At 47.4% G+C, this 230686-nt stretch carries 200 protein-coding genes, 4 tRNA genes, 1 CRISPR repeat array and 1 riboswitch (1 of these 206 running past the window's edge); of the genes, 141 read left to right on the forward strand and 63 right to left on the reverse strand.

The window, feature by feature from the left end; genetic code table 11:
- Nucleotides 1-222 precede the first annotated feature (222 nt).
- Nucleotides 223-642, reverse strand: a complete 420-nt coding sequence (locus ACN083_RS06365; protein WP_419101998.1) for a hypothetical protein — start codon at nucleotides 640-642, stop codon at nucleotides 223-225.
- Nucleotides 643-772: 130 nt separating this feature from the next.
- Between ACN083_RS06365 and purN the strand changes: the two genes are divergently transcribed.
- On the forward strand, nucleotides 773-1396 hold the full coding sequence (purN, locus tag ACN083_RS06370) for a phosphoribosylglycinamide formyltransferase (protein ID WP_419101999.1): 624 nt from the start codon (nucleotides 773-775) through the stop codon (nucleotides 1394-1396).
- 111 nt (nucleotides 1397-1507) lie between these two features.
- A complete protein-coding gene (gene purH / locus ACN083_RS06375; RefSeq protein WP_419102000.1) occupies nucleotides 1508-3115 on the forward strand; it encodes a bifunctional phosphoribosylaminoimidazolecarboxamide formyltransferase/IMP cyclohydrolase in 1608 nt (535 codons plus the stop codon).
- Nucleotides 3116-3231: 116 nt separating this feature from the next.
- On the opposite strand, the gene ACN083_RS06380 is transcribed toward purH, so the two are convergent.
- Nucleotides 3232-4989, reverse strand: coding sequence for a VWA domain-containing protein (locus ACN083_RS06380; RefSeq protein WP_419102001.1), 1758 nt, complete (start codon nucleotides 4987-4989; stop codon nucleotides 3232-3234).
- 654 nt (nucleotides 4990-5643) lie between these two features.
- On the opposite strand from ACN083_RS06380, the gene glyA reads away from it, so the two are divergent.
- Entirely contained in the window at nucleotides 5644-6927 is a 1284-nt protein-coding gene (gene glyA / locus ACN083_RS06385) for a serine hydroxymethyltransferase (protein ID WP_419102002.1), read from the forward strand.
- Nucleotides 6927-7823: a bifunctional methylenetetrahydrofolate dehydrogenase/methenyltetrahydrofolate cyclohydrolase gene (locus ACN083_RS06390; RefSeq protein ID WP_419102003.1), complete on the forward strand. Its 897-nt coding sequence runs from the start codon at nucleotides 6927-6929 to the stop codon at nucleotides 7821-7823. The genes glyA and ACN083_RS06390 overlap by 1 nt, the downstream gene beginning before the upstream one ends.
- A 128-nt stretch (nucleotides 7824-7951) precedes the next feature.
- On the opposite strand, the gene ACN083_RS06395 is transcribed toward ACN083_RS06390, so the two are convergent.
- Nucleotides 7952-8728: a GntR family transcriptional regulator gene (locus tag ACN083_RS06395; protein WP_419102004.1), complete on the reverse strand. Its 777-nt coding sequence runs from the start codon at nucleotides 8726-8728 to the stop codon at nucleotides 7952-7954.
- 192 nt (nucleotides 8729-8920) lie between these two features.
- Here ACN083_RS06395 and ACN083_RS06400 point away from each other — a divergent pair, with 192 nt between their 5' ends.
- The 4 genes from ACN083_RS06400 (at nucleotide 8921) to ACN083_RS06415 (ending at nucleotide 11990) form a co-directional block, all read left to right on the forward strand.
- Nucleotides 8921-9397 (forward strand): hypothetical protein, encoded by a 477-nt coding sequence (locus tag ACN083_RS06400; protein WP_419102005.1) that lies wholly within the window; start codon nucleotides 8921-8923, stop codon nucleotides 9395-9397.
- Nucleotides 9398-9404: 7 nt separating this feature from the next.
- Nucleotides 9405-10256, forward strand: a complete 852-nt coding sequence (locus tag ACN083_RS06405; RefSeq protein ID WP_419102006.1) for an exodeoxyribonuclease III — start codon at nucleotides 9405-9407, stop codon at nucleotides 10254-10256.
- Nucleotides 10257-10349: 93 nt separating this feature from the next.
- Nucleotides 10350-11414, forward strand: coding sequence for a tryptophan--tRNA ligase (gene trpS, locus ACN083_RS06410; RefSeq protein WP_419102007.1), 1065 nt, complete (start codon nucleotides 10350-10352; stop codon nucleotides 11412-11414).
- Nucleotides 11415-11429: 15 nt separating this feature from the next.
- A complete protein-coding gene (locus ACN083_RS06415; RefSeq protein ID WP_419102008.1) occupies nucleotides 11430-11990 on the forward strand; it encodes a 2'-5' RNA ligase family protein in 561 nt (186 codons plus the stop codon).
- Nucleotides 11991-12077: 87 nt separating this feature from the next.
- Here ACN083_RS06415 and ACN083_RS06420 read toward each other — a convergent pair whose 3' ends face one another.
- Nucleotides 12078-13187, reverse strand: a complete 1110-nt coding sequence (locus tag ACN083_RS06420; protein ID WP_419102009.1) for a mannose-1-phosphate guanylyltransferase — start codon at nucleotides 13185-13187, stop codon at nucleotides 12078-12080.
- A 273-nt stretch (nucleotides 13188-13460) separates the two neighbouring features.
- On the opposite strand from ACN083_RS06420, the gene sdhC reads away from it, so the two are divergent.
- The 4 genes from sdhC to ACN083_RS06440 are packed head-to-tail and all read left to right on the forward strand — an operon-like array spanning nucleotide 13461 to nucleotide 16975.
- Nucleotides 13461-13886 carry a succinate dehydrogenase, cytochrome b556 subunit gene (sdhC, locus tag ACN083_RS06425; RefSeq protein WP_419102010.1) on the forward strand — a complete coding sequence of 142 codons (426 nt, stop codon included), beginning with the start codon at nucleotides 13461-13463 and terminating at the stop codon, nucleotides 13884-13886.
- A gap of 6 nt (nucleotides 13887-13892) precedes the next feature.
- Nucleotides 13893-14381, forward strand: a complete 489-nt coding sequence (locus ACN083_RS06430) for a succinate dehydrogenase hydrophobic membrane anchor subunit (protein WP_419102011.1) — start codon at nucleotides 13893-13895, stop codon at nucleotides 14379-14381.
- A 43-nt stretch (nucleotides 14382-14424) separates the two neighbouring features.
- Nucleotides 14425-16188 carry a succinate dehydrogenase flavoprotein subunit gene (gene sdhA, locus ACN083_RS06435; RefSeq protein ID WP_419102012.1) on the forward strand — a complete coding sequence of 588 codons (1764 nt, stop codon included), beginning with the start codon at nucleotides 14425-14427 and terminating at the stop codon, nucleotides 16186-16188.
- Between the two features lies 1 nt (nucleotide 16189).
- On the forward strand, nucleotides 16190-16975 hold the full coding sequence (locus tag ACN083_RS06440; protein WP_419102013.1) for a succinate dehydrogenase iron-sulfur subunit: 786 nt from the start codon (nucleotides 16190-16192) through the stop codon (nucleotides 16973-16975).
- A gap of 221 nt (nucleotides 16976-17196) precedes the next feature.
- Here ACN083_RS06440 and ACN083_RS06445 read toward each other — a convergent pair whose 3' ends face one another.
- Nucleotides 17197-17964, reverse strand: a complete 768-nt coding sequence (locus tag ACN083_RS06445; RefSeq protein ID WP_419102014.1) for a hypothetical protein — start codon at nucleotides 17962-17964, stop codon at nucleotides 17197-17199.
- 534 nt (nucleotides 17965-18498) lie between these two features.
- Nucleotides 18499-19200, reverse strand: coding sequence for a hypothetical protein (locus tag ACN083_RS06450; RefSeq protein WP_419102015.1), 702 nt, complete (start codon nucleotides 19198-19200; stop codon nucleotides 18499-18501).
- Between the two features lie 549 nt (nucleotides 19201-19749).
- Between ACN083_RS06450 and ACN083_RS06455 the strand changes: the two genes are divergently transcribed.
- The 20 genes from ACN083_RS06455 (at nucleotide 19750) to ilvA (ending at nucleotide 43831) form a co-directional block, all read left to right on the forward strand.
- Nucleotides 19750-21003, forward strand: a complete 1254-nt coding sequence (locus ACN083_RS06455; protein ID WP_419102016.1) for an amidohydrolase — start codon at nucleotides 19750-19752, stop codon at nucleotides 21001-21003.
- Between the two features lie 259 nt (nucleotides 21004-21262).
- Entirely contained in the window at nucleotides 21263-22360 is a 1098-nt protein-coding gene (locus ACN083_RS06460; protein WP_419102017.1) for a BMP family lipoprotein, read from the forward strand.
- 171 nt (nucleotides 22361-22531) lie between these two features.
- Nucleotides 22532-24136, forward strand: coding sequence for an ABC transporter ATP-binding protein (locus ACN083_RS06465; protein ID WP_419102018.1), 1605 nt, complete (start codon nucleotides 22532-22534; stop codon nucleotides 24134-24136).
- Nucleotides 24133-25422, forward strand: coding sequence for an ABC transporter permease (locus ACN083_RS06470; protein ID WP_419102019.1), 1290 nt, complete (start codon nucleotides 24133-24135; stop codon nucleotides 25420-25422). Before ACN083_RS06465 ends, ACN083_RS06470 begins: the two co-directional genes overlap by 4 nt.
- Complete coding sequence (locus ACN083_RS06475; protein ID WP_419102020.1) at nucleotides 25422-26708, forward strand: ABC transporter permease; 1287 nt, start codon at nucleotides 25422-25424, stop codon at nucleotides 26706-26708. The genes ACN083_RS06470 and ACN083_RS06475 overlap by 1 nt, the downstream gene beginning before the upstream one ends.
- A gap of 91 nt (nucleotides 26709-26799) precedes the next feature.
- Nucleotides 26800-27234, forward strand: coding sequence for a cytidine deaminase (locus ACN083_RS06480; protein WP_419102222.1), 435 nt, complete (start codon nucleotides 26800-26802; stop codon nucleotides 27232-27234).
- A gap of 48 nt (nucleotides 27235-27282) precedes the next feature.
- The gene (locus tag ACN083_RS06485) at nucleotides 27283-28590 is read left to right on the forward strand and encodes a thymidine phosphorylase (RefSeq protein ID WP_419102021.1); all 1308 of its coding nucleotides are present in this window, start codon (nucleotides 27283-27285) and stop codon (nucleotides 28588-28590) included.
- A 47-nt stretch (nucleotides 28591-28637) separates the two neighbouring features.
- Nucleotides 28638-30596, forward strand: a complete 1959-nt coding sequence (locus ACN083_RS06490) for a hypothetical protein (RefSeq protein WP_419102022.1) — start codon at nucleotides 28638-28640, stop codon at nucleotides 30594-30596.
- Nucleotides 30597-30699: 103 nt separating this feature from the next.
- Nucleotides 30700-31902 (forward strand): adenosine deaminase, encoded by a 1203-nt coding sequence (locus ACN083_RS06495; protein ID WP_419102023.1) that lies wholly within the window; start codon nucleotides 30700-30702, stop codon nucleotides 31900-31902.
- Nucleotides 31903-31904: 2 nt separating this feature from the next.
- Nucleotides 31905-32585, forward strand: a complete 681-nt coding sequence (locus ACN083_RS06500) for a MazG family protein (protein WP_419102024.1) — start codon at nucleotides 31905-31907, stop codon at nucleotides 32583-32585.
- A 241-nt stretch (nucleotides 32586-32826) separates the two neighbouring features.
- Complete coding sequence (gene eno, locus ACN083_RS06505; RefSeq protein WP_419102025.1) at nucleotides 32827-34107, forward strand: phosphopyruvate hydratase; 1281 nt, start codon at nucleotides 32827-32829, stop codon at nucleotides 34105-34107.
- Nucleotides 34108-34405: 298 nt separating this feature from the next.
- Nucleotides 34406-35047 carry an FtsB family cell division protein gene (locus ACN083_RS06510; RefSeq protein ID WP_419102026.1) on the forward strand — a complete coding sequence of 214 codons (642 nt, stop codon included), beginning with the start codon at nucleotides 34406-34408 and terminating at the stop codon, nucleotides 35045-35047.
- 50 nt (nucleotides 35048-35097) lie between these two features.
- The gene (locus ACN083_RS06515; protein WP_419102027.1) at nucleotides 35098-35700 is read left to right on the forward strand and encodes a DUF501 domain-containing protein; all 603 of its coding nucleotides are present in this window, start codon (nucleotides 35098-35100) and stop codon (nucleotides 35698-35700) included.
- An 18-nt stretch (nucleotides 35701-35718) separates the two neighbouring features.
- Nucleotides 35719-36660, forward strand: coding sequence for an exopolyphosphatase (locus ACN083_RS06520; protein WP_419102028.1), 942 nt, complete (start codon nucleotides 35719-35721; stop codon nucleotides 36658-36660).
- 236 nt (nucleotides 36661-36896) lie between these two features.
- Nucleotides 36897-38207 (forward strand): S8 family serine peptidase, encoded by a 1311-nt coding sequence (locus ACN083_RS06525; protein WP_419102029.1) that lies wholly within the window; start codon nucleotides 36897-36899, stop codon nucleotides 38205-38207.
- 229 nt (nucleotides 38208-38436) lie between these two features.
- Nucleotides 38437-39822, forward strand: a complete 1386-nt coding sequence (locus ACN083_RS06530) for an NAD(P)/FAD-dependent oxidoreductase (protein ID WP_419102030.1) — start codon at nucleotides 38437-38439, stop codon at nucleotides 39820-39822.
- Between the two features lie 137 nt (nucleotides 39823-39959).
- Nucleotides 39960-40033, forward strand: a tRNA-Leu gene (locus tag ACN083_RS06535).
- A gap of 215 nt (nucleotides 40034-40248) precedes the next feature.
- A complete protein-coding gene (locus ACN083_RS06540; RefSeq protein ID WP_419102031.1) occupies nucleotides 40249-41118 on the forward strand; it encodes a Bax inhibitor-1/YccA family membrane protein in 870 nt (289 codons plus the stop codon).
- Between the two features lie 136 nt (nucleotides 41119-41254).
- Nucleotides 41255-42502 (forward strand): AI-2E family transporter, encoded by a 1248-nt coding sequence (locus tag ACN083_RS06545; protein WP_419102032.1) that lies wholly within the window; start codon nucleotides 41255-41257, stop codon nucleotides 42500-42502.
- A gap of 75 nt (nucleotides 42503-42577) precedes the next feature.
- A complete protein-coding gene (ilvA, locus tag ACN083_RS06550) occupies nucleotides 42578-43831 on the forward strand; it encodes a threonine ammonia-lyase (RefSeq protein ID WP_419102033.1) in 1254 nt (417 codons plus the stop codon).
- A 117-nt stretch (nucleotides 43832-43948) separates the two neighbouring features.
- On the opposite strand, the gene greA is transcribed toward ilvA, so the two are convergent.
- Entirely contained in the window at nucleotides 43949-44443 is a 495-nt protein-coding gene (gene greA, locus ACN083_RS06555; protein ID WP_419102034.1) for a transcription elongation factor GreA, read from the reverse strand.
- A gap of 135 nt (nucleotides 44444-44578) precedes the next feature.
- On the reverse strand, nucleotides 44579-45001 hold the full coding sequence (locus ACN083_RS06560) for a DUF4307 domain-containing protein (protein ID WP_419102035.1): 423 nt from the start codon (nucleotides 44999-45001) through the stop codon (nucleotides 44579-44581).
- A gap of 188 nt (nucleotides 45002-45189) precedes the next feature.
- Between ACN083_RS06560 and mca the strand changes: the two genes are divergently transcribed.
- Complete coding sequence (mca, locus tag ACN083_RS06565) at nucleotides 45190-46131, forward strand: mycothiol conjugate amidase Mca (protein WP_419102223.1); 942 nt, start codon at nucleotides 45190-45192, stop codon at nucleotides 46129-46131.
- 72 nt (nucleotides 46132-46203) lie between these two features.
- Nucleotides 46204-46488, forward strand: a complete 285-nt coding sequence (locus ACN083_RS06570; protein ID WP_419102036.1) for a hypothetical protein — start codon at nucleotides 46204-46206, stop codon at nucleotides 46486-46488.
- 32 nt (nucleotides 46489-46520) lie between these two features.
- On the opposite strand, the gene trhA is transcribed toward ACN083_RS06570, so the two are convergent.
- The gene (trhA, locus tag ACN083_RS06575) at nucleotides 46521-47207 is read right to left on the reverse strand and encodes a PAQR family membrane homeostasis protein TrhA (protein ID WP_419102037.1); all 687 of its coding nucleotides are present in this window, start codon (nucleotides 47205-47207) and stop codon (nucleotides 46521-46523) included.
- Nucleotides 47208-47367: 160 nt separating this feature from the next.
- On the opposite strand from trhA, the gene uppS reads away from it, so the two are divergent.
- The 3 genes from uppS to ACN083_RS06590 are packed head-to-tail and all read left to right on the forward strand — an operon-like array spanning nucleotide 47368 to nucleotide 49189.
- Nucleotides 47368-48129: a polyprenyl diphosphate synthase gene (gene uppS / locus ACN083_RS06580; RefSeq protein ID WP_419102038.1), complete on the forward strand. Its 762-nt coding sequence runs from the start codon at nucleotides 47368-47370 to the stop codon at nucleotides 48127-48129.
- Nucleotides 48130-48148: 19 nt separating this feature from the next.
- Nucleotides 48149-48679: a prepilin peptidase gene (locus ACN083_RS06585; protein ID WP_419102039.1), complete on the forward strand. Its 531-nt coding sequence runs from the start codon at nucleotides 48149-48151 to the stop codon at nucleotides 48677-48679.
- A gap of 24 nt (nucleotides 48680-48703) precedes the next feature.
- On the forward strand, nucleotides 48704-49189 hold the full coding sequence (locus ACN083_RS06590; protein ID WP_419102040.1) for an NUDIX hydrolase: 486 nt from the start codon (nucleotides 48704-48706) through the stop codon (nucleotides 49187-49189).
- A gap of 23 nt (nucleotides 49190-49212) precedes the next feature.
- Here the strand turns inward: ACN083_RS06590 and ACN083_RS06595 are convergent, their stop codons facing one another.
- The 4 genes from ACN083_RS06595 to ACN083_RS06610 all read right to left on the reverse strand — a co-directional run bounded on the left by ACN083_RS06595 (nucleotide 49213) and on the right by ACN083_RS06610 (nucleotide 54033).
- Entirely contained in the window at nucleotides 49213-50967 is a 1755-nt protein-coding gene (locus tag ACN083_RS06595; RefSeq protein ID WP_419102041.1) for a pyruvate dehydrogenase, read from the reverse strand.
- A 202-nt stretch (nucleotides 50968-51169) separates the two neighbouring features.
- On the reverse strand, nucleotides 51170-52579 hold the full coding sequence (locus ACN083_RS06600; RefSeq protein WP_419102042.1) for a class II fumarate hydratase: 1410 nt from the start codon (nucleotides 52577-52579) through the stop codon (nucleotides 51170-51172).
- 90 nt (nucleotides 52580-52669) lie between these two features.
- On the reverse strand, nucleotides 52670-53326 hold the full coding sequence (locus tag ACN083_RS06605; protein WP_419102043.1) for a carbonic anhydrase: 657 nt from the start codon (nucleotides 53324-53326) through the stop codon (nucleotides 52670-52672).
- 32 nt (nucleotides 53327-53358) lie between these two features.
- Complete coding sequence (locus ACN083_RS06610; RefSeq protein ID WP_419102044.1) at nucleotides 53359-54033, reverse strand: DUF4245 domain-containing protein; 675 nt, start codon at nucleotides 54031-54033, stop codon at nucleotides 53359-53361.
- A gap of 231 nt (nucleotides 54034-54264) precedes the next feature.
- Here ACN083_RS06610 and glpX point away from each other — a divergent pair, with 231 nt between their 5' ends.
- A complete protein-coding gene (glpX, locus tag ACN083_RS06615) occupies nucleotides 54265-55284 on the forward strand; it encodes a class II fructose-bisphosphatase (protein ID WP_419102045.1) in 1020 nt (339 codons plus the stop codon).
- Between the two features lie 113 nt (nucleotides 55285-55397).
- Here glpX and ACN083_RS06620 read toward each other — a convergent pair whose 3' ends face one another.
- The 4 genes from ACN083_RS06620 to ACN083_RS06635 form a co-directional block, all read right to left on the reverse strand.
- Nucleotides 55398-56387 carry a lipid II:glycine glycyltransferase FemX gene (locus ACN083_RS06620; RefSeq protein ID WP_419102046.1) on the reverse strand — a complete coding sequence of 330 codons (990 nt, stop codon included), beginning with the start codon at nucleotides 56385-56387 and terminating at the stop codon, nucleotides 55398-55400.
- A 122-nt stretch (nucleotides 56388-56509) separates the two neighbouring features.
- A complete protein-coding gene (gene purE / locus ACN083_RS06625) occupies nucleotides 56510-57118 on the reverse strand; it encodes a 5-(carboxyamino)imidazole ribonucleotide mutase (protein WP_419102047.1) in 609 nt (202 codons plus the stop codon).
- 4 nt (nucleotides 57119-57122) lie between these two features.
- Nucleotides 57123-58328, reverse strand: a complete 1206-nt coding sequence (locus ACN083_RS06630) for a 5-(carboxyamino)imidazole ribonucleotide synthase (RefSeq protein ID WP_419102048.1) — start codon at nucleotides 58326-58328, stop codon at nucleotides 57123-57125.
- A gap of 69 nt (nucleotides 58329-58397) precedes the next feature.
- Entirely contained in the window at nucleotides 58398-59141 is a 744-nt protein-coding gene (locus tag ACN083_RS06635; protein ID WP_419102049.1) for a TIGR03089 family protein, read from the reverse strand.
- A 359-nt stretch (nucleotides 59142-59500) separates the two neighbouring features.
- Between ACN083_RS06635 and ACN083_RS06640 the strand changes: the two genes are divergently transcribed.
- From ACN083_RS06640 to ACN083_RS06685, 10 genes are all read left to right on the forward strand, one after another.
- Nucleotides 59501-59968, forward strand: coding sequence for a WhiB family transcriptional regulator (locus ACN083_RS06640; RefSeq protein ID WP_419102050.1), 468 nt, complete (start codon nucleotides 59501-59503; stop codon nucleotides 59966-59968).
- Between the two features lie 20 nt (nucleotides 59969-59988).
- Nucleotides 59989-60258, forward strand: a complete 270-nt coding sequence (locus tag ACN083_RS06645) for a DUF3499 family protein (RefSeq protein ID WP_419102224.1) — start codon at nucleotides 59989-59991, stop codon at nucleotides 60256-60258.
- A gap of 237 nt (nucleotides 60259-60495) precedes the next feature.
- On the forward strand, nucleotides 60496-61743 hold the full coding sequence (locus ACN083_RS06650) for an Ig-like domain-containing protein (protein WP_419102051.1): 1248 nt from the start codon (nucleotides 60496-60498) through the stop codon (nucleotides 61741-61743).
- Nucleotides 61744-61863: 120 nt separating this feature from the next.
- The gene (locus ACN083_RS06655) at nucleotides 61864-62994 is read left to right on the forward strand and encodes a TIGR01906 family membrane protein (protein WP_419102052.1); all 1131 of its coding nucleotides are present in this window, start codon (nucleotides 61864-61866) and stop codon (nucleotides 62992-62994) included.
- 36 nt (nucleotides 62995-63030) lie between these two features.
- Nucleotides 63031-64632: a dolichyl-phosphate-mannose--protein mannosyltransferase gene (locus tag ACN083_RS06660; RefSeq protein WP_419102053.1), complete on the forward strand. Its 1602-nt coding sequence runs from the start codon at nucleotides 63031-63033 to the stop codon at nucleotides 64630-64632.
- A 43-nt stretch (nucleotides 64633-64675) separates the two neighbouring features.
- Nucleotides 64676-65563, forward strand: a complete 888-nt coding sequence (gene rsmI, locus ACN083_RS06665; protein ID WP_419102054.1) for a 16S rRNA (cytidine(1402)-2'-O)-methyltransferase — start codon at nucleotides 64676-64678, stop codon at nucleotides 65561-65563.
- Nucleotides 65564-65602: 39 nt separating this feature from the next.
- A complete protein-coding gene (locus ACN083_RS06670; RefSeq protein WP_419102055.1) occupies nucleotides 65603-66694 on the forward strand; it encodes a TatD family hydrolase in 1092 nt (363 codons plus the stop codon).
- Nucleotides 66695-66766: 72 nt separating this feature from the next.
- The gene (gene rsmA / locus ACN083_RS06675; RefSeq protein WP_419102056.1) at nucleotides 66767-67657 is read left to right on the forward strand and encodes a 16S rRNA (adenine(1518)-N(6)/adenine(1519)-N(6))-dimethyltransferase RsmA; all 891 of its coding nucleotides are present in this window, start codon (nucleotides 66767-66769) and stop codon (nucleotides 67655-67657) included.
- A 21-nt stretch (nucleotides 67658-67678) separates the two neighbouring features.
- The gene (locus ACN083_RS06680; RefSeq protein WP_419102057.1) at nucleotides 67679-68668 is read left to right on the forward strand and encodes a 4-(cytidine 5'-diphospho)-2-C-methyl-D-erythritol kinase; all 990 of its coding nucleotides are present in this window, start codon (nucleotides 67679-67681) and stop codon (nucleotides 68666-68668) included.
- Between the two features lie 35 nt (nucleotides 68669-68703).
- A complete protein-coding gene (locus ACN083_RS06685; protein ID WP_419102058.1) occupies nucleotides 68704-69672 on the forward strand; it encodes an acyltransferase family protein in 969 nt (322 codons plus the stop codon).
- Nucleotides 69673-70249: 577 nt separating this feature from the next.
- Here ACN083_RS06685 and ACN083_RS06690 read toward each other — a convergent pair.
- Both ACN083_RS06690 and ACN083_RS06695 read right to left on the reverse strand, forming a co-directional pair.
- Nucleotides 70250-71221 (reverse strand): glycosyltransferase family 2 protein, encoded by a 972-nt coding sequence (locus ACN083_RS06690; RefSeq protein WP_419102059.1) that lies wholly within the window; start codon nucleotides 71219-71221, stop codon nucleotides 70250-70252.
- Between the two features lie 62 nt (nucleotides 71222-71283).
- On the reverse strand, nucleotides 71284-73113 hold the full coding sequence (locus ACN083_RS06695) for an ABC-F family ATP-binding cassette domain-containing protein (RefSeq protein WP_419102060.1): 1830 nt from the start codon (nucleotides 73111-73113) through the stop codon (nucleotides 71284-71286).
- A gap of 215 nt (nucleotides 73114-73328) precedes the next feature.
- On the opposite strand from ACN083_RS06695, the gene ACN083_RS06700 reads away from it, so the two are divergent.
- The 6 genes from ACN083_RS06700 (at nucleotide 73329) to ACN083_RS06725 (ending at nucleotide 79957) form a co-directional block, all read left to right on the forward strand.
- Nucleotides 73329-74033: a hypothetical protein gene (locus ACN083_RS06700; protein WP_419102061.1), complete on the forward strand. Its 705-nt coding sequence runs from the start codon at nucleotides 73329-73331 to the stop codon at nucleotides 74031-74033.
- A gap of 115 nt (nucleotides 74034-74148) precedes the next feature.
- A tRNA-Gln gene (locus ACN083_RS06705) sits at nucleotides 74149-74220 on the forward strand.
- Nucleotides 74221-74297: 77 nt separating this feature from the next.
- Nucleotides 74298-75767, forward strand: coding sequence for a bifunctional UDP-N-acetylglucosamine diphosphorylase/glucosamine-1-phosphate N-acetyltransferase GlmU (gene glmU, locus ACN083_RS06710; RefSeq protein WP_419102225.1), 1470 nt, complete (start codon nucleotides 74298-74300; stop codon nucleotides 75765-75767).
- A gap of 1 nt (nucleotide 75768) precedes the next feature.
- A complete protein-coding gene (locus tag ACN083_RS06715; RefSeq protein ID WP_419102062.1) occupies nucleotides 75769-76755 on the forward strand; it encodes a ribose-phosphate diphosphokinase in 987 nt (328 codons plus the stop codon).
- Nucleotides 76756-77033: 278 nt separating this feature from the next.
- Nucleotides 77034-78149 carry an acyltransferase family protein gene (locus ACN083_RS06720; RefSeq protein ID WP_419102063.1) on the forward strand — a complete coding sequence of 372 codons (1116 nt, stop codon included), beginning with the start codon at nucleotides 77034-77036 and terminating at the stop codon, nucleotides 78147-78149.
- On the forward strand, nucleotides 78146-79957 hold the full coding sequence (locus tag ACN083_RS06725; RefSeq protein WP_419102064.1) for an ABC transporter ATP-binding protein: 1812 nt from the start codon (nucleotides 78146-78148) through the stop codon (nucleotides 79955-79957). Before ACN083_RS06720 ends, ACN083_RS06725 begins: the two co-directional genes overlap by 4 nt.
- Before the next feature lie 78 nt (nucleotides 79958-80035).
- On the opposite strand, the gene ACN083_RS06730 is transcribed toward ACN083_RS06725, so the two are convergent.
- On the reverse strand, nucleotides 80036-80995 hold the full coding sequence (locus ACN083_RS06730) for a glycosyltransferase family 2 protein (RefSeq protein ID WP_419102065.1): 960 nt from the start codon (nucleotides 80993-80995) through the stop codon (nucleotides 80036-80038).
- A gap of 4 nt (nucleotides 80996-80999) precedes the next feature.
- Nucleotides 81000-81947, reverse strand: coding sequence for an alpha-1,2-fucosyltransferase (locus ACN083_RS06735; RefSeq protein WP_419102066.1), 948 nt, complete (start codon nucleotides 81945-81947; stop codon nucleotides 81000-81002).
- Nucleotides 81948-82208: 261 nt separating this feature from the next.
- Here ACN083_RS06735 and ACN083_RS06740 point away from each other — a divergent pair, with 261 nt between their 5' ends.
- From ACN083_RS06740 to ACN083_RS06800, 13 genes are all read left to right on the forward strand, one after another.
- Nucleotides 82209-83105 (forward strand): glycosyltransferase family 2 protein, encoded by an 897-nt coding sequence (locus tag ACN083_RS06740; protein ID WP_419102067.1) that lies wholly within the window; start codon nucleotides 82209-82211, stop codon nucleotides 83103-83105.
- A 3-nt stretch (nucleotides 83106-83108) separates the two neighbouring features.
- Nucleotides 83109-83645, forward strand: a complete 537-nt coding sequence (locus ACN083_RS06745; protein WP_419102068.1) for an acyltransferase — start codon at nucleotides 83109-83111, stop codon at nucleotides 83643-83645.
- A 42-nt stretch (nucleotides 83646-83687) separates the two neighbouring features.
- Nucleotides 83688-84710 (forward strand): NAD-dependent epimerase/dehydratase family protein, encoded by a 1023-nt coding sequence (locus tag ACN083_RS06750; protein WP_419102069.1) that lies wholly within the window; start codon nucleotides 83688-83690, stop codon nucleotides 84708-84710.
- Nucleotides 84703-85701, forward strand: a complete 999-nt coding sequence (locus ACN083_RS06755; RefSeq protein ID WP_419102070.1) for a CgeB family protein — start codon at nucleotides 84703-84705, stop codon at nucleotides 85699-85701. The genes ACN083_RS06750 and ACN083_RS06755 overlap by 8 nt, the downstream gene beginning before the upstream one ends.
- Entirely contained in the window at nucleotides 85692-86750 is a 1059-nt protein-coding gene (locus ACN083_RS06760; protein WP_419102071.1) for an RNA-binding protein, read from the forward strand. Before ACN083_RS06755 ends, ACN083_RS06760 begins: the two co-directional genes overlap by 10 nt.
- A complete protein-coding gene (locus ACN083_RS06765) occupies nucleotides 86750-87475 on the forward strand; it encodes a cytidylyltransferase domain-containing protein (protein ID WP_419102072.1) in 726 nt (241 codons plus the stop codon). Before ACN083_RS06760 ends, ACN083_RS06765 begins: the two co-directional genes overlap by 1 nt.
- Nucleotides 87472-89715, forward strand: coding sequence for an N-acetylneuraminate synthase family protein (locus ACN083_RS06770; protein WP_419102073.1), 2244 nt, complete (start codon nucleotides 87472-87474; stop codon nucleotides 89713-89715). Before ACN083_RS06765 ends, ACN083_RS06770 begins: the two co-directional genes overlap by 4 nt.
- Nucleotides 89706-90848 (forward strand): glycosyltransferase, encoded by a 1143-nt coding sequence (locus ACN083_RS06775; RefSeq protein WP_419102074.1) that lies wholly within the window; start codon nucleotides 89706-89708, stop codon nucleotides 90846-90848. The genes ACN083_RS06770 and ACN083_RS06775 overlap by 10 nt, the downstream gene beginning before the upstream one ends.
- Entirely contained in the window at nucleotides 90845-92053 is a 1209-nt protein-coding gene (locus ACN083_RS06780; protein WP_419102075.1) for a zinc ABC transporter permease, read from the forward strand. The genes ACN083_RS06775 and ACN083_RS06780 overlap by 4 nt, the downstream gene beginning before the upstream one ends.
- A 131-nt stretch (nucleotides 92054-92184) precedes the next feature.
- Nucleotides 92185-93261: an acyltransferase family protein gene (locus ACN083_RS06785; RefSeq protein WP_419102076.1), complete on the forward strand. Its 1077-nt coding sequence runs from the start codon at nucleotides 92185-92187 to the stop codon at nucleotides 93259-93261.
- Complete coding sequence (locus ACN083_RS06790) at nucleotides 93258-94301, forward strand: glycosyltransferase family 4 protein (RefSeq protein ID WP_419102077.1); 1044 nt, start codon at nucleotides 93258-93260, stop codon at nucleotides 94299-94301. Before ACN083_RS06785 ends, ACN083_RS06790 begins: the two co-directional genes overlap by 4 nt.
- Before the next feature lie 61 nt (nucleotides 94302-94362).
- Nucleotides 94363-95301, forward strand: coding sequence for a glycosyltransferase family 2 protein (locus tag ACN083_RS06795; protein WP_419102078.1), 939 nt, complete (start codon nucleotides 94363-94365; stop codon nucleotides 95299-95301).
- A 5-nt stretch (nucleotides 95302-95306) separates the two neighbouring features.
- Entirely contained in the window at nucleotides 95307-96461 is a 1155-nt protein-coding gene (locus ACN083_RS06800; RefSeq protein WP_419102079.1) for a glycosyltransferase, read from the forward strand.
- 79 nt (nucleotides 96462-96540) lie between these two features.
- On the opposite strand, the gene ACN083_RS06805 is transcribed toward ACN083_RS06800, so the two are convergent.
- The 4 genes from ACN083_RS06805 to rfbA all read right to left on the reverse strand — a co-directional run bounded on the left by ACN083_RS06805 (nucleotide 96541) and on the right by rfbA (nucleotide 100274).
- Nucleotides 96541-96837, reverse strand: a complete 297-nt coding sequence (locus tag ACN083_RS06805) for a PqqD family protein (protein ID WP_419102080.1) — start codon at nucleotides 96835-96837, stop codon at nucleotides 96541-96543.
- Nucleotides 96834-97697, reverse strand: coding sequence for a nucleotidyltransferase family protein (locus tag ACN083_RS06810; protein ID WP_419102081.1), 864 nt, complete (start codon nucleotides 97695-97697; stop codon nucleotides 96834-96836). Before ACN083_RS06810 ends, ACN083_RS06805 begins: the two co-directional genes overlap by 4 nt.
- 140 nt (nucleotides 97698-97837) lie before the next feature.
- Nucleotides 97838-99247 carry a polysaccharide biosynthesis tyrosine autokinase gene (locus ACN083_RS06815; RefSeq protein WP_419102082.1) on the reverse strand — a complete coding sequence of 470 codons (1410 nt, stop codon included), beginning with the start codon at nucleotides 99245-99247 and terminating at the stop codon, nucleotides 97838-97840.
- Between the two features lie 166 nt (nucleotides 99248-99413).
- Nucleotides 99414-100274: a glucose-1-phosphate thymidylyltransferase RfbA gene (gene rfbA, locus ACN083_RS06820; protein WP_419102083.1), complete on the reverse strand. Its 861-nt coding sequence runs from the start codon at nucleotides 100272-100274 to the stop codon at nucleotides 99414-99416.
- An 83-nt stretch (nucleotides 100275-100357) separates the two neighbouring features.
- On the opposite strand from rfbA, the gene rfbB reads away from it, so the two are divergent.
- From rfbB to ACN083_RS06855, 7 genes are all read left to right on the forward strand, one after another.
- Nucleotides 100358-101356 (forward strand): dTDP-glucose 4,6-dehydratase, encoded by a 999-nt coding sequence (gene rfbB / locus ACN083_RS06825; RefSeq protein WP_419102084.1) that lies wholly within the window; start codon nucleotides 100358-100360, stop codon nucleotides 101354-101356.
- Between the two features lie 3 nt (nucleotides 101357-101359).
- The gene (gene rfbD / locus ACN083_RS06830) at nucleotides 101360-102784 is read left to right on the forward strand and encodes a dTDP-4-dehydrorhamnose reductase (RefSeq protein ID WP_419102085.1); all 1425 of its coding nucleotides are present in this window, start codon (nucleotides 101360-101362) and stop codon (nucleotides 102782-102784) included.
- A gap of 250 nt (nucleotides 102785-103034) precedes the next feature.
- Complete coding sequence (locus tag ACN083_RS06835; protein ID WP_419102086.1) at nucleotides 103035-103643, forward strand: 50S ribosomal protein L25/general stress protein Ctc; 609 nt, start codon at nucleotides 103035-103037, stop codon at nucleotides 103641-103643.
- 125 nt (nucleotides 103644-103768) lie between these two features.
- Nucleotides 103769-104362, forward strand: a complete 594-nt coding sequence (gene pth, locus ACN083_RS06840) for an aminoacyl-tRNA hydrolase (RefSeq protein ID WP_419102087.1) — start codon at nucleotides 103769-103771, stop codon at nucleotides 104360-104362.
- A gap of 172 nt (nucleotides 104363-104534) precedes the next feature.
- The gene (locus ACN083_RS06845; protein WP_419102088.1) at nucleotides 104535-105836 is read left to right on the forward strand and encodes a cysteine desulfurase; all 1302 of its coding nucleotides are present in this window, start codon (nucleotides 104535-104537) and stop codon (nucleotides 105834-105836) included.
- A gap of 25 nt (nucleotides 105837-105861) precedes the next feature.
- Complete coding sequence (sufU, locus tag ACN083_RS06850; RefSeq protein WP_419102089.1) at nucleotides 105862-106314, forward strand: Fe-S cluster assembly sulfur transfer protein SufU; 453 nt, start codon at nucleotides 105862-105864, stop codon at nucleotides 106312-106314.
- 197 nt (nucleotides 106315-106511) lie between these two features.
- On the forward strand, nucleotides 106512-106943 hold the full coding sequence (locus ACN083_RS06855; RefSeq protein ID WP_419102090.1) for an adenylyltransferase/cytidyltransferase family protein: 432 nt from the start codon (nucleotides 106512-106514) through the stop codon (nucleotides 106941-106943).
- Between the two features lie 105 nt (nucleotides 106944-107048).
- Here ACN083_RS06855 and ACN083_RS06860 read toward each other — a convergent pair whose 3' ends face one another.
- The 10 genes from ACN083_RS06860 to ACN083_RS06905 all read right to left on the reverse strand — a co-directional run bounded on the left by ACN083_RS06860 (nucleotide 107049) and on the right by ACN083_RS06905 (nucleotide 118778).
- Entirely contained in the window at nucleotides 107049-107546 is a 498-nt protein-coding gene (locus tag ACN083_RS06860) for a DUF2505 domain-containing protein (protein ID WP_419102091.1), read from the reverse strand.
- A gap of 157 nt (nucleotides 107547-107703) precedes the next feature.
- Nucleotides 107704-108366, reverse strand: coding sequence for a glycosyltransferase (locus ACN083_RS06865; RefSeq protein ID WP_419102092.1), 663 nt, complete (start codon nucleotides 108364-108366; stop codon nucleotides 107704-107706).
- A 66-nt stretch (nucleotides 108367-108432) separates the two neighbouring features.
- The gene (pssD, locus tag ACN083_RS06870; protein ID WP_419102093.1) at nucleotides 108433-108882 is read right to left on the reverse strand and encodes a PssD/Cps14F family polysaccharide biosynthesis glycosyltransferase; all 450 of its coding nucleotides are present in this window, start codon (nucleotides 108880-108882) and stop codon (nucleotides 108433-108435) included.
- 28 nt (nucleotides 108883-108910) lie between these two features.
- On the reverse strand, nucleotides 108911-110140 hold the full coding sequence (locus ACN083_RS06875) for a Wzz/FepE/Etk N-terminal domain-containing protein (protein WP_419102094.1): 1230 nt from the start codon (nucleotides 110138-110140) through the stop codon (nucleotides 108911-108913).
- A gap of 6 nt (nucleotides 110141-110146) precedes the next feature.
- Nucleotides 110147-111655 (reverse strand): lipopolysaccharide biosynthesis protein, encoded by a 1509-nt coding sequence (locus tag ACN083_RS06880; RefSeq protein ID WP_419102095.1) that lies wholly within the window; start codon nucleotides 111653-111655, stop codon nucleotides 110147-110149.
- A gap of 2 nt (nucleotides 111656-111657) precedes the next feature.
- A complete protein-coding gene (locus ACN083_RS06885; RefSeq protein WP_419102096.1) occupies nucleotides 111658-112956 on the reverse strand; it encodes an O-antigen ligase family protein in 1299 nt (432 codons plus the stop codon).
- 3 nt (nucleotides 112957-112959) lie between these two features.
- On the reverse strand, nucleotides 112960-113880 hold the full coding sequence (locus ACN083_RS06890) for a glycosyltransferase family 2 protein (RefSeq protein ID WP_419102097.1): 921 nt from the start codon (nucleotides 113878-113880) through the stop codon (nucleotides 112960-112962).
- Nucleotides 113881-113893: 13 nt separating this feature from the next.
- The gene (locus tag ACN083_RS06895) at nucleotides 113894-114643 is read right to left on the reverse strand and encodes a CDP-alcohol phosphatidyltransferase family protein (protein WP_419102098.1); all 750 of its coding nucleotides are present in this window, start codon (nucleotides 114641-114643) and stop codon (nucleotides 113894-113896) included.
- Between the two features lie 335 nt (nucleotides 114644-114978).
- Nucleotides 114979-117996: a fibrinogen-like YCDxxxxGGGW domain-containing protein gene (locus tag ACN083_RS06900; protein WP_419102099.1), complete on the reverse strand. Its 3018-nt coding sequence runs from the start codon at nucleotides 117994-117996 to the stop codon at nucleotides 114979-114981.
- 5 nt (nucleotides 117997-118001) lie between these two features.
- On the reverse strand, nucleotides 118002-118778 hold the full coding sequence (locus tag ACN083_RS06905; RefSeq protein ID WP_419102100.1) for a hypothetical protein: 777 nt from the start codon (nucleotides 118776-118778) through the stop codon (nucleotides 118002-118004).
- Between the two features lie 983 nt (nucleotides 118779-119761).
- On the opposite strand from ACN083_RS06905, the gene mfd reads away from it, so the two are divergent.
- Nucleotides 119762-123388: a transcription-repair coupling factor gene (mfd, locus tag ACN083_RS06910; RefSeq protein ID WP_419102101.1), complete on the forward strand. Its 3627-nt coding sequence runs from the start codon at nucleotides 119762-119764 to the stop codon at nucleotides 123386-123388.
- Nucleotides 123389-123499: 111 nt separating this feature from the next.
- On the opposite strand, the gene ACN083_RS06915 is transcribed toward mfd, so the two are convergent.
- The 4 genes from ACN083_RS06915 to ACN083_RS06930 all read right to left on the reverse strand — a co-directional run bounded on the left by ACN083_RS06915 (nucleotide 123500) and on the right by ACN083_RS06930 (nucleotide 127278).
- A complete protein-coding gene (locus ACN083_RS06915) occupies nucleotides 123500-123784 on the reverse strand; it encodes a hypothetical protein (protein WP_419102102.1) in 285 nt (94 codons plus the stop codon).
- A gap of 119 nt (nucleotides 123785-123903) precedes the next feature.
- On the reverse strand, nucleotides 123904-124620 hold the full coding sequence (deoC, locus tag ACN083_RS06920) for a deoxyribose-phosphate aldolase (protein WP_419102103.1): 717 nt from the start codon (nucleotides 124618-124620) through the stop codon (nucleotides 123904-123906).
- Nucleotides 124621-124697: 77 nt separating this feature from the next.
- Nucleotides 124698-126416 (reverse strand): phospho-sugar mutase, encoded by a 1719-nt coding sequence (locus ACN083_RS06925; protein ID WP_419102104.1) that lies wholly within the window; start codon nucleotides 126414-126416, stop codon nucleotides 124698-124700.
- 46 nt (nucleotides 126417-126462) lie between these two features.
- Nucleotides 126463-127278 carry a purine-nucleoside phosphorylase gene (locus ACN083_RS06930; protein WP_419102226.1) on the reverse strand — a complete coding sequence of 272 codons (816 nt, stop codon included), beginning with the start codon at nucleotides 127276-127278 and terminating at the stop codon, nucleotides 126463-126465.
- A 130-nt stretch (nucleotides 127279-127408) separates the two neighbouring features.
- Between ACN083_RS06930 and ACN083_RS06935 the strand changes: the two genes are divergently transcribed.
- Nucleotides 127409-128827 carry an NAD(P)H-quinone dehydrogenase gene (locus tag ACN083_RS06935; protein WP_419102105.1) on the forward strand — a complete coding sequence of 473 codons (1419 nt, stop codon included), beginning with the start codon at nucleotides 127409-127411 and terminating at the stop codon, nucleotides 128825-128827.
- An 88-nt stretch (nucleotides 128828-128915) separates the two neighbouring features.
- On the opposite strand, the gene ACN083_RS06940 is transcribed toward ACN083_RS06935, so the two are convergent.
- From ACN083_RS06940 to ACN083_RS06975, 8 genes are all read right to left on the reverse strand, one after another.
- Nucleotides 128916-130313 (reverse strand): MFS transporter, encoded by a 1398-nt coding sequence (locus tag ACN083_RS06940; protein WP_419102106.1) that lies wholly within the window; start codon nucleotides 130311-130313, stop codon nucleotides 128916-128918.
- Between the two features lie 137 nt (nucleotides 130314-130450).
- Entirely contained in the window at nucleotides 130451-132232 is a 1782-nt protein-coding gene (locus ACN083_RS06945; RefSeq protein WP_419102227.1) for an acetyl/propionyl/methylcrotonyl-CoA carboxylase subunit alpha, read from the reverse strand.
- Between the two features lie 191 nt (nucleotides 132233-132423).
- Nucleotides 132424-133101 (reverse strand): Maf family protein, encoded by a 678-nt coding sequence (locus ACN083_RS06950; RefSeq protein WP_419102107.1) that lies wholly within the window; start codon nucleotides 133099-133101, stop codon nucleotides 132424-132426.
- A gap of 140 nt (nucleotides 133102-133241) precedes the next feature.
- A complete protein-coding gene (locus tag ACN083_RS06955; protein ID WP_419102108.1) occupies nucleotides 133242-134948 on the reverse strand; it encodes a DUF885 domain-containing protein in 1707 nt (568 codons plus the stop codon).
- Nucleotides 134949-135043: 95 nt separating this feature from the next.
- Nucleotides 135044-135337, reverse strand: coding sequence for an acyl-CoA carboxylase subunit epsilon (locus tag ACN083_RS06960; protein WP_419102109.1), 294 nt, complete (start codon nucleotides 135335-135337; stop codon nucleotides 135044-135046).
- A 53-nt stretch (nucleotides 135338-135390) separates the two neighbouring features.
- Nucleotides 135391-137004 carry an acyl-CoA carboxylase subunit beta gene (locus ACN083_RS06965; RefSeq protein WP_419102110.1) on the reverse strand — a complete coding sequence of 538 codons (1614 nt, stop codon included), beginning with the start codon at nucleotides 137002-137004 and terminating at the stop codon, nucleotides 135391-135393.
- Nucleotides 137005-137196: 192 nt separating this feature from the next.
- The gene (locus tag ACN083_RS06970; protein WP_419102111.1) at nucleotides 137197-137481 is read right to left on the reverse strand and encodes a YciI family protein; all 285 of its coding nucleotides are present in this window, start codon (nucleotides 137479-137481) and stop codon (nucleotides 137197-137199) included.
- The gene (locus ACN083_RS06975) at nucleotides 137478-137642 is read right to left on the reverse strand and encodes a hypothetical protein (RefSeq protein WP_419102112.1); all 165 of its coding nucleotides are present in this window, start codon (nucleotides 137640-137642) and stop codon (nucleotides 137478-137480) included. The genes ACN083_RS06970 and ACN083_RS06975 overlap by 4 nt, the downstream gene beginning before the upstream one ends.
- Nucleotides 137643-137880: 238 nt before the next feature.
- On the opposite strand from ACN083_RS06975, the gene ACN083_RS06980 reads away from it, so the two are divergent.
- The 11 genes from ACN083_RS06980 (at nucleotide 137881) to gatB (ending at nucleotide 148930) form a co-directional block, all read left to right on the forward strand.
- The gene (locus ACN083_RS06980) at nucleotides 137881-138819 is read left to right on the forward strand and encodes a biotin--[acetyl-CoA-carboxylase] ligase (protein ID WP_419102113.1); all 939 of its coding nucleotides are present in this window, start codon (nucleotides 137881-137883) and stop codon (nucleotides 138817-138819) included.
- Between the two features lie 100 nt (nucleotides 138820-138919).
- Nucleotides 138920-139381, forward strand: coding sequence for a PH domain-containing protein (locus ACN083_RS06985; protein WP_419102114.1), 462 nt, complete (start codon nucleotides 138920-138922; stop codon nucleotides 139379-139381).
- A gap of 124 nt (nucleotides 139382-139505) precedes the next feature.
- A complete protein-coding gene (locus ACN083_RS06990) occupies nucleotides 139506-140630 on the forward strand; it encodes an adenylate/guanylate cyclase domain-containing protein (RefSeq protein WP_419102115.1) in 1125 nt (374 codons plus the stop codon).
- The gene (locus ACN083_RS06995; protein WP_419102116.1) at nucleotides 140627-141691 is read left to right on the forward strand and encodes a PP2C family protein-serine/threonine phosphatase; all 1065 of its coding nucleotides are present in this window, start codon (nucleotides 140627-140629) and stop codon (nucleotides 141689-141691) included. Before ACN083_RS06990 ends, ACN083_RS06995 begins: the two co-directional genes overlap by 4 nt.
- Before the next feature lie 80 nt (nucleotides 141692-141771).
- Nucleotides 141772-141894 (forward strand): hypothetical protein, encoded by a 123-nt coding sequence (locus ACN083_RS07000; RefSeq protein ID WP_419102117.1) that lies wholly within the window; start codon nucleotides 141772-141774, stop codon nucleotides 141892-141894.
- Complete coding sequence (gene ligA, locus ACN083_RS07005; RefSeq protein ID WP_419102118.1) at nucleotides 141875-144049, forward strand: NAD-dependent DNA ligase LigA; 2175 nt, start codon at nucleotides 141875-141877, stop codon at nucleotides 144047-144049. The genes ACN083_RS07000 and ligA overlap by 20 nt, the downstream gene beginning before the upstream one ends.
- Nucleotides 144050-144331: 282 nt before the next feature.
- A complete protein-coding gene (locus ACN083_RS07010) occupies nucleotides 144332-144502 on the forward strand; it encodes a hypothetical protein (protein ID WP_419102119.1) in 171 nt (56 codons plus the stop codon).
- Between the two features lie 61 nt (nucleotides 144503-144563).
- Nucleotides 144564-145334 (forward strand): transglycosylase family protein, encoded by a 771-nt coding sequence (locus ACN083_RS07015; protein WP_419102120.1) that lies wholly within the window; start codon nucleotides 144564-144566, stop codon nucleotides 145332-145334.
- Nucleotides 145335-145529: 195 nt separating this feature from the next.
- Nucleotides 145530-145826, forward strand: a complete 297-nt coding sequence (gene gatC / locus ACN083_RS07020; RefSeq protein WP_419102121.1) for an Asp-tRNA(Asn)/Glu-tRNA(Gln) amidotransferase subunit GatC — start codon at nucleotides 145530-145532, stop codon at nucleotides 145824-145826.
- Nucleotides 145827-145835: 9 nt separating this feature from the next.
- A complete protein-coding gene (gene gatA / locus ACN083_RS07025; protein WP_419102122.1) occupies nucleotides 145836-147425 on the forward strand; it encodes an Asp-tRNA(Asn)/Glu-tRNA(Gln) amidotransferase subunit GatA in 1590 nt (529 codons plus the stop codon).
- The gene (gene gatB / locus ACN083_RS07030; protein WP_419102123.1) at nucleotides 147425-148930 is read left to right on the forward strand and encodes an Asp-tRNA(Asn)/Glu-tRNA(Gln) amidotransferase subunit GatB; all 1506 of its coding nucleotides are present in this window, start codon (nucleotides 147425-147427) and stop codon (nucleotides 148928-148930) included. The genes gatA and gatB overlap by 1 nt, the downstream gene beginning before the upstream one ends.
- A 92-nt stretch (nucleotides 148931-149022) precedes the next feature.
- Here gatB and ACN083_RS07035 read toward each other — a convergent pair whose 3' ends face one another.
- A complete protein-coding gene (locus ACN083_RS07035) occupies nucleotides 149023-151182 on the reverse strand; it encodes a S9 family peptidase (protein ID WP_419102124.1) in 2160 nt (719 codons plus the stop codon).
- Nucleotides 151183-151350: 168 nt separating this feature from the next.
- A riboswitch (SAM riboswitch) is annotated at nucleotides 151351-151470 on the forward strand.
- A gap of 116 nt (nucleotides 151471-151586) precedes the next feature.
- Between ACN083_RS07035 and metX the strand changes: the two genes are divergently transcribed.
- Nucleotides 151587-152681, forward strand: a complete 1095-nt coding sequence (gene metX, locus ACN083_RS07040) for a homoserine O-acetyltransferase MetX (RefSeq protein WP_419102125.1) — start codon at nucleotides 151587-151589, stop codon at nucleotides 152679-152681.
- Between the two features lie 60 nt (nucleotides 152682-152741).
- On the opposite strand, the gene cas2e is transcribed toward metX, so the two are convergent.
- The 4 genes from cas2e to cas6e are packed head-to-tail and all read right to left on the reverse strand — an operon-like array spanning nucleotide 152742 to nucleotide 157364.
- On the reverse strand, nucleotides 152742-153053 hold the full coding sequence (cas2e, locus tag ACN083_RS07045) for a type I-E CRISPR-associated endoribonuclease Cas2e (RefSeq protein WP_419102126.1): 312 nt from the start codon (nucleotides 153051-153053) through the stop codon (nucleotides 152742-152744).
- Nucleotides 153053-153994 carry a type I-E CRISPR-associated endonuclease Cas1e gene (gene cas1e / locus ACN083_RS07050; protein ID WP_419102127.1) on the reverse strand — a complete coding sequence of 314 codons (942 nt, stop codon included), beginning with the start codon at nucleotides 153992-153994 and terminating at the stop codon, nucleotides 153053-153055. Before cas1e ends, cas2e begins: the two co-directional genes overlap by 1 nt.
- Before the next feature lie 12 nt (nucleotides 153995-154006).
- Nucleotides 154007-156703: a CRISPR-associated helicase Cas3' gene (gene cas3 / locus ACN083_RS07055; protein WP_419102128.1), complete on the reverse strand. Its 2697-nt coding sequence runs from the start codon at nucleotides 156701-156703 to the stop codon at nucleotides 154007-154009.
- A gap of 16 nt (nucleotides 156704-156719) precedes the next feature.
- A complete protein-coding gene (cas6e, locus tag ACN083_RS07060; RefSeq protein WP_419102129.1) occupies nucleotides 156720-157364 on the reverse strand; it encodes a type I-E CRISPR-associated protein Cas6/Cse3/CasE in 645 nt (214 codons plus the stop codon).
- A gap of 196 nt (nucleotides 157365-157560) precedes the next feature.
- Between cas6e and ACN083_RS07065 the strand changes: the two genes are divergently transcribed.
- The 5 genes from ACN083_RS07065 to ACN083_RS07085 all read left to right on the forward strand — a co-directional run bounded on the left by ACN083_RS07065 (nucleotide 157561) and on the right by ACN083_RS07085 (nucleotide 162423).
- On the forward strand, nucleotides 157561-159150 hold the full coding sequence (locus ACN083_RS07065) for a type I-E CRISPR-associated protein Cse1/CasA (RefSeq protein WP_419102130.1): 1590 nt from the start codon (nucleotides 157561-157563) through the stop codon (nucleotides 159148-159150).
- 24 nt (nucleotides 159151-159174) lie between these two features.
- Nucleotides 159175-159795 (forward strand): type I-E CRISPR-associated protein Cse2/CasB, encoded by a 621-nt coding sequence (locus tag ACN083_RS07070; protein WP_419102131.1) that lies wholly within the window; start codon nucleotides 159175-159177, stop codon nucleotides 159793-159795.
- A 55-nt stretch (nucleotides 159796-159850) separates the two neighbouring features.
- Complete coding sequence (locus ACN083_RS07075; RefSeq protein WP_419102132.1) at nucleotides 159851-160909, forward strand: type I-E CRISPR-associated protein Cas7/Cse4/CasC; 1059 nt, start codon at nucleotides 159851-159853, stop codon at nucleotides 160907-160909.
- Nucleotides 160906-161658, forward strand: a complete 753-nt coding sequence (gene cas5e, locus ACN083_RS07080; protein WP_419102133.1) for a type I-E CRISPR-associated protein Cas5/CasD — start codon at nucleotides 160906-160908, stop codon at nucleotides 161656-161658. The genes ACN083_RS07075 and cas5e overlap by 4 nt, the downstream gene beginning before the upstream one ends.
- Nucleotides 161659-161739: 81 nt before the next feature.
- Nucleotides 161740-162423, forward strand: coding sequence for an alpha/beta hydrolase (locus ACN083_RS07085; RefSeq protein ID WP_419102134.1), 684 nt, complete (start codon nucleotides 161740-161742; stop codon nucleotides 162421-162423).
- Nucleotides 162424-162491: 68 nt separating this feature from the next.
- On the opposite strand, the gene ACN083_RS07090 is transcribed toward ACN083_RS07085, so the two are convergent.
- Nucleotides 162492-162722: an RNA-binding S4 domain-containing protein gene (locus ACN083_RS07090; protein WP_419102135.1), complete on the reverse strand. Its 231-nt coding sequence runs from the start codon at nucleotides 162720-162722 to the stop codon at nucleotides 162492-162494.
- Nucleotides 162723-162909: 187 nt separating this feature from the next.
- Between ACN083_RS07090 and ACN083_RS07095 the strand changes: the two genes are divergently transcribed.
- Nucleotides 162910-164292, forward strand: coding sequence for a glycine--tRNA ligase (locus ACN083_RS07095; RefSeq protein WP_419102136.1), 1383 nt, complete (start codon nucleotides 162910-162912; stop codon nucleotides 164290-164292).
- A gap of 773 nt (nucleotides 164293-165065) precedes the next feature.
- Nucleotides 165066-166559: direct repeats of the CRISPR family, unit length 29 nt; unit sequence GGAATTACCCCCACTGGCGTGGGGAAGAG.
- A gap of 131 nt (nucleotides 166560-166690) precedes the next feature.
- On the opposite strand, the gene ACN083_RS07100 is transcribed toward ACN083_RS07095, so the two are convergent.
- Complete coding sequence (locus tag ACN083_RS07100; RefSeq protein WP_419102137.1) at nucleotides 166691-167338, reverse strand: GNAT family N-acetyltransferase; 648 nt, start codon at nucleotides 167336-167338, stop codon at nucleotides 166691-166693.
- A 171-nt stretch (nucleotides 167339-167509) separates the two neighbouring features.
- Here ACN083_RS07100 and ACN083_RS07105 point away from each other — a divergent pair, with 171 nt between their 5' ends.
- The 9 genes from ACN083_RS07105 (at nucleotide 167510) to ACN083_RS07145 (ending at nucleotide 177008) form a co-directional block, all read left to right on the forward strand.
- Nucleotides 167510-168469, forward strand: a complete 960-nt coding sequence (locus ACN083_RS07105) for a GNAT family N-acetyltransferase (RefSeq protein WP_419102138.1) — start codon at nucleotides 167510-167512, stop codon at nucleotides 168467-168469.
- 87 nt (nucleotides 168470-168556) lie between these two features.
- Nucleotides 168557-169732 (forward strand): tRNA dihydrouridine synthase DusB, encoded by a 1176-nt coding sequence (gene dusB, locus ACN083_RS07110; RefSeq protein WP_419102228.1) that lies wholly within the window; start codon nucleotides 168557-168559, stop codon nucleotides 169730-169732.
- A gap of 27 nt (nucleotides 169733-169759) precedes the next feature.
- The gene (locus ACN083_RS07115) at nucleotides 169760-171112 is read left to right on the forward strand and encodes a deoxyguanosinetriphosphate triphosphohydrolase (RefSeq protein WP_419102139.1); all 1353 of its coding nucleotides are present in this window, start codon (nucleotides 169760-169762) and stop codon (nucleotides 171110-171112) included.
- Between the two features lie 71 nt (nucleotides 171113-171183).
- Nucleotides 171184-173094, forward strand: coding sequence for a DNA primase (gene dnaG / locus ACN083_RS07120; RefSeq protein ID WP_419102140.1), 1911 nt, complete (start codon nucleotides 171184-171186; stop codon nucleotides 173092-173094).
- A 91-nt stretch (nucleotides 173095-173185) separates the two neighbouring features.
- Nucleotides 173186-173258: transfer RNA gene (locus ACN083_RS07125), tRNA-Asn, on the forward strand.
- 264 nt (nucleotides 173259-173522) lie between these two features.
- Nucleotides 173523-174419 carry a phage holin family protein gene (locus ACN083_RS07130; protein WP_419102141.1) on the forward strand — a complete coding sequence of 299 codons (897 nt, stop codon included), beginning with the start codon at nucleotides 173523-173525 and terminating at the stop codon, nucleotides 174417-174419.
- 236 nt (nucleotides 174420-174655) lie between these two features.
- Nucleotides 174656-175864: a glycosyltransferase gene (locus ACN083_RS07135; protein ID WP_419102142.1), complete on the forward strand. Its 1209-nt coding sequence runs from the start codon at nucleotides 174656-174658 to the stop codon at nucleotides 175862-175864.
- Between the two features lie 71 nt (nucleotides 175865-175935).
- A tRNA-Ile gene (locus tag ACN083_RS07140) sits at nucleotides 175936-176009 on the forward strand.
- A 444-nt stretch (nucleotides 176010-176453) separates the two neighbouring features.
- Entirely contained in the window at nucleotides 176454-177008 is a 555-nt protein-coding gene (locus tag ACN083_RS07145) for a hypothetical protein (RefSeq protein ID WP_419102143.1), read from the forward strand.
- 1125 nt (nucleotides 177009-178133) lie between these two features.
- On the opposite strand, the gene ACN083_RS07150 is transcribed toward ACN083_RS07145, so the two are convergent.
- Entirely contained in the window at nucleotides 178134-180317 is a 2184-nt protein-coding gene (locus ACN083_RS07150) for a S8 family serine peptidase (protein ID WP_419102144.1), read from the reverse strand.
- Nucleotides 180318-180613: 296 nt separating this feature from the next.
- Nucleotides 180614-181189, reverse strand: coding sequence for a M23 family metallopeptidase (locus tag ACN083_RS07155; protein ID WP_419102145.1), 576 nt, complete (start codon nucleotides 181187-181189; stop codon nucleotides 180614-180616).
- A gap of 696 nt (nucleotides 181190-181885) precedes the next feature.
- Here ACN083_RS07155 and rpsB point away from each other — a divergent pair.
- From rpsB to dxr, 8 genes are all read left to right on the forward strand, one after another.
- A complete protein-coding gene (rpsB, locus tag ACN083_RS07160) occupies nucleotides 181886-182695 on the forward strand; it encodes a 30S ribosomal protein S2 (protein ID WP_419102146.1) in 810 nt (269 codons plus the stop codon).
- Nucleotides 182696-182821: 126 nt separating this feature from the next.
- Nucleotides 182822-183652: a translation elongation factor Ts gene (tsf, locus tag ACN083_RS07165; protein ID WP_419102147.1), complete on the forward strand. Its 831-nt coding sequence runs from the start codon at nucleotides 182822-182824 to the stop codon at nucleotides 183650-183652.
- 164 nt (nucleotides 183653-183816) lie between these two features.
- A complete protein-coding gene (pyrH, locus tag ACN083_RS07170) occupies nucleotides 183817-184560 on the forward strand; it encodes a UMP kinase (protein ID WP_419102148.1) in 744 nt (247 codons plus the stop codon).
- A 225-nt stretch (nucleotides 184561-184785) separates the two neighbouring features.
- On the forward strand, nucleotides 184786-185343 hold the full coding sequence (frr, locus tag ACN083_RS07175; protein ID WP_419102149.1) for a ribosome recycling factor: 558 nt from the start codon (nucleotides 184786-184788) through the stop codon (nucleotides 185341-185343).
- 5 nt (nucleotides 185344-185348) lie between these two features.
- Nucleotides 185349-186197 (forward strand): phosphatidate cytidylyltransferase, encoded by an 849-nt coding sequence (locus tag ACN083_RS07180; protein ID WP_419102150.1) that lies wholly within the window; start codon nucleotides 185349-185351, stop codon nucleotides 186195-186197.
- 56 nt (nucleotides 186198-186253) lie between these two features.
- Nucleotides 186254-186841 (forward strand): cell division protein DivIVA, encoded by a 588-nt coding sequence (locus ACN083_RS07185; RefSeq protein ID WP_419102151.1) that lies wholly within the window; start codon nucleotides 186254-186256, stop codon nucleotides 186839-186841.
- A gap of 151 nt (nucleotides 186842-186992) precedes the next feature.
- Nucleotides 186993-187253 carry a GlsB/YeaQ/YmgE family stress response membrane protein gene (locus ACN083_RS07190; RefSeq protein ID WP_419102152.1) on the forward strand — a complete coding sequence of 87 codons (261 nt, stop codon included), beginning with the start codon at nucleotides 186993-186995 and terminating at the stop codon, nucleotides 187251-187253.
- A gap of 136 nt (nucleotides 187254-187389) precedes the next feature.
- A complete protein-coding gene (dxr, locus tag ACN083_RS07195; protein WP_419102153.1) occupies nucleotides 187390-188715 on the forward strand; it encodes a 1-deoxy-D-xylulose-5-phosphate reductoisomerase in 1326 nt (441 codons plus the stop codon).
- Nucleotides 188716-188834: 119 nt separating this feature from the next.
- On the opposite strand, the gene pflA is transcribed toward dxr, so the two are convergent.
- From pflA to pflB, 3 genes are all read right to left on the reverse strand, one after another.
- Nucleotides 188835-189710, reverse strand: coding sequence for a pyruvate formate-lyase-activating protein (gene pflA / locus ACN083_RS07200; RefSeq protein WP_419102154.1), 876 nt, complete (start codon nucleotides 189708-189710; stop codon nucleotides 188835-188837).
- 17 nt (nucleotides 189711-189727) lie between these two features.
- Nucleotides 189728-189982, reverse strand: a complete 255-nt coding sequence (grcA2, locus tag ACN083_RS07205) for an autonomous glycyl radical cofactor GrcA2 (protein WP_419102155.1) — start codon at nucleotides 189980-189982, stop codon at nucleotides 189728-189730.
- Nucleotides 189983-190085: 103 nt separating this feature from the next.
- Nucleotides 190086-192194 carry a formate C-acetyltransferase gene (pflB, locus tag ACN083_RS07210; RefSeq protein ID WP_419102156.1) on the reverse strand — a complete coding sequence of 703 codons (2109 nt, stop codon included), beginning with the start codon at nucleotides 192192-192194 and terminating at the stop codon, nucleotides 190086-190088.
- Between the two features lie 560 nt (nucleotides 192195-192754).
- On the opposite strand from pflB, the gene ACN083_RS07215 reads away from it, so the two are divergent.
- The 5 genes from ACN083_RS07215 (at nucleotide 192755) to ACN083_RS07235 (ending at nucleotide 198710) form a co-directional block, all read left to right on the forward strand.
- Complete coding sequence (locus tag ACN083_RS07215) at nucleotides 192755-194086, forward strand: M50 family metallopeptidase (protein ID WP_419102157.1); 1332 nt, start codon at nucleotides 192755-192757, stop codon at nucleotides 194084-194086.
- Between the two features lie 49 nt (nucleotides 194087-194135).
- A complete protein-coding gene (locus tag ACN083_RS07220) occupies nucleotides 194136-194327 on the forward strand; it encodes a hypothetical protein (RefSeq protein WP_419102158.1) in 192 nt (63 codons plus the stop codon).
- Nucleotides 194309-195478 (forward strand): flavodoxin-dependent (E)-4-hydroxy-3-methylbut-2-enyl-diphosphate synthase, encoded by a 1170-nt coding sequence (ispG, locus tag ACN083_RS07225; protein ID WP_419102159.1) that lies wholly within the window; start codon nucleotides 194309-194311, stop codon nucleotides 195476-195478. Before ACN083_RS07220 ends, ispG begins: the two co-directional genes overlap by 19 nt.
- A 77-nt stretch (nucleotides 195479-195555) precedes the next feature.
- The gene (locus tag ACN083_RS07230) at nucleotides 195556-196740 is read left to right on the forward strand and encodes a GNAT family N-acetyltransferase (protein ID WP_419102160.1); all 1185 of its coding nucleotides are present in this window, start codon (nucleotides 195556-195558) and stop codon (nucleotides 196738-196740) included.
- Between the two features lie 155 nt (nucleotides 196741-196895).
- A complete protein-coding gene (locus ACN083_RS07235) occupies nucleotides 196896-198710 on the forward strand; it encodes a proline--tRNA ligase (RefSeq protein ID WP_419102161.1) in 1815 nt (604 codons plus the stop codon).
- A 97-nt stretch (nucleotides 198711-198807) separates the two neighbouring features.
- Here the strand turns inward: ACN083_RS07235 and ACN083_RS07240 are convergent, their stop codons facing one another.
- Entirely contained in the window at nucleotides 198808-199659 is an 852-nt protein-coding gene (locus ACN083_RS07240) for a hypothetical protein (RefSeq protein ID WP_419102162.1), read from the reverse strand.
- A gap of 182 nt (nucleotides 199660-199841) precedes the next feature.
- On the opposite strand from ACN083_RS07240, the gene rimP reads away from it, so the two are divergent.
- The 9 genes from rimP to ACN083_RS07285 all read left to right on the forward strand — a co-directional run bounded on the left by rimP (nucleotide 199842) and on the right by ACN083_RS07285 (nucleotide 208864).
- Entirely contained in the window at nucleotides 199842-200432 is a 591-nt protein-coding gene (rimP, locus tag ACN083_RS07245) for a ribosome maturation factor RimP (RefSeq protein WP_419102163.1), read from the forward strand.
- 138 nt (nucleotides 200433-200570) lie between these two features.
- Entirely contained in the window at nucleotides 200571-201566 is a 996-nt protein-coding gene (gene nusA, locus ACN083_RS07250; protein WP_419102164.1) for a transcription termination factor NusA, read from the forward strand.
- 173 nt (nucleotides 201567-201739) lie between these two features.
- A complete protein-coding gene (locus ACN083_RS07255) occupies nucleotides 201740-202045 on the forward strand; it encodes a YlxR family protein (protein WP_419102165.1) in 306 nt (101 codons plus the stop codon).
- A 199-nt stretch (nucleotides 202046-202244) separates the two neighbouring features.
- Nucleotides 202245-205163 carry a translation initiation factor IF-2 gene (infB, locus tag ACN083_RS07260; protein ID WP_419102166.1) on the forward strand — a complete coding sequence of 973 codons (2919 nt, stop codon included), beginning with the start codon at nucleotides 202245-202247 and terminating at the stop codon, nucleotides 205161-205163.
- A 188-nt stretch (nucleotides 205164-205351) separates the two neighbouring features.
- Nucleotides 205352-205795 carry a 30S ribosome-binding factor RbfA gene (gene rbfA / locus ACN083_RS07265; RefSeq protein WP_419102167.1) on the forward strand — a complete coding sequence of 148 codons (444 nt, stop codon included), beginning with the start codon at nucleotides 205352-205354 and terminating at the stop codon, nucleotides 205793-205795.
- Between the two features lie 3 nt (nucleotides 205796-205798).
- The gene (truB, locus tag ACN083_RS07270; protein WP_419102168.1) at nucleotides 205799-206875 is read left to right on the forward strand and encodes a tRNA pseudouridine(55) synthase TruB; all 1077 of its coding nucleotides are present in this window, start codon (nucleotides 205799-205801) and stop codon (nucleotides 206873-206875) included.
- The gene (locus ACN083_RS07275) at nucleotides 206872-207246 is read left to right on the forward strand and encodes a hypothetical protein (RefSeq protein WP_419102169.1); all 375 of its coding nucleotides are present in this window, start codon (nucleotides 206872-206874) and stop codon (nucleotides 207244-207246) included. Before truB ends, ACN083_RS07275 begins: the two co-directional genes overlap by 4 nt.
- Before the next feature lie 109 nt (nucleotides 207247-207355).
- Entirely contained in the window at nucleotides 207356-207766 is a 411-nt protein-coding gene (locus ACN083_RS07280; RefSeq protein ID WP_419102170.1) for a hypothetical protein, read from the forward strand.
- 129 nt (nucleotides 207767-207895) lie between these two features.
- Complete coding sequence (locus ACN083_RS07285) at nucleotides 207896-208864, forward strand: bifunctional riboflavin kinase/FAD synthetase (protein ID WP_419102171.1); 969 nt, start codon at nucleotides 207896-207898, stop codon at nucleotides 208862-208864.
- A 76-nt stretch (nucleotides 208865-208940) separates the two neighbouring features.
- On the opposite strand, the gene ACN083_RS07290 is transcribed toward ACN083_RS07285, so the two are convergent.
- Nucleotides 208941-209768: an aldo/keto reductase gene (locus tag ACN083_RS07290; protein ID WP_419102172.1), complete on the reverse strand. Its 828-nt coding sequence runs from the start codon at nucleotides 209766-209768 to the stop codon at nucleotides 208941-208943.
- A gap of 19 nt (nucleotides 209769-209787) precedes the next feature.
- A complete protein-coding gene (locus ACN083_RS07295; protein WP_419102173.1) occupies nucleotides 209788-210537 on the reverse strand; it encodes a 5'-methylthioadenosine/adenosylhomocysteine nucleosidase in 750 nt (249 codons plus the stop codon).
- A 215-nt stretch (nucleotides 210538-210752) separates the two neighbouring features.
- Here ACN083_RS07295 and ACN083_RS07300 point away from each other — a divergent pair, with 215 nt between their 5' ends.
- From ACN083_RS07300 to ACN083_RS07320, 5 genes are all read left to right on the forward strand, one after another.
- Nucleotides 210753-211055: a hypothetical protein gene (locus ACN083_RS07300; RefSeq protein WP_419102174.1), complete on the forward strand. Its 303-nt coding sequence runs from the start codon at nucleotides 210753-210755 to the stop codon at nucleotides 211053-211055.
- A 149-nt stretch (nucleotides 211056-211204) separates the two neighbouring features.
- Nucleotides 211205-212572 (forward strand): amino acid permease, encoded by a 1368-nt coding sequence (locus tag ACN083_RS07305; RefSeq protein ID WP_419102175.1) that lies wholly within the window; start codon nucleotides 211205-211207, stop codon nucleotides 212570-212572.
- Between the two features lie 185 nt (nucleotides 212573-212757).
- Entirely contained in the window at nucleotides 212758-213027 is a 270-nt protein-coding gene (rpsO, locus tag ACN083_RS07310; RefSeq protein ID WP_419102176.1) for a 30S ribosomal protein S15, read from the forward strand.
- A gap of 284 nt (nucleotides 213028-213311) precedes the next feature.
- The gene (locus ACN083_RS07315; protein ID WP_419102177.1) at nucleotides 213312-215555 is read left to right on the forward strand and encodes a polyribonucleotide nucleotidyltransferase; all 2244 of its coding nucleotides are present in this window, start codon (nucleotides 213312-213314) and stop codon (nucleotides 215553-215555) included.
- Nucleotides 215556-215759: 204 nt separating this feature from the next.
- The gene (locus tag ACN083_RS07320; protein WP_419102178.1) at nucleotides 215760-217091 is read left to right on the forward strand and encodes a M16 family metallopeptidase; all 1332 of its coding nucleotides are present in this window, start codon (nucleotides 215760-215762) and stop codon (nucleotides 217089-217091) included.
- A 42-nt stretch (nucleotides 217092-217133) separates the two neighbouring features.
- On the opposite strand, the gene ACN083_RS07325 is transcribed toward ACN083_RS07320, so the two are convergent.
- The gene (locus ACN083_RS07325; RefSeq protein ID WP_419102179.1) at nucleotides 217134-219131 is read right to left on the reverse strand and encodes an acyltransferase family protein; all 1998 of its coding nucleotides are present in this window, start codon (nucleotides 219129-219131) and stop codon (nucleotides 217134-217136) included.
- Between the two features lie 182 nt (nucleotides 219132-219313).
- Here ACN083_RS07325 and dapB point away from each other — a divergent pair, with 182 nt between their 5' ends.
- The 11 genes from dapB to ACN083_RS07380 all read left to right on the forward strand — a co-directional run.
- Entirely contained in the window at nucleotides 219314-220069 is a 756-nt protein-coding gene (gene dapB, locus ACN083_RS07330; protein WP_419102180.1) for a 4-hydroxy-tetrahydrodipicolinate reductase, read from the forward strand.
- Between the two features lie 5 nt (nucleotides 220070-220074).
- Nucleotides 220075-220671 carry a hypothetical protein gene (locus ACN083_RS07335; RefSeq protein ID WP_419102181.1) on the forward strand — a complete coding sequence of 199 codons (597 nt, stop codon included), beginning with the start codon at nucleotides 220075-220077 and terminating at the stop codon, nucleotides 220669-220671.
- Nucleotides 220672-220738: 67 nt separating this feature from the next.
- Nucleotides 220739-221674 (forward strand): 4-hydroxy-tetrahydrodipicolinate synthase, encoded by a 936-nt coding sequence (dapA, locus tag ACN083_RS07340; protein WP_419102182.1) that lies wholly within the window; start codon nucleotides 220739-220741, stop codon nucleotides 221672-221674.
- Nucleotides 221675-221754: 80 nt separating this feature from the next.
- Nucleotides 221755-223476: a ribonuclease J gene (locus ACN083_RS07345; protein WP_419102183.1), complete on the forward strand. Its 1722-nt coding sequence runs from the start codon at nucleotides 221755-221757 to the stop codon at nucleotides 223474-223476.
- Nucleotides 223477-223586: 110 nt separating this feature from the next.
- Nucleotides 223587-226709, forward strand: a complete 3123-nt coding sequence (locus ACN083_RS07350; protein ID WP_419102184.1) for a DNA translocase FtsK 4TM domain-containing protein — start codon at nucleotides 223587-223589, stop codon at nucleotides 226707-226709.
- A 29-nt stretch (nucleotides 226710-226738) separates the two neighbouring features.
- A complete protein-coding gene (gene pgsA, locus ACN083_RS07355; protein WP_419102185.1) occupies nucleotides 226739-227335 on the forward strand; it encodes a CDP-diacylglycerol--glycerol-3-phosphate 3-phosphatidyltransferase in 597 nt (198 codons plus the stop codon).
- Nucleotides 227335-227808: a CinA family protein gene (locus tag ACN083_RS07360; protein WP_419102186.1), complete on the forward strand. Its 474-nt coding sequence runs from the start codon at nucleotides 227335-227337 to the stop codon at nucleotides 227806-227808. Before pgsA ends, ACN083_RS07360 begins: the two co-directional genes overlap by 1 nt.
- A 243-nt stretch (nucleotides 227809-228051) precedes the next feature.
- Nucleotides 228052-228495 carry a helix-turn-helix domain-containing protein gene (locus ACN083_RS07365; RefSeq protein ID WP_419102187.1) on the forward strand — a complete coding sequence of 148 codons (444 nt, stop codon included), beginning with the start codon at nucleotides 228052-228054 and terminating at the stop codon, nucleotides 228493-228495.
- A gap of 75 nt (nucleotides 228496-228570) precedes the next feature.
- Nucleotides 228571-228795: a DUF3046 domain-containing protein gene (locus ACN083_RS07370; protein ID WP_419102188.1), complete on the forward strand. Its 225-nt coding sequence runs from the start codon at nucleotides 228571-228573 to the stop codon at nucleotides 228793-228795.
- Nucleotides 228796-228996: 201 nt separating this feature from the next.
- A complete protein-coding gene (recA, locus tag ACN083_RS07375) occupies nucleotides 228997-230100 on the forward strand; it encodes a recombinase RecA (RefSeq protein ID WP_419102189.1) in 1104 nt (367 codons plus the stop codon).
- A 114-nt stretch (nucleotides 230101-230214) separates the two neighbouring features.
- Nucleotides 230215-230686 carry the 5' portion of a regulatory protein RecX gene (locus tag ACN083_RS07380; RefSeq protein WP_419102190.1) on the forward strand. 212 nt of this gene lie beyond the right edge of the window, so 472 of the gene's 684 nt are visible here — the first part of the coding sequence; it begins with the start codon at nucleotides 230215-230217; its stop codon lies beyond the right edge, outside the window.

The raw sequence follows: 230686 nt of genomic DNA on the forward strand, positions 1-230686 counted from the left end.
CTTTTGGCGTTCTGAGGGTGTGACAAAACCTCACTTAAATAATTGAGCTTATGGGATGTATCTAGAGCATCATCAAATGTGCTTGAAGACAATACCTTGAGGTTTTATCTTGAAGTTTATTGTGGGGGTTGTTTGTCCCAGTCTAATCGCTCTACAACCACCACCATGAGTACTGTTACCAGTACCCCTATGACTCCCGGTACGACTGCCCCTATCGGGTCGTTATTTGAGTAAGGACCCTAAAAGATTATCTTCTAAATCAGCTTTACACTGCTCCTGCCGGACAATAGTCAGAGCATGACGGGTACAATCTGCAAACTGGTTTGTTTGGTCCATAAAAATTATTTGTATTGCGGTGCTAAACATGAGTACTAGCGCAATCACCATAAAGAATGTGAACGTCACATACATGCCTGAGGACGCACGTGCCCGAGCAATATACGTCATGCCCCAAACAGCGCTGATAATCATCCCTAACTGAAAGGACAATGCTGCAATAAGCCACCACCCGCTATACGCGGAGAACACAAACCCTAAAAGGCCGAAAGCAACGCTCAAACGATGACAGACATCAAGACGTTGCTTTGCGTCTTGAACCATGGGGGAGGACTCATTCTCAGGAAGCATAGGCTGTACAGACATACTCTCTAGGATACCTGCTCTGAGAGATTTGAGGGATTCCTCGCACCTGCTCTCTCCTGTGCAAAATACTTTAAGTCATATAAATAATTGAACTATTAGCTTCGCCACAAGGTGGGGTACACTGTGAATCATGCGTATTGTGGTGATGGTCTCTGGGTCAGGGACAAACTTACAGTCCATCATAGATGCTGTTTCGGCAGGCACCCTCACGGTGGATATTCTTGCTGTCGGTGCAGATAAACCGTGCCGTGGTATCGCACGAGCCCAAGAGAACGGTATTGAAACGTTCCTGTGCGAACCACATCATTATTCTTCTCGCGAGCAATGGAACCGCGCCCTTGAAGAACACCTCACCCGATATAACCCTGATCGTATCGTCTTCGCTGGCTTCATGCGCATCGTGGACAAACAACTTGTTGAACGATTCGCCGGACGTATCATCAATACCCACCCTGCTCTCTTACCCTCTTTCCCCGGAGCACACGGGGTACGCGACGCCCTCGCCTATGGGGTTAAAGTCACTGGAATGACGGTTCATTTAGTTGATGCAGGGGTGGATACCGGAACTATCCTTGCTCAAGCTCCTGTCCTTGTGGAAGATACAGACACCGAAGAAACCCTTCACGAACGTATCAAAGTCAAAGAGCGGGAGTTACTTGTGAACACTCTTGAACAGATAAGCCACACTCTACGTTCTTCGCAGAATGCCACGGAGAAAACCACTCCTGAAGAACATACACCACCGCTTTTATAAGCGCCGGTGCCACAGATGTAGATACCTCATCACTGGTATCTAGCCCGTGGGCCGGGGCTGAAAACGGCTCAAAAAATAACACCTTTTACCCAGACAAAAATTGGAGTATTTGTGAGCCTTACTCAGCTAGATCGTGTCCCCATCAAACGTGCGCTCATCTCTGTCTACGACAAAACTGGATTAGAAGACCTTGCACGCGGACTACACCAAGCCGGTGTATCACTCATTTCAACAGGTTCTACCGCAGCGACGATTGCTTCTGCAGGCGTACCAGTAACAGAAGTATCTGATATCACCGAGTTTCCCGAATGTCTTGAAGGTCGCGTCAAAACTCTTCACCCGAGGATTCACGCAGGTATTCTAGCTGACCGTCGGAAAGAACAACACCGACAAACTCTAGAAGACCTAAGCATCGAACCTTTTGATGTTGTTATCGTTAACCTTTACCCTTTTGCGCAAACTGTTGCTTCTGGTGCTGACCACGATGCTATTATCGAAAAAATCGATATTGGTGGTCCTTCCATGGTGCGTGCAGCCGCAAAAAACCATCATTCAGTAGCTGTTGTCGTCGACCCCCAACGCTATGATGACGTCATTAACGCAGCACAAAACGGTGGATTTACTTTAGCTGAACGTCGCCGTCTTGCCTCAGCTGCTTTTGCACATACCGCCACTTACGATACCGCTGTAGCAACATGGACAGCCGCCCAGCTAGAAGGATCTGAGAACGCCCAATACTGGCCACCTTTTGCGGGACTATCCTTTGAACGTTCAGAATCTTTACGCTATGGAGAGAACCCTCACCAGCAAGGAGCTCTTTACATAGACTCCGCTAGCGCACCCGGCATTGCTCAAGCTGAACAACTCGGCGGTAAAGCAATGAGCTATAACAACTACGTTGATGCTGACGCCGCTCTACGCACCGCCTATGATTTCGATGAACCCGCAGTAGCTATTATTAAGCACAATAATCCTTGTGGCGTGGCAATTGCACCACCACAAGCTGAAGACCCTATTGCACAAGCTCATATGAATGCTCACGCCTGTGACCCACTGTCTGCCTACGGTGGTGTTATCGCAGCAAACCGCGAAGTAACCGCACAGATGGCGCAGAACATCAAAAACATTTTTACCGAAGTAATTGTTGCACCGTCTTATAGTGCAGATGCTCTAGAGATTTTACGGTCTAAGAAGAACCTACGTATTCTCGAACTGCCTCAGAACTACACGCGAAGCACCATCGAATACCGTCAAATTTCTGGTGGCGCATTATTCCAAGATGCAGACCAGCTACAAGCTGAGGGTGATGCGCCTACCGCGTGGACTCTCGTTGCCGGTCAACCTGCCGATGAACAAACCCTCAAAGATTTGAGCTTTGCTTGGCGTGCCCTACGTTCTGCAAAATCAAATGCTATCCTTCTAGCTGATCAAGGTGCTGCTGTCGGTATTGGCATGGGGCAGGTAAACCGTGTAGATTCTTGTAAACTTTCGGTTGAACGCGCTAACACTCTTGCCGATAATGCTGAACGCGCTCGCGGTTCAGTTGCTGCCTCTGACGCCTTTTTCCCCTTCGCTGATGGGCTACAGGTACTCATCGATGCTGGTGTTCGTGCGGTTGTTCAGCCTGGTGGCTCTATTCGTGATGAAGAAGTCATTGCTGCCGCTGAATCTGCTGGTGTGACAATGTACTTTACTGGAAGCCGTCATTTCTTCCATTAAGAAGAATAGTTTCAGAGAATCTGTTCTCTGACAGGGGAGAGATGCTAAGAGGGGTGTGGTTCAGAAAATATTTTCTGAACCACACCCCTCTTAGCTGAGTTTGGAAAACCTAGTTTTTACTGGTTTTCGGTTGCTGTCTCTTGGTGGTGTGCTTGCGCTTCTTCGGCTCCAGCCTGTGCTAGTGCCTGTTTCTCTTGGCTAGAGAAGGAGAAAGCTTCTGCAAAGATCCGTTGGATGTCTTCTGCAGAGTTTGCAGGGAATGCCTGCCCACCGGTTTGAGACGCAATTTCTTGAAGTGCTTGCATATCTGCGTCAGGTGAAATACCGATAAGGATGATATAGACCGGAGCTTCTGGATCTTGTTGAGACTGGATGGTCTTAATAAGATCTTCGGTACTGATGGAATTATCATCGTGGTTTTCACCGTCAGTCATAACGATGACGGTATTTGCTGCGCCTGCCTTGTATTCTTTTTTGACATTTTGGAATGCCGCAAGAATAGTGTCGTTGAGTCCAGTGTAGTTATCTGGAATAGGTTTGAGGGAAGAACCAGCTTCAAGGAGGATGTTACGCTGTGAGCGCCCATCGACTTCATCGCTCATATGGCGAATAGGTGCAAGACTCTTATAATCAACGGTTTTTCCGCTGTCATCCTTGCTCATATTGCTAGAGAAACTCCACAATCCCATAGAATCTCGTGCGGGGAAGAGTTTATATCCGGCAAGGATGGAATTGACGGCAATATCCATACGGGTTTGGTCGGTACCATCAATTTTGTAACCCATGGAGCCTGAGACGTCTACCGCAACGAGGGCGTTCAATGGTGCCGCTTGAAGGGAATAGGTAGACCACGCTTCTGCTACAACGTCTGGGTTTGCACCGGTAAGGTTGGTGAACTTTCCGATGGAATCTTTTTCGAGCGGATCACCTTGTGCGTTGCGTAGACCTGCTTCTGCGAGAGCCTTTTTGCCGTCTTCAGAGGAGATGAACTTGGTGATTTTATCAGCTGCTTGTGAAACGGTTTTATTGGTTTCTGTTCCACTAGATGCCGGCTGGTAGAGCGGGTAATCTAATTCGCCACTGCCGGTAGCCGGAACATACGCGGTAAGTTTGGAATCGGAGTGTTCGTTGAGGTATGAGGCATAGTCGTTTTCTCCAACGATAGCCGAACGGTAGGTGTCATTTACTACACCTGAGAGGAGCTCTTGAGCGTTTTCTGCGGCTGTTTCAACTCCGATAGTTTGCGCTCGTGAACCGAGGTTGTTTGCTAGCGCTTGTTTGCTTGCTTTGCCGTTGGCGGTTTCTTCGGTAGCGTTGACGATGGACATGAATGAGCTAGGTTCTACGCTAGGGTCTCCCATGTGTACTGCGGTTACATCGCTGAGAGCTTCGTTCCATGATGGGTATTTGTCTGAAGACTTGGTGACAATGACGCTAGGCGTTTTTGCGAGGGATTCGGCTTTAGTCACTAGCTCGGTTTTTCCTGCGAGGGCAAGCTGAGCTTGTGTCGATGATGCAGGCAACCAGAGGTTTGGTGCAGACTTTCCTGCAATAATTTGGCTTGCAACGTCAGCAACGGAGGTGTCGTGGCTAACGGCCAAGACGATGCAGTCTTCTGGATTGACTGGGATTTTGTGGAGTACCTGCGCCATATCTGGTGTGGTTTCAACGGTGACGCGTTGAGTGGTTGCGCAGGAGGTAGGTACGGATTGTGCGTTAACTACTTTGTCTTCTGTGTTGTTACCTTTGAGGTAGTATGCGAGCATTCCACCGCTTAGTAGGATGGCTGTTGCGCCTCCGACTGCGGCCCATTTGCGCATGTTTTTTCTGCGTTGTGCTTCTCGCGCTTCGCGTCGAGATTGAGCGTTCCCCATTTGTACCCTTCCGCCCTGTCTCCGTAGGTGAGTTTATTTACTGGTGTGAAGATGCGTGAGCGCATAAATAAAGTATGTATCCTTACAAGCCTAATACTTTAGCATATAAAATGCGTTTAGTTTTTATACTATGAAATTGTTTAAAAATGGACATAAGTAGTGCAATTTTTGATATAATTATTTCTTGTTTAAATATCTTTTTGTGAATAAAAGTTTTTGTAGAAACTAATCGTGTTCTAGTGACTAGGCGAAACAATGTCGTCAGGTGGGTTTTGCTAAAATTAAAAGGTTCAAATGCCTATCTTTTGGCATGTAGCAACTTCTTACATTGTGGACAACGTTCGGGGGTGAGTTAAAAAAGAAAAACTCAAAACTTGAGTGATTATTAAAATAAACTTGGTAAAACTACAGAAACTGTCGAAAAATATACGCACCAGTTACGGTGAAGACACCTCAAAGTTCAAGCTGAGCGACTACCTGCTGTGACAGAAATATCAAAAATATTACGATACGCAAAAATTTAGCTGAAGTAACACATGTACGTAGTGCGGGTAACACTAATACACTAGATGAGTAGTCAACATTCACTCAGGGCAACCGCCCTTGAAAAGCTACCTCCGCCCCTGTACTGAGCTTGCCTCTTGGAAGGAACGCATGATGTCTCACACCGAACAGGTCACCAACCTCCCATTATCTCAAGTAGACCCAGAAGTTGCCGAAGCTATCACCCAAGAACAGCTACGCCAACAAAACACCCTAGAAATGATCGCTTCAGAGAACTTCGCCCCACGCGCAGTCCTCGAAGCTCAAGGCTCCGTACTGACCAACAAATACGCTGAAGGATACCCATCTCGCCGATACTACGGCGGCTGCGAATATGTTGACATCGTCGAAACCCTTGCTATCGAACGAGCCAAAAAACTCTTTGGGGCAGAACACGCCAACGTCCAACCTCATGCCGGCGCTCAAGCAAACAATGCCGTGATGCACGCACTACTCAACCCCGGCGACAAAATCATGGGACTCTCCCTCGCACACGGAGGACACCTCACCCATGGAATGAAACTCAACGTTTCCGGAAAACTCTACGACGTCGTCGCCTACGGTGTCGACGAAGAAACCGGACGCGTAGACATGGGGCAAGTACGTGAACTAGCCCACGCCGAAAAACCGCAAGTTATTATCGCCGGATGGTCCGCATACACTCGTCACCTAGACTTCGCCACCTTCCGAGAAATTGCTGATGAAGTAGGAGCATACCTCTGGGTTGATATGGCGCACTTTGCTGGTCTCGTCGCTGCAGGGGTACACCCCAACCCTGTACCCTACGCACATGTCGTCTCCTCAACCGTTCACAAAACCATTGGTGGACCTCGCTCCGGATTCATCCTCTGCACCGAAGAACTCAAGAAAAAAATTGATTCTGCAGTATTCCCCGGGCAACAAGGCGGACCTCTCATGCACGTCATCGCCGCCAAAGCAACAGCCTTCAAAATTGCTGCAAGCGAAGAATTCAAAGACCGCCAAGAGCGCACACTCGCCGGTGCCAAAATCCTCGCTGAACGCCTAAGCCAACCCGACATGGCAGAAGCCGGAATTCACCTCATTTCCGGAGGAACAGACGTTCATCTTGTCCTCGTCAGCCTCGTCAACGCAGAACTTAACGGCAAAGAAGCAGAAGACCTCCTCCATACCGTAGGAATCACCGTCAACCGTAACGCCGTACCCAACGACCCCCGCCCGCCCATGGTCACATCAGGGCTACGCATCGGCACACCAGCCCTCGCAACCCGCGGATTCGATGAAGAAGCCTTCGTCGAAGTATCCGACATCATCGCTGAAACCCTCAAACCAGGTGCAAATATTAAAGCCCTGCAACAACGAGTAACAGCACTATGCGAAAAATTCCCCCTCTACGACGGTATTCAGGAGTGGTAATGACACAAATACTTGACGGAAAAGCAACCGCACAAGCCATCAAAAAAGAACTAGCACAGCGAGTAGAAGCCCTCAAAAAACAAGGCATAACCCCCGGGCTAGGAACCGTTCTTGTCGGGGACGACCCCGCATCTCACTCCTACGTCGGAGGTAAACATAAAGACTGCCAAGAAGTTGGCATTGCCTCCTTACGGCGTGACCTCCCGGCTGAAACTACTCAAGAAGAACTAGAAGCTGTTCTAGAGGAGCTCAATAACAACCCAGAATGTACTGGATACATCGTTCAGCTACCTCTGCCTGAGCACTTAGACACCAATCGTATCCTCGAAAAAATTTCCCCCGAAAAAGATGCCGACGGGTTGCACCCCACGAACCTCGGAAAACTCGTCCTCAACGTCAACGAACCCCTTAACTCCCCGCTGCCATGCACTCCACACGGCATCGTCGAGTTAGGTCGCCGTCACGGTATCGAATGGGCTGGTAAACACGTTGTCGTACTTGGTAGAGGTATTACTGTTGGCCGACCATTAGGCCTTTTACTGACTCGCCGTGAAATTAACGCCACCGTAACTCTCGTCCATACTGGAACACAAAACCTCGATGAAATCCTCCATAGCGCAGATATTATCATTGCTGCTGTTGGAGTCTCTCACATCATCAAAGAACATCAGGTGCGCCCCGGCGCCGTAGTCTTTGACGTAGGAGTTTCCCGCATCTTCGACGAAGACACCGAAAAATACCGTCTCAGCGGAGATGTCAGCCCAGAAGCCGGAGCTAAAGCAGGTTGGGTCTCTCCTAACCCCGGTGGTGTTGGCCCCATGACCCGAGCCATGCTACTTGTAAATGTTGTAGATACTGCAGAAAGAATGGCGTCACAACTCTCAACAGATCTATAACAAGTTCATACAAAATCAAAGATGGCGGTTTTTATGTTCTAGATATTCAACAGAACATAAAAACCGCCATAAACATTAAAACTATTTACACTAAAATAGTTCAAAGCTAAATAGCTTAAAGTGGTTAGCTACCTACCAGTACGCGAAAGCCTAAACTCATAGTCATACCTATCAGCACGATATAAACACACGGTACTTTCTACCGCAATACCGCGATCAGTATAACCAATCTTCTCCACCCTCAACGCCGCAGAACCAGATGGAACGTCAAGCGCTTGAGCTTCCTCTCCCGTCACAAGCGTGGCACTGACACGGTGCGTGGCCTTCTCAATCCGATAACCACTACGCGTAAGCTGTTCGTCCAAAGAACCATGAGTCTCCGGCTCTACATGAGAAAAAACCTCCTGAAGAAAATGAGCTTTTTCATAGCACATCGGTTCAGTATCAGCCCGACGAATCTTCACAATCTCAATCACCCTTGTTCCTACCGGAATCTCAAGATTCTTTGCTGTCTGAGCATCCGCCCCCATCGGGTGACACCTCAACGTCGAGGTATCAGGCTTCTGCCCACGAACATCCATATCTTCGGTATACGAAATCAGCCGTGGTTCCTTCGCATGCAAATAGCGGTCTGCAACATACGTACCAGAACCCTGAACGTTATATACCAAGCCTCGACGTTGCAACGTTGCAATAGCACGCCGAACCGTATCACGACTAATATTAAAACGCTCCTGAAGTTCTCTCTCTGTCGGCAAAAGAGTATGGGGTGCACCCTGATCAATATATGTTGTACACAAATAATGCGCTAAACGAAGATATTTTGGCGAATTGCTCGAAGGCAACTCGAAAGATGCAGAAGTCTGTGCTGTCGCGTCCATCGTCATTGAATCTTCGCTAGTCATAGCTTCATACTATCTGCTTAAAGTACAATTCTTGAGTTTTTTCGCCCCTGACGATGCAATAACTCAAAACACGATACGGCATATACTACAAGTCTTCATCTCACAGAATTTTCACCACCGGTTAAAACTATGAGGAAAGCCAAGCTCCCCACTATCGTGCTTGGACCTTCAAGCACTGGCATAATGATAAGTATGCAATCTTCCGGTTCAGACACAACAGCACGTACCCAAACACTCTCAAAAGCTCTCATCGGGGCAAGCCTTGGGGGAGGTATCCTCCTCGTCCTCTGCATTCTCGCCATCTACCAAGCCTCGCACGAAGAATCTGTGCTCGGATGGATTGTCGCAGGTATCCTGCTGGCATGGCTAGGGGTTGCCGGATACCTCGCCATCATCGTGACACAACAAGCCCGCACCACCCAAAAAAATCAAGAACTCTTCCTCCAAGCACGTCGAGCAGAAGAAGACGCCATGCTCGACGACAAATTATCTCACAGCTTCCAAATCGTTCTCGTACAATCAAAAGTCATCGCAGAACACCTCCACTCAGATGCACAAGATGCACCTGCCATGATTGAACGAGCACTAGACACCATCAATACCACAGCCTCCAACGGCATGAGCATGATTAAAGAAGCTCAAGGGCAGAACAACGCAGAAAGAGACTAACCACCCCATGACAAGAACACTTAAAACCCTACGTATTGCCAGCGTCAACGTGAACGGCATCCGCGCCGCATACCGTAAAGACATGGAAAGCTGGCTCAACGAACGAGACATCGACATCCTCTGCCTACAAGAAGTACGCGCACCCGACAAAATCGTACGAGAACTACTCAACGAAGAAAACTGGCATATCCTCCACTCAGAAGCTGTCGACAAAGGACGTGCCGGAGTCCTCATCGCGACAACACGGATCCCACACAAGAACTCCATCCTTCCCGCTACAGAACCGACCAACACCCGATCACATATCGGCGAAGAATACTTTGAACACTCTGGACGATGGGTTGAAGCAGACTACATTCTTCCCAACGGAGAACAACTCACCGTTGTCTCCGCCTACGTACACTCCGGAGAAGTAGACACCCCCAAACAAGACGACAAATACCGTTTCCTCGAACGAATGCTCGTCCGCCTTCCCGAACTCGCTCAACACAGCGAAAACGTTGTCGTTGTGGGAGACCTCAACGTCTGCCACACAGAACGAGACCTCAAAAACTGGAAAGCAAACCAAAAACGAGCAGGATTCCTCCCCGAAGAACGTGCCTACTTCGACAAGTTCTTTGGACAAAGCGGATACGTCGATGTTGCACGTTCGCTTGCTGGAGACGTCGACGGCCCATACACCTGGTGGTCCTACCGTGGACAAGCTTTTGACAACAACGCAGGATGGCGTATCGACTACCAGATGGCAACACCCGCCATGGCACAACGCGCCATCAGCTCAGTTGTTGACCGTGCCGCATCCTACGACCAGCGTTTTAGCGACCACGCACCTCTTGTCGTCGACTACCAATTCGCGTAGCACACGAGTCAAAAATCTTAACACCTTCGAGGACTTTGATACCCTCATGGTCAAGACCCCGTCACAACACGCCAACCCATTGAAGGACACACCGTGGCAGAAGAAACCACCAACACCATAGACCGCGCACTTATCCCCAACGCGTCCAAAGGAAAACCCCGCGCTTTCTCCGGCGCCCAACCATCATCCGACTCCTTACACCTAGGAAACTACCTCGGCGCAGTAGAAAACTGGGTGCAGATGCAAGAAGACAATGAATGTCTCTTCTTCATCCCCGACATGCACGCTATCACCGTACGTCAAGACCCAAACGTTCTTCGTGAACGTACCCGAACCATTGCCGCACAATATATTGCTGCCGGAATTGACCCACAAAAAACACCTCTTTTCGTGCAATCTCACGTACCTGAACATGCACAACTCGCATGGGTACTCAACTGCATTACCGGCTACGGTGAAGCCGCCCGCATGACCCAATTCAAAGACAAATCCAGCAAACAAGGCTCCGAGAACACCACCGTCGGACTCTTCACCTACCCCATGCTCATGGCAGCAGATATTTTGCTATACCAAGCAGACCGTGTCCCAGTAGGCGAAGACCAACGTCAGCACCTAGAACTTACCCGCACTATCGCACAACGCTTTAACTCTCGCTTTGGCACCACCTTTCTCCTGCCAGAACCGCTAGAGTTCCGCGAAAGCGCAAAAATCTATGACCTACAAGATCCCACCTCCAAGATGAGCAAATCTGCCCAAAACGATAAAGGCATTATCTGGTTGCTCGACGACCCCAAGAAAACCGCCAAAAAAATTAAGTCTGCGGTAACTGACGACGGATCAACCATCGCCTTCGACCGAACCGACAAACCGGGCGTATCAAACCTCCTTGCCATCTATTCAGCAATCACCGGACGCCCTATCGAAAACATCGTCGAAGAATACGACGGCAAAATGTACGGGCACCTCAAAGTCGACCTCGCTGAAATTCTCGTACAAACCCTAGCGCCTATCCGTGAACGTTCTCTGGAACTGCTTGACGACCCAGCCGAACTCGATAAACTCTTGGCGGTTGGTGCGCAACGCGCTCGCGAAATTGCGTCTGTGACGTTGCAGAATGTCTACGAGCGTGTGGGCTTCATAGGTGCGACGACGCTTTAGCTGAAGAGCCCTTTGATGTCTTTATCGTCTTCTGCTGTGCGAGCTTTAGAGCTTGACCGGCATTTGAGCGTTATTGCGCCGGTACAAGGCGAGTTATCTCGTCTTGTCCGGTGCTGGCAGGGTGCTCATGGTGTGGCTGAATCTGTGCAGACGAGTCATCTAACAATTTTTTTATATGAGCCTACTCCTTCGACGAAAGATATGGTGCTCTCATCCTTGGTGAAGGCCCTATATGGGCAATACTCTTTTAGCGTGTCTATGGGGGCTATTGAGAGCTTCATGCCGTTATCTGAGGTGAGTTATCTGCCCGTGCTAGAGGGCGCGGCAGACTTGATGGCTTTACGTCAGCGGTGCATTGATGCGGTAGGGGAGTCTAGCTCTCCTTTTACCTACGTTCCGCATCTGAGCGTATCGAATCGTTTGGGGCAGAGAGCTCTAATGGATTCTTTGCAATATTTTGCGTCGTTACCTTCTGCCGCTGAACGTTTTGTCGTAGATCATCTTCAAATCTGTGAGCATGTTCAAGGGACTTGGCGTTGTCTTAGGACGATTCCGCTAGGTACGAGTCATGATTAGGTTCTAGCTGGTAGGTCTGGCGGATACAGTAAAGCCTGTCTTATCGTTGTTGCGATAAGACAGGCTTTACTCTGTTGAGTTTCTTTTTTAGAGGAGCTCGTTGAGGTTGAGCTCCTTAATGTCTGCAACAGTGTTTTTCACTGCTTGAGCTTTATCTCGTGTAGTAATGAGCAAGGCATCGGGAGTGTCAACCACTACGAGGTTTTCAATACCGATAACAGCAATTTTGCGTTCTGCATGGGTGACAATAAGCCCTGAAGAATCTTGGTTGAGGACATTGCTCTTTTCGCCTAATACGGTGAGCTTTTCACCTGTTTTCTCTTGGTTCAGGCGGGTGACTGCGTCGAAGTCTCCTACGTCGTCCCACGTAAAGGAGCCTGGCACCATGGCGACATCTCCTGCGACTGCTGCTGGTTCTGCAACAGCGTAGTCGATGGCCGTTTTGGGGAGAGTATCCCATAGTTTTTGAAGAGTTTGGTGCTGTTGTGGGGTGTCCCAATCTTCTGCGATGGCGTTAATTCCGGCGTATAGTTCTGGTTCGTTTTCTTTGAGGTGTTTGAGCATCAGTTCTGCTGGTGCTACAAACATTCCTGCATTCCAGGTGTATTCTCCGGAGTTCACATAGTCTGCCGCTGTTGCTGCGTCAGGTTTTTCGACAAACGACTCTACGGCTAGAGCTGAGGGGGCATTGTCGATACCGAGCGAAGACTTTGCTTTGATGTATCCAAAAGCTGTGGATGGTTCGGTAGGGGTGATACCGATGGTCACGATTTTTCCGGTAGCTGCAGTTTCTACCGCTTCTTTGACTACTTTTTGGAATTCCTCAACCGGTGTGATGACGTGGTCAGCAGCGAAAGAGCCAATAATAGCTTCTCGATCTCTTTTGTAGAGGATAGCGCAAGCTAATCCGATAGCTGCTGCCGAGTCTTTGGGGGAGGGCTCAAGGACGAAGTCGGTGTCGTTGAGTTCACGAACTTGTTCGCGTACTGCTTGAGCGTGCGATTCTCCGGTTACAATCATCACTGAGCTTTGGGTGAGTCCGCTGAGCCTGTCGTAGGTTTGGCGTAGTAGTGAAGATCCGTTACCGGTAAGGTCTAGTAAAAACTTAGGTGCGTGTGCCCGCGATAATGGCCATAGGCGGGACCCTACCCCACCGGCCGGAATGAGCGGGTAAAACTTATCTAATGGTGTTCTCATCACCTCTAAGAATAGCGAATTTTTACGTCATAATTCTGAAAATTTTTTGAGATGTCTAACTATTGCTGGTCACTTTTTACGTCCAATGTGATGAGGATTTCCCTTGTTCTCGCGGAAAAGTTGAATATCGGCATAAAAATTTGTGCTAATTACGCTAAAATAAGCCGGTTTTTTATCAACTAACTGTCAATAAAACCGTAAGTGAACTGGTACTGTGTGTGACTAGATGAACACACATTAATTAGCTATTCGACGGCAGACATCGCTTGTTTGATGAGCCAAAACAGGGTCAGCCACGAACAGCTTGCAGGAGGTTATTCAGTGCCGAATAATTCACGAGGAACCTTGTACCGCGGCCGTGAAGGCATGTGGTCTTGGGTAGCTCACCGCATCACCGGTATCGCTATTTTCTTTTTTCTTCTTATCCACGTCTTAGATACCGCTCTTATTCGAGTTTCCCCCGAAGCCTATAACTCCGTGATGGAGCTTTATAAAAATCCCATCATGGGGCTAAGCGAAGCAGGACTTGTGGGAGCTATCGTATACCACGCCTTTAACGGTATTCGCATTATCCTGATTGACTTTTGGAAAGATGGCGCAAAAAACCATAAAAAAATGCTTTGGGGAGTCCTCCTTCTCTGGGCCGTTGTTATGGTTCCTTTCCTCATCCGCCACATGATTAACACTTTCGGAGGCTAACGCATCATGGCTGTTTCACCACAGAAAATCAAAATTTCTGCTCCGAGAAGCAAAGACAACACCGTTAACGGAGTCAAATACAACCGCTCTAGCTCAAAACGCAATAACTTCGAAATGTTCGCATGGCTTTTCATGCGCATCTCAGGTGTTATTCTCGTTGTCCTTATCTTTGGACACCTCTTCGTCAACCTCATGATGGGTGAAGGCGTTCACCGTATTGACTTTGGTTTTGTTGGCGGTAAATTAGCTCAACCTTTCTGGCAGGTCTGGGATTTACTACTGTTATGGCTTGCAATGTTGCACGGCATGAACGGTATTAGAACCATCATCATGGACTACGCAGAAAAAGACAGCACCCGCCTGACCCTAAAACTAGCGTTGTTCTGTTCTGGCGCTTTTGTTCTTCTGATTGGAACTCTCGTAATCTTCACGTTTGACCCATGCCCAACTGGTGCGGCACCAGAACTATTACCTTCTTTCTGTACCGCCCCATAAATAGCTGAACCTACTACTAGATTTTAGAAAAGAGCATTTTCACATGCAGGTACATAAGTACGATGTCGTTATTATCGGTGCTGGTGGAGCTGGCATGCGTGCCGCCATTGAAGCCGGCACTCGCGCTCGAACCGCCGTTTTGACCAAATTGTACCCAACCCGTTCCCATACAGGAGCCGCTCAAGGTGGCATGTGCGCGGCCCTCGCCAACGTCGAAGAAGACAACTGGGAATGGCACACCTTTGACACCATCAAAGGTGGCGACTACCTCGTCGATCAAGACGCCGCCGAAGTCATGGCTAAAGAAGCAATTGACGCTGTTCTTGATCTAGAGAAAATGGGTTTGCCCTTCAACCGTACCCCCGCTGGACGCATTGACCAACGTCGTTTCGGCGGACACACTCGCGACCATGGTAAAGCACCTGTACGTCGTGCATGCTACGCTGCAGACCGTACCGGACACATGATTCTTCAAACGCTCTACCAGAACTGTGTAAAGCATAATGTGGAGTTCTATAACGAATACTACGTTCTCGACCTCATCATGGTTGAAGACGAGAACGGACAGCGTCGCCCCGCCGGAGTAGTCAGCTACGACCTTGCTTCTGGTGATGTGCACGTATTCCAAGCAAAATCCATTATCTTTGCCTCTGGCGGTTGTGGAAAAATCTTTAAAACTACGTCTAACGCACATACCCTCACCGGTGACGGTATGGCGATTGCTCTACGTAACGGTATTCCGCTAGAAGATATGGAGTTTGTGCAGTTCCACCCAACGGGTCTTGCCGGTCTAGGCATTCTCGTATCGGAAGCTGCTCGCGGTGAGGGCGGTATTCTACGTAACTCTGACGGTGAGCGTTTCATGGAACGTTATGCTCCCACCATTAAAGACCTTGCTCCACGTGATATTGTGGCGCGTTCTATGGCAAACGAAGTGCGTGAAGGTCGCGGTTGTGGACCGAACAAGGATTATGTTCTTCTGGACTTGACCCACCTCGAACCAGCCCACATTGATGCGAAACTTCCTGACATCACGGAGTTCGCTCGCACCTATCTAGGTGTTGAACCGTACACCGAACCTGTTCCGGTGTTCCCTACCGCACACTATGCAATGGGTGGTATTCCCACCAACATCGAAACAGAAGTGTTTGCAGATTCGGAGAACACTATCCCCGGTCTTTACGCCGCTGGCGAGGTTGCGTGCGTATCTGTGCATGGTTCTAACCGTTTGGGCACGAACTCTCTGCTTGATATTAACGTTTTTGGTAAGCGTGCTGGTATTAAAGCGGCAGAGTACGCTGCTTCTGCAGAGTTCTTACCTATCCCTGAGGACGCCGCAAACCGCACTTTAGAGCTTTTGACGTCTCTACGCGATGGCAACGGTACCGAAAAAGTTGGTGTTATCCGTAAAGAACTGCAAGATGTGATGGACGCCGATATGCAGGTGTTCCGCACGGCCGATACGATTCGTAATGCTCTTTCAAAGATTGCAGAGTTAGAAGAACGTTATCAGCGTATTTCTATTCAAGATAAAGGTAAGCGCTTCAACCTTGATTTGTTGGAGGCCGTCGAGCTGGGCTTCTTACTTGAGCTCGCTAAGGTGATGTCTGTTGCTGCTTTCCATCGTCAAGAGTCTCGTGGCGGTCACTTCCGTGAAGATTATCCGGATCGTGATGACGTGAACTTTATGAAACATTCGATGGTATATCGAGACGAAAACTCAGAGTTTGAGGGTATTAGCGGTCTTCGTTTTGGTACGAAGCCTGTTGTCTTTACCCGTTATGAGCCGAAGGAACGTAAGTACTAAAATGTCTGATTTTGAAGCACGTGAACCAGAATCTAAGGTTGCTATCGCCTCGGAGCAAGGTGGCTCCCAAGGTATTAAAACCTATGATGTGACGGTTAGAATTCGTCGTTATAACCCTGAAGTTTCGGATCAAGCGCATTGGGACGAATTCAAGGTGACGATGTACGGTACCGATAGGGTGCTTGATATCTTGCACAAGATTAAGTGGGAGATTGATGGTTCGTTATCGTTCCGCCGTTCATGCGCTCACGGTATTTGTGGTTCTGATGCTATGCGTATTAATGGTAGAAATCGTTTGGCGTGTAAAACCTTGCTGAAGGATTTAGATATTTCTCAGCCGATTACGATTGAGGCCATTAAAGGTTTACCTTGTGAAAAGGACCTTATCGTAGACATGGAACCGTTCTTCCAGTCGTATCGTGAGATTATGCCATTCTTGATGAATGAGGGGCATGAGCCAGAGCGTGAACGCTATCAGTCTGTTGAAGATCGTGAACGTTTTGACGACACAACAAAGTGCATTTTGTGTGCAGCGTGTACGACGTCCTGCCCTGTGTTTTGGACGGATGGCCAGTACTTTGGCCCGTCGGCTATTGTGAATGCTCACCGTTTTATTTTTGATTCTCGTGATGATGCTGGTGATATGCGTCTTGAGATTCTCAACGATAAAGAAGGCGTGTGGCGTTGTCGTACGACGTTTAACTGTACTGATGCGTGTCCTCGCGGTATTCAGATTACGAAGGCTATTGCCGAGGTGAAGCAGGCTATTCTAGCTCGTTCGCTTTAGAACAGACGTAGCTTACGTACCTATATCGGGGGGGTACTCTTTCCCTTCTATGATGTGGTGCCAGTTTCTATAGAAACTGGCACCACATTTTTATACTCGCTGTGATGGGGGGGGACTTGTCCTTGCGACAGCACAAAGCCCCTTGACGTATGAATCCATACGCCAAGGGGCTTTGCTTTGCCTTTAGTTTTCTTCTATGTGAAGAGAACTTTTAGGAAGCTTTAGCCGCCGGTAGAGATGTCACCGGAACGAGGAGTCCCTGTGAACCCTTCAGAACCTTCACAAGTGCCACGAAGAACTGGCTGGTTATTACCGTCGTCGCTATTAGGTTGTAGGGTCTTACCGTTGAAGATAACTTCAGTGTCATAACCTCTTCTGGTTGCATTACCAGTGTAGGAGAACTTAACGGTTGGGTAGCAATTACCATCGATGATGACGGGCTTATACTTGCTGTTGTTAACTTTTCCATCACGGAGAGGAATGGTAACGCCGACGTTGTAGGTATCAATTCCGTTGGAGGAAACAACACCAATATGGCTACCTGGGTCAATGTTAGATGAGTTTGAGGAAGAACCGTTATCCCAAAGGAGCTTTGCGACACAGTTAACTTCGCTAGTAGATATATCGGTGTTTGCGGTAAGAGTAACAGTGAACTTACCATCAGCAGTGCGTGAACGCTCTGGAGGAGTTACGGATAGCGACCAACGACCGCTCTTAGAGTAGTTAAGACCGGGAACACGTGCGCTTTCTGCGTCGAATACCCAGCTAACGCTCTCGCCTTTTTTCATTTCACCGCTTGGGGTGATAACAGAGAGGCCAATAGTGGTTCGCTGTGCGTTAACGTTACCGGTACCAAAGAAAAGATCACAGATACCACCGTAAGGTTTATCTGTAGAAGATGCGTATGCAGGAACAACAGCAGAAGCAGCTACAACAGGAGCTGCCCATGCTGCACCCTTAGCCAGGGTACGGCGTGAAATTTGAGTCATAAGTATATTTCCTTCTCAAAAAGATGCTAAGTGAAGATAATCGGGATACGTCACCAGCTACGCCCCACTACCTAGAGAATACGAATGCACTAAGGTGCATACTCTTCGAGATCTGCATCGGGCAGAGTGTCCATGCTCTATTTAGGGGACAGAACTAGTTTCCCGTTAATAGTATCAGCGAATCCTTAGAAATAAAGTGGGATTCTGTGGAATTCTCATCCTAGGAGGGGAACAAAGCGAGTTTTGAGAAGGTTGGCGTTCTCATAAAGACCCACATCAAAAAAATCAGAAGAGTGGATTTTTAAGAGATGTTTCAGTTTTTGTTCTGCATATGAGCATGTCAAGATGCAGAAAAATTAATATTTAATAATGAATAATAATTGTGCTTGCGGAATCTCTGCCTCCTGTGTTGGTTTAGAACCATAGGCGACGTGCTACTTTGTGATTTTAATATCTTTTTGTGGTGCGGGCTTACGGAAGGGTGTTTCTTCTGTAAGCCCGCACAGCTTCTCGAGCGAGTGAGCTGTGATGGCTTTAGACTCGACCGTCCTGATTTGGATCCCAGCCAGAAGCGCCTCGGCGCTTATCGGGGGAAGCCCTATCGATGGTGTCGTAGTCAACGACAAGGTTGCCGTCTTGATAACCGCGAATACGAACTCGGTCGGCGCGAAGATCATTGGGGAAGAAACCTTTGGCTCCAGTGAATACTTTGAAGCCAACGCTAATCGTGCCCTTTTTAGCACTGTGCTTATCAGCAAACTCAGGGGTGGTAAAAGTAATCTTTTCAACACCCGTGCTTGGGTCGTACTGAACATCGGAGACGTTGGTTCGAGGGAAATCTGTAGGTATAGCTGATCCACCGTCGTCTGAGGCTAAGTCCTCAATTTTAAGATCACGCTTATCCTTGATGATCTTTCCTTTGTCATTCTCCACGGGAATAATTTCGACTACCCAGTTCATCTCTGGGATTGTTGAGCGTACAGGGAGGAGGAAGTGGAAATTGCCTTGACGTAAAAATGAATGTGAACCTACGCCGCGCTGGTCGATGTAGAACGGGCCACAAGAGCCATCAAGTTGGCATAACGTCAAAATGTTCGAACTTGCTGCGTATTCTGGTACGCCGGTGGAGCTACGCACGCTAGGTGCTGCCCATGCTGGTGCACTGGAAGCTATAGCAAGAGGGGTGGCTATCGCTGCCCCTTTTGCAAGTGTGCGCCGTGAGATGTTTTGAGTCATTGGGTGTATTCCTTATGGTGCTTCAATGATTAGGTACGGAAAGATAAAAAGTATGCAGTTGTTTTGTTAATCACTGTCGCTACATCTGAGCTGTTGCTAGCTTGAATAACTAGTTTGCACACTGTCCCTTAACTGAGTGCCCTATATTGGTGGACAGCGATAACAATCTCAAGGTTAGTTAGAGAACGCTGAATTTTCAGTATTTTTCCTCTTATTAAGTACAGGTTGGGTAATTTTTTAATAAAAACCTATCCCTTTTTTAGGGGACAACGTTTCAAGTTTGAGCTTACTGTTTCAAAAGTGATGTTACATCTCCTTGGAAAACCTTAGTGTGAGTAGTGAAAAATCTTTTAATGTGCTTGTAACATGCTGAGTATTTATATTTTTTTATCAAAAAATATATAAAAAATAGATTAAAAATGTTTCTCTAATCACATATTGAATAGATTGATTTTGGCAACTCCTATTGTTAATTGAAAATTATCTCTTGGGAACAAAGAATCTGAGAAAAATGTTTGAGAGGCGCCTAAAGCGCGATACATTAGAAAAATGGCACAGAAACCCGCATTGGCACTTCTTGACGAAGAAGGTGCTGTTATTGGCGCTCGTATTGAGCATCTCGTTGGCGAATTGCAAGAATTCCGTAAAATTGTCCACAAAAACCCAGAACTCTCCTTTAAAGAACACCACACCACAGAACGAATCATCACCCGATTACAAGCCGCCGGCATGAGCCCCCAGCGCTACAAAAACACCGGATGCTACGTAGACATTGGAGAAGGTGCCATCGCCGCCGCGCTACGGGCAGATATTGACGCCCTACCCATCAACGAATACACCGGCTTAGACTACAGCTCCACCCGCCCCGGCATCATGCACGCCTGCGGTCACGACATTCACCAAACCGTCATGCTCGGAGTCGCACTAACACTCTGGGAAATACATCAACAAAGCCCGCTCTCTCGGACTATTCGCATCATCTTCCAACCAGCTGAAGAACAACTCCCCGGCGGAGCCGTAGAAGTTATCGCTCAAAACGCTTTAGAAGGAGTCCCACGCGCCTTCGCTTTACACTGCGAACCAAAAGTGGATGTCGGAAAAATCGGAACCCGAATCGGCCCCATCACTTCAGCCTCAGATACCATCAAAATACGACTCACGGGACGCGGTGGACACACCTCACGCCCACACCTCACAGAAGATCTCATCTACGCGATGAACCAAATCGCTATCAACGTCCCAGCAGTTCTCTCGCGACGAATCGATGTGCGCTCAGGTGTACTCCTCGCATGGGGGCAAATTCAAGCAGGTGTTGCACCCAACGCCATCCCCTCTGAAGGCTACCTTGCAGGAACGATGCGTTGCCTCGATGCCCAAGCATGGTACCAAGCCGGAGAAATCCTCGATGAGGTCGTCGAACAAGTTGCAGCACCCTACGGCGTCACCGTCGAACTAGAACATATCAAGGGAGTGCCACCAGTTGTAAACACCGAAGACGAAACAACCATGGTCGAAAACGCGGCACGAGCAGAACTTGGCGAAGACTCCGTCGTTCTCGTCGAACAATCTATGGGCGGAGAAGACTTCGCATGGATGCTTCAAGAAGTTCCCGGAACCATGATACGACTAGGAACAAGAACCCCCGGCGGTATCACCTATGACCTTCATCGAGGAGACTACAACCCCGACGAAAGAGCTATCGGGTACGGGGTACAGGTTATGGCATCTACTGCACTACGAGCCGTACGCTGGGAAATCGCAAAACGTTCTGCCGAACAATTCCGAACGAGCAACACCTACTAAATAACCACAGAAAATAAGTGTTACAGGAAGAAAAAATTGAACCAGAAAAGAGATAGTGGCTAGGCTAAACCTTGAACACCCACCAACGCGGACAGATGACAGTGCCCCGCCCCACGGAGTGTGATACGACATAACCACGTGTGAGCCATTACTATATAACGTATATACCGCACTCTCATCCTCAACAGAGCTAGGACGGCAGAACCTTTCTGGCACACCATGAGTGCACCCCCACTCAACACATCATGAAGGGACGACGATGACCAATCGTAAACGTTTTGCAGCAACAGGTTCAGTCTTGGGCATCTCAGCTATGCTTCTTGCAAGCTGTGGCGCAGCACCCGAAGCATCCTCCGGCGACTCACAAGCTAAAGACTCCAACTTCAAAGGTTGCATCGTCTCTGACTCCGGCGGATTCGAAGATAAATCCTTCAACGAAAACTCCTACGCTGGACTCAAAGCAGCAGAAAAAGACTACGGCATCCAAACTGCGCAAGCAGAATCAAACTCCGATTCTGAGTTCGGACCTAACCTCACCAACATGGTCCAAGCAGGTTGCAATATCATCGTCACCGTTGGATTCTCACTAGCAGACGCAACCAAAGAATACGCAGAACAGAACCCCGATATCGACTTCACCATCGTCGACTACGGCGACATTGACGTCAAAAACGTTCGCCCCATTGTTTACGACACAGCACAAGCTGCATTCCAAGCAGGTTACCTTGCTGCAGCTCAAAGCAAGACCGGCAAAGTCGCAACTTACGGCGGTCTAGAAATCCCCACCGTGACCATCTTCATGGACGGCTTCGCTCAGGGTGTCAAGTACTACAACGAACAGAAAAACGCTAACGTTCAGGTTCTCGGCTGGGACCATGATGCGAAAAGCGGAACCTTCACCGGAGACTTTACCGACCAGACCAAAGGTAAAACCAACACCCAGAACTTCCTCGACCAAGGTGCAGACATCATCCTTCCTGTCGCAGGACCTGTAGGTGCCGGTACTCTTGACGCGGTCACCGAATACAACTCAAGCCACCAAGATGCACCCGCATCCGTAATCTGGGTAGACTCCGACGGCTACGAGACCAACCCGAACTACCAGGCCATCATCCTCACCTCCATCCAGAAGAAGATGAAAGAAGCTGTAGAATCCACCATTCACGACAGCCTCGAAGGCAAGTTCACCTCCGAAAAGTACGTTGGAACCCTCGAAAATGATGGTGTTGGACTCGCTCCATTCCATGACTTCGAATCCAAAGTCTCTGACGAAACCAAGTCTGAACTTGGCACCATCAAAGACAAAATCATTTCTGGTGAAATCACTGTCAACACCGACGGTACACCACAGAAATAAAACCTTATAAGGCTCAGTGGCTGGCACTAAGAGGGCAACCTTCTCGTGCCAGCCGCTCAGCACTTAAAACTCCACCACATATTCACACGGATAACCCCCGCTCATACGCTTAAGAGAACTACCCCACATCCCTCAACAGCAGAGTCTGAGCAATGACAAGAAAGCGCATCGATGAAACTCGAACTGCGAAAAGTCACAAAAAAATTTGGTGATTTTACCGCAAATGACAGCATTGATTTAGTCGTAGAACCAGGTACCGTTCACTGCCTCCTCGGCGAAAACGGTGCCGGAAAATCGACACTCATGAACGTCATCTACGGACTCTACGAACCTACTGACGGGCAAATCCTCATCGACGACAAGCCAGTCGAATTTTCTGGGCCCTCAGACGCCATGGCTGCTGGCATTGGCATGGTACACCAACACTTTATGCTTGTACCCGTCTTCACCGTTGCCGAAAATATTGCGCTCGGATCAGAAGAAACGCGCGGAACCATCCTCAACCTTGAAGCAACCCGCACCAAAATCCGTGAAATCTCTCAACGCTATGGGTTCGACGTAGACCCAGACGCCGTCGTTGAAGACCTCCCCGTAGGTGTACAACAGCGCGTAGAAATCATTAAAGCTCTCGTACGAGACGCCGAAATTCTCATTCTTGACGAACCCACTGCAGTGCTCACACCAGCAGAAACTGACCAGCTGCTAGGCATCATGGATCAGCTACGCAAAGACGGAAAATCACTGCTATTTATCTCCCACAAGCTACGAGAAGTACGTGAAGTATCAGACCATATCACCGTGATTCGGCGAGGAAAAGTCGTTGGAACAGCTGACCCCAGCGCAACCACCGACGAACTGGCATCACTTATGGTCGGAAAAGCCGTCAAACTTGTCGTCGAGAAAGACGCCCCACAACTAACTGACGCAAACTTCATCGTTGAAGACCTCAACCTCATCTCTGAACAAGGCGTGCCACTTCTCAAAAACGTCAGCTTTAACGTTCGCGGAGGCGAAATCCTCGCCATCGCCGGTGTGCAAGGAAACGGGCAGACTGAACTCGCTGAAACTATCATCGGGCTACACCCTAAAGCACACGGTTCGATGAAACTAGGAGAGACCGAACTCCTCGGAAAAAACACTCGACAAGTACTCGACGCCGGTGTCGGATTCGTCCCAGAAGACCGCAACGTCGACGGACTAGTAGGTTCCTTCTCTATCGCAGAAAACCTCATCCTAGATCTTTATAACCGCAAAGAATTCTCACAATACGGCACACTGCGTAATAGCGAAATCGCTCATAATGCAGAAAGAGCCATTAAAGAATTCGATATCCGAGTCGGTTCACAATACGATGCAGCCTCAACGCTCTCTGGCGGTAACCAACAAAAAATCGTCGTTGCACGAGAACTCACACGAGATCTCAAACTCTTTGTCGCATCACAGCCAACTCGCGGTGTAGACGTTGGCTCCATCGAATTTATTCATCAAAGAATCGTTGAAGAACGAGACAAAGGCGTACCCGTCATCATTATCTCTACAGAATTGGACGAAGTGCACGCCTTAGCAGACCGTATTGCTGTCTTCTTCCACGGAGAACTCATGGGCATCGCACCACCGGAAACGCCACGTAACGTCTTGGGTATGATGATGGCTGGAACCCCCTACGAAGAAGCCCTCAAAGCATCGGGGGAAAGCTCCACAACAGATATCAATACCCCCCAACATCAAACCCCCGAAACAGAACATATCCCCTGGGCAGAAGGAGACCAAGCATGAGCGCCGAAGGAAAATCCACCGTCGCAGAAGCCACCGATACCGTGCTCACTGCTTCCGAAACTGTACCGCCGGCACACACACAACCCTCTGAAAAAGAAAAACTTCCTGTACTGACTCGTATACTATCCGGCTCCGTCAGCTTGTCCTTTTTCGCACTACTTGCTGCACTCATCGTCGGCGGTATTCTTATCGCGGTCACTGACCCTGCAACGCAAAAAGCGTCACGCTACTTCTTCGCCCGACCGCTAGATACACTTAGCGCCGGCTGGGATGCAGCGACCAACGCTTACCTCGCACTATTTAGAGGCGCTATTTTCAACTATGAAGCGAGCACCTTCACTAAAGCGATATATCCGCTGACTGAAACTCTCACGGTAGCAACACCCCTTATTTTTGCTGGTCTTGCCGTAGCTATCGCATTCCGTACCGGACTCTTTAACATCGGCGCACAAGGACAAATCATCCTTGGCGCAATCGTTGCCAGCTACGTTGCCATCAACTGGCACCTACCCAGCTACTTACTACTACCTTTTATCGTTCTTGGCGGTATTCTCGGCGGTAGCCTCTGGGGTGGTTTAGTCGGATTACTCAAAGCAAAGACTGGTGCGCATGAAGTCATTCTTTCTATCATGCTCAACTACATTGCTGCGAACCTACTTCTTTTCCTCCTCAAAACACCACTATGGCAACGCGAAGGAAGCTCAAACCCCATTTCACCTGTACTAGCAGATGAAGCAATCTTCCCCAGAATCTTTGGACAAAGCTTCCGTCTTCACGCAGGATTCATTCTCGCCTTACTAGCAGTATTTTTTGTTTCGTGGCTTATCAACCGTTCAACTATCGGATTCAAACTTCGAGCAGTAGGGGCAAACCCTCATGCTGCAAAAACTGCGGGCGTATCTGTTGCTAATGGATACATTATTGTGATGGCTATTGCTGGTGCGCTAGCAGGTCTTGCCGGTGTCGCCCAAGTTTCAGGAACCGAAAAAGTCCTGAGTACAGGTATCGCTTCCTCCTATGGTTTTGACGCTATTACTGTGGCGCTTCTTGGCCGAGCAACACCTGTCGGCACTCTTCTCGCTGCTCTTCTCTATGGGGCACTTCGAGCAGGCGGTGTCACCATGCAGGTCAGCACCGGAACGTCTGTAGACCTTGTCGACGTGGTTCAGGCACTTATCGTGCTCTTCATTGCTGCACCACCACTGGTACGAGCCATTTTTAGGCTTCCAGACCCCGACAAGCCCAAAAAGAAGAAAAAAACTACTCAGTCCGCGGAGGCAAAATAATGAGCACGACAGCTGTTATCGACACCGCAACGCCACAAGATACCGTGCTCGTGCGTCACTGGAAAAACACGTGGATTTTCGGCACACTAAGCGTCATCTCGCTACTAGTCCTTGCCTTGAACGCTCCTGCCTCGCGCGTGGTACTTGGCCTGTCCACCAAAGATGATGTCATTCAACTTCCAGCGCTGAACCTCTCAACGCCAACAACGGGTTGGGCTGTTACCGCCGTCCTCATTGCCGTCACCTTATGGTGTGCTAAGCTCACGTTCTCCGGTAAGAAAACACCGCTATACCTCTCAGCTATTTTCTGGTTCTCTTTTATCTTTGGCGTGCTCATCTGGGCTATCGGCTCTGCACGTATGACCGAAATATCGTTGATTACCATCCTTACCGGTGCTGTTGCTCTTTCAGTCCCCATGATTTTTGGTTCGATGGGCGGACTCCTTTGCGAACGCTCTGGAATCATCAACATTGCGATTGAAGGTCAACTTCTTTTCGGTGCATTCTCTGCCGTACTTGTTGGTTCTATGACAGGAAACCCTTGGCTTGGGCTAATCGCGGCAATGATTGGTGGCATGCTGGTATCTTTCCTACTAGCAACCTTCTCCATTAAATATCTTGTTGATCAGACCATCGTTGGTGTTGTGGTGAACGTCCTCGTCTCAGGACTTACCGGATTCCTTTATTCTCGTGTACTCCAACAAGATGCGGCACACCTCAACTCTGCTCCTCGTTTACCTAGCTTTGAAATTCCGGTTCTTTCACAAATCCCTGTGATTGGTCCAGTACTATTCAACCAGTCCGTTATCGTTTACCTGATGTACATTGTGGTTGGTACGATTTGGTTCTCTCTGAACAAAACACGTTGGGGGCTTCGCACCCGCGCGGTTGGCGAACATCCCCAAGCCGCAGATACCCTTGGCGTCAACGTGAACCGTCTACGCTTTAGCAATGTCATGATTGCTGGCGCTGTTGCTGGTATGGGTGGAGCTTTCTTCACTCTTGTTGCGGTGAGCTCCTTCAACGCTGATATGACGGCAGGGCAAGGCTACATTGCGTTGGCTGCACTAATTTTTGGTCGGTGGAAACCACTTGGTGCGTTGAGCGCCTCACTTCTTTTTGGTTTCTCGTTGCAGATGCAGTTCATCCTTTCTGGACTTGGAACGGATATTCCTACTGAACTATTGGCTATGCTCCCTTACGTCGTAACGATTCTTGCAGTGGCCGGTTTGGTCGGTCGTTCGCGTGGACCTGCAGCAGCCGGTAAAGCGTACACCAAGGGATAAATCACTCCCTGTACCACGAGAAAACACCGATGATGAGGTTTCGATAGTGCACACTGTCGGAACCTCATCGTGCCCTCGGGCGCAATACACAATACGTTTACACCCCAAGGATTCCTGCATGAGCCATCGTGAAACTTTAGAACACCGCATTAACTGGGAAAAACTCACAGAACATGCCACCTGCGCGATGAAAAAATCCTATTCACCCTATTCACAATATGCAGTAGGGGCAGCGGCTCTTACCGACGACGGCAGAATCATTACTGGCTGTAACGTCGAAAATGCGTCTTTTGGGCTTACCTTATGTGCTGAATGTTCCCTCATCTCAGAGCTTTTTAGAACAGGCGGAGGGAAAATCCTTGCCTTTACGTGTGTGGATAAAAATGGTGAAGCACTCATGCCTTGTGGACGGTGCAGACAACTACTCTACGAACACAGCACTAAAGATATGCTCATCAAAACAGTGAGCGGAATACTTTCTATCGAACAGATGCTTCCCGACGCTTTTGGGCCTGAACGGCTCTGAAAACATTCATACTAGACTTAACCGACACCTTTGACGGAGGAAAAACACATGTCGTACGAACCATTCGACGCGGTAGATGTTATTCGCGCTAAACGAGATCGCGAAGAACTTACTAAAGAACACATTGACTGGGTGATTGACGCTTACACTCGTGGAGTTGTCGCTGACGAACAAATGAGTGCACTTGCCATGGCAATTTTTCTGAACGGAATGAGTGCTACTGAAATTCAGCAGTGGACTCAAGCCATGATTAACTCGGGTGAACGACTAGACTTTTCTTCCATCGTTGGTGCTGGAAAGAAAATTGCAACCAGCGACAAACATTCTACCGGCGGTGTGGGAGATAAAATTACGTTGCCACTAGCACCATTGGTAGCAGTCTACAACGTTGCGGTTCCTCAACTATCTGGTCGCGGACTAGGCCATACCGGTGGAACACTCGATAAATTAGAATCCATCCCTGGTTGGCAAGCATATTTGAGTAATGAACGAACTCTCGAAATACTCTCGGACGTAGGCGCTGTTATTTGTGCCGCCGGAACTGGTCTCGCACCTGCAGATAAGAAGCTATACGCGCTACGTGATGTCACTTCCACTGTAGAGGCTATACCACTTATCGCAAGTTCCATCATGTCTAAAAAAATTGCTGAAGGAACAGATTCTCTGGTGCTTGATGTAAAAGTTGGTTCTGGTGCTTTTATGAAAGATGTTGACTATGCACAAGAACTAGCACGTACCATGGTGCGTTTAGGAACAGATGCCGGTGTTAAAACGACAGCATTGCTGACGAACATGGACACCCCGTTAGGGCTGACCGTTGGTAACGCGTGCGAAGTGGAAGAGTCTGTAGAAGTACTTGCTGGTGGTGGCCCATCTGATGTTGTTGAACTGACGGTGGCGCTTGCACGCGAAATGCTCCGTTCCTGTGGCATTGATGAGGACCCCGCTGAAGCTCTCGCTGATGGTCGTGCTATGGATAAATGGCGAGCAATGATTAGCGCCCAAGGTGGAGATCCCGATGCCGCGTTACCTCAAGCACGTGAAACTCACACTGTTTACGCAACAGAAACTGGTGTGCTTACCCGTCTTGACGCTTTGGGAGTAGGGGTTGCTTCTTGGCGTTTGGGTGCTGGACGAGCTCGTAAAGAAGACCAAGTGCAAGCTGGTGCTGGAATCCGTCTACACGCTAAGCCAGGAGACACCATACGCGCTGGTGACCGACTCATGACACTAATGACCGACACTCCCGAACGCTTTGAACGAGCGTTAGAATCCTTAGAAGATGCTTATACTATCGGCAAAGAATATGAGCCTCAGCCGCTGATTCTAGGTAAAGTGAGTACTGAACAGCAGTAAACTACTCGTAAGAACACTCACCGTTCGCACCGAAGAAAGAGAACATCATGGGACTTTTTAGCCGTCGTAAAGACAAGAAAGCTGTTGAATCGGCAGTAACAGCACAACCGGCAGCACAGCCTGTTGAACAGCCTGTAGAACCAAAGACCCCTGTACAGGAACAGACACCAAAACCTTCCGTAGAAGAAAGTGCCTCCACTTTCTCTGCCTTTCAAGAGCTCAACGAACAGAGTGCTTTGCATTCTCTAATTCGTATGATGCGCTCTAAAGGTGAAGGCCAACTCACCCTCGACCTGAAGCAAGAGGGCAACGACATGCTGTTGACCTTTGAAGAAAATGGCAAAAAAATTGAAGAAACCATTGTTGTTCCAGGAAACTCTTGGTTTGAAAACGTTGCGGCGCTCTACACCGAAGAAGAGGAAGGCTCACGCGGGGCATGGACTCGTGCGCTGATTATTCTGCTGGGAACAAACGCTCAGGTTTCTTACCTCAACTCAAAGAATGAGACCTCTTGTAACCTGCATTATCGAGTAGAGGAAACGGCGGACGAACCAGAAGAGAAAACGTCTGCTACAGAAGCTACAGAAGTAGCTGGAGCAGAAACACTGCCTGAAAATCAGCAGAATAATATCGCTGATGATTCTCCTATCGCTCGTGTTGCAGAACGTTTTGAATCCGCATTTCCTGCAGACAAAACATCGAACGCAAATATTGCTGAAGCAGACGACTCTGCTGAAGAGAATACTTTTGCACCAGTAATAGCGGATGCTCACTCACGTTCTGAGGAATCATCACCTGCTGGTGAAACTCTCAACGCTGAAAGCTCAACAGCTGAGGAAACTACAAGGGTCGATACTACGGCGGCGCAAACAGAAGCTGTTCAAAGCGGCACGAGCAATAGTGTCGAAGAAGCTGAAGAAACTTCTGAAACAGCCACTGCAGAAGTCACCGCAGGAACTGAAACTACAGCAGAAGCCACCACAGAAACTGAAACTACAGCAGAAGCCACCACAGAAACTGAAACTACAGCAGAAAGTGGCGAACATGCTCCTCAGAACCTCGACGATAACACCTCGTCATCAGCACAGGACTCAAACACCGAAAAAGCGGAATCAGAAACAGACCGTTCTGAACCTCATGCACGTCTTGCTGTTGCTCGCCCCTCAACCGTAGCAACCGCTGAAACAACAACAGATACCAGCGCAGAACTCGCTGAAGAATCTTCACACGAGGCCGAAACTTCTTACACCAATACCGAAAACAGCGAGAACACCCACGCGAACATCGCTGACGAGTCAGACACAACTACTCATAATACCGATGCAGACACCTTCACCTCTGCACACGATATTTCACTGGTAACCGCGTCACTACCAGAACACGTTGACGACGAATGGGAAGAAGACACCGACACCCTCGTTGCTACACCAGCTACCAACGTCCGTGGAACAGACCTACCCGAAGACGCACATGGTGTAGACGTAGCACCCTCCTACAACACCCCCGTAGAAGAAGTGCAACCTCCTTCTACAACCGAATTAGCAGAAGGAAACCTCGTCCTTACCGAGGCTCAGGTCGTCGCCCGACTACTCAAAGCACAAGAACAACTTTTCGGAGAAAACGGTACCGCCCGAGACGTCTCCACCGTGCTGATACGTGTTCGTGCCCTTGGCTCCTACTACGATGCGTTAACACACGTCCGCCGTAACGGTTTCTGGGATCAACAACGAACCTTCGACCTCATCCCCGAAGACGTCCTCGCCATCTTGCAGCTCAAAGCAGATTCTTATAAAGAAGGCGCAGGCTCACCACTGGCGATGAGCCTACGCTTCACACCTGGAATCCCGCCAGTAGCATCCTTTAGCTACAACGATGAAGGGGCTTTCGCCAAATACCAAGACACCCTACCGGCACAGCAATACGTTGAAGAGCTCAGACTCTTCCCACGTACCGGAGCAAACATCCCTGAACACATGAACAGGGCGCTTGCTTCATGGACGCTCTAAAACTTTAGGGCGTAAGACGCTGTCGAGGAACTTCACTATTGGAGCTACTCGGCAGCGTTTTCGTATCAACTTCAAACACTATATTGATCAAGGAACACCGAACATGACCCAACTTGACGAACAATGGATACAAAAATTACCCAAAATTTGTTTACACGATCACCTTGATGGTGGATTGCAACCACAAACGATGATTGATATCGCACAAGAAATTGGGCATGAACTACCCAGCACAGAACGTGAAAAACTTCAAGAATGGTTCTTTGAAGCAGCAAATTCTGGTTCTCTTGAACGATACCTTGAAACGTTTACGCACACTTTAGCCCTCATGCAACGAGCAGAAGATTTGCGACGTATCGCTCAAGAACACGTACTCGCGTGCGCGGCGGACGGCGTCATTTATGCAGAGGTTCGATGGGCACCAGAACAACATCAACGTGCAGGACTTAGCCTCGATGAGGCAATCCGAGCTGTAGCAACAGGGCTTAACGACGGTATGGAGATGGTAGCTCAAACTGGTGGAAGAGTTCTTGTCAATCAGATACTGTGTGCGATGAGAGACCACAACAATTCACGACAGATAGCAGAACTCGCTGTTAAATACCGTTCATGGGGCGTGGTCGGTTTTGATCTTGCCGGAGCAGAAGAAAATCACCCTGTAGAACAACATCGTGAAGCTTTAGAGTATTTAGCAGAGAACTTTATGCCAGTCACTATTCATGCCGGTGAAGCTGAAGGGCTACACTCGATTCGCTCCGCATTATTAGTCGGGCGAGCGCTACGTATCGGGCACGGCGTACGTATTACTGAAGACTTTTCATATACGACAGCTGGAGAGCTCGACCCTGACGGGAAAATAATGCCCCAAACCCCTAAAGACCAGAAGATTCTTCAGCTTGGTGCGCTCGCTAGCTGGGTTAAAGATCGTCGTATTACTTTAGAGATTTGTCCGTGTTCGAATATTCAAACGGGCGCTGCTTATGCTGTTGAACATGGTGTTGTGGATTGTTCTCGTGTCGCTAAGAGTCTTGCAGAGCATCCCGTTAACGCTTTGCGTGAGGCTGGTTTTGCCGTGACAATTAGTCCTGATAATCGTTTGATGAGTGGTAGTAGTGTGACTGCTGAATTCGTGCATTTAGCGAAGAATTTTGGTTATCAGGTGCAAGATTTCTTTGAACTAACAACTAATGCTATTGAAGGTGCTTTTATTTCGATGGAGGAGAAACAGCATCTGATGCGTGCTGTTCAGGGTGCGTATATGAGTGTTTTTGAACAACAGAATAGTGTGGAAGAGGAAGAGAACTAATCATGGCAGAGCAGCGTATTGTTCCTCAGGGTGCGTCGGAGGCCTTTGAACGGTCGATTGAGCTAATGGATGTTTTGCGTTCTGAGGGTGGTTGTCCTTGGGATGGGAAGCAGACTCATCATTCGTTGGTTCGGTATTTGGTCGAAGAATCGTATGAGGTAATTGAAGCTATTGAGGCTCAAGAGCAGGTAAATTATGAGCTTCTCAAAGAAGAACTCGGCGATGTTCTTTTACAAGTCCTTTTTCATGCTCGTATTGCTGGTGAGCGCGGTGTTGAAGAAGGTGGTTTTAGTATTGCTGATGTTGTTGAGGGGCTGAACCAGAAACTTGAGCGTCGGCATCCTCATGTTTTTGGTGATTCTTCTGTTCGTTCTTTGAATGATAAAGAGGTGACTGCTCAGTGGGAGGAGTTGAAGAAGCAGGAGAAACCGGAGCGTTTATTTGTTTTTGATGGTATTCCTCCTCATCTTCCGGCGTTGGCTTTAGCGGATAAGGTTATTGCGAAGGCTGATAAGGGGCAGGTGTCACTTGATGTGGCTGGTGTTGTTGCTCCTGATGATGAGCATGCAGCGTTTGCGGTGGAGTTGTTCGAGATGGTTCAGCGTGCTCGTGCTCAAGGGGTTGATGCTGAGGGTGCGTTACGTCGTTTAATGTATGCGGTGATTCACTCCTCTGGGAAGTAATGTGTTGTGCTGTGTTATCTGCCGTTGATGTTGTTATTCGTGGGAATATCTTTGGGTGGATAGGGGAGTGGCGTAGGAAAATATCTCAAATATATTGGTGGGAATTATTGAAAGCCTGTGTGCTTATGTGGGTTTCTTTGGTAAAATCGTAGCTGAACGTACGCTCACGTAAGTGTGCACTAGTGAAAACTTGCCTGAGCTTACTCCTAGCCAACCAATCTACGCTTCAAGGAGCATATTCATGGCTTTAATTACAGCAGTTCACGCACGTCAGATTCTCGATTCTCGTGGCAACCCTACCGTTGAGGTGGAGGTTCTCCTCGAAGATGGCGCATTCGGTCGCGCAGCAGTTCCCTCCGGTGCTTCTACCGGTGAATGGGAAGCCGTAGAACGTCGTGACGAAGACAAGTCCGTTTACCTTGGCAAGTCTGTTCTTGGTGCTGTCGGTGCAGTCATCGACGAAATTGCCGAAGAAATCATCGGCATCGACGCAACTGACCAGCGCGCACTTGACGCTGCAATGATTAAGCTTGACGGCACAAAGAACAAAGGTAAGCTCGGCGCAAACGCTATTCTTGGTGTATCTTTGGCTGCTGCGAAGGCTGCTGCAGAATCTGCAGACCTTCCACTGTTCAAGTACCTCGGCGGACCTAACGCACACGTTCTTCCTGTGCCGATGATGAACATCCTCAACGGTGGCTCTCACGCAGACTCCAACGTTGATATTCAGGAGTTCATGATTGCTCCTATCGGTTTCGACACCTACTCTGCAGCATTGCAAGCAGGCGTTGAGGTTTACCACGCACTGAAGTCTGTTCTCAAAGACCGCGGTCTTGCCACTGGCTTGGGTGACGAAGGCGGATTCGCTCCTAACCTAGAGTCGAACGCTGCTGCTCTTGACCTCATCATCGAAGCAATCGAAAAAGCTGGCTACAAGCCTGGTGAAGAAATTGCTTTGGCGCTAGACGTTGCTTCCTCTGAGTTCTACAACGACGGCGCATACGATTTCGAGGGTCAGAAGAAGACCGCTGCAGAAATGTCCGCATACTATGCAGACCTCGTCGCTAAGTACCCACTCGTATCCATTGAGGATCCTCTCGATGAAAACGACTGGGAAGGCTACAAGAACCTTACCCAAGAAATCGGTGACAAGGTACAGATTGTTGGTGACGACCTCTTCGTGACTAACCCAGAGCGTCTTGCACAGGGTATCGAATCTGGTGCAGCAAATGCGCTGTTGGTGAAGGTTAACCAGATTGGTTCTTTGACCGAAACTCTTGATGCTATGGAAATGGCGCAGCGTCACGAATACCGTTGCATGGTTTCTCACCGTTCCGGTGAAACCGAAGACGTCACCATCGCAGACCTAGCGGTTGCAACTAACGCTGGACAGATTAAGACTGGTGCTCCTGCACGTTCTGAGCGCGTTGCAAAGTACAACCAGCTTCTACGTATTGAAGAAGAGCTTGGCGAAGCAGCTGTTTACGCTGGCGCATCTTCATTCCCACGTTTCAAGGCATAGAGTTTTCGCTCCGATAGAGAGCTAAACATTTCTTGATCCTATCTCCACCAAGAGAGTCTCTGATATGGAGCTTTCTTGGTGGAGATACGTTCTTTTAAAGAATGTTTTTATGCGATACGTCTTTAAAGTAGCTGAGAAAAAACAAGGAAAAGAAGAATCCCTCGTGTGGGGATTGGAAAGCTAGAAGTGATTTAGTTTTTTGGTGGGTAGAATAGCTAATGCAAGGTACCTACCCTCTGGATAGCTGAGGGATATGAAGAACGCTATCGAGTGAGTGAAAAACGTAGTCAGGGGTAAAATGTCACAAGAAAATAAGCCACGTCGTCGCTCATGGGCAAACTTTTTTGGCACAGAAAAATATCAAAACTATCAGGATGTTAACGCCAGAGAAGATTCTGACGCTCCTGTTGCTGCGCATGCTTTTTCTGGCAGATTGGTTGCGCCTCTCATTATTTTTGCTGTTATCCTCATCTCTTCGTATGCGCCAGTATCAACATATATCCGCCAACAGTCAGAAATTCACCAAGTCGAATCCCATATTGATGCCTTGCAACAAAACCATGACAGTCTGCAAACTCAACTGAGCTGGTGGCAAGATGAAAACTACGTCAAACAGCAAGCAAAGAGCCGTCTATACTATATGGCTGAGGGTGAAACACCGTATCTTGTGGTAGGAGTAGACCCCTCCTCTCATCGTGCAGATGACACCTCAGCAGCAGCACAAAGCGCACCTAAAGAATCTTGGACAAAAGGTTTGTGGAGCTCTTTTGAACAATCAGCTTTTGCGCAAGATCCAACTCACCAAAAACCAGCGAACAACACCTCTGAACCGGCGCATATAACATCTGCCGAAGAAATAGCGCCGGCTGATCCATCTCGCCCCGTTATAGACCCAACTGCCCCCACCACTGCACCAGCTAGCTCCGCTCCAGCACCATAAAATAACAGACTGATTGACTGACTAAAACTAGTATCACAAGGAACTTCATCATGACTAACACTACTAACCCGCAAGGTTTCGGCGTGAGCGCAGAAACCCTAGAACCTACCGAACTCGATCTTCACGTACTTTCTGAACAATTGGGTCGAAAAGTGCGTGACGTTGCAGAAATCCCTGCTCGCTGTCGCTGCGGAAACCCTCTCGTTGCGGCAACTGCACCACGACTATCAAACGGTTCGCCCTTCCCCACGGTCTTCTACCTAGCACACCCTGCGATTACTGCAGCTGCTAGTCGTCTAGAAGCTGAGGGAAAAATGTACGAGATGACAGATCGTCTTGCTGAAGACACCGAATTAGCTCAGCAATATCAGCAAGCACACGAAAACTATCTTCGTGAACGTGAACGTATCCGTATCAAGACCAACACCGAAGAAGTTCCTGAAATTGACGGTATCTCTGCCGGCGGTATGCCAGTACGCGTTAAGTGTCTTCACGCGGTACTTGGACACACCCTCTCTGTCGGACGCGGAATTAACCCTATGGGGGATGAGACGCTCGAACTGATTGCACCTTGGTGGACTCCCGAACAATGCGCGTGTGACCCACAATGGCGCCATAGCTTTGTCTCAACCGACCAAGAAACCGCTCAATAAGAGAAAGAAGACTTCGACGTGCGTATCGGTGCTATTGATTGCGGAACGAACTCCCTACGACTCCTCATTGCAGACGTTGAGACACAGAACGGTGTGAGCACCCTTCACGATATCGTACGTCTTATGCGAATTGTACGCCTTGGAGAAGGCGTTGACGCTACGGGCAAGTTTTCAGAAGAAGCCCTCGAAAGAACTTTTAAAGTTGCCCGCGAGTACGCACAAATTATCTCTGAGCACGGTGTTCAGTCTCTTCGTTTTGGGGCGACAAGCGCCACAAGAGACGCCACGAACAAAGATATTTTTATTCAAGGAATACAAGACATTTTAGGGGTCACACCAGAAGTCATCACTGGCGAGGAAGAAGCAGAGCTATCTTTCTATGGGGCGCTTTCTTCTCTTGGAACGAGCGAAGGAAAAACACTTGTTATCGATTTAGGCGGCGGATCTACAGAATTCGTTTTAGGGGATAGCCATTCACTGATTGCTGCGCGTTCAGTGAATATTGGCTGTGTACGTCTTACTGAACGGCATCAGGTGACGGCCCCGATGAGTGCAGAACAAAGACAACGGATTATTGCTGACGTCGATGAAGCTCTCGAAGAAGTTCTTAACTACGTTCAATTATCTCAAGCGCAACGAGTGGTTGGGGTTGCTGGTACCGTTACCACTATTGTTGCAGAACATTACGGGCTTGAAAGCTATGATCCTCAGAGAATCAATGGCGCACAGCTTAACGTTCAAGAGATTGAACAGGCTTGTTATCGTTTGGCTCAAATGACTGCTCAAGAACGTGCTGAACGCGGGTTTATGCACCCCGGCCGTGTAGATGTCATTGGTACTGGTGCTGTTATTTGGGCACATATTATTCGACGTTTAGAACAGCTCACAGATGGAGCTGTATATAGCGCTACCGCTAGTGAACACGATATTCTTGATGGGTTGGTACTCTCGCAACGATAATGCGTTCGGGTATTCAACAGCGTTTTATCATGATGTTTGTTGTCTTTTCTTGAGATAACATTCTTTGAGGAGAGCCTATGCCTAAGCACATAATGTCTACATCTTGCTCTTCTGTGCCTGCATCTTCTCGACGAATGAAAAGATACGCTTGTTTTGTGGCGACCTTATCTTTGAGCGTTCTAACCGTTTCTGTGTCGCTAGCCCAGCCTGTGGCCGCCCCTACACCTACCCCAAAGGTGTCTGTTTCACCTGCGCCACAACCACCAACTGCACCATCACAGCAACCGGGTGTTCTTCCCTCTATCCCGACCATTGACGTACCTGAAGGAGATGCGGTTCGCGCCCGAGAATACTGGCTTAAAGATTATGGTTTCAGCTCCGTCTGGAAAGAAGCTACTGGGCGTGGGGTCACTGTCGCGGTGATTGACACCGGCGTAGACCAAAGCCACCAAGACCTGAAAAACAATGTTCTACCTGGGACGGACGTTTCGGGTGTTGGCTCTGCTCGAGGCTGGAAAGGTCTCGGCGTTGAACCTGAACACGGAACAATGGTCGCTTCGTTAATTGCAGGGCACGGGCACCGCGACCCAAAGACGCCAACCTTCTCCGGCGTCGGTGGTGCACGTCCAGCTGGCATGATAGGGGTTGCTCCAGAAGCTAAGATTCTTCCGATTTCTTTAGAGATTGGTGGTATCTCTGAGGGTGCAAAAAATATTGATGAGCAGCTTCCTGAAGCGGTCCGGTACGCGGTAGACCACGGTGCTGATATCATCAATCTTTCTGTTGGCTCAGATAGCACAAACTGGCCAGAACAATGGGATAGTGCCTTCGCCTATGCCGAAGAAAAAGGCGTCATTATTGTAGCTTCTGCCGGTAACCGAGGCTCTGGAATTACTCAAGTTGGTGCCCCTGCAACGATGCCGGGGGTGCTAACTGTTGGGGGAGTGAACCAGAATAAGCAAGATTCTTGGTCTTCATCCTCTCAAGGTATTTCGATTGCTGTTGCTGCACCCAGCGAAAATCTTATGGGCGCGACCCCCGATAATAAATATGCGGTGTGGTCAGGCACCTCTGGGGCAGCACCTATTGTCTCGGGTTTGGCAGCTCTCATTAAAGAAAAGTATCCGAACTTTACTGCTGCTCAGGTTATTCAGCGTATTATTTCTTCGGCTGATGATGCTGGAGAAAACGGACGAGATGCATTGTACGGGTACGGGATTATTAACCCCGCAAAAGCCTTGAATCCTAAAACTTCTGATGAAGCTGAAGAGAACCCGTTGGGGTCGATGCGTCAGTGGATACAGGTTCATCGTAAGAATGAGAGCCAACCGACTCCTCGTTCGAGTGTTCCAACACATCACGCTGATGAGCATATTCCGGTGGCTTCGCCGCCAACTCCTCGCCGTCCAGCTGAAGATTCTGGCATCTTACCTTTTATTGTGGTGGGTGGATTTTTTCTGTGGACGTTTATCATCACAAGATACTCCATTCGCTCGCTAACTCAGCTAGTCAGAACACAGAAAAAGAGGCGTAGGCCACAAGGGTAGCCGAAATAAGAATCAAGAAAAGCTAAATCCTTGAAGAAAAAAATGCCCTGTAGAGTAGGAAAAGTTCGGCTTAAGTGGCAAGATAGCATATTGAGCAATTGTCCTCCCACCGCGCTGTTTTGCGCTCTAAAGGATGTTGTACTTTTAACAGTTAAACATGCGGTGCAGATACAGGTACGAGTGCATAGACAGCTCTCATATCTCAACCTAAGGAAGTAGCAAAATAAATATGGCATTCACCAAACTAGCTCAGGATCGTCCTCGAGTTCTCATTGTCGGCGGTGGCTACGTAGGATTCACCGTCGCCCAGAAAATTCAGAAGACCATTAAAGAAACTGGCGGTATCGTTACCGTTGTAGACCCTAACCCCTATATGACATACCAGCCCTTCTTGCCAGAAGTTGCTGCAGGTTCTATGGAAGGTCGCAACGCTACCGTTCCTCTACGTCAGCACCTCAAGAACTGCGAAGTTGTTGGTGGTCGAGTCACCGCAATTAACCATGCAACTCGCACCGCAACTATTGAACCTATCGACGTAGGAGAGCCTTTTGAGGTTACTTACGACGAAATCGTCATTGGTGCAGGTGCAGTAACCCGCGCATTCCCCATTCCGGGGCTTGCCGAAATTGCTATCGGCATGAAAACCGTAGAAGAAGCAGTATCTGTTCGCAACTGGGTGCTTGAACGCATCGAAGTTGCTTCTATGCTTGATGATGCAGATGAACGCCGTCGCGCCCTCACCTTCGTTATTGTTGGTGGCGGTTTCGCTGGTGTCGAGACAATCTCCGAACTTGAAGATATGGCTCGTGTCGCCGTAGAACGCAACGGTCGCCTTCGCGTATCTGACCTTCGTTTTGTTCTCGTTGAAGCTGCACCCCGTATCATGCCTGAGGTCCCTGCAGAGCGCGCTGAAAAGGTCGTTGAAGAGCTTCGCGGCCGCGGTATTGAGGTTCTACTCAATACTTCTTTGGCAGATGCTACCGACGGTCATCTTGCGTTGATTAACATGGGAGACAAGTCTCCTGCTGGTGAGCTTGACACCGATACTCTTATCTGGACTGCTGGTGTTGCAGCATCCCCCATGCTCAAGAACACTGACCTTCCTCTGGACGAGCGGGGTCGTGTGCGTGTCGGCGCAGACCTACGAGTTACCGGTGATGACGGTGTCATCGAGGGTGCTTGGGCAGCTGGCGATAACGCTGCTGTTCCTGACCTTTCTGGTGGCGGAGTTGGCGGCTTCTGCGTACCTAACGCACAGCACGCTTCCCGTCAGGCTGTTAAGCTTGCACAGAACCTATTGGCTTCTCGTCGTGGTGAAGCACTCACCGACTACTACCATGAGACCATCGGTGTTGTTGCTGGACTCGGCTTGTGGAAGGGCGTCGCGAACTTCAAGGGTAAGACCATCGGAGGACCTATTGCATGGTTGATGCACCGCGGATACCACGGCATGGCTATCCCCACCGCTGAGCGTACTGTACGTGTTATGAGCATTTGGGCGTTGAACCAAATCTTCGGCCGTGACACCTCTTCTATCCGCCATCAGCGTTCTCCACGTCGCGCATTCCAAAGCGCAACCGGAACTGCTCCTGAAAAGAGCAAGGCACGCCTGTAATAAAAAGTGCGTTCAACGCAATTTTATGGCTATAATAATGTCCTGTACCTAGAGTTATCTATGTACAGGACAACACTATTCGTTCTATACGGTATAGTGGTAAGGCAGTTGTTTTCTAAAATCTAGCTGCCGATATTGCTCCTATAGCCCAATTGGCAGAGGCAGAGGACTTAAAATCCTTGTGTTCTGGGTTCGAGTCCCAGTAGGAGCACATACGAGAATGTGGTCTCATCAGTGAATACTGATGAGACCACATTTGTTTATACGGTAGAAGTACCGTGAGTATTGTCGCCACGATACTTAATATTTCTGAAACTGTTAGAACCCTAGGAAATACTGTGCTTTTCACCAAAAGTCCCCACGAATATCACGGTTCTCCGATAGTCTGGTAGAGACAGAATTATAGAACTAAAGGAGATTGTTCTCGTGGCAGGCAACCCCCTCATCAATTCCATGCTAGATTCTCAAAAGAAGGATTCTCGCTTTGGACAATTCGGCGCTGGTGGCGCATACTCCAACGGTCAGAGCTCTTCCGCACCGTACGGATATACACCTACCTCACCTCGTGAGGAGACTCCTACCGCCGCTGACCTCAACGCAATGTATCAGTCCCCCAGTGCAACAAGCGCTCAAACGGGGCAGATGAGCATGAACGACGTCATCGTCAAAGTTGCTATCAACTTTGTCATCCTACTGGTTGGCGCAGCCGCATCGGTGATGTTCCCCATACTCGTTGTAGCTGGTTTAGTCGGTTCTATTGTTCTGGGACTTGTTAACGGTTTCAAAAAAGAAGTTTCTCCCGTACTTGTGATGGCATACGCCCTAGCACAGGGTATGCTCCTTGGTGGTTTCTCTGCCATGGCAGAAACACGCTACCCGGGTATCGTTGGGCAGGCTGTTCTTGCAACCTTCATCGTCTTTGGTACAGTTCTGGTTCTTTTCCGTAACGGTAAATTGCGTGAATCACCTAAGATGACGAAATTCTTCACCATCGCAGCTATCTCATATGCAATTTTCTGTCTCGTCAACCTTGGCATGACCCTCTTCGGCGGAACAAACGTTCGCAGCATTGAAGTCATGGGTATTCCTCTCGGCCTCATTATTGGGCTCTTTGCTGTTGCTCTTTGCGTGTACTCCCTCATTCTTGACTTCACCCACGTCAGCGAAGCTGTACGATACGGTGCACCAGAACGTGAATCATGGCGTATGGCATTCGCCCTAACCTCATCTCTGGTATGGCTCTACATCGAGATTCTCCGTATCCTCATGTACGTTCGTGAAATGATGGAACGCTAAAAATCACATCCTAACCACGAAAATTTAGGGCGCACGAGAGATCTCGTGTGCCCTGAACGTTTATATGCAACCTTTTCTTACGTTTATTTCTCCCCGAAAATAACGACTTGTCTAAAGATGTGGAAGAATAGTACGCATGAGCGAAACTACCCCCTCACCAGCACCGAAAAATCATATTGAACAAAGTTCTTGGTACCACGGCGATGAACGATACATTCCATTTGCCCTACGCACTGCTGCCGCTTGGTCGTGGAGACTTCTCATAGTTCTCTTCGCATTAGCTTGCCTCCATTGGGTTGCCGCAAAAATTAGTATCATCATTGTTTCTATCGCGGTAGCGGTACTTCTTGCTGCGCTCATCTCACCAGCGGTATTTTTCCTGCGCAAATACGGTCTTAGACGAGGATACGCAACAGCCATTGTTGAGCTCGGGTTCATCGCGGTTGTTGTTGGACTGCTCACCCTCGTCGGGCAACAAATTACCTCTGGATTCTCCTCCCTATCAGACGAAATTGTGCAGGGGTACCATACCGTTCTAGGGATGATTGACCAATCTCCTCTTACCCTAGACCTTAAAGAAATAGACTCACATTTTTCGGAGTTTACACAATTCATCAAAAATAACTCTGGCTCCATCCTCTCGGGTGTTGCTTCCCTCGGCTCTACCGCAGCAGATATCGGGACTGGCACAGCCCTTGTTCTCTTCACCCTGATTTTCTTCCTCCTTGAAGGCGAAAGAATCTGGATCTTCTTGGTAGGGCTTTTCCCTGTAACCGCACGTGAAGCAGTTAACGGTGCCGGACGTCGTGGCTGGCGTTCTCTCGTAAGCTACGTTCACGTTCAAGTTTTTGTTGCCTTCGTGGACGCTCTTGGTATCGGTTTAGCAGCGTTCTTCCTCGGAGTCCCGCTAGCTATTCCGCTGGGTGTACTCGTATTTTTAGGCTCTTTTATTCCCATCGTTGGAGCTCTCGTAACTGGCGCAATTGCGGTGCTTCTGGCGCTTGTTGCTAATGGTTGGTTTAACGCTTTAATCATGTTGCTGATGGTTCTGCTCGTACAACAGATTGAATCACATATTCTTCAACCCCTAGTTATGGGTAAAGCCGTCTCCTTACATCCTCTCGCCGTCATTTTTGCGGTAGCTAGCGGAACTATCCTTTATGGGCCACTTGGTGCGTTGTTCTCTGTGCCTGTTCTTGCCGTGATGAACACCATCGTGCGTTATCTGGCCCGACGTGAGTGGGAAAAAGACCCAGAAATTCGTACTAAAGAGTTTCTCTACGAACATGAAATTGCTCGTAAAAAACGTAAAGCTGTGGCTGATAAAGTCAAAGAACGTCTTGAACGGCTTAAAGAACACGAACAAGAAGAATCAACACTATAACTGCACTACTCTTGAGATAGTTTTTGTTTCTTAAACTATTCTTCGGATATTCTCTAACGCATAAAGGAAACACCTGTGTCCACTGTTTCAACACAATTACCTGTTCAATATGCAGATATTGAACAAGCCGCTCATCTTCTCAAGCCGGTCATTGAACGCACACCGGTGGACCACTCCTTAGCACTATCAGAAATGATTGGCTCAGAAGTTTACTTTAAATGTGAGAACCTACAACGTTCTGGATCTTTTAAAGTACGCGGAGCATACGTCCGTATGGCAAAACTTACTGAGGACGAAAAATCGCGTGGAGTAGTCGCCGCCTCAGCAGGTAATCACGCACAAGGTGTCGCTTTAGCCGCTCAACAACTAGGCATCAAAGCACGCATCTACATGCCTTTAGGTGCAGCACTTCCGAAAGTTGCTGCAACTAAAAGTCGTGGGGCACAGGTTATCTTGCACGGCGCAACCGTTGACGACGCCCTAGCAGAAGCAAAACGTTATGCCGAAGAAACTGGCGCCGTTTTTGTTCACCCCTTCGATAACCCTGATATTATCGCAGGCCAAGGAACTATCGGTATTGAAATCCTAGAACAAGTACCTGATGTTGAAACTATCATCGTTGGTGTTGGCGGGGGAGGGTTACTGGCTGGTTTATCTGTTGCCGTTCGAGAACTTGAACAGAAGACGGGCCGAAAGATTCGCATTATTGGTGTTCAAGCAGAACATGCTGCAGCGTACCCGCTCTCTTTAGCTGCTGACGCTCTGGTCCCTTTGAAAAAAGTCTCTACAATCGCTGACGGCATCGCTGTCGGTAGACCTGGGCAAATGCCTTTCTCCATTATTAAAGAACTGGTTGATGACGTACATACCGTCTCTGAAGATGATATTGCTAGAGCATTAATCTTTTTGATGGAGCGCAACAAGTTGGTGGTAGAGCCGGCAGGGTCTGTTCCTGTTGCTGCTTTGATGGATGGAAAACTTCTCCAACAATACGGAAACCTTGGGACAACAGTATGTTTGCTCTCTGGTGGAAATATTGACCCAATGCTGATGCTCAAAGTGATTCAGCGCGGTCTTTCGGCTGCTGGACGGTATCTAACCATCAAAATGATGTTGAACGACCGTCCCGGCGAGCTAACAACTATCTCATCCATCATTTCTTCTTTGGACGCGAACGTGACGGGTGTGGACCACACCCGTGTCGGCGGTGCACTTTCTATGGGAGATGTTTCTATCACTATTGATATGGAAACTAAAGGGAATGAACATATTCAGCAGGTACTTGATGGGCTAACAGAAGCTGGTTATAAGCCGATTGTTGTGTACTAAATATCATCGGTGGTAATGCTTTGAATATCAGTGATGCCATCGCATCTCACCCGTTATCGGGAGAGATGCGATGGCATCACGTTTTCTGAGCCTATGAGAATGACAAAGAGTCTTCTATCATTCAAAAGGAACGACAGAGATAATCTTGACGTCAATCGTCTTACCGGTTGGGGCAACATACGACGTTTCATCACCGGCACGGCAACCCAAAATAGCAGAACCCATGGGGGAGCTTTCAGAGAAGACCTGAAGACCAGAATCACCGACCAAAGAATCTGCAACTTCGCGTGATCCAAGAAGGAATTTGAAAGGTCGGCCGGCAAGCTCTGCTTCAACGACCATTCCGGAATCAACGACCCCGTCATTGTGCGGTGCTTCGCCAATTTGAGCGTTCTCTAGCAACTGAGTTAACTGAGCAATACGTGCTTCATTTTTGCCTTGCTCTTCACGTGCAGCATGGTATCCGCCGTTTTCTTTGAGGTCTCCCTCATCGCGAGCTGCCGAAATACGTTCAATAATTTCTTGACGGTACGGGCCAGAGATATGTTCTAACTCTTTTTTAAGGCGGTCATATGCCTCTTGAGTTAGCCAAGCACCTTCATGAGCGCTCATGTACTTTCCTTTCATAAAACTTTTGAGGTTAAGGATTCACCAAACGGTTATCCTGACACTCAAAATTAGAGTAGTTGTAGCGAACTTTACCCGTTCTAACATACAAGTGCTAGTTTGTGGTGTGAATTCTAAACCTTATGACGAGGTTCGCATACTCCAACAGGTATCAACGGTCGCGGTGACAGCGGGGGAGAGAACCCGTATTTTAACAGTTTGAACATGCACTCGAGACGAGCTCTCACCGGCGGTATCTGCCGGAATAATGACCTCTTTCCAGCCGACTGGGGCACGTGAAGAATTCAACGCTTTAATCGCACAGACAGCTTCTACGTGAGGGTCTTTGAGCACCTCAAAAGTCAGAGATACTTCATCGGCGCTTGTGAGCTGATGTGAAAGATCACGAGCCTGAGGAGACGTCGCTGAAGAATCACTTTGTACCCACCACCCAAAAAGCATTGAGATGACGGTAACACAACCAGCTAAAAGAACCCATACCCACGTTGGTATGCTCCTTTGAGTAGGTTTTCTGCCGTAGCGTGAATCTAAGCTAGTTGTCACGACATCCTTCGTTCATATTCGTTAACCTAGATTGGGTTATCGCCACCAGATATTCGCTAAAATAGAGTGTCTTCTTCAGACCGCATCATCTGCTGACGTTCTAGATGTACTATTTTAGCTACTCTAACGAAAAAATATTGGAGTTCTTCGTGACCGACTCAAAACACTCTCACAGCATCCTCAAAGATATGGTGCCTTCACCCTTAGCAGAGAACTATGCAGGACTACGTATTCTAGCGGTACACGCACACCCCGATGACGAATCTTCTAAAGGCTCTGCAACAATGGCAGCATACGTGCATCGTGGGGCACGAGTTATGGTAGCAACGATGACAGGCGGAGAACGCGGCGATATTCTCAACGAACAGGTGAATGAAAACCCTAAAGCCCACCGAGACCTCCCCGGTGTCCGACGTGAAGAAATGGCAGAAGCTGCCAACATTATTGGTATTGAGCATCGTTGGATAGGGTTTGTGGATTCTGGACTACCTGAAGGCGACCCACTACCAGAACTTCCTTGGGGCTCTTTTGCAACACTGCCTCTAGAACAAGCAGCTGCACCGTTAATCCAACTCGTTAGAGAATACCGTCCACATATTATTCTGAGCTACGACGAACGAGGCGGATACCCTCACCCCGACCACATTATGACCCACCGAGTCGCAATGGAAGCTTACGAAAAATCCGGTGACGAAAAAGCATACCCACAATTAGGGAAACCATGGCAAGTTCAAAAAATATACTATGACCGTGCTTTCAACCCAGAACGTATTAGAACCTTCCACCGATACCTCACTAGCACCAAAGGTGAAAGTCCTTTCACCCAGTGGGTGGCTCGTCTTGATGAGAGAGAAGAAGACGAAAAACGTCATCCTTCGCCGTACCCCTCCCACCACACAACGACACGTATCTCGTGTTGGGAGTTTTTTGAAACCCACGACCGTGCACTTCTTGCGCACCGCTCACAGGTTCGCCCAACCGACGCATTCTTCGCGCTCACACCTGAACAGCAAAAAGAAATCTGGCCTTGGGAAGAATACGTATTAGCAAAAAGCAGAGTCCACTCAGAACTACCAGAATGGTGCTTTGCAGAAGGAATCGACTATAAGAGTTCCGAACCTAACGCGTAGAATAAGAGACAGCTCTTCTACTGACAAGACTATCCTTAGAACAACAACGACCAAGAAAAACTGGTGTAACGCATGACGTATCTTTTTGCTGTTGTGGAGACAGCCCAACTTCTGGCAAACTCAACCACACAATATAATCAGGACGGCTCACCAACGGGTTCTCCAGGGTTCCTTGGATTTGTTGCAACTTTTACCGTAGGTGTTTTCATCATCTTGTTGATGTTGGATTTTACGCGCCGTGTACGTCGTATGAGGTACCGTAACCAATACGCTATGGAACAAGAAGCACAACAACGTCAGCAATCCCAGACGGGCGATAACGATACTTCGTCTAAGTCCTCATCAACAGAAAAATAAATAAAGTGCGCGCTGTCTTCGCCAGAATATTCTTATGCGTAGATGGAGAACACCACTGCGATATAGTGCAGAATAAAACCGATAACCGTGCACACATGGAATAACTCATGAAACCCAAAAATATGGGGAGCAAGATGAGGTCTTTTCGTCCCGTAAAAAACGGCGCCAAGAATATAGAAAGCGCCACCAGCTGCGATAAGAATCGTTGCAATGACAGAAACCTTCCAAAAATCTTGAAGGTAAAACACTGCCATAAGACCCATCACCACATAAATAGGGGTATAAAGCCAGCGTGGAGCGTACGTCCATAACACCCTAAAAAGAACCACACCCAAGGCACAGCCCCAAATACTCCATAAAAGAATCTGACGCTTTGGGCCGTTAAGGAGCGTAAACGCAAACGGGGTATATGTTCCGGCAATAACCAGCGCAATGTTAGCGTGGTCAAGACGCTTGAGAAGAAGACGCACCCGATCTTCCCAATATCCTCGGTGGTACATTCCAGAAACACCGAAAAGTATGACACCCGTCAACGAGAAAATAGCGCATGCAACTGCTAAAACACCACCGCCAGAGAGCACCACAAGAACAATCCCCGCAATAAAAACAATGGGAGAAAAACCGGCATGTATCCAGCCACGCAGAAGAGGTTTCTTCTCAAAAGGACGATGAGAAGTAGCTGACGATAAAGAAGTTGAAGAAGATGAACGGTGTGTCACTGGTGAACGCCAATCCTAAAAATGTGGTTTCCTCCATTATCTCTGCGATACTCATTAAGGACAAGAGGCAATAAACATTGTGGAACGACTTCAGCACGGTACGATGAAAGAAGACGTTGTTTGCTCAAACCAGAAGAAAATATGACATAAGGAGCTATAGGTGGAAGATTCCTCATCAACTCAAAGCCTTGAACAGCTTCAGATGTTTCAGAACATTCCGCCCCAGAAACTTCCACAACACGTGGGTGTCCTTGTCGACGGCAACAGAAGATGGGCCGCGCAGCAAGGCAAAAACACCAAATACGGGCATCAACGTGGAGCTCAACGCATTATCGAATTCCTCCAATGGTGCCAAGAACTCAACGTCCCCATGGTCACCCTCTACATGCTCTCCACTGAAAACCTCAAACGAAAACCAGAAGAACTACAAGACCTCCTCGACGTTATCGAAAACCTCCTTGAAGAGCTCACCCACAAACACCTTGCAAAAATACATGCAGTAGGCAGACTTCACGCCTTACCAAAAACTCTGACACAGAGCATCAACAAAGCAACAGAAGCAACTCAAGACATCAACACACTACAAGTCAACATTGCCGTTGGATACGGTGGAAGACAAGAAATCGTCGATGCCGTCAAAGAACTTCTACAACAAGCACAGCAGAGAGGAACCTCTCTCGAAGAACTAGTGCAACAACTAGAAACTTCAGATATCAGCGAACACCTCTACACCCGTGGACTACCCGACCCCGATCTTTTAATTAGAACCTCTGGAGAACAACGGATCTCAGGATTTCTCACCTGGCAATCTGCCTACTCAGAGTTCTACTTCTGTGAAGCGCTCTGGCCAGATTTTACTCGAACAGACTTCGTTCACGCCCTAGCCGACTACGCACTCAGACAACGACGTTTCGGCTCCTAAACACCATAGAAGAACCACCATGCTGAATATCATCGTTGAATACTTTCATCGTGGAACAGTGCTCAGTAACACGCAAGGAACCATACTAAGCCTAACCCTCATATACTTCATCTATCGAGCTATAGAACTGAGCATCATCGACATACGAGAACACCGACTACCTAACCGTATCGTTCTTCCGCTATACCTGACGATTATGCTACCGCTCATAGCGGTCTACCTCCTTGAACACAACATCATCGGCGTTAAAAATACCCTCTACTCAGCCGTATTCTTAACAATTTTCTACTACGTACTACGAGTATTCTCCCGCGGTGGACTGGGCCTAGGCGACGTCAAACTCTCCGGAATCCTTGGAGCGCTCACCGGCTTTATCTCACCCCTGACCCTATGCTGGGGAACATTGCTCACCTTCACCCTCGGCGGCATCTATAGCCTTGCCATCCTCCTACGTACTAAAACACCACAACAACACATAGCATTTGGTCCATTCATGCTCCTTGGCACCACACTTGCAATACTTTTCCCACCATCAAACACCCTTTTCTAAAACCCAAAGGAACTCTAAAACACTATGCCAACACCATCATTCATCACCAAACTACGTGAAAAAATTGGCAACGACATGCTATGGCTCTCCGGCGCAACAGCCGTCATCCAACGACAAAGCGACCAAAAGATTCTGCTGGTTCAACGAAGTGACTCCGGAGCATGGACACCCATCACCGGAATCGTCGACCCCGGAGAAAACCCAGCCCTAACCATCCGCCGAGAAGCTCAAGAAGAAGCGAACGTCAGCATCGAAGTTATCGCCTTAGCACAGCTTAAAGCAGACCCTCCACACACCTTCAACAACGGTGACCAATGCCAATTCCTTGACCACACCTTCTACTGCCACTACATCAGTGGAGAAGAACGCGTCAACGACGAAGAAAGCACACAAGTTCGTTGGGTGAGCTTTGAAGAAGCCCAAGAACTCTGCTCCCCAAGGATGCTTGACAGAATAGACGCCGCCTTGCACTGGCAAGACGGCGTCCGATTCGGCTACGAACAAGTCTAAAACGCTAAAGACCGTTCACAGGCCTAAAGAATCTGCCTCCAAGCACTCATATTACGCAGATTCGAACGAGCCATAGCAACAGCCTCACCAGCACCACGATTGAGAGCAATCTTCGACAACGACGATGCAAAACCAATAATCTGTTTTGCCTCAACTTCTGGAGGCATCGAAAGAGCATTAGGATCTGTCACAACATCCACCAAAGATGGGCCACGATGCTCTAACGCCTTTCGATACGCCCCCTCAAGATCATCCGGATTCGTAACACGTTGAGCCTGAAAACCCATTGCCTGAGCAATATCAGCATAATTAACCTCAGGAACGTCTACACCATAATCCTCAAAACCTTGAACTAACTGTTCAAGCTTGACCATACCCAACGTCGAATTGTTAAACACCACCACGGTCATCGGCAGGTTATACATCTTGGCTGTGAGCAAGTCTCCAAGAAGCATCGACAAACCACCATCACCCGAGACAGAAATTACCTGACGTTCAGGATGAGAAATCTGGGCACCTAATGCCATCGGCATCGCATTAGCCATCGACCCATGCAAGAACGAACCTAAAAGACGACGCTTCGGACCTGGGGTAATATAACGAGCCGTCCACACATTACACATTCCCGTATCAGCGGTAAAAATAGCGTCCTCAGCAGCAACTTCATCCAGTACTGTAGCAGCATATTCGGGGTGAATGAGCGCAGAAGTATTAGGATCCTTCGCATAAGCATTGACAACTTTCTCCATAATCTTCTGATTCTTCTTCACAAGATTCTCAAGAAAACTACGGTCTTCTTTTCTCGAAACCAACGGAAGAACACCGTTGAGAGTTGTCTCAATATCGCCTTCAACAAGCAACCCCACATTAGTACGTCGGCCCATCACCTCAGCACGACGATCAATCTGAATCGTCTCAGTATCAGGCAAGAATTGGTCATAAGGGAAATCCGTACCCAAAAGCAACATCAGGTCAGCTTCCTTAAGACCCTCAGCGGCTTCTCCATAGCCTAACAGCCCAGTCATTCCTACATCGTACGGGTTATCGTATTGAATGAACTCTTTACCCCTCATCGTATGTCCGATAGGAGCACCGATTTTTTCGGCAAGTTCAATAACGCGCTCGCGTGCTTGAGCCACCCCAGCACCAGCAAAAATAGCGACTTTTTGTGCTTTATTGATGCGTTCTGCAATTTCTTCAAGCGTCTCAGAGGTTGGTGTTAAGGCTGCTCGACACAAAGTACCCCATTCGGGAATTGCTTCGACGGCATCTTCTGAAGCAATATCGCCGGGGATAGAGACGACGGCAACACCGTTCCGAGCAATTGCGTGACGCATAGCTGAATTGACAATGCGTAATGTTTGTTCGGGGGAGACAGCCATCTCGTTATAAACAGAGCACTCTTCAAAGATTCTTTCGGGATGGGTCTCTTGAAAATAACCGGTGCCGATTTGTCCCGAAGGAATATGCGAGGCAATAGCAAGAACTGGAGCCTGAGAACGATGCGCGTCGTATAACCCGTTGATGAGGTGAGTATTTCCCGGGCCGCAGGAACCTGCACAGACCGCTAGTTTGCCGGTGAGTTGTGCTTCAGCCCCAGCGGCGAAAGCTGCAACTTCTTCATGTCGGACGTGTATCCAATCGATTCCTCCATTATCTGAACCGCCGGATGCTCGTACTGCATCAACAATCGGGTTCAGAGAATCTCCTACCACACCATAAATTCTTTTAACCCCAGCGTCGATGAGTTGCTGGACAATCTGTTCTGCTAACTTCACGGAAAACCCCTCAATATTTATCAGTATTCTTACGATTAACGATAGACCTGTTTCCTAAGAACATCTAGAGTCAAGAACTGAAAATCTCAGAATAAAAAAAGACCCTCAACGTTTAGAAAAAACAATATGCCGTTGATACAGATACCTTGTGTACCTGCACCAACGGCATATCATGCTCAGCGTCTTGAACGGAATTAAAAGACTAACGATAAGAACCAATCATGCTCATCACATCTAACGCCTGATCCAACTGTTCTTCCGTAATCTCTCCGCGCTCAAGGTACCCAAGAGCTAATACAGCTTCACGAATAGTGCTCTGATGAGCTACCGCATATTTGGCAATCTTCGCAGAAGCTTCATAACCGATATATTTATTGAGTGGAGTCACGGTAGAAGGAGAAGCCTCCGCTAAGAAACGAGACCGCTGAACATGAGCTTCTAAACCGTCAATCATCTTGGACGCCATCACTGTTGAGGCATTAGCGAGTAAGCGAATTGACTGTAGAAGGTTAGCAGCCATGACGGGAATACCAACGTTAAGCTCAAATGCGCCGTTGGTAGAAGAAAGCGCAATCGTCGTGTCATTACCAACAACCTGAGCAGCTACCTGAATCACTGCCTCACAAATAACAGGGTTCACCTTTCCGGGCATAATAGAAGAGCCCGGTTGCAAATCTGGAATCTGCAATTCTCCTAGACCCGTATTAGGGCCAGAACCCATCCAACGAATATCATTGCAAATTTTCATCAACGAATACGCAATAGTGCGCAAATGCCCCGAGGCTTCAATCAGAGCATCACGGTTTGCTTGCGCCTCAAAATGGTTACGAGCTTCAGTAATCGGTAAAGAAGTCTCCTTCGCAAGTAACTCAATGACTCGCGCAGAAAAACCTTCTGGAGTGTTAATACCCGTACCGACAGCAGTTCCGCCTAAAGGAACTTCTGCAACACGCGCCAAAGAACTTTCGACACGCTCAATGCCATACCGTACTTGTGCGGCATAACCAGAGAACTCTTGTCCGAGCGTTACGGGGGTTGCATCCATAAGATGCGTACGACCAGATTTCACAACATCTTTGAATTGCTCAGACTTTTGCTCTAAAGATGAAGCCAACGTATCCAAAGCTGGAATGAGATTGTTAATCAGAGCAGAAGTAGCTGCCACATGAACCGACGTAGGGAAAACATCGTTAGAAGATTGTGAAGCGTTGACATGGTCATTGGGGTGAACCTCAAGACCTTGCTCCTTGAGACGACGTGTTGCAAGAGTTGCTAGAACCTCATTGGTGTTCATATTAGAGGAGGTTCCCGATCCCGTTTGAAAAATATCAATGGGGAAGTGCTCATCGTATGCCCCGGTTGCGACGTCATCGGCGGCTTCACGGATAGCTTGAGCACGCTGGGAATCAAGAACACCTAGTTCTTCATTGGCAGTAGCAGCAGCCTTTTTAATGAGCGCTAAAGCGCGAATATGTGCAGATTCTAAACGTTGCCCTGAGATAGGAAAGTTTTCTACTGCTCGTTGGGTTTGTGCACGGTACAGCGCCTGTGCTGGGACGCGCACTTCACCCATAGTGTCATGTTCAATACGGTATTCGATATGTTCAGCCATGACTACCAGCTTAGCTTCCATAAAGTGACTTACAGCTCACTTTGCGGGTTTTTGACAAGAAAAACCAAAAATTAAGAACCACACAAACCCTTAAGCTAAAAACCTCATCGCAGCATTCTTATCGATATTCTGTGAACAATACACCAACTCAACTTTGCCATCTGCAAGATGGTAAAACATCCCCACAACAGCTGTACGTCCCTCATCAACCGCCTTGGCGATAAGACGTGACTGCTCCAAAATACGTTCTGACACCTGAACAGTATGCTCCCGAACTACTTCATTCACACTCGGAGTAGACGACAAATGGGCAGAGATTGCTGAAGGAATAATTCGCTCAACCAAATAACGAATAAAGCCACCGGGGAAAACACCCGTCTTCAAAGCCTTTTGAGTGACCGAAACAGCTCCACAAGAATCATGACCAAGAACAACAACTAACGGAGTATGTAAATGTGCAATCGCATACTCTAAAGAGCCGGTAATCGCACTTTCCATCACATGCCCCGCCGTTCGTACCACAAACATATCGCCTAGACCCTGATCAAAAATTACTTCAGCAGCAATACGAGAGTCAGCACAACCAAACAAGGTCGCATAAGGGAACTGTCCACTAACTAAATCATTGCGACGTTCTGCATCCTGATTAGGGTGTTCCACCCGACCGTGTACAAAACGCCAGTTCCCTTCAAGTAACCGTTCAAGAGCCTGCTGCGGAGTAAAAACTCGTTCATTACTGTTCATCATTCTTCTTTCCCGAACACTGATGCTGCTCCGTCTTACTGGATACCTGAAGATGACGTCGGTTCAGCAGTTTTTGTAGGGTTCTTCTCGTAAGAGATAACAGCTTGAGCTAATTGAATAATTTCGTCCTCGGAACTTTGTCCATTAAGAATGACGGTTGTTCCTGAAACAGTACCCACATACGAAATTGTTGGTTCACCATCTTTAGGTGTGTACACGCGAACATCCCAGAGCACACCAGCGACCTCCTGTGTTCTTTGCACAGCAGCATTATTGACTCGCTGCGCAATCCACGTAGGGTTAGTATTTTGGGCTTGAACCAGCTCAATATACCCTGCCTGAGCAGTAAGCTGACCGGTATTCCAGAAGCTAATACCATCTGCTTGGTGGCTCTTCCATCGGGCAAAGTTATAACGCCAGCCGTCTATCTCTGGCGCTGCTACAGGATAACCAGCCTCCTGAGAAGATAAATACGCGATGGAGTCTAAATCAACCTGTGGATTGTAATGATTCTTATTGGACGTTAAAGCAGGGGATAACCAGAGAATAGGAATCAGAATAAGAATCATCACCGCCATCGAAATAATCATATTTCGAGCCGGAGCATGAATACGTTGTGCCTGCTTCTGAGTAATGAGGGGAACTACCGGTTCAGAAGATTCTTCGGCAGAAACAGTGTCTTGAGATGAAGGATATTGTTCTGTGCTCACCTAACTATTTTCCCCTATCTTCCTCATAAAAAACCTCAAGACAACCTTATCCACTCAGAAAAACTCAGGTAATAGAGAGAAAAATTTAGCAATTTGAATCACAAGAATCAGTATATGGAACTAAGCTTATAGAATGATGACGGAAAAAGGGAACCAGTCATGACGATGACGTAATGACTGACCTATGACCACATCTTGAGTACATATCATCTACCTCGAAGGTCAGGGCACATGTCAGAAAAGCTGGCGCAGAACGATACTTACCACACCGATCGAAACCTCGCACTAGAACTCGTGCGTGCAACCGAAGCTGCTGCTATAGCAAGTGGCCCATGGGTGGGAGCAGGAGACAAAAACCTTGCCGATGGTGCAGCCGTAGACGCTATGCGCTATCGACTATCTACCGTCAACTTCAGCGGCACTGTCGTTATCGGTGAAGGAGAAAAAGACCAAGCACCCATGCTTTTTAACGGCGAAAAAGTTGGCGAAGGAGTTGGAGCGTCCTTTGATATTGCCGTAGACCCCATCGACGGCACCCGACTAACCGCCCTTGGAATGGATAACGCACTATCCGTTATTGCTGTTGCAGAAGCCGGCTCCATGTTCGACCCATCTGCCGTGTTCTATATGGAAAAACTCGTTGCTGGACCAGAGGCTGCAGAACTTGTCGATTTACGACTACCAGTTAAACAGAACCTTCACCTCACCGCAAAAGCGTTAGGTAAACCAGTTAGCCAGCTCACCGTCTGTGTACTTGACCGCCCCCGCCACGAAAAACTGATTCAAGAAATCCGTGACGCTGGTGCCCGTACCCGAATCATTCTTGATGGTGATGTCGCCGGTGCTATCGCCGCATGCCGTGAAGGAACCGGCGTAGACCTCATGATGGGAACTGGCGGAACACCAGAAGGAATCGTTGCTGCCTGTGCTATTAAATCTACCGGTGGAATCATTCAAGGACGGCTTGCTCCAATCGACGATGCAGAACGCGAAAAGGCCCTCGAAGCTGGACACGACCTTGACCGTGTGCTGACAACAGACGACCTCGTCACCAGCGATAACTGCTTCTTTGCGGCGACAGGAATCACCGACGGAAAACTCCTTCGCGGTTTACGCTACAACGGAAACACCGTCACAACTCAATCACTGGTTATGCGTAGTAAATCAGGAACCGTGCGTATCATCGACGCAGAGCATAACTTAGAACGTTGGGAACGCATCCTTCAACGTAAAGCAAGCGTACGCCGATAACCGTAATAGAAGGTTCTATGAGCAAAAACTGCGGGTGGGTGGAAACTATACTATATTTCCACCCACCCGCAGTCTGTTAAGAAACTTTGAGCAGAATACTTCAGCGCAAGAGCCTAGGACTTTTGGCGAGCTGAACGAACCTCAGCAACTTTAGTCTTCAGCTGTTGAAGACCTTCACGAGCAGCGCGGATACCTTCGTAAGCACGGTAACCTACCGCAGAGACTGGTAAATCCCAAGTTCCAGGATACGCAACTGAACGTCCACCAAAAGACTTCTTAAACTCCGTAAAGCCTGCCCACTCGTGGTTTGGATCATCATTAGGAGCAATTCCGAACAAGTCAACGTATTTGAGACCTTTTTCTTTTGCATCCATAATCATCCACGAAACAAGAGGCTTATTAATGCGTAGCTTACGGTGCTCCCAAGAAGTTCCAGTATGCGCATAGGTACGTGTATCGTCAGAATCGTAGACGAAAGTTGCCCCAATAGCTTCGCCTTCAGCGGTTCTTACAATAATCAGGCGAGCAGCATCTTCTGGCATAAGAGTTTGAGCAACACGTTTAAGATAATCATCTTGCTGACGTTTAAACTGATTACGTTGCGCTGTCTGCTCTAGATATTTAGTAAGAATATCGATATCTTCAGGATTATGCGAGACCTCAAATGTAATACCCTTTTTATGGATGTTACGGTGCAAATTGCGGTTAGTAGACTGCATCTGTTGCAAGAGCTCGTCTTCAGATACATCTAAATCAATAATCTGAGTATGTCCGGGCTGAATCTGCCGTGGAGACAGTTTAAAACCGCGTGCAGACAAGAACGTCTCTGCCGAACGAGAACCCCAAATTGCTTCTTGCGTGGGCTCAACACGAATAAACCAGCATTTATTCTCGGCAGCAACCTTCTTCATATCTGCGATTGCCTCATCAAAAGCTTCCGCGCTATCGGCAACAGGCCCATAGGGGGAGTAGAGGTATCGTCCAGTTTTGCCACCTTCTAGCGTGGCAAGATAGCTCCACCCATCTCCGCTACCACGGAACACCTGGTGACCATTTGCTGTTTGGAACTTTGCCCAAATATCTGATTGCAGGATATTACTCATGGTTTTCAGCATACCGAACCATAGGCATCTTTGCTCACTCTATACCAGCTGAGTTATCCCACATTTAATGAAGAATCAGAGAAAAGAACAATGAGGCCCCTCCAACATCCTGAAGAGAATCATTAGGGCGCATAAGGTTTATCACGCGGTAAATCTTCTACTGGTAATGCCTCTGCCGAATCATTTTCTTGCTGTTGGGTGCGTGATGAAACTTTAGCTCGAAGAGCTGTACCCTTATCTTGTGCGGAACGTTTGAGATTCTGTGCAAATTGTCTAATGTCAGCCTGAATCTGCTGTGCCTGATCATCAACGCCAGCACCTAAAATCCGTAAAGCAAGAAGACCAGCATTGCGTGCACCATTGATAGATACCGTTGCTACCGGAACACCCGCTGGCATCTGCACAATAGACAGCAAAGAGTCCATTCCCTCAAGGTTTTTTAAACGTACTGGAACACCAATGACAGGCAACGGTGTAACAGAAGCTAACATTCCTGGAAGATGTGCAGCACCACCAGCTCCGGCGATAATGACGCGAATACCGCGCTCATGTGCACGGAGCCCGTATTCAATCATTTCTTCAGGCATGCGATGAGCCGAAACCACATCAGCTTCATATGTGATACCGAACTCCTCAAGGACAGCAGCAGCTTCTTCCATGACCGGCCAATCAGAGTCAGAACCCATAACGATACCAATAACTGGTTGGGTGTTCTCGTACGATGAGAGCATGATATTACTCCTTTGAAGAGGTGGGTGTCTCTAAACCTGTGCGGAAGAGACGAGATATTTTTTCGGCGGCTAGTTGTCGCTGAGATAATGATTGTTCAGTGCCGGTGATGTTAACATGGCCAATTTTTCGTCCGAAGCGGACGTCTTTACCGTAAAGATGTATTTTTGCTTGAGGCTCAAGCGCTAATGCCTGCGGGTAAAGCTTCCCAATATTCTCGTAAGTACCGCCGAGGATATTCTTCATCAGAGCATTAGATTCTGTCAGCTGTGTGTCTCCTAACGGAAGATTGAGCACCGCACGTAAATGTTGTTCAAACTGGCTAGTTTTTGATCCGTTTTGAGTCCAATGCCCAGTATTGTGCGGGCGCATTGCTAACTCGTTGATATAGAAACCCTCTGACGAATCTGGAACTTCAAATAACTCAACCGCCATAACACCCGTTACGTTAAGTTCACGGGCAAGAGTCTGCGCGGTATCGCGTATCTTTTGTGCTAGGTGCTCGGATAATGCTGGAGCTGGGGCAATGACTTCATCGCAAACGGAGTTGACCTGCCGTGATTCACTGATATCCCAAAGACGGATCTCTCCGCTGTCATTGCGTGCAACAAGAGCTGATAACTCCCGTGTGAAGGGAACTTTCTCTTCAACTAAGAGAGATGAAAAGGCGGTGTTGCTCTCAAGCTGAGAGAACCATTGCAAGACTTCTTCGCTGCGTGCTTGTTCTGGTGAACTAATGACCATAACGCCTTTGCCGTCATACCCACCGCGCGGAGTTTTGAGCACAATATCCCACTGATGTTTTTCTCCAAAACTCACAAGTTCTTCAAGGGTACGTACCTCAGCCCACGGTGGGTTAGCTAACCCTAGATGACGAACTGCCTGCCTCATCTGTAACTTGTCTTGGGCATAGATAAGAGCTTGAGGACGCGGCTGAACATTAACGCCCTCGTCGATAAGTTTCTCTAAGAGATGCGTCGGGACGTGCTCATGGTCGAAGGTTAATACATCAACGTTCCGCGCAAAATTGAGCAGCTGTGCGTAATCGGTGTAATCACCAACAGGTGCTTCGGGGATAGTCTGACGCGCACACGCGTTTTCGTCTTCTGCCATAACTTTGAGACGAAAACCTAATTCATGGGCGGGAGCTGCCATCATACGCGCTAACTGACCGCCACCAACAATGCCAACGATGGGAGAGTTCACACTCATAAGGCTACCTTCTTTTTCTGCAGGGAAGGGAAAAATGTCTTTTCATGAAATTCATTCGTGAACAAATGCCTAGAGCCAAGGGGAACATACCGCTTTTTCGTCATGATGAATACGATGGATTTCTTCTGTGACCCAGTGAACAGTCGGATCCCGTAGAATAACGGCTTTTGCCTGAGAAAGACAACATAGCACTTGTTGAAGGTAATTAGCGTTGAGCATGGGAGGAGCACTAATGTCGTAGGCCTGTTCCGATAACGGTTCTTGCTGTGTGAGAACAATACTGTTTAGAAGCTGCTGATAGCTGGTATTCTCCCACGCTGTATCCGTAGGAGACGGCGTTGAAAGTCCATGGTAAACGTCGCCATAAGAACGAACAAGAGCGCAATAATCCATGGTGTCATCGGGTAGAACACCCATAAAGTGTGGGGCTAGAGGGCTTTTTTCCACGAGTAGACGGTATTCAGCAGAGCTCTTAGGAAGTTCGTCGATATTGTCGGTACAAAAAATGTCTGCGCAGTCTTCTTCCTCCGGTACGAAATGCAAGTGTGCGCCAATACGAAGAGCCGCTAGCGCGATGATAATAGAACGCCAATGAGTGGTGGTGCTGATGTGTATTGGCTCTGAGCTATCGAGTTCACATTCTTCGCTGAGAAGGTTTGCTGTTTTGCTCACCCAATTTTCGAGAACTCGCCCAGAAAGTTCAATACGTTCGGAATGGTCGCTATACCAGATGAGAGCTGGGCTTTGACGTGCTTTGAGGGTGGTGAAAAATTTTTCAAAAGAATAGTTACGGGAAGGGTTTTGGGTGAGCATGCACATAACTTTAGCGAAAAACTCCTCAAAACATAATGTATATCACTTAACTTTTGAGATAAGAGCCATACTTTTTAGTCGATATGGAAAAACATCGCATAACACAGTAGGGTAGATACCACATTGAGGGCATAAAAGACGCTGTTTCAGTGAATAAAATATAAAAGTTTTTGCTCTCAGCTTGACTAAACCGGTATTACACGCGTGTAATTAGGTTCAAGGTTTATTGCACTTTTGATTTTGCTTCAGCATCGTTGCGAGCTATACAGTGTATGAGTGTCAATAAACCACGCCAATCAAGAATCAGCAGATTGGTCAATAGAAAACCTCCACGATATAGGGACACGGAAGGGACGAAAATGGGTCTGTATGCTCACCGCAACTACGGGAGCGAATCGCAATATAGCGGAACACAGCCCCAACGTTATACTATGCAATCCGCTCAATACCTTGAAGAACGAGCAAACGCTTTACTAGCTGCCGCCGACGCTAAAGAAAAAGCAAAACAGCCTCCACAGCAAAAAAAGAACCTTGACCCGTTCTCTGCAGAAGCGCTTTCCCTCTGGGAAGCTGCCGCTGGACTATACAGCACTGAAGGCGACGACGGAGAACTCGCCTGGCAAGCAGACGCGCTCTGTGCACAAACAGACCCAGAAGCGTTCTTTCCTGAAAAAGGTGGCTCAACACGCGACGCAAAGCGCGTTTGTAATGAATGCCCCGTACGCGAAGCATGTCTAGAATATGCAATGGATAATGACGAACGCTTTGGCATCTGGGGTGGACTATCCGAGCGCGAACGTCGTCGTCTGCGTAAACAGACTATTTAGCAGAAAAGAGAAACGCTGTGATGGCACAAGTTCGCCTTTGTTCACGACAAACCTGCCAACGTGAAGCAATCTTCACACTGACCTATGCATACAGCCAATCAACGGCAGTTATCGGTCCGCTCTCAGCACACCGTGAACCACACGCCTACGACCTCTGCGAATTCCATGCAGAGAGACTCACCGCACCTCAAGGGTGGGACGTGATGCGTCTAGACAGTCCTGAAAACCACACTCAAGAACCTCAAAAAGCTGAAAACGCATACCCAACACTGCGTAGCGTACAAGACTAATCTTGCTGCTTTTATGAGTTTCGAACTTTACATATCAAATTACTTATCAGTAGACTGATAACTTCGAGTGCAGTTTTAGCCTGCACCACCACAACACACACAGACTCACCTCAACCCCAGCGCAAGATACCGCCACATAAAAATGGCGGATATTCACGCGCATAACTCTCGGTAAGTCTCTCCCCGTCGTATGTTCTTCAGTAATCACAAACGCAGTAACTAAGGTGGATAAACTTCGTGAGTCAAACACGACCAAACTCTTCTCGTGCCTTCACTCGACGCCCGTTCCTCAGTGCATCGGCGGCACTACTCGGAATCGCTACATTGAGTGCATGTGGAGCACCCAAAAATAATGCATCACAGGCAAACAGCTCAACCAACCCGACACCAAGCACGAGCCCCAGCCCCAAAAAATTTACAGGAACAGTAGAAGTTACCCCCGTAGCAGATACTACTGAATACAACCCTACCCATCCGGTAACACTCACCGCCACCGGAGGAACACTCAACAAAGTTAACCTCAAAAATGAAGAGGGAGAATCCATCAACGGCGAATACAACGCAGAAAAAACCGTATGGACCTCCACCGAAAACCTCAACTTTAAAGATAAGTACACTATCAGTTGGACAGCCGAAGACCCAGAAGGTGGAAAAACTAGTGGAAGCTCGACTTTCTCCACAGTCTCCGCTGCATATGAGGCTGACGCAAACACTAACATCGTTGATGAAGCTACCTATGGCGTAGGGATGCCCATCGAAATCAGGTTCTCAGAACCTGTCATCGACAAAACAGCCATAGAAAAAGCTATTACCGTCACCACCGAGAAAGAACAACCTGGAAAATTCCGCTGGTACTCCGACCAGATGGTACGCTATCGCCCAGAAAACTACTGGGCGCCAAACTCTACCGTCACAGTGAACATCGATATTCTCGGTATCGACTTCGGTCAAGGAATGATCGGCAACGGAAACATCAAGCGAACTTTCTATACCGGAAACAAACAGTATGCGTTAGCTGATAATGCCACCAAACTACTCACCATGTATGTTAATGATGAGCAAATATACCAAGCTCCCATCACTCTGGGCGATGCAGAATGGCCTTCCGTCACAGGGCAGCTCGTTATTATGGAGCAAGCTAGTAAATACTTCTTTGACTCCGCCTCACTAGGACTCAAAAAAGGCGATTCACACTACTACGAACCCTTCTGGGCTACAAACGTCTCACGCATCACCGCAGGGGGAGCCTTCGTCCACCAAGCCTTACCTAGTGCATACCCTTACGTAGGAAACACCAACGTCTCCCACGGCTGTATCGGATTACTACCAGCAGACGCAAAATACTTCTTCGACTCATTCCGCGTCGGTGACATCCTCGAAACCATCAACACCGGATACCCCAACGCCGACCCTGATGACGGCTACGGAGACTGGAACATCCCCTTCGAACACTACGACGACGAATCATACGTCGGCAACTGGTAAAAAATACCTTATACATCAAGTCCCTCACCCCACACCAGTGAGGGACTTGATACTATCTGAGCTGACCTATACTTATTGCAAGTACAGCAAAAATAAGCGCGCACGAGCAGGAGCTACAAAATGACAACCCCTCCGCAACGACGGAACGAATGGGCAAAACTATCCCCAGCTATCTCCCAAAAGGTAGCTAACGCCGAAGAACTACTCTCCGCTCGCAGGCAAGAAATCCAAGAAAAAAACAAAAACTCTAACACCTCCACACCCTGGTCAACAGAAAAACACCCAACACCAGCACCTCACACCAACCCCACCCCAACACCAGTACCTCACAACACACAAGAACACACCGACCCACCCGTCACTCACACCACAAAAGAAACCACCACAAAAGAAACCACCACAACCGAACCCCCCGCACAACACAACACCCAAGAACAACCACAACGCAACACCCGACGTGCAGCGCTCGCAGAAGAAAACCCAGAACAACAACAAAAACGCCTCAACACACGAGAAACCGCCGTCGAAGATAAACCCAAACTGCTCGCCCTACGAGCAACACTCATCGGGCTGAGCGTACCACTACTCACCTTCTTCCTCAGCCTCAAACTCGTAGCCTCCTCAACCTTCCTCTGGATTGAATACCACCGCAGCGCATTCCCCAAAGACCGCTACGGATTCGACACACAAGACCGCCTAACCTACGGCAACTACGGGCTAGACTACATTTTCAACCTCGCACCAGCTAGCTACCTCAGCAGTATCAAAAACCTCGAAGGGAAAAAACTCTTCCTCGACAGCGAAGTGCAACACATGACGGACGTCAAACATCTCATGCTCACACTCACTGTCCTTGCCATCATGAGCATCATCAGCGCACTACTTTGCGCACGAACCCTGAGCCTTAGAGCACCAGGAATCATCCGCCGTAGCATCTGGTACGGAAACCTCTTCACTGCACTAATCCTCGCCGTGCTAGCCATTATCGCCATCACCGGATGGGACGTCTTCTTCACCCAATTCCACCACATCTTCTTCCCCCAAGGAAACTGGCAATTTAGAGAATCAGACACCCTCATCCGACTCTACCCACCACAATTCTGGGTTGACGCAGCACTCGTATTCTGCACCCTATGCCTGAGCACTATCGCCGCTCTAGCAGCCATAACCTGGCCCACCACATACCGCAAAATACAAGAAGAAAAACGCAAACAAGAACGCCAAGAACTCCGCCAAAAACTAGCTGGATAAACAACACCCCATGAACCAGAATCTCAGGGAGCAAGAGTGACAGCCCCACAAATACCCATAGCTTTAAAAAAAGGCTGGAATCTAGAAGAAATGTATACCCGACTCCACGTCGAATACATTGCGCTACCACGCTACGGCTGGATTGCCCCCACCCTTATCGTCCTCCTTGCCGGAGCACTACGGTTCTGGAACCTTGCCCACCCCAACGCCATCGTCTTTGACGAAACCTACTACGTCAAAGACGGCTACTCCCTCCTCCATTACGGATACGAAAGAAACTGGTCAGAACACGCTAACGAAACATTCGTCGCCGGAACACCCACCGGAATACGAGACACCGCAGAATACGTCGTTCACCCGCCAGTTGGAAAATGGATGATTGCCTTCGGAATGGCACTCTTCGGGGACAACAACCCCTTCGGATGGCGTTTCGCAGCAGCACTCACCGGAACACTCAGCGTTGGGCTCATCGCCCTCGCCGGATGGCTCATCTTCCGATCTGTTACCGTCGCAAGCCTCAGCGCACTACTACTAGGTATCGACGGGCTAGCTATCGTCCAATCAAGACTTGCCCTACTCGATATCTTCCTCATGTTTTGGCTCCTTGCCACCTTCGTCTGCCTCCTCCTCGACAGAGAACAATCACACAGAAAACTCGCTCAAGCCTTACACCACAACGCCCAACAAAACGGGGGAGAAGCCACCAACAAACTACTGCAATACGGACCTAAAATAGGCATCCGTCCATGGCGTATCCTCGCCGGAATCTGTGCAGGACTAGCCGTTGGCACAAAATGGAACGCACTATTCTTCATCGCAATATATGGTGTTATTACCGTCCTTTGGGACAACCGTGCACGCCAACTACTCGGTATCAAAAAATGGTGGATACGCGGTATCTTCGACGACGGGATACGAGCCTTCCTCTCCATCATCGGTATTGGACTCCTCACCTATATCAGCACCTGGTCAGGGTGGTTCCTCTCCGAGAACGCCTACCACCGACACTGGGCAGAAAAACACCCAACAGAAGGACTGCTCTGGCTACCCCCAGCGCTACGCTCCCTCTGGGAATACCACGTCTCCGCGTACTCTTTCCACACCCACCTAGACAGCCCTCACACCTACCAGTCACCAGCATGGCAATGGCTCATCCTTGGACGCCCTACCTCGTACTACTACGAGTCCCTCCACCTCGGAGAAAACGGATGCCCCGTAGCCAAATGCTCAGAAGCAATCCTTAACGTCGGAAACCCACTCATCTGGTGGTCTTTCATCGTTACTATGGCACTCACACTATTTATCATCATCCTCAAAAGAGACTGGAGATTCCTTACCCTCTGGGCAATCTTTGCTATCGGCTACTTCCCATGGTTTGCATACCCAGAACGAACCATGTTCTTCTTCTACGCACTATCTTTTGAACCCTACGCCATACTCTTACTTGCAGGAACGCTAGGACTAGCACTAGGACGCCCCAACGACACCCCACAACGCAAGAAAAAAGGCCTGATCATCGTAGCCCTTTTCGTTATCACTGCACTACTCATCACCATTTTCTACCTCCCCATATGGACCGCCGAAATAATCCCCTACGAACACTGGCGCTGGCGAATGTGGTTCAACCGCTGGATATAAACTCAAATCCCTCACTACCATTGAAGACAAGGGCAACACCCCGATGACACACAACACAGAAACCAACACCCCGCAACACACCACAACACCAGAACCTGCCGGAGTGCTCATCCTCGGAGCAACACCCATCGGAAACCTCTCTGACACCACAGACCGGCTCAAACACTACCTACAAACAGCAGACCTCATCGCAGTAGAAGACACCAGAACCCTCCGCCGACTACTAAGTGGACTAGGACTCCAAACCCACGCAAAAATCATTACCAACCACGACCACAACGAAACACAAAAAGCCGAAGAAATCATCCACGCTGTACGCTCTGGAGAAACAGTCCTCCTCCTATCTGATGCAGGAATGCCCACCATCTCAGACCCCGGATACATCGCAGCCCAAGCCGTAGCAGCCGAAGGACTCCCCGTATCCGTCGCGCCTGGACCCTCCGCCGTACTTAGCGCTCTAGCAGTCTCTGGCCTTCCCAGCGGACGATTCACCTTCGAAGGGTTTCTTGCCCGTAAAGGAAGCGAACGCACCAAACGCCTCAACTCCTTAGCCACCGAAGAACGAACTATGATCTTCTACGAATCCCCACATCGTCTGGCAAAAACGCTACAAGACATGAGTGAAACCTTCGGCCCAGACCGACAAGCCGTTATCTGCCGAGAACTCACCAAACTCCACGAAGAAATCCTCCGCAACTCTCTTGCCGAACTGACAATATGGGCACAAAATACCACCATCCGCGGAGAAATCGCACTCGTAGTAGCAGGGGCAGAAACACCAGAAACACCAGAACCTGAAGGCCTCGTCGACCAAGTCCAAACACTCGTCGACCAAGGTATGCGACTCAAACAAGCCTGCGCACACATCGGAAAACAACACGGCGTCTCAACCAAAGAGCTATACAACGCCACCCTCGCCTCACGAAACTAACACCCCACAACCCCTATCTACTGTTGAAAAGAGACCCCAATGCGCACCTCAAAAACTCAACCTAACGATAGAGACTTCACCACCGAAGAACTCACACACTACGCCCAAAAACTCGGTATCCACCTCCCCACCGAAGAAACCCAACACAGCATCTTCACCAACACACCACACCTAATAACAGGGCAAACACCACCAGCATACGAAAGCTCACACTACAACCTTCACAACGTCGAAACAGGAGAAGGCACCGGACGCAGATCAAATACCGGAACGAACGGAAGCACCCGCAACCTTGTCTTCCCTCCCGCGCCAGAACCCTTACCCGCACCTGTTATCGACAACCACACCCACATGAATCTACTCGATGGAAATGTCAACATTAGCGTTCGCGACGCCTTAGATACAGGGGAGGCCCTCGGCATTTCACATGTTGTTCAGGTGGGCTGTGACGTTGAGTCTTCTCTCTACTCATTAGCCGTAGCAAATATGGATACACGAGTGTTAGCTGCTGTCGCCTTGCACCCCAACGAGGCACCACGCCTACACCAACAGGGGAAGCTAGAAGAATCTTTAGCCATCATCGACCGTTTAGCTCAACAGACACGAGTCTGCGCCATCGGAGAGAGCGGACTAGATTACTTCCGAACGGAAGAAAACGGACGTTGCCCACAACACGAAAGTTTTCGAGAGCATATCCGTATCGCTAAAAAATACGGTAAAGCACTGCAAATACATGATAGAGACGCTCATGAGGACGTCGTACGTATCCTCCTAGAAGAAGGCGCACCCGAGAGAACTGTTTTTCATTGTTTTTCAGGTGATGAACATCTAGCTAAAATCTGCATGGAACAAGGATGGTATATGAGTTTTTCAGGAACCGTCACCTTCAAAAACTCTCATGGCATCCAAAAAGCACTAGAAATAGCAGACCCATCTCTCATACTGGTCGAAACAGACGCCCCCTTTTTGACACCTCACCCTTATCGTGGACGTCCTAACGCCTCTTATATGACGAACTATACGGTACGTTTCATGGCAGAACGCAGAGAATCTGAGCTTGAACAATTCTGCGAACTACTGACCCAAAACTCACATACTGTCTACGGCTCATGGGACAACAAACTAAGATAAATCCTGCTATGAAATAGGGGGAATCCTACCAACATTATGTTCTTCTTGGCATAGATTGCTAAGATAAACGGTGTGAACGAACAGCAACTATTAGGTCCTCAAGAGATTCGTGAACTTGCAGATACTCTTGGTATTCGCCCCACAAAAACTTTAGGACAGAACTTTGTGATTGACCCGAATACGATTCGTCGTATCGTGGCAGCAGCACATATTGATCCTCATGAAACTGTCCTTGAAGTTGGGCCTGGGCTTGGGTCTCTAACCCTCGGTCTTCTAGACGCTGCTGCTGCTGTTGTTGCAGTTGAGATAGACCCTCCACTGGCACAACAACTCCCACACACAATAGAACGGTTCAGACCAGAAAAGGCAGAAAACCTTAGCGTTATTCACAGTGATGCAATGAAGGTATACCAGCTTGAGCAAAACCCTACTGCACTGGTTGCAAATCTTCCCTATAACGTTGCTGTTCCTATCCTGATTCACTTGTTCACCCATATTTCTTCACTACGTCATGCTTTGGTCATGGTTCAAGAAGAAGTTGCTCAACGTCTTGCCGCAGTGCCCGGCTCAAAAATTTATGGTGTGCCCTCGCTCAAAGCCAACTGGTTCTGTGAAGTCTCTCAGGCTGGAATTATCGGTAAGAATGTCTTTTGGCCCGCCCCTAAAATTAATTCTGGGTTAGTGTCCTTTACTCGACGTGAACAACCTTTATCGGATGTTCGTCAAGAACTAGTTTTTTCTATCATCGATGCGGCATTTGCTCAACGTCGTAAGACTCTACGCGCTGCCTTGGGTGTTTGGGCCGGTTCGCCGGCTCAAGCTGAAGAGATCCTTAACCATGCTGGGATTGATTCATCATTGCGTGGTGAGAAGCTTTCTATTCATGATTTCGTTCGTATTGCCGAATCGGCTCGCGATTTTGGCTATGACCACGGACTAATGACTCGCGGACAAGCTCACTAAGGGCAGAAGAGGTTAGAACCTATGAGTGCTTCCCAACTATCAGTTGTTGCTTACGGACACGGCAAAGTTAATATGTATTTTGCGGTAGGTGCCCCCGAAGCTAACGGCTATCATCCTGTTGCCAGCTTGTACGCTTCAACTTCGTTAAAAGAAACTATTAGTATTCATAGCACTAAAAATACTGGTATAACGCTCAGTGCAGAAGTTGCTTCTGATTCATTACTAGACCAAATGCAACAAGACGGAGTGTTCGACCTATCTGTTGTTCCTTTAGATTCTCGTAATCTTGCGTATCGTGCTGCTGAAGCAGTTCTTCACGAACATGGGCTAGGAACACATGACGTTGCATTCCGTATTCACTTGGTGAAAGCTGTTCCTGTTGCTGGCGGTATGGGTGGCGGTTCAGCTGATGCTGCAGCAACAATTCGCGCCGTAGATGAGTTTCTCCTCAAAAGTTCTATGACAACATCCTTACTACCTGATAGCGCATACCACCGTATTGCAGCATCTTTAGGCGCTGACATTCCTTTTGCCCTTCACACGGGTATCGCTATTGGCAGCGGGGTAGGAGATCAACTTCAGCCTCTGGAACTACCTTCTACAGTGGAGCCTTTACCTGTTGTGCTGGTTTCTTCAGCCCAAGGCCTTTCTACACCAACCGTCTTTCATGAGTTGGACAGGGGGCGTATGCACGGAGACTATCCACCTGCAGAAGATGTTTTAGCGGTTCCTGACGGTCTTTTAGAAGCTTTGGTCGCCGATACAGCACCTATTGCTCGTCTCTATGAAATTTCACGGTATATCCGTAACGATTTAGGGGCACCTGCCTGTACCTTAGCTCCAGAACTAACGAAGGTATTAGGGATCGAGTCCGAAGGACTGATTGCAAGTTTTGTATCAGGCTCTGGCCCCACCATTGTTTTGCTCATGGACTCGGCAGAAGAAGCTCAAAAACTTGCATCGTCTTTGCGAAGACGCGGCGGTTACGCTATCGCTGCATACCTTCAATAACATGTTCTTCTAAACATAAAGGAATATATAAATAGATGAGTAAAACGCGTTTAGTCTGGATGGATTCTTTGAGAGGAATGGCTGTTCTTTTCATTATCATCTATCATTCGACAACTGTGCCAATTGCCTGGTGGAGCGCAAGAGATTATTCTTTTCAAGTTCCAGATATTATTAATAGTATTAACGTTTCTTTATCTCCATATCGTGTCCCATGTCTTTTAATCATTTCTGGTTTGCTTTTAAACAGGTCTCGCTCAAAAGGAACTAAACGTTATCTTCTAGGTAAGTTCTACAATATTTTTTGGGCTTATCTAGTATGGTGTTCGATAATTATCCTTACTACTGGTAATTTTTCCCAGATGACCAATGTTTGGTTTTGGGCAGGCGGAAATATTTTATGGTACTTGCCTGTTATCTTCTTCTGCTATATCGCTGGAACTTGGCGCCCTTTCAATATTCCTTGGTTAGTTTATAGTTTCGTTTTTCTTGCACTTCTTTTCCTCAAAGATCCTTCGACAAATGCTGTAATCCGGATTCTTTGGTTTGGAGCTTTCTTCTTTGTCGGAGCTTATCTTGCAAAACATTTAACCTGGTTACAGGAACGGATGCCATTAGCCTTTGTCTGGGCTCTGGGGGCAATATCTGTATACGGAATTTATCATGCTCTAACTTCAGATATTTCTGAACATCATCTACTTAACTTTTTTACATCTGTATGTGGTTCTATCTTCCTCATCTGGTTGGCTCCATACTTCCCTGAAGCTAAATTCATGAAGATGGTCCAATTCGTTGGACAAAATTCTATTATTTTCTATGTTGCACATGGGCCCGTTATGTATGTTTTGCTCCGATTGTTAGGAACACCCGAGACCCTGAGCTGGTATGTCATAGCATTTATGATGTTGCTATCTTCCTTGACAGCATGTTTCTGCTTAGCAAAATACCGGAAATATATTGATTTCCTCTTTGTCTTTCCCCAAAGGCCAAGGGGTGAAGGTAGCTAGATAAAATAGTGCAGGTCTTAAGAAATATACTGAATCCTGCACTATTTTATATTTTTAGCATATAGCTCTTGGGACAAGCTAAAAAATTTTAGGATGTCCAGACATCTACTATGAAGTAGATAAAAGCAGAATTGTCTTCATCTCTGGTTTTTATAAGATTCGGAGTGCGGATTTAGATAGTCTGTGGTAGCGGAAACTCTGTAACGTTAGGCACTTAATGCTCTAAGGTGCCAATAGGCGTCAAAGAGAGTCATTACGCGGAAATACCATAAGTCAGAATTAAAAGTGAATACTATAGTAATCACAGTATTCTATCTCTAGGAAGAGATTATCCTGATACCAGATTATCACTCACATTACTTATATGAGAATATCGAGAGCGATGCATACCGCATATTATTTTGCAGAATAAGCAAACTATAGTAAAAACACGACATAAAATACGGTTATTCTTTGAGCTATATCAACCCATTGTGCTCGTGTTGTTTGGGTTTTTTGATATCTGTGCAGAAGATATCTGTTGTGCGTGGGACATAATTCCTCGAAAACGGCGGTGAATAAAGCGAAATAAAAATATCTAGTTAAGGGGACGAATACTATCTAACTCTTGTTGATTCCATGAAGTCCATTGCAAGAATTTACCGCGTTTCATCGGACCCTCGGCCGCAAACTTAATTCTTTCATCAGGTTTTCCTGAAGAGATATTTTCCCATACCTGTTGAATCTGTTCATCGCTAAGCTTGCTACCAGCTTCCCAGTGTGGGGCAAACCATGAGAGGTCTTCGCCTGTAAGCTTACTGCTTTCTGTCCCTTGGCGAACCTTACGCGCAATCTGCTGCACGCCTCGATACTGGACGTGGATAATGTCTAAGTCACAAGACTGTTTGCCTAGACGGGCAACGTTATGATTACCAGGCCAGATAACGGCTATTGGATGTGTTTTAAAAGCAACTTTTCCAGGGAAAGAATTTGCGGTATCCATGATCAGTTCTGTATTTTCGAGATCTTGTGGTGAATCAACAATTGGTACAGTGTGGTGAAAACGAGCGTGAACAACAGAAGAATCTGTATTTTTCAGGAACGATTTAAGACTTGTCTGTGGAGCATACCAAAACTCATCAGCATCGAAGGGAATAAGCCATCGTGCGCCACGTTGCCATGCAATATGAGATAGCCACGTCATTTTTTCTGATTGAGTATGTTCAACAACGGTATCTCTATAAATAAATATTCGAGGATCGGTTGAGGCCTTTTCTTGAAGATATTCCCATGTGCCGTCGGTTGAAAGATTATCAGCGATAAGAATTTTATCTATTCCTTGAGCAAAAAAATGTTCGATAACTAGGGGAAGTACATCTAATTCATTTTTAACAACGCTTACTGCCCATAGCTCTTTTCTTTTAAAAGTTATAGGCGGCAAAGTGGAATGGCACTGTAGACCTTTAATAGCTTTGTACTGAGCTTTTATTTTTTCTTTGTTATTACGCTGTTTAAAGGAGTAACTTATTTGCCCTAACTCAGTGCGTAATGTGCTGAGAATTTTTTTCATATTTTCCCCTTTGGTAAACGGTGATTAAAGTTCGTATCAAATGTGGACGTACTGAGTATAAACTACTCGAGAATTTCGGAGAGGTCGAGCCAGCGTAGCTCCAGCTCTTCGATGGCAGCGTCAAGTTCACTGATTTCTTGCTGTAGTTTTCCTAACCCTGCAAAATCGGTAGGGTCGTGTTCTGCCATGATGGAAGAAATCCGTTCTTTTTCTGAACTGAGTTTAGACATCTTACGATCTATCTGGTTCATCTCTTTTTGAGCTGCTCGAAGTTCTGCCCCAGAAATTTTGGGTTGGCTTTCATCTTTTGCAGAATTTTTGTGGAGTGCGTATGCTCCAGAGCCGTTTCCAGCAGAGCTTCCGCCCTTTCCCATAGCAGAAAGATTCACGTATTCTTCAACCCCGCCGGGTAGATGGCGGAACTTTCCATCAATAATGGCGTATTGCTGGTCGGTTACACGTTCCATAAGATATCTGTCGTGTGAGACAACAAGTAGTGTTCCTGGCCAGGTATCGAGTAGGTCTTCCATGGCTGCGAGCATGTCTGTATCAAGGTCGTTAGACGGTTCATCGAGGATGAGGACATTTGGCTCGTCTAAGAGAATGAGTAGAAGTTGTAAGCGTCTTTTCTGCCCACCTGATAAATCTTTAACAGGGGTAGATAACTGTGCTGTTGTGAATCCTAAACGTTCAAGGAGCTGCCCAGGCGTCATCTCTTTGCCATCGGCAACATATGAGGTTTTTTTACGAGAGATTACTTCTGAAACTCTGTCATGTTCAACTTCTTTGAGTCCCTCTAGTTGCTGAGTAAGTGTAGCAATTTTGACGGTCTTTCCGTGCTTTACTTTTCCTGCAACGGGTGTAACGGTACCGGTAACTAGTCCTAGAAGCGTTGATTTTCCGGCACCGTTGACGCCGAGTATGCCGGTGCGTTCTCCTGGCGCAATGTGCCAAGTGATATTTTTGAGGACTTCTTTTTGTTGCTGTGGGTTTTCTGGTTCAGGGTAGCTGACAGAAACATTTTCGATATCGACAACGTCTTTTCCTAAACGTGAAACTGCCATCCGCGATAGTTCGATAGTGTTGCGTGGGGGAGGGACATCGGCAATGAGTTCGTTGGCGGCTTCAATACGGAATTTTGGTTTTGAGGTTCGTGCTGGTGCACCTCGTCTTAACCACGCAAGTTCTTTGCGCATGAGGTTTTGACGTTTTGCTTCGGTAACTGCTGCTTGTCGGTCTCTTTCGACTCGTTGCAGGATATAAGCTGCGTAACCACCTTCAAATGGTTCGACGATTCCGTCATGCACTTCCCATGTGTCAGTGCATACTTCGTCAAGGAACCATCGGTCGTGTGTTACGGTGAGTAATCCACCAGTGTGTTTGGACCACCGATTTTTGAGGTGGTTTGCTAGCCACGTAATAGCTTCTACATCGAGATGGTTGGTCGGTTCGTCGAGCATGAGGACGTCCCAATCTCCAGCTAATAGTGCGGCTAGTGCGACACGCCGGCGTTGACCTCCTGAGAGAGAAGAGACATTAGCCTCCCAATCAAGGTCATTGACGAGGCCGTTAATGACATCACGAATTTTAGGGTTTGATGCCCACTCGTATTCTGGAGTGTTGCCAACAATTGCTTCACCGACGGTGTGCTCATTGTTGAGAATGTCGGCTTGGGTAAGAAATCCGATGCGTGTTCCAGAGCGGACGGTTACTTTCCCACTATCTGGTTGTAGTCGTCCTGCAAGAAGGGATAGTAAGGTTGACTTTCCGTCGCCGTTTTTGCCGACGATGCCGATACGGTGTCCCTCGTTAACGCCTACGGTGATACCTTCAAAAATAGTGCGTGTAGGAAACTCTAAATGGAGTGATTCTCCGCCAAGTAAATGTGCCACATATATAGCCTACATAGCTTGCGGTCTTTATGCTTCGCTTTAAGTAAGCGCAGGAAGAGTGTTTTTAGTGTGAGTATTTTCTAAACGATGGGTAATACACTGTTTAGGGGACAGGTAATGATTAGTCGGTTGCGTTAAAGAAGTCTTGCTAAAATTAGACTCTGAGTCAAAATATCTTATTGGCACAAGAACGTATCTTAAGGAAATGAGGAGCATTGGCGAAATTTGGCCTAGGGGCGCTGAAGAACCTCTTGGGGGGAAACAAACGGCGTAAGCATGAAGTTCCTTCACCTGTCACGTGTGAAGCTCCCAGCCCAGTTACGGAACAGATTTCTACTATCTCGGAGGAGACTCCTAAGATTTCGATTACTCCTGCCGCGCCTATTCCGCGAAAGGTTCCTGATAACGCAAAAAAGATTCTTTTTGTGTGTACCGGAAACATCGCGCGCAGTGCTTCTGCTCAGTATCTTGCGCAGTCTATGGTTCCTTCTGATTCGCCGTGGATTTTTGATAGTGCTGGAACTGGTGCTGTTGTTGGAAGCTCAGTCGCTTCACATATTGACAAAGAACTAGACCGTCGTGGAGTGCCGTATCTTGGGCATCAAGCAAAGCAGATTAATACCCGACTCTTAGCTGAATCGGAATTAGTATTGGTGATGGAGCGTGCCCATCTTGACTGGATCGTGCAGGAATGGCCGCAATACCGTTCTAAAGTTCGTTTGTTGCGTGAGATGTCTCGCCTGCGTGAGGGCGCTGGACGTCGTTCAGACCCTATTTCCTATATGAAACAGCACGATAGCGAACCCCTCGCTAAAGACGATATCGCTGACCCCTATCGTCGTGGATCTAAAGCTGCAGAGAAAGCTGTGAAAGAAATCGAAAAATCTCTTGAAGTGATTATTGCGTGGCTAGGACACTAAGAATAATAAAAGTGGGATAAATCAAAGCGCGGGAATTTTGATATTCGCTCAGCTTTGGTATGATAGTGAATCGTCTGGTTGATTCAAGGTCTACAAACCGAGAAAATACTGACAATCCGCCATGGTGTAATAGGCAACACAGCGGCCTTTGGAGCCGTTATTCTAGGTTCGAGTCCTAGTGGCGGAGCAAGGTTAACTTCAGCTATATAGATAACTACATTGAAGTAACCGTTTCCCACCCTCGAGGAGTCCTAAACTGTGAATATCGCAGAAAAACTCGCCCCGTCCGCTGTTATTGTTCTAGCCGCTGGGGCTGGGACTCGCATGAAATCTGAGAAGCCGAAAGTCATGCACGGCATCGGAGGGCGTTCAATGGTAGAGCACGCAATTGCCGCGGCTCGTGAACTCAATCCTAAAAAATTAGCTGTTGTTGTTCGACATCAACGAGATCGCGTTGCCGAACACGTTGTTGCGTTCGACGGTGACGTGCATATTGTGGATCAAGATGACATTCCTGGCACTGGTCGTGCTGTTGAAGTTGGTTTACTTGGTCTTGACGAACAAGGGGAAGTTTCTGGAACTGTTGTAGTTACTTACGGAGACGTTCCCCTTTTGCGTGCTCAGACACTGCAAGAGCTAATTGCTTTCCACGAAAAAGATCATAACGCGGTTACCGTTCTGACTGCGCACCTTGATGAGCCTGGTGCTTATGGGCGTATCGTTCGTAATCAGGCTGGTGAAGTTACCGCCATTGTCGAAGCGAAGGACGCTACCCCCGAACAGCTGGCTATCACCGAAATTAACTCGGGTATCTATGCTTTTGACGCTAAAGTTCTTCGTGAATCTCTTGCACAGGTAACAACCGATAATGCGCAAGGCGAAAAATATATTACAGATGTTCTTCACATCGCTCGTGAAGCAGGACATCGCACCGCCGCCCTTGCGATTGAAGATCGCTGGGAAGTTGAAGGTGCAAATGACCGTGTACAGCTAGCTCAGCTTGGACGAAAACTTAACGACCGTACCCTAGAGTTGCACATGCGTAACGGCGTCACTATCGTAGACACTCAAAATACATGGATTGACTCCACTGTAGAAATTGAGTCAGACGTTACCATTCTTCCTGGCACACAGCTACACGGTACAACGCGTATCGGAACTGGGTCCATTATCGGACCTGATTCCACCCTGACGGATGTTACTGTCGGTCAGTATGCTCAAGTGTCACGCACTCATGGCTCAGAAGCAACCATCGGCGATGATGCTACTGTTGGGCCTTTCGCATACCTTCGTCCCGGAACTGTTCTCGGCGAATCTGGTAAAATCGGCACATTCGTCGAAACAAAGAATGCAACCATCGGTAAAGGTTCAAAACTTCCTCACCTCTCATATGCCGGTGACGTCACCATCGGAGACCACTCCAATATCGGTGCCGCCTCTATTTTTGTCAATTACGACGGCGTCAATAAACACCGATCAACTATCGGATCACATGTTCGCATGGGCTCAGATAACATGTATGTTGCTCCGGTTAATGTCGGCGACGGCGCGTATTCCGGCGCCGGAACAGTTATTCGACAGGATGTTCCTGCCGGTGCGCTAGCTGTTAACGTAGCTCCCCAGCGTAATATCGAAGGCTGGGTTGTCAAAAACCGCGCAGGTACGGAGGCAGCTGAAGCTGCTGAAGCTGCGGGTGCAGAAGCGAAAAACTCTTCCGAGGAGAGCAATAAATAAAATGACTGCAATTACTAATCCCGGCGAAAAGAAGATGGTTCTTGTTTCAGGACGAGCCCACCCCGAACTCGCCAAAGAAATTGCTCAAGAACTCGGATGTGAGGTTCTTCCTACTTCCGCATATACTTTTGCGAACGGTGAAACATACGTGCGCTATGAGGAATCTGTTCGTGGTGCAGATGCTTTTGTGATTCAGTCTCACCCTGCTCCTATCAATGAGTGGGTGATGGAACAGCTCATCATGATTGATTCCCTTAAACGTGCTTCTGCCCGTTCTATTACGGTCGTCTCACCTTTTTACCCCTACGCTCGTCAGGATAAAAAACATAAGGGACGTGAACCTATCTCTGCTCGTCTTGTTGCAGACCTATACAAAACTGCCGGTGCAGATCGTCTCATGAGCGTTGACTTGCACACAGCGCAGATTCAGGGATTCTTTGACGGACCTGTCGACCACCTCATGGCCATTCCACTTTTGGCGGAGCACGTACGAGAACAGGTTGAAGATATCAGCAACATCACTGTGGTATCTCCTGATACTGGACGAGTTCGAGTCGCTGAGCAGTGGGCAGAGCTTCTCGGCGGTGCACCTCTAGCTTTCGTCCACAAAACTCGTGATATCAATGTTCCTAATAAGGCTGTATCAAAAACAGTTGTCGGTAATGTTGAAGGCCGTACCTGTGTTCTAATCGACGACATGATTGACACCGGAGGAACCATTTCTGGCGCAGTGAAGGTGCTCACCGATAACGGCGCAAAAGATGTAATTATTGCGGCAACTCACCCCGTATTCTCTGATCCAGCAGTTGAGCGTCTCTCACAATCAGGTGCTTCTGAAGTGGTCGTGACTAATACCCTCCCTGTGGGAGAAGACCACCAATTCGAGAACCTCACAGTACTTTCTATTGCTCCGCTTCTTGCTCGAGCGATTAAGGAAGTATTCGACGAAGGATCAGTAACCAGTCTTTTTAACGGACGCTCAAACTAAATATTTGTTTCAAACGTAACCAATAACAGGGTAGGGGAGCTCAGACTCTTTTACCCTGTTATTTGTTTTAGAATGTAGGAATTTGGCTAAGCCCTTATTTCGTGGCTAACTTTACAGTCTGAGCGTTCCTGTAATGTCGATAGCCCATTTATACTGAGTTATAGCCATATATAAGTAGGGAAACTTTTGGAAGGGGAAACCTTTCACAGGCTAAAATTTTATCTTTGACTGTTCTATTTGAGAACATCTACAAAATATAGGGGTAGGGAAAACCATACATGACGTATCGCACTAATCTTGTTTCGTTGACGGCTTTACGAGCGCCTGCGGCTTTTTTCGTATTTATCTACCACATTGTGCACACAACTAATTGGATGCGGACGAATTCTTTTACTTCTTTAGGATATATTGGAGTTTCTCTTTTCTTTGTCTTATCAGGGTTTGTTCTTACCTGGTCATATACTCCAGAACGGGGGTATCGTGATTTTTACTGGAGACGTTTTGCCCGTGTCTATCCTTTGCACATACTTTTCCTTTGTATAGCCTTAATTCTTCCAGCGGTATCTATCAACCGTGATCCAATAGGGCTCATCCCGAATATTTTCCTCGTTCAGGCTTGGATTCCACAATGGGATATTATTTTTGCTTTTAACGGTGTGAGCTGGTCTTTGAGCTGCGAATTTTTCTTTTATATGCTTGCCCCTATTATTTTTACGAAGATTGCGTATCAAGGAAACGAGAAAAAAGCTGGTTACCTACTCATCTCTTGGTACCTTCTAACTTCTGTTCTTGGAAGTTATATTTCTTCTCTCTCAAATTATGCAGATGTGGTCATCTATGCGAATCCTCTGTTCCGTTCCGGAGAATTTGCTCTCGGTATCTTCTTGGCATTGTTTGTGATGAAAATGAATTATTCCTCCCCTTCAGTGATTAGATTGCTAGTGCAGAACCGTAATGCACTAGGTATGTTCTTAGTCGTAATTTTATGCTTAACTTTAGGAATTATTTACTTACTTGCTTCATATTTTTCCGGAGGACAGTCAATAACAAGTTATTTGTTAGCACCCGTCTTTGCCCTTATCATAGGTGCATTTGCGATATCAGATATTGTCCACCAACAACAGCCCGATTACCGAACCTCAAAAATTACAAAACTTTTTGCCTATTTAGGTGAAATAAGTTTTGCATTCTACCTTGCTCACGAGCTTGTCATCGTTAACCTTTGGGCACTTCCATGGGTCCAATCACACGGAGGGGGAGGACTTCGTGGGCTAGTCTTAACGATCATAGCTTTGACTCTATCTATCATCGTTGCAATGGCTGCGCATCATGTGGTAGAGAAACCCCTGCAAAGAATTATTACAACGTGGAGTAGAGGAAAACATTCTTTATGAAAAAAATATACCAACGTATGAGAATACTCTTCCCTGGGAAGAAATTTATTTTTCTCATGCTCAATGTCTTAGGCTTATTCCTCGTTGCCCTTTTCGATATGGTTGGCATTGCCGCGATTATGCCAATTATTCAACTTGCGACAGGTAGCGACATTACAGGGTATCTAGCGATTATCTCAGATATTTTAGGTGACCCTGGAAGGTCACAGCTTATCGTTTATCTGAGTATTATTCTTGTTTTTTCATTCATCTTTAAAGGTGTTGCATCTTTAGCTATTAAATGGTGGAGCTCCGGATTTATTGCACACCAGCAAACTGCAGCTTCTGTGAGCTTGTTGCACCGATATATGAACGAACCATATCTTGTGAACCGTCACCGAACAACCGCCGAAATTCTGCGCACTATCAATGACGCTACCGGTCAAGCATACGCAATATATTCTGGTGGTATTCTGGCGGCGTTAGGTGAGCTGTTCACTATCTTGGTCCTCATGGTTCTGCTACTTGCGGTGATGCCAGGAACTGCCTTAATCGCATTTGCCTACTTTGGGTTCTTCGCTTTTGTCTTGCAATATTTCTTGAAGAAAAAAAATACTGAGCAAGGCATTAAGATTATGGAATCCTCGGTGAGTGCCATGAACGCTGCTTTAGAATCAATCGTTGGATTCCGTGAAAACCGTATGCATGGGGTAACTGCACGTTACGTACATCGCTATCAAGATAAACGTCTGATTGCAGTAGAAGCCTCACGCCGAGGAACTTTCTATCAAGACCTCCCTAAATATATGTTAGAGGTTATCTTCATTGTCGGTATTGCCCTATTACTTGGTATTTTGACGAGCCAAAAGGGTTCTTCCTCAGCAGCGTTTTTAATACTTTTTGCTGGTGCTTGTGTTCGTGTCCTACCTAGCTTTACCCGACTCGTCGCGTCCGTTGGAAACGTCCGAGTAGGTTCAAAAGCTATTGAGATTATTGAAAAAGATTTAGAATCAGTCTCAAAAAATGGGGAACTAACCTTAATCCACCAAGATCCCCCTATCGGATGTTTTGCCCGAGTAAATGAGTCAACTATTCCTGTTGCTTTAGAAGTCAAAAACCTTAACTTCAAATATCCTGACGGACATCAGAATGTTTTGAACAATATCAACCTTACTGTCCCTCAAGGAACCTCCATTGCCTTTGTCGGAGGTTCGGGTTCTGGCAAAACTACTCTTGTCGATATTATTCTGGGGCTTATTGAACCTGACCAAGGTGACGTCTTGTGTAACGGAAAATCTACTCGTGAAAATCCTGAAGAATGGTTCTCTCGAGTAGGGTACGTTCCCCAGAGCGTGTTTTTAGGTGACTCAACGATTAAAGAAGCTATCGCTTTCGGCCTACGAGAAGAAGAAATTGACATTGACCGCGTCTGGGAATGCATCCGTATCGCAGAGTTAGAAGACGTTATCAACTCTATGGAACACGGCATTGACCAAATGATTGGTGAACACGGAGCACGTCTTTCTGGTGGGCAACGACAACGTCTAGGTATTGCACGGGCTATGTATCGTCGTCCCTCTTTGCTCGTTCTTGATGAAGCAACATCGGCTTTAGACAACGAGACTGAACATCGCATTACTCAAACGATTAATCGAATTGCGAAAGAGATTACTGTCATTATTGTGGCCCATCGTCTTTCAACGGTAAGAAACGTCAACCAGTTAGTGTTCTTATCTCAAGGTGAGGTCAAGAGCGTTGGCACTTTCGAAGAGGTTCAAATCAATAACCCTGAATTCGCTAATCTCGTAAAATTGGGACAACTAGGATAACCTCACTCCCCTAATACGAATAGTTAAAGCGGTGGGTGGAAAACAACTTAATTTGTTATCCAGCCACCGCTTTAACTGTTAACTAAGGAGTTTTGATATCTCAGACCATCTTTGTGGAGTTTTTACGCTTAGCGTAGCCAGCTCACCTTTTGGTCTCCACGCAACAACTTCAGGTACTTCTTGACCTGTTACTAGCTTGTTCCATAATTCTTCTAACTCTGCATCGCTGGATTCTCCGAGAACTCGCCAATGGTATCCAAGTTCTTGAGGCAGGTTAGTTAGTTCTAGACTACGAGCTCCTTGCCGAATTTTACGAGTAAATTGTTCTAAAGAACGCCACGGACGATGAACAATCATGAGTTTTTCTGTTTCTGGAACACCTGGACGAAGAACAGCATGATTACCCATCTGAACAACACTGTATTTTGTAGGTTTAAAAGCAACTTTAACGTCATGGTGCGCTTGCGTATCAATGAGCCATGTTCCGTCAGGTTGAGGAAATTGATTATGGATTCTTGCTTGCATAATGCCAGAACTATGGACACCTTGTTGTAATACTTCTGCTAAAGTTCCGTCTGTTCCATACCAGAACTCATCTGCGTCAAAGGGAACAACCCATTGTGCACCATGAGCTAACGCAAGGTCACTGAGGACAGTCATTTTTGCTGATTGGTAATATGCGGGTTCATGGTCTCGACCAACAATAAGAGGATACTTTTGAGATAGTTCTTGGAGCAGTTCATACGTAGAATCGGTAGAAAGATTATCAACAACGAGTATTTGATTGACTCCTTGAGCATAGAGGTGCTCAATAGAATCGACAATAACGTCTTGTTCATTTTTGACCATGGCTACTGCCCATATACCAGAGGTGTAGGGGAGCGTTGGTAACTCAAAGTGCTTTTGGAGGTTCTGTAACTGCTGTGCAAATTCTGGATTTTGTCTTAACTGACGTGCCTGACGGATTTTCTGAACGTCAGTACCAGCTAAAAAAGCACGGTGTTTGAGCTGTTGTAAGAGATGTTTGATATGAGACACGTGTTTATCTTTCGCTTTCTAACCAACTACGATACCCGTCGGTTGGGACAACGGAAATCCATGATTGCTGGTGCTGAAAAGGGGGCTGAGAGTGGCTCTGGCGAAGACTTTGTTCTAACTCATGCACATTTGGTGCCCAGACCTGAGCTTTTTGTCGTACTGTGGCGATATAAGCACCCCAATAGCCAAAGGTTGTGTTGGTCAGGATAAGATAACGGGATACTGATAATGCAGCGAAGTCCCCGAACATTCCATAACCTATTTTTTCGAATTGTGTTGGTGCAATATCTTTAAGGAATCCGAGGTTTTCGGTGCACCATTGAGTGTCATCACTGGTGACAAGAATATTACTTGGGGTATGAACTTTAAGCATCTGTTGTGTCGCTTCATGAAGATAGGCAACGGTGTCAATCCCAAAGTTTTTATGGATATGAGGGTGTGAATAATAGTCTCCTCTGCGCACGTTAATAACGAGGGTGTCTTTTCCTACATATTTTTGTGCGTGAGCAATTTTTTGTTGAAAGCTCTCAGAAGAGAGCAGAACTTCTTGGATAAAACGTTGTATCTGTTCCTCGGTGAACTGTTCACAAATACGCTGATGTACTCCTATTCCTCGGAGCGATTGGAAACGTATTTTTTGAGCATTAATAGTGAAATTTTTAAGGCGAGGGAACTCTTCTAACCAAACGTCCATACCTGGCATCTGTACAACATAGATATCATTCCCTGTTTCTTGATGTTCAGCATAGGCTTTTAGCCATTCGTAGAGCCAGTTTCCTCCACGCGCAATACGAGGTAGTATGTAAACCTTTTCCGGACCAGTTCGCACGATGCCAATACATTTAGCTATTACTTGTCGTGCACGATACTTCATAATGTGCTGAGCCTTCGCTAAACCATTATGACGTTTTGTGTAGGAACTAATACGTTCCTGCTCTTCTTCTGTAGACAACGAAAATCCCTATATGTTTGAAAACTACGAGTGTGGCAGAGGCTTATCTTCACCATTGAGAGAGTGAAACTCTCTAATAGAAATCATAACGAGATTTTTCTGTCGTGTTAGTTCTGTTAGGAGATAAATTGAGAACTCCATGAATATGTGTCATCATACGATTTTCATGAGGAACTTCTCGTTGAGAGATAAGCTGTCGCACTTCTTTTCTAGGCTAGTATGAACTAAGAAAGAAATGAAATAGTTAGAGCTAGGAAATACGTGAATAAAACTACCTCCGTATCAGTAGTTATTCCGTTCTACGGCGATCCCGCAGATACGATGCCTCTTATTGAGCAACTACAATCTCAAGAGCTTTCTATTCCCTTGGAGATTATTGTTTCAGATGATTGTTCCCCTACACCATTTCCTGATTTAGAGGGCGTTATCGTCATTCGTCGTGAGCTCAACGGTGGTTTTGGCAAAGCTGTTAATTCTGGTATTGGGGTTGCCCACTCTGATTGGGTTTTTGTTCTCAATAGTGATTTAACGATTGGGCCAACTTTTATTGCAGATATGCTCGCCCAAAAGGAACGTCATGGGATAGGTGTATATAGCCCGCAGGTTGTCGACCACGATGGAAAAGGTCAGTGGGTAGGACGAAAATTTCCGACTGTTTTCCATCACGCTTTTGAATGGTTTACACCTCTTGCCCGTTTTAAGGGGACTACCTGGTGGCATCGCCTGGTAGGGCACGATACTCGGTGTGTTACCGGAAAGACTGTTCACACTGATTGGGTGGTGGGCGCGTGTATGCTCCTGCCTGTTGCACCATTCCGTGCTATCGGGGGATTCGACCCTCGTTTTTATATGAATAGTGAAGAAGTCGATTTACAGAAACGTTTAACCGAGAATGGCGTACCATCTATTTTTGCCGGAGAAGTGAGTGCTGAGCATGTCGGCGGTGGCTCCTCTGAGAGTCAGAAGCGCCGAGGGTGGGTCGTAGACTCTCGATTTATATATGCAGAAAAATGGGGCTTCAAAAAACAACTTCACCGTTCCCTAACTGCTGTTAGCTACGTTAATTTTCTGGTGAACTCCGTACGTTCCTTACGTAACAAAGATGTTCATGCACGAAGTATTCTTTCTGAAGAACTTAGTTATTTGGAAGGCCATTAGAAGATGAATATTGCTCAGAAAATCGTTGAGGCGGTTCCCTCCCTTCGCTGGCACTATAGTGCTGTTATTTCTAAGACGCTTTATTCCCGTGGGTTTAAAACGTTTGGGCTGAACAGCGTTATTGTTTCTCCGCTTTCCTTACGCGGTATCGACCATATCAGTATTGGTAACAATGTTGCCGTCTATGAAAAAAGTTGGCTTCAAGCTGAAGCTAATGGATCTTTGGTGATTGGTAATAACGTCTATTTAGGACATCGCGTACACATTCATGCTGTGGATACTATTGAAGTTCACGATGATGTGATGATTACAGACGGCGTAACCATTTCTAATGGTTCCCATGATTTGAGGGACCATGATGTGTTGCAAAAAACTGGTCCAATTATTATTGGTCGTCATAGTTTCATAGGTGAACGAGCAATTATCCTCGGAGGGGTCACTATCGGAGAAAGAGCCACTATTGGTGCTGGTGCTGTTGTGACAAAAGATGTTCCTGCTGGGGCAGTGGTTGCCGGTGTTCCTGCTAAACCTCTAAACTAATTAAAAATACTCGTATCTTATCTATATAAAATTTAGGGAAACATGAAAATTTTACTAACTGGCGGAGTCGGCTTTATCGGTCTGAAAACCGCAAAAAAACTTGTTGAACAAGGACATGAAGTTGTTGCGCTCGATAGCTTGTTAGAGCAAGTGCATCAAGATATCGAATCAGAAAAAGCGCAGTTCCCCGGAAAGATTATTGTTGGTGATGTGGCGCTTCCCGAAACATGGGAGAACCTTGAAGGCGCTGGTGCCATTATTCACCTTGCGGCTGAGACCGGAACAGCTCAGTCTATGTACGAAACTGAGCGTTACCGTAGCGTGAACGTTGACGGTACCCGATATGCAGCAGAATATGCCGTTAAATGGAATGCTCCTCTTGTTTCGCTGAGCTCACGAGCTGTTTATGGAGAAGGTTCTGCCGAGCGTGCAACTAAAGAGTCAGATCCTCACCAACCATTATCTGTATATGGTGAAACTAAATCTGAGGGTGAAGATATCGTCCGTGAGGTAGTCGCTGGCAAAGTGCCGGCAACTATCGTCCGCCCACAGAACGTTATCGGTCCGGGACAAGCCCTCCATAACCCCTATACTGGCGTATTGGCAGCTTTTCTTGCACGCCTTCGTGAAGGTAAGAACCTTTCTGTGTATGGGGATGGTACTCAAACCCGTGACTTTATCCATGTAGAAGATGTCGCAGATATTCTGATTTGGGCGTTAACAAACCTCCCTGCGCTTGACGAATCTCCCCGTATTATTAACGCTGGTTCAGGTGAGCGTATTACCTTAGACCAACTAGCTCAGTATTCTATTGACGCTGTTCCTGGCGGTTCTGAAGCGATAATCGAACACGTAGATATCAAACGAGCTGGCGATATTGACCATGCTCTTGCTGATATGTCTTATGCGTATTCTTTGGGCGCACCTCAGGCGCGTTGGAGTGCACGTGAAGCAATCGCTGACTTTATTCAGAAGTCTTGGAAAGCTCCTGGTGCAGATAGCTCTGCATGGGAGACTGCTCTAGAAGAACTCACTGAGCGGGGTCTTGCAGAGCATAATGACTAAACCGAAATTACTCTTAGTTTCTCCTGGGTTCCATGGTTATTGGATGACAATTCGAGATTCTATCGTCCGCCTAGGCTATGAAGTTGTCACCCACGTTTATGATGCTCCTGGAAATATTCAAGAACGTATTACGAATAAAATCTTGCATGATCTTCCTGAACGTTTTCGTCCAGAGAATCTAGAGCATCAGGTTACGGAGAAAGCTATTGCTGTTTTCTCGGAGCAAAAACCAGATATTGTCTTGGTTGTCAAAGGTGACCAGCTTGGCCACCGTTGGTGGGAGACTCTTGAACGTTCAGGGGTTCGTTATGGTACCTGGATGTACGATGAGCTTCGTCGTATGCGTTATACAGATGAGTTACTTCACCACATCGGTCCTATCGCAAGTTATAGTCCTGCCGATGTACAAGACCTAAAATCTCGTGGTTTTGATGCTATTGATGTTCCTTTAGCCTATGACTCACACATGAAGATTGCGCCTTCAAAGGAAACACATATTAGTTTTGTCGGTGCTCGCTATGAGGGTCGTGAACGTATGCTTAAGGCTCTTCATCAGGCAGGTATTCCAGTTCGAGCTTATGGCAAACAATGGTCACGTCACTGGTGGGATGTAGCACGAACTCGTCAGTTTAAAGACCCCGGTTTGCCGACTGGTCGCGATTTAGATCGTTCTCAGGCATACGGTGTGATGGCGGCGTCACCCGGAACACTCAACATTCATGGAGACCAAGACGGCTTTACGATGCGCACCTTTGAGGCTTCTGGTGTTGGGGGTCTACAAATTATTGATCGTGATGATGTCACTCGATACTATGAGCCAGGGACTGAAGTGTTGACGTATTCTTCTACCGCGGAGCTCATTGAGTTATGCCGACGTATCGTTGCTGACCCACAGTGGGCTCAGAAAATTCGTGAGGCAGGGAAACGCCGTACGTTAGCAGAACATACATTTGATGAGCGCGTCAAAGTCTTGGAGACTTTATGGCTTTAAAATTTCCTCGCGATTTGTCTGCTTGGCAACAATGGCAAGCTAACTCTAAACCAGAACAACGAGTAAAAAACCTACTTCGTAAGCTGAAGGGACGTCAAGAACAAAACATCGTATCCTGCGCTGTTTCAGGTATTCTGCATATGAATCATCCTGAACCTGAGCTCTTGATTGTTCTTGAATCGACTTCTCCTACTTCGGTTGTTTCTTTGTTGCGCCCTGTGGAATATCTGAAGAATCCTCGTGTAGCAGTGATAGCTCCTATGAACGTTGAAGAGTTCCTTCCATCTGGCTCGTGGCGGGTTCAAGAACTAGATACTGATGCTCTCACACGACAACGTGGCGTTAAGGTTGTTTTAGCGGCAGGGCATTACCTTCCCCTAGGTTCTGCCATATATCGTAATGCTCAGAAGATGGGCTGGGAGTTTATCGTTGTTCAGCACGGATTGATGACGCCTTTTGCCCCTCCACTTCCAGAAAACTCAACTCTATTAGCTTTTAGTGATGCTGATGGTGATTTTTGGCGCTCGGGAAGAGAAGATATTACTGTTCATACAGTAGGCTCTCAACTATTTTATGAAGCGGCGCAGAAACCAAAAGTTGATATTGAGAGTATTGATTCTACTCCGGTGTTTTTAGGGCAGATGCATGGCGCTGAGCTACCGCGTTTATCTTTTGCTCGGGCTGGGTATAAATTCTGTCTAAATCACGGTGCAATCTATCGCCCACATCCTTCGGAAAAGGATAAACTGTCTTTAATAACTCATAAATTATGGGGACAACGAGGAATAACTGTGGACACGTCCGCAATCCCTCTTAATGAGATGACTCATCCAGTCGTTTCAATCTTCTCGACGGGAGTCTTAGAAGCTGCTATTCGAGGTATTCCTTCTTGGGTGTATCACCCTAAACCAGAACCATGGCTTATTGAGTTTTGGGAACGGTACGGCATGAATCGTTGGGGCGATTCTCCCACTGAACCTCCGGTTCAACCGCGTACTGTACCCGCTGATACTATCGCTCGCATCATCGCAGAAAAATTGGAGAAATAATGCGCATTCTATGCGTTATTCCTGTGCGCGGAGGTTCTAAGGGAATCCCTCGGAAGAACCTCAAACTCATCGCAGGTAAACCTCTGGTTGCATGGACTATTGAACAAGCTCTTGAAGCAAAAGAAGCTCTGGCACCAGAACACATTATGGACGTCATCGTTTCAACAGACGACCACGAACTCGCAGATATCGCTCGTGAATATGGGGCTGAAGTTCCTTTTATGCGTCCTGCTCATTTAGCGGAAGATACTACGGCTACTGAGCCTGTTATCGAGCACGCTATCGAGTTTGTCGAAGAGCAGGGACGACGCCCTGACGCTGTGATGCTTTTACAAGCAACGAGCCCTGTTCGTTTACCTGGCACTCTTGAACGTGCCGTCCGTCAATTTGCTAGCTCTGATTCTGACTCTATGGTGGGAGTCATTCCTATCGGTCCTTTCATTTGGACTGCTACAGAACCACCGCAAGCTCAATATGAGGTGATGGCTCGTCCCCGCCGTCAAGAACTGACCCGCGAAACCTACCGTTACCGTGAAAACGGCTCAATGTATATCACGGCCACCGAAATTTACGAAAAGTACCATAACCGTCTTGCCGAGAACATTGAGCTTTTCTTACTCGACGAGGTAGAAGGTGTTGACATTGACGCACCTATTGACTTTGCTGTAGCCGAATACCAGCTCAACGAGATTCTTAAGACCCATAACGAAAGTAGCTCCTCATGATTATCGAACGTAATACCACCCCCTATGTAGTGTTTTCTGAGGATCCCGTTCTCACCGCTCTACAAAAAATTTCTGCAAACCAACAGCGCATCATCTTTCTTGTAAACGAGTCCGGCGTGCTTCAAGGCGCTCTGTCTGACGGAGATTTCCGTCGCTGGTTGATCGCTCATCCCACCGAATCTCTGGAAACTTCTGCCCTTGAGGTTGCGAATAAGAACGTTCACAGTGTGCCCTTTGGCACCGATACTGCAGCTCTCAAGGCAGAATTCGCTAAAGGTATCTCCCATCTTCCACTCGTCGATGAGCGAGGACACCTTATCGCTATCGCTATGAATGAACAGGATGTTCTTCGTATCGGTAAACATGAGATTACCCAAGACAGCCCAGCATTCATCATCGCAGAAATTGGAAACAACCACCAAGGTGATGTCGATTTAGCAAAGCGTCTTGTTGACCTTGCAGTAGAAACCGGCGCAGACGCTGTGAAATTCCAGCTACGTGATATGGATGCGCTATACCGTCAAGCAGGTTCTCAATCTGCAGGTGAAGACCTCGGCGTACAATATACCCTTGACCTGCTCTCACGTTTCTCATTGTCTGTTGACCAGATGTACGAAGTCTTTGACCACGTCAAAGAACACAATATGGACATTATGTGCACCCCTTGGGACGCACCTTCTGTTCAGGCTCTTGTCGATTACGGTATCCAAGGCATGAAGATTGCTTCTGCCGACCTCACAAACCATGAGCTGCTTGAAGACGTTGCCTCTCGTGGTCTACCCATGCTGGTTTCTACCGGTATGAGCCGTGAAGAAGAAATTCGTGAGTCGGTCAAACTCCTACAGAATCGTGGAGCTTCGTACGCTCTTTTACAATGCCAGTCTGCGTACCCGGCACCGTTCAAAGACGTCAACCTTGCATATATGGATCGTCTTGCTGAAATTGGGCAGTGTCTCGTCGGCTACTCCGGACACGAACGCGGGTATCACGTTCCGGTCGCTGCTGTAGCACGCGGAGCAAAAATTATTGAAAAGCACTTCACTATTGATAAAACTCTTGAAGGCAACGACCACACCGTCTCGTTGCTTCCAGAAGAATTCACTGCAATGGTGACTCAAATCCGTGAAGTAGAAGAAGCTATCGGAACAGCAGCTCCTCGTGAAGTCTCTACCGGTGAGCTTATGAACCGCGTTAACTTGGCAAAATCATTGGTCGCAACTCGTGATATTGCCAAAGGTGAGGTTGTTTCAGAAGCTGACGTTGCTGTTAAATCTCCTGGCCGTGGTCTCCAGCCGAACTGCTTGCCGCAACTTGTCGGACGTACTATGCAACGTGACGTTGAAGCAGGCTCTTTCTTCTTTGAAGGGGATCTTAAAGATGACCTTGTAACTCGTCGAGACTTCACATTTGACCGTCCTTGGGGTCTTCCTGTTCGTTACCATGACTACAAGCCCCTCATCGAAGACTCGAAGCCTGATTTTCTTGAGTTCCATTTCTCTTATAAAGACCTTGAAATCAACATCGACGATGTCTTTGACCAGAAGCTTCCCATGAGCTTTACAACTCACCTGCCAGACCTCTTTGCTGGTGATTTCTTAGTAGACCTCGCCTCCCGTGATCAAGATATTTGGGAGCGTTCCATCGCTGAGGTTCAACGCACCATCGACATTACTCGTGACCTTACCCGTTACTTCACCGTAGATGATGACCCTGTCATGGTCGTGACCATGGGTGGTTTCACCAAAGATGGACATATTCCTGCTTCTGCACGTGCTGATAAGTATGAGCGTATTGGTGAGGCTCTTGGCAAACTAGATACTTCTGGTGTTCGTATCGCGGCGCAAACTCTGCCGCCTTATCCTTGGTTGATGGGCGGTCAGCAATACCATAACCTCTTCCTTGACCCTCAAGACACCGCAGAGTTCTCAGATACGTATAACACTGCGCTATGCCTCGATATCTCACACACCATGTTGGCTGCAAACTTCTTGAAGATTCCGCTATCTGAAGCGGTAGAGCTTTTGGCACCACGCTCTATCCATTTGCATTTGGTAGATGGCAAAGGTGTCGACGGTGAAGGCGTTCAAGTGGGTGAAGGTGATGTTGACTGGGCAGCTCTCGGTAAACAGCTTCGTGAGCTGACTCCTCAGTCGTCCTTTATTCCAGAAATTTGGCAGGGCCATATCAACAACGGTGAAGGATTCTTTACCGCTCTAGATCGGCTTGAAAAGTGGCTCTAAAAGACACATCCCAGTTGCCGGTTGCTCTCTGGGCAATTCCGGTTCCTGAATTTGGTGGAGTAGCCCGGCACGTTGTAGATTCTGCACGTGCCGGGCTACCCGGCTATCAGCTGATTGTCCTCGCACCTGAAGGTGAACTCACCCGTCAGCTTCAAAAGCAAGGAACTGAGGTTATTACCGCACAGTATGGACCTGACTACGGTTTTGCTACCTCTTTTAAATCTTTGTTAGCAGCAATAAAACAGGTTCAGCCTCGTATCCTTCACTCACATCTTGCATACTCTGATGTTGTGGCATGTGCTGTGATTCAGAGTCTTAAATTGCAATCTTTGGTGAAGAAAAGCGTTCGTGTACCGTCTTTAGTGACAACCGAGCATGGTATTGCTGGTAACGATGAGGTATATCATGGGAGCTCGTGGCGCTCTCGTTTAATGGCAGGAATCCATCGTGTTCGCTTGGCTGGTACAGATGCTGCGATTGCGGTGTCCCGTTCGACGGCTGAACAGATGCGCCGTAAATGGGGTGCGTCTAGTGTGAACGTCGTTCTGAACGGTGTTCACGGTACTGATCTTTTGAAGCAGTTAGAAAGCTATCGTACGGAGCGAATATCTCAAAATATAAAAGTGCTTTCTCTTTCTCGTCTTTCTCCAGAGAAAGGTCTTGACGTACTGCTTGAAGCGTTTGCTCATTTTTCTGAACATAACCCTGACGCTTATTTAACTATTGCTGGTGGCGGCCCATTACGTGAGGTATTAGAAGATCAGGCACGAATCCTTGGAATTGAGACGAAAGTCCATTTCCCAGGGTTCGTGGATTCTGTCCAAGCCATGGCAGAACACGATATTCTAGTTCAGCTATCAGTATGGGAAAATCTTTCATATACACTCATTGATGCTCATATTGCTGGAATGAAAACTATCGCCACCGATGTTGGCGGAAACAGCGAGATTGTTGTCGCTGAAGATCTTGTTCCTGCTATTACTAAAGATAACCGTGAAGACGTCATCAAGCTTGTTGCCCAAAAACTTACTCAAAAAGCACACACTGAAAAACCCTCTCAACAGCAGTGGGTTAGTGCAGAAGAAATGACAGCTAATATCGTGAACATCTATCAGAAAGTGAGTTCCTCATGAGTGCAGCTTCCCTCTCTGAACGTATGAACGGTGCTCTTACTGCCGAAGCAAAACATCTCAAAGAGAGTGTTGGCAGCATTGTCATGTCGGATTTCATTTATGGCTTGTTTATTTTTGCTTTGGGAGTAACGTACTTTGGTATTCCTATAGGTTCTGCTGTATCTGTTATTCTTGTAGCCCATGCGTCAACACGTAAATCACATTATGACGATCCTAGGGTTAATCTATTTATCGCTATCATTGTCTTAGCAGTTGCCTATACGGCTATAAGCTCTGTAGTCGTTGGTATTTCGACAGTGGATGAGACTTTACGAAGAACTTTCCGTATTTCTATTGTGATTTTTTTGGCACTTTTTATCGGTGACAAAAGGATTGACGCCCGGTCACTAGTATTTGGTATTGCTACTGGCATGTTATTCAATGCAGGGGCATATTATGCAGGTATTGCGCCGGATGCCTATACCGGATTTTTAACCGGATGGCTTGGTGATAAGAACGTTTCCGGACTTTGGTACGCCTTTATTGGTTTGCTCTTCTTTACGTACCTCGATGATAAGAAGAAAAAACTGTTGGCTTTTATACTCTTTAGTGTTTTACTTTGGGAAACCGGATCACGTACCTCTCTTGCTGGGTATATGTTTGCACTTTTATGGCTGACCTTTGGCAAAAAAATTGGTCTTTTCGCAAAATCTGTCTTAGCTATATTTATCGTATGGGCGGTGGACTACCTGACAGAAAACTACGCTCACGCTGGTGTTTTTGCAAACCGTGATGGTAGTGATTTATTGCGTGCACGTATTGACGCAGCAACGCTAGAAAAAGTTGCTCAGACACCATGGCATGGTCAAGGTTTTGGCCAAGCGTATGTATTCTTGCCTGGCGGTGACCGTAGATGGTTATTTCATAACTCTTTCTATACTCTCTTCGTTGAAGGTGGGTGGATTTGGATGTTTGCGGTTTTGCTCATTACTCTTTTGGCCACAGTTTTCTGGAAACAACAACATCAAAAAGGTAAAGAACGTATTATCGTTGCTGAGGCAGCTATCGTTCTTCTTGCTATATGTAGCTGGCGTCTTGGTGAGGTTATTCTGACTATTCCTTGGGCAATTGCGGTCGGTCTTGGTCTTTCCTACCTGTTGAAGCCTAAAGATGCTATTGGATATTATCAACAGCAAGAAGAACAACAAAAATATAAATCATTATAATTCAACTATCAAAGAGTGATTCTCTAAGTGAAAAGCTGCACGAGAATCACTCTTTGAATAATGGCTTATGATGAGTAGTTGGCATTAAATACGATATTGAATAAAATTAGGCAGAAATACAAGGATAATTTATGAAGCATAAAAAACCTCCTGAATATCTTAATCCTCAGGACTATAAGAATGGTCGTTTCTATGCTTTAGACGGGCTTCGTGGTCTAGCGATTCTTGGCGTTATCATAGGACACTTTGGATCTCCTTATAACGAGTTTTTCCCATCTCAGCCTAAATCTCCTTATGAATTTTCTTTTGGTGCTCTTGGCGTTCAATTATTTTTTATGATTAGTGGTTTTGTTATCTTGTTAACAGCTATTCGGGGGAAAACTGCAAAGAACTTTGTTATATCCCGTTTCTCTCGACTATATCCCTCTTACTGGGTTGCACTTTTAATGTCTACTTTTCTTCTGCTCGCAGTAGGAGCTGAAAATCATGCTATTACCATTAAAGATGCTGTTGTAAATATTACGATGTTTCAGCGTTTCCTGATGGTCCCCAACGTCGATACGGTGTACTGGACTCTTGCAACAGAGATGCAGTTCTATATTCTGATGTTAACTTACCTTGTACTGAATAAAGGTAAGTTAAATAAGAACTTTATTATTGGATTTGCTATTTTTTGGTCTATTTTAGGTTTTATTCTTTGTAATATTTTTATTAAACCAACTGGTATACCAAAAATGATTATATGGTTATTTTTAGCAGAGCATGCTCCTCTCTTTTCTTTTGGTATGATAATGTTCTTCTATAGTTATGATCGAAAATTTAAATGGTATATGCCATTATTGATGTTTATTGCTGCTTATAATGCGTATATTCAACATAATATAACGTATGGGGTTTCAGTCTTTATAGTAACCGTTATATTTTTTACTGTCGTGCATTTTCAGACATGTCCTTTCCTCGATAGAGGTCCGATATACTTCATGGGAAAGATATCTTATTCTGCATATCTAAATCATAATGTTATGGGATTTATACTTATATATTTGTTAACGCCTTATCTTGGGGCAGGATGGATTAACCGAATAGTTGTTTTTGCTATCGTAGTACTATGGGCATCATTCTTATATCGTTTTGTTGAGACAACAATTAGTGGACGTGTAAAAAACTATCTTTTAGAAAAATTTGGAGCTCAGAGGAAAAACGCATGAAAAAACTAACGATTGCCACAAATAATGGCGATATCGGCGGGGGAGAAGTCATGCTCCTGAATATTGCCCGCGTTGCTCGAAGCTTGGGCCACCACGTCACCGTTGTCGGACCTGCCGAACCGTCTGCGTTGGTTGAAGCTACACAAGATGAGGGATTTGACACCATCGTATTACCGGCAACGACACGCAAACACTATATTGCTCAGCTTCGTGCATGGGATAAAAAGCATCGTGAAGGCTTATTGTGGTGTAACGGGTTAGTGCCCTCGTTCGCTACTGCAGGGCATCCCAACCGTATCGTTCACTTGCACCAATTCCCCGAAGGAAAACTGAAATATCTTGTCCCCATTGCTCGAAGAAAAGCTCTAGTTACGCTAGTCCCCAGTAATTTTGTAAGTGACCAGATATCTGGAACCGAGACGTTCTATAACTGGGTTAACGAAGTACCTATGCCTTTAGAACGAAGAACATGCTCACCGAGAAACATTAAAATAGGTTTTCTTGGTCGCCCATCTGAAATTAAAGGAACAGATGTCCTCGCTTATGCCATACAAGAATTGAATCAAGAATTCCCTGAAGAAAACTATTCATTAGTACTTGCTGGTGAACCTCACTTTGTCGACAAACGAAGTCAGGAAAAAATACAGTATGCATTATCAGCATTAGGACAGAACCTCGAACTTCTTGGATGGGTTGAACCATCAACTTTGATGAAGAATATCGATATATTGGTTGTTCCTTCAACCTGTAACGAGGTTTTTGGCCTTGTCGCGGCTGAAACGATGAGTGCTAAGGTTCCCCTTATCATCTCTGACGCGGGGGCACTGCCTGAAATACTTGGTGAAGGTTATCCTTGGGTATACTCAAAATCTTGTGCTTCAGATTTGGCAAGGATGATTCGTCGTATGGGTAAGGAGCTATTGCAAAGTCCAGAAGAATTACAACATACGGTAGAAAACCTCTACTGGCGTTGGTTTGAATACTTTTCTCCAGAAGCAGGAAAAGCCCGTGTGGAAGAACTCCTCAAAAGATATTGTTAACAACCTTTAGACTCTTTGCGTCAGAAGAGTACGTAATTCACTCATGAGAGAGCACCTTTAAATGTATAAAGCAGCAGTTATTATCCCCACGAGGGGAGGAGCGTCTAAACTTCATTATCCTTTAGATGCTCTAGAACAGCAGACAGAAAAAGATTTTCAAGTCATTGTTGTCTGCGATGGTGATATTGACGGATCCGAGAGCGTCGTAAAGGCCTACCAACAGCGTGGCATCCTCAATATCGAAGCTATTGTTTTTCCTGAGAACCGTGGTCGTTCTAAAGCTCTTAATGCAGGGCATCAGGCGGCTGATGCAGAAATTCTCATTCGCTGTGATGACGACCTCGAACCGGGCGAAAACTATATTGCAGAACATATTCGTCTACACCAAGGTGATGGCGAGACCGGAGTGATTGGTTTAGTTCACAATGTGTATCCTGATAATGCTTATGCGCGAGCTTATGGATACCACCGTGACGTAAAATTTAGGGAAGATGCCTATAGAGTTTCTCCTGAAAGACGTTGGAACTTCTGGAACGCGAATGCGTCATTGACTCGTCGTATGTATGAAAAAGTTGGTGGATATGATGAGCGATACCGGCTCTACGGCTGGGAAGATGTCGATATGGGGTATATGCTCCACCAAGCTGGAGCAACCATTATTCTTGCGCCAGAGCTAGAATCTCGTCACTATATCGCGGCAACAACAACTGCAGGACGAGCAACCAGAGCTTTACACTCTGGCGCTGCACGGGCAATCTTTATTGATAAACATGGTGATGAAGTTTTAGGGGACATTAAACTCCATGGTTTGTGGGGAACTGCTGTCAAAGCTGTTGCCGCTCTAACCACTGAGAAAACCATTAATATCTTTGGATCAGCTATTGATTCTGTTGCTGATAGGCTTCCTCGTAAAGTCTCAGAAAAACTTATTTCACTTGTTGTAGAGTCTGCTGGATATGCCGGAATTACATATCCTCAACGCGCCCGAAAGGTCTTCTAAACTCCATGGTTCTTTTCCCCCAGCTCAAGAACTTCCTTCGCAAATTCTCTCGCACCGCACCCATAACAGAAGAGTTCGCTATTGCTCATGACTACCTCACACAGCGTGGTGGGGCAGAACGCGTTGTGCTTGCTATGCATAAAGCTTTTCCGGAAGCGACAATCTATACCACGTTATATGATCCTGAGAACACGTACCCAGAATTTAAAAATGCTAAGGTTGTTGTCTCTCCTCTGAATAGAATAGGGGTGTTTCGTCGGAACCATCGTTTGGCCTTACCCGTTTTGCCTATTGCAAGTTCTTTTCTCCGTGTACCAGCGCAGAAGACTCTTGTCTCCAGCACCGGGTGGGCGCATGGCTTTAACTTCTCGGGGAAATCACTCATCTACTGCCACTCACCAGCACGGTGGCTATACCTGAGCGATGAGTATTTAGGGAATTCTACTCACCCATTAATTGGTGCCGCATTGAAAGTTCTTCGCCCTGCATTAATCCGTTGGGATCAACGTGCTGCACAGAAAGCGGGCCCTTATGTTGGGAACTCGACAGTAATTCGCCAGCGTATTTTTGATGTGTACGGGAAGGATTCTGAAATTATCTTCCCACCGTATTCTACGAGCTCAACAGACGTGACCGAACCTATCTCTGGTTTAGAAGAATTTATGGCTAACGGCGATTATTTTCTCGTGGTTTCTCGTCTTCTGCCGTATAAGAACGTGGCAGACGTCGTGCAAGCATTTAACCGATTAGGTCAGAAACTTCTTATTATCGGTTCTGGTCCTATGGCTCAGGACCTGAAAAAAATAGCTAAAGATAATATCCGTTTTGCTCATAATGTTTCTGATGCGCAGTTGAGTGGGGCCTATGCTCATTGCCGTGCTTTATTGGCGGTCTCTTATGAAGATTTTGGGCTGACACCATTAGAGGCTGGCTCTTATGGAAAGCCTACGATTGCTTTACGAGCTGGCGGCTATCTAGACACTATTCAAGAGAACTTGAACGGAACCTTTATTGAGAAACCAACCCAAGAAAATATTTATCATGCTGTAGACACTTTTAACCCCGAACAATGGGACGCTCAGCAAATTCGTGAATATATTCAAAAGTTCTCTGAAAAGCAATTCGTTCGACAACTTCGTCAGAAATTAGCCTCCCTCTAGAACTAATCATTGTGACGCCTCAAGAACGCATTGAGACAAAAGAGTGGTACGAGAGAAACTCTCGTACCACTCTTTTCTACTAGCTGTTTTCTTTGAGATACCCTCTAGAAACAAAAGACTGGATAAAAGAGGCTACTTCGTCTTTAATATCTTCAACAGGTACTTGATAGATTTCACTCATGTCCTTCATTAATTCTTCTAAGGTCATGGGCTCTTCTAAAAGTATCCAGATTGCTGCGCTAGAACCTTCAAGAATCATAATTTCTGAAGTTCGTAAATCAGCAAGATAGACTGCGTAGAAGTCTTGATGTGTTTCAACCTCATGGTTAAGAACAAAAGCGCAAGAAGGAGAATGAGTATATCGTGGGGTGCTCATCGTTTTCTCCTGATAACTGTAAAACGTTCAAAAAACTTTTCTCGAAGTTCTTGGCGCGTTGGTTTTCTACCTAACGTCATCGCTAGATGATCTTCGTTAACTGTAACGATAGACTTGATAACCCTCCACTTATCACCGAACGTTCGAGCGCGTCGTAGACGAGCAGTCCACTGAAGAGCTGGTGTTGAATCCTCAGAAACAGACTTCCATAGGAGATAGTGGCGGTTATCTTTATGCGCTTCAATATTTCCTAGCGCAGTATCAAAAGCTAATAAAGAATCTAATTCTTTTGCTCGGTCACGTAATGCATCCCAATCGGAAGCGTCAAGAGAAGAATCTAGGAATGTTATATCAGGTTTAACTTTTGCAGAAGCTCGTGCACCATGTAGAACAACAATAAGCTGCATATCAATCAGAGAGGGGACAACGCATGGGTAATGCGCTATTTCTTTCACACGACGCTTTTCCCATAACTGGTCAAAAGCTCGTGTAGGGTTCTCATATCCAAGGCCTGGGAAATAACGGTGAATATCTGTTAACCCCCACGATGGGTGATAAAGAGTTTGTGCATGTTCGAAAATGGAACCTGTTTCAAAACGAGCTAGGGTCTGCCATCCCGCCTGATTCAAAATATAGATAAAACGTTCTACATGCGCAGGTCGCACCAACACATCAACGTCAGTGCTCGTTCTACCGGGGCGGTAAGCTTCTCGTTCGAAAGCATAACCTTTAATATGTAGGATATCGATACCGTTGAGATCAGCTAGATGCTGAAAATAAGCATGAGATAAGCGAATACGCACAGGTAAAGAAACCTGTTGCTCTATCGTCGAACTATTACTCTGAAAGTCATTGCTCAAAATTGATATCCCCTAAATCTATGCATTGACACTATTGTATCCCTAAAACTCTTGCTAGGTGGGGTAGAAAGTTCTTACCTCAAAAACGAAGGGGTGGTGTGGTATCTACGATGTACCACACCACCCCTTATAGCTCTGCGCTATTTTTTACGTTTGGTTTTTGACTTTTTGGTTTTCTCTTTATCAGAACCGTAGTAGGAAGTATACCCGCCATAGGTTCCTGCGTAGCCAAAGCCATAGTAAGAATTACCTAGACCGTTGAGCGGGGTACGGTTAATAACCGCACCTAAGAGGTTAGCTCCCACTTTTTTAAGCATCTTAGAGGACTCTTCAAGATGTTCCTTACGGGTTTTTCCAACCGTTGCAACAAGAAGCACGCCATCTACTGATGGGGCTAAGAGAGAAGCATCGGTAACGGGAAGAAGTGGAGGAACGTCAACGATAACCTTAAACTCTTTCGTAAGATCCTCAATGAGCTTGCTCATTTTATCTGACCCAAGAAGTTCAGAAGGATTAGGAGGAGTATGTCCTGCCGGTAAGACATGAAGGTTGGGGCTACCATGATACGGGCGGGTGGCTTCCGTCAGATTAATCTGGCCGGCAAGAACCTGGCTCAAACCGACTTTAGAATCGAGTTTAAACTTCTTCGCGATGGTTGGACGACGCAAGTCAGCATCGATGATGATGGTTGGCTCACCCGACTCAGCCAAAGAACGCGCCAGAGAAGTAGCTACGGTGGATTTACCTTCACCCGGTTCAGAAGAAGTCACAATAATAGAACGAGGTGGTTTATCAACGTTAACGAAGCGGAGGTTCGTACGTAGCTGACGAATCGCTTCTTGAGAAGCATGGTCGTCTTTGTTCGTTGTAACCTGATCTTCAGAAAGACTCTCAGTTTCTGGAAGCATACCCAAAATGCCGGATTCAGTGGCTTTAATGACGTCATTACGAGTACGAACTTTAACGTCTAGAGCACGGCGTAGGAAAATAATGGCAAAAACAATAACCAAACCAACTAGTGCCGCAATACCGACATTCTTTTTGGTGTCGGGGCTGATGGGAGCACCAGGAAGTGTTGCATCGTCAAGAGGGACAACGCGTACGGTGGTTGACCCTTCTAATTCATTGACTACTTTTGCTGTTGCTTCTAGGGAAGAGTTTGCTAATGCTTGCGCACTTTCAGGGCTGGTTGCTGTTGCGCGAACTCGGATAAGAGCAGATTCGCCTTCGAGAGAAGCTTGTAAGCTTCCACGAATCTGACCTTCAGAGAGTTTTAGGTCAGGGTTTTCTGCAAGAATCTGCTTTGCAACAGGTCCAGAAGATACCAATGCTAGATAAGAACGTGCCTTATCTTTTGCTGCTGAACTACCGGAAATTACATCGCCGATACCTTCAGACTGGCCAACGGTTACATAACCGGTGGCAGAAGAAGCATAGATTTTAGGTTGGAGGAGTGAATACCCCAGCCCTAAGAGGGCTCCGATGAGTGCGCCAATAACCAAGAGTTTTAAATTAACCCGGAGTAGACGCGCAAAATCAAGAATTGTCATGTTGTAAAACCTTCAAAAGGCGGAATGATTGTGGTGATAAAGATAGTTATAAGTCTCCGTCATTCTAACACTGGTCACTTTATCTACCCGAGTGAGTGATAGAAAACTCTCAAAGTAATTGCTTTCACGAGGCGGACAAAAGTGTGATGACGTAAGTACTTGAAAACTATTTCAGAAGATTAAGAAGGTACTGCCCGTATCCACTCTTTACTAAGGGCTGAGCTCGTCGAGCTAACTGCTCATTATCGAGGTATCCCATACGCCAAGCAATTTCTTCAGGGCAGCCGATGGATAGACCTTGACGTGCCTGAACAGTGCGAATAAAGCTTGTCGCATCTGCCAAAGAGTCGAATGTTCCGGTATCTAGCCAAGCCGTTCCTCGAGGAAGTACTTCTACTTGGAGTTTTCCTTGTTCAAGGTAGACCCTGTTCAAATCAGTAATTTCTAATTCTCCACGGGCAGAGGGCTTAATGCCTTTAGCGTATTCAACAACGTGATTATCGTAAAAATATAATCCCGGAATTGCATAATCGCTCTTTGGATGCTCTGGTTTCTCTTCAATCGAGAGTGCTTTGAAATCATCGTCAAATTCGACGACACCATACGCTCTAGGGTCTGCAACACGGTAACCAAATACCGCGGCTCCTTCGATATTGCTATATTTACGGAGCTGATTGCCTAGACCCGGCCCGTAGAAGATATTGTCGCCGAGTACCAGTGCCACACTATCGTTGCCGATGTGCTCTTCTCCTAGGAGGAATGCCTGAGCTAGACCATCGGGGGAGGGCTGCACTTTATAGGTGAATGAAACTCCAAACTGCGATCCGTCCCCAAGTAGACGCTGGAATTGTTCACTATCTTCTGGTGTTGTAATAATGAGGATATCTTGAATACCCGCCAACATTAAAGTTGAGAGCGGATAATAAATCATTGGTTTATCGTAAACAGGAGTGAGCTGCTTACTGATGCCGAGTGTGATGGGGTGGAGTCGACTACCGGTTCCCCCCGCTAAAATAATTCCCTTCATAGGATTTATTGTGTCATGAAAATCAATGAAATATTTGTTATTTGTGTAAACGCTACAAATAATACTTCCCGTACCATGTAACTATGGGAAAAATTCTTGTCACCGGCGGAGCCGGCTTTATCGGTTCAAATTTCGTACACCACCTTTTAGAGAACACTAACCACCACGTAACTGTGCTCGATATTATGAGCTACGCGGCTAATGAAAAATCTTTGGCAGGTCTAGACTCTTCACGTTTTGAACTTGTCAAAGGTGATATCGCAGACCGTGACGTGGTAGATCCACTCGTACAACAGGCAGATGCTGTCGTTCATTATGCGGCAGAATCACACAACGATAACTCGTTGAATGATCCCTCACCATTCATTCATACCAACCTCATTGGTACATATACTCTTCTTGAAGCGGTACGTGAGCACAAGACCCGTTACCACCATATTTCTACTGACGAAGTGTTCGGTGACCTCGAGCTTGATGACCCTCAAAAATTTACAGAACGTACCCCCTATAACCCTTCTTCTCCATATTCTTCAACAAAAGCAGGATCTGACTTATTGGTACGCGCGTGGGTTCGATCCTTCGGTATTGAAGCAACTATCTCTAACTGCTCCAATAACTACGGTCCCTATCAGCACATCGAAAAATTCATTCCGCGACAAATCACCAACATTCTCTCCGGAATCAAACCAAAGCTCTACGGAGAAGGTCTGAACGTGCGCGACTGGATTCATGCCTCAGACCATTCCTCTGCCGTGCTCACTATCCTCAACAAGGGAAAAATTGGGGAAACCTATCTCATTGGAGCCAACGGCGAAGAAAATAACATCACCGTACTACGCACTATTTTGCGTCTGATGGGTAAAGCAGAAGATGCATTCGAACATGTGGTCGACCGTCCAGGACACGATTTACGTTACGCTATCGACGGCACTCGTTTGCGTGAAGAACTTGGCTGGGAACCTCGCTTCACAGATTTTGAATCAGGACTTGCCGACACCATCCGTTGGTATGAAGAAAACCGAGACTGGTGGGAACCTCTCAAAGCTGAAGTTGAAGCAAAATACGCGAAAGCAGGTCAATAAAAGATGACTCATGATCTTGCCGTGCATGCCACCGACATCCCAGGGTTACTTATTATTGATCTTCCTGTTCACGGAGATAATCGAGGCTGGTTTAAAGAAAACTGGCAACGCGAAAAAATGGTGGCACTTGGACTACCTGATTTCGGTCCCGTACAAAACAACATCTCCTTTAACGCAAGTATCGGAACAACCCGCGGTATTCACGCTGAGCCATGGGATAAGTTTGTTTCAGTAGCTACCGGAAAAATCTTTGGTGCATGGGTAGATTTACGGGCTGGAGAATCTTTCGGAAAAGTCGTAACCGTTGAACTTGGACCCGATAAAGCGGTGTTTGTTCCTCGTGGTGTCGGAAACTCTTTCCAAACACTCGAAGACAACACCGCCTACACCTACGTAGTCAACGACCACTGGTCTGCTCAAGCTCAAGATGAATACTCTTTCTTGAACCTCGCCGATGAAACTGTTGCTATCAATTGGCCTATTCCTCTCGAACAGGCAGAACTTTCCGATAAAGACAAAAATCATCCACGCTTAGACGCTGTAGAGCCTGTCCAAGAAGCTCCTATTCTTGTGGTTGGAGCACAAGGACAGCTTGGTAAAGAGCTTGTGCGACAGCTTACCGAACGTCATATCCCGTATATCGCAGCAACTCGTGAAGAAATAGATATGTCTGCCCCAGCACAATGGGAAGCAGCATATCGTTGGCGTTCGTTGCGAGCCATCATTAATGCTTCAGCCTACACTGCTGTTGATAACGCACAGGTCGGTCAAGGCCGTACTGATGCATGGGCTGTTAACGCGACTGGAGTGAGCGCACTAGCTCAGATTGCTCGTGAAGCAAACATTCCGTTGGTGCACGTCTCAACTGACTACGTTTTCGATGGCAGTTTAGAACGTCCCGAAGAATACTCTGAAGATGCGCCAGTAGCGCCGTTGGGTGTATATGGACAATCCAAAGCTGCTGGAGAATGCGCAGTTAACGCTCTTAAAGCACATTATTTGGTGCGAACAAGTTGGGTCATCGGTGAAGGTAAAAACTTTGTGCTCACCATGCGTTCACTTGCAGAACGTGGAATAGACCCTGCCGTTGTTGCAGACCAGTATGGTAGACCAACTTTTACCGAAGACCTTGCTGGAGCATTATTACATCTACTCGAGACAAAAGCGCCTTACGGTACTTATCATGTGTCGAACACCGGCGAAGTTATCAGCTGGGCGCAACTAGCTCAAAATGTGTATGAAGCATGTGGACATGATCCTCAACGCGTGAGTGAAACAACCACTGCAGAATACTTTGCAGAAGCTGAGAACTACTCACCACGTCCTATGAACTCTGCAATGGACCTGTCAAAAATCATTGCTACTGGGTTTACTCCTCGCGACCATCAAGAAGCGCTCACAAAGTATCTTGACGGTTTACAGGACTAAAAACAGACGTTTGGGGTATTTGTGACTTCAGATACCCCAAACCTCCCCTTGCTTGAATACTATTAATCAGGCATAATTGAACGGTTGTCTCTTAGATATAAGAAGCATCATCACCTAAAAGCCAAGGCGGTGGAATATCTGCAGAATATTATGCAGGTAGGTCCGAACCCGACGGTGGCTGAACTGGAATCATATTCTGGCGTCAGTACACTGTATGGCGCAATAAATCCAGTTGAAAGGAGTATCTCTTATGTCAGATACCATCAAAATTTCCGCAACTCTTCGCGAAGGCTTCGGCAAAGGATACGCACGTCGTATCCGTATGGCAGGCGACATCCCTGGTGTAATCTACGGTCACGGTGAAGATCCCAAGCACGTTGTTCTTCCTGGTCACGCAACTACTCTTGCTGCACGTCAAGCAAACGCTATTCTTGCCCTTGACATTGAAGGCGAAGAAGTTCTTGCCATGATTAAAGACATCCAGCGTCACCCCATTCGTCCTGAACTTCAGCACATGGACCTTCTCATCGTTAAGCGCGGCGAGCGCGTCGAAATCGAGGTTCCTGTACAGGTTGAAGGCGAAGTTGCACAGGGCGCTGTTGCTAACCTCGAAGAAACTGTTCTTTTGGTTGAGGCAGACGCTTTGAAGTCTCCTGACGCTATCATCGTTGATATTGAAGGCCGTGAAGCAGGAAACCACGTTCTTGCCGGCGATATCAAGCTTCCTGCTGATGTAACTCTCGTTGCAGATGCTGAATTGCTTGTTGTTAACGTTTCTGAGCCTGAAGAACTCGACGTTCCTGAGCCTGAGACTGCAGAAGAAGCTGCCGAAGAAGCACCTGCTGAAGACGCAGAATAATCTTTTTCACCTTCTGAACTGATGAAGGTGACGACGACCCGCATACTATGATGGTGTGCGGGTCGTCGTTGTTTATGACTGATCTGTTGGCGAAGATTCGCGAAATAATAAATTAGAGGAAAATTATGAGTGACGTATGGCTGGTTGTTGGACTAGGCAACCCTGGAGCAGAATACGAACGTACCCGTCATAATATCGGGCAGATGGTCCTTGATGAGCTTGCTCAGAGCGTAGGCGGAAATTTCAAACGCCATAGTAAAGCGCGGGCAATGGTTCTTGAAGGACGGCTAGGTATTGGTGGTCCACGTGCTATTCTTGCTAAACCTTTGACGTATATGAACGTTTCTGGTGGGCCTGTAGGTCAGCTTTCACAATTTTATGGGGTATCTGCAGAAAATGTTGTGGTGGTTCACGATGAACTAGATATTCCGTTTGACACCATAAAGCTCAAACGCGGTGGTGGCGAAGGTGGGCATAACGGATTACGAGATATTACCAAAGTGTTAGGTACTAAAGATTATTACCGTGTACGTACCGGTATCGGGCGTCCTCCTGGGCGGATGAGTGTCTCGGATTTTGTTCTTAAACCTTTTAGTTCAAGTGAAGTGCAATCCTTGCCGTTTCTTATTGATCAGTCAGCGCAGGCGGTACATATGCTGTTATCAGACGGTCTTGTTGCTGCACAGCAGAAGTTTCATACTGTACCGGCATCTTCCTAAAATTACTGTATACGCAGTTTTTACACGGTGATAAGGTGCGGTTTCTGACTGTACGTTGAGCATCATTTTGTCACTGAAGAACACGCTATCAAAACATGGTGTTATGATGTGCTACACGGAGCATCATCGCTATATCGACTATCTGCCAGCAGACCCCTAGAGGAGAAAACTCGTGACGCACCCTTACGCCTTAGCTTCAGGAACTGTTTTGAACAATCAGACAGTGCAACAGTTACGCGAGGACTTTCCTCTTCTCAACACCGAGGTTAATGGGAAAAGGCTTGTGTATTTGGACTCTGGCGCTACAAGCCAGAACCCTTATCAGGTGATACAGAGTGAACAATCTTTTTACCAGCAGGCAAATTCTGCTGTTCACCGTGGGGCACATACTCTTGCGGTGGAATCGACAGAACTTTTTGAACAGGCGCGTACGGTTGTTGCAAGTTTTGTTGGTGCACAAGAGAACGAAATAGTATGGACAGCGAATGCTACAGAGGCGTTAAACCTCATCACATATTCTTTTGCGAATGCTTCAGCTGGTATCGGTGCCCCCGCTTCACAACCTTTTGCACTGTCTGAAGGCGATGAAATTGTTCTTACCGAACAAGAACACCACGCAAACTTAATTCCATGGCAGATACTTGCCCAAAAGACAGGGGCAACGCTACGTTGGATACCGCTTAACACAGACGGAACGCTCAACCTAGAAGAAGCCGAACGTCTCATCACAGACAAAACAAAAGTGCTGTCTTTTACGCATGTTTCTAACGTTCTTGGGTGCATTAATCCGGTAGAAACTTTGGTGTCTTTAGCACGTCAGGTGGGCGCTTTCGTTGTTCTTGATGCTTGTCAATCTGTTCCGCATATGCCAGTAAACTTTCACGAACTGGATGTTGATTTTGCGGCATTTTCTGGGCATAAGATGCTCGCCCCCACTGGCATTGGAGTTCTTTATGCAAAAGCAGAACTTCTTGCTGCGATGCCTCCTTTCTTGACCGGCGGTTCGATGATTACAAAAGTCACGATGACCGAAGCTGAGTTTATGGAGGCCCCTACTAAATTTGAAGCAGGCACTCAAAAAATTTCTCAAGCTATTGCTCTAGCTGAGGCTGTGCGTTACCTTCAAAATATTGGGATGGATCAAATTCATGCATGGGAGCATGAACTAGGGCAACGGCTCATCAACGGAATACATCATCTTGACGGCGTACGTGCTTTAGGCCCAGAACCTGGGCAGCCACGTGCAGGGCTAGTTGCTTTTCATGTGGAAGGAGTACACCCCCACGATGTTGGACAGCTACTTGATATGCAAGGTATCGCGGTACGAGTTGGCCATCATTGCGCTCAACCGCTACATCGTGCTTTAGGTCTTACCGCTTCTACCCGCGCATCAAGTTATCTTTACAATACAACTGAAGACATTGATATTTTTCTTGAAGAGCTTGCGCAGGTTCGTAGCTACTTTGGGTACTAAAATTTTCGCGTAGAAAGACAACTTTATGAGTTCATTAGATTCTCTATACCAGCAAATTATTCTTGACCACTCTAAACAACGTTTAGGGGAGGGGCTTACCGAAACCCACGGTCACCCTAGCGCCGATAACCATCAATATAACCCTACCTGTGGGGACGAGATTAACTTACGTGTTCGTCTAAGCGAGGATAAACAGCGTATTGAGAACATCTCTTGGGAAGGTGATGGTTGCTCTATTTCTATGGCTTCAGCTTCGGTGCTATCTGAGATGGCTCAAGGGCTGAGCCTTGAAGAGTTTAACGAGATGGTGGAACAATTCCGTCAACTACTACGTTCTCGTGGAACCATCGAACCAGATGAAGAAATCTTAGGGGACGCCGCAGCTTTTGCCGGTGTTTCTCGTTTTGTAGCACGTGTTAAATGCGCGATGCTTTCGTGGGTTGCTGCTGAAGAAGCGGCAAAAGAAGCTCAATCGTAGACAATATAAGAAGCTCCTTTTGAATTCGGTATAAGGCAGCTACCCTAACCGCACAGTTTTGGCTAGCCAACGCATAAAAGATTAGTTTTGTGGGCTGTTGTCCCTAAAACTATGCCTAAGAATAATAGGCGTTTCTTTGCGTGCCTGACGTACTCTTGAAAAGTCAAAACATCCATGACAAGAGTATTAGGGGATTTATGAACATCGGGTATGCTGCTGGCGCATTTGATCTTTTCCATGTAGGACATTTAAACATCCTCAGAGAAGCTAAAAAACACTGTGATTACTTGATCGCAGGAGTTGTATCAGATGAAATTCTAGAAATTACTAAAGGCCGGAAGCCCGTCATACCTTTAGCCGAACGTATGGAAATTGTCTCTCATATCGATTTTGTCGACCGCGTTCATGCCGAAGTCCTTGAAGACAAACTAGAGACTTGGAAAGACGTACGATATAACACGTTCTTCAAAGGCGATGACTGGAAAGGCACTCCACGTGGTATTGACCTAGAACAACGCTTCGCTCAAGTCGGCGTTGACGTTGTGTACTTCCCCTACACTGCTCATACCTCATCAACAAAACTCCGCCAAGTTCTCGACAAACTGATGGAAGCAGAACCACGTAACTAACTGCTCAACACAGAAAAGACGTTTTAAATACTGTGGGGGCTAAGAACCTAGGTTCTTAGCCCCCACAATATTTAATACTGAATTATAAAATCACTCAGAGATACCTTAGTTTTGAGCAACCCACTGCTCGACAAGAGAACCAAGCTTGGAAAGAACCTTACCCACATAAGGCTCCGCTGCAACAGCAATTTTCTTCCCCACAAGAGGAATTGAACAAGATACTTGACCCGATACCTCAATAACGGTCTTATCTGCTGAGGCCGTGAGCTTCTGTGTTGCACGTGCAGAAACAGGCATACCCGAAACTTTAATATCAGAACTAATCGTACGGCTACCGTCTGCACTGGGAGCAGAAACAGTATCAGACTGCGTCATCTGAAGTCCCTTAGAAACGAACTTCTGAGCAATATCAGGAACACGGTCAGCCGCAACAGAACGTTTGCTCACTGCAGAAAATGCGCCTGAGGTATCGCCCGAAACTTCGAGGCCTTCAAAACCAATACCCATTTTTTCACACACAAAACGTGCAAAATCTTCAGAAGCATACGCCTCAATCACTCGGTCGATAGGGGCATTAACCGTAGTTGTTTCTTGAATTGCCATGAGCTGTCCTTCCCAAAAGAGCGAATTGAAAAAAGATATTCTTATAACGACCGTAGCATCATAAAAACTCTTACTATAAAACTAACCGAAAAGTTCCTCCCAGCACGGTTACGTTCACCAGTTTTCGCTATAAAAAGAATGATGATGCCCTCATACGCTAGGGCTGGATAATACCGCGGAGTACCTGTCTCCAACGGCGAACAAATTTACGGATATCATGGGAAGCTTGTCCCTGACTCAACGAACCTAACTCTGCAGAAAGGTTCTCTGAGGCCTTATCCGCACCAGGGACACGACGGGACCCAAGATACTTCTGAGGGTGAGTTAACGCATCATCAATCTTCTGCGCAAGATCGCCTGCGTCTGTAGCAATAAAAGCCTCCCCATTATCTTCCATGACCTGTGAGAACTGAACCTGATGATTATCGACCACCTCATCAAACTCCGCAAGGCGTGGTACCGCAATAGGAATAACGCCAACCTCACGCGCATCAAGAATAGACCCAGGGCCTCCCTGAACGACAACCACTTTAGCTGCCTCATAAATCTTTAACAGCTCGGAGCGAGGCATCCTATCAACGTTCTTAGTCGCATGCTCGGTGCCCTCGGTAAACCCATGCTGACATAGACAAGTAACCGTTGGGTGGCTAAGAAGATACGACTCAATCCACTCAACAAGCCGGTCAAACTTGTGATAATCCGTACCTAAAGACACCACGATGTCATAGCTTAACGGCTGATTATTTAACTCAGCCGATACCTCAACAACAGAATCGGGCTGTTGAGGTGAGACAGTACCCATGTTCTGAGAATCGCTCATGTATCTCTCTTTTCACAAACGGAATAAATAAAAATGGTGAAAACATATTGCTAACGGGCATCACATCTACATAATTGCCCCGATATTAACCGACTCTGGAAAAGCCTTCTGCTGTTCTTCCCACTGGACTACAAATAAATCGCTCATGGGATAACATAAACGCGCACTCATCGTTGGCATAGTAATACGGTCATACGCTTCAATAAAAACAGTGCGTATTTTCAGAAGTTTTGCAACCGCAAAAAACGATACTGACACTGCAGCACCCGTGCTAATTACCACATCAGGTTTTTCCCGTCGCAAAGTCTTCCACGCAACTTTTAGATTACGAATAGCGTTAGGGATATTACGAGTCGTTGGAAAATACACCCAATCAATCGTTTCTCCCTCAAGAGCAGCTTTGACCTCAGGCAACTCAAAAGTTGCCCAAGTACGCTCATGTTCTTTCCAGAACTTATCCAGAGCAATCAGCTGTGCTAAATGCCCTCCAGCGCTCGCTACAAGTAGTACTTTCATGGTCAATCCTTACAAATGGACGGAAAAATTAGGAGGTCAAGAAGACATATAAGAAATGTGCATCTGCGATGTGTTCAGCAACGTTGACGAACTCTTCCAAATCGTTCACTGAAGTCTCAGGAGTAAGTACTACAACACAAGCACCCAGCACATCTGCTGCAGAAAGTACTTCTGAAAGTTCTGTTCCACGATCTGTGACTAAGATATTCGGAGTATCTGAAGGGGATAGCTTCTTCTGTGAAAGAACAGAAGCAGGGGAGTCAACGAACGTTAGTCCTTTATCCGCATAAGCTTGACGTAATGTTGCGGCAAAATCGTCAGAGGCACGTGGAACTGAGGAGTATAGAACTGCACCAGCAATATGAGCTTTATGGAAGTTACCGTTGATGACACCGATAGAACGGAATGCACGGCGAGTATCTTCGATATCTTGGGTATCGCGAATCATGAAGACTTCTTCTCCCAAAATATCTTCTGCACGGTCACGATAGTTCACCGTGCGTGCACGAGAATCCAGCACCCATGCAATGATGGCACCTAATAGAAGACCGGAGATGACGCCAACAAAGATGCATTTGATGAACCCTAGATTCGTAGGTTCCTGAGGAACTTTTGCTGAAGTAATAATACGACCAGCGTTAGTGTCAGTAATGCGTACTTGCGCTAGACGCTCTTCTAAAGCAGTGCGTGCGGCATCATTACCATTTTTGCCAAGAGCATTGATTTGTTTTTCAATTCCGGCAGCAACCGTGTTAACAGAATCTTGTAACGCATCAGAGCGTACTGCAAGATATGCCTGTGCGATAGCATTTGCATATTCTGCTGCATCTTGTGCAGAAGAAGCTGTTGCTTTGACATCAAAAATAGATGTGCCAGAGTGCGCAGAAACTTCAATAGATTGACGTAGCTCAGAAACTAAATCGTCGTGTGAAGAGCTTAAAGACTTTGCAGCGGCCTCTGCTACTTCACGAGAGCTTGCAACTGAAGCTTCTGTATTGATAGAAACATTACTGTGACTTGAAGAGCTGGGATTCGTGGATAGAGGATTAACTAAGACAGTTGCCGAAGCCTCATATTTGGGTGTTGCAACGAGCGCATATACTCCTGCAATAAAGACACATACGAGAACCGTTACACCGATAACCATCGGATGACGTACCATCTTTTTCAGCTGTGCTGATAATGAGACTGTACGGATTGTGCGGGCGTTAGCTCGGGGTGAATCGACAACTGTTCGACGAGAAGTATTTCTAGCCATGAGTTTCTAAACCTCTTTCTGAGTGGCAAAGTGTTTACCAACACGAGTTTGTTGCGGACGTTTGTTAAAAAGTTTTTCTAATCCCATAGATTTCTTGAACACTAAAATAGCTGCGCAGTAGAGCGCTATCGCTACACAGAGATACAGCAATAGAGCCCACCACGTAACTCCCATCCAAAGGACTACTATGAGAGCGATGACCGTGGGAATACCTCCGGCAATGCCCATCACCGGTAAAAGCTGTGACAAAGAACTGCGAATACCAACGAGGAAAAAGACTTCATACGAAGCAAGAAAAGTATCAACTAAAATGGCTGCCGACCATGCAACGACCGCACCGTATAAGCCCCACATCGGAACAAGAGTGAAGTTGAGCAGAAGCGACACCGCAAGCGAGGAAAGCTTATTATAAAGTTGCCAGCGGCTCTTCCCACTCATCAAAAGGACAGACTGAACTCCTCCTGCCGCGATAGCCACCATCATTGCTGGGCAAATAACCCAGAGGACACCAGCGCCAGAGGAAAAACCGTGACCAAAAATTTCTAATAAGAGAGGGCCAAAGAATGCCAAGGTGAGGTAAAAAGGCCAGCTTAAAGCAATCAGCGCGCGGGTATTCCCAAGAAAAATTTCTTGTGCACGTGGGTAATCGTTGACGGCTAAAGCCGCGCTAATAGAAGGCCCTGTCACAATACGACCAGTGTGTTCGACCATGACGCCAACACGCACCATACGATTAACCGCACCATAAATACCAGAAGCACCAACCCCAACAAAAGCTGCTACACATAGAACGTCAATCCATTCAAGGACGGACTCAACAACAGCAGAAACTCCACGGGCGGAGCTAAAACTCCAGAAAGAACGAGAGGTTTCTGCTGGTAGAGGATTCTCAACAAGTGAATCTTCTTCTGTAGGTAGCGAACCTCGCACTGCAAAAAATGCAACCACAGCAACAATGACCACAGGAATAACCCAAGAGAACGCCAATGCAAGTGCATTACCTGCTACCGTCACAACAAGGAAGACCGCAATAATGCGTAGTGTTGGAAGTAGAACATTCTGCAAGGCGGTGAAAAGAACTACCTTGCCTAGGCCTCGTAACACCCCAAAACAGATCGTCATAAAGGTTGCGCAGAGCAGAAAAGCTGCGGTAACGCTGAGCATCATTCGGTAAGACCCAGAAAGCCCAGGCATCAGCCACGCATAGCCAATCGTTAGAGAGCTAATGCTGAGACAAATTCCTATCGAAGGCATAGCTGCAAAACGAATAAGAGACTTAATCGCTGAATATCGGCCTGTCGCTTTTTGTGCTGAAACAGTGCGGACTAGACCCGTATCGGAGCCAAACACTGATAGCGATGTTCCAATCGCAAAAAGCGCCATGACCTGGAAAAAATCTCCAGCACCAGAGGTGCCTAACGTATTCGAAACAATAAGAGTTGCAACAAATGCAGCTCCAGCCCCGTACATCACAAAAACAGAGGAGATTGCTCCACTTTTTGCAAGAGAAGCCATAACTATAGACCCTCCTCATGCACAATAGAACGCATAATCAGAGCAAGGCAGAGCATCATTGCTGTCATTTGCATGATGTCAAAGCTATAGAAGATAAAAACACAGATCGCGCATACTGGAACAGAATGAATCCAAATACCCGTAGTGGAGCTAACACCCCATGTGCTTGCGATGGAATAGAGCATAAAGGCCATGAAGAGGAATAACCCGACCAAACCGAAACAGAACATGAGAGCCCACAGGTAGCCTTGGGTTCCCATTGAAACACCAATGGTGACGTTCATTCGTGATGTGCCGTAACCAACGAGAGGGGAGTCTAAAACAGCCTCCCACGTTGCCTTATAAAGAGCTGCACGGCCACCGGTTGAATCGGAATACTCTTGACGTCCTAGAATCTGAGCTAATGTTCCTGAAGCAACTAACGCAATAAGAGCGATGATGGCTGCAACCAACCCGTAGAAGGCAACTTTGAGATTTCCTTCAAGGACATGGCGGAAAATAACATAGCTGACGCATAATGCTAAGCCAATGAACATGCCACGGTTACTGGTGGCGATAGCAGGGAAAAGACCTGCCGCAACGGATAAGCTCAAAATGATTTTTGTACGCTTCTTGGTTGCCGCCGTGATTACTGCTAAAACAACGGGAGTTAAGAAGGTAAAAGCTAGACCCCAACTATTTGCATAAGGGAACGGCGCTGACGGGCGAATATAGGGTTCTGGGGCACCCCAAGGAAGCTGTACTTCTGCCAATGGTGGTTGCACATAATCACGCACAAGGGGATTATTTAAAAGAGAACCTGGCATAAGATAACTCATGGGCGTGATGAGTCGGAAGTCTGGAAAGAATAGTGCAAACCAACCCAAAATAACAACGGTGTACCATACTGTTACTAGACCGCCGAGCATACCCTGAGCCGATATTTTTTCGCGGGCATTGAAGAAGTAAACACCGTAGACGCCAACGTTAAAAATGTTGACGAATCTTAGACCCCACGCGAGGATATCGCTACCGCCGTGAAGAGAAACTGTACAAACAACACACCAGATAGTAAGAGCGAACCAAAGCCATTGAGTTTTATAGACCAGAATGTTGCCACGAATCAGCATGTACGCAACCATGATGAGGGCAAGAACGGTCGGAAGAAATTGCCAAAGACCAAGCGCCCAAATGACGGGGAAACCGTAAAGAAGTGTATAAAGAGGCCATGCCGGAAGAGGAGCGACACTTTGAGTGGAATAGGGATCTGGTTGATGTTCGAAACGTGTACCCCCACGAGTTTTAAGAAGCGTTAGAGCCATGCTTTATAGCCCCCGACCAGTTTTTTGGACAAGGTCTAGAAGAACTTGTGGTTTCACTAGACCGGTGGAAACGATGTATGCGGCCCATGCTCGAAGCTGGGTGATGTCACGTGAAAGTGTCGCTTTTGCCCAGCGCCGTGCCTGTTGAGAATTTCCTAACGCAGCATACGCAAAAGCTACCTGACCACTAATGCGTGCAAGTCCTCGAGGCTGTTGTTCAAATTCAGGGAATTTTTGTAGAAGATAGGTGAGACCGTTTACCATAGATTGCCATTTTCCGGCAAAGAATGAAGGCCTGTCCCATAAGACAAGAATAAGAGGGTCTTGCACGCTTAAAATATCGGCATGTTGGGTGGCTCTCAACAATAAATCGTAGTCTTCGCCGTAGGCGCTAGGAAGCTGTTCATCGACAAGGCCGATTTTTCCGCCGTTAAGGTCTTCTTTACGGTAGAGCATGGCTGAGGGATGAATTTCCGTGATACGCGATTGCAAGAAATCTGTAAATGTTGCTCGTTGCGGAGCTAATCGTTGTACATCTTCACCAGCGGTACGAATAGTGATGCCACTAGAGATAGCAATAGCTTGAGGGTGCTCTGCCCATAGTTGAACTTGACGGGATATTTTGTTCTTATACCAGTAATCATCATCATCGCAGAACCCAATGAGTTCTCCAGAGGCAGCTAAGATTCCGCTGTTACGACCGCCAGCTAATCCTTGTGGACGTTCGTTAGGAATGGTCTTGAGGGTTCGGTTTTGAGGAACCTGAATATCGCTGAGCGTGTCGATTTCTACATGGTCAAAGACGACGATGACTTCGATATCTCCTGGATAATCTTGCTCCATAATAGAACGTACTGCGGTGCGAAGAAGCTCAGGACGTGAACCGATAGTCGCGATAACTGCAGAGATAGTTGGAAATGACATGCTCAGACCTCTTCTATACTTCAGCTGGTGTGTTGAGAGACTGGAATTTACGTTTCATAGAAAGCGCGGTAGTGGCAAGGCTTGCGCAGAAAAGGAGTGCGTAAACAGCGATAAATGCTGGCGCCCAACCCCAGAAGATGAAAATCCAGCAGAGTGTGCCTGCATCCATATGTAAGTTAATGAACGACCTGAGTGCGCCACCGGCAGGAGGTGCTGCTGTTTTACGGTTGTTACGTAGCTGTTCGGCAAGGATTTGGCTCATAAAATGCCCAACAGTCTGTAGCGTAAACGCGATAGGAATCCACCACAAAGACCAGCCCTGTACCGGCCAGTCATCTTGCCAGCGGATGAATGAAATAAGAACGGCAAGGTGAACAGCTGGTACTCGGATGGAATCAACAACATGATCTAGCCATTCTCCGGCGGGGGAGGATGCTCCGGTGACTCGTGCAACTTGTCCGTCTGCCGAATCGAGGGCGTATCCGAGAGCGAAAAGGATACTGATGCTTAACGCCGTTCCGAAGGTGGGGGGAGCGAAAATTATGAGGATTATTCCTGTGAAGGACCAGAAAGCGCTAATTGCGGTGACTTGGTTGGGGCTGATTCCATATTTGACAGCTGCAGCTGCAAAATATCGTGCAAGGCGGCGGTTGACCCAACGAGTATAAGCGGGGACTCCGTGACCAGGTTTTTGGGCAGATTCTAACGCTGCAAGAGTCTCACGGAAACCTTGTGGAGAAGATGCTGTGTGTTGAGTAGTCAAAACGAAAAACGCCCATCAAGTCAGTGCAAACCGTTGTTCGGAATGCGTGGTGTATGCGGAGAAAAGTTCGGCTACATCTGCTAGAGCAGAAGTATTCGGTGACACTAGATAGTATCCTCAAAATCTTGAGAATACTGTGAAAAACCAAGCTAAAACAACGTTTGTGGGGCAATGTGTACCGAGAAAACATCATTTAGGTGATGAATTATCACGAAATATTTGGTCTTGTTGTGAGGTGTATTAAAGCTGAGAAAACTGGGGTGTGTTCTTTGAATGTTCAAAGAACACACCCCAGTTCGCATGAGTTGAGAGCTAAGCTCAACAGAGAGCCACGATTAACCTACACGCAAAGTTGCTGAGAGGTCGAAGGAGACTCGTGCCCACCAATTGGTAAAGCCGTGAGTTTCTACAGCAATAACATTCTTACCTTCAAGAAGGTCAGATGCAGGAATCTGAATAATGACTGGGTTATTGATTGCAGCCCAGTCAGCAGGAGCTGCAGTAGCTCGGGTCAAAGCGTCAACGTAACCAGAAGGCATATTGTAACGTTTAACCTCTTTACCGTTGACGTACACGATAGCTCCGTCATCCAAGCGCATATTGAGTTCCAAGGAGACGTAATCCGAGGGGTTCTCAATCTGAATTTCTTTGCGGGTGTACATGGAGGTTGGCTGTTTGAAGATATTTGAGTTGAGTTCAGTTCTGAGCTGAGCACTGTTCCAACCCATCGGCGCTGTAGCGTTGTACCATCCGGTAACGTCAGTGTCGATATCACGCCACGAGTTATTTGCCCAGACAGGGTCAAGAAGAACGTTCCAGCGTTCGCCACGGTTGATAAGAACCTTATCTGTCACAGGAGCAACAGGGTCTACAGGCTCTGGCTTCTCAGGGTCTACAGGCTCTGGCTTCTCAGGGTCAACTGGCTCTGGCTTCTCAGGGTCAACTGGCTCTGGCTTCTCAGGGTCAACTGGCTCTGGCTTCTCAGGGTCAACTGGCTCTGGCTTCTCAGGGTCAACCGCGCCATTGCCGAGTCCTGCAAGTGCAACTGGGGTTGAGGCTGAATAGTTTCCAGCTGCGTCAACAGAACGCACGAAGTAGCGAGCGTTATCAGCATGTTCTACTTCGTAGGTAGTAACGCCGAGACCAACAGTTGCGATCACTCGGTCATCGCGAAGAATCTGGTACGTGGTTTTTCCGTTAGTCTTGCTATCCCAGGTGAGGATATCTTGACCGTTGCGGGTGGTAACAGAGAGGTTTGCTGGGGTTGCTGGAGGAGTTACATCACGGGGTGCGTAGCGAGCGAAACCAACAGTTTGCTGAACGCCGGAAGCACCTGCGCTTCGGTTGATGTCGCCTCCGACCCACAGAACGCCTGTGGAGTCTACAAAAGATTCCCAGATGCCGTATCCGCTAGCACCGCTAATGATGGGGTTGAATTCAGGAAGGACAGCTCCTGTGTTTGCGTCAAAAGCGTTAACAAGACGCTGCATGTGGATGTTCTTTGACTCATCCCATGGGCTGTCATGAGTCTGTGCGCCTTCATAAATCCAGTCTCCACAGTGGCATGATGCATAGATGACGTTGCCACTCTTGTAAAGGTCTTGGAAATCACCACCTGATTTGGTGATAGCAGCAGTGCGACGCGATAAATCGCTCTTGTTATATTGTGAAACAAGATGTTCTGCGCCACCGGCCCATACTGAGTCATTGGCGTCCTGCACATCGAATTGGAAACCTGCATTTTTACGGCTTCCTTTAGTGTAGGACAGACGCCAGTTCCAGTCTTGTTTACGGGTACCGTTGACGTAATCAATAGCTGCAAGTTTCCAGGTACGTTCTGAACCGAGGGTTGAGAAGTAACCTGCTGCGTAGACTGCAGAGTTATCGTCAGCAGCGCTAATACCGTTAACAGTGCCGTTAAAGTTGGGGCGCCACTTCCAATCAACTGCACCAGTCTCGAGATTGAAACGTGCAGCACTACGTGAGTAAGCATAAGCAGAAGAACCAGAGCCCTTAACATGGGTAAAGATACCGCCGATGTAGAGGTAACCATTCTTTGCTTGAATAGTTTTGACGGTGGTTACGCCGGAGGACAGGCGGTTTTGAATATGCCAGTCGTAGGTGCGATCAATTTTGCCAGTAACGGGGTTGAGAATGACAAAACCGTCAACTTTTTCTCCGTTTACTTCAGTGAACTCTCCGCCAACAGCTAAGGTGCCGTTAGGTAAAGCCTCAAGAGCTTTAACCTGACCGTTGAGCTTAGGTACGAAGGAACGTACTAGTTCAGCAGTTTTAACGTTGTAACCGGCGATGAAGGGCTGGTTGACTGTCTCGCCACGCGCACTGACAACATTTTTGAAGTCGCCACCAGTGAATACAGTGTCACCGACCTGTGTGATGGCCTGAACATAAGTGTTCATCTCGGAGTCATTACCGGTACCAGTTGCTTCTGAAGTGCGCCACTTCATGGCAGAGGAGTAGCTATTAGGTAGCTCTCTCTTCTCAGAAGCTGCTGCACCAGTATCAGGAATAGATGGAAGGTTCAAATCAGCTTGGGTGAGCTTCGGGCGGAGATAAACCTGAGTGAATGGTACTGCGTAGGACCCATTGGGTGACCATAGGTAGGAGTTAGGGCTGGTGTTTCCATACACGCGAGGACCAAACTGGAATCCGAGTTTCCAGTTGAAGTCTTTAGAGGTGCTGAAACGAAGGACATTGTATCGGGTGTTAAAAGTTCCGATACGTCCTAGAGAGTGATAGTAGAACCGGTTCCAATCGGTCCAAGAGGGGTTATCAAATTTGATATTTTCCCAGTTTGCGGTTGCTTGGAGCGCCCAAGTCCAGTTTTTAGCTTGAGCTCGTTGAGCAGTAAGCTCCTGCCATTTGGTTCCTTCAGTGTTGGTGCTACGACGGAATCGTACGCCATCTGAGAGGTCACTAGGGGCCTGTCCGTTAAGCAGTGCGTCAATGGTGAGTGAGGGAAGCTGAACGGGGGAGAAGGCGTCAGTGCCGTCAGGGTTTGTCGCTAGCTGTTGGGGGTCTCCTTGTCCAGCGTATTGCTCTGTCCATCCTTCACGTCCTCGCCCGATGAGGACCCATCCGCCACCATTGGTTTCTTGGTCGCAGTAGAACTGTTCTGGAGCATCCATCTCTGGGGTATAAAGCCAGTATGTTCCGGAACGTGAACGGGAGTTATTTTGTTTGATTTCGTAGCACGATGCTGCTGCCTTGTCGCTGGATGAGCCATCTTTAGTGTTCTCCGCCTGTGCCGAGGTGGTAGGTAAGAACGATAGCCCAAGAGCTACGGTTGCGACAGAAGCTAAAAGTGCTTGGGATAGTGTTTTCTTCTTCATAGCCTTTAGCAATCTGGGTTGTTAGGGAAATCGTGAGATGCGATTTTCCACTGACCGTTATCTTGTATCAAAGTGAAAATGTTGAGTGATCGTTCAGGTGCTGAGGTGTTGTTAATGACGTCACCTGCAGCGTTTTTGACCTTAACTTGTGAGGAGTCAAGGCATACCTGAAGTATTTTTGCTGGCTGGTCGTTGTATGTACCGTCAGCTATTTTGGGAGTGCCGACGACCTTTGCTGTGCCTTCTTGAGTCCATTGATTATTTGCGAACTCTTCGGCTGCGGCAATAAAGCTTTCAGCGGCGCTTCCTGTTGCAACAGAGGTAATTTTCTCTTCAGTGGCTTGGTCGAGAGTTACTGTTGTTGCTGGTGCGCTGTCTTCTCCGCTTCGTGCAGAATCTTCTTCTGCTGGTTCAGTTGGTGCGACTGTCCCAATGTTTGAGAGCACGTTTTGGTAGGAGGTGTAGAGCTTTTCTGTCTCGGCAACGTGTTCTTCTGAAGGTTGCACTTCTTTAGAGTTCTGAAGTGACTCTGCTCCAGCATAGTTTTCTTCTAGCTTTTGCTCAGGCTCCTTATGTTTTTGCTCTGTACTCGCCGGCTGTTGTGTTGAACGTGCTGAGGCGTCTTGGTGAGCTAGAGTTGTGGGATTCTGAGATGTGGATGCAGCAGCAGAGCTGTCTGTTGACGTCTCGTGTTGCTTTTGTGATGATGACTCGCTTTTTGAGTCTGGCTGTTCACTAGAGCATCCGGTGAGTAGAAGGAGGGGAACGAGTGACGCTCCCATAAGCTGCTTAGATATTAGTCTAGGCAGAGGTGTTTTATGTGCTCGATGCATTAAAGCCTCTAAAAGGGTAGACAGCATAGGTTTTCTTAGTGCGTGCACTAAGTGGCGTGGTTTTTTGCGAGTGATGCGAGTGTTTGCTGAGGGGTCTGCAAACTTTTTTTATTCTATAGAGTGAACTCGGGAAAAATTGGAATTATTTTGTACCCATAAATGTACCTGTGCAATGTGTAAAGGTTGAAAAATCCTTTACGTAGTTCAAAAATATCACCAGTGTTCAAAAATGAACAATATATAGTAGACACTATGTGGCTAATATGAAATAAAAAGACGCTCAAGGGTATAGGTGTTGGATATTTTTTCGTGAGGAAGATAATAGCTAAAAGGTAGGTTTTTACCAAACAAAAAATACGAATCGTGTCTTACGTAAGTCCCTCGATAAAGATCCCCATAAAACCCCTCGGAGACCTCACCTCAATAGTAAGAAGAAGAGCCGGCAGTCTATTTCAACAGCTCAAGAACAGCTAAAACGCCTTAGAAACCACGCCTTTATCGATGCAACACATCAAGAATCCCCTCTAACAACAGGGGAGCCCATGCGTCCTGCTCTGAGCTCTCAAAACCTCAACAACAGGAAGCATTACCAATGAGTAACCTAGAAAATCTCATTCTGCCTAAACACCACGGCGCATAGCGTCTCCCAGTAGGAATAAAATATCCCGTGGAAGACACAACACAAGACTTTTCAATAAAAAAGCACGTCATACCAAGAAAATAAATACACAATAAAAAATAACAATAAAAATAATTAGTAATACAACCCAAAGAAAAAATATTATCCATGCCCCATATACAAAATATATCTGAGCACGTCACCGCTCAGTTACGAGAAAAATAACACCTAAAATCACCCCTGCAACAGCGGTCCTCCTATGCGATAATAATAAACAGCTTAAATCCACACTAAACAGCAGAAAGAAGCTCCAATGAGCCTCACGGGACTCACCCTACTTCTTGAAACAGAACCAACTTTCGCGCGTATCGGAGAATACGCGGCACAAAACCCCGAAAAACGAACCTCAGAACTGGCCATCGGTACCGTTGACGGCGCACGCCCCCCACTCATCGCACACATCGCAACCAACCTCCAAAAAACAACTCCTCAAGCAACCACCCTCGTTATCACCGCAACAGAACGAGAAGCCGAAGACACACGCCTAGCCCTAGAATCCTTCCTCGCGCCAGAAAAGATTGCTCTTTTCCCCGCATGGGAAACGCTCCCTCACGAAAGACTCTCACCTCGAAGCGACACCGTCGGAGAGAGACTCAGCCTCCTACGAAAACTTAAGACAACAACACCTCAAGTCATCGTTGCCCCCATCCGATCCATCATCCAACCCATCGTCGATGGGCTCGAAAAAATGGAGCCAGTTACCCTCCGCTGCGGAGAAGAACAAAACTTCGACGACGTCATCAAAGCCCTACAAAATGCTGCCTACTCACGCGTAGACCTCGTCTCCAAACGAGGAGAATACGCCGTACGCGGTGGAATGATAGACCTCTTCTCACCCACCGCAGAACACCCCGCCCGTATAGAATTCTTCGGCGACGAAATCGAAAACATCCGATGGTTCTCCGTCGCAGACCAAAGAACCATCACCTCAAAAGAACACCCCCAAACACTCTACGCACCACCATGCCGAGAACTACTCATCACCCCCGAGGTGATGAGCAAAGCCGCAAAGCTACAAAAAGACTTCCCCGGTGCACGAACCATGCTCGAAAAAATTGCGGGAGGAATCTACGTTGAAGGCATGGAATCGCTCACCCCACTGCTCGTCGAAAAAATGACCACCTTCATAGAAGTCCTACCAGCACACTCCATTGCAATCCTCCTCGAACCAGAAAAAATACGCACACGAGCCAGAGACCTAGTCGCTACCAACGACGAATTTCTCCACGCAGCATGGGACAGCGCCGCAGAATCCAACGACAACCACACCGACAAAGCACCCCTAGACGTTGGACAATATCGAGAAGATTTTAACGAAGGATCATTCCAAAGCCTGCAACAAGTGCGCCAACACGCACACGAAAACCACTGCTCCTGGTGGTCCATGACCGCACTAGGTATCGACGACGCCATCGAAAACGACGTCGACTCCGTCACCTTCAACGCCAGAGAACCACACTCCTACGCCGGCAAAGTTGAAGAACTCCTCAAAGAACTTCAACAAAAAGTACGAGAAGGATGGCGTCTCGTCGCCGTCACCGCCGGTAACGGGCCTCTGAACCGTCTAATAGAAGTACTCCACCAAGCTGATATTCCCGCTGCACGCATCGACAGCTTAGAAAACATCCCCGAACCCGGAATCGTTGAGCTAACCACCGCCCAAACAGGGAAAGGATTCATGCTCGACGACGCCAAAATTGGTTTCCTCACGGAAGCTGATATTCTCGGACGAACAAGCAACTACATCATCTCCCGTAGCGGAAACACTAAACTACCCACCAGACGCCGAAAAAATGCTGTAGACCCGCTTGCCCTCAAAACCGGAGACTACGTCGTTCACGAACAACACGGTATTGGGCAATTTATCGAAATGATACAGCGCCCCATCACCGGAACACCCCACAACGCACAACACAAAGCCTCCAAAGAATACCTTGTCCTCGAATACGCCCCATCCAAGAGGGGAGGCCCCAAAGACAGACTCTTCGTTCCCGCTGATCAACTCGACCAAGTCTCTCACTACGTCGGTTCAGAAGCACCAACATTATCTAAAATGGGAGGCTCTGACTGGGCAAAAACCAAAAGTCGCGCACGAAAAGCTGTTAAAGAAATCGCCGCAGACCTCATCAAACTATATTCTGCACGACAAGCCTCAAAAGGACATGCCTTCAGCCCCGATACCCCATGGCAACGTGAACTCGAAGAAGCCTTCCCCTACAATGAGACACCAGACCAACTCTCTGCCATCAACGACGTCAAAGCAGATATGGAACGCGACATCCCTATGGATCGTCTCATCTGCGGAGACGTCGGATACGGAAAAACAGAAATCGCCGTTCGTGCAGCATTCAAAGCAGTACAAGACGGAAAACAAGTGGCAGTACTCGTCCCCACCACACTCCTAGCACAACAACACTACGAAACATTCTCACAACGATTCTCTGGATTCCCCGTACGTATCCGTGTCCTCTCCCGATTCCAAAAAACAAAAGAAACTAAAGAAGCCTTAGAAGAAATTTCGCAAGGTACCGCTGATATCATCATCGGAACACACCGACTATTTTCACAAAACGTTGAGTTCAAAGACCTTGGACTCATCATCATCGACGAAGAACAACGTTTCGGTGTAGAACACAAAGAAAAACTCAAACAACTTAGAACAGACGTTGACGTCTTAGCCATGTCAGCAACGCCGATTCCTCGAACCCTAGAAATGTCACTTACCGGTATTCGAGAGACTTCCACCCTAGCCACAGCACCAGAAGAACGACACCCCGTTCTTACCTATGTGGGCGCTCGCACCAACCAACAAATCACGGCAGCTATTCGTCGTGAAATTATGCGAGAAGGACAAGTTTTCTTCGTACACAATAGGGTTTCTACTATCGAATCCGTGGCACGAGAACTACAAGAACTTGTTCCCGACGCACGTATCGCTATAGCTCACGGTCGTATGAGTGAAAGCAGACTAGAACAAATTATTGTTGATTTCTGGGAACGAAAATTTGACGTACTCGTTTGTACTACTATCGTCGAAACCGGTCTAGATATCTCCAATGCGAATACCCTGATCGTTGATCAAGCGCAAAACTATGGGCTCTCTCAGCTACACCAGCTACGTGGACGAGTCGGTAGAGGACGCGAACGAGCATACGCTTACTTCTTGTATCCTCCAGAAAAGCTCCTTGGAACGGTAGCGCTAGAACGTCTTAAAGCCGTGGCTACACATAACGAGCTTGGTTCTGGTATGCAACTAGCGATGAAAGATCTCGAACTTCGAGGTGCAGGAAACCTTCTGGGCGGAGAACAATCTGGACATATCGCAGGAGTCGGGTTCGATTTATATCTTCGTTTGGTTGGCGAAGCTATTTCTCAATTCCGTTCTCAAGGTGAAGAAGAAAAGAGCCTTGAAGTCAAAGTTGATATTCCAGTCAACGCACATTTCCCTCACGAATATATTTCTTCTGAGCGTTTGCGCCTTGCCGGATATCGGCAAATTGCGCAAGCTGAAAGCGAAGATGAGCTCAACGACATCCGAGAAGAACTTAAAGACCGTTATGGTGATCTTCCTGAGCCAGTAGAAAATCTTCTTTTGGTGGCGTCATTGCGTATTTATGCTCGTTCTTTGGGCGTTCAAGAAATTATGGTGATGGGAACAAAAGTTCGTTTCTACCCGGTCGATGATCTTCCAGAATCTCGTCATATGCGCTTAGGACGTATGTACCCTGAAGCGACCTACCGGAAGATTCCAGAGAGTGCACATTCCCAGATTCTTCTTCCACGGCCTAAGACTGCACGTATTGGTGGTCAAGACCTCAGTGACCGTCCATTGATTGAGTGGGTGCAGAACTTCTTGAAAGTCATTATCGATCCACAATAAGGCATATCCTGCAGGGTATAACACTTCAAACAAAAAGCGGTGGGGGCATAAGAAAAATTCTTATGACCCCACCGCTTTGTTGAGGAGCAATTGTAGACTCCTCCACAAAAATTAGAGCTGGGTTAAATCAGTGCTACTAGTACGCTGCGCGGTGTTCGTTTTCGACGGTAAAACATGGAAAACAACACCCCAGATGCTACCAAGAATCAGGGTTCCTAATGCAAACCAGAATGAGCCACCATCAGGGAACGTATTTAAGCACCATAGGCCGGACAAAAAGATGACAAAGAAGACCAAGAAGATACTGATATTTTCAAGGTGATGCCCTTGACCAGAGAACTGTGGGCCAGATTGTCCACTAGATTCTTTATGGTAGTCGTGCTGGTAGTGTGACATAGAAAAACGTCTTTCTCAATGCAGAAGCGAACGATATGTATAAGGAGTTAAACCTCAGTATAGATGGTGTAGAAAACTTATGCACATTGTGTGCCTAAGTTTTCTACACCTCTTAAAGATTAATAAGAGCTCTCAACTACATCTGCCGCACCAATAATAGCAATACCTTGAGATGCCCCAATACGAGTAGCACCGGCATCAATCATGGCAAGAGCCTGCTCACGTGTACGAATACCGCCAGAGGCTTTAACTCCCATCTCGGCACCAACTGTTTGTCGCATCAATGCGATGTCCTCAACCGTTGCACCTGCTGAAGAGAAACCAGTGGAAGTCTTCACAAAATCAGCGCCAGCTTCGATGGCAGCTTCACACGCAAGGATTTTCTGCTCATCATTGAGCTCAGACGTCTCAATAATGACCTTAACAATTGCATCACCGGCATGAGCTGCCTGAACCACAGCATGAATATCCTCGACTAAAGCCTGACGATTCCCGCTCAGAGCATGAGCAATATTAATGACCATATCAACTTCACGTGCACCGGCTGCTACAGCTGTCTGCGTTTCAAAAGCCTTTACCTCTGGGGCAGATGCGCCTAGAGGGAATCCAACCACAACGCAAGGAACCGCCGAGGAACCGGCTAACTCCTCGGAGAGGACGCTAGCCCATACAGGGTTTGCGCATACTGATGCGAAACCGTATTCACGAGCTTGTGCGCAGAGTAAACGAACCTGTTCTTCTGTTGCAGAAGAAGCAAGAATCGTGTGATCAATCATCTGTGCTAGCTCATCAGGACTTAACTGAGCTGCTGAGCTACCAGCGGTAGGTGTATTCATCTAAATATTCTCCATGACCGTAAAATATGGGGCACACCACTGCAAGAGGACAATGCGAAACCCAAAAATAAATAATTCTAGACGCCTAAAGCAATCTTCATCGTATGCGCAATACGTTCTAGACGCTCTTGCGCCTGCTGACGCGCTACCACGAGCGCACCATCTTCTTCAGAGACAGGAACAATAACCTCAACATAGCATTTGAGCTTAGGCTCTGTACCCGATGGGCGAACAATAACTCGTGAATTGTCTTCACTCAAGAACAATAAACCGTCGGTAGGAGGAAGACCTTCGTACCCTTCTGCTAAGTCAGCATGAGCGTTCACGGGAGAATCTCCCAAAGCGCTAGGAGCCGTGGTGCGTAAAGCACTCATCATCTGGCCGATACGGCTAAGGTCTTCAACACGAATTGAAATCTGATCGGTAGCGTATACGCCGTGTTCTTGGGCGATGCGGTCAAGAACCTCAATCAAGGAAGAACCTTGTTCTTTGAGACGGTGTGCATAGCGAGCCACAACAAGTGCTGCTGAGATACCGTCTTTATCTTTGACTAATTCTGGGGCAACGCTATAGCCGATAGCTTCCTCATAACCATAGCTAAGGCCCTCAATGCGAGCAATCCACTTGAAGCCGGTGAGGGTCTGATAATGACGGACTCCGTAAGATTGAGCAATTGCGCTTAGCTGACGAGAAGACACAATCGAGTTCGCAAACGTAGCGTTCGTAGTGCCTTCTGGTGTTTTAGCGAGTTTCTCAACCATCGCCACACCCAAAAGTGAGCCAACCTCATCTCCGCGAAGCTGACGCCAAGCATTTTGGTGGGGGTCGTACACCGCGAAAGCTGCACGGTCTGCGTCTGGGTCATTGGCAATAATAAGATCAGCGTCTTTCTGCTGAGCTAAAGCAAAAGCCAAATCTAAAGCGCCTGGTTCTTCGGGGTTGGGGAAAGACACCGTTGGGAAATCAGGATCAGGAACAAATTGTTCTTGCACAGGAAATACTTCACTAAAACCTGCGTCGTTGAGGACGGAAAGAACGGTCTGCCCGCCGACACCGTGCATTGCTGTATATACGATACGTAAATCGCTAGGCTCTGAAGGTTCTATGCCAGCGATTGTTTCAACGTACTCTGAGGCGATGTTCTGATCGAGAACTTCCCAACCTTGTTCTGCTAAAACAATTTCTTCATCAACGATGTGAGCAATTGCTTCAGCAATATCTGCATCATAGGGAGGCACAATCTGTGCGCCACGGCCGTGCTCAGCAACAGCTTGACCGCCAAGATATACCTTATAACCGTTATCTTCAGGTGGGTTATGAGAAGCGGTGACCATGACACCAACCTCAGCATTAAACTTACGGCAAGCCCACGCCAACACCGGTGTTGGTAACGCCGTAGGCATGAGCAGTGTGCGGATACCAGCGGCAGTAAAAATTGCGGCGGTCTCTTCAGCAAAAATATCCGAATTATAACGTGCGTCATAGCCAACAACAGCGGTGATGCCAGACCACTTCTCGTGAGTTGAACGCCCGCTCACATATGCGGCAAGACCAGCTGCAGCACGGCGTACAACAACACGATTCATACGCATTGGACCAGCACCTAAAGCAGCTCTTAACCCGGCAGTACCAAACTGCAAAGTGCCACTAAACCGCTCAGCAAGATCTGCGGTAGCTTGAGTATCACCATCACGGGCCTGTGATAGTAGTGTTTCAAGCTCTTTACGTGTTGCAGCATCGGGGTCAATGCTAAGCCAACGTTCAGCTTGAACTAATACGTCAGAGGACTGAGCCATCTAAAAAATCCTTAGAAAAATGAGTACGGAATCAGGTGGATAAGAATTAAATTTTTGCAATGATATCGGCAAGCAAACGCGAAATACGAGGCCCGGCATCAATACCAGCTTGAATCACTTCTTCATGGTTCAACGCAGTTTCTTGGATACCAGCAGCCATATTCGTCACCAATGAAATACCGCAGACTTCTAGGCCTTCAGCGCGAGCAGCAATAGCTTCTAAGGCTGTCGACATACCTACCAAGTCAGCTCCCATGGTGCGCATCATACGAATCTCTGCAGGGGTCTCATAATGAGGGCCGGGCGCTTGATAATAAACACCTTCTTGTAAGGACGGATCAATATCTTGTGCGATAGCACGAATACGAGGAGAATACAGGTCGGTTAAATCAACAAAGTGAGCGCCCGATAGGGGAGAGGTTGCCGTAGCGTTAATGTGGTCGCTGATAAGAACTGGCATACCCGCTGAATATGATGGGTTGAGACCGCCACAACCATTTGTCAGAATCATTGTCTTGACACCGGCAGCTGCTGCACACCGTACGCCATGAACAACAGCGTCTACACCACGACCTTCGTAATAGTGCGTTCTAGCGCCGATAACAAGAGCACGCTGGCCAGAAGGTGTCAAAATAGAAGAAATTGTTCCAGCATGCCCTGCAACACCAGAAGCGTGAAAACCGGGAAGCTCTGCTGCTGAGATAGTGTGCGTTGTTTCTCCAATGAGGTCAGCAGCTGCACCCCAACCAGAACCAAGGGTAAGCGCAATATCATGTTGAGCAACTCCGGTCAGCTCACTGATGCGAGTAGCGCTTTGTTGTGCAAGGACGTGTGCAGGGTGCTCTGGCGAAGAAGTAGGCAGAGTCGACGTTAAAGTACTTTTCTCATGTATCACAATGCTAACCTATCAAAATTGCATTCAAAGGTGGGAAAAGTGCGCGAAAAAGGCGTAAGAGTTTGAACGAAATTATCTTCTCCATCACAATAGAAGGGTGACTCATACAACAGATTACGCATCACGCACTATTATCATTCTCGGCGGAGGCCCCGGCGGGTACGAAGCCGCACTTGTAGCGTCCTCCCTCGGCGCGCAGGTAACACTCATCGAACGACAAGGATTTGGCGGCTCCGCCGTACTCACCGATGTCGTTCCCTCAAAAACCCTGATTGCCTCAGCCGATATTATGGCATCCCTTGACGAAACAGCAGACCTCGGAATCTGCTTTTCTGAAGGGAAAACAACAGGAAAACCCTACGTCGACCTCAAAACTGTCAACGAACGACTCCTACATCTAGCACAACAACAATCAGCAGATATTAAACGCTCATTAGAACGTGCTGGCGTCACTATCATTGAAGGCACAGGAAAACTTAAAGACCAATACACTGTAGAAGTCCGTGAAAGTAACGGGCTAAGCTACGAATTACGAGCAGAGTTTATCCTCCTTGCTGTTGGAACCCACCCGCGAGAACTGCCAACAGCAAAACCAGACGGAGAACGCATCCTCAACTGGACGCAACTATACTCGCTCAAAGAACTCCCCGAAGAGCTAATTGTCGTCGGCTCAGGAGTCACCGGCGCGGAATTTGCTTCTGCCTACAACCGTCTCGGCTCACATGTCACCCTCATCTCTTCTCGAGACCGCGTACTACCTGGAGAGGACGAAGACGCAGCAGAAGTCCTCGAAAACGTTTTTGACCGCAGAGGGGTCAAAGTTATCCCACGTTCACGAGCGCAAGCCGTCAATTATTCAGAGGACAGAACAAAAGTAATCGTCTCTCTAGCAGACGGACGAAAAGTTCAAGGAACACATTGCCTCATCGCCGTTGGGTCTATCCCTAATACCGAAGACTTGGGGTTAGAGAAAGCAGGGGTTAAAACCCGTCAAAGTGGACATATCATCGTCGACAAAGTATCACGTACTAACATCTCTAGTATCTACGCGGCAGGCGATTGTACAGGAGTTTACCCGTTAGCTTCTGTTGCTGCGATGCAAGGGCGAATCGCTATGGCACATATGATGGGTGACGTCGTCAAACCGTTGCGTACTCACCAAGTTGCAGCAAATATTTTCACCTCACCAGAGATTGCCACGGTTGGTATCACCGAAAAAGAAATTGCTCAAGGAACATATCGTGCAGATACGATTATGCTGTCTCTTTCGACAAACCCGCGAGCAAAGATGATGGCGGTCAAAGACGGCTTCATTAAAATTTTCTCACGCCAACATTCTGGAACAGTTCTCGGCGGCGTCGTGGTCGGACCTCGTGCCTCTGAACTAATTTTTCCTCTAGCGTTGGCTGTCGATAAAAAATTGCACGTTGATGATCTTGCAGAGACTTTCACCGTATACCCCTCGCTAACAGGATCTATCTCAGAAGCTGCTCGAAAACTTCATAAAGCCCTCTAACCTTCAACGGATTGAGAACACATAAGGTGTGGGGTGTTACCAACTGATTGGTAACACCCCACACCTTTATAACTGGCAGTTTACGATACTACCGCCCAATAGTATGCAAATCACGGTTCTTTGTTTCACCTGTAAGGGCAATGAAGAGCACAGAAAGTAAAGCTGCGCCACTAAGATACATACCCACGTAGCCAACACCGCCGATAGAGTTCAAATAGACTGCCACAAAAGGAGTCAGCGCTGCACCAAGAATAGATGCTGCGTTGTACGCAATACCAGAACCGGTGTAACGTACGTGGGTTGCGAACAACTCCGGAAGGTAGGCAGACATGGAACCAAAAGATAGACCCATCAGCGCCATACCCACTGACATGTAGGCCGTCAACAAAACGATGTTTGCGTTTTCACCAGTTCCGATAGTTGTGGGGGAGATGAAGAAAGAGAACGTCAAACCGTAAAGAGACATGAGCAAAGTGGTGATGAGCTGTTGCTGTTTACGCCCAGCAATATCTGCCCACCATCCTGATACTGGAATAAAGATAATGAAGAAAATGATGGATACGAGCTGGACCATGAGGAAATTATGATAGGAGATGCCTAACCCGCCCTTTTCAACCTTGCCGATTCCGTAAGAGAGAATCCACGCCGTCATAAGGTAGAACAAAACGTAGCAGGCAATCATGATGAACGTTCCTTGAATCATTGGTAACCATGCAGTTTTGAGAGCTTCAACCAGAGGTGCTTTAACACGTTCATCTTTTTTCAACGCCTGAGCAAAAACAGGGGTCTCTTCGAGCTTGAAACGAACATAGAGTCCGATGAAAACCATCACGAGAGAGGCTAGGAAAGGAATACGCCAACCCCACATCATGAAAGTATGAGACATATTGGAAGAATCAGCGGTGGAATCAAAAGACATGAGAGTGGTGAGGAAGAGGACAAAACCGTTAGCCAAGATAAACCCGAATGGTGCTCCCAACTGTGGCCACATGGCAGCGCGTGCACGTTTGCCTTCTTCTGCATATTCGGTAGCAAGCAAAGCAGCACCAGACCATTCACCGCCTAGGCCAAGACCTTGAGTGAATCTCAAAATGGTGAGCATTGCTGGTGCCCACAAACCAATTTGGTGGTAGGTGGGGAGCAACCCGATAAGGAACGTTGCGATACCCATGGTCAATAACGCCCCAACGAGGGTGGCCTTGCGTCCGATACGGTCACCAAAATGTCCGAAAATAATAGAACCAATGGGGCGTGCTACGAATGCTGCACCAAATGTTGCCATGGACGCTAAGAGCTTTGCAGTGTCATCGACACCGATAAAGAATAAAGCGGGGAAGACTGCTACAGCAGCGGTTGCGTAGATGTAGAAGTCGTAGAACTCGATGGTAGTTCCAATCAATGAAGCAAGAATAACTCGACTTCGTGGAACCGGCGTTTTGTGCTGCGTTGGTGCACTGGGTGTATCGGGTGTGGTTCGTGTAGCCACGGGTACCTCTCTTGGAAAGAATCAGACATCATTGGTCTAATACTTTAGGACGTGAGAGGATATAAAACCCCGTTCATCTCATTATATGAAATATTGTGTCTGGTGTGAAACATCATCAGCCAAACACCACCACACAACTACTTAATCGTAGCTATCGTCGCACCAGCTGAAACCGTATCACCGGCCTTAAGCTTCAAACCACTAATCTTCCCCGAACGATGAGCCGTAATCGGCTGTTCCATCTTCATCGCTTCCAAAACAACAACAAGATCCCCCTCAGAAACCTTATCCCCGTCCTTAAGAGCAACCTTGACAATAGTGCCTTGCATCGGCGAAGTTAACTCATGAGAATTAACTGCCGCAGTACGAGAGCCCCCACGTTCTTTACGCTTCTTGACCGTTGGCGCAGGCTTAGCAACCGAACCCAAAGACTGAGGAAGAACAACCTCAAGACGCTTACCATTGACCTCAACCACCACATGATGACGCTGTTCGCTCTGCTCATCTACAGAACCAGCCGCCCCATCATAAGGAGCAATCGTGTTATTAAACTCCGTCTCAATCCAGCGTGTATGCACACTAAAAGGAGAATCACCCTCAGGCGCAAATGCTGGGTCGGAAACCACCGCACGATGAAAATTCGTTACAGTCGGCATACCCTCAACTACCAGTTGAGATAACGCACGACGAGAACGCTCTAACGCCTGCTGACGCGTCGCCCCCGTAACAATGAGCTTGGCAAGCATCGAATCAAAAGAACCGCCAATTACATCGCCCTCAACAACGCCAGAATCCCAACGAACACCAGGACCAGTAGGAATCACAAGCTTCTCAACAGTACCGGGAGAGGGCATAAAAGAACGACCCGCATCTTCACCATTAATACGGAACTCAAACGAATGCCCATGCAAAACAGGGTCAGAATATCCAAGCTCCTCACCGCGAGCAATACGGAACTGCTCTCGAACAAGGTCAATACCAGAAACCTCCTCAGAGACAGGATGCTCCACCTGCAAACGAGTATTAACCTCCAAAAAGGAAATCGTCCCATCCACACCAATCAAGAACTCACACGTACCCGCACCCTGATAACCAGCCTCCTGCAAAATTGCGCGAGAAGAATCATAAAGACGCTGCTGCTGCTGTGCCGAAAGAAACGGAGCTGGAGCTTCCTCCACCAATTTTTGGTTACGACGCTGCAAAGAACAATCTCGTGTAGACACCACCACAACATTGCCATGGGCATCAGCTAAACACTGCGTCTCAACGTGACGTGGCGAATCCAAAAAACGCTCAATGAAACACTCCCCACGACCAAAAGCAGCCGTTGCCTCACGTACAGCAGACTCATAAAGTTCAGCAATCTTTTCACGCTGACGAACCACTTTAATACCGCGCCCACCACCGCCAAAAGCAGCTTTAATCGCTAGAGGAAGACCGAACTCATCAGCAAAATTCTCTACCTCAGCCACAGAAGATACAGGATCTTTAGTGCCAGGAACCTGAGGGGCACCAACCTTATCGGCAATATGACGGGCCGCAACCTTATCACCTAACAAGGTAATTGACTCAGGTGAAGGCCCAATCCATGTCAAACCCGCATCAATGACACGCTGAGCAAACTCAGCATTCTCCGACAAAAAACCATAACCGGGGTGAACCGCGTCAGCACCAGAACGCTCCGCAACACTGAGAATCTTATCCATGACCAGATAAGAATCTGAGGCAGTGCTACCACCTAAAGAATAAGACTCCGTCGCTAACTTAACATGCAACGCATCACGATCAGAATCAGCATAGACCGCAACGGTGCTGATACCCTCATCTTCAGCAGCACGAATAACACGAACCGCAATCTCACCACGATTCGCCACTAAAACCTTAGAAACAGAACCTGTGTGACGACCTGGTACGCTCACAAACTGCCCACGTAGACGTTCGGTGTTTTTGCTCAATGAAAAAGCTCCTTGCCACCCCAAAGAGGTTAGCTACATTCTTCTGCGACAAGCACAAATAAAGATTATGGTTGAGAAAAGTCTACATTCTTATGACGTCAGCAGAGCTCTTCTCTTAGCCGATAGTACCGAAAAAACAGAAGATTTTTGAAAAATTATGACGTTTTCGTCCAAAAATCGGTGATAGAAAGACCTAAATCAGCCAACATATCCTTAAGAGCATTCACCGACAAACCCACCACCGTGTGATACTCACCCTCAATACCACGGATAAAAGCAGACCCAAAGCCATCAATCGTAAACGAACCAGCCACAGCAAGTGGCTCACCCGTCGCCACATACTCATGAATCTGCTCATCTGAAAGAACATCACAATGCACCGTAGCAGTACGTAACTCAGACGAAGAACACCCCTGCACCACACGAGTATCAACCAACCAATGCCCCGTATGCAACAACCCCGAAGCACCACTGAACAACCGCAGACGCTCAACAGCAATATCCGCACTATGAGGCTTACCATAAGCAACCCCATCTAACTCAAAAACAGAATCACACCCTAAAACAAGAGCCCCCGGAACATCCAAAGAACGAGCAACATCCTCCGCCTTAGCCCGCGCTAAAAGCAACGCAACCTGAGCCGGAGTCAGCTCACCCAAACCTTTAACATCAGCATCCTTTTGAGCACGAGCCACAACAGCATCCTCATCCACTGATGAGACACAAACCTGAAAATCAAGACCCGCATCACGAAGAAGTTTCTGACGAGCAGGAGAAGAAGAAGCTAAAACTAAAATTGGCTCAGGAACAGATACCGAAGAAAAAGAAGTCATAACTACCAGTGTAGAAGTAACACCAGAAAGAACACCTACCTGAACATCAAAAGATGCCGGTAAATATCTTAGAAAAGATATATACCGGCACCTTCGAGAACTATCTTGACCTATCTAAGAGCGCAAGAACATATGCGTTCTTAAAGATCCAACGCCCTCTCCAAGCTATCAAGACCCATCGAACCAAGCTTCAACACACGAGTATGGAAATCACGGTCATCTTCTTGACGTGCCCGAGCCTTATCTCGCAACTGACCCCAAATGCGCTCGCCAATCTTATAGCTAGGAGCCTGACCTGGCCAACCTAAGTAACGAGCATATTCGAAGTTCAGCTGTCCCTCAGAAAGGTCTAGATTTGCCTTGAGGAATTGGTATCCGCTCTCTGCATCCCAGACACCAGCAGGAACACCGAGCTCCTTTACCCAGCGGTCTGGAATTTCAAGACCACAGTGCACACCAATATCGAAGACTACGCGAGCTGCACGCATACGCTGATTATCAAGCATGCCCATACGATCACCCGGATCTTCTAAGAAGCCAAGCTCTTGCATCAAACGCTCAGCATAAAGAGCCCAACCTTCACCATGGCCAGAAACCCAAACACCATTAGCACGCCACTGGTTAAGAGTCTGAGACATGGCAGTTGCTACAGAAAGCTGCAGATGATGCCCCGGCACACCCTCATGGTAGACCGTCGAAACTTCACGCCATGTACCGAAAGTTTCTTCTCCTTCAGGAACAGACCACCACATACGACCGGGGCGCTCAAAATCGGGGGAAGGACCAGTGTAGTAGATACCGCCTTCTTGAGTGGGAGCAATCATGCACTCTAGCTCGCACATGGCGCCACCAATATCAAAATAATCGCCGGCAAGAGTCTCCACCGCACGATCTGAGAGGTTCTGCATCCACGCTTTTAGCTCTTCAGTACCGTGCAAAGTGCGTTTAGGATCAGCATCAAGAACAGCCTTTGCCTCCTCGATGGAAGCACCTGGTTTAATCTGCTCAGCAACTTCTTTCTGCTCGTCAATAATACGTTCTAGCTCTTGAACGCCCCACGCGTAGGTGTCCTCAATATTAATCTTTGAACCAAGGAATTGGCGAGAATACAAACGGTAACGATCAATACCTACTGCATCTTCTATAGGGGCTACTGGCAGAAGAGTCTTACGAAGATAAGAGTTAAGGGTACGGTATCCCTCAATAGCAGCGTCTGCTCCTTCTTGCGCCTGCAACGCCAAATCAGGGGCATGATGTGCAACTTCTTCTTGAAGCTTTTGGAAAAAACCATCTTCAGCAATATACGCATCGGTTTGCTCAATGACGATTTCGACTTGTCGACGCGCCGCAACATTTCCACGTTCGCGTGCATCTTCCAATGTACGAATATAGTCATCAATTGCAGCAGGAACATTCTTCATGCGTCCTGCAATATGTGCCCAATGTTCTTGAGTTTCACGGTTCATTAAGTCAAAAATTGCGCGGATGTTTTGCGAAGCAGAGGCAATGTTATTGACTTCCCACGTGCCTAACCCTGCTTCATGCAATTCAAGTTCAAGACCGAGACGCTCTTGCATCGCATCAATGGTGACCTTATCAACATCATCAGCGGGTGTTGCTTGTTCAAGACGAGTGAGTGTCTGACGAATCAGCTCGATAGATTTCTCACGACCTTCAGGAGAGAACACATCACCGTATTCTGTCTCACGGCCGGTACGTCCGGCTAAAGTTGCAGATGATGGATCTAGCTGAAGAGTTGCCTCATAATATTCATTAGCGATAGCGTCTACAGGTGTGCTCTGGCGTTCTTGGCGGTAAACCGCAGGAATGGTATCAAATTTCGACATGCCTCCATTCTACTCGTTAACCCTTTTGTGAAGGCAAGCACAGTCCAAAATCTTAAGCTCAGAAAAGGAAGAGCCTCAGAACAATCCTCTAGGGCCTACATGGGGCGGGCACGGCGCCAAGAACCAGGACCTGGGCGCAACCGAACACCTAGCGTCTGCCCACGTAACAAACGGCGCTGCCACTGCCCCATAGACGGTTTTTGCTGCTCTTGATGAGACTGAACCATAGCAAGTAAAACAGTAGATAAGGCTGCCAGTTCTTCCTCCGTTGGGTTACCTGAAACTACCGAAAAAAGTGGTTCTTGCTCTACTTCTGCATGGGATTCTTGCTGCTCTGAGGAGCGACGAGAGCCAAGAGAAAACGCAAAACGTAGCGACGAACTAGCCATCACAAACTCCAAACAATAGACAGGATAGAAAAACCAACAGGGTACAACTTCGATTACAAGGGGATATTGCCGTGCTTTTTCGCCGGTTGCGTCTCACGTTTATCGCGAAGAGCGCGTAACGCACGAATCAGACGTATGCGTGTCTCACAGGGAGCGATAACCTCATCAACATAGCCTAGCTCTGCCGCCTGATAAGGGTTGAGCAGCTCTTGTTCATATTGCGATACCAATTCTTCTCGTCGCGCCTCAACATCTCCTTGAGACTGCGCAACTGACGCCAACTCACGACGATACAAAATATTGACAGCACCCTGTGCACCCATCACGCCAATCTGTGCGGTTGGCCACGCAAGGTTAATATCGGAGCCAAGCTTCCGTGAACCCATCACAATATAGGCACCGCCATAGGCTTTACGCGTAATGACTGTTACCAGAGGAACCGTTGCTTCAGCGTAGGCATAGAGTAATTTTGCGCCACGGCGAATAATGCCGTTGAATTCTTGATCTTTGCCCGGTAAGAACCCCGGCACATCAACAAAAGTCACCACAGGAATATTAAAAGCGTCGCAGGTTCGAACAAAACGTGCAGCTTTCTCCGAAGCGTTAATATCCAACGTTCCCGCAAACTGTACCGGCTGGTTAGCGACAATACCTACGGTGCGTCCCTCAATACGGGCATAACCAACCATCACATTAGGGGCGTAGAGCGCCTGCAAAGGCAAGAAATGACCATCATCTACAACCGTCTCAATAACGGTACGCATATCATAAGGCTGGTTAGCTGAGTCAGGGATAAGAGTATCTAAAGAATAATCCTCGTCTACGAGGTCTTCTTCCTGAGCGTGCTCCACTATTAGAGGTTCCGAAAGATTATTTGCGGGTAAAAATTCGAGGAGTTCTCGTACGAAGTCAAAAGCGTCTTCTTCATCCTCAGCAAGATACGCTGAGGTTCCTGTAACAGCGTTATGCTGATGCGCCCCACCAAGGGTCTCCATATCAACGTCTTCGCCGGTCACTGTTTTAATAACGTCAGGTCCGGTGATGAACATGTGTGAGGTCTTATCAACCATGATGATGTAATCCGTCAATGCAGGGGAGTAGGCTGCACCGCCGGCGCAAGGACCTAAAATGACAGAAATTTGGGGAACTACTCCTGAAGCGCGAACATTCATACGGAAAATATCGGCAAACATCGCTAATGAAGCGACACCTTCTTGGATACGTGCTCCGCCACCATCGTTAATGCCAACCACTGGGCATCCGTTATCGAGGGCAAATTTTTGTACTTTAACAATTTTTTCGCCGTTAACCTGTGAAAGAGAACCTCCATATACGGTGAAGTCTTGCGAATATACTGCTACAAGACGACCGTCTACTGTTCCATAACCGCAGACGAGGCCATCACCTAATGGGCGTTTTTTCTCCATGCCGAAAGCTGTGCTGCGGTGTCGAGCAAAAGCATCAAACTCTACGAAAGACCCCTCATCGAGGAGCATGTCAATACGTTCTCTTGCAGTGTTTTTGCCCCGACTATGTTGACGATCTACTGCTTCTTGTCCAGAAGGCATATAGCTTTTTTCTCGACGATCATAGAAGTCTGCGAGCTTACCTGCAGTTGTACTCAAATCGTGTGTAGAAGATTCTTCTGCTGTGCTGTGGTGATTCATAGACACGGGACATCCTTGACTGTGGGCATTCACTAACGTCACCGTACTAAGGCACAGCTAGTTTGGTGAATAATATGATGCCCTCAACTATAGGATGTTTCTTGTGACGAAAATACCCGATAAGTACTTATCTCGTCACAAAAATAACAAATTATGTTGAGGGCGTCGTGCTATTTGTAATAGCTGGTCAGACTAGCAGCCTAAAGAACCTAAAACGGGGTTCCACTCGCGTACACAATAAGAGAGCACTGCTCCACCACGATACATCGGGTCTTGGCTGATATATTGATGAACCTCATCTGCAGAAGATGTGTTAAAGAGGAGCATAGCCCCTGGAGTTTCACCACCTACATAAGGGCCAGAAGCAATAATGATTCCTTGTTCAACAAGGGAACCTAAATACAGACGGTGCTCTGGCCGGTATTTTTCTTGTTCTTCTGCTGGAGCGTAGTTATAAGTGCAGATAAAGATACTCATTGGTTTTCTTTCTGTTTCCGGCTGGACGAGAGATTCATGTAGGCAACCCAGAGGAATACTGCAGAAAACGGGAAGTACCAAGGCTTTCCAAGAAAGCCAAGAATAATGCCTGTTACTGCGGTAATTATTGCCAATAGTGCAATAACTTGTTTGCTTGTCATGATAATTTTTCCTTTGCTAGAGTCAGGGGGTAACGCCCTCCCGCCCCTGACTAGATCGTTTATTCAGGAGCGGGAGGGTTTTACTTACCGGTTTCACTTATTCGCACGAACTGCACAATATGCGCAAAACTGTGGTCCACAATAGAGCCGAGAATTCTCATTTGCCTCTGTACTCTCCACCATAAAAGACTTTATATCATTCGCCAGCAGAAGACATCAGAAAATACGCTATGGAATAATGGCTTCAAAACCTCATTCGTATGAGGCTCAACAACTTCAAGAGAGAACACCACCCATGAGCGTACCGATACAAACCCTCGATAACTACCTCAAATACGAGGTAAGCCGTACCCCATCTAACGCTCCATACCACCAATACCGACAAGTTCTCCTCCTCGATACCGTTCCCTCAACCAACCTCTACGCTCATGAACTCTTAACATCGGCGGATTCCTTACAAAACCGGCGATGGGGCGAACTTTCCGTGATCGCAACAACACAACAAACGCATGGAAAAGGCCGACTCAATAGAGAATGGGTTGCCCCTGAAGGTAGCTCTCTTTGCGCATCATTGATGATTCGTCCACACGCTAACCCCGCTCACCGTATCGCACCCGAACAATACCACTGGTTCACCGTACTCCTCGCTCTGGCTGCAATTGACACACTCAACTTTTGGGGCATTGAAGCTCACCTCAAATGGCCTAATGACGTGCTCATTGGCGACAAAAAGTGTTGCGGAATACTAGCTCAAATCGCGGTAGAATCTGCTGAAAATCTTTCAGCAATAGTTGGTATCGGAATGAACATTAACCTTGAACCAGAAGATTTCCCTGTTCCAACAGCAACTTCTGTTCTTGCTGCAACCCAGACACCGCGAAGTCTTGACGAAGGACTCGAGAAACTCTGCGAAAACTTTGCTCAACGATATGAAGATTTTGCTCGTGTCAACGGCGTCCCCTCTGCCTTACAACGACACGGAATTAGCCTCATGGATAGCGTCCGAACCAAAATGTCTACACTCGGTCAACGAGTTGCCATAGAGCTACCCGACGGGCAGAAAATACATGGTGTCGCAGAAGATATTAACGAAGATGGGGAAATCATCATCACAACAGACTCCGGAGCATCCCAAAGCTATGCAGTCGGCGACGTGATTCATCTGCGTCGAGCATAGAAAGACTATCTTTTTTAATATTGCTGAGACAAGAGACCGTTCATTGCCGTAAGATAAGTGAGCTATGAGACTACGAGGAAATCTTCTAGAGGGAGAATCGGTGCGAGTTGCAACCAGAATGCATCGGTATTGCCTGCTACCTCCAATGTTGTATTTTCTGCTCAGCGTATTCTGCGTCAACTTTGCCTCTGCTATAAGTACAGCTAGCTTCATCTGGTCGTTCCTCGGATATCTGTTAACAGCCGTGTTTTTGTATCAGATGTTTAAACGTCTCAACCGGTATTTTTCAACCCAATACTTCATCACAACCCACCGGCTCATTATCCAGCGCGGGTGGAGAAATAATCGTTCTGTTTCGATTGGCTTCACGAACATTATTAGCTGCGCTGTTCAAGGAGCGTGGCTTGGATCTACAAAAATTGGAAAGCTGATGGTTCACACCCCAAGAGGTTCTCTTGTGCTGCAGCGTGTTCCCCGTCCTCAAGCATTTTCGGAGCAACTGAATCAAGCGTGTCAAGAATTTAACGCTTATAACAATGACGGTTTAGCGCCATATATATAGTTCCACATCGTAAGATGGTGAACAGTTTTTCGTCATTCTTCGTATTACTCTCCACAAGTAGAGTATTGTAAATCACAGAGTAAGTTTTTATTGTCTCAACGAGAGCATGAGAAAGGATAGTCCCGTGGAAAAACCGGCACCTGGATCAGACGATAATCTTCATCCAGGGCCTCTGGAAGAAGAATTCGAATATTCAAATAACCGCGTACAAAGCAACGTCTATCGCACTAAAGAAGACCGTGAAGCGGTAAAAGCCCTCGAAAAATTTCTCCTCGGCACACAGCGAAACCTCACGAGTAAAGAAGTCATAGAACAGGCTGGGTCAACACCTCTATTAGCAAGCAAAATTTGGCACGCACTGGGAATACCAGATATTTCCGAAAACGAAATATACTTCACTGGAGCAGACGCCGAAGGCCTCAAAAAAGTTGTTGAACTAACCGACAAACACGGTTTAGACCTCGAAACAACAGTGTCAATCGCCCGCTCCATGGGGCAATTGACAGATCGAATCGTTGCGTGGCAAATCGAAGAAATCGTCGATGACATTTCAAAACAACAAGGTCTTAGCGATGGTAAAGCACGTCAAGAGCTTCTGAAAGTACTACCAGAACTCATCACAACGTTACAAGAGATACTCTCCTACACTTACCGCAGACAATACAACGCTGGAGTGCTACGACTAGCACTGCGTAACGAAGAAGGAATCTCCGAGAACCGTGTTGATTTGCCTCTACTGCGCGGTATTGGTTTTATCGATTTAGTCTCTTATACGACCCTCTCATGTCAGATGAATGAGAAAACACTCGGTAAACTCGTCAAAACTTTTGAGCAACGTTGCGCAGAAATTATAGCGGTTGGTGGTGGACGAATCATCAAAACTGTTGGGGATGAAGTTCTCTTCCTGACAGAAACACCAGATGCTGCCGCACGTATTTCATTAGCCTTATCTAAAGCAATTGAAGAACATCCAGACCTCCCGCACACTCGCGTTGCGTTCGTGTGGGGACGTATCCTTCCCAAGCTAGGAGACGTCTACGGGCCTACTGTAAATCTCGCTGCACGCTTAGTAGGTGTCGCAGATGCTGGTATGGTACTTACCAATGACGATACTGCCCAAACATTAAAAGATGATGGACGTTTCCGCTTCACACCACAGCCAAAGCGCAGCGTTCGAGGCTTCGGAGACATAACGCCTATAGCTGTTGAATCAGCTACCGGCAACGAATTGGAGATCGACGTAGAATGACCGCACAAAAACTAACAACTTTCTCTGGAAGCGCCACCGACGTTGGTGCTTACCGAGACAATAACGAAGACTCATTCTCTGTAGTTGGCACATTGCACATCGTTGCAGACGGGATGGGCGGGCACGAAGCCGGTGAACATGCAAGCCGACTTTGCGCACGGACCATCGCCTATAACCACTTATTCTCTCGCCCCTGCGGTATGACAGATGCTGAGCAAGAGAACTACGCGCGAGAACTTGCCGCAGAAGACAACGCCTCCACCGATAGCAATCAGGGGCTTCTCGGGCGACGTCGTAAAAAGACCACAGCCTTAAACCGGCAAATCATGAGGACTCTTGAACATATCCGTTCCATTATTGGTGAGTCAGACGAACGTATCAAAGAGATGTTCTCTCAGCGTGCTGGTACAACCGTAACCGGTGCTTGGCTGACGAACATTGGCGACCAGTACATGTGGTTCATCTTCAACGTAGGTGATTCTCGTACCTATCGTCTCGTACGTGAAGAAGACGTCGAAACAGACGCACATAACATGTCTTTCTCTGCAGGAAGCGTTGAAGGGCTCACCCTAGAACAAATCACCGTAGACCACTCTGAAGTGCAATACCTTGTAGATACCGGACAAATTACTGCGATGGAAGCGCTTACACACCCTCGTCGAAACGTTATTACACGTGCGCTGGGAACTGGAAACTACTGGGAACCAGATTTTTGGGTGATTCCCGCTCATGAAGGAGACCGTTTGATGCTCTGTTCAGACGGCTTATCTGGCGAGTTGTCTCATGATTATATGGCGAGAGTATTAGCAACTGTCGAACATCCTCAAGATGCCGCAGAAGTGCTTCAAACGGCGGCGCTACGGGCTGGCGGTCGAGACAATATTACCGTTGTTGTTGCCGATGTCGTGACGGAAAAAACAGCTCAGGAAAGAGCTGAGCATCTCAAGGCGCTTACCTCAACAGAACAGCACCATATTGTGAGCTCTGCAGAAGAATATCAATCTCAATCTACGACAGTGGCGGAACAAGAGTCCTATCACGATGAGAGAGAATTGCGCTAAAGTAATTCTTGAGGATATTTCGGGTTAACCCCCAGAGGAAAGTCCCTAACTACTGATTAAATGTAGTTAGGGGCTTTTCTATGAACGAAATACTCTTAAGCCACCCCTCAACAGACGAAACCATATACGTTGGTCAATGCGAATACTGGCGTAACACAGCGCCTGTGAACCTTGGAGAAGAAGATGGACTCTACCTCAACTGAACAATCTAGTGAACCAATAACAGCTGAGCTACAAGAGCACTATATTGCTTTGATGGAGAGAATCCGTCAGGCTCAAAAAAAGTATTTTGTAGACGACGAACCAATTCTCTCTGACAAAGAATATGATGAGCTTTTTGTTGAGCTTGAAAAACTTGAAGCCTTGTATCCTCAGCTGATTTCTCAAGATTCACCAACCCAGCAGGTTGGGGCAGAACCATCTTCTATCTTCGCTCCAGTTGTTCATATCAGTCGCATGTATTCGCTTGAAGATGTCTTTTCTATCCCTGAACTAGAACAGTGGCTTAGCAAAACTGAACAGAACGCGCACCTTAGTGGGCTATCCTCTGTTCGTTGGCTAACAGAATTAAAAATTGATGGTCTAGCAGTTAACCTGTTGTATCGTCATGGGGAACTTGTACGGGCAGCTACCCGTGGTGATGGAACAACGGGGGAGGACGTTACTCATAACGTTCTTACTATTGGGACTATCCCTCGTAAACTTTCCGGTGAAGGACACCCCGAAGAAGTTGAAATTCGCGGAGAGATTTTTATTTCTTCTCAAGATTTTCTGGCTCTTAACGAACAGATGATTGCTCAAGGTAAAGCACCTTTTGCAAACCCCCGCAATGCGGCTGCTGGATCGTTACGTCAAAAAGATGCGAAAGTGACTGCTCGCCGTCCTCTATCAATGTATGTGCATGGTATTGGTACGCATCAAGGGCTTTCAGTAGATTCTCAGTACGAGACATATGCTCTTCTTGAGCAATGGGGGCTTCCGGTGAGTCCCTATACTGAGCTGTTCTCCGATACTCAGCAAATTCTTGAATTCATTGAACGCTATGGTCAGCAACGTCATTCTCTTGCGCATGAGATTGATGGAATCGTTGTCAAAATTAATGATTTTTCGACACAAGAACGCTTAGGCTACACTTCTCGTGTTCCTCGTTGGGCCGTTGCTTATAAATATCCGCCTGAAGAAGTTCATACAAAGCTTCTTGATATTCGTGTTGATGTAGGGCGTACCGGACGTGTGACTCCTTATGGTGTTATGGAGCCAGTAAAAGTGGCTGGTTCGACGGTTGAACGTGCAACGTTACATAACCAAGACGTTGTTAAGGCTAAAGGTGTTCTAATTGGTGATACCGTTGTGCTGCGTAAAGCTGGAGATGTTATTCCAGAAATTGTGGGGCCTGTGATTGCTTTGCGCGATGGTAGCGAGAAGGCTTTTGAGATGCCTCGGAAATGCCCTTCTTGCGGTGAGCCGTTAGCGCCTGCTAAAGAGGGTGATGTTGATATTCGTTGTGTTAATGCTCGCTCTTGCCCTGCTCAGCTGACAGAACGCGTTTATCATGCTGGAAGTCGTGGTGCGTTTGATATTGAGGCATTGGGTTTTGAAGCGGCTAAAGCGTTGACTGCTCCTGCTGAGCCTGATGTTGCTCCTCTTGTTTCTGAAGCGTTTTTATTTGATCTTCGCGCAGAAGATCTTGCCGATGTGAAAATACGACGTGAGAAGAAAAAGCGTGGGGTTCTTAGCGGAGAGTATGAGCTTGTCCCATATTTTTATACGCGTGGTACAGCGAAGAAACCTTCTGTCGTTAACGCAAATACAAAGAAGCTTTTTAAAGAGTTAGAGAAAGCAAAAGAACAGCCGTTATGGAGAGTTCTTGTTGCGTTGTCAATTCGTCATGTAGGTCCTACGGCAGCACGTGCTCTTGCTGCTGAGTTTGGTTCTATGGAAGCTATTGAAAATGCCTCTGAAGAGCGTTTAGCGGTTATTGATGGGGTGGGTGCAGTGATGGCTCACTCTATTAAAGAATGGTTTGCGGTGGATTGGCATCGTGAAATTATTGAGCGGTGGGCTGCTGCTGGAGTGCGTATGGCTGATGAACAAGACGAGACTTTTCCTCAAACATTAGCTGGTCTGTCTCTTGTCGTGACGGGCACGCTAAAAGATTTTTCGCGTGATTCTGCTAAGGAAGCGATTATTGCTCGTGGTGGTAAAGCTGCAAGTTCTGTATCGAAAAAGACTCATTATGTTATTGCCGGTGACGCTGCCGGTTCTAAGTTGGATAAGGCGGAGTCTTTGGGTGTTCCGGTAGTAGATGAAGATGGCTTTAAAATGCTCCTTGAGGAGGGGCCGACCGTCTTAGAATAGGAACTTTTACCGTTGGGGTAACAAAATATCTTAGTTTTTCGTAGAGTGTCGTAAAGAAAATTAAAAATTTTTTTCGTGATTTTTGCACGGGGAAATGTTGCGATTTGATAACGAAAATAACGAAATGGTAAAGATGACCTTCACTGTTGTCCTTCCCTGAAATACGCGGATTTTTAGGAATAATCATTCTTATTTAAACAAAATGTAAGAGATTGTTGTTGCCTCAATAAAAAGTAGACTGATGAATGGTGTGAGAACACGATGACCCATCAATGAGGTTGTATGAACCCAAATCGTTACGTTATCGTTATCCATGAACGCAATCCCGTACCTACGGGAAAATACATTTCAGGGCTGGAAGAAGCCTTGAACTATATGCTGGGTTTTGCCGCACACCTGAGTCCGTCTACAGGGCAAAACCTCAATAGATACCCAATAAGCATCTACGGGTAGACGGCAACGCATTGAAGCCAAGGGATTGGTGGAGCGTTAGGTGGCCTACACTTGGAGCATTGTGAAAAAGACTTCCATTCGCCAAAACGTAACACGTTCCGCAGCTGCACTAGCAGTAAGCGGTGTCGCCGCAGCATCTTTTGCAGTAGCACCTGCACAAGCAGCTCCTCTCCAAGCATGGGAAGCGCTATCTCAGTGTGAGTCCGGTGGCAACTGGTCTATCAACACCGGCAACGGCTTCTACGGTGGCCTACAGTTCACCCAGTCTTCCTGGAATGCTGCCGGCGGTAGCGGGTCTCCCCAGTACGCTTCTAAAGCAGAGCAGATTCGCGTTGCTGAAAACCTCCTTCAGATGCAAGGATGGGGCGCATGGCCTGCATGTGCAGCTAAGCTCAACCTTTACGCATACGGAACTGCCGGCGCACCTGCTGCTGTAGCTCCAGCTCCTGCACCAGCACCAGCTGTTGTTGAAGCACCTGCTCCAGCACCAGCACCCGTAGCAGCACCTGCACCAGCACCCGTTGCTCCTCAGTCTGAAGCAGTTGTTGAATACACCGCTCCAGCTCCTGCACCAGCACCAGCTGTTGTTGAAGCACCAGCACCAGCACCAGCACCCGTAGTAGCACCTGCACCCGTTGTAGAGTCCACTCCTGCTCCTGCACCTGTAGCAACCGCTGGCACCTACACCGTTAAGCCTGGTGATACCCTCTCCGGTATCGCATACCAGCTAGGTCTTCCTTCCTACCAGGTAATTGCTGACGCAAACAAAGACATCATTGCTAACGTAGACCTCATCTACCCAGGTCAGGTTTTCGTTATCCCAGCTCTCTAATATCGAGATAATCTCCATTAGGTAGCATAAAGACTTCGCTTTCTTCCTCAACTCATTGAGGAAGAAAGCGAAGTCTTTTCTTTAACCTCACTGAGTTCTTTGAGAGAACCTGCCACATATCCTCAAGAGAACTGCCTAAAGTGAGTCCAGAGAGATAAACTAGAAAAGAAAACTTTTGTCCACTACGGAGAATCTATGTCTGACATCACCCGTGAGACAGTTGCGCACCTAGCGGAACTGGCACACATCGAAATGACGGATACCGAACTAGAAGCAATGGCACAGGAACTCGGCGTCATCGTCGAATCCGTCAAATCTGTTTCTGAAGCAGTATCCGACGATATTCCAGCAACATCACACCCCATCCCACTACAAAACGTCTTCCGAGAAGACGTGGTAGAAGAAACCCTCAGCGCAGAAGAAGCGCTCTCCGGGGCGCCTGATGCAGAAGACGGAAAATTCAAAGTCCCAGCAATTCTCGATGAGGACTAAGGAAAAACTATGAACGAACTCATTAAACTCTCTGCTGCAGAACTCGTCGAAAAACTTAAGTCTCGCGAAATCTCTTCAGTAGAAATCACCCAAGCACACCTAGACCGTATCAAAGCAACCGACGGGCAAGCCCTCGATAGCAACGACCGTTCCGCAGGAAAAGACGGACTCAACGCCTTCCTCCACACCAACGAAGAAGAAGCACTAGCAACCGCTCAAAGCGTTGACAAAGCCCGCGCAGCCGGCGAAGAACTCCCCGAACTAGCAGGCGTTCCCATCGCTATCAAAGACCTCATTGTCACCAAAGGACAACCCACCACCGCAGCATCTCGCATGCTCGAAGGTTGGATGAGCCCCTATGACGGTACCGTCACCCAAAAAGTTCGCCAAGCACGTATGCCCATCCTCGGCAAAACCAACCTTGACGAATTTGCAATGGGATCATCCACCGAACACTCCGCTTTCGGCGTCACCCGCAACCCATGGGCACTAGACCGTATCCCAGGCGGCTCCGGTGGTGGCTCCGCAACAGCAGTGGGTGCTTTCCAAGCACCTCTGGCATTAGGAACCGATACTGGAGGTTCCATCCGACAGCCCGCTGCCGTCACCGGAACCGTTGGCGTTAAACCAACCTACGGTTCTATCTCACGCTACGGTGTTATCGCTATGGCATCCTCCCTAGACCAAGTAGGTCCTTGCTCCCGCACCGTTCTTGACGCAGCATTACTTCACGAAGCCGTCGCAGGATACGACCGCCACGACTCAACTTCTTTGAACGAGCCGGTTGGCCCCTACTCTGAACAAGCACGGGAAGGCGCCCGAGAAGGAAGCCTAGCCGGAATCCGTATTGGCGTCATCAAAGAGCTCACTGGTGAAGGCTTCCAAAACGGTGTTACTGCGCGCTTTAACGAGTCACTAGAATTACTTAAAGAAGCTGGCGCCCATATTATTGAGGTCTCTTTGCCATCGGTCAAAGAGGCTCTTGGCGCGTACTACCTCATCATGTCTTCTGAGGTTTCCTCAAACCTCGCCAAATATGACGGCGTACGTTACGGGCTTCGTGTACTACCAGAAGACGGCCCACTGACCATCGAACGTGTCATGGCAGCAACCCGTGCCGCAGGATTCGGCGCAGAAGCAAAACGCCGTATCATTCTCGGAACATACGCCCTCTCTGCAGGCTACTACGACGCCTACTACGGTTCAGCTCAAAAAGTTCGCACCCTCATCCAACGCGACTACGCTGCAGCCTTTGAACAATGCGATGTCCTCGTCTCACCAACAGCACCTACCACCGCATACAAACTCGGTGAAAAAACTGACGGTGACCCCATGGCAATGTACCTAGGCGATATCGCAACTGTACCTACCAACCTTGCGGGTGTCCCATCACTATCTCTACCCGCTGGACTTGCTGACGAAGACGGCATGCCCGTAGGTATCCAATTCACCGCCCCAGCACACGAAGACGCACGTCTTTACCGTGTTGGTGCAGGGCTCGAAACCCTCTTGAACAACACCTGGGGCGCCCCACTATGGACACAGATGCCCGACACCGAATCACTGATTCGCGATTTTAACTTTGGGGGAGCGAAATAATGTCTGAAGAAACCCTAAGCTTCGAAGAAGCAATCGAAAAATACGACCCAGTATTAGGCTTTGAAGTTCACGTAGAACTCAACACCAAAACAAAAATGTTTGATGCTGCGCCCAACGAATTTGGCGATACACCAAACACCAACGTCACCCCCGTATCCCTCGGGCTACCTGGTGTGCTTCCCGTCGTCAACGGAAAAGCTGTAGAATCTGCCATCAAATTGGGTCTTGCACTAGGCTGCGAGATTGCACCAATTTCGCATTTTGCGCGTAAAAACTATTTTTACCCAGATACCCCTAAAAACTTCCAAACCTCACAATACGATGAGCCTATCGCCGCGAATGGCTCTCTCGATGTTGAACTTGAAGACGGAACAATCTTCACCATCGACATCGAACGTGCCCACATGGAAGAAGACGCCGGAAAACTCACCCACAAAGGCGGCGCAGATGGCCGTATTCAAGGTGCAGACTTCTCCCTCGTAGACTACAACCGAGCAGGCGTGCCACTCATCGAGATTGTGACTCGTCCTATTGTTGGTGCAGGAGAGCGAGCACCAGAACTAGCACGAGCCTACGTGGCAGCTATCCGCGAAATCGTCAAAAACTTAGGAATTTCCGATGCGCGTATGGAACGTGGAAACGTCCGCTGTGACGCAAACGTTTCCCTCATGCCTAAAGGAACCACCACCTTTGGAACTCGCTCTGAAACAAAGAACGTCAACTCCTTACGCTCTGTAGAACGTGCTGTTCGATATGAGATTCAACGACATGCAGCTGTTCTAGAATCTGGACAAAAAGTCGTTCAAGAAACCCGTCACTGGCACGAAGACACCCGTGAAACCTCACCGGGGCGTCCCAAATCAGACGCTGACGACTACCGGTACTTCCCAGAGCCAGACCTCGTGCCCGTGGTTACCGATAGCGAATGGATTGAACGTCTACGGGCAGAACTGCCAGAACCCCCTGCAGAACGCCGTCGCCGTCTCAAAGCAGAATGGGGATACTCTGATGAAGAGTTCCGTGACGTTGTCAACGCTGGGGCAATGGACGCAATTGAAGAGACCGTCGCTGCAGGCGCTAGCCCAACGGTAGCGCGTAAATGGTGGATGGGAGAAATCTCTCGCCTCGCAAAAGTTCGTGAAACCGAACTGCTCGAGCTTGGTGTGAGCGCACGAATCGTTGTGGAACTTAACCACCTCATTGAGAGCAAAAAAATCAACGATAAAATTGCTCGTCAAGTTCTCGAATTCGTCCTTGACGGTGAAGGAACACCCAGCGAAATCGTTGAAAAACGCTCTCTAGCAGTTGTTTCTGACGACGGTGCACTCAGCGGCGCTATCGACGATGCCCTTGCTGCAATGCCTGACGTTGCGGAAAAGATTCGTGGTGGCAAAGTTCAAGCTGTCGGTGCAATCGTTGGTCAAGTGATGAAAGCGACCCGCGGACAAGCAGACGCCGGACGTGTACGAGAACTCATCCTCGAAAAACTTGGCGTAGAACTCTAAGCCTCTTACACCTGGCTGAACACAAAAGCGGTGGTGTTGCCTCCAACGAGGCAACATCACCGCTTTTGTTATATACCGAAAAACCAGAAATATTATTGGTCTAATAAGTAAGTCAGCGCAAAAGCATACTCCCACGCAATATCACGCCACGCAGTGTAACGGCCTGAACCGCCACCGTGCCCACCATCCATCTCAATTTTCAAGAGAGGAGTCACTGAGTCTGTAGAAATCATTTTACGTAGTTGAGCTACCCACTTCGCTGGCTCAACATATAACACACGAGTATCGTTAAAACTCGTCACTGCAACAATCGGTGGATACTTGACGTGACGGATATTCTCGTATGGAGAATAAGACTTCATATACTCGTATACTTCGGCATCCTCAATAGGGTTACCCCATTCCTCCCACTCCAAAGCAGACAACGGAAGATCTGGATCAAGAATAGTCGTCAATGCATCCACAAACGGAACACCTGCGATAGCAGCACAATACTTCTCGGGAGCAAGATTCAGAACCGCACCAATGAGCAAACCGCCAGCAGAAGCACCAGAAATAGCAATCTTCTTCTGATCAACCCACGGGCGTTGCCCTAAGAACTCCGTAACATCAACAAAATCAGTAAAAGTATTCTTTTTCTGAAGTTTCTTACCATCTTGATACCACTGGCGTCCCATCTCGCCACCACCACGAATATGCGCCACCACATAAATCACGCCACGATCTAGAATCGACAACCTCGCTATAGAGAAATAAGGATCTATCGACACCTCATAGGAACCATAACCATACTGGAACACAGGATGCTGCTGAGACAAATCAAGATCAGCACGATGAATAACAGAAATAGGAATCATCGCACCATCACGGGCAGGTGCCCACATGCGATACGCCTGATAATCCTCAGCATGATAATCGCCTAATACGGGGGTCTCGCGGCGAAGAATAAGCTCCTGAGTACGCGGAAAATAGTCATAGATTCGAGGGGGAGTCACCCACGACGTGTACGAAATACGAATGACCGGCGAATCAATAGAAACATGAGAAACACCAGTCGTATAAATTTCCTCCACAAAACCGGTCGGCTCACTAAAAACAACCCCCGCATTCGACTGCGAACGCAACAAGGCACGCAAACGGTCTAAATCGGCAAGGAAAACTCGTACCGTCGTATTCTCACGAGCCGTCACCACAAGATGAGTTGACGAAAAATCAAACCCCTCAATACGCACCTCAGAACGATGAGGCATAACTTTAAGCCATAACTGACGGTACTGCTCAAAAGGCTGAGACGTTGGATAAGGGGCAAGCACAATTTCTGAGTTAAGAGCGTCAGCATCATGCATGATGAGAACATAAGGCACACCATCAATACGAATAGGCTCAACACCGTATTGCACACGATGCTTCTTACCAATAACCAACAAAGGCTCAGCCGACATATCTTGAAGCGGAACTAAACGAACCTCCGAAAACTCAGAAGAAAATGACGTAATAACGATATGAGTCCGGTCAGCAGAAAGAGCGCTGCTAAGCCACATCGCATTGTCATGCTCGGTGAAAAGAACACAATCTTCTTCCCCCGCACCAATACGGTGAGCCCGTATCTCATATGGGCGCCATGACTCATCGACAAGAGAATAAATAAGGGTTGATGCATCAGGAGTCAAATATGCGCCACTAAAAATACCGGGCAAAGTCTCCTCTGAAAGAGTCAACGTCTCTAAATCTAAGAAATACTGGGTATAGCGTTCATCGCCAGAATCATCAACACCAAAGCTCAACAAAGAACCGTCTAACGAAGGCGAAAAAGACCCAAGAGAAAAGAACGGCAACTCTCGTGCAAACTCATTACAATCAAGAATGACCTGCTCTTGATCAAGAGGAACACCCGCCTGAACCTGCGGAGGAGAAAACATCTCCACCTCACCACCGTCTACCAAAGCAGGCACACGACAAAATACAGGGTACTGTTCACCCTCAACCGTCCGCGAAAAATACCACCAATCTCCATGGCGAGAAGGAACAGAAAGATCCGTCTCTAAGGTGCGCTCCTTAATCTCCTGAAAAATACTTTCACGAAGTGCTTGCTGTGACTGAGTGGACTGCTCTGTATAAGCATTTTCTGTATTGAGGTACTCCACCACCTCAGAATCGTCCTTAGCACGAAGCCACTCATAATGGTCAATAAACGTATCGCCATGATGAACACGTGAAGACTCCACACGCTTCGTAACAGGTGCTTGAGACATGAAATGTACCTCCGAAAAGAAAAATAGATAATGCGCCCTTAAAACAACGCGACATGAGAACTATTCTAAAGACAAAATATGACGAAACAAGACAAACTACCGCATTAGAACGTAAAGAAGAAGAAACGGCTCGACCCACAACAAACCACTCAGATACGATAACAACACGGTCAAGAGCGCTAATACCAAGACTCAGCTTATTAGCCGGCAACCCTCCACTCGCGGCGGGGTGCCACTGAGACAGACCCGGCACCAGAAAAACACTCTTAGACGGTGCAAGCGCGGGAGCAGTACGCACTACCTCCTCAACATAAGAGCCTGCACACCAAACAGGCAACACACCAGAGGAAACAACAGTGCAGATACAGCCCCAATCTACTACAACAATAGTTATTGGAGCATCTATGAGTACCCCAACAACACTCACTTACCAACACCACACAACCATCGAGACACTACCCCTAGAATCAGGGCACACACTACCTAACGCAACTATCGCCTACGAAACATGGGGAAACCTCAACAAACACAAAGACAACGCCGTGCTCATCTTGCACGCCTTAACAGGAGACACCCACGTCGCCCACAATGAGCACAACACTACTTCCGGCTGGTGGGAAGACCTCGTTGGAGCAGGAAAAACCATCGACACAAACACCTACTTTGTAGTAGCACCGAATATTCTCGGCGGCTGTAACGGAAGCACCGGAGCACACAGCACACACCCACACAAACAACCCCCACAACCATGGGGGTCATCCTTCCCAAAACTTACCGTACGAGACACCGTACACGCCGAAAAACATCTAGCAGAAGCACTCGGCATCACACAATGGGCACATGTTATAGGAGGATCCCTCGGAGGAGCACGAGCCTTAGAATGGGCCATCACCTACCCCGAAGACGTACGTCACTGCGCCGTTATCGCCTCCGGCGCATACACCACCGCAGAACAACTAGCCTGGGCACAAGCACAAAACCTTGCTATCCGCAGTGACCAACACTTCTACGGAGGCGACTACTACGATAAACAACCTCCCAGCCAAGGACTAGGGATAGCTCGACGCATCGCACATATCACCTACCGAACCTCAGAAGAACTCCACACCCGATTTGGGCGCACACAACAAACACAAAACAGTACACAATACAGCGTGGAATCATATATGGACTACCATGCACACAAACTTGTGCAACGTTTTGACGCAAATAGCTACCTCAGCATTAACGAAATACTCATGAGCCACGACATCACCCGAAATCGTGGAACATTACACCAAACACTGCAACGAAGCCAATGCACATGGACTATCGCCTATGTGCACAATGACAGACTCTTCTACCCAGAACAATCACGTGAATTAGCTAGGGCCTTACCCCAACCGGTACAAGCACAAGCTATCTACTCTCCAGCTGGACACGACGGATTCCTCCTAGAGACAAAACAACTACAAAAAATCCTAGAACCAGTTCTAAAACAAGGCAGAAAACCCCACTAACAACATGAAAAGAAACAAACCCGGCATCGCCCTGTTAGCCTCACAATGAGCTACTGACCGCTATTTTTCAGAAGAAAATTCCTCGTGAGATAGGGGAGAAGACGACGCTAAAAGTACCCCATCACAGTCAACCATGACACGGCGCTGGGAGCCATGAGTACGCACGTTAAATCCCTGTTCCATACTCTTGTCACTATAAATAAGAGTGAGCAGTCCATCTCCAGCGGCTAAGACACACCGTTCCCACAGATTATCTCGAATACGAGCCGAAACATTACCAACAAAAACACCCACCGATACTTCAGAAAGAAACCGTGTTAAATACCCATGTACATGCTGAGGTAAAGAAACCGTGGTGAGAACAACAAACATTATTGTCCCCTTCGACCATATTGAGTGTGACCAGTTACTTCCTCGCCTCTATCACTAATCAGACGATCATCATCACGATGCGGTAATTGCGGGCTATACACCTCTATTAAGGTTTTTACCATGCCTTGTAAAACATTCTGCCGCACCAACTCTTTACGAACAGCACGTCTAGCATCCTCTGCGATGTTTTCGCTCTGTGACAATGAAAAAGCTAAAGGAATACTCAAGGAAGGTTTATAAATATCAGCAATATCGTAGAGTAAAGAACGAATATCCCCACGATGAATTACACCTAAAGCAGGGTTCAAACCCAAGGCTGCACAAGCCGAAGCAGCACAACCATACAAAATCGAATGAGCCAGATTCAACGCAACATTAACATTATCCGTTGCTGAAACATCACGTTTAAACCCCTGAACACCATGTTTCTTAGCCTGCTCTCGATATAGATTGCGTATCGTCCGGCCCTCTAAACCACGCATCGTCGCAATAGAACCACCCGGCATTTTCTCAATACCTAGCTGCTTTTTATACAGAATAAGAGCCGCTTGCTTTTGAAATTTCTCTTGGGCAACAGTACGTGCCTGAGCAATAGCCCAACGAGCAGAAGAAGTCAGCGGCGTAGCATGAGAATATGCTGGTACACCGCCACCACCAGAGAACAGTACCGTGACACCTGCCCTCGTGCACGAGGTGATTGCTGGCTGAGAAATACTCGTCCCAGGACCTAACATCAAAACAGCAAGACTACTCACCGGCAATTGTATTTTTTGCCCCGCAAGTTTTTCAGAACCCCGCTCCGAACCCCACGCAACAACACCTGTTTTCTCTTGTTTAATAACGCAATACTCTAAGTAAAGAAAAGACACTCGATCTTCTAAACGAACCTGATGAGAAGCCGGTATCGTCGAAAAAGCTAAAGCCTCATCCGAATAAGCCATAAGAACATTCCCCTATTCCTCAGTAAAGAGGCGCTCTGAAAAGCCCGACGCAGAGTCATAAAAACGCTCAGCCTGAGGCAAATACGAATAGCGTTTCAGAAGAGACGGCGCATCAGCCAAAGAAACTAACTGCTCTGATAATTTTGAAGAAGAAACAACTAACGGCAAAGAACCTTTTAATGCTTGCCGAATCTTCTGCTGTTCTTGAGGAGTAATCTTTGCTAAGTCTTCGGGTGCACCATCCCACGCACCAGGAATACTGCCATCAGAACAGCAAAGAATAACCGGTGTGCTTTCACGCTCAATAAGGCGGGTGCGTCGTTCAGCAGACTCCTCGTCTCCACTTCTTTGAGTGAGCTGTTTGAACTCCGTAATGGTCGCCTCATCAGCTAACGCTTCTTCCAAAGGTGCCGCAACCCCTAGCCCCGCACGAATACGACCGATAATATCGGCAAAAGCCTCTAAAAATGCGTCATCATCCTGATGAGCAAATGTATCAAGAGATAGAGACGAACTATCAATAAACCTTTGATTATCTGCAGGAACAACAAAATGCTGATGCTCTATCAAAAACGACCATGTACGCTCCAACTCGGCCTGAAAATACGGTGCACTTGAATACTTATCAAGCTCAGCAACACGAACCACCCGAATCGGTATATGCGGAACACCTGGAATACGCTCTGCACGCAAAACATCAGAACGCCTCCACACCCTACCAGCACGCTGAATCAATGACGCTGACGGGCACAAGTCCGTACTCAAAAAATCTAAATCAATATCCAAAGAAGCTTCAATAGCTTGAGTACCCACAACAATGACAGACTCAGCCGTCTTACCAGCACCAATCAGCGCTTCAAGCTGTTGTGCGTTAATACGACGATGCTCCGCCGTCATCCGAGAATGAAGAAGAACAACACCCCCATACTCTTGCTCAAGAGCAGCAGCAACCGTTTGCGCTCGCTGAACCGTATTACAAATAACGCCGATACGAGCTTTGGGAAATCGTTCACGCATGGAGCGAACCCACATAATATGGGAATCTTCTAGAGAATTAGAATCGACTGTATCTAACGAAAAATCAATACTATATGTCTCACTCGGTAGGGCAGAAGTCTCCGGTGCAGAAGAAGAATACTCTAATAATTCTGTTGCAGGGAAGGAGGGGATAATGCTGTGATCGGCTAGAGACTCACCTGTATACGCTTCCAAAAATTGTTGACGCTGCCACTGCGGTAAAGTTGCCGTTAGCAAGGTGACACGCGTATTCGTCTTTCCCAACCACTCAAGAAGGGTGACCAATAATTGTGTTTGATAATGATCGAGAGTATGCACCTCATCAACCACAATATGAGAGTTTGCCAAAGCCAATAACCGCAGATGAGTCCACTTAAGAGGCAAAGAACCCATCAACGCTTGATCTACTGTGCCAACAAAAACAGGGGCAAGCAAACGAGCCGCACCAGAACGCACAAACTCTGTAGGATATAAACCGCCAGAACCTTGCCCCACACAAGAACTATCACCTATCTCAGAACCGCCAAAGCTCGTGACAGGGGTTTGGTAAAAATCCTCAATAGACGCTAGACCATGCGCCAAAGCCGCAACATTCGGTGTACCCTCATAAAACTTTTGCACCCTACGCATCAAAGCGTTAGAAGTTGCCTGAGTAGGAAGCAAAAACAACAAACGTTCTTGTTCTGTACAATGACGCAACAAAGCAGCCTCTGTTTTGCCTCCGCCGGTCTGCACCATCACATTCCATAATCCACCACCAGAACGCAACGCTTCAGCTTGCATAGGCCGAGGCTCATAATCACCAAGAATAGCCTGACGAGCAGTAGCCTCATCCTCCCAACCATGGTAAACACCAACAGTTTCCTCAACCTTATGAAGGGCCTGTTCATATAAAGCGGCTACCCATTCATTCGGTTTCTCTAAAACCAGCGTTCCGTTAGCCATGAGCTGTTGATTCTGAGCGACCCAATCAGAATGCGAAGCAATCCTATCTGCAAGAATAGTTAGCCCTGAAAGCAACACAATCACCGTATTAGATACTTCATCAGGGAACTCCTTGCGGCAAATTCCTACTGCCTGCTCCAATAGCGACAATAAATCGTCCTGAGCCTGTGTCCAACCGTTTTCTTCAAGGAGGGAGGTAAATTTTTGATGTAGGTAGGACGTATCATCTACAAATTCGTGAGGGATATCCGCGTTAAAAGGAATGGTGAAATATCCATGATGCCCTAAAGCCGGTAAACATTGCCAAGAAGCTCTACTTTCTTCTTCTTCAAAGGGTTCTCCCTTCGATAAGAAACCTAGGGCAAGAGCACTAATTTGTTCGTGTCGCCTGAGAGTGGAATTTCTAATCTCTCGGGGGGTGAGGCGTTCTATACCGTTAAAAGCTTGCGGTAAATGATTCAAAATATTCTTACGAATGCTGTCCCAGACTTCTGCTTTGCGGGTAAATTGCCCTTGAAATAAGGGCGATGCTTTACCAACGTCATGGCTACCAGCAATAAAGCACACGATACTCCGTGCTTGTTGACCTAGCTCTTGCTTAAAAAGTTCTTGAAGGCCTGGTCGTAACCAATGGTCGTAGAGTACGCCTGCGACTGCTGCAGTGTCGAGTAAATGGGCAAGAAGGGGATATGTGCCGTGAGTATTTTCTTGCTTTGCCCAGAGGTAGCTATGTGTTGATACAGACATGAGTGTTCCGCAACGCTTATTGGGCAATTTTAATGCTAAGCATTCCACAACCATAGGATTTGGCTCGTCCTATGCCGTTGAGAAGTGCCTGCTCAAGAGCTGACGGGGAATTAACGTAGGCGAATCCGTCTATGGTATCTACCTGAACGATAAGATTTCCTTGCTTTTCGTCTTTGCGTTCGGTACTTAAAACTTGGCGTTGATGATTCATGACGGAGACGTCTTTGAGCGCACCAGAAAGACGTTGTGCAAGCCAATGAGTGAAACTTAAAGGGTTTTCTGAGTCTTCCCCATCAAATGGAACAGATGACATTTTTTTAGAATGGGCTTTACGAATAGTGCCATTGATTGAGAGTCTAAAAGCAACAGGTGTTCCTTCTGGTGGGGACTGGAGAGAAACTTCTTTCGTCTCAAGCTCTTTTGCTTGTACAGGGATAGAGGACTGAACCAAAAAATATGGAGCATGCCCTGGAACGGAATCTAAACGGAAGAGAATATTGTTTTCTGCCCGGGGGTTAGAAGAACCTAGATTATTGTCAAATAACCCCATAACAGCTCGGTGCCTGAACCTAGGGGAATCAAGATAGGAAAGTGGAGTATGGGGTGCTCTCTTAAGAGCAGAATGTACTGGAAACTTTGTGAGATATACGGTTGTGTTCATTGTGTGGTGTCCCTTCTCTAGAACTCTCTGCTGTGAAGAACAATACTGTTGTTACGTTCTAAAGTATCATTACATTATTTACTTGGGTACCTTTTAAAAGATTACGGAATTATTATTAGTATGTAAGCTCATTCAATGGTGCAATGTGAGTTAAACTACTTTAGTGTATGAGTAATCTCAGTGGAGGTAGAAGAACGTGGTCAATGCTTTAAGAGATGTATCTTTTGTAAAATTAGATACTGGTTATGTGACTGTGCGTGAGGCGCTTCTAAAGGCTCATCTTCCTGAGACTACGTTGGATATGAAAGTTCCTGGTTACGAATACGGTGCAGTATTGAGACTACTATCGACTGTAGCTGCGGTAAGTTTGAGATACTGTGGTTTTGATAGTTTTAAAAAAACAAAAAAGATAAGTTCTAAACTTATAACAGACGGTATTCCAGAAGAAGCCCTGGATAAAGCATTAAAAGATTTAGAACCAGGTAGCTTTGTTTTCGACGATATTACGCCTTTTATGCAATATAAATGGGTTGAGCTAGATGAGCAAAGCGTTATCGGATTACAGAAAAAGCGAGAGAAAGGCCCTGCCGCAAAATTAAATCCGACTTTACCTTCCCTTGAGCGTGAAGAGTTCTGGAACTTAAAAGACGTTCGGCGTTCAGAGCTGTCTTTACCTGAAGCGATAATGGGAATTCTGGTTTACTGTAATTACTCGATGGCTGGGAATAGCAAACATGAAGGACGTAAATGTTCAATGGGGTCACCTGCTATTCACTTCGTAGAAACAGGAAATACTGCCACTGAGATGTTTTGGCAGGGGAGCAGCCTTCTTGCCACGTTGCTGATGTCTATTCCCAAAAGTTGGGTCTTCAGTGAAGAGCTGCCTGCATGGGCAGACAGAGAAGGCAAAACAAAAGCGAAGACCCCCTCTGCGGAACCTTCGTTATGGGACGCGACATGGAGCTCTAACACCGTGACTACCTACTGGAACGATAAAAAATTAGTAGGAGTGGAACTGGGCGGGATACCTGAGAATTGGTATTTACCAGAAATGGGATCTGCTAATGATAAACAAGCTAGAAAAAACTGGTGGGACACGCGCAATACACTAGACCCATTTTACCTATATCTACCAGATGATAAGGGGAAACCTAAAATCCAAAGCCTCGATTTAAGCAAGGACGCTACAGAACTAGCTGTGGAATGGGCTTCAAAAGCTCATCTTAAGAACGCAGCAGATGGACTGCAAACTAATCGTATATATGGAGGTACTGGAAAAGAAAAACTCTGTTTTCTCCGTCATCAGATTGAAGGAACAGCGAGTTCGGCAAGTATTAGGGCATCTTCTGTATATCGTCCAGACTCAAAGCAGTGGGTATTCGATTTGTCGGAAGACTTACAGCGAGAGATACGAAACCACGCAAAAACAACCTACACACTTCATGAGATTGTTTGTTTTCCATTTAGAAGGAATGAGGGAAAAGGGAAAAACTCTCGAAAAGTAGGAAAAACGGTTGTAATTTTTGATGATTTAGAACATCGAAAAAAGGATACTTCTGCATATTTTTGGCGTGAAATTGCTCCTGTGTATGAAGGTTTTGTGAAGACCGCCAAAAGAGGGGAACGAGAAATTCCTCAAGACTTGTTAGAAGCAGCATATGTGGCTACTTTGCGAGCATATGATAAGACTGTTGCTCCTCACCTGAGCCAACATCCAGGGCGTATCGCTTATATACGAGCAGATTTGAAACGCCGTTTACACACCGCTTTATTCCCGCAAAAATGATCTCGTTGATAGGAAGGATCCCCTATGGCTCAGCAATCATATAACAGTCTCCTTAACTTCACGCTAAGAGTAAGAGGACCCCAATCTAACTCAAAGAAAGCCTGGTCAGCTCTTCGAAAGGGCCTAGTACCTACTCTGGAACACTACGCTTACCCCTATGTGCTACCACACCTAGAGAGCACCAACGACCAAACGGCGACGCTTCGTGCCATTGGACTTATTGCAGAATTTAAGGATATTCCCGCTCAGAAACCTGATAAAGACGGGAAATACCAGTGGAAGAGCGTTGGAACGTGGGCGGCAGAAGTAAGCCGTGCGCTTGCTAACAACAAAAATATCGAAGTAAACCCTAACACTAAAAATATCGAGCTAAGCCCCGATAACCCAGACAGGATAGGTCAGCTTTTAGCGTATCTGCACACACAAAACTTAGAAGAGGCGGTTCGTACCTTATATCGCATCATGCACATGACGAAAAACCTTAACAACGTTCCTGCAATGCATTTTGGTGCACTCATTAACGTACTCACTTATTGGGGTAATGGAATTTCTGAAGAATCACGCGAACACCGTCTAACACTGATTCGCGATTACTATTCAGCAGTTTTCCCTAAAAAAGAAAAAACCGAAGAAACAGAAGCATAAAGCTTTTATACACACCAAATATTTTTTAATACTACTGACTTGAAAGGCCGTTGATATGTCTCGCCACCTGACCTTGAGCATCGTCTCATCTGTACCCTACTCTAACCTTAACCGCGATGATAGTGGAACACCAAAGCGTGCAACTATCGGCGGAAGTTTACGTGCACTGCACTCCTCGCAATCCATCAAACGAGGAATCCGTGTTGCCTATGAGAACGCCTCTTTAGACTGTTCTGTGCGTTCTGGTTCTCTTTCTGAAGATGTCGTGGCAAAAGCCTTAGCGATTCAACCTGATGCAGACGAAAAAGCTTTAACCAAAGAAGCCAAGAAAATTATTGGTTCGCTAACTAAAAAAGATAAAAACGAAAAAGAAGGTGACTCAGAACGTTCCTCATGGCTCAGCGAAGAGGAACTCACCACAGCTGCATACACAGTACTAGGACGTACCAACGGTGAATTTATTGAAGACGGACGTACTGGGTCTCTTGCGATTGCTGCCTTCGGACGCATGTTCGCGGGAAAATCTGAAAAGACTACCGAAGCAGCTCTCAGCGTCTCACCAGGAGTGACAACACACCCCGCAACCATCGAAACAGACTACTTCTCCACTGCCGACGATATTAAAGAACGCAAAGGTAAAACTGGCGCAACATACCTTGGCGTTGCACAATACACGAACGGTATTTTCTACCGGACTGTAAGCATCGACCGTGAACAGCTCAAGAAAAGCTGGGCAGGATTTGGCCAAGAAAACTCTAAAGAAAACCTACGCCAACTCATCACCGCAATTCTCTACGGAATGCCCCGCGGTAAAGAAAACAGTACCGCCCCTTATGTTCAGCCTGCTCTCGTTCTAGCAGAAGAACAACAGTACCGTACCGCATACGACTTCGAAACACCCGTAAAAAATGGTGCTGAAGGCGGATACCTTGGCGCAACAATCGACGAACTCGCTCAACAATATGCTGCAGCACGACGCTTCGACCCAGACAACTTCGGACCCGTCGAATCCCTCACCGGAACATACACTGACCTTGATGGAAAGTTTGGTGACCTCAAAGCTGTCTCCCGCAAAGAATTCGTAGAGAACATCGTGGAATGGATTTGCCAATGACATCATCGGTGTATTTGAGACTAGCTGGACCCTTACAGTCTTGGGCTGGGGAATCCGTTACCGGTAATATCGTCAACACAGGTAAACTCCCTACACCAAGCGCTCTCAGAGGGCTTCTCGCAGGTGCTTTGGGGTATCAACGAGGGCAATGGCCACAATGGTTAGAAAACGTAGAGTTTACTATCCGTGTGGACCGCCCTGTACAATACACCGACGATTTTCAGACGATTAATCCTATTAGCGTTGAGGAAGAATCCTTTTTATACCGTATAGCACTCCTACACGGAAAGCGAGTATCGAGTAACAGGATTAAGAGCTTGTCTTTTACTCCTGGAAGAGACCGTAGCAAGCCCTCCATCGTGAACCGTACATATCTTGCAGATAGCGAATTTATTGTACGTATCACCGCAGAAGGTAAAACTGAAGAAATAGATGCGGCACTAAGAAGCCCTCAATTCAGCACCTATTTAGGGCGCAAAGCGTTTCCTGCAGTGTTTCCTTTTTACTTAGGAGTAGGGGACTCGGACGAAATCTATAAAATCCCTACGGTCAAGAGGAAACAACGAAGAGAGCAACGCTCCACTATGCAAGAGTCGGGTGCAGAAGAATCGGCAACAGTGATAATCTATCAATTTGTTGACGATATTCCCGTAGCACCGTCAAAGACTAGAGTTCCTGTCGTACAAGACCGCAATATGTGGTTAGAAAAAACAGCAGAACTTCTCAAACGACGTAAAACGCTCATATAAAACAGCAAGAACTCGTTGTGGAACCCTACTTTAGGCGCACCACAACGAGTTCTTTTGCCATACCCATTACTAAGGAAAAACATGACTTACACCGTTGAATACTTACACCCCGCACAAAAACGTGCTGGAACACATCTCATTCTTCTCTTACACGGGTATGGTTCTAACGAACAAGACCTCCTGCAAATAGCCAAACTCATCGGTTCAGAAAACATTACATGGGCGAGTATGAGAGCACCTCAACCCGTCGGCGCAACCATTGACGACACCGCAACCACCGCACATATTCCCGCCGTCAGCTACGGGTACCAGTGGTTTCCACTCAACCAGCTCTTAGATAGCTCCTTACACAGCATTAACCTATCCTGCGACTACGTGAACCAATGGTTAGACAAAGAATGTGCAGACTACGATGGGATAACGCTCCTCGGCTTCTCACAAGGTATGGCATTAGCAACAAGTATTGCGCGACGCTATCCCGAAAAAATATCAGCAATTATTGGCCTTAGCGGATACATCATTGAAACAGAAGAATGGGCTAAAACCACACAACAACTCAAACAACGACAAATACCAGTCTTCTACGGTTACGGCGACCAAGACCCCATTATTCCTACTGGAAAAGAAGAATATACTCGCTCATGGTTAGAAGAAAACACCAACCTTGAATTACACGAATACTCTGGAATGGCTCACAGTATCTGCCCGCAAGAGATACAGCACGTAGCGTCATTTATCCAGAAAAATATACTCCCGTTAACATAGCTATAGTGAGGAAAACAGCTACGCTACACGCACACCAAATCTTAACTGCAACCGGTATATACAGTAATTTACTGTTTACTTTCAGAGGCGACCTCAACAGTAATACCGTTGAGCGTTACCGTGTCGCCATGGCGTAGCTGCTTTCCGCGGGCCTCTTCAATATCACCGTTAACCTTCACAAGACCATCTTGAATGAGTTCACGGGCATGAACACCGTTCTCTACCAAAGCAGCAAGTTTAAGAAACTGCCCTAGTCGGATACTCTCATCACGAATAAAAATACGTTCAACATTACTCATAACTAATACTCTAACCGATGAACCAGCAGGCAAAAGACCTACGCCCTAACTCAAGACGTATCACACCGCTCAGTAACAGAACGAACCATAATAATAAGGTACTCTTAGACAACGCGTACAGATACGCACAGACACTATAAAACAACCCCTGCACGTCGTCTCCAGCGGCGGGGCACTAGGAGTAATAATGGCAGAAAAAACAGTTCTCGATAACGTCATCACCTTGGCAAAACGCCGAGGCTTCGTCTTCCAAGCCGGCGAGATTTACGGTGGAACACGATCAGCGTGGGACTACGGCCCCCTAGGTGCTGAACTTAAAGAGAACATCCGCCAACAATGGTGGCAAACATTTGTACGCGGACGCGAAGACATGGTTGGACTCGACTCTTCTGTCATCCTCCCCACCAAAATTTGGGAAGCATCCGGCCACGTAGAAACCTTCACCGACCCCTTGGTCGAATGCCTTTCATGCCACACCCGCCTACGACAAGACCACCTCATCGAAGCCTACGAAGAGAAAAAAGGTCGCGCACCAGAAAACGGCATGGCAGATATCGCCTGCCCCAAATGCGGTACACGCGGACAATGGACCGAACCACAAAACTTCTCTGGTCTGATGAAAACCTATCTCGGCCCAGTCGATAATGAAGAAGGCCTACACTTCCTCCGCCCCGAAACAGCGCAGGGAATCTTCGTAAACTTCAACAACGTGGTGACTGCTGCACGCAAACGCCCGCCCTTCGGCATTGGACAAATTGGTAAAGCCTTCCGCAACGAAATCACCCCAGGAAACTTCATCTTCCGAACTCGCGAGTTTGAACAGATGGAGATTGAATTCTTCACCCACCCCGAAGATGCACCACAACACTTTGAACAATGGGTTGAAGATTGCTGGAACTGGTTTGTTGACCTAGGCATCAACCCAGATAACATGCGGAAATTTGATGTCCCTGAAGACGACCGTGCCCACTACTCTGCCGGAACCATCGACATTGAATACAAATTTGGTTTCCAGGGCAACCCTTGGGGCGAACTCATGGGCGTTGCAAACCGTACAGACTACGACCTCGGTGTGCATAACAAACACTCAAACGCTAAGCTTGAATACTTTGACCAAGGAACCGGCGAACGCTACGTGCCTTATGTTATTGAACCGTCCTTCGGGCTCACCCGTTCTATGATGGCGTTCCTTGTAGATGCGTATCTAGAAGATGAAGCGCCTAATACTAAAGGCGGAGTGGACAAGCGTACTGTGCTTAAACTTGATCCTCGTCTTGCACCTGTTAAAGCAGCGGTGTTGCCACTATCTAAAAAAGAAGATTTGGTGCCAACGGCAAAGAACCTTGCACAGCAGCTTCGTCGTCAATGGAATGTTGATTATGATGATTCTGGCGCTATTGGACGTCGTTACCGCCGTCAAGATGAGATTGGTACACCGTTCTGCATTACCGTAGATTTTGACACTCTTGAAGACCAGGCAGTGACGATTCGTGAACGTGACACAATGAATCAAGAACGTGTTTCTTTGGACAAGGTACAAAGTTATCTTGCTGAAAAACTTCTAGGCTAAAACCTAGGTTCATTCTTATAGAAATTCATAATTCTTATGGTGTCTGGTGCTATCTTCGTGGTGGTGTCAGACACCATTTTTATATCTAAGGATAAAGAATGAAAAAAGAGACAAAAAACTTATACGTCATATCAATAATTGTCGCAACCTTATTTATGCTTACGTTTATATTGGCGGCTTCAGGACTGCTGAGTTTATTTTTTGATTCTGATACAGAAAATAGCTTAGATACAACCAATTACCTATTACTTGTATCTATCTCTTAAATTTTCTGGGTTCGCTCAATAGAACCCCCTACTCTAAGCCTCATCTATGGGTGATGTTCTATGGGGCTACTAAGAGATACTGCTCTAACCTTGTGTATCTTCTCGTTATTGCTTGGGGCCGAGATGATTCGGGTTTTGTTTCATTTTCCTGTTCGACTGCCATTCTTGGTCTTCTCTATAAAGTTTCTTGAATCCGTAGTAGAGAAAGCGAATCACCAATACAACTATTGCTAATGATACGATTATGCTGATTAGGGCGAGAATGGAAATAACAAGGTGAGTCATAAATTTATTCACTCCTTAGTCATTTTTGAGGGCTTGATGAATGGCTATAAGTATCGGTTGTTGTAAACCATCAAGTGAGATGCAAGTCACTATACACTGCTTGTGTGGAGTGTTCAAGGAACTTGTTAGCTTCTCCGGTATGGGAAGGCTCATTTCTTAAGGAAAGGAGATTCCCTGGCGTGGGGAAGACTTAGCGCACCCGCATCAGTTCCGCCTGAATTAGGAATTATCCCCACTGGCGTGGGGAAGAGGTTTTTGAAGCCGTTTAAAGAAAAGGTCGTCAGGAATTACCCCCACTGGCGTGAGGAAGAACAATACATCGAACAACAAGACAAAACCATGTGGGAATTACCCCCACTGGCGTGGGGAAGAGTTTAGACCGCAGAAGATGATAAACAGTATCTCGGAATTACCCCCACTGGCGTGGGGAAGAGTTTCGGGCTTTTGCCATGCGGTGCTCCCGCTGGGAATTACCCCCACTGGCGTGGGGAAGAGCAAGGCGAGCGCTCATGATTCAGCCCTTTGCAGGAATTACCCCCACTGGCGTGGGGAAGAGGCGCAGAGTGCGTCTCTTCTGGGTTGGGTGCTGGAATTACCCCCACTGGCGTGGGGAAGAGTCAGCTCATCAGCTCTCAGAACGTCCCATTAGGGAATTACCCCCACTGGCGTGGGGAAGAGCTTATCACATTGGGTGCGGACTTGTCATCCATGGAATTACCCCCACTGGCGTGGGGAAGAGAGATAGAGAATCTTTTTTTTCGCTGGTATTTTGGGAATTACCCCCACTGGCGTGGGGAAGAGCTTTAAAAGACCGAGAAACCTTAGTAATTTTTGGAATTACCCCCACTGGCGTGGGGAAGAGATTGAAGCAGACGCACGGCGCACATTCTGCCCGGAATTACCCCCACTGGCGTGGGGAAGAGTTGCCCGTCCAATCGCCAGGCCATCGAAGCCTGGAATTACCCCCACTGGCGTGGGGAAGAGGCAAGGACGCTGCCGCCCGCTGGAATGACCTTGGAATTACCCCCACTGGCGTGGGGAAGAGTTTTGGTTGTCATTTCTTCCCTTTATCTTCTAGGAATTACCCCCACTGGCGTGGGGAAGAGACAGGCTGATAGCGGAGGTCAAAACCCGAGATGGAATTACCCCCACTGGCGTGGGGAAGAGCATCAATAATCAAATTAGCCCAATCTGCGAACGGAATTACCCCCACTGGCGTGGGGAAGAGAATCAGCGATTCCAGGAAACGACCTTGGCCTTGGAATTACCCCCACTGGCGTGGGGAAGAGGGTGGATTAGCACCGCGGGTGATGAATCATCGGGAATTACCCCCACTGGCGTGGGGAAGAGTCACCTTTGGCTTCGATAGTCGCCATGCCGTCGGAATTACCCCCACTGGCGTGGGGAAGAGCGACGATAATCCTCGGCTCAGAATTACTGTAGGGAATTACCCCCACTGGCGTGGGGAAGAGTGTTTGCTTATAGTGTTGCTTTCATTATTTTTGGAATTACCCCCACTGGCGTGGGGAAGAGTTTTTACGGTCTTTAGTCACATACTGATACTCGGAATTACCCCCACTGGCGTGGGGAAGAGTACGTGAAAAAATCATTCACATGCACATTAACGGAATTACCCCCACTGGCGTGGGGAAGAGAGGTGTCAGGAACAGTAGCAGGAATAGTTGGTGGAATTACCCCCACTGGCGTGGGGAAGAGACTACCTGACCAGCAATTATTCCATAGAAAAAGCGAAAATATCAAAGTTTTTGATATTTAGCTGCATTTATGTATCTCCAAAGAATAGATATTTATGGAACATTCTCAAACAACGCGCATGCCGGTGTGTTTTAGATTTTTACGACGGGCAGTGACGCAGTGCTGAGAGAGGCAGGGGAATGTGCTTGTTCCCAGTCTTTTCTGAGAATCGCTTTAATCATGGAGTCGTGATATTTGCCGTCGTAGTAGAGTGCTTCACGGCGGCGTCCCTCACAGACGAAGCCGCATGAGGTGTACACGTATCGTGCTCGTGCGTTGAAATCGAATACTTCAAGTTCGATGCGGTTCAGCTTGAGCACCGCGAAGGCGTAGTTGACCATCATTTGTGTGGTTTCGGTGCCGAGCCCGTGGCCTCGTCCTTTTTGTCCGATAATGATTCGGTAGTTGACGGACTTATTTTGAGGTGAGTAGTCGTTGAATACGGCTTCGCCTACGTATTCGTTGTGTTTGAGTGAATATATTGCTAAGTCGAGTCTGTTGTTTTGGTTGTTTCGTGTGTCGTACCAGCTTTTTGCGTGTTTGACAGTACGTTCATTGCGGTTTAGTGCTTCTTGTGTGGAGTGTACTGCCCCTGTTTTGATGAGAACTTCTGGTTCTGCGAGGATGTTCATCATTGCTTGGGTTGATTCCTCGTTGAAGGGGCGTAGTTCGACGAGTTTTCCTGTGAGGGTGGGTTTGGTGGCGAACGTGTTGGTGGGTGTGTTAACTTGTGTGCGCATGTTCTCATTTTAAGTCAGATAAGTGCATTTTTACCTCAACTGTTGGTGTAGGTTTTCATTCTCTTGGATGAATTTTTTCTGAACGATTCTAGATGTTGTTCCGGTGAGCTTCTGCGCTATGGTGGTGTACAGAACACATTAATAATTCGATGATTTTGAGGTAGGTTTTTGGTGGATAATTATACTTTTCGTCCGTGGCGAGAGGGCGATGATTTAGAACTTCTTCAGCTTTGGGGCGACGCTGAATCTTCAGGGTACGATTCTTTTCGTGCGATGTTTCGCCCTGATCAGGATTCTGGCCCGTGGTCTCGCACTCTTGTAGCGGAACATCAGGGTGTTGCGGTTGCTGCCGCCACTGTCTATGAGACGTCTTTACATGTTCAACGGTTATGGGCGTATATTGAGGTTGCCGTTGACCATCGTCGGCAGGGGCTTGGTGCTGAACTATTTCGCCGTTTGCAAGAGCTTGCTTCATCTTCGCCTTCGGGTGTTCAGGCTTTGCGTTCTAAAGTGCAAGAAGGCTCTGCCGGTGCTTCCTTCGCTCAGGCTATGGGGTTGGGGGCTATTCAGCGTAGTCAGATGGTGAAAGTTGCTTCGGGCTCTGTGCCTGAGGTTCCTTTGCGCGTTGATTCTTCGGGGCAGCCTATGCAGGTTATTGAAAATATTGCTACGGGCTCTGTTGAGCTAACACAAAAGATGTGGGAGTTCTATTCTCGTTCTCACCGTTGGGATCCTCCTGCTGAGATTTCTTTGGGGCAGGTTAACCGTTTGTTCTTATCAGATGAGGCTGAAGCGCTTGGTGCAATTGTACTACGTGACTTTGATTCGTCTGATGATTTTTCGGGGAAGCCTCCCATCAAGGCTTTTGTGGTGAGTTACCGCCCGTTAGAGCAAGAGTTACCGGGGCGTCAACTAGCTGATGATGAGGCGACTGAGATTCTCTTAGGCTATGACTTTGATGATGTCAGTGCACGTGAGGCTATTATGCAGTTGCTGTATGTTCTAGTTCATCAGTACCCAGTCATCTTAGAGGTAGATGAGTCGATGGAAGACTTGCAGGTGATGATTAATCAGCTGGTGAAGATGGGTTCTGCTCAGGTTCTTGATACAACGTTGGTGGTTGCACACTAGCAGTCTTCTGCTTTTCTGCTAGACCGCTGTGATGCGTGCTTGGCTGAGTGTTTGTCGTATTTGTGTCACAATTGCTAGGTGACTGAAATATCGCAGACTTTTTCAAAGACTCAACAGCTAAAACTTCCGCCCTTACAATTAGGTAAGTTCACGGTACAAACGCCGGTTGTTCTTGCCCCTATGGCTGGGGTAACTAATAAGGCTTTTCGTCGTTTGTGCCGTGAATATGGTGGCGGTTTGTATGTGACAGAGATGGTGACGGCTCGTTCTTTGGTGGAGCGTCGTCCTGAGTCTTTACGCATTATTGAACATGACGATGATGAGCAGATTCGTTCTATTCAGATTTATGGTGTTGATGCCGTGAATGTGGGTAAAGCGGTTCGTCTTGTGGTGGAAGAAGATCGTGCTGACCATATTGATCTAAACTTTGGTTGTCCTGTTCCTAAAGTGACGAAGCTTGGTGGTGGTTCTGCTTTACCGTGGAAGACTGATTTGTTCACTGCCATCGTAAAAACTGCGGTTGATGAAGCTTCTCGTGCGGATGTTCCTGTCACTATTAAGATGCGTAAAGGCATTGATGATGAGCATCTGACCTTTTTGGAGTCTGCGAAGATTGCTCGTGATAGTGGTGTTGCTGCTATTGCGTTGCATGGTCGTACCATGGAGCAACATTATTCTGGTCATGCTGATTGGGACGCTATCGCTCAGCTACGCGAGGCTATCCCCGATATCCCTATTCTTGGTAACGGCGATATTTTTAGTGCGGAAGATGCTATTGCTATGGTCGAGCAGACCGGTGTTGACGGTATCGTGGTGGGTCGTGGCTGTCAGGGTAGGCCGTGGCTTTTTGGTGATTTACAGAACGCTTTTGAAGGTTCTGCTGAGCGTATTAAACCCGGTGTTTCTGAGGTTGCGCAGATGATTTATCGTCATGCTGAGCTTCTTGTTGAGACTTTTGGTGATGAGCTCAAGGGGCTTCGTGAGATTCGTAAACATGTGGGCTGGTATTTTCATGGGTACCCTGTGGGCGGTCAGCTACGTCAAAAGATGGCTACTGTTCCTGATTTAGCGAGTTTTCGTGAATATCTGGCTGAGTTGGACCACAGTATTGGTTATCCTGGTGCTGCTGTGGAGGGTCCACGTGGTCGTGCCGGTAACCCGAAGAAACCTCATCTTCCCCATGGATGGTTAGATTCGCGTATCCTTGGTGATGCTGAGCGTCTTGGTTTGGTCGGGGCAGAGCTCGACATTTCGGGTGGATAATATTGCAATAGTGATGGGCTGGTAACGATGAAGAATGTACCTGTTGACGGTTTAGTTGAAGGCAACGAGTTGACGGAGACTCCCGGCTATGTGGCTGAGGATGTGGAGCGTTGGGTGCCTGAGCATCATCGTAATGTGTATCGTTCTGCTTTTGAACGGGACCGTGCCCGCGTCTTGCATTCTTCTGCGTTACGTCGTCTAGGCGCTAAAACACAGGTGATGGACCCTGATACGGATGATTTTATTCGTACGCGTTTGACGCATTCTCTTGAGGTTGCTCAGATTGGTCGTGAAGTGGGTCGGATGCTTGGCTGTGACCCTGATGTTGTTGATACTGCTTGTTTAGCTCATGATTTGGGGCACCCTCCTTTTGGGCATAATGGGGAGACTGCTTTAAACGAGTTAGCAGCAGATGCTGGCGGGTTTGAAGGGAACGCACAGACTTTGCGTTTGTTGAGCCGTCTTGAGCCGAAGGTTATTGGTCATGATGGTTCTTCTGCTGGGTTGAATCTTACTCGTGCTTCTTTGGACGCGTGTTGTAAGTACCCTTGGACTCTTGCCGAGGCTCCTGCGCGTGCTGATGGGCGACCTAATCGTAAATTTGGTGTGTATCAGGATGATCAACCTGTCTTTGAGTGGATTCGTCGGGGTGCTATTGCGCAGGACGGTTCTTCTTTGCCTGCTAAGTGTATGGAAGCTCAAGTGATGGATTTAGCCGATGACATCTCGTATTCGGTACATGACGTTGAGGACGCTGTTTTTGGTGGGCATATTCAGTTAGAAGATTTATTAGACCCCGCAAAACGTGAAGAAGTTTTTTCAAAGACTCAACAATGGTATCTTCCGCATGTTTCTGAGGTGGAGCTTGAGCAGGCGTTGTCTCGTCTTGAGGGCCTGCCTCAATGGGTGAAATATATGAGTGGTACTCGTTCGTCGATGGCTGCGTTTAAGGCGTTGACTTCTAAGCTGATTGGTCGTTTTGCGGCTTCTGCAATGGAAGCTACGCGTGCACAGTATGGTAAGGATCGACCTCTTGTTCGTTATACTGCGGAGCTCATCATCCCTGATTCTACGGTGCATGAGATTGCTGTTCTTAAGGGTATTGCTACAGCTTTCGTGATGAGTGTTCGTGATGCTCAACCTCATTATGAGAACCAGCGTGAAATTTTGAGTGTGCTGGTAGAAGCTCTCTTAGACGAACCAAAGTATTTGGCGTCTTCTTTTGCCGCTGATATGCAGGAGCTTGGTACACGTGATGATGATGCTCGTTTACGTTTAGTAATTGATCAGGTTGCTTCGTTGACGGATCGTTCTGCGGTGGCGTTGTATAAGCGTATTACGGGTAATCAATGGCACCATGGCGACAAGCCTCTGTGGTGAGTTCGGAAAAGTTATAAGTTAGGGAATTCGAGGTCTTTGTCCTCGTGCTGATGATGGATATGATGTTTTAAGTGGCTGGTTTAATTCGACGTGAAGATATCGATGAGGTTCGTTCTCGTACTGATATTCGCGAAATTATTGAGGGCTATGTACGCCTCAAGAGCGCCGGTATTGGGTCGTTTAAAGGGCTGTGTCCTTTTCACGATGAGCGCACCCCTTCTTTTCATGTGCGTCCACAGATGGGCACCTATCACTGTTTTGGGTGTGGGGAGTCTGGCGATGTTATCGCTTTTTTGATGCAGGTTGAACATACTTCTTTTACGGAGACGGTTGAGAAGTTGGCGGCTCGTATCAATTATGAGTTGCATTATGAGCAGGGGAGCGGTCTATCTCGTGAAGAGGTGGGGCGCCGGCAACGCCTCTTAGACGCCCATAAAATTGCGGCAGAGTTTTTTCAGAAGAATCTTTATATGCCTTCTGCCGTTGAGGCTCAACGTTTTTTGGGCGGTCGTGGTTTTGACGCAAAATCAACTGCTCAATTCGGTGTGGGTTTCGCGCCTCAAGGCTGGAACAATCTACTGAACTTTTTGCGTAAGCAGGGTTTTTCTGATGAAGAGCTTGAAGCCACCGGAATGTTTTCACGTGGGCAGCGTGGTTTATATGATCGTTTCCGTGGGCGTATTATGTGGCCTATTCGAGGTATTGCGGGGGAGACCATTGGTTTTGGCGCCCGCCGTTTATTTGATGATGATACAGGCCCAAAGTATTTGAATACGCCTGAGACGGTGCTGTATAAGAAGTCTCAGGTTCTTTATGGTTTGGATCTTGCTAAACGTCATATTGCAAAGCGTCGTCAGGTTGTTGTGGTTGAAGGCTATACCGATGTGATGGCTGCTCATCTTGCTGGTGTTGATACGGCGGTAGCAACGTGTGGTACTGCTTTTGGTGTTGACCATATTCGTATTTTGCGTCGTATTTTGGGAGATGACGGTTCTGGCGGGGAAGTGATCTTTACCTTTGATGGTGATGCTGCTGGTCAGAAGGCTGCGTTGTCTGCTTTTGAAGAGGATCAGCGTTTTATGGCGAGAACTTTTGTTGCGGTGGCGCAGGAGGATATGGATCCATGTGAGCTTCGTATCCGTCGGGGTAATCATGCGGTTCGTTCTCTGATTGAACATAAGCAGCCTCTTTTTGAGTTTGCTCTTCGTAGTACTATCCGTAAATTTGATATGGATTCCTTGGAAGGGCGTGTGCAGGCTATGCGTGCTGTTGCTCCTATCCTTGCTGGTATTAAAGACCCTGCGTTGAAGCCAGCTTATATCCGTGAGGTTTCTGGGTGGCTAGGTTTAGGTGCGGATGAGGTTCAACGTGCTGTTGTTTTAGCTGCTCAACAGGTTTCAGCGGAGTCTTCTTCTCTGCAACAAATAGATCATACTGGTGGGCCTGATAGTTCTGGCGAGGTTGTTGTCCAGTCCGCTGCTGTGCCGTTTGAAGTTCCTGATAGTCATGATCCTTTGGCACGTTTGGAGCGCACTGCCTTAGAGGTCTTAGTTCAGGTGCCGCAGGAGGTTCCTGTAGATTTTTGGCAACAGTTGGTTCAGGTGCAGTATCGATATCGTTTACATACGGTGCTGGCGCAGGGAGTGATGTCTGCTGCTGCTGAGGTTGTTCCTGCTGCTGGTCATGCTTGGCTGAATCAGGTGCGTTCGCATATTCCTGAGGCTGCTCATACGTTTTTGGCGGAGTTGAGTGTGTCTCCTCTTCCTGCTTCCTCTGCTGAGCAGCTGACTCGTTATGTGCACGATATTTTGAGGCGTTTGTTGGAGGAGGATGTGAATCGTCAGAAGTCTGAGCTGTTGTTGCATCTTCAGCGTTTGGATGCACGCACTGAGTACGAGCAGTTTCAGCAGATTCAGCGTCGTTTGATGGAGTTAGAATCTCATCGGCGTAAGATTCGTCAGGGGATAGAAAACACCCTATAAACGTGTTGCAGATTACATGCTTTTGATTTGTGAAGAGAAAAAAATCTGTGTATAGTTATTACTCGTTGCGGTGATAAGTCGTAACGAATATTCCCCCGTAGCTCAATTGGCAGAGCATTCGACTGTTAATCGAAGGGTTACTGGTTCGAGTCCAGTCGGGGGAGCATAGATAGAACACCTGACAAGATAATTTGTCAGGTGTTTCTTTTTTTGCGTAAAAACTTCTCAAAAGCTTACTTCTCTCACCTGGCAAGTACCAATATTCTTAAATCGTCTGGCAGGAGTGAACTAGCAGCTTCTCTAGATACTTCGTCGATGATGTGACACGACTCAAGCTCATAGATTGAAGAAAGTCTCTAACAGTAGAATAATGAGAGAAACTGGTACACTTGCACCGGAAAGCACACTTACTTTTGGAGAGGTTGAGTATGACCGATAACGGTACACCTATCAGCAACGGGGCTAAGAAGAAATCTTCTTCTGGCCTTAAAGCTACATTTTCTAACTTGAAGTCCAACGTCACCAGTACTATCGATGCAACTAAAGTAGTTACTCGCCTCACCCCGAAGCAGATTAAAGACGAAGTTCAAATTGCTAAACTTGAGCTCAAGAACAAAGGCGTTGCATTCGGTAAAGGTGCCGCATTTGTTGTCGTTGGTGTGGTCTTTGGACTATTCCTCATTATTTCACTGATTACTGCAGGCATTCTTGCTCTAGGTACCGTCATGAAGCCTGTCTACGCTGCGCTGACACTAGCATTAGTGTTCCTGCTTCTTCTACTTGTTTTCGCCCTTATCGGTGTCAAGAAGATTAAGAAACAGCTTCCTCTCAAACCTGAATCCGCAATTTTCGGACTCATGTATGATCTCGGCGTTCTCAAACATGGCTCCCAGATGGACTCTGCGCGTCTGAAACGTGAACAAGAAGAGAAAGCTAAAGCCAAAGCAGACGCAAAGAAAGCTGCTGCTGAAGAGAAAGAAAAAGCTGCCGCAGACCCTTCAACTACCGCAGTTCTTGCTTCTGCACCCAATGAAGAGCAACTCAAACAACGCACCAAACAGCGTCGTGAACACCTCAAGAGCCTACGTGATGACATTCAAACCTACAGCGGCAACGTTAAGGGGCAATTCACGGGTTTTTTAGACGAAACAAAGAGTAGCGTAGTTTCTTTGCCTGCGACTATCTCTGAAACAGGTAATCGTCTAGCAAAGAATGCAAGCGACCCCGACGTCCTCAAAGCTCGTGGCGGTTCTTTCGCGTTGCTCATCGGAGCTGTAGGTGTCTTCTTCATTTTCTTGAAAAAACTTCTACGCCGTAACTCCTAACAAAGGTTCTCTAAGCTAAGTACGTGCTAAGAACCACCCACTAAAAGGCGTCTTATTCATCCTAGTCTTCATAGGAAATAAGACGCCTTTTGTGTTTTAAAGCTCCCCAACTCTGAGACAAAAATATGAGATTATAGAGGAATAACAATAAGCTTTCTTCATTGATACGCAAGATACGGTCACTTGTAGAACAACTCTGCAAGGAAAATACAACGCGAATAGGTGTTCCACACGATATGACACAACAGTCTCTAACCATCATGATTGGTGCTGATACGTACCCTCCAGATGTTAACGGTGCTGCTCAATTCGGTTATCGTTTGGCAACAGCAATGCACCACCGCGGACACCAAGTCCATGTGCTTGCGGCAAACCCTAACGAACGTAAAAACTATACTCGCACGGTTAACGGCGTCGTTGAACATCGTCTCATCTCGCATAAAGCACTAACCCACCCTACTATCCGTATTTGTACACCTTGGGGTATCTGGAAACGAGTAGGCGAGATTCTCGACGATGTTAAACCTGATGTCGTGCACGTCCAATGCCACTACATCGTAGGACGAGTACTACTTCTTCAAGCCCGCAAACGTGGTATTCGTGTTATCGCAACAAACCATTTTATGCCCGAGAACCTCGACCCATTCTTGCCCTTTCCCCGCTGGTTTAACGATGCGTTTGCAAAACTCAGCTGGAAGGACATGCGCTTCGTCCTTGAACGTGCTCAGGTTGTTACGACACCTACCCCGATTGCTGCGCGCGCGATGAAGGAAGCCGGCAATTTTAAAAAACCAGTTATTCCTATCTCTAACGGCATTAACTCTGACGATTACCAGCTTCGCGAGGGAGAGCATTTCGACCCTCACCCGCAGGAGCTTCGTATTTTCTTCGCCGGCCGTCTTGCTGTTGAAAAGAATATTGACGTGCTGATTGAAGCTCTCTCACTGTTGCCTCAAGAACTGAACCACACTGTTCTTGAACTTGCCGGTGAAGGTGAAAAGCATGCAGAACTCCAAGAGAAAGCACAAGAATGTGGCGTTGCAGATCGTGTACGTTTCCTTGGCTACGTTAGCGATGAACAGCTAAGAGAAGGATATCTCCGAGCTGATGTATTCTGCCAACCGGGAACAGCAGAATTACAATCCTTAGTGACCCTTGAAGCGATGAGCGCTTCTCGCCCCGTTGTTTTGGCTAATGCATTGGCTCTACCTCATCTGGTACAGGAGGGAGAGAACGGCTACCTATTTGAACCGAATAACGCTGCAGATTTAGCTCAAAAACTTGCGCAGGTACTTCTTGCGCCGGAAGAGGAACGTCGCCGTATGGGGCAATGCAGCAGACAAATGGTTGAAACCCATTCTGCTCAAAAGACGTGGGAAACTTTCGAATCTCTCTATCTTTCTAACCAGATATACTACGATTTCGTGGTTTCTCAAAAAAAATAGTGCTGTAGATTTTTTCTCTACGGTATTATCGGGTACGCTATTAACCGTTGCTCTTTTGGTAGCGACGGTTTGGGGCCTTAGCTCAGCTGGTCAGAGCAGGGGACTCATAATCCCTTGGTCGCGGGTTCAAGTCCCGCAGGCCCTACAAGAGCTAGTTCCGCTTCGGTTCTAGCAATCATTTGATAGGTCGTCCCTACCGGCATAAAACCGGTATGGACGACTTTTTTCTTACCTCTTGTCTTCTCTGGAACGTTGGTCATAGAGACACGCTAAGTGGTGAGAGCCTTGCCTAATAACTCGGTGAGAGTGGAATCAACATTTAGGGCCACCTCAACTCTATTTCTTGCTGAGAGGAAGAGCCTATGCCGGTATCTGAGCCGAGTAACTTGCCCCAGTTCCGAGCCGTCTGCTGCATCTCAGATGTAGGCCGCAGCTGAAATCGGTAGTGAAGCATCAACCGTTTTCGAAGACATATTGGGGTACGGTGACGTCCTCAATAACTGCTTCAACTAAACTGTTTTCAACAGAGAAGGGTTGCAATTACAGACATCCCTCCACCCGTTTTTTAAAATCAATAGGAGTGTTACTCATGGCCTCGAAGCATGTTTACGATCAGGACCACCGAGAATATGTTTCTCTATCCACGGCGTATGTCGGGCACCTCATGACAAGTAGTCTTCTAGCACCCCTTGCAGGCCTTATGTACTGGTTACTCTCATACTTCTTCCCTGTCCTCAATTTTGGGATTCAAAACCTCGTTATCTTTATCATTGCTGTGGTCATTGTGGGTGAGCTGATTGTGGTGCTGATTCAACGCCCCTTTATTATCAAGGCTTCTCACAGTGACCCAGGTGGATGGGGTTATGCTTTACCTGAGTTTCTAGTGCTCCCTTGTTTGGCTGGATTAGGAGCATTTCTCATCTCTCGTGAGCTGTCAGCTGGTCTTGTGTGCGCGCTTGCGTTCTTTATTGTTTTTGGGGTTGCAGGTTTGTTGTCTAAACCGTGGAAGCCAGGTCTGTCTCGTGCTGAGATTCGTGAGAGATATGAGCAAACTAAAGACATGATTCAAGCAGGCTATATAGAGGAAAAATATCGTGATGTAGAAGTTGATCCTTCGCATAGAGATTTATTTAAGAAACGATAGACTCTTACGACTTTATGAAAAGACACGGAAGCTTTCTTCAATGTCTTTTTAGGTTCCAAGGCAGAGGCTGTTCTGGGTATATGTATTTTCTGACGATGAGATGTCTCTGAAAATGCTTTATGTCATCGAGCATATTCAGAATAAGCTGTTTGTTCTGCAACGGTGGAATTTTGAATAGGAACTGTTCCGATTGGAGCCATCTAAGAACAGTAGTAGCTGAAAAAGAAAAGTGGTAGCAAACTCAGCAACAGCAGCCTTCTTTATATTTTAGTCTTCTTTGTGGCTGGTGAATAAAATCGGCGTCCTTGACGAGCTAACAAGATTAAAGAAAACAAAGACAATGAGATGGGAACTAACTTAAAATTGCTACCCAGGTCCTTAACTATTAAATGAGAAGTGTAGAAAACAGCTACCGATATGAGCAGGGAGACAGCAATAACGAAAATCTTCTGACGTGTGTTCAAGCCTTTAACTTCTAAGTTTTTTGGGGTTGTTCCGGGAGAAGTGCGGAATCCCAAGAACAATAGAGTCTTATGCATAGGGTTCCTTCCACATAACTGAAATATATCCTACATCACACTAGTGGTGTCATCAAGATGTTTGAGGGGCGCGTAATACCCTGATTGAGATTTATGAGCCCATATGTGACAACTCAAGTGCAATTCACTCCAGCTCAGACCTGTATAACTACAACTTCAGTTTGGGTACTTCTAACCTTCCTCTTCGCGCCCAATGAGCGAAAGAACAAAAGAAGAATACCCGGCATGAGCATGCAAAACTACCTAAATTGACCGTGAATATATCAGGTTAGCGGAAAATTCGGCTAAAGAAAGATTTGAATTAAAAACTTGTAATATGGTGGCAATATACTAAATGCTTGTAGGGGGGAAGCAAAAAGATTTTTGCTTCCCCCCTACAAGCATCTAACTATCATGTTGTTCGTCATCCTGAACATACCGTCCAGCAGCTGACTTAGATACTCCTATCTGTTCAGTAATTTTGTTGGGCTGATAAACCTTAGGTACAGATTCTGCTACCCGTTTTCGTTTGTCGTTGGCACGAGCCAGATACTCGTCTCGAGGCTCCGCTAAAGTTCATGAGTATGTGACCTCAAGCGGAAAATACTTATCGAGTGATACTGAGCCCACCTGATTCTGACCATGTGAACACATATCCGCGAGAGAATTCAATACGTGCTTGCCCATGACGTACAATCTCGTCAGTTACCGGATAACCGTACCGCCGAATGTCTTTAATCCATGTATTATAAAAAGCACCTCGGGCGTTAAACACTTTAGTGCCAGTATCTGTATGCCAGACGAGGGCTGATTGATGGTTGCTTCCCGTTGCTTGATATATAACGTGAGCTCCACCAAAGTCGAGCTCACTCTCATCAGTGATAGGGAAACCTAAGGTTAAGGCGCCTCCTCGTTTCGCCCATGTATTGAAAATACCACCGCGGGCGTTCATAGAATGTGCGCCGGTTTGTTCAGACCAGTACACAACGGTTTCTCGACCAGTACCAATATTTTTGAATGTTTGTTTGGCTCCGTGGTTAAACGTGGATTCGTTCATTGTTGGGTAGCCCCAGCCGCGTATGCCACCATCGTGAGTATGTTTAACTCCAATTGCGCCCGGTTCCCATACGGTATAGGTTCCGGTGTGTGCTGACCAGTAGACTGCGGTGCTTTTTCCCTGTTTATTGCGGAAACGTTGATAGTATCCGCTATCGGGCAGTTTTTGCTCGCTCATTGCGGGGTATCCAAGTTTTTGATAATGCTCAGTATAGTATGCGCCGATAGCGCCCGAACGTTTGACAGGGTGAGCGCCCAGCTGAGACGTCCAATAAATTGAGTATTGGTTTTCAAAATGCTGTACTACTGCACCATCTGCTAGGGGAATCTCATGGGACGTTGGTTCACCGTAGGTTTGTATCCCGCCGGTTGCTCGGTATGTGTTTTCAATACCTGAGTTTTCTTTGAGACGGTAGACGGGTGGTGCAAGTGATTTTGCGGTGAGCACTGCTTTATGTGCGTGTACTAGCGGGTAGCCTTGTGTCCATGTTCCAGTCTCTCTAAGGACTCGGCGTATTTGTTCTACGCTCATCTCGGGATTGACTTCTTTCATCATGGCAATGACGCCTGCAACATGAGGTGCTGCCATAGAGGTTCCGTTCAATGCCGCATAGGCTGGTTTCTCTTGCCGATAAAGCCCTGTATTTGAGGTGGAGATAACAGGTGCTCCTACTGTTCCTCCGGGGGCAATGACATCTATTTCACTGCCTTTATTGGTGTATGCGGTCAGTGCACCCCATGAGGTGGTTGCACCAACAACCATTGCTCGATAGCAGTTAGCGGGAGCATAATTTTTTGTGTTCTCGCTAAAATTTCCTGCTGCAACGACGACAGGAATGCCTCGTGCATGAGCGTAATTAACCGCTCTTTGCAGATACGGATCGCATTTGCCTTTCCACGCTAATGACATATTAATAACGTCTACGGGTGGTTGTTCAGGGAAACCTGATACTTTTCCGCCGGCTGCAGCAAAAACAGCGTCCGCAAAATCGGCAAGGTATCCGCTACCGGAGTTTCCTATAGCTCTAAAATGCTTGGTGGATGCTTCTGGTGCTGTAATTTTGGTGTCACCTTCGACGTGTGTGCCGTGCCAGTCAGAATACCTAAATTTGGAGTATGTTCCGGTGTCTGTTTCGTCCCAGTCTCTACCAGGTTCCCCGTCACGTCCATAGAATTCGTCGCTGATGAGGTCTAACCCTCTGATTCTATTAGCTAGGAGTGATGGGTGTTGTGTTGCTCCTGAATCAACGATGCCAATAACGATGTTTTTCCCTGTAGCGAGGTGTTCTACGTTATGTGCATTAATTTGTTGAGCTGTCCACGTCGAAAGTGACGCATCTCGAACAATATGTTTTTTCTGTGAGGCAAGAGCATTATGGATAACAGGGTCAGGGCGAGCTTCTACAATTCTGGGATCTTCTTCAAGCGTTTGAATTGCGATGTTCTGTTCTTCTTGACTGAGCGGGGAATCTACCTGAATAACTGTGGTGTTTTCGTCGTCAAGCACAGATTCTTTGACAATTTGTGTGTGTTCAAGGGTGTCTGTTCTATCCTCGGCATTATCGAGCGCTTGAGCTTTTTCTTCTACATCGGTATTTTCTGTGAAACTGACGATGAGCCTATCGGTTTCTTCTGCAATGTAGGGGCGTTGTTCGGCTAGCTCTTGGAGGGTAGTTTGTTGGTCTGCTTGCTGTTCGGGTGTTTCTTGCGGGGGCGTGGCCTGTGCTGATGTCATGTTGCTCAGCATGAGAACCACGGTAACGAAGATGGGGGATATCCTTTTCACTTTTTCTCTCTGTGTAGGGGAAGGGATTTTGTGAGAGGTGTAGAGGAGACAACAAAAGGGGCGGAGCTCGTTGCTCCGTCCCCTCTTATATCTGCGAGTGAAGTATGTTTGTATTAGTATGAGTCTTTCGACACCCCTCAGAACTATCATTATGCCTTGTCAAAGCTGTTTTGGCGAGTGAAGATAGAGTGTTTTATGCAGTAATAGATACTTTTATGTATGAATAACAGCTATGAGAAGACAGATTAGGCCAAAAAATCATCTTCAACGGGTAGAAGAACACTTGGCTTCTCTGCATGTAATAGTGCTAGGGGGTTGATATATTCCCATTCCTCTGCAATCTTTTGACGAACACCCCAGTGAATACACTGTTTCGTGCAATGGTGAATGGTGTTATCCACCTGCGCAATGATTTCTCCTAGGGAGACTTCTTGACCTGCTTCTTTTGCATTGGTAACAGGCTCAAAACTAGATTTATACCCATCATCATGTTCAATAGTGATGACGTATCGATCAACAACTTTTCCTGAAAAAATGATTTTTCCACTTCTGGGTGCCCGTATTGCGCCATCAGCAGCCATATCTACCCCTCTATGTCCTTTAGACCAACGATGCTGAGGTTTTTGAAAAGCTCGTAAAACCTCTACCGGTTCAGGAACAGGGGAGACCCATCGAGGTTCTTGACGGTGTTTCATCACAGAATCAACAGGCGTATACCCCTCTTTTGACGGGGGAGCTGCGCTCGCAGTATTGCAAAAGAGTGCGATAACGATGATAAACAGTGTGGTAACTCTTTGGGTGGTATTGCGTATGGTTTTCATCTTGTTATGTTCTTTCTTCTGCGAGAACGGAAAAAATACTATCTTTTTGAGTTTTGTTGATGCTGTTCGCGTCTTTACCGGATTGGGTAAAACTGTGGATAACAGGGCGCTTGATCGTGATAGATGTTGAGACGGGCTTCATTCTGTTATCGAGGGGGCTACCCTTTGATGACTTGAATAGGAATATGTGGGAGGGGCGTATCTAAAAAACATCGGTGTGGTGTATTGGTTGTTTGTGTGATGTTGTGGTGTTTCCTGTTGTCTGCATAAAACCTTGGTTTTTTGCTCACATTCGCCGTATTCCGTATGTTTTTGACGCTGTAGATGCGGTATAGTTGGCTACTGCAGTTCGATATTTCCTGCCTAAAAACTTTTGTTGTATGACTAAGGTTTTTTGTTGGGGTTTCGAAAAGTTGCCGTACATAGTGACTTGCCACTATAGAAGTGGTCTGACAACGCGTAAAACAATATCTTCATGATGACTCAACATCTTTGAACTTTCGTGAAGACTGAGAACTTTCGGTCCACCGAAGAGGTGGTGAAGGTCTGAGTATTGTTCAGGGTATCCTCCCTCGAACAATATGAGTTTTACCAGGGGAGTGTTTTACTCCAATGTAAACCGATAACTACTATGCGCGTGGACGGTTAGCCTGGAATCAGGGGTCGCCACGGCACATCTATATAAAAGGAGACGACATGCCAGTCGTAACTATGCGCCAGCTTCTTGATTCTGGTGTTCACTTTGGTCACCAGACCCGTCGCTGGAACCCCAAGATGAAGCGTTTCATCTTCACCGAGCGTAACGGCATTTACATCATCGACTTGCAGCAGTCCTTGGCTTTCATCGACAAGGCTTATGAAGCTGTTAAAGCAACTGTTGCTCACGGCGGCACCATTCTCTTTGTTGGCACCAAGAAGCAGGCTCAGGAAGCTATTGCTGAGCAGGCTACCCGCGTTAACATGCCTTATGTTAACCACCGCTGGCTTGGTGGTATGCTCACCAACTTCGAGACTGTTTCTAAGCGTATCGACCGCATGAAAGAACTAGAGCAGATCGATTTTGACGATGTTGCAGGCTCACAGTTCACCAAGAAAGAACTCCTCTTGCTTCGTCGTGAGCACGAAAAGCTTGAGCGCACTCTTGGCGGTATCCGTAACCTCACCAAGACTCCTAGCCTTTTGTGGGTTGTAGACACCAAGAAAGAGCACCTCGCAATTGACGAAGCTCAGAAGCTCAACATTCCTGTTGTGGCAATTCTTGACACCAACTGTGACCCTGACGAAGTTGCTTTCCCCATCCCCGGTAACGACGATGCAATCCGCTCCGTCAACCTCCTCACCCGCGTCATTGCTGATGCAGTTGCAGAAGGTCTCCTAGAGCGCAACAACAAGAAAGCAGGCAAGGGAAACACTGCTGAAGAGCCTATGGCTGAATGGGAGCGCGAGCTTCTTGAACAGCACAAAGCTGAAAAGACCGCAGAAACTACTGAAGCATCTGCAGAGTAATTTCACATAAAACTAATGGCGCCCACCTAAAGTTCTTGGGTGGGCGCCATTAGCAGAAACCATACTGTAACACCCCTACAGTGTGTATCTATAAATCTTTGAACTAAAACAATCAAGGAGTTCACAATGGCGAACTACACCGCAGCAGACATTAAAGCACTGCGCGAAAAGACCGGAGCAGGCATGCTCGACGTCAAAAAAGCTCTCGATGAGGCTAATGGCGACCAGCAGAAAGCAATGGAAATCATCCGCGTTAAAGGCCTCAAAGGCGTTACCAAGCGCGAAGGCCGTGCAACCGCTGAAGGCCTTATCGCTGCACGCGTTGAAAACGGCGTTGGCTACATGGTAGAAGTCAACTCTGAAACTGACTTCGTTGCAAAATCTGATCCTTTCGTAGAGTTCGGTAACAACGTCCTCGAAGCAGCTATTGCAACTAACGCTTCCACCTTGGAAGAACTTCAGGCAGCTACCGTAGACGGCAAGACCGTTGAAGAACTCACCACCGAAGCTGGCGCACTCTTGGGCGAAAAAATTGTTGTTCGCCGCGTAGCACGCGTTGAGGGCGAGAACATTGCTGTGTACTTGCACAAGACCTCCAAAGACCTCCCTGCACAGGTTGGCGTTCTTTTGGCTGTCACCGGTGAAGACACCGATACCGTAGCACACGATGTTGCTGTACACATCGCAGCGTTGTCTCCTAAATACTTGAACTCTGAGGCAATCCCCGCTGCTGACGTTGAAGCAGAAAAGCGTGTTGCTGAAGAAACCGCTGCTGCTGAAGGTAAGCCTGAGCAGATTATTCCAAAAATTGTTGAAGGTAAGCTCAAAGCTTTCTACAAGGAAAACACTCTTCTTGATCAGGACTTCGCAAAAGATTCTTCAAAGTCTGTTGCTAAGGTTCTTGAAGAAGCTGGCGCTACTGCTACCGCTTTCGAGCGTTTCCGCGTTGGTGCATAAGTAAAAACTTCACTGTTTTGCTCTCAAAAAATAGAAATATTTTAGATTGAGCCGAACATAACAAGGGGAAGTGCCTAGAACGGCACTTCCCCTTGTCGTATGCTATTAGACGAGAACGCGTTTTATGACGCATCATAAATACAGAACTTTTTGGAGGCGCCATCATGACTCAGCCCGCTACTACCCCCACCTATCGCGATGACACAGGACGCCGTCGAGTTCTTCTCAAACTATCGGGGGAAGTCTTTGGCGGTGGAGAAGTCGGTATTGCAACCGACGTTGTTCGTGGAGTTGCTGAACAAATTGCTGCAACCATCGGCAAAGTAGAGACCGCTATTGTGATTGGTGGAGGCAACTTCTTCCGTGGCGCAGAGCTTTCAAATGCGGGAATGGATCGTTCCCGCGCAGACTACATGGGCATGCTAGGTACTGTCATGAATTCCTTGGCTCTTCAAGATTTCCTTGAGCAGGCTGGTATCGATACTCGTGTTCAGTCTGCTATCACCATGCCGCAGGTTGCTGAGACCTATATTCCACGCCGAGCTATTCGCCATATGCAAAAAGATCGTGTTGTAATTTTTGGTGCTGGTGCTGGCCTACCATATTTCTCGACAGATACAGTTGCTGCGCAGCGTGCTCTAGAAATCTCGGCAGACGAAGTTTTGGTGGCAAAGAACGGCGTCGATGGTATTTATACTGCAGACCCAAAGACTAACCCTGATGCTGAGCGTCTTTATAGCCTCACCTATGATGAGGCAATGCGTAAGAACATCCGTGTGATGGATCAGACGGCGTTCTCTCTCTGCCGTGATAACAACGTCACGATGCGCGTATTTGGTATGCAAGGTGACGGTAATGTAACTCGAGCTATTCTTGGTGAAAAGATGGGAACTCTGGTGACAGCCTAAGAATAACTAGGCGCGATGTTTTTTGAGGGTTCTTTTGTTCATCTGGTGTAAATACCTAATGAACAAAAGAACCCTTTGCGTTGGTAGCTCTTCACTCTTCATGGAATTAACACTTGCTTCTTCGAGATGTCTTAAGCAAGAAGAGAGTAAATCAACTAGACTAATAGGGAGCATACCTGTCAGTTATTTTGACTGATAAAAATACTGTATTAAAAGGAGATACCGTTGATCGAGGAATCATTAGCAGAAGCAACAACAAAGATGGATAAGGCAGTGGAAGCTGCAAAGAATGAATTCGCTAACGTGCGTACTGGCCGTGCAAATCCTTCATTGTTCTCTTCACTGACCGTAGAATACTACGGAACTCCTACTCCCTTGCAGCAGCTGGCGTCTTTCCAGACTCCTGAAGCTCGAACTATTCTTATTACCCCTTACGATAAGTCTGCTCTTAGCGATATCGAGAAAGCTCTACGTAACTCTGATCTTGGTGCTAACCCTGCAAACGACGGTAATGTGATTCGCGTTGTGATGCCAGAAATGACAGAAGAACGCCGTAAAGAATACATCAAAATTGTTGGTCATAAAGCTGAAGAAGCGCGCGTTTCTGTGCGTAACATCCGTCGCACTGCAAAGAGCGCTATCGACAAGCTCGTCAAAGACGGCGAAGTTGGCGAAGATGAAGGTGCTCGCGGAGAAAAAGAACTAGACGCTTTGACAAAAAAGCATATTGACCACATTGATGAGCTTTTCAAGCGTAAAGAAGCGGAGCTTCTCGAGGTCTAAATTTGATGAGTGCTCGGGTTAAACAGCAAACTGGGTCAAAGAATTCTAAAGCGGGACGTAATCTTCCTGCTGCTATCTTCGTAGGTACCTTTTTAGGTGCTCTTCTTATTGTCGGTTTGTTTTGCTACCCTTGGCTTCTTGTCATTCTTGGTGCGCTTGCTGCTGCTGTTGGTACGTGGGAAGTAACTTCTGGTATCAATAAGAAACGTGGTATGGGAATACCCATGTTTCCTACAGTAGCAAGCGCATTATTCCTACCCTTAATCGCTTATATTGGGGGTGGGCAATGGATGATTACTGCGATGGTCTGCGCTATTCTAGCGCAGATTATTTGGCGTCTTTTGGGGCCTAAAGATGGCATGATTATGTCAGTGATGGGGTCTATCTTTGTGACCTCATGGGTTCCTTTTATGGTGGCATTAGCCTTGTTGTTGTTTAGAACTGACGGTGGTTCTGGCAAAATATTTTTAATTTTGTTGATGGCTATTGCGAATGACACTTGGGGGTATCTGGCGGGTGTTCGCTGGGGTAAGCACCCTATGGCTCCAACGATTTCTCCGAAAAAAACGTGGGAAGGGTTTGCTGGCTCCTTGATAGGGTCTGCATTGACGGCTGTTATTTCGTGTTTCTTTTTAGGGTATCCGTGGTGGTTTGGCGTTATTCTGGCGTGCGCATTGGTTGTGACGGCGACTGCTGGTGACCTTTCTGAATCTATGATTAAACGTGAAATTGGCATGAAAGATATGTCAAACATTCTTCCTGGTCATGGTGGAGTAATGGACCGGTTAGATTCTATTGTTTTTTGTTTAGCTGTTGGATACGTACTATTTACTGGTTTTGAATTCCTTGTTTAGGGTCTTTGACGATGAAGGAATAGTATGATTTTCATGGGTATTTTGAGGTGGTTTATATGGGAGAAAGACGTCAGCGTGTTCGTGAGTTCCGTGCTGTTGAGCCGAAGAAACAAGGATATTCTGCGCGTGAAGTAGACGCTTTTTTTGTTCAGCTGGTTGAGGATTTTGAAAATTTGCGCGCAGGACAAACTTACCCTGGGATGATGACCTCAACGACTATTCGCACCATGAGTTTTACACCGGTGCAGGGTGGTTACTATCCGGCTGACGTTGACGCGACGTTGGACCGTGTTGAAGACCGTTTCGCGTCTTTGGAACGTCGTCGTTATATTGAAAAATATGGACGTCAGACGTGGCGTCAAGCGGTAGAGGAAAGTGCTGAATTAGTGATGGGGCGTATCAACCGTGCCTCAGGAGAGCGTTTCCGTCGTCCTAGCTCTGCACGGGTTCAAGGATATTTTGTGGATGATGTGGATGCATTATGCGAGAAGCTGCGTCAGCATTTTCGAGGTGAGGGAGAACTTTCTGCGGGTCTGGTTCGTCGGGCAGTTTTTCGTAGCGCTGTAGGTTCTTTATGTTATGAAGAGACGCAAGTTGACGCATTTATGGATCGCTGTATTGAACTAATACTTGATTTGAAATAGTTTTATGTCAACTTCATTACTTGCTGAGAGCATAATGTCTTAAGAAAATATCACCCTGCTGACTATCTAGGTATAATGACTAATGGTTGAAGCATTTTCTGTCATCATACTTTCAGAGAGCGGAAACTCTCATAAAAATAGGGAGATAAAAATGGGTCTTATTACCTGGATTATTTTAGGCCTCATCGCTGGTGCACTCGCTAAGTTCATTATGCCCGGTGAACAAGGTGGAGGATTTATTGTCACCACCGCATTGGGTATTGTTGGTGCGTTCATCGGCGGATGGTTGGGAACCTTTATTCCTGGCCTTTCTAACGGCATTACCGAGCTCAGCTTCGGTACTATCGTCACTGCTGTTATTGGTTCTCTTATTGCTCTGTTTATCTGGGGCAAACTAGGCGCAAAAAACTAAAACTTAGCACTACCGTGCGATGCGAGGCTGATAGCTCTCAACCGAGATGCTAGCACCCTCGCATCGTCATTTTAAAACACGGCTACTAATCATGGTGTCCTCAAAGTGTTTCAGCAAAGACGGTAAACTACATACTATGAAATTTGGTGGCACAGCTAAACCTCGTACAAATACTCATCCTCTAGAGTCCCTAAATGATGAATATCTTCAACATTGTGGGGTAGGCCGAACCCTTAGCATTCTTGGGTCAACTGGCTCTATTGGAACTCAAGCACTCCAAGTGCTACGGCACTTATGCTCGCTATCGCATACTAGCCTCTACGATGCTGATGCCCCCATCCGTGTTAGGGCGCTCTCTGCTGGACGAAACTCCTTAGAACTATTAGCGCAACAAGCTGTAGAAACTCGAGCAGAACTGATCGCAACGAGCGGAACAGAACAAGACCGTATCACCTTACAAGAACTCATCCAACAGCACAGCACAGCACATGGATTATCTGGGTACACCCCACAGATTATCTGCGGCGAAAACGCATCTTCTGAAGCTGCGAGCTGCGGTGCAGATATAGTACTGAACGGAATCACCGGTTCCATCGGTTTACGCCCAACCTTGGCAGCTTTAGCCTCTGGCTCCCACGTTGCGTTAGCAAATAAAGAGTCCCTCATTGCTGGTGGGGCTTTAGTCCGCCAAGCAGTAGATCAATCACCACGCGAACAACCCCTAATTCCCGTTGATTCTGAACATTCTGCTCTAGCTCAGGCCCTAAACGCCGGACACGACAGCGAAATTGAACGATTAATCCTCACCGCATCGGGCGGGCCATTTCGTGGAATGACCAAAGAACAACTACAACATGTTACCCCTGAGCAAGCCCTAGCACACCCTACATGGGATATGGGTAAAGTCGTAACAACAAACTCTGCTTCGATGGTCAATAAAGCTCTTGAGGTATTAGAAGCACACTACCTCTTTGGTGTAGACCTTGACCATATTGACGTCACAGTGCACCCGCAATCAGTGGTACATTCTATGGTTCAATTTATTGACGGTACAACAATTGCCCAAGCTAGCCCACCGACCATGCTCCTACCCATTGCGTTAGGTCTGACATGGCCGTATCGTATCCCTCGCGTTGCACCCGCCTGTAACTGGAACATCGCACAGAAATGGACTTTTGAGCCTCTTGATGAAGAAGCGTTCCCAGCAGTCCGTATCATCAAAGACGCTGGACGTCGTGGAGGAACCCTACCCACGGTATTTAACGCTGCGAATGAAGAAGCAGTAGAAGCCTTCCATGAGAAGAAAATTTCTTTTACCGCGATGATTGATACCGTTCAAAAAGTACTGGACGAACATGAATCGTCGAGTGCATATTGTTCCGAAAAAAACTTGACCTTGGACTCAGTTTTAGAAGCAGAGCGCTGGGCACGTATACGTGCCGGCGAAATACTGGCACAATAGTAGATGTACCAAAACGTGTTGACCACGGCGGCAAGCTCCTTGAGAACTTGCCGCCGTGGTCTTTAACAGCGCATATTTATGTGAACTACTAAAAAGTTCAGAATTCCAGTAACGGCACTTTAATAGACGGTGAGCCCGCGGTCCCGAAATTGTTGGCGTACCCGCTCTGTTTCTTCTTTACTGGGAGGACGAACGTCTTCAAGTTTGTATTCAAGACCCAAAGAATGCCATTTATCTGTTCCCATCTGGTGAAAAGGTAAGACCTCTACTCTTCGAACAGATTGGGGCCAGCGGCATACAATATCTGCAACATTCTCAACATTCTCATAAGAGTCGGTGTAACCAGGCACTGAAACAAAACGAATCCACACATCTTTGCCAAGAGCGTTGAGTCTGTCACCAAAATCAATAGTTGGTTGTAAACGTCGTCCTGTCACACGATGGTAGGTTTCCTCATCACCGGCTTTAACATCGAGAAGAACTAAATCTACTGACTCAAGAAAATCATCGGTAGCTGCTGCACCTAAATAACCAGAGGTATCAATGCACGTATGAATACCTAAAGATTTAGCGCCCATGAGAACATTCCACGCAAAAGCACGCTGCATGAGGACTTCTCCACCAGAAATTGTTAAACCACCACCGGTAGATTTAAAAATTTTGCGATACCGTTTGATGCGTTTGATTAATTCTTGAGCCTCAACTGGCTGACCATCACGCATATTAAACGTATCTGGATTATGACAGTACACGCACCGCAACGGACAACCATTCATAAAGACCGTCATCCGAGTGCCGGGGCCATCTACCGCAGTAACGAGCTCCCAAGAATGGACAGAACCTAATTTTCCCTCTCTCATTCTTTTAAGCTGTTCGCTTCGTTCTAAATCGGTGAGTTCACCAAGACCCCACGTTCCAGCTCCTGCATGACGAGACGCTGGGGGAGCAAAGCCTTGTTCCCCCAACGGCATCGTTTCTACTGTTGATGTAGACATTATTGACCAGAAGAGAGTTAAGCACTCTGGTGGAAAGTCCGTGAGAGAACGTCAAGTTGCTGCTCACGCGTCAAACGCACAAAGTTTACGGCATACCCAGAGACTCGAACGGTGAGGTTTGGGTATTTATCGGGGTTTTCCATTGCGTCTTCGAGGGTCTCACGGTTGAGGACGTTGATATTTGCATGGTATAGGCCATGCTGATCTGCAGGGACGTTAGCTCGGTTAGCTTTCATCTCTGCAAGACGTTCTTCAAAGGTTTTGACTGCCATGATAATTTTCTCCTTAGATTTTTCAAGTGATGTGTTGGTATATGCCTCAGCACGAGGGCATATACCAACACGAGGTAACCCATGGGGTAACCGTTATATGCGGTTAGTCTTCTTCTGGTAAGAATCCTGCATCAAGGATGCCTACAAGGTTCTGAACTTGTTCTTCTTTGGTGCGCCCCAACGCGGTGGGAGTGATGGTGTTGGTCAAGGAAATACCGTCGAGGGCATCTTGATAGTCAAGTTTGCCAACAGAGAGCATGGATGCCACCATGCCGTGTGTATCCATACCGTTTTCGGGGTTTGCGCCGGGGGAGAAGGGTGTTCCTGCACGGTGTCCGGAAGGGAAGTTTCCGGTAGCTTTACCGTAGACAACGTTTGAGGTAATCGTGAGCACTGACTGGGTGGGAATAGCATCACGATAAAGCGGGATAGCTTTAATCTTGCTCATGACCGTATGGACGATTGTTGCGGCGATATCGTCTGCTCTGTCGTCGTCGTTTCCGTATGCGGGGAAGTCTCCTTCGGTGATGTAATCAACGATGAGTCCTGTTTCGTCGCGGACAGGGGTGACTTTCGCATATTTAATAGCTGACAGTGAGTCCGCAACAATGGATAGCCCAGCGATACCGCATCCCATAGCTCGAATGACGTCGGAATCGTGGAGCGCCATCTCAATAGCTTCATAAGCATATTTATCGTGGCAGTAGTGAATGATGTTGAGTGCTTCAACGTAGGTTGCAATCACCCAATCGAGCATTTCTTCATATTTTTGCCAGACTTCGTCAAAATCGAGAGGCCCGTCACCGGTGATGGGTTCGTACCCTTCAACGATGAGCTTTCCGCTCATCTCGTCTCGTCCACCGTTGATTGCGTAAAGCAGTGCTTTAGCAGCGTTGACGCGAGCGCCAAAGAACTGCATTTGTTTGCCGACTTTCATGGGGGATACGCAGCATGCGATGGCGGCGTCGTCTCCCCAAGTGTTTCGGATTTGTGGATCAGATTCGTATTGGATGGAGGATGTTTCGATGGAGATAGCGGAGCAGAACTCTTTGTATCCTGCGGGAAGTTTTTCGTCCCAGAAGATGGTGATATTTGGTTCTGGGGCTGGTCCGAGGTTGCGTAGAGTCTGTAGGAGTCGGAAGGATGTTTTGACGACGAGGGTTCGTCCGTCGTCTCCGAATCCTGCGTCGGACCATGTTGCCCAGTATGGGTCTCCTGAGAAGATTTGATCGTAGTCGATGGTGCGTAAGAAGCGGACGATGCGTAGTTTGATAACGAGCGCGTCGATCATTTCTTGTGCATCAGATTCGGTGATGGTTCCGTTGGCTAGGTCTCGTTCGAAGTAGATGTCGAGGAAGCCAGAGAGTCGCCCGATGGACATGGCTGCACCGTCTTGTGATTTGACGGACGCGAGGTATGCGAAGTAGGTCCATTGGACGGCTTCTTGTGCGTTTTTTGCGGGCCCTGAGATGTCGAATCCGTAGGATTGTGCCATGTTTTTGAGGCGTTTGAGGGCTTTGATTTGTTCTGAGTGTTCTTCGCGGTATCGTGCCCAGTGTTCGGAGAATCCTTGGTCAGCGACTTTGTGTTTATCGGCTTCTTTTTCTTGGATGAGGAAGTCTACGCCGTAGAGTGCTACACGGCGGTAGTCGCCGATGATGCGTCCACGTCCGTAGGCGTCGGGTAAGCCGGTGATGATGTGTGATGAACGGGCTGCGCGGATACGTGGGGTGTAGATGTCGAATACTGCGTCGTTGTGGGTTTTGCGGTATTCGGTAAATATTTTTTTGATGTCTGGGTTGGGTTCTTTGCCGGCTTCTTTGATGGCGGTTTCGACCATACGCCAGCCGCCGTTGGGCATCATGGCGCGTTTGAGGGGAACGTCTGTTTGTAATCCGACGCAGACGTCATCGTCTTCGCTGATGTAGCCGGCAGGGAATGCGTCGATTTCTGCAGGGGTGTTAGTGTCGACGTCGTAGACGCGTTGTTTGCGTTCTACCGAGAGGTATTTCTTTTCGAGGGTGTCCCAGACTCTGAGTGTTTTGTCGGTGGGGCCGGCGAGGAAGGAGGCGTCGCCCTCGTAGGGGGTGTAGTTGCGTTGGATGAAGTCTCTGAGGTCTACATGTTCTTGCCATGGTCCTGGTGTGAAATCTTTCCATGCGACGGCGAAGATGTCGTGCTCTGCTGTGTGCGATTCCGTGTGAACGGTCATGTCTGCACTCCTGTTTGCGGTAACCGCTTTTTGTTTATGTGAGCGGTGTTTTTATGTGACGTTTTTATCGTATCCATTGAGCTGTTGAATGTTAAAAGGTGTGCTGGTTTTGTTATGGAAAGAATTTTTATGATTAGCTTAAAAATGTCTTTTGACTAGTAGTTTTATTGATATTAGAAAATGTTATTTTGTATTTATGTGGTACGTAACGCCTATTATGTTCTTTTGTGAAGTTTTTGTGTTGGTGACATATAGTTAAAGTTCTGCAAGGTGTTGTGCAGAGGGTTTTTGTGACCATAAGGAGATTGTGTTCTTATGGTTTCATCTTTTCTTGTGTTGTTTTATGGAGGGAGGGGAACAACCTGCACAAATAACACTCACGCCTCGACCCTGCACACAATAACCACCAAAAATACTGTAAAAACTACGCTTAACATCCCAGAAAAAACTGTGTACTAGCTCAATACACGGTGCGTAGCACTGCCACAACACTCGAAAACATGGTTTGATAGGTGAAGTTTAAAGAATTTCACCACGAACAGCGCAGAGAGGAAACAAACATGGGTACCGCCTTATTTATTGGGGGAGTCGTCATCATGACACTCGCCATCATTCTCTCTATCGCTTTACACGAAATAGGGCACCTCGTCCCCGCAAAACTCTTCAACGTCAGAGTGCCTCAATACATGATTGGGTTCGGCTCAACCATCTTCTCCCGAAAAGTTGGCGAAACCGAATACGGAATCAAAGCCATCCCTCTTGGCGGATACATCTCAATGATTGGGATGTACCCACCCGCCTCAAAAACCACTCGTCACAACCGCCTATCGCAGATTTACCAAGACGCACGCGACATCGACGCCGAACGTATCACACCAAAGGACGAAGGGCGATTGTTCTACCAACTGCCAGTCTACAAACGCATTATCATCATGCTCGGCGGGCCCACCATGAACCTCCTCATTGGGGTTCTCTGTATGGCAGTGCTCATCCTCGGTTTTGGAAAATACCAGCCCACAACCACCATCGAAACCATTTCACAATGCGTACATACCGTCACTGCCACTAACGCAGACCAAGCCAACCGTGCCAGCTGCACCAACACAGATCCCGACTCTCCAGCACACGCGGCAGGTCTTATAGCTGGAGATACTATTACTGTTTTTGCCGGTGAACAGGTCACATCGTGGGAACAACTCACCTCTCTCATCCAACGGAACGCAAACCACGCTGTTCCAGTAACCGTTGAAAAAGATGGAAAAACACGAGAACTGACCATCACCCCGTTGGAAACGGTGAGACCGGTCTATAACCAACTCACAGGACAATACGAAAAGAACTCCGACGGAACCTACAAAACCATCACCGTTGGTTTCATCGGTGTTAGCCCCACTAGCGAGCTAACACCAGGACATATTGGACAAGTTCTCCCCGAAGTGGGGAACACCCTCGAACGTATTGGTGCAACAGTCCTCAAACTTCCAGCGAGAGTATTCTCAGTGGGAGAATCACTCGTTACTGGAAGCGAACGCCCCGCAGACTCACCCGTTTCCGTTGTTGGGGTCGGGCGTGCTGCAGGTGAAATCGCAGCAACAGGCCGTATCGATTTACGTTCTAAAAGCGCTACGCTCATCTCCCTAATCGGTTCCATGAACCTCATGCTATTCGTCTTCAACCTCATTCCATTGTTACCGCTTGATGGAGGACACGTTGCCGGCGCACTATGGGAGGGCCTCCGAAAAGGTTGGGCACGCCTACGAGGTAAAGCTAACCCTGGACCCTTTGACCCCGTAAAGCTTCTTCCACTGACATGGGTCGTAGCTGGAGCATTCATCCTTATGTCGGCGGTCCTTATCCTTGCCGACATCATCAAACCTATTAACCTCTTCTAAAAACTATCTGTGACAAAACAGACAACCACTCTTATGAAGGTGGTATATCGTGGAAGAACAAACAAACACCGTCGCTCTTAACATTGCGCTGAGAGCTATATCTACAGCAGAAACTCGTCGCGAAGCCCACTGCATTCGAAAAAACACTAGTATCTGGTGCACAATAGATAACGGTATCGGTGCGCATCGCGCGCACCACCGACAAGTCTTTGGAGGAACATCTTGGCTTCGGTCAGTTTAGGCATGCCCGCACCCGCCCCGCTTACACTTGCGCCACGTCGCAAAACCCGACAATTCAAAGTTGGGTCCGTAGGTGTTGGCTCAGACTCTCCAGTGTCGGTGCAGTCAATGACAACCACCAAGACACACGATATTGGTGCAACCCTCCAACAAATTGCTGAACTTACCGCTGCCGGTTGCGACATCGTACGTGTGGCTTGCCCCACCGACAAAGACGCAGAAGCACTACCTATCATTGCGAAGCAATCACAAATACCCGTTATCGCAGATATCCACTTCAAACCCAAATACGTATATGCCGCCATTGAAGCAGGCTGTGGAGCCGTTCGCGTTAACCCCGGAAACATCCGACAATTCGATGACCAAGTCAAAGAAATCGCGCAAATGGCGAATGACCACGGAACCTCCATCCGTATCGGAGTCAACGCTGGCTCCCTCGACAAGCGCCTCCTCCAAAAATACGGCAAAGCAACACCCGACGCGCTCGTAGAATCCGCAGTCTGGGAAGCCTCACTTTTTGAAGAACACGACTTCTACGACTTCAAAATCTCCGTTAAACACAATGACCCCGTAGTCATGGTCGAAGCATATAAACGCCTAGCAGAACGCGGAGACTGGCCTTTGCACCTAGGCGTTACAGAAGCTGGACCAGCCTTTCAAGGCACCATCAAATCCGCAACGGCTTTCGGGGCGCTCCTATCTCAAGGCATCGGTGACACTATCCGAGTGTCGCTTTCTGCTCCTCCTGTTGAAGAAGTCAAAGTAGGTTCACAGATTCTTGAATCGCTGAACCTTCGTCCTCGAAAACTTGACATCGTATCTTGTCCCTCCTGCGGACGAGCACAAGTCAACGTCTGGGAACTAGCAGAAAACGTCACTAAAGGGCTCGAAGGCATGAAAGTTCCGCTTCGCGTTGCCGTTATGGGATGTGTCGTCAACGGGCCTGGTGAAGCTCGCGAAGCAGACCTCGGCGTCGCATCAGGTAACGGCAAAGGACAAATTTTCGTCAAAGGCGAAGTCATCAAAACCGTGCCCGAAGACCAAATTGTTGAAACTCTCATCGAAGAAGCTACCCGTATTGCCGAAGAAATGGAAGCCAACGGCGAATACATCCCAGAAGATGGGCCTGGTGCGCAAGTCATTGTCAAATAACCCGTAAGTACTGGCCAGGGAAACACCATACCCCTGGCCAGTGTCATACATTCAACCTGAAGAAAGCTGTGGCCACCGTGCTCTCATTTTTTCAACGCAACACAGAGGATGTTCTTATTCGTCCCCTAACCATTGACGATTGGGACGAACTTGAAACGATGATAGCCACCGACCCCATCAAGAACCTCTACGCTTCAGAACATCTAGAGCGCTTTGGACTACCAACACCCTCCACCTTGAGCGGGCAACGCCAAAACTATGGGTTCATGGGCATCTTCATACCTGTTTATGAGAACGCACCGATAGTCCATCACGGAGTAGAACTCGCCTACGGTAACTTTGAGACAGAACGCAAAAACACCAACACACGAAAACCGTATCTGCCCGATAGCGAACGAATGAGCCAAACCGTCAAAAAAGTTACGGAAAAACTTTTTGACAAAATTACATTAAAACCACGGAGACCTATCCCGCTACAAAATGAGATTCTTGAGCCTCATGAAAAATACTCTCAAGAACACTCCGCAACATTCTTCACGATGGTAGGCGCCTTCTGGTTAGGATCAAATTGTGTCCCTATCGTAATTCCCAAAGAATACCGTAAACATGCCAGTACCATGATTACCCGCTCTATCAAATACATATCATCCATCATTGGCGACGCTGAAGACGTTCTTGGGTTATGGGAACTTCTACAACCTAAAGCAGCAACGCCTCTCTCCGTGAGCGAAGATCAGCCGCTACTATACCTTGACCCACAGAAATCTTTAGAAACATTTACCACACAAAAAATTCAACCTCAGCAAAAAAACCTTGACGTTCCAGCCATTAAAGAGAACGCCGTCCGCTGGGCACGTACCTCCGACCGCCATTCACTACTTAAAGCTTCTGTGGCAATGTTTATTGAAGAAGTGGGTTATGACCCGATGACTAGAGACTCCGCCGGATACATCCAACGAGTTGAAGAATACATTAGAACAGGAAGAACCCTCGTTGCCACCAACGATGATGGTGTTGTCATCTTCAAAGCAGACCTTGGGCTAGCGTACTCAGATCTTTGCCAAATACAGGGGGTATGGTTGCATCCTGCCTACCGTGGGGTAGGGCTATCTGCACCTCTACTAGCTCAAGCTATCGAACTTATTCGCCCAAGATTCCCTCATATTAGTTTGTACGTCAATAGTCATAACCAACGCGCCTACCGGCTATATCAAAGTCTCGGTATGGAACAACACGGTACTTTTGCAACGGTGACGTTCTAAAAACTATCTTTTCTTCCCCCCCCCATAACATCGTCGATGCCTTGCCCGTTAAGGAACATCATCAACAGAGCATCTACGCTAAAATAAGTACAAATATTCCTCAACAAGTGTCACAAACACTCATGAGCACCCCACAATAAGAATGGATGATTTTGGTGGCTATTCGCCTTTCACAACTCTTTTTGCGCACCCTGCGCGATGACCCTTCCGATGCAGAAGTTATCAGCCATAAACTCTTAGTTCGTGCCGGATACATTCGCCGTGCCGCACCAGGTATCTACACTTGGTTACCATTAGGACTCTCGGTGCTCAACAAAGTGCAGAACATCGTCCGCGAAGAGATGAACGCTATTGGCGCCCAAGAAGTACACTTTCCCGCGCTGCTCCCACGTGAACCCTACGAAGCCACGAACCGTTGGGATGAATACGGAGATAACCTCTTCCGCCTCAAAGACCGCAAAGGCGCAGATATGCTCCTTGCCCCCACCCACGAGGAAATGTTCACGCTTCTCGTTAAAGACCTTTACACCTCGTATAAAGACCTCCCCGTCTACCTTTACCAAATCCAAACAAAATACCGTGATGAAGCACGCCCACGTGCTGGGCTCTTGCGCGGACGAGAATTCATCATGAAAGACTCCTACTCTTTCAACCTTGACGACAGCGGACTCGAAGAAGCCTATAACGCACACCGTAGCGCCTATCAGCGTATCTTTGAACGACTCGGACTAGAAATTGTGATCGTTCAAGCGCAATCTGGTGCTATGGGTGGTTCTCGTTCTGAAGAATTCCTGCACCCGACGCCTATCGGCGAAGATACCTTTGTGCGTTCTGCTGGTGGATATGCTGCGAACGTTGAAGCTGTCACTACCTACCCGCTAGAAACTGTAGATGCGAGTAACACACCAGCAGCAAGTGTTCGTAAAACGCCTCAGGCAACTACTATCGAATCTTTGGTGCAGGTATCAAACGAGCTTTATCCTCGTGAGAACTGCTCATGGGAGGCGAAAGATACCCTCAAAACACTGATTGTTGCGGTTATTTTGCCTGATGGAGAGCGTCGTCTGGCTGCTATCGGCATCCCCGGAGACCGTAACGTAGACCTTTCTCGTGTGGAGGTTAACATCGGTGCGCTACTAGGTGTTGGCGGCGAAGTTGAGGTAGAACCAGCAAACGAGAACGACCTCAAAGACTTCCCGCAACTGGTCAAAGGATATATCGGCCCAGGCGTATCACGAGAGCAACAACTCTTAGGTGAAGAATCTGCTACAGGTATTCCTTTCTATGTTGACCCACGTATCGTAGAAGGAAGCGCTTGGATTGCTGGCGCTAACCAAGCTGAACACCACGTGTATGACGCTGTTGTAGGCCGTGACTTCGTGGCAGACGCTACTATTGAAGCCTGCGAAGTCCGTGAAGGCGATATGGCCCCCGATGGCTCTGGTGAACTGTACACTGCTCGTGGTATTGAAATGGGACATATCTTCCAGCTAGGACGTAAATACGCTGAAGCACTTGAGCTCAAAGTCCTTGACCAGGACGGAAAGCTACAAACAGTTACGATGGGCTCCTACGGCGTAGGTGTTACTCGCGCGCTAGCTGCTATTGCTGAAAAAAATAATGATGAGAAGGGCCTTATCTGGCCCCGAAACATCGCACCAGCAGACGTGCATGTTGTGGCAACAGGCAAAGGTGAAGAAATCCTTGCTGGTGCTCAAAAACTTGTTGATGAGCTCGAAGCTGCAGGGATTGACGTGATTTTCGATGATCGTCCGAAGGTATCACCCGGCGTGAAATTTAAAGATTCTGAGCTGCTCGGTGTGCCAACAATTATTGTTGTTGGACGTGGCTACGCAGACGGAAAGATTGAAATTCGTGACCGCCGAACCGGATCATCTCGCGAAGTGAACCTTGATGAGGCCGTTGCACAAGTACAACAAGAAATAACGGCTGAAGAAGTATCTGCCTAAGAACAAACCATACGAAGCTGAGGGTGTCCGTACGATGTTTTCATCGGACGAACACCCTCAGCTATATACCTTGTCACGAAGTATCAGAAGAACTGAACTAGCCTTCTAAAAAGATACGGGTAGAAAGAACAAAAATTTGCGCATCACTTGGTACGTTGCGGTCGGCAACAACTGCTAAAGCATTCTTCTGTAAAACATCAGATTGTTCTTCTAAAAATGTGTACCCTTGTGCAACGTCAACCGGATAAGTAACCTGCTGTTCTGGTAACTGATACTGACACGATACTGCTTGAACAAGCTGGCGTTCAAAGAGTTGTGCTTGCTGCTGTGAACGCTCAATATCTGACACCTCTTGGGCAGAAAAGCTATCGACATCGGTTCTTGCCCCAATGACCTCACTGGCATAATGGTACGCATAGCTTGCTTGAAGAAGACGTGCAACGCTCTCAGGTGCTGGGGTACGCTCTGAAAGAGGACGGCAAGCAACTGTCTTTGGAGCTTTCACCTCAGAGAGCTTTATCTGATGTTCTTGAGCAAAATCTTGTAACTTCTGAACAAACTCTAACGGTTCAGAACGAACAAAATTTTGAGCTTCGGATTGTTGAGCTGCATTGATAAAAACCTCGTGATATAGCTTCTGTACAGAAGAATCAAAGGTCTTCTCCCACGAGGGAGAATCATCCTTGGGGTGGTCCTTGCTCGCTAGAATATTTGCCGAATGAGGTAACGAATCTAGTTGTTGTTGAACCAAAGATTTTAGCTCATCAGATACGGGAGTTTGCTGTGAAGCTAAAGAATCTTGTACCTCAATGAGAGCGCTAGATATGCGAGTGTACGGTGCTAAAGATTCTGCCTGATGACGCTCCTGAACTTGAGAGTATGCGCCAAGGGCTAGCACTATGACAAGAGAGCTACCTGTGAGCGCGCTTGCTAGAGTCGAAGATTTCATCGTGGTATAACCCTTTTCTTGTCATCAGCGGTGTTGAGAGTGTACGACCTGCCGAATCTACCTTCTCTTTTTACGTTAGCTCTCACACACCACCGTGTTAGGGGTGTTCTCATAGGAAAAGTGGTGCCATAGACGGTAGGCTTAACCGCTAGTTCGATTTAATCTGAAAAAGAAAGTAGCTGATGGTACAACCTTCTCAAAAGAATACTATGAATGCTAGAGAGCGTCGTGCAGCTGAACGTGCTTTAGCTCGAGTATCTGCACCCGAACAATACAGCGCCTTCCTCAACGTCGAGGACGTCAGAGAGAGCATTGAATCAGTAATTGCACAATTCGGTTGTGTGCTTGAGAGTCTTAAAGCTCAAGGTTCTGGCATGCACCGTACTCTAGAAGTTGTTGTTGACTACACCGAAGACCGCACTGATCTGCTCTCCCTCGACACCTTAGCTGAAATTTCTGGAGCTCTTTCTAACGCACTTGATGAAGCAGAAGACGGAAACGTCCCGTATGCTTTAGAAGTTTCTTCTCCTGGAGCTACACGTGCACTCACCGAAGTCCGACACTGGAAACGGGCACAGGGACGTCTACTAGACATCACTCTTGAATCAGGGGAACAATTTTTAGCTCGCTTAGACAACGTCGAAGAAGACGGCGCCATGATTCGTCGTAAAAAACAGACGAAAAAAGGTCAGAAAGAATCCTACAAAGAGAGCGAAAAACTTCTGTGGGAGGCAATTTCTGCCGCAAAAGTAGAAATTGAATTCAATCACTAGTGGGAAAATTCGCTAGAATCACTAAGTAGAGAAAACGTTAAACACGAAGGTTCATGCGGTATCTTCCGCCTGAATGTTAGAGAAGGCGGAGCCGGGGTACACGCGTGCCCCGGTCTGTTGTAGAAGGAAAGGCCTGCCATGGATATTGATTTGAGCATCCTGCGAAAGCTTGAAAAAGAAGGGGATATCGTCCTCGATGAGGTTATACCGATGATCGAGAACGCACTACTTTTGGCGTACCACAAACAGCCTGGAGCTATCCGCGAATCACGAGCAGAAATTGACCTCACCACAGGAACCGTCACTATCTGGGCACCAGAACTAGACGAAAACGACGAAAAAATTGGTGAATTCGACGACACCCCCAATAACTTTGGACGTATCGCTTCTTCAACAGCTCGACAAATTATTCAGCAACGTCTTCGTGACGCTCAAGACTCTCAAGTTCTCGGCGTTTTCCGTGACCGCGAAGGAGAGATTGTTTCTGGTATCGTGCAACAGGGCCCTAACCCTCGCATGGTTCATGTTGATTTGGGAGCTGTCGAAGCTGTCCTTCCCACTTCCGAGCAGGTTCCCGGCGAGCGCTACCCGCACGGTTTGCGTTTCCGCTCATATATCCTTGAAGCCCGCCGTGGGCCTAAAGGTCCTTCCATCGTACTTTCTCGAACACACCCCAACTTTGTGCGTGGACTTTTTGAACATGAAGTACCAGAAATTCAAGAAGGCCTCGTCGAAATCATGGAAGTAGCACGTGAAGCCGGCCATCGCACCAAGATTGCTGTGCGTGCTACCAAACCTGGCATTAACCCTAAAGGTTCTTGTATCGGTGAGATGGGCGCTCGTGTGCGCGCGGTGATGTCTGAACTTAACGACGAAAAAATTGATATCGTTGATTATTCTGAAGACCCCACAGAATTTATCTCTGCGGCTCTTTCACCGGCAAGAGTTAAACATGTAACGGTGATTGACCCTAAAACTTTCTCTGCTCGTGCGGTAGTGCCAGATGATCAGCTTTCTTTGGCTATTGGTAAAGAAGGTCAGAACGCTCGTCTTGCGGCGAAACTTACTGGTTGGCGTATCGATATTCTTTCTGAATCTCGTTACAATCAGGCCGTCGGAGAAGACGAAGAATAACACGCAGAATGCGAGTTAACTAACAAAGTTTCAGTTCTGTCGATGAAGAACGATAGACTGATAGTGGTGTTACGAAACGATGCACCATAGGTGTAGCCGTTTCTTGCGGGGCATTGACCCCAGAAGACGGCGTGAAATATCCGAATATAGTAAGAAGGGATGAGCTCATACTCATGAAACCCCAACGAACTTGTATCGGATGTCGTGAAGTAACAGCACAAGAAGAATTAGTCCGAGTTGCTTTAGAAAACGTCACGGCGGGGCAACCGCCTCGCGTGGTATGGGATATGCGACGACGACTACCCGGACGCGGAGCATGGCTACATCATAGCCATGAATGTTTGAATAAAGCTCAGAAAAAAGGAGCTTTCAATCGAGCGTTTCGCACACGGGTCAATGCCGTAGAACTCGTTGTCGAAACATCAACGTCAACGATGTTCTCCTCGGCTCGTCACCAGGCGAGTCGGGTGGCGAACTAATGTAAGTCAACTAGTTTGACGACTTCTTATTCGAAAGCGAGTCAGAAAACTGATGGAAACCTTATGAGTGCCGCACAATGAGTACTATTACGTGCTCTGTTACCGGCAAAATGATGGGTGGTTACAACCGTAATACACCCGTTTATCTCAAGTACTGAAGGTTCGCGCCGTCCTCGGCGTGAGCCAGGACAGGAGAAAAGTGGCTAAACCCCGCGTACACGAGATCGCGAAAGACCTCGGTATCACCTCTAAAGAAGCTGTCGCAAAGCTTCAAGAACTTGGCGAATTCGTCAAAAGTGCGTCTTCGACCGTTGAACCTCCCGTAGAGAAAAAACTACGTGCAGCGTTCCCCAAGAAAGAAAACTCTGCAGAAAAAGCTGAGAAAGCTCCGCAGAAGAGTTCTTCACCTAAAACAACAGGTGCAGCGAAGCCTGCACCTAAACCTTCTACCAGCTCAGCTGTTAAACCTGGACCTAAACCTCCAGCTAAAGCACCAGTTGCGGAAGCTAAAACTTCTCAGCCTTCACCTGCTGCTAAGCCTGCAGCGCAGCCAGAGAAACCTGCTCAGCCTAAGAACGCTGCCAAGCCCTCTGGCCCTCGCCCCGGCAACAACCCCTTCTCTACACAACAGGGAATGTCTCAGCCAACACCGACACCGGCAAATACGCCTAAACCCGGTGCGGTCTCCGCTAAGCCTGGGCCTAAACCTGGCCCTCGCCCCGGCAACAACCCCTTCTCTACACAACAGGGAATGGGCAAGAACTCTGAACGTGGTGGGCGTTCTGAACGTGGCGGTAATGCTTCTGCTCGTGGTGGACGTAACCAGCGTGGAGGACATAATGCCCCTCGCTCCGGTGGCGCAAACGCTGGAGCACGCCCCGGTGGTGGACGTAACCCACGTCCTGCCGGAAATGGTGCTCCTCGCCCCGCAGGCAACAATGCTCCTCGCTCCGGTGGCGCAAATACTCCTCGCCCAGCGGGTAATAACGCTCCTCGCCCCGCAGCAAATGCAGGTAGCGGCGCAAACCGCCCATCACCTAATATGATGCCAACAAAGATGACACCTGGTGCTAGCCCTCGTGGCGGCGGTGCCGGTGGTAACTCTCGCCGTGGCGGCAACTCCGGTGGCGGATTCAACCGCGGACCAGGACGTGGCGGACCCGGTGGTGGACGCGGAAATGCGCAGGGTGCTTTCGGCCGCGGAGGTGCCGGCTCTAAGCGCAAGAGCAAGAAGCGTGCACGCATCAATCGTGACATTGAAGAGGTTCTACTACCGCACTTGGCAGGTGTTCAGATTCCTCGCGGTGACGGAAACACTCTCGTTCGTCTTCGCCGTGGTGCATCTATTACCGATTTTGCTGAGAAAATTAACGCAAACCCTGCATCGTTGATTACCGTGCTATTCCGTCTTGGCGAAATGGCAACGCAAACTCAGTCATTGGACGAAGAAACCTTTGAACTGCTCGGCGCAGAACTCGGTTACGTTGTTAAAATCGTTTCCCCTGAAGACGAAGAACGCGAACTTTTCGAATCCTTCGACATCAACCTTGAAGCAGAAACCGCTGCAGAAGATGATGATGTTCTAGAAATTCGTCCTCCAGTGGTGACTGTTATGGGTCACGTCGATCATGGTAAAACCCGTTTGCTTGACGCTATCCGTAATACGAACGTGATTGAGGGAGAAGCCGGCGGTATTACCCAGCACATCGGCGCGTACCAGATTCACACGACTGTTGAAGGCGAAAAGCGAGCTATCACCTTTATTGATACTCCCGGCCACGAAGCGTTCACCGCAATGCGTGCCCGTGGTGCTAAAGTCACTGACATCGCAATTTTGGTGGTTGCAGCAGACGACGGCGTAATGCCTCAGACTGTTGAAGCTATCCGTCACGCACAGGCCGCTAAGGTACCTATGATTGTGGCTGTCAACAAGATCGATAAAGAGGGCGCTTCACCTGATAAGGTTCGTGGACAGCTTACTGAATACGACCTCATCCCTGAAGAATACGGTGGAGACACCATGTTCGTGGATGTCTCAGCACGCGATAACCTCAACATTGATGCGCTCTTGGAAGCTGTCTGCCTCACTGCAGACAACACCATGGTCCTTAAAGCGAACCCCCATAAAGAAGCTCGTGGCGTTGCGATTGAAGCAAACCTCGACAAGGGACGTGGCGCCGTGTCCACGGTACTGGTACAGTCCGGTACTTTGCATATTGGTGACGCGATTGTTGCCGGTGTGGCTTATGGTCGTGTCCGTGCAATGTTCGATGAGAACGGTCAAGCCCTTACAGAAGCTGGGCCTTCACGTCCAGTTCAGGTACTTGGTCTTTCTACCGTTCCTCGTGCAGGCGATACGTTTATCTCTACCGAAGAAGAACGTACTGCACGTCAAATTGCTGAAAAGCGTGAAGCTGCAGACCGTAACGCACAGCTTGCTAGCCGTCGTAAACGCGTCACCTTGGAATCCTTCGATGACGCAGTTGCTGAAGGCAAGATGGACACCTTGAACCTCATCATCAAGGGTGACGTCTCAGGCGCTGTTGAAGCTCTTGAAGAGTCCTTGATGAAGATTGAAGCTGGTGGAGACGAAGTTCAGCTCCGTATCATTCACCGTGGCGTTGGTGCTATCACTCAAAATGACGTGAACCTTGCAACCGTTGATAACGCTGTGATTATTGGTTTCAACGTTCGTCCGGCAGAGCGTGTGGCAGAACTGGCAGAACGCGAAGGCGTAGAAATGAAGTTCTACTCCGTGATTTACCGTGCCATTGAAGAAATTGAGCTTGCTGTCAAGGGTATGCTCAAGCCTGAATACGAAGAAGTGGAGCTTGGTTCTGCTGAGATTCGCGAAGTATTCCGTTCTTCCAAGTGGGGTAACATTGCTGGTTCTATCGTCAAAGACGGAATCATCAAGCGTAACGCTAAGGCTCGTCTGGTTCGTGACGGCTCCGTTGTTGCAGATAACCTCAACATTGAGTCCTTGCGACGATTCAAGGATGACGCTACTGAAGTTCGTGAAGGCTACGAGTGCGGTATCGGACTTGGCTCCTTCAACGACATTCATGAAGGCGACATCATTGAGACGTGGGAGCTACGAGAAAAGCCACGCGTCTAAAGAATATATGACGCTAGGGTGAACACTACGCTAGATAGATGTGGTGATTCACTCCGCTAATCTATCAAGGGTGAGAGTGCAGGGGAGTCTGCGCTCTCACCCTTGATAAGTTTTTGAGTGCATTGACCTTTAACCGGTAGACTGACATAAGAACCGGTATATTAAAACTATTTTTCAAGGAGAGACTGATGGCTGATGCAGCTCGCGCCGCACGCTTGGCAGACCGTATCAAAGTGATTGTGGCTCAGGCGCTAGAACGTCGTATTAAAGACCCTCGTCTAGGATTTGTGACGGTAACAGACGCTCGCGTTACCAACGATTTGCAACACGCAACCGTGTACTACACCGTATATGGCACACCTGAAGAACAAGAATCAACAAAAGCGGCTTTAGAATCAGCCCGCGGAATTTTACGTTCTGAGGTGGGTAAGAACATTACTGCTCGTCTGACCCCAACATTAACTTTTGTTCCTGACGAGGTACCGGTGAACGCTTCTCATATTGAAGAGCTTCTACGTCAAGCACGCAGTCGTGATGAGGCTTTAGCGCAAGAATCTGCTCAGGCTCAGTACGCAGGTGAAGCTGACCCTTATAAGAAACCTGCTGAAGATACCGAAGACGAAGAAGCATAACCGGTGGCACGCCGAGCACCTAACGGGCCTTCAGGAATCGTTGTTATTGATAAACCTGCAGGTCTAACAAGTCATGATGTCGTGGGGAAAGTGCGCCGTTTAGCGCATACTCGACGGGTTGGACACGCCGGAACTTTAGATCCTATGGCAACAGGCGTTCTCATCGTAGGCGTCAATAAGGCTACTAAGCTATTGACGTGGATTACGGGGGAGTCAAAGAGCTATACGGCTACCATCCGTTTGGGCGGTACTACTCATAGCGACGATTTTGATGGACAGCTGCGTTGGTTATGTTCTTCGGAGCATCTGAAAATAATACGTGACGAAGATATTATTCAACAGGTGCAGAAACTAACCGGAGATATTGTTCAAGTACCGTCATCGGTCTCTGCCATTAAGGTCGATGGTGTGCGTTCTTATGCTCGCGTTCATCAAGGAGAAGACGTCAAGCTTGCTGGACGTGCCGTACACGTGGCAGAGTTTAAGGTGCTTGATGTGTCTCGCCGGATGGTAAAAGTTGCAGATTTTGCTCGTGAGCTATCGGAAGAGCTCGTATCAGAATATACTCCTGAGACGATGGCTCCAGTCATCGATGTGCAGGTTGAAGTTTCTGTCTCTTCTGGTACGTATGTGCGTGCTTTAGCCCGTGATTTAGGGCAGAGCCTTGGCACCGGAGGATATTTAACTCAGCTGCGTCGTACACGTATTGGTACTGTGAACTTAGAACACTCGGTTTCTTTAGAGGAATTAGCTGAGCAAGAAGAGACGAACGGTCAGATTCGTCTGATTTCTTTAGAAGACTCTGTTCGAGCTATTTTTCCTTCTCGTACTCTTCTGGCAGAGGAAGCGACGGATATTTCTTTTGGACGTGCTATTAAGGCTGCCTCTGAAGACGTCGCTTTATACGTTGCTCCTGAAGAACCGAATAATCATCCGCCGGTTGAGGGTGTCGAAGCTGTTTTTGCTCCTGACGGTACCTTGGTGGCGTTGGTAAAAAACCAGAAGAAGCGTGGAAAGGTCTTGAGCTTTCCATTATTGGTGTGGGAATCAGGAAAAATATTTGAGGATCAAAACGCATGATGTTCGCTGGTTTAGATGTATGGTTTTGGGGGACCGCACTATTAGGTGGAGTATCTTCTCTTATCTGTTGTTGGCAGTTTCTTCGAGGACGGGTTCCTGATGATTGGTCTCAAGGTTCTGTTCTGATTCTTGAATTATGGCTGGTGATATATCTCATCGGTTCGGTAATCATGCAGATAACTACCGATGGTCCTAGCGGAGACTGGTTAGAATACTATGGTTATCTCATCACTGCGATGCTTATTCCTGCCGGAACTTTTTTCTGGTCGCTTTCAGAACGTACTCGTTGGTCTACCTTAGTGTTGGCTTTAGCTGGTGTTGTTTTGATTGTGATGGTGCATCGGATGAATATGCTCTGGTATTACTATTAGAGCTCAACTTTTCCGGTCTATGATGTAGGACGGATAAGAGGCCGCATTATCATGCGCTTGGACATGGTGCGCGGGTTATTTTCCGAACGTTAGAAGAGAAAAAGAGAACATGTCTAATCTCACCGCAACAAAGTCTCGTGGTTTTGGCAGACTGCTCATTGTTATTTATTGGGTGTTTTCGTTGTCTGCGACTGCTCGAGCTGGGTATCAACTGATTCGTAAGTTTGACCAAGCTCCAGTGTCTATTACGCTTTCTGCAATCTCTGCGGTGGTTTATATTGTGGCAACAATTTGTCTTGCTCGAAAAGATGCGACCTCTTGGAAGCTTGCTGTTGGTGCGGTAAGTTTTGAACTAGTAGGGGTAATATCGGTCAGTGCGCTGTCGTATTTGCGTCCTGATTTGTTTCCTTTAGCGAGTGTATGGTCTCACTTTGGTCAAGGGTATGGGTACATTCCTTTGGTGTTGCCTATTGTTGGGCTGTGGTGGCTGATGCGTACTCGGAAGCTTTCTACACCTTAATGGTGCATGCTATACCAGCTCGTAAGCTCTGAAACTTTTCTGTGAGTGTGTCCCGAATCTTGATGTGTTCTTGTGGTACGGGGTTCATTGCGTAGGATAGAAGTAAGAGAACCAAACTCAAGGAGAACTGTGGACGTCTACCGTCATCTCAACGATATGCCTGCACAAGGGGCACCCTCTGTGGTGACTTTAGGGAACTTTGACGGTGTACATACCGGTCATATTGCTGTACTGAAAACTGTTGTTGATTATGCTCAGCAACATGGTTTACGGTCGGTTGCGATTTCTTTTGATCCGCATCCTGCGCGGGTTCATCGTCCAGAGGTTTCTTTGGAAGAGATTATGGGGCAAGACGATCGCCAGATTTTCTTGGAAGAAGTAGGTATTGAGCATTATCTTCTGATGGAATACACTCATGATTTTTCTCTTCAAAGTCCTGAAGAGTTTGTTGAGTCTACTTTTGTTCATTCCCTCAACGCTAAATATGTGGTGATCGGTGAAGACGTGCGTTTTGGCCGGAATAATAGTGGCGATTTAGCTACGATGCGCCAGCTTGGGCAACGTTATGGTTTTGAGGTCGTAACTGTCGCAGATCTTAAGACAGATGATGGGGAGCGGGTCTCTTCTACTCGTATTCGTGAGCTGTTAGCTCACGGTAAGGTCCATCAGGCTGCCAAACTTTTGGGCCGTCCACATCGTATGCGTGGAGAGATTGTTCATGGTGCTGCTCGTGGCCGTTTATTAGGTTTTCCAACCGCAAATATGTCTGCTGATGCTGAGGGCTTCATCCCTGCTGATGGTGTCTATGCAGGATGGTTAATCGATGAGGCGGGGACACGTCACCCTGTGGCAACGTCGGTTGGAACGAACCCTACTTTTGAAGGTATTACTCGTCGTCAAGTTGAGGCGCATGTTTTGGGCCGCCCCGAAGAACCTATTGAAGATTTTAACCTTTACGGACAGCACGTTGTTCTAGAATTTACAGAGCATCTTCGGGATATGGTTGCCTATACTGGAGTCGACGCTCTGATTGAGCAGATTTCTCAAGATGTTATTGACGCTCAACGCGTGTTATTTGAAGAAGAGGTATCATCTTAGAATTGGCGTAGAAATAACAAGGTGGGGTGTGAACCGTTAACGGTTCACACCCCACCTTGTTGTGGGATAGAGTCTTTTACATTTCTTCGTGTTCTAGGGGGTTGTACCCTTTGCATGGAGCGACTTTATCGTATTCGGTAATACGTTTCATCTGTTCAGGGTTGAGTTCCCACGTGAAGACGTCGATATTTTCTTCCATACGTTGTAAGTTAGCGCTCTTTGGAATGGGAACCATTTGCTGTTGTACTGCCCAACGGAGCGCAACCTGTGCTGGGGTGACTCCAAGTTGCTGTGCAATATCGGCAAATACTGCATCATTTTTGAGGGTTTTCATACGGCCTAATGGTGACCAGCATTGGGTAATAATTGCATTTTGTGCGTTGTATTGTGTGAGTTCTTCTTGACGGTAGAAGGGGCTCAGCTCAATTTGGTTGACGGCGGGGGTGACACCGCTGTCTGCAACGATACGGTCAATATGTTCTGGGAGAAAGTTTGAGACTCCGATAGAACGGATTTTTCCTTCTTCTTGCATACGGACCAGTGCTTTCCACGTGGGTACGTAGAGATTTTGAGAAGGGTTAGGCCAGTGGATGAGACACAAATCAAGATAATCGACGTTGAGACGTTCTAAAGACTTGTGAACTGAATTGATAGTGGTGTCAAAGCCGTGGTCACGACCTGGTATTTTGGTGGTGACGAAAAGCTCTTCTCGCTCAACTCCGCATCGTTGAATGGCTTGTCCTACACCGTGTTCGTTGCGGTAATTTTGTGCGGTGTCGATGAGCCTGTATCCTCGTCGGATTGCTTCTGCTACGGCGACTTCTGCTTGGACGTCATCCATACCGTAGGTGCCTAAGCCGATGGGTGGAATGGTGTTTCCATCACGCATAATGTGGTCTTGCATTTTAACCTTCCCCTGACAGTTATTTCTTTATTTTTTCTATCATATGGAGGATGTATTGCGCTGAACGCGGTGCAACGATATCCATTGAAAGATGAAAATCTTGGTCTGCTGCTGGCCCGCAAAGGTCTGAGACACATCGTATTGCGATAAATGGTACGCGATGGCTGTAGCATACTTGGGCGATTGCGGTGGTTTCCATATCCGTAGAAAGAGCAGAGGGGAAGACTTCTCGTGTGTCTTTGACGTTATGTGTGGTGACGAAAGAACCGCCAGCTAACATTAATCCAATTTTGACCGGGTGGGTGCTTTCTGTTTCTATAGTGCGTGTATTCTCTAGGAGTTCGGTGTTGCTGTCGTAGTATGTTGGCATGCTGGGTACTTGTCCGCGTTCATATCCGAATGCGGTAGCGTCTGCATCGGTGTAGGTGTATTGTGTGCCGATGATGATGTCCCCAACGTTAACGTTTTGGTGGAGTCCTCCGGCTGTTCCACCGCATAGGATGGCGCTGGGATGTTTAATCTGTGAGAGGGCGAAACTGGTCGCGCTGGCGGCATTGACTAACCCGATTTTTGAGCGCACAAGCAAGATCGGATGTGCTGTTTCTTGGTGCATATGGTATCGAGGGAAGAATTTTGCTTCTCCGATGGTGTAGCTGGGTGCTGCTTCTATTGTCTTCTCGAGAAGTGGTGCGGCTTCTTCATCCATGGCTACTTGGACGATGACAGCGTGCGAGAATGCTTCTGGTAGGTCAGGTGTTGTATGTTCCATATTCCTTATTCTCTCTTACCTCTATGTTTTTAGCTACTGGGGCAGAATAAAACGGAGTGTTGGCAGGGGGAGTATCTGTGTGGTGGATGAGGTATGGGAGATTCTTCGGGTTTTACTCTGGTGTTTCTCAGGCGTGAACCATAGACTACAGGAGATTACTTTTGCAGGTTAGTGCAAGAAAATTGTGCTGATTGTAATTTTCTAAGGAGAATAATATGAGTGTGATGGTTCCTACTATTGCTAGCGCTACTGGTTTGATGGGCGGTTATAAGATCGCTCGTGTTACTGGTGTTCGTGCTCTTGGCGGTGTTTTGCTTGCTGCCGGTGGCGCTGTTGCGTATTCGGGGTGGAAGAAGAATGCGGGGACTCCTACGGCTCTTGCTTTGACCGGTGTGTATCTTGGGAGTTTTGGTTATTCTCATGTTCTTGCTCATAAGATTGGGGCGTGGCCTTCGGTGTGTGCGGTGACTGGTGCTACGGCTATTGCTTCTATAGTGTTTGGTCGAGAATCTCGTTAACCGTTGATGGGTTTATGACGGTAGTTGTCAAAGTTTTGTGAGTTTTAGTGTTTCTTATATCTCATCTATAGGAATAAGCACGCGTTATTTTGTGTACTGATGTAACAATGAGGGGTCAGATTGATTCCCCAATGATTCAGGAATAGCTCATGAACACTACCGTCTCTCCCTCCACCTCGGATACTCCCTCCACCCTGAGACGAGGTTTATCTCTTCGTCATATCCTTTTTATTGCTCTTGGTTCAGCCATCGGAACCGGACTTTTCTATGGTTCCGCATCCGCCATTTCTCTAGCTGGACCTTCAGTGCTCTTGGCATATATCGTCGGTGGCGCCGCTGTTTTCATGGTCATGCGCGCCATGGGGCAAATGGCTCTAGCCCACCCCGTCTCAGGTGCCTTTTCTGAATATGCCACCCGATACCTCGGACCATGGGCAGGATTCACCACCGGATGGACATACGCCTTCGAAATGGCACTCGTTGCCATTGCTGACGTTACAGCCTTCGCCGTGTATATGCAGTTCTGGTTTCCTTCCTCTCCGGCATGGGTCTGGATCGGCGTAGTTTTACTGTTGATTATGGCTATTAATCTTGTTCAGATTAAAGCTTTTGGCGAAAGTGAATTTTGGTTCACCACAATTAAAGTCGCTGCAATCATTGCCATGATTATCGGCGGCATTATTCTTATGCTGATTGGAACTCAATCTGTTGCTGGAAACACCGCCTCCATCACAAATCTTTGGAGCAACGGCGGATTCTTCCCTCACGGTATATCTGGTTTTATCGCCTGCTTTACCGTCGTTATGTTTGCTTTTGGCGGCATCGAAACTATCGGTATTGCTGCTGGAGAAGCTGAAAATCCTAAAGTATCTATTCCTAAAGCCGTCAACACCACACCCGTACGTATCCTACTGTTCTACGTTTTAGCGTTGACAGTCATTATGTCTCTTATCCCTTGGAACCAGATTCAAGGACAGAGCTCTCCATTCGTGCAAATCTTTAGCGCTTTAGGTATCCCAGCAGCTGCTCACATCCTGAACTTTGTGGTTCTTACCGCCGCGGTTTCGGCTATTAACGCTGACGTATATGGTGCTGGGCGTATGCTGTATGGTCTTGCACAACAGAAAATGGCACCTGATGCATTTACTCGTACCGCAAAAAATGGAGTTCCCTACATGACTGTTGTCTGTACCGGCTTAGTCCTGATTGCGGGGGTTTTCGTTAACGTCTTCTTTGAAAATGCGTTCTTAGTGGTTGCTTCTCTTGCAACTTTTGCAACGGTCATGGTCTGGGTCATGATTCTTCTATCCCATATTGCCTTCGTCCGAAAAAACAACCACAGTGCATCTCCTCTCGGTTCCTATGTGGCATTGGCTTTCATGGCCTTTATCGTGTTGCAATTTGCGTTCTTTGCGGATACTCGTTTAGCGCTGATAGTCGGTGCTATCTGGTGTGTGTTCCTCGGCGCTTTTTATGTAACTTTTGTCAAAAAGAATCAAGGAAGTTCGCTCCTGTAGTTCTCCTAGCGTTTTCTTTCAGGTAGAGTAAGAGAGATATGAGACTGCAGTCCGTGGTTGTCTCATAGTGTTCTTATTGCTTCTCAGCTTTTAGCGTTGCTAAATCTGAGGCGTAATATAACGAATCCCCGACAACAAAAATGTTGTTCGGGCCGTACACGGCACTAACTCTAGGAGTTATAACAGTGGCGCTAGATCCCGCAGTTAAACAGGAAATTATCAAGGAATACGCAACTCACGAAGGTGACACCGGTTCACCTGAGGTACAGATTGCAGTTTTGACTCGTCGTATCACCGACTTGACTGAACACTTGAAGTTCCACAAACACGATCACCACTCTCGTCGTGGCTTGATGATCCTCGTTGGTCGTCGCCGCAACATGCTTGGCTACCTCAAGAGTGTTGACATCGAACGTTACCGTGCTCTTATCGAACGCCTCGGTATCCGCCGATAAACATTAAACTTTGGGAGGGCGAAACCGGTGCAACATCTTTCATAGCCTCAGCGATGAGAGATGAAACATTGGTGACGCCCTCTTTCGGCTTTCAGAGACTCATCATCTCTCTCAAAGCCACCACCTAATACACCACCATAAGACCCGATACCTCGCTCAGAGGATTGACCGGTCCTCGGTTGCGGTTTGCGGAGCCCCACATCAACTCGTGCGTGTGCCGAAAACTTCCATCGAAGATCGATCTTGTCTGAGAGAGATATCGGCAGAGAAGAAATGGAGGAACCTTGGAAGGTCCCGAAATTAAATTTGCAGAAGCTATTATCGACAACGGAAAATTCGGTACTCGTACCGTCCGTTTTGAAACTGGACGTCTCGCAAAACAAGCAGCAGGTTCAGCTCTCGTCACCATCGACGAAGACACCACCTTGCTTTCCGCTACAGCTATTAGCAAGTCTCCACGCGAAGGCTTTGACTTCTTTCCGCTCACCGTGGACGTCGAAGAACGCATGTACGCAGCAGGAAAGATTCCTGGCTCATTCTTCCGCCGTGAAGGACGCCCCACCACCGAAGCAATCCTTGCAGCACGCCTCATCGACCGCCCACTTCGTCCAGCCTTCACCAAAGGTATCCGCAACGAAGTTCAAGTAGTCGTCACCGTTCTGACCATTGACCCTGACGAAATCTACAACACCGTAGCAATCAACGCAGCATCATGCTCTACCACCCTATCAGGCGCTCCATTTAGCGGCCCTATCGGTGGCGTGCGTATCGCCCTCATCGACGGCCAATGGGTATGCTTCCCGAAACATTCACAGCTCGAAAACGCCGTTTTCGATATGGCTGTTGCTGGTCGTATCGTCACCAAAGCCGATGGAACAGAAGACGTTGCCATCATGATGGTTGAAGCAGAAGCAACCGACAACTCTTGGACACTCATTAAAGATAACGGTCAGCAAGCACCCACCGAAGAAGTTGTTGCACAAGGCCTCGAAGCAGCAAAACCCTTCATCAAAGCGCTATGCGAAGCTCAGCTAGCCCTTAAGAATGAAGCAGGTAAAGAGCCTCTTGACCTACCAACTTTCGGTTCACACGACGAAGACGTAGATAACGCTGTCAAAAACTTTGCAGCGGACAAACTCGTTGAAGTGTACTCTATTGCCGGTAAACAAGAACGCGAACAGGCTGCTACCGAACTACAGAGCGCACTACTTGAACAGCTCACCGCTGAAGGACAAGAGTTCGAAGGCCGTGAAGACGAAGTAGAAGCAGCCTTTGCAGCTTTGACAAAACACACGGTGCGTCAGCGTATCCTCACCGAACAGGTACGTATTGATGGACGTGGTCTCACCGATATCCGCCAGCTAACTGCTGAAGTTGAAGTTCTTCCTCGCGTACACGGGTCAGCAATCTTCGAACGTGGCGAAACCCAGATTATGGGTGTCACCACGTTGAACATGCTCAAAATGGAACAGCAGCTTGACTCCCTACACCCCGTCAAAGCAAAACGCTACATCCACCACTACAACTTCCCTCCATACTCCACCGGCGAAACCGGTCGTGTTGGCTCACCTAAACGACGTGAAATCGGACACGGTGCTCTAGCAGAACGTGCGCTTACACCAGTGCTGCCTTCTCGTGAAGAGTTCCCCTACGCAATTCGTCAGGTCTCTGAAGCCCTCGGATCCAACGGCTCCACCTCCATGGGCTCAGTCTGTGCTTCAACCCTTTCGCTACTCAACGCTGGCGTACCTCTACGTGCACCTGTTGCAGGTATTGCTATGGGACTTGTCTCCGATGAGGTTGACGGCGAGACCCGCTACGCAGCATTGACCGACATCCTTGGCGCAGAAGATGCTCTAGGCGATATGGACTTCAAAGTTGCCGGAACCAGTGAGTTTGTCACCGCAATTCAGCTCGACACCAAACTCGACGGCATCCCCGCATCTGTTCTTGCCGCAGCGCTAACTCAAGCTCGTGAAGCACGCCTTCACATCCTCGAAGTTCTCAACGCAGCTATCGACGCCCCCGACGAGATGAGCGACTACGCTCCTCGCGTGATTTCAGTACAAGTTCCTGTCTCAAAGATTGGTGAAGTCATTGGTCCTAAGGGCAAGATGATTAACCAGATTCAAGAAGATACCGGAACCGATATCTCCATCGAAGATGACGGAACCGTCTATATCGGTGCAGTGGACGGGCCTTCAGCAGAAGCTGCTCGTGCGGCAGTGAACGCTATCGCGAACCCACAGGTTCCCGAAGTCGGCGAACGCTACCTCGGAACAGTCGTCAAAACTACAACTTTCGGGGCGTTTATCTCTTTGACTCCCGGCAAAGACGGTCTGTTGCACATTTCTGAACTTCGTAAGCTCAACGACGGCAAACGAGTCAATGATGTTGAAGACGTTGTCTCAGTGGGACAGAAGATTCAGGTTGAAATCGCCAAAATCGATGATCGTGGCAAGCTATCTCTTGCTCCTGTCGTCGCCGGCGAAGAAAATACCGACGAAGAAGAAAACGACAACGAATAATCTCGTAGGTCCTCTCTGAAAAGACGCTGCATCTGTAGCGTATTGTTTCAGTAGCCTGCATAAGTGTCTTGTGTACTTGTGCAGGCTACTCTTTTATGAGTTTTTAACCTTTCTAGAACAACGCCCAAAAACATGCCCCCCATCTAACGGTAAAAGCTGAGCGGGCTGAATAACACACTTAAAACACACACATTTAGGGGAATAATGGCTATATTGCTTCCAACCTCGTGGAACGAACTTCGTGATGAACTAGACTACGAAAACGGAAAAATCATCGAACAAGGAGAAGGCGGCCACGAAGTCCGCCGTTCTGTTCTACCTGGTGGTATTCGAGTCATCACCGAAAAAATGCCAGCATTACAAAGTGTCTCTTTAGGTTTTTGGGTGGGTGTCGGCTCACGAGATGAACAAGCTGGAATGTACGGTTCTACCCACTTCCTCGAACACCTCCTCTTCAAAGGAACCGCTCAACGAACAGCTCTAGATATCGCCGAAGCCTTTGACAGCGTCGGCGGAGATTCCAACGCCTTCACCGCAAAAGAACAGACCTGCTACTATGCTCGAGTTCTGACAAAAGATATGCCCCTCGCCATAGACGTCATGGCAGATATGCTGGCGCACTCTTTACTGGATGAAGAACTTTTAGAAAAAGAACGCCAAGTGATTCTTGAAGAACTCGCTATGGGCCAAGACGACCCTGTAGACGTAGCATTCGAAAGTTTCACAGAACAACTCCTTGGCACACACCCATTAGGGCGACCCGTGGGCGGTACAGTAACAGAAATTGAAGATGTACCGCGCCAATCTGTGTGGGAACACTACCGCCACTACTACACCCCTGAACAGCTAGTTATTACCGCCGCTGGTGGGTTAGAACACCGCGAGGTCGTCCAACAGGTTCTTGAAGCATTCTCTCGGTACGGGTGGGAACTACCCGAGAATACTGCTCCTATTGAACGACGTGCTAAAGGAATCAGCCACATCGCTGATGGAATAAACCACAAAATTATTGATAAAGGTTGCGAACAAACACACATCTTATTGGGCGTTCACGGCATTATCTCTCAAGACGATAGACGCTATGCATTGAACGTTTTAAACTCAGCTTTTGGGGGAGGGATGTCCTCACGTCTTTTCCAAGAAGTTCGTGAAAAACGTGGACTAGCATATTCGACCTCTGCTTTTTCGAATTCATACTCTGACGCCGGAATTTTTGGTATGTACGCAGGATGTTTACCCGATAAAGCTGAACAGGTACAAGAAATCCTCCGAACAGAATTCGATAAGCTAGCTCAAGACGGTCTACACCCAGAAGAGCTGAAAAAAGTAATTGGGCAGATGCAAGGCTCTATGTTGCTTGGTTATGAAAGTCCTGAATCACGTATGACTCGTCTAGGAGTTATTGAGCTAGGTTCGGGCATCTATCGAACTCTAGAAGAAAGTAGCCAGAAACTATGTGAGGTCACTTTAGAGCAAGTACAAGAGCTAGCACAATTCCTCGCCCAACAAGAGATGACAACAACAATCGTCCGATAGAACACCCCACATTAGAATGTTGATACGAAATTAAACGGTTCTTTACCAAGCGGGGGAAGTTGCTGGCTGAACAGGTTCTGCCGGCTCTTCCTCCGCCGTATCTTGGTGTTCTAAGTCTTTTTCCGCCTGAGCTACTGCTGTAGCAATAGTTTGGGCATAAACCTTTTGACCGATAGCTTGAGGATGCACCCCATCCGAGACAAAATACTCGGGGTGGTTCTGCGCTGCCTTAGCCCAATCTGCGATGACAATACTCTTCGGGTATTTTGCGGCAGCTTCTTTAATGACCTTATTAGAATCTTGAACCCACGTCAGATGTGCTGGAGCAGCGCCCGTGACAAGAACAATTTTTCGTTGACCATGATCTGAAATATCTTTAATCAGCTGGTCAATCTCTTCTATCGAATAAGTGGAATTGGTTGTTACCGAAAGTACGACAACAGAACCTAATTGTCCATGCTCGTTAAGACGAGAAATCACGGGGAAAGCCTTGACGATAGTACGAGAGACTTCTCCATCAACTGTCGCGTCAGGTAACGCCTCGTGAAGGGCCTCTGCCGAGGCTAAAGATACCGAATCCCCAATAACCGTTACCGAAGGATTCTCTTCCTGTCTCGTCGCTTGTTTAGAGGAGCTTTCTCTCTCCGTAGCAGCCGCAGAATCAGCGTCGGGTGTAGGCGTGGGCTTTTGGTCGGCGATATGTTCTTCATGCGCCTTTTGCGCTTGTGCTCCAGCTGCCACAATATCTTCTGCAGAAGTTGTCTTGGGAGCGGTAATAACTGCTGCTGTGGTAGCAGCAGTACATAGAAGAACCGCGCCTAAGGCCACAAAAGAGGGTAGTTTTTGTGCGCCAGAGAAGGTATTCCAAACAGACGATGCACATGCCACAAAACCACGTTGGCGGATAGGCTCCTCAACATACATATATGACAGGCCCGAAATGATTAAAGTCAAAAAGAGAACAAAGAACTCAACCCAAAATTTCTGATGGACACCAAAAGTGTAGTGTGCAAGAACATAGAGCGGCCAATGCCAGAGGTAAATACCGTAAGAACGTCGCCCAATCCACACTAAAGGAGCCCAGGAAAGAACCTGACGTAGAACATCTGAAGCAGGATTATGCACGTCAGGTAAGAGAGCCTGAATCACCGCCAACGCTAGGAAACCAGCAAAGAACAACCCACCAGGCATAAAAAATATTTGGGTCTGTTCTAAAAGTGTTGCATAAAGTACTAAACCAAAAAGGGCTAACCAACCGGCACCTGAACGTAAAGCCCCTTGCCAATGCTCCCCATAACCGACCAGCTGATATAAGCGAGAATCAGCTGGCGGGTACATGCTCCACGGAATCATTAGCGCTAGAAGAACACCCAACATCAAAGGAAAAAGATGCGTATCAGTACCATAGTAGATGCGGTTTGGAGAAACCTCGAAAACGTTGAGAACAACACATAATAGAACCGATAGCAACCCCAAAATAACGGGGATAAGCGCACGACGACTCCACCGCGAAACAAACATGAAAACAATGACGAGTACTACCGGCCATAGAATATAGAACTGCTCTTCAACTGCTAAAGACCAGAAATTAGTGAGCAACTCAGGGGAAGTCTGTGTGAAATAATCATTGCCAGAAAAAATATAGAGCCAGTTAGAAGAAAAAGTGAACGCACCAAAAATTTGACGCCCCAGATTCACCTGCGCGTCATGGCCAATAATGAGTGTAAGCGTACCAATAACAATGATGAGCAGAACAATCGATGGAATGAGTCGACGAGCACGACGAACCCAAAAATCAATGATGTTCATCTTGCCGGTGTAGGCGCCTTCACGCAAAAGCAAAGCAGTAATGAGGTAACCGGAGATGACGAAAAAAATATCGACACCAATCATGCCCCCTGGAAGCACTCCCGGCCATAAGTGATAGACCACCACACACAATACGGCTAACGCTCGTAAACCGTCTAAACCAGGTAGACGATACTTCCGTTGGCCTTCTGCAGGGTCAACACTGGAATAAAAGACATGCTCTTGATTCAACTGTTACCTCTAATTACCTACTGAGTTACTTCACGAGAAACGAAGTAACTGTATAAGTTTATGGCACAGTTGAGGATATCTCCGCAATTTTTCTGCGCTACATTTAGAGTGTTATACAGACATTGAAGAGAATAACGACTCTCTACCTGCATCGAAACACACCTCAAGGAGAAAACGTGAGTATGAGCACCCCCTGGAAAGTCGCTATCGCCGGAGCCTACGGAAAAATGGGACAAGAAGCCGTCCGAGCCGTAGAAAATGCACCTGACATGGAACTCGTCGCTCAACTCGGCTCTCACGATCCTCTAGAAAAGATGATTGAAGCGCAAGCACAGATTCTGGTAGATCTCACCGTACCCAATAGCACCGAACAAAACGTCCATTTTGCTATTGAACACGGAATCCACGCCGTCGTTGGAACCACCGGATGGGATGAAGAAAAACTCAACCGGCTTACAGAAAAACTGACACAGAATCCAATAACCGGAGTGCTCATTGCCCCGAACTTCGCCATCGGAGCCATTCTCGCCACAGAATTTGCAGCACGGGCAGCCCAATACTTTGAATCAGTAGAAATTATTGAACTTCACCACCCACAAAAAGTTGATGCACCATCTGGTACGGCCGTACACACCGCACATAAAATAGCTCAAGCACGCAAAACAGCAAATCTGCCAGTATCTCCTGACGCTACCGTCACAGACACCGGAAACTCTCGTGGAGCACTCATCGACGACGTCAGAGTACACGCCGTACGCTTGCGAGGGCTCACTGCAAGCCAAGAGATACTTCTCGGGGACGAAGGGCAACAATTAACGATTCGCCACGACTCCTTTGATCGTTCCTCGTTCATGCCTGGGATATTACTGGGTATCCGAAAAGTCAGCTCTCACCCTGGCTTAACACACGGACTTGACCATTACCTCGAACTGAGCTAAAAACCATGAACTCGCTACGAAACTTCACAGCGAGCGCATGCGTGCTCTTAGTCCTCACCATCTTCATACTGCCCTTAGAAAATCACACGAAACTTTCTCTAATCGCGGTTTTAGCCTGTAGTGCTCTATTCCTCTTCTGGGAGGTAACCGGACGAACCAAAGCCTTCGCATGGGCTATCATTATCGCGCTCACTCTTTACCTACTGATGAGCATGAGATATGCTCTGGCTTTATTCCAAGCAGGAACACCCACCGGTTATCTGATGGGCGCTGGCATGATAGGCCTACCAATACTAGGGGGGTGGGCCATGATACGAGAAATACTCTTTGGTATACGTGTCGAAAAACTTGAACAACAACTCCACCTCAACGACACCTCCAACTCGTATCGTGAACTGCTCCAACAGCTAGATGACGGACAGGCACAAGAACTCTTTAACACCATGGAGAAACTCATCGAACAAGAACCTCACAGCTGGAAGAACTGGTTTGTTCTTGGACGCATCTACGAGGTGCTCAAAGACCGTAAACGGGCCCGAAAATCTATACGTATAGCGCTCGCCTTATCTGAAGGTAAAACACCCGCATCGTTAGAGGTGTAGAGGTGTCAGCGGAGATGATGAGTCGGCAAAATACAAAAACTGAGCAAAAGAGGGTAGTCTAAGGAATATGTCTGAGTCCTTAAACCATACTAAAGGTACGTTTGTTGAGCCCATTTTTGGCAGAATGCTCACCGCTATGGTGACTCCTTTTTCTGCTGACGGCTCTGTTGATGAGGAAAAAACAGCCCAACTGGCACAATACCTTGTTGATAATGGTCACGATGGGCTAGTTGTTTGTGGCACAACAGGCGAGTACTCCACCATGACAGACGAAGAAAATGAGCGGGTTTTCCGTATCGTCAAAGATGCGGTGGGGCAGCGTACCACGATTATTGCTGGTGTTGGTTCTAACGATACTGCCCATACCTTGCATTTGGCTCAGCGTGCTGAAGCAGTTGGTGTTGACGGTCTTTTAGTGGTGACACCGTATTACAATAAACCGACTCAGTCTGGTTTGCTCGGGCATTTTACCGCTATTGCAGATGCTGTACATACTCCGGTGATGCTTTACGACATTCCTGGACGTGCGGGTATCCCTATCGCTCCTGCTACCTACCAGAAGCTTGCTCAACACGAAAATATTGTTGCTGTCAAAGATGCTAAGGCTGACTTTTCTGCGGCAACAGAAGTGATGGCAACAACCGATTTACAGTTTTATTCTGGTGACGACGGACTCACCTTGCCATGGTTGGCTATGGGAGCTGTCGGACTGATCGGCGTGACAACTCATATTGCACCGCAATTATTCCGAACATTGATTGATGCCGTTGTCGCTGAAGACTTATCTCAAGCGCAACAGTTGCATCGAGAGCTCACTCCTATTGTTACGGCAACGATGTCGTGTGTTCCAGGATGTGTAGCTGCCAAAAAGATTCTTACATGGCAAGGACTTTTGGATTCTCCAACGGTTCGCTTGCCGCACGTGGAGCCGACGCAAGCAGAGGAGACTCTCATGCGTTCTTATCTAGAGCAATCGTCGATAGCTTCCACTCTTATTCGCTAAAAACTCGGATGAAGCGGGTTCATGAACTCTTCTAGTTTGTGGACTCGCTTTTGCCATGACATATATTGAAGGACATAATATTGGCAGTATTTGATACAGAACTTCGCCAACCTAAAAAGTTGAAGAAAGACACTCTACGTGTTGTTCCTCTTGGAGGACTAGGCGAAGTCGGACGTAACATGACCGTATACGAGATTAACGGTCAGCTTCTCATCGTGGACTGTGGCGTGCTCTTCCCTGAAGAATCTCAGCCTGGTGTCGACCTCATTCTGCCCGATTTGAACTACATCAAAGACCGTCTTGACGACATCGCGGCAGTTGTCCTCACTCACGGACACGAAGACCATATCGGTGCGGTACCGTATCTATTGCGCCGTCGCCCTGATATTCCGTTGATTGGTTCTCAGCTGACTTTAGCGTTGGTTGAAGCGAAGCTTGCTGAACACCGCATTAAACCTTACACATTGACTGTTGTTGAGGGGCAGACCGAAAAAATTGGTCCTTTTGAATGCGAATTTGTGGCTGTTAACCACTCTATTCCAGACGCTTTAGCTGTATTTATCCGTACAGCTGCCGGTAAGGTGCTTCATACCGGTGACTTCAAAATGGATCAGTTGCCGCTCGACGGTCGACTAACGGATCTCCGTCATTTTGCCCGTCTAGGAGAAGAAGGCATTGACCTCTTCTTGCCTGATTCAACGAACGCAGAAGTTCCTGGTTTTACTCCTACCGAGAAAAACATTGGTAAGGTTCTTTCTCAGGTCTTTCGAGATGCCACCCAGCGTATTATTGTGGCGTCTTTCTCCTCTCACGTGCACCGCGTTCAACAGGTTCTCGAAGCAGCCCATGAGCGTGGTCGAAAAGTAGTGTTGGTGGGGCGTTCTATGGTACGTAATATGACCATCGCCGAGAAATTGGGGTACTTGAAAGTTCCTCCAAATACTTTGGTTGATTTGAAGAAAATTGACCAATACCGTCCTGATGAAATCGTCATGATGTGTACCGGTTCTCAGGGAGAGCCGATGGCAGCTTTATCTCGTATGGCTAATGGGGATCATAAGATTCAGGTTGAACAAGGTGACACTATCGTTCTTGCTTCTTCTCTGATTCCTGGCAACGAGACGAGCGTTTATCGCGTTATTAACTCATTGTTGAAGCTTGGTGCTGAAGTGATCCATAAGGGTAACGCAAAAGTCCACGTTTCTGGGCACGCTGCTGCTGGAGAGCTGTTGTACTGCTATAACATTCTCAAACCAAAGAATGTTATGCCTGTTCACGGTGAGGTTCGACATCTTATCGCAAATGGTAATTTGGCAATTGAGACGGGTGTCCCTGAAGAGAACGTCTTATTGTGTGAAGGTGGAACTGTTGTTGACTTGGCAGATGGCGTTGCTCAGATTGTCGGTCAAGTTCGTTGCGATTATGTGTATGTTGATGGTCGTTCTGTCGGTGAGATTACGGAGGAAGACCTCAAAGACCGTTTGGTCTTGAGTGAAGAAGGCTTCGTTTCTGTGGTTGCGGTGATTGACCGTGAAGCAAAGCGTGTGGTTTTTGGTCCTGATATTCACGCTCGAGGAGTGGCTGAAGACGATTCTGTCTTTGAAGATATTGCACCAAAGATTACTGCTGCTCTTGAAGACGCTTTGCATCTTGCTCCAGAGAAGGTTCATACTACACATCAACTACAGCAGATTGTCCGTCGTACTATTGGTTCGTGGGTTGCTCGTCGTCTGCGACGGAAGCCCATGATTTTGCCAACGGTTTTGGACACTCCTTCGGCAAAGACTGCAACTACTGAATAAGTTAAAGATAAGGTTTAACTTATTAGTTTTTATTCGTTATTATTCAAGCGGGTGAAACGACCTTCGGGAAGGTTTCGCCCGCTTGAGTCCACTGAAAACTTACGGGATGTATGGCACGCAGAACAACATCAGCTCATAAAACGAACACAAAGCGTCCTTCAACACGCACGCAAACTCGAAAGAAGAGTACCTCAACACGCTCATCAGCGCGTTCAACAGCGAGAGTTGAGCGTCCTTCTTGGTTCTCTCGTACCGTCCTTGGTACGTGGAATGGTTTTGCGCACCTTATTGGTGGAGCTATCCGACGTATGGGCGAACTTCGCACGGACATTGCACCAGAAGAGCGCCGCGACGGAGGCGCATTAGTTGTTTTGCTCATGGGCCTTATGACTGCCGGCGTTGAATGGTGGGCTTGGAGCACACTGTCTTTGCCGTCATGGGTTGAAAGCCCTCTGCGTTGGTGGCATGTATTCGTTGGGGGAGTCTGGGGACAAGGCGCTCTATTGATTCCTTTCTTCGCTGTGTTCTTCGCTGTACGTATTTTCCGTCACCCTCTAGAGGTTCGTTCGAACAACCGTATTGCTGCTGGGCTAACCATTATGCTCGTTGCCGCTTCGATGGTTGCCGCGAAACTGGACGATTTTCCAACCTTTGCTCAAGGTTTTGAAGGTGTCTGGAATGGTGGTGGGGTTGTTGGACTGGTTGTTTCTGCTCCTGCAGTGCGTCTTGTCGGCGGCATCAATATTCTTGAATGGGTTCTTTGCGGGCTTGTTTTTGCTGTAGGTCTATTGATTGCGACGAAGACGCCACTTCGTCACATTGGTCCTCGTTTGGTGCATATTATGGGGATTCTCTTAGGAGAGCCGCCCGCAAAAATGCCAGAAAACCATGAACCTGAAGATAAGGTTGAATCAAAGCTCCCTGTATACCATGATCGTAGCTACCTCTACGAGAACGAAACCACACCTGAAAAACCATCCTCCTCACGAGGCTTTTTAGCATGGCTTGGATTCGGCAAAAACGCCCGTCGAGACACCGCTTTAGACCGCTACGACGGAGACGAAGCCTTTGAAACTGCACTCCTAACAGAAGAACTAGAACCACACGAACAATTCACCCCAGAGCCTGCCGAAAACACCAGAAAAGGCCGCACTAAACGACGCGCTACAAGAACAGAACCAGACACACACAACCTAGAGACACTCTCTACCACCCAAAAACTTGACGGAAAAACACGTGTTGTTTCTCAAACCACACCAAAGCTCTTCGACCAAGACCAATGGGCGACACCAGAAACAAACACCCTAGACGCTCCTGCTCAACGTCTGGCACAAGCTCAACAAGCAGCCATCATCCACGGACGGCGTGAAGAACCTCAACAACACGAAAATATCTTCTCAACACCTGAAGAGGCTCCAACCTCTACCGTCGAACCCTCTACCGAAACACCGACGGCTACTGTTGAACAACCGTCTCCTGCTAAAACAGCAGATGTAGCACCACCTGCTATCGGGAAACCCGCACCACCAAAACCCGCCGTAGCGGAAAAACCCGTGGTAGCCGAAAAATCTACGGTGCAGTCACCGCTAACAAATAACACGCTCAAACCTGCAGTACAAGAGGCCCGTCCTCAACAAGTGGTAGCACTCTCGAACGGCACATACGCTCTACCTGAAGAGTCCATGCTCGTTGCCGGACCTCCTGCAAAAGAAAGCTCTGAAGTTAACGCTCAAGTCGTAGAATCCTTAACCAACGTCCTCGAACAATTCAATGTTGATGCTGAAGTTACGGGATTCTCTCGGGGGCCAACAGTAACTCGCTACGAAATTGAGTTAGGTGCTGGCACCAAAGTTGAGCGTGTAACCGCATTATCAAAGAATATCGCCTATGCTGTGGCCTCTGCAGATGTGCGTATCCTGTCACCTATCCCCGGTAAATCTGCCATTGGTATTGAAATTCCCAATACCGACCGAGAAACGGTCGCTCTCGGTGACGTTCTACGTTCTAGCCAAGCACACCATAATGACCACCCCATGATTATGGGCGTTGGTAAAGATGTTGAGGGCGGATTCGTTCTAGCTAACCTTGCAAAAATGCCGCATATGCTTGTTGCTGGTGCTACTGGTGCCGGTAAATCATCGTTTGTAAATTCGATGATTACCTCTATTTTGATGAGAGCAACTCCTGATCAGGTACGTTTGGTCATGGTTGACCCTAAACGCGTAGAACTGACCGCATATGAGGGCATTCCCCATTTGATTACCCCCATTATTACGAACCCTAAGAAAGCTGCCGAAGCTTTGCAATGGGTCGTTCGTGAGATGGATGCACGCTATGATGATTTGGCCCATTACGGTTACAAACACATCGATGACTTTAACAAAGCGGTCGAAGCTGGAAAGATTCAACCGGATCCAGGTAGTAAGCGCACTATCAAAACATACCCATATCTTTTGGTGATTGTTGACGAGCTTGCGGATTTGATGATGGTTGCTCCACGCGACGTTGAAGAAGCTATCGTTCGTATCACTCAGCTTGCACGAGCCGCTGGTATCCATCTTGTTTTGGCTACGCAGCGTCCTTCTGTTGACGTTGTCACCGGCTTGATTAAAGCAAACGTTCCATCTCGTATGGCCTTTTCAACCTCCTCTGTTACTGACTCTCGAGTGGTATTGGATCAGCCGGGTGCTGAGAAACTTATCGGTCAAGGTGATGCTCTGTTCTTGCCGATGGGTGCCTCGAAACCGATGCGTGTACAAGGTGCTTGGGTCAGCGAATCAGAGATTCACCAGATTGTTGAGCATGTTAAAACGCAGATGCCGGTGAACTATCGTGAAGATGTTCTACAATCGGCTCCAAAGAAACATATTGATGACGATATTGGTGACGATCTTGACGTCCTTCTGCGTGCAGCTGAGCTAATCGTAACGACGCAATTTGGTTCTACCTCAATGCTGCAACGTAAATTGCGTGTAGGCTTTGCTAAAGCAGGACGTCTAATGGACTTACTGGAATCTCGCGAGATTGTTGGTCCTTCCGAAGGGTCTAAAGCACGTGATGTTCTTGTACCTCCTGAGGAATTGCCGACTGTACTTGCGCGCTTACGCGGTGAAGATGTACCAGAACCATCTGTAAGTTCGCACAGCGCCGATACTGATGAATATCTCAGCGCTGGTGAGTCCTCATCGGATGATGATTCAAGCGAAGACGCATGGAGTTTAACTGGTCGATAAAGTCGACACAGACAGAGGAAGGTACTGTTATGGTCAGAAAAAAACAGCAGGAACTATGGAATGTGCCTAATATTCTTACCATGCTGAGAATTGCAATGGTGCCTTTATTTATGGTGCTGTTACTGGCTTCAGGCCCTTATGGCCAGTCTTCTTCTGCTGCGCGTTGGTGGGCGGTCGCTGTTTTCGTCATCGCAATGCTGACCGATTGGCTTGATGGGTATATTGCTCGTTCGCGAAACCTCATCACAAATTTTGGAAAAATTGCAGACCCTATTGCCGATAAATTATTGACCGGTGCTGCTTTTATTGGGTTTTCGCTCTTAGGTGAGCTTTGGTGGTGGGTTACCTGCGTTATCCTTCTTCGCGAGTGGGGCATTACGCTGATGAGATTCTTCGTGATTCGTTATGGCGTGATGGCCGCTGGCAAGGGTGGAAAACTCAAGACCGTATTACAAACCGTTGCTGTAATTCTCATGCTTCTTCCTCTGGGACTGTTAGGTTTCTGGGCCTTACTACCGGGATATGCGGTGCTAGCGGCAGCAACAATATTGACGGTTACTACCGGGGTTGAATACGTGCGTCATGCTTTAGAGTTGCGTCGTAGTGCTCGTAGAAGAAGGTTGTGATGTCTTACCAGACTCTTGCTGAACAGGTCGTGTTCTGCGCTCGCCAACGAAAAGCTTTTATTGCTACTGCCGAGTCTTTGACAGGTGGCATGGTTTCGCAACATTTGTGTTCTGTTGCGGGAGCTTCTTCGGTGTATCGTGGCGGTATCGTCTCATACGCAACAGATTTGAAGGCAAAACTTTTAGGTGTAGATGAGCAACTTCTAGAACGTGAAGGTGCTGTTCATCCTGAAGTGGCTCAGAGCATGGCTTTGGGTGCTATGCAGGTGTGCGGGGCAGATTATGCTGTTTCGACGACGGGAGTTGCTGGCCCTGAACCGTTGGACGGGCAACCCGTTGGTCGAGTATTTTTAGGTATTTCGACGCCTGATGGCGTTTTTTCTCAAGAGAAGATGTATCAGGGTACTCGTGAGGAGATTCGTGAACGTTCTTGTCAGGATGCTTTAGAACTTTTGTTGAACTATCTGAAATAACGTAAAAGATGTTTTTAGCTGAACTTTCAGTGAAACTACAGAAAACTTTGAGATAAATAGGGAATGAAACACGCTCGTTGTGCTGTTATATCTAATGCCTCTTTTATAGAGCATTGATGATTCTAAAAAGTTCTTTGTGAATCAGGATAGTAGATAGCTGATTGAGTATTCATCATACGCTAGGCTATAAAAAATATAGCTTCGAAGATTCGAAGCCGAAAATATCAGGAGTTAGGTATAAAAATGACCAAGCAACCCGTATCCGTGAACGGTGTCGTCCGTTGGAAGGATGTGGGTCAGTCCACTCATACTGCACCCACTCAACATGAGCCAAAAGTACTTCTTTTGCGTCAGGCTATTGGTGAGGTGCTTCGCGACGTTCGTCAGCGTCAAGGGCGTACGCTTCGTGAGGTTTCGCATAGCGCTCGTGTGTCTTTGGGGTATCTTAGCGAGGTGGAACGTGGGCAGAAAGAAGCATCTTCTGAGCTTCTTGGTTCTATCTGTCAGGCACTAGATATTCCGTTGTCTCAGATGTTACGTGAAGTTTCGGATCGACTATCTGGGGAAGATCGCTTCAGCGTGCCTGATACTGTTCCTACAGAATTTTCGGAGCAGTTTAATCGTGAGTATGGGATTGCTGCAACATCTTCTAAGGATATTCCTGCTGAGTGCACAACAACACGCTAGAACAAAGCGGTTAATAGAACGTGAAGTACGGTTGCTTACGATGGTAGGCAACCGTACTTTATCTGTGAGGACATTATGCGTTTAAGCGAGTTTTGGAGACTGATGGATGATGAGTTTGGTGCTCATTATTCTCGGGTACTTGCCAAAGATGTAGTTTTGGGTGCGTGTGGAGATATAACTGTTGTTGAAGCATTAGAGCGGGGTGTTCCGGTTCGCCAAGTGTGGGAGGCTATTTGCGATATGCAAGAAGTTCCTGAATCTCGACGTTTGGGGCGAGATATTCCACCGCGAAAAAATTAGTAATTTTGTTCGAGGTTATCTTCTGAGTAAGTAGAAAATATATTCGATAAAGGGTATGCTCTGTATTCGGAGCTTGAAGATATAACGCACGGTATCTTATCCACAGTTTTGTACTTCTCTGTTTTTCAGCTCGAACGCTTGTAGAGTGGTAACGAACAATAACAATAGTCATTCGGACGTGCCGAAGTGAGGTAACACAATATGGCAGCTAAATCTCGAAATACTCAGCCTGTAAGCCGAGTATCTGATGAAGGTCGCGAAAAAGCTTTAGAGACCGTTCTCGCTCAGATTGATAAGAGCTACGGTAAAGGTGCTGTGATGCGCCTCGGCGATAAAGAGGCCGTTAAAGTAGAGACTGTCTCAACCGGTGCTTTGTCTCTGGACGCTGCTTTAGGTATTGGTGGGTTACCTCGCGGGCGTGTTATCGAGATTTATGGTCCCGAATCTTCTGGTAAAACAACGGTAGCTTTACACGCCGTTGCTGACGTTCAAAAACGTGGCGGTATTGCTGCGTTCATTGATGCTGAGCATGCACTTGACCCTATCTATGCTGCAAAACTTGGTGTTGATACGGATGCTTTGCTTGTTTCTCAGCCTGATACCGGTGAACAAGCTCTAGAAATCATGGACATGCTTGTTGGGTCCGGCTCTGTAGATATCATCGTCGTAGACTCTGTGGCTGCTTTGGTCCCTCGCGCTGAGATTGAAGGCGAAATGGGAGATTCCCACGTTGGGCTACAGGCCCGTTTGATGTCTCAAGCGCTACGTAAAATTACGGGTCGTTTGGCACAGACCGGAACTACCGCAATTTTCATTAACCAGCTACGCGAAAAAATTGGTGTGTTCTTTGGCTCTCCAGAAACAACAACCGGCGGTAAAGCTCTTAAATTCTATGCTTCAGTTCGTATCGACATTCGTCGTATCGAGACGCTAAAAGACGGTGCGCAGCCTATCGGTAACCGTACTCGAGCTAAAATCGTGAAAAACAAGATGGCTCCGCCCTTCAAACAAGCTGAATTCGACATCCTATACGGCGAGGGTATCTCCGTTGAAGGCGGCATTATCGATATGGGCGTTGACAACGGCATCGTTAAAAAATCTGGTGCTTGGTTTACTTACGAGGGTGAACAGCTTGGGCAAGGTAAAGAAAACGTTCGTAAGTTCTTGAAAGACAATCCGGAACTGACCGAAGAAATTAAATATAAGACCTTAGTTAAACTCGGCATCATCGAAGACGATACGCAGATTGGGGAGAGTGAAGTTCAGGAGAGTGACCCTCTCAATAGCTCTTCAGACGGGCTCTAATATTTCTTAGATAGTGGGGTAAGGAGCGTATGCTTCTTACCCCACTATTTTTCGTGAACCATTGACATTTCATGTTGAGCTATATTGCCTAGCATCAAAGTTGAGGAGAAGAACATGGAATCTTTTGACGAAGAGAACTATCCTTCATGGCACCCTGCAGCATGGGGTGCAGCCGAAGAAGACTTACTTAAAAGTTCTCAGGACTTCTCTGGTTCATCTTCAGCGAGTCAAAGCTCTTGGGGCGATCAAGAAGACGCCTCTGAGAGCAAAGAGCTCAGCGAAGAACAGAAAGCCCGCGAGTTTACGCACGCAAAAAATATTGTGTATCAGCAGCTAGCCGCTTCTGCTAAATCGCGTTTTCAACTCGAGAAAAAACTATCTGATAAAGGAATCTCTGCGGAGATTGCAGAAGACCTTTTGCAACGTTGCGAAGCTGTTGGTCTTATCAACGATGAAGAGTACGCCCAAATGTATGTTCGCACAACAGCGAACATGAAAAAACTATCTCGTTCAGCGCTACGTCGAGAGTTAAAAACTCGAGGCATCCGCGAAGAATATATTGAGCAGGCTTTAGCTCAACGTAGTG

Source organism: Rothia sp. CCM 9418, from assembly GCF_048512825.1.
Taxonomy (GTDB): domain Bacteria; phylum Actinomycetota; class Actinomycetes; order Actinomycetales; family Micrococcaceae; genus Rothia.

What these genes read in the sequence shown, in the direction of transcription:
- ACN083_RS06645 (WP_419102224.1), top strand. Translation starts at nt 59,989, where the DNA reads ATGGCACAAGTTCGCCTTTGTTCACGACAAACCTGCCAACGTGAAGCA.
- nusA (WP_419102164.1), top strand. Translation starts at nt 200,571, where the DNA reads ATGGATATTGATTTGAGCATCCTGCGAAAGCTTGAAAAAGAAGGGGAT.
- ACN083_RS06495 (WP_419102023.1), top strand. Translation starts at nt 30,700, where the DNA reads ATGACCCAACTTGACGAACAATGGATACAAAAATTACCCAAAATTTGT.
- ACN083_RS07135 (WP_419102142.1), top strand. Translation starts at nt 174,656, where the DNA reads ATGACACAACAGTCTCTAACCATCATGATTGGTGCTGATACGTACCCT.
- ACN083_RS06975 (WP_419102112.1), bottom strand. Translation starts at nt 137,642, where the DNA reads ATGACAAGCAAACAAGTTATTGCACTATTGGCAATAATTACCGCAGTA.
- ACN083_RS07035 (WP_419102124.1), bottom strand. Translation starts at nt 151,182, where the DNA reads ATGTCTCAAGCACCTGTTACGAAGCGTGTGGAGTCTTCACGTGTTCAT.
- ACN083_RS06485 (WP_419102021.1), top strand. Translation starts at nt 27,283, where the DNA reads ATGTCGTACGAACCATTCGACGCGGTAGATGTTATTCGCGCTAAACGA.
- ACN083_RS07300 (WP_419102174.1), top strand. Translation starts at nt 210,753, where the DNA reads ATGAGTGTGATGGTTCCTACTATTGCTAGCGCTACTGGTTTGATGGGC.
- ACN083_RS06970 (WP_419102111.1), bottom strand. Translation starts at nt 137,481, where the DNA reads ATGAGTATCTTTATCTGCACTTATAACTACGCTCCAGCAGAAGAACAA.
- pth (WP_419102087.1), top strand. Translation starts at nt 103,769, where the DNA reads ATGAGTGACGTATGGCTGGTTGTTGGACTAGGCAACCCTGGAGCAGAA.
- ACN083_RS06640 (WP_419102050.1), top strand. Translation starts at nt 59,501, where the DNA reads ATGGGTCTGTATGCTCACCGCAACTACGGGAGCGAATCGCAATATAGC.
- purN (WP_419101999.1), top strand. Translation starts at nt 773, where the DNA reads ATGCGTATTGTGGTGATGGTCTCTGGGTCAGGGACAAACTTACAGTCC.
- ACN083_RS06745 (WP_419102068.1), top strand. Translation starts at nt 83,109, where the DNA reads ATGAATATTGCTCAGAAAATCGTTGAGGCGGTTCCCTCCCTTCGCTGG.
- ACN083_RS06885 (WP_419102096.1), bottom strand. Translation starts at nt 112,956, where the DNA reads ATGGCTCTAACGCTTCTTAAAACTCGTGGGGGTACACGTTTCGAACAT.
- ACN083_RS07290 (WP_419102172.1), bottom strand. Translation starts at nt 209,768, where the DNA reads ATGCAAGACCACATTATGCGTGATGGAAACACCATTCCACCCATCGGC.
- ACN083_RS07145 (WP_419102143.1), top strand. Translation starts at nt 176,454, where the DNA reads ATGGCCTCGAAGCATGTTTACGATCAGGACCACCGAGAATATGTTTCT.
- ACN083_RS06510 (WP_419102026.1), top strand. Translation starts at nt 34,406, where the DNA reads ATGTCACAAGAAAATAAGCCACGTCGTCGCTCATGGGCAAACTTTTTT.
- ACN083_RS06545 (WP_419102032.1), top strand. Translation starts at nt 41,255, where the DNA reads ATGAGCGAAACTACCCCCTCACCAGCACCGAAAAATCATATTGAACAA.
- pgsA (WP_419102185.1), top strand. Translation starts at nt 226,739, where the DNA reads ATGGTCAGAAAAAAACAGCAGGAACTATGGAATGTGCCTAATATTCTT.
- ACN083_RS07320 (WP_419102178.1), top strand. Translation starts at nt 215,760, where the DNA reads ATGGCTATATTGCTTCCAACCTCGTGGAACGAACTTCGTGATGAACTA.
- mca (WP_419102223.1), top strand. Translation starts at nt 45,190, where the DNA reads ATGGTGCCTTCACCCTTAGCAGAGAACTATGCAGGACTACGTATTCTA.
- ACN083_RS07275 (WP_419102169.1), top strand. Translation starts at nt 206,872, where the DNA reads ATGATGTTCGCTGGTTTAGATGTATGGTTTTGGGGGACCGCACTATTA.
- ACN083_RS06430 (WP_419102011.1), top strand. Translation starts at nt 13,893, where the DNA reads ATGGCTGTTTCACCACAGAAAATCAAAATTTCTGCTCCGAGAAGCAAA.
- ACN083_RS07215 (WP_419102157.1), top strand. Translation starts at nt 192,755, where the DNA reads ATGGGTACCGCCTTATTTATTGGGGGAGTCGTCATCATGACACTCGCC.
- ACN083_RS06600 (WP_419102042.1), bottom strand. Translation starts at nt 52,579, where the DNA reads ATGGCTGAACATATCGAATACCGTATTGAACATGACACTATGGGTGAA.
- dxr (WP_419102153.1), top strand. Translation starts at nt 187,390, where the DNA reads ATGAAATTTGGTGGCACAGCTAAACCTCGTACAAATACTCATCCTCTA.
- glyA (WP_419102002.1), top strand. Translation starts at nt 5,644, where the DNA reads ATGATGTCTCACACCGAACAGGTCACCAACCTCCCATTATCTCAAGTA.
- ACN083_RS06880 (WP_419102095.1), bottom strand. Translation starts at nt 111,655, where the DNA reads ATGGCTTCTCTTGCAAAAAGTGGAGCAATCTCCTCTGTTTTTGTGATG.
- ACN083_RS07070 (WP_419102131.1), top strand. Translation starts at nt 159,175, where the DNA reads ATGGCTCAGCAATCATATAACAGTCTCCTTAACTTCACGCTAAGAGTA.
- ACN083_RS06755 (WP_419102070.1), top strand. Translation starts at nt 84,703, where the DNA reads ATGACTAAACCGAAATTACTCTTAGTTTCTCCTGGGTTCCATGGTTAT.
- purE (WP_419102047.1), bottom strand. Translation starts at nt 57,118, where the DNA reads ATGCTCTCATCGTACGAGAACACCCAACCAGTTATTGGTATCGTTATG.
- tsf (WP_419102147.1), top strand. Translation starts at nt 182,822, where the DNA reads ATGGCGAACTACACCGCAGCAGACATTAAAGCACTGCGCGAAAAGACC.
- ACN083_RS06475 (WP_419102020.1), top strand. Translation starts at nt 25,422, where the DNA reads ATGAGCACGACAGCTGTTATCGACACCGCAACGCCACAAGATACCGTG.
- rfbB (WP_419102084.1), top strand. Translation starts at nt 100,358, where the DNA reads ATGGGAAAAATTCTTGTCACCGGCGGAGCCGGCTTTATCGGTTCAAAT.
- ACN083_RS07190 (WP_419102152.1), top strand. Translation starts at nt 186,993, where the DNA reads ATGGGTCTTATTACCTGGATTATTTTAGGCCTCATCGCTGGTGCACTC.
- sufU (WP_419102089.1), top strand. Translation starts at nt 105,862, where the DNA reads ATGAGTTCATTAGATTCTCTATACCAGCAAATTATTCTTGACCACTCT.
- rfbD (WP_419102085.1), top strand. Translation starts at nt 101,360, where the DNA reads ATGACTCATGATCTTGCCGTGCATGCCACCGACATCCCAGGGTTACTT.
- ACN083_RS07350 (WP_419102184.1), top strand. Translation starts at nt 223,587, where the DNA reads ATGGCACGCAGAACAACATCAGCTCATAAAACGAACACAAAGCGTCCT.
- sdhA (WP_419102012.1), top strand. Translation starts at nt 14,425, where the DNA reads ATGCAGGTACATAAGTACGATGTCGTTATTATCGGTGCTGGTGGAGCT.
- ACN083_RS06415 (WP_419102008.1), top strand. Translation starts at nt 11,430, where the DNA reads ATGTCTTTATCGTCTTCTGCTGTGCGAGCTTTAGAGCTTGACCGGCAT.
- dapB (WP_419102180.1), top strand. Translation starts at nt 219,314, where the DNA reads ATGAGCACCCCCTGGAAAGTCGCTATCGCCGGAGCCTACGGAAAAATG.
- grcA2 (WP_419102155.1), bottom strand. Translation starts at nt 189,982, where the DNA reads ATGGCAGTCAAAACCTTTGAAGAACGTCTTGCAGAGATGAAAGCTAAC.
- ACN083_RS06590 (WP_419102040.1), top strand. Translation starts at nt 48,704, where the DNA reads ATGCCAACACCATCATTCATCACCAAACTACGTGAAAAAATTGGCAAC.
- ACN083_RS06785 (WP_419102076.1), top strand. Translation starts at nt 92,185, where the DNA reads ATGAAGCATAAAAAACCTCCTGAATATCTTAATCCTCAGGACTATAAG.
- ACN083_RS07130 (WP_419102141.1), top strand. Translation starts at nt 173,523, where the DNA reads ATGACCGATAACGGTACACCTATCAGCAACGGGGCTAAGAAGAAATCT.
- ACN083_RS06715 (WP_419102062.1), top strand. Translation starts at nt 75,769, where the DNA reads ATGACTGCAATTACTAATCCCGGCGAAAAGAAGATGGTTCTTGTTTCA.
- ACN083_RS06455 (WP_419102016.1), top strand. Translation starts at nt 19,750, where the DNA reads ATGGCACAGAAACCCGCATTGGCACTTCTTGACGAAGAAGGTGCTGTT.
- ACN083_RS07155 (WP_419102145.1), bottom strand. Translation starts at nt 181,189, where the DNA reads ATGAAAACCATACGCAATACCACCCAAAGAGTTACCACACTGTTTATC.
- ACN083_RS06795 (WP_419102078.1), top strand. Translation starts at nt 94,363, where the DNA reads ATGTATAAAGCAGCAGTTATTATCCCCACGAGGGGAGGAGCGTCTAAA.
- gatB (WP_419102123.1), top strand. Translation starts at nt 147,425, where the DNA reads ATGTCTGAAGAAACCCTAAGCTTCGAAGAAGCAATCGAAAAATACGAC.
- ACN083_RS06965 (WP_419102110.1), bottom strand. Translation starts at nt 137,004, where the DNA reads ATGAATCACCACAGCACAGCAGAAGAATCTTCTACACACGATTTGAGT.
- ACN083_RS07000 (WP_419102117.1), top strand. Translation starts at nt 141,772, where the DNA reads ATGAACGAAATACTCTTAAGCCACCCCTCAACAGACGAAACCATATAC.
- ligA (WP_419102118.1), top strand. Translation starts at nt 141,875, where the DNA reads ATGGACTCTACCTCAACTGAACAATCTAGTGAACCAATAACAGCTGAG.
- rsmI (WP_419102054.1), top strand. Translation starts at nt 64,676, where the DNA reads ATGACACACAACACAGAAACCAACACCCCGCAACACACCACAACACCA.
- ACN083_RS06980 (WP_419102113.1), top strand. Translation starts at nt 137,881, where the DNA reads ATGGCTTCAAAACCTCATTCGTATGAGGCTCAACAACTTCAAGAGAGA.
- ACN083_RS06570 (WP_419102036.1), top strand. Translation starts at nt 46,204, where the DNA reads ATGACGTATCTTTTTGCTGTTGTGGAGACAGCCCAACTTCTGGCAAAC.
- ACN083_RS06780 (WP_419102075.1), top strand. Translation starts at nt 90,845, where the DNA reads ATGAGTGCAGCTTCCCTCTCTGAACGTATGAACGGTGCTCTTACTGCC.
- ACN083_RS06720 (WP_419102063.1), top strand. Translation starts at nt 77,034, where the DNA reads ATGACGTATCGCACTAATCTTGTTTCGTTGACGGCTTTACGAGCGCCT.
- ACN083_RS06605 (WP_419102043.1), bottom strand. Translation starts at nt 53,326, where the DNA reads ATGATGAACAGTAATGAACGAGTTTTTACTCCGCAGCAGGCTCTTGAA.
- ACN083_RS07180 (WP_419102150.1), top strand. Translation starts at nt 185,349, where the DNA reads ATGAGTGCTCGGGTTAAACAGCAAACTGGGTCAAAGAATTCTAAAGCG.
- ACN083_RS06655 (WP_419102052.1), top strand. Translation starts at nt 61,864, where the DNA reads ATGACAACCCCTCCGCAACGACGGAACGAATGGGCAAAACTATCCCCA.
- ACN083_RS06500 (WP_419102024.1), top strand. Translation starts at nt 31,905, where the DNA reads ATGGCAGAGCAGCGTATTGTTCCTCAGGGTGCGTCGGAGGCCTTTGAA.
- ACN083_RS06620 (WP_419102046.1), bottom strand. Translation starts at nt 56,387, where the DNA reads ATGAGTAATATCCTGCAATCAGATATTTGGGCAAAGTTCCAAACAGCA.
- ACN083_RS06960 (WP_419102109.1), bottom strand. Translation starts at nt 135,337, where the DNA reads ATGGCTAGTTCGTCGCTACGTTTTGCGTTTTCTCTTGGCTCTCGTCGC.
- ACN083_RS07360 (WP_419102186.1), top strand. Translation starts at nt 227,335, where the DNA reads ATGTCTTACCAGACTCTTGCTGAACAGGTCGTGTTCTGCGCTCGCCAA.
- ACN083_RS06905 (WP_419102100.1), bottom strand. Translation starts at nt 118,778, where the DNA reads ATGGGAGCGTCACTCGTTCCCCTCCTTCTACTCACCGGATGCTCTAGT.
- deoC (WP_419102103.1), bottom strand. Translation starts at nt 124,620, where the DNA reads ATGAATACACCTACCGCTGGTAGCTCAGCAGCTCAGTTAAGTCCTGAT.
- ACN083_RS06855 (WP_419102090.1), top strand. Translation starts at nt 106,512, where the DNA reads ATGAACATCGGGTATGCTGCTGGCGCATTTGATCTTTTCCATGTAGGA.
- ACN083_RS06420 (WP_419102009.1), bottom strand. Translation starts at nt 13,187, where the DNA reads ATGAGAACACCATTAGATAAGTTTTACCCGCTCATTCCGGCCGGTGGG.
- ACN083_RS06815 (WP_419102082.1), bottom strand. Translation starts at nt 99,247, where the DNA reads ATGACAATTCTTGATTTTGCGCGTCTACTCCGGGTTAATTTAAAACTC.
- ACN083_RS07090 (WP_419102135.1), bottom strand. Translation starts at nt 162,722, where the DNA reads ATGAGTAATGTTGAACGTATTTTTATTCGTGATGAGAGTATCCGACTA.
- greA (WP_419102034.1), bottom strand. Translation starts at nt 44,443, where the DNA reads ATGAGCGCTCATGAAGGTGCTTGGCTAACTCAAGAGGCATATGACCGC.
- rpsB (WP_419102146.1), top strand. Translation starts at nt 181,886, where the DNA reads ATGCCAGTCGTAACTATGCGCCAGCTTCTTGATTCTGGTGTTCACTTT.
- ACN083_RS06805 (WP_419102080.1), bottom strand. Translation starts at nt 96,837, where the DNA reads ATGAGCACCCCACGATATACTCATTCTCCTTCTTGCGCTTTTGTTCTT.
- ACN083_RS07365 (WP_419102187.1), top strand. Translation starts at nt 228,052, where the DNA reads ATGACCAAGCAACCCGTATCCGTGAACGGTGTCGTCCGTTGGAAGGAT.
- ACN083_RS07240 (WP_419102162.1), bottom strand. Translation starts at nt 199,659, where the DNA reads ATGAAATCTTCGACTCTAGCAAGCGCGCTCACAGGTAGCTCTCTTGTC.
- ACN083_RS07150 (WP_419102144.1), bottom strand. Translation starts at nt 180,317, where the DNA reads ATGACATCAGCACAGGCCACGCCCCCGCAAGAAACACCCGAACAGCAA.
- ACN083_RS07305 (WP_419102175.1), top strand. Translation starts at nt 211,205, where the DNA reads ATGAACACTACCGTCTCTCCCTCCACCTCGGATACTCCCTCCACCCTG.
- cas5e (WP_419102133.1), top strand. Translation starts at nt 160,906, where the DNA reads ATGACATCATCGGTGTATTTGAGACTAGCTGGACCCTTACAGTCTTGG.
- ACN083_RS06900 (WP_419102099.1), bottom strand. Translation starts at nt 117,996, where the DNA reads ATGAAGAAGAAAACACTATCCCAAGCACTTTTAGCTTCTGTCGCAACC.
- ACN083_RS06365 (WP_419101998.1), bottom strand. Translation starts at nt 642, where the DNA reads ATGTCTGTACAGCCTATGCTTCCTGAGAATGAGTCCTCCCCCATGGTT.
- ACN083_RS06440 (WP_419102013.1), top strand. Translation starts at nt 16,190, where the DNA reads ATGTCTGATTTTGAAGCACGTGAACCAGAATCTAAGGTTGCTATCGCC.
- ACN083_RS06470 (WP_419102019.1), top strand. Translation starts at nt 24,133, where the DNA reads ATGAGCGCCGAAGGAAAATCCACCGTCGCAGAAGCCACCGATACCGTG.
- ACN083_RS07010 (WP_419102119.1), top strand. Translation starts at nt 144,332, where the DNA reads ATGAACCCAAATCGTTACGTTATCGTTATCCATGAACGCAATCCCGTA.
- ACN083_RS06790 (WP_419102077.1), top strand. Translation starts at nt 93,258, where the DNA reads ATGAAAAAACTAACGATTGCCACAAATAATGGCGATATCGGCGGGGGA.
- recA (WP_419102189.1), top strand. Translation starts at nt 228,997, where the DNA reads ATGGCAGCTAAATCTCGAAATACTCAGCCTGTAAGCCGAGTATCTGAT.
- gatC (WP_419102121.1), top strand. Translation starts at nt 145,530, where the DNA reads ATGTCTGACATCACCCGTGAGACAGTTGCGCACCTAGCGGAACTGGCA.
- ACN083_RS06515 (WP_419102027.1), top strand. Translation starts at nt 35,098, where the DNA reads ATGACTAACACTACTAACCCGCAAGGTTTCGGCGTGAGCGCAGAAACC.
- ACN083_RS07255 (WP_419102165.1), top strand. Translation starts at nt 201,740, where the DNA reads ATGAAACCCCAACGAACTTGTATCGGATGTCGTGAAGTAACAGCACAA.
- ACN083_RS06865 (WP_419102092.1), bottom strand. Translation starts at nt 108,366, where the DNA reads ATGAGCGATTCTCAGAACATGGGTACTGTCTCACCTCAACAGCCCGAT.
- ACN083_RS07280 (WP_419102170.1), top strand. Translation starts at nt 207,356, where the DNA reads ATGTCTAATCTCACCGCAACAAAGTCTCGTGGTTTTGGCAGACTGCTC.
- ACN083_RS06390 (WP_419102003.1), top strand. Translation starts at nt 6,927, where the DNA reads ATGACACAAATACTTGACGGAAAAGCAACCGCACAAGCCATCAAAAAA.
- pyrH (WP_419102148.1), top strand. Translation starts at nt 183,817, where the DNA reads ATGACTCAGCCCGCTACTACCCCCACCTATCGCGATGACACAGGACGC.
- ACN083_RS06875 (WP_419102094.1), bottom strand. Translation starts at nt 110,140, where the DNA reads ATGGCTAGAAATACTTCTCGTCGAACAGTTGTCGATTCACCCCGAGCT.
- ACN083_RS06450 (WP_419102015.1), bottom strand. Translation starts at nt 19,200, where the DNA reads ATGACTCAAAACATCTCACGGCGCACACTTGCAAAAGGGGCAGCGATA.
- rbfA (WP_419102167.1), top strand. Translation starts at nt 205,352, where the DNA reads ATGGCTGATGCAGCTCGCGCCGCACGCTTGGCAGACCGTATCAAAGTG.
- ACN083_RS06760 (WP_419102071.1), top strand. Translation starts at nt 85,692, where the DNA reads ATGGCTTTAAAATTTCCTCGCGATTTGTCTGCTTGGCAACAATGGCAA.
- ACN083_RS06800 (WP_419102079.1), top strand. Translation starts at nt 95,307, where the DNA reads ATGGTTCTTTTCCCCCAGCTCAAGAACTTCCTTCGCAAATTCTCTCGC.
- ACN083_RS06915 (WP_419102102.1), bottom strand. Translation starts at nt 123,784, where the DNA reads ATGTCACACTACCAGCACGACTACCATAAAGAATCTAGTGGACAATCT.
- ACN083_RS06890 (WP_419102097.1), bottom strand. Translation starts at nt 113,880, where the DNA reads ATGTCATTTCCAACTATCTCTGCAGTTATCGCGACTATCGGTTCACGT.
- ACN083_RS06460 (WP_419102017.1), top strand. Translation starts at nt 21,263, where the DNA reads ATGACCAATCGTAAACGTTTTGCAGCAACAGGTTCAGTCTTGGGCATC.
- cas6e (WP_419102129.1), bottom strand. Translation starts at nt 157,364, where the DNA reads ATGAACACAACCGTATATCTCACAAAGTTTCCAGTACATTCTGCTCTT.
- cas2e (WP_419102126.1), bottom strand. Translation starts at nt 153,053, where the DNA reads ATGTTTGTTGTTCTCACCACGGTTTCTTTACCTCAGCATGTACATGGG.
- ACN083_RS06405 (WP_419102006.1), top strand. Translation starts at nt 9,405, where the DNA reads ATGACAAGAACACTTAAAACCCTACGTATTGCCAGCGTCAACGTGAAC.
- cas1e (WP_419102127.1), bottom strand. Translation starts at nt 153,994, where the DNA reads ATGGCTTATTCGGATGAGGCTTTAGCTTTTTCGACGATACCGGCTTCT.
- sdhC (WP_419102010.1), top strand. Translation starts at nt 13,461, where the DNA reads ATGAGCCAAAACAGGGTCAGCCACGAACAGCTTGCAGGAGGTTATTCA.
- ACN083_RS06770 (WP_419102073.1), top strand. Translation starts at nt 87,472, where the DNA reads ATGATTATCGAACGTAATACCACCCCCTATGTAGTGTTTTCTGAGGAT.
- ACN083_RS06750 (WP_419102069.1), top strand. Translation starts at nt 83,688, where the DNA reads ATGAAAATTTTACTAACTGGCGGAGTCGGCTTTATCGGTCTGAAAACC.
- glpX (WP_419102045.1), top strand. Translation starts at nt 54,265, where the DNA reads ATGTCAGAAAAGCTGGCGCAGAACGATACTTACCACACCGATCGAAAC.
- ACN083_RS06585 (WP_419102039.1), top strand. Translation starts at nt 48,149, where the DNA reads ATGCTGAATATCATCGTTGAATACTTTCATCGTGGAACAGTGCTCAGT.
- gatA (WP_419102122.1), top strand. Translation starts at nt 145,836, where the DNA reads ATGAACGAACTCATTAAACTCTCTGCTGCAGAACTCGTCGAAAAACTT.
- ACN083_RS06630 (WP_419102048.1), bottom strand. Translation starts at nt 58,328, where the DNA reads ATGAGTGTGAACTCTCCCATCGTTGGCATTGTTGGTGGCGGTCAGTTA.
- ACN083_RS06465 (WP_419102018.1), top strand. Translation starts at nt 22,532, where the DNA reads ATGAAACTCGAACTGCGAAAAGTCACAAAAAAATTTGGTGATTTTACC.
- ACN083_RS06400 (WP_419102005.1), top strand. Translation starts at nt 8,921, where the DNA reads ATGCAATCTTCCGGTTCAGACACAACAGCACGTACCCAAACACTCTCA.
- pflB (WP_419102156.1), bottom strand. Translation starts at nt 192,194, where the DNA reads ATGACCGTTCACACGGAATCGCACACAGCAGAGCACGACATCTTCGCC.
- ACN083_RS07085 (WP_419102134.1), top strand. Translation starts at nt 161,740, where the DNA reads ATGACTTACACCGTTGAATACTTACACCCCGCACAAAAACGTGCTGGA.
- rfbA (WP_419102083.1), bottom strand. Translation starts at nt 100,274, where the DNA reads ATGAAGGGAATTATTTTAGCGGGGGGAACCGGTAGTCGACTCCACCCC.
- eno (WP_419102025.1), top strand. Translation starts at nt 32,827, where the DNA reads ATGGCTTTAATTACAGCAGTTCACGCACGTCAGATTCTCGATTCTCGT.
- pssD (WP_419102093.1), bottom strand. Translation starts at nt 108,882, where the DNA reads ATGAAAGTACTACTTGTAGCGAGCGCTGGAGGGCATTTAGCACAGCTG.
- ACN083_RS06445 (WP_419102014.1), bottom strand. Translation starts at nt 17,964, where the DNA reads ATGACTCAAATTTCACGCCGTACCCTGGCTAAGGGTGCAGCATGGGCA.
- ACN083_RS06765 (WP_419102072.1), top strand. Translation starts at nt 86,750, where the DNA reads ATGCGCATTCTATGCGTTATTCCTGTGCGCGGAGGTTCTAAGGGAATC.
- ACN083_RS06955 (WP_419102108.1), bottom strand. Translation starts at nt 134,948, where the DNA reads ATGTCGAAATTTGATACCATTCCTGCGGTTTACCGCCAAGAACGCCAG.
- ACN083_RS07185 (WP_419102151.1), top strand. Translation starts at nt 186,254, where the DNA reads ATGGGAGAAAGACGTCAGCGTGTTCGTGAGTTCCGTGCTGTTGAGCCG.
- ACN083_RS06690 (WP_419102059.1), bottom strand. Translation starts at nt 71,221, where the DNA reads ATGAAAAAAATTCTCAGCACATTACGCACTGAGTTAGGGCAAATAAGT.
- ACN083_RS07095 (WP_419102136.1), top strand. Translation starts at nt 162,910, where the DNA reads ATGGCAGAAAAAACAGTTCTCGATAACGTCATCACCTTGGCAAAACGC.
- ACN083_RS07100 (WP_419102137.1), bottom strand. Translation starts at nt 167,338, where the DNA reads ATGCGCACACAAGTTAACACACCCACCAACACGTTCGCCACCAAACCC.
- mfd (WP_419102101.1), top strand. Translation starts at nt 119,762, where the DNA reads ATGAGCCTCACGGGACTCACCCTACTTCTTGAAACAGAACCAACTTTC.
- ACN083_RS06635 (WP_419102049.1), bottom strand. Translation starts at nt 59,141, where the DNA reads ATGCTCACCCAAAACCCTTCCCGTAACTATTCTTTTGAAAAATTTTTC.
- ACN083_RS06835 (WP_419102086.1), top strand. Translation starts at nt 103,035, where the DNA reads ATGTCAGATACCATCAAAATTTCCGCAACTCTTCGCGAAGGCTTCGGC.
- ACN083_RS07370 (WP_419102188.1), top strand. Translation starts at nt 228,571, where the DNA reads ATGCGTTTAAGCGAGTTTTGGAGACTGATGGATGATGAGTTTGGTGCT.
- ACN083_RS07075 (WP_419102132.1), top strand. Translation starts at nt 159,851, where the DNA reads ATGTCTCGCCACCTGACCTTGAGCATCGTCTCATCTGTACCCTACTCT.
- ACN083_RS06925 (WP_419102104.1), bottom strand. Translation starts at nt 126,416, where the DNA reads ATGGCTCAGTCCTCTGACGTATTAGTTCAAGCTGAACGTTGGCTTAGC.
- rimP (WP_419102163.1), top strand. Translation starts at nt 199,842, where the DNA reads ATGGTACAACCTTCTCAAAAGAATACTATGAATGCTAGAGAGCGTCGT.
- ACN083_RS06685 (WP_419102058.1), top strand. Translation starts at nt 68,704, where the DNA reads ATGAGTAAAACGCGTTTAGTCTGGATGGATTCTTTGAGAGGAATGGCT.
- metX (WP_419102125.1), top strand. Translation starts at nt 151,587, where the DNA reads ATGAGTACCCCAACAACACTCACTTACCAACACCACACAACCATCGAG.
- ACN083_RS06490 (WP_419102022.1), top strand. Translation starts at nt 28,638, where the DNA reads ATGGGACTTTTTAGCCGTCGTAAAGACAAGAAAGCTGTTGAATCGGCA.
- cas3 (WP_419102128.1), bottom strand. Translation starts at nt 156,703, where the DNA reads ATGTCTGTATCAACACATAGCTACCTCTGGGCAAAGCAAGAAAATACT.
- ACN083_RS06950 (WP_419102107.1), bottom strand. Translation starts at nt 133,101, where the DNA reads ATGACTTCTTTTTCTTCGGTATCTGTTCCTGAGCCAATTTTAGTTTTA.
- ACN083_RS06680 (WP_419102057.1), top strand. Translation starts at nt 67,679, where the DNA reads ATGAGTGCTTCCCAACTATCAGTTGTTGCTTACGGACACGGCAAAGTT.
- ACN083_RS06995 (WP_419102116.1), top strand. Translation starts at nt 140,627, where the DNA reads ATGACCGCACAAAAACTAACAACTTTCTCTGGAAGCGCCACCGACGTT.
- ACN083_RS06725 (WP_419102064.1), top strand. Translation starts at nt 78,146, where the DNA reads ATGAAAAAAATATACCAACGTATGAGAATACTCTTCCCTGGGAAGAAA.
- ACN083_RS06395 (WP_419102004.1), bottom strand. Translation starts at nt 8,728, where the DNA reads ATGACTAGCGAAGATTCAATGACGATGGACGCGACAGCACAGACTTCT.
- ACN083_RS07295 (WP_419102173.1), bottom strand. Translation starts at nt 210,537, where the DNA reads ATGGAACATACAACACCTGACCTACCAGAAGCATTCTCGCACGCTGTC.
- ACN083_RS06670 (WP_419102055.1), top strand. Translation starts at nt 65,603, where the DNA reads ATGCGCACCTCAAAAACTCAACCTAACGATAGAGACTTCACCACCGAA.
- ACN083_RS07335 (WP_419102181.1), top strand. Translation starts at nt 220,075, where the DNA reads ATGAACTCGCTACGAAACTTCACAGCGAGCGCATGCGTGCTCTTAGTC.
- ACN083_RS06530 (WP_419102030.1), top strand. Translation starts at nt 38,437, where the DNA reads ATGGCATTCACCAAACTAGCTCAGGATCGTCCTCGAGTTCTCATTGTC.
- dapA (WP_419102182.1), top strand. Translation starts at nt 220,739, where the DNA reads ATGTCTGAGTCCTTAAACCATACTAAAGGTACGTTTGTTGAGCCCATT.
- ACN083_RS07115 (WP_419102139.1), top strand. Translation starts at nt 169,760, where the DNA reads ATGAAGAATGTACCTGTTGACGGTTTAGTTGAAGGCAACGAGTTGACG.
- pflA (WP_419102154.1), bottom strand. Translation starts at nt 189,710, where the DNA reads ATGTCTACATCAACAGTAGAAACGATGCCGTTGGGGGAACAAGGCTTT.
- ACN083_RS06380 (WP_419102001.1), bottom strand. Translation starts at nt 4,989, where the DNA reads ATGGGGAACGCTCAATCTCGACGCGAAGCGCGAGAAGCACAACGCAGA.
- ACN083_RS06860 (WP_419102091.1), bottom strand. Translation starts at nt 107,546, where the DNA reads ATGGCAATTCAAGAAACAACTACGGTTAATGCCCCTATCGACCGAGTG.